This window comes from Paenibacillus sp. FSL R7-0216, from assembly GCF_037969915.1.
GTDB classification, from domain to species: Bacteria; Bacillota; Bacilli; order Paenibacillales; family Paenibacillaceae; genus Fontibacillus; species Fontibacillus rhizolycopersici.
Genome location: NZ_CP150222.1, coordinates 4,933,335 through 5,163,514, shown reverse-complemented (window position 1 = coordinate 5,163,514; position 230,180 = coordinate 4,933,335). Strand labels below are relative to the sequence as shown.

Annotated in this window: 228 protein-coding genes, 5 pseudogenes and 1 riboswitch (1 of these 234 only partly in view); of the genes and pseudogenes, 143 read left to right on the top strand and 90 right to left on the bottom strand. The window is 50.6% G+C overall.

Going from position 1 to position 230,180, the window contains the following annotated elements:
* The 5 genes from MKZ15_RS23850 to rlmH all read left to right on the top strand — a co-directional run.
* On the top strand, positions 1-528 hold the 3' portion of the coding sequence (locus tag MKZ15_RS23850) for a trypsin-like peptidase domain-containing protein (RefSeq protein ID WP_339818813.1). It extends 753 nt beyond the left edge of the window; only the last 528 of its 1,281 coding nucleotides appear in the window; the start codon falls outside the window, past its left edge; its stop codon occupies positions 526-528.
* Between the two features lie 103 nt (positions 529-631).
* Positions 632-2,350: an FAD-dependent oxidoreductase gene (locus MKZ15_RS23845; RefSeq protein ID WP_339818812.1), complete on the top strand. Its 1,719-nt coding sequence runs from the start codon at positions 632-634 to the stop codon at positions 2,348-2,350.
* Positions 2,351-2,462: 112 nt separating this feature from the next.
* On the top strand, positions 2,463-3,884 hold the full coding sequence (locus MKZ15_RS23840) for a CAP-associated domain-containing protein (protein ID WP_339818811.1): 1,422 nt from the start codon (positions 2,463-2,465) through the stop codon (positions 3,882-3,884).
* A 168-nt stretch (positions 3,885-4,052) separates the two neighbouring features.
* Positions 4,053-4,220: a CxxH/CxxC protein gene (locus MKZ15_RS23835; protein ID WP_082691335.1), complete on the top strand. Its 168-nt coding sequence runs from the start codon at positions 4,053-4,055 to the stop codon at positions 4,218-4,220.
* A gap of 122 nt (positions 4,221-4,342) precedes the next feature.
* Complete coding sequence (gene rlmH / locus MKZ15_RS23830) at positions 4,343-4,822, top strand: 23S rRNA (pseudouridine(1915)-N(3))-methyltransferase RlmH (RefSeq protein WP_213622498.1); 480 nt, start codon at positions 4,343-4,345, stop codon at positions 4,820-4,822.
* A 573-nt stretch (positions 4,823-5,395) separates the two neighbouring features.
* On the opposite strand, the pseudogene MKZ15_RS23825 reads toward rlmH, so the two are convergent.
* The 6 genes and pseudogenes from MKZ15_RS23825 to MKZ15_RS23800 all read right to left on the bottom strand — a co-directional run.
* Positions 5,396-6,526: pseudogene (locus tag MKZ15_RS23825) on the bottom strand (recombinase family protein); the annotation flags it as partial.
* Entirely contained in the window at positions 6,510-6,656 is a 147-nt protein-coding gene (locus MKZ15_RS23820; RefSeq protein WP_339818802.1) for a hypothetical protein, read from the bottom strand. The gene MKZ15_RS23820 and the pseudogene MKZ15_RS23825, both read right to left, overlap by 17 nt.
* A 36-nt stretch (positions 6,657-6,692) precedes the next feature.
* A complete protein-coding gene (locus MKZ15_RS23815; protein ID WP_339818799.1) occupies positions 6,693-6,887 on the bottom strand; it encodes a DNA-binding protein in 195 nt (64 codons plus the stop codon).
* Positions 6,847-7,638 (bottom strand): hypothetical protein, encoded by a 792-nt coding sequence (locus MKZ15_RS23810; RefSeq protein WP_339818797.1) that lies wholly within the window; start codon positions 7,636-7,638, stop codon positions 6,847-6,849. Before MKZ15_RS23810 ends, MKZ15_RS23815 begins: the two co-directional genes overlap by 41 nt.
* 620 nt (positions 7,639-8,258) lie before the next feature.
* Entirely contained in the window at positions 8,259-8,759 is a 501-nt protein-coding gene (locus tag MKZ15_RS23805) for a hypothetical protein (protein ID WP_339818795.1), read from the bottom strand.
* A gap of 12 nt (positions 8,760-8,771) precedes the next feature.
* Positions 8,772-9,515, bottom strand: a complete 744-nt coding sequence (locus MKZ15_RS23800; RefSeq protein WP_339818793.1) for a DUF1385 domain-containing protein — start codon at positions 9,513-9,515, stop codon at positions 8,772-8,774.
* A 1,971-nt stretch (positions 9,516-11,486) separates the two neighbouring features.
* Here MKZ15_RS23800 and MKZ15_RS23795 point away from each other — a divergent pair.
* The 7 genes from MKZ15_RS23795 to MKZ15_RS23765 all read left to right on the top strand — a co-directional run bounded on the left by MKZ15_RS23795 (position 11,487) and on the right by MKZ15_RS23765 (position 23,746).
* Positions 11,487-11,912, top strand: coding sequence for a hypothetical protein (locus MKZ15_RS23795; protein WP_339818792.1), 426 nt, complete (start codon positions 11,487-11,489; stop codon positions 11,910-11,912).
* Positions 11,913-12,158: 246 nt separating this feature from the next.
* Positions 12,159-14,939 (top strand): DNA methyltransferase, encoded by a 2,781-nt coding sequence (locus MKZ15_RS23790; RefSeq protein ID WP_339818790.1) that lies wholly within the window; start codon positions 12,159-12,161, stop codon positions 14,937-14,939.
* Entirely contained in the window at positions 14,936-17,020 is a 2,085-nt protein-coding gene (locus MKZ15_RS23785) for a DEAD/DEAH box helicase family protein (RefSeq protein WP_339818788.1), read from the top strand. Before MKZ15_RS23790 ends, MKZ15_RS23785 begins: the two co-directional genes overlap by 4 nt.
* The gene (locus tag MKZ15_RS23780; RefSeq protein ID WP_339818786.1) at positions 17,021-18,205 is read left to right on the top strand and encodes a GIY-YIG nuclease family protein; all 1,185 of its coding nucleotides are present in this window, start codon (positions 17,021-17,023) and stop codon (positions 18,203-18,205) included. It begins immediately after the preceding gene.
* A 672-nt stretch (positions 18,206-18,877) separates the two neighbouring features.
* Positions 18,878-19,939 (top strand): hypothetical protein, encoded by a 1,062-nt coding sequence (locus tag MKZ15_RS23775; RefSeq protein WP_339818784.1) that lies wholly within the window; start codon positions 18,878-18,880, stop codon positions 19,937-19,939.
* 11 nt (positions 19,940-19,950) lie between these two features.
* The gene (locus MKZ15_RS23770; protein WP_339818781.1) at positions 19,951-21,954 is read left to right on the top strand and encodes an AAA family ATPase; all 2,004 of its coding nucleotides are present in this window, start codon (positions 19,951-19,953) and stop codon (positions 21,952-21,954) included.
* Complete coding sequence (locus MKZ15_RS23765) at positions 21,938-23,746, top strand: DUF2357 domain-containing protein (RefSeq protein ID WP_339818779.1); 1,809 nt, start codon at positions 21,938-21,940, stop codon at positions 23,744-23,746. The genes MKZ15_RS23770 and MKZ15_RS23765 overlap by 17 nt, the downstream gene beginning before the upstream one ends.
* 673 nt (positions 23,747-24,419) lie before the next feature.
* Here the strand turns inward: MKZ15_RS23765 and MKZ15_RS23760 are convergent.
* Positions 24,420-25,331: a GNAT family N-acetyltransferase gene (locus tag MKZ15_RS23760; RefSeq protein WP_155604575.1), complete on the bottom strand. Its 912-nt coding sequence runs from the start codon at positions 25,329-25,331 to the stop codon at positions 24,420-24,422.
* 353 nt (positions 25,332-25,684) lie between these two features.
* Here MKZ15_RS23760 and MKZ15_RS23755 point away from each other — a divergent pair, with 353 nt between their 5' ends.
* The 12 genes and pseudogenes from MKZ15_RS23755 to MKZ15_RS23700 form a co-directional block, all read left to right on the top strand.
* Positions 25,685-26,281, top strand: a complete 597-nt coding sequence (locus MKZ15_RS23755; protein ID WP_193417575.1) for a dihydrofolate reductase family protein — start codon at positions 25,685-25,687, stop codon at positions 26,279-26,281.
* Positions 26,282-26,508: 227 nt separating this feature from the next.
* On the top strand, positions 26,509-26,931 hold the full coding sequence (locus MKZ15_RS23750; protein ID WP_339818776.1) for a VOC family protein: 423 nt from the start codon (positions 26,509-26,511) through the stop codon (positions 26,929-26,931).
* Positions 26,931-27,707, top strand: coding sequence for an RNA polymerase sigma factor (locus MKZ15_RS23745; RefSeq protein ID WP_339818773.1), 777 nt, complete (start codon positions 26,931-26,933; stop codon positions 27,705-27,707). Before MKZ15_RS23750 ends, MKZ15_RS23745 begins: the two co-directional genes overlap by 1 nt.
* Positions 27,708-27,713: 6 nt before the next feature.
* Positions 27,714-28,208, top strand: coding sequence for a DinB family protein (locus MKZ15_RS23740; RefSeq protein WP_339818771.1), 495 nt, complete (start codon positions 27,714-27,716; stop codon positions 28,206-28,208).
* 223 nt (positions 28,209-28,431) lie between these two features.
* Positions 28,432-30,171, top strand: coding sequence for an ABC-F family ATP-binding cassette domain-containing protein (locus MKZ15_RS23735; protein ID WP_339818769.1), 1,740 nt, complete (start codon positions 28,432-28,434; stop codon positions 30,169-30,171).
* 279 nt (positions 30,172-30,450) lie between these two features.
* Positions 30,451-31,413: a YafY family protein gene (locus MKZ15_RS23730; protein WP_339818767.1), complete on the top strand. Its 963-nt coding sequence runs from the start codon at positions 30,451-30,453 to the stop codon at positions 31,411-31,413.
* 38 nt (positions 31,414-31,451) lie between these two features.
* Positions 31,452-32,396, top strand: coding sequence for an alpha/beta hydrolase (locus MKZ15_RS23725; protein WP_339818764.1), 945 nt, complete (start codon positions 31,452-31,454; stop codon positions 32,394-32,396).
* Between the two features lie 246 nt (positions 32,397-32,642).
* Positions 32,643-33,218, top strand: a complete 576-nt coding sequence (locus tag MKZ15_RS23720; protein WP_339818761.1) for a TetR/AcrR family transcriptional regulator — start codon at positions 32,643-32,645, stop codon at positions 33,216-33,218.
* A 331-nt stretch (positions 33,219-33,549) separates the two neighbouring features.
* Entirely contained in the window at positions 33,550-34,398 is an 849-nt protein-coding gene (locus MKZ15_RS23715; protein ID WP_339818758.1) for an SDR family NAD(P)-dependent oxidoreductase, read from the top strand.
* Positions 34,399-34,415: 17 nt separating this feature from the next.
* Positions 34,416-35,507: an FAD-dependent monooxygenase gene (locus MKZ15_RS23710; protein ID WP_339818756.1), complete on the top strand. Its 1,092-nt coding sequence runs from the start codon at positions 34,416-34,418 to the stop codon at positions 35,505-35,507.
* A gap of 29 nt (positions 35,508-35,536) precedes the next feature.
* A complete protein-coding gene (locus MKZ15_RS23705; protein ID WP_025720756.1) occupies positions 35,537-35,860 on the top strand; it encodes a putative quinol monooxygenase in 324 nt (107 codons plus the stop codon).
* 52 nt (positions 35,861-35,912) lie between these two features.
* Positions 35,913-36,134, top strand: a pseudogene (locus MKZ15_RS23700) (tRNA-binding protein); the annotation flags it as partial.
* On the opposite strand, the gene MKZ15_RS23695 reads toward MKZ15_RS23700, so the two are convergent.
* Positions 36,134-36,952, bottom strand: a complete 819-nt coding sequence (locus tag MKZ15_RS23695) for an SDR family NAD(P)-dependent oxidoreductase (RefSeq protein ID WP_339818752.1) — start codon at positions 36,950-36,952, stop codon at positions 36,134-36,136. The pseudogene MKZ15_RS23700 and the gene MKZ15_RS23695 overlap by 1 nt on opposite strands.
* Positions 36,953-37,067: 115 nt before the next feature.
* Between MKZ15_RS23695 and MKZ15_RS23690 the strand changes: the two genes are divergently transcribed.
* The 3 genes from MKZ15_RS23690 to MKZ15_RS23680 all read left to right on the top strand — a co-directional run bounded on the left by MKZ15_RS23690 (position 37,068) and on the right by MKZ15_RS23680 (position 39,736).
* Entirely contained in the window at positions 37,068-37,727 is a 660-nt protein-coding gene (locus tag MKZ15_RS23690) for a TetR/AcrR family transcriptional regulator (protein ID WP_339818749.1), read from the top strand.
* A gap of 103 nt (positions 37,728-37,830) precedes the next feature.
* Complete coding sequence (locus MKZ15_RS23685) at positions 37,831-38,193, top strand: nucleotide excision repair endonuclease (protein WP_339818746.1); 363 nt, start codon at positions 37,831-37,833, stop codon at positions 38,191-38,193.
* A 1-nt stretch (position 38,194) separates the two neighbouring features.
* Positions 38,195-39,736, top strand: coding sequence for an SAM-dependent methyltransferase (locus tag MKZ15_RS23680; RefSeq protein WP_339818743.1), 1,542 nt, complete (start codon positions 38,195-38,197; stop codon positions 39,734-39,736).
* Between the two features lie 60 nt (positions 39,737-39,796).
* Here MKZ15_RS23680 and MKZ15_RS23675 read toward each other — a convergent pair whose 3' ends face one another.
* Positions 39,797-40,267 carry a pyridoxamine 5'-phosphate oxidase family protein gene (locus tag MKZ15_RS23675; RefSeq protein ID WP_339818740.1) on the bottom strand — a complete coding sequence of 157 codons (471 nt, stop codon included), beginning with the start codon at positions 40,265-40,267 and terminating at the stop codon, positions 39,797-39,799.
* A gap of 113 nt (positions 40,268-40,380) precedes the next feature.
* Here MKZ15_RS23675 and MKZ15_RS23670 point away from each other — a divergent pair, with 113 nt between their 5' ends.
* Positions 40,381-40,617: a hypothetical protein gene (locus MKZ15_RS23670; protein WP_213622483.1), complete on the top strand. Its 237-nt coding sequence runs from the start codon at positions 40,381-40,383 to the stop codon at positions 40,615-40,617.
* Between the two features lie 26 nt (positions 40,618-40,643).
* Here MKZ15_RS23670 and MKZ15_RS23665 read toward each other — a convergent pair whose 3' ends face one another.
* Complete coding sequence (locus MKZ15_RS23665) at positions 40,644-41,531, bottom strand: TetR/AcrR family transcriptional regulator (RefSeq protein WP_339818734.1); 888 nt, start codon at positions 41,529-41,531, stop codon at positions 40,644-40,646.
* A 124-nt stretch (positions 41,532-41,655) separates the two neighbouring features.
* Here MKZ15_RS23665 and MKZ15_RS23660 point away from each other — a divergent pair, with 124 nt between their 5' ends.
* Positions 41,656-42,234, top strand: coding sequence for a hydrolase (locus MKZ15_RS23660; protein WP_155604591.1), 579 nt, complete (start codon positions 41,656-41,658; stop codon positions 42,232-42,234).
* A 24-nt stretch (positions 42,235-42,258) separates the two neighbouring features.
* Entirely contained in the window at positions 42,259-43,731 is a 1,473-nt protein-coding gene (locus MKZ15_RS23655; protein ID WP_339818731.1) for an MFS transporter, read from the top strand.
* Positions 43,732-43,883: 152 nt separating this feature from the next.
* Here the strand turns inward: MKZ15_RS23655 and MKZ15_RS23650 are convergent, their stop codons facing one another.
* The 3 genes from MKZ15_RS23650 to MKZ15_RS23640 form a co-directional block, all read right to left on the bottom strand.
* Entirely contained in the window at positions 43,884-44,276 is a 393-nt protein-coding gene (locus tag MKZ15_RS23650) for a rhodanese-like domain-containing protein (protein WP_155604593.1), read from the bottom strand.
* Positions 44,277-44,295: 19 nt separating this feature from the next.
* Positions 44,296-44,715: a MarR family transcriptional regulator gene (locus tag MKZ15_RS23645; protein WP_193417561.1), complete on the bottom strand. Its 420-nt coding sequence runs from the start codon at positions 44,713-44,715 to the stop codon at positions 44,296-44,298.
* 166 nt (positions 44,716-44,881) lie between these two features.
* Entirely contained in the window at positions 44,882-45,817 is a 936-nt protein-coding gene (locus tag MKZ15_RS23640; protein ID WP_339818728.1) for a WYL domain-containing protein, read from the bottom strand.
* An 87-nt stretch (positions 45,818-45,904) separates the two neighbouring features.
* On the opposite strand from MKZ15_RS23640, the gene MKZ15_RS23635 reads away from it, so the two are divergent.
* Positions 45,905-46,546 carry an NAD(P)H-dependent oxidoreductase gene (locus MKZ15_RS23635; RefSeq protein WP_339818724.1) on the top strand — a complete coding sequence of 214 codons (642 nt, stop codon included), beginning with the start codon at positions 45,905-45,907 and terminating at the stop codon, positions 46,544-46,546.
* Positions 46,547-46,549: 3 nt separating this feature from the next.
* Here the strand turns inward: MKZ15_RS23635 and MKZ15_RS23630 are convergent, their stop codons facing one another.
* Entirely contained in the window at positions 46,550-47,026 is a 477-nt protein-coding gene (locus tag MKZ15_RS23630; protein ID WP_339818721.1) for a PAS domain-containing protein, read from the bottom strand.
* 181 nt (positions 47,027-47,207) lie between these two features.
* Here MKZ15_RS23630 and MKZ15_RS23625 point away from each other — a divergent pair, with 181 nt between their 5' ends.
* A complete protein-coding gene (locus tag MKZ15_RS23625; protein WP_193417556.1) occupies positions 47,208-47,651 on the top strand; it encodes a cell wall hydrolase in 444 nt (147 codons plus the stop codon).
* A gap of 557 nt (positions 47,652-48,208) precedes the next feature.
* Here MKZ15_RS23625 and MKZ15_RS23620 read toward each other — a convergent pair.
* The gene (locus MKZ15_RS23620; RefSeq protein WP_036646317.1) at positions 48,209-48,646 is read right to left on the bottom strand and encodes a hypothetical protein; all 438 of its coding nucleotides are present in this window, start codon (positions 48,644-48,646) and stop codon (positions 48,209-48,211) included.
* A 167-nt stretch (positions 48,647-48,813) separates the two neighbouring features.
* Between MKZ15_RS23620 and MKZ15_RS23615 the strand changes: the two genes are divergently transcribed.
* Complete coding sequence (locus tag MKZ15_RS23615) at positions 48,814-49,455, top strand: hypothetical protein (protein WP_339818716.1); 642 nt, start codon at positions 48,814-48,816, stop codon at positions 49,453-49,455.
* A gap of 429 nt (positions 49,456-49,884) precedes the next feature.
* On the opposite strand, the gene MKZ15_RS23610 is transcribed toward MKZ15_RS23615, so the two are convergent.
* The gene (locus tag MKZ15_RS23610; RefSeq protein WP_339818714.1) at positions 49,885-50,511 is read right to left on the bottom strand and encodes a DNA-3-methyladenine glycosylase I; all 627 of its coding nucleotides are present in this window, start codon (positions 50,509-50,511) and stop codon (positions 49,885-49,887) included.
* Between the two features lie 55 nt (positions 50,512-50,566).
* Between MKZ15_RS23610 and MKZ15_RS23605 the strand changes: the two are divergent.
* Positions 50,567-50,743: pseudogene (locus MKZ15_RS23605) on the top strand (aldo/keto reductase); the annotation flags it as partial.
* Positions 50,744-50,839: 96 nt separating this feature from the next.
* Here MKZ15_RS23605 and MKZ15_RS23600 read toward each other — a convergent pair.
* From MKZ15_RS23600 to MKZ15_RS23590, 3 genes are read right to left on the bottom strand one after another with little or no spacing between them, the layout of a single operon-like run.
* Entirely contained in the window at positions 50,840-51,583 is a 744-nt protein-coding gene (locus MKZ15_RS23600) for an SDR family oxidoreductase (RefSeq protein ID WP_339818711.1), read from the bottom strand.
* A gap of 41 nt (positions 51,584-51,624) precedes the next feature.
* Complete coding sequence (locus tag MKZ15_RS23595) at positions 51,625-51,927, bottom strand: Dabb family protein (RefSeq protein WP_339818709.1); 303 nt, start codon at positions 51,925-51,927, stop codon at positions 51,625-51,627.
* A 23-nt stretch (positions 51,928-51,950) separates the two neighbouring features.
* On the bottom strand, positions 51,951-52,520 hold the full coding sequence (locus MKZ15_RS23590; RefSeq protein WP_339818706.1) for an NAD(P)H-dependent oxidoreductase: 570 nt from the start codon (positions 52,518-52,520) through the stop codon (positions 51,951-51,953).
* Between the two features lie 193 nt (positions 52,521-52,713).
* On the opposite strand from MKZ15_RS23590, the gene MKZ15_RS23585 reads away from it, so the two are divergent.
* From MKZ15_RS23585 to MKZ15_RS23540, 10 genes are all read left to right on the top strand, one after another.
* On the top strand, positions 52,714-53,586 hold the full coding sequence (locus tag MKZ15_RS23585; RefSeq protein ID WP_339818703.1) for a helix-turn-helix transcriptional regulator: 873 nt from the start codon (positions 52,714-52,716) through the stop codon (positions 53,584-53,586).
* A gap of 233 nt (positions 53,587-53,819) precedes the next feature.
* Positions 53,820-54,674 (top strand): alpha/beta hydrolase, encoded by an 855-nt coding sequence (locus tag MKZ15_RS23580; protein ID WP_339818700.1) that lies wholly within the window; start codon positions 53,820-53,822, stop codon positions 54,672-54,674.
* A gap of 131 nt (positions 54,675-54,805) precedes the next feature.
* On the top strand, positions 54,806-55,222 hold the full coding sequence (locus MKZ15_RS23575; RefSeq protein WP_339818697.1) for a MerR family transcriptional regulator: 417 nt from the start codon (positions 54,806-54,808) through the stop codon (positions 55,220-55,222).
* 14 nt (positions 55,223-55,236) lie between these two features.
* Positions 55,237-55,590 carry a DUF4260 domain-containing protein gene (locus MKZ15_RS23570; RefSeq protein WP_339818694.1) on the top strand — a complete coding sequence of 118 codons (354 nt, stop codon included), beginning with the start codon at positions 55,237-55,239 and terminating at the stop codon, positions 55,588-55,590.
* Positions 55,591-55,769: 179 nt separating this feature from the next.
* Positions 55,770-56,216, top strand: coding sequence for a hypothetical protein (locus tag MKZ15_RS23565; protein ID WP_193417551.1), 447 nt, complete (start codon positions 55,770-55,772; stop codon positions 56,214-56,216).
* Between the two features lies 1 nt (position 56,217).
* On the top strand, positions 56,218-56,445 hold the full coding sequence (locus MKZ15_RS23560; RefSeq protein ID WP_155604603.1) for a helix-turn-helix transcriptional regulator: 228 nt from the start codon (positions 56,218-56,220) through the stop codon (positions 56,443-56,445).
* Entirely contained in the window at positions 56,442-57,158 is a 717-nt protein-coding gene (locus tag MKZ15_RS23555; protein ID WP_339818691.1) for a DUF4386 domain-containing protein, read from the top strand. Before MKZ15_RS23560 ends, MKZ15_RS23555 begins: the two co-directional genes overlap by 4 nt.
* Positions 57,159-57,169: 11 nt before the next feature.
* Complete coding sequence (locus MKZ15_RS23550; RefSeq protein WP_339818688.1) at positions 57,170-58,105, top strand: VanZ family protein; 936 nt, start codon at positions 57,170-57,172, stop codon at positions 58,103-58,105.
* A gap of 19 nt (positions 58,106-58,124) precedes the next feature.
* The gene (locus MKZ15_RS23545) at positions 58,125-59,072 is read left to right on the top strand and encodes a YafY family protein (RefSeq protein WP_339818686.1); all 948 of its coding nucleotides are present in this window, start codon (positions 58,125-58,127) and stop codon (positions 59,070-59,072) included.
* 79 nt (positions 59,073-59,151) lie between these two features.
* The gene (locus MKZ15_RS23540; RefSeq protein WP_213622473.1) at positions 59,152-59,559 is read left to right on the top strand and encodes a VOC family protein; all 408 of its coding nucleotides are present in this window, start codon (positions 59,152-59,154) and stop codon (positions 59,557-59,559) included.
* Positions 59,560-59,850: 291 nt separating this feature from the next.
* On the opposite strand, the gene MKZ15_RS23535 is transcribed toward MKZ15_RS23540, so the two are convergent.
* Entirely contained in the window at positions 59,851-60,882 is a 1,032-nt protein-coding gene (locus tag MKZ15_RS23535) for a collagen-like protein (RefSeq protein ID WP_339818683.1), read from the bottom strand.
* A 454-nt stretch (positions 60,883-61,336) separates the two neighbouring features.
* Here MKZ15_RS23535 and MKZ15_RS23530 point away from each other — a divergent pair, with 454 nt between their 5' ends.
* From MKZ15_RS23530 to MKZ15_RS23510, 5 genes are all read left to right on the top strand, one after another.
* Entirely contained in the window at positions 61,337-61,756 is a 420-nt protein-coding gene (locus MKZ15_RS23530) for a DUF3237 family protein (RefSeq protein WP_193417546.1), read from the top strand.
* Between the two features lie 93 nt (positions 61,757-61,849).
* A complete protein-coding gene (locus tag MKZ15_RS23525) occupies positions 61,850-62,098 on the top strand; it encodes a transcriptional regulator SplA domain-containing protein (RefSeq protein WP_193417545.1) in 249 nt (82 codons plus the stop codon).
* Entirely contained in the window at positions 62,091-63,119 is a 1,029-nt protein-coding gene (gene splB, locus MKZ15_RS23520; protein ID WP_193417544.1) for a spore photoproduct lyase, read from the top strand. The genes MKZ15_RS23525 and splB overlap by 8 nt, the downstream gene beginning before the upstream one ends.
* A 32-nt stretch (positions 63,120-63,151) precedes the next feature.
* Positions 63,152-64,174, top strand: a complete 1,023-nt coding sequence (locus MKZ15_RS23515) for an aminoglycoside phosphotransferase family protein (RefSeq protein ID WP_339818674.1) — start codon at positions 63,152-63,154, stop codon at positions 64,172-64,174.
* Positions 64,175-64,212: 38 nt separating this feature from the next.
* Entirely contained in the window at positions 64,213-64,815 is a 603-nt protein-coding gene (locus MKZ15_RS23510) for a TetR/AcrR family transcriptional regulator (protein ID WP_193417542.1), read from the top strand.
* A gap of 73 nt (positions 64,816-64,888) precedes the next feature.
* Here MKZ15_RS23510 and MKZ15_RS23505 read toward each other — a convergent pair whose 3' ends face one another.
* The 5 genes from MKZ15_RS23505 to MKZ15_RS23485 all read right to left on the bottom strand — a co-directional run bounded on the left by MKZ15_RS23505 (position 64,889) and on the right by MKZ15_RS23485 (position 69,248).
* Positions 64,889-65,773 (bottom strand): NAD(P)H-binding protein, encoded by an 885-nt coding sequence (locus MKZ15_RS23505; protein ID WP_339818671.1) that lies wholly within the window; start codon positions 65,771-65,773, stop codon positions 64,889-64,891.
* A gap of 36 nt (positions 65,774-65,809) precedes the next feature.
* Positions 65,810-66,211: a nuclear transport factor 2 family protein gene (locus tag MKZ15_RS23500; RefSeq protein WP_213622468.1), complete on the bottom strand. Its 402-nt coding sequence runs from the start codon at positions 66,209-66,211 to the stop codon at positions 65,810-65,812.
* A 227-nt stretch (positions 66,212-66,438) separates the two neighbouring features.
* On the bottom strand, positions 66,439-67,299 hold the full coding sequence (locus MKZ15_RS23495) for a type II CAAX endopeptidase family protein (protein WP_339818667.1): 861 nt from the start codon (positions 67,297-67,299) through the stop codon (positions 66,439-66,441).
* Positions 67,300-67,399: 100 nt separating this feature from the next.
* A complete protein-coding gene (locus MKZ15_RS23490; RefSeq protein ID WP_193417538.1) occupies positions 67,400-68,047 on the bottom strand; it encodes a response regulator transcription factor in 648 nt (215 codons plus the stop codon).
* On the bottom strand, positions 68,034-69,248 hold the full coding sequence (locus MKZ15_RS23485; protein ID WP_339818662.1) for a sensor histidine kinase: 1,215 nt from the start codon (positions 69,246-69,248) through the stop codon (positions 68,034-68,036). Before MKZ15_RS23485 ends, MKZ15_RS23490 begins: the two co-directional genes overlap by 14 nt.
* Positions 69,249-70,127: 879 nt before the next feature.
* On the opposite strand from MKZ15_RS23485, the gene MKZ15_RS23480 reads away from it, so the two are divergent.
* From MKZ15_RS23480 to MKZ15_RS23460, 5 genes are all read left to right on the top strand, one after another.
* Positions 70,128-70,550 carry a DoxX family protein gene (locus MKZ15_RS23480; protein WP_193417537.1) on the top strand — a complete coding sequence of 141 codons (423 nt, stop codon included), beginning with the start codon at positions 70,128-70,130 and terminating at the stop codon, positions 70,548-70,550.
* 142 nt (positions 70,551-70,692) lie between these two features.
* Complete coding sequence (locus MKZ15_RS23475; protein ID WP_239483869.1) at positions 70,693-71,136, top strand: VOC family protein; 444 nt, start codon at positions 70,693-70,695, stop codon at positions 71,134-71,136.
* A 122-nt stretch (positions 71,137-71,258) separates the two neighbouring features.
* A complete protein-coding gene (locus MKZ15_RS23470) occupies positions 71,259-72,425 on the top strand; it encodes an epoxide hydrolase family protein (RefSeq protein ID WP_213622465.1) in 1,167 nt (388 codons plus the stop codon).
* 42 nt (positions 72,426-72,467) lie between these two features.
* Positions 72,468-73,613, top strand: coding sequence for a winged helix DNA-binding domain-containing protein (locus MKZ15_RS23465; RefSeq protein WP_339818656.1), 1,146 nt, complete (start codon positions 72,468-72,470; stop codon positions 73,611-73,613).
* 79 nt (positions 73,614-73,692) lie between these two features.
* Positions 73,693-74,610 (top strand): YafY family protein, encoded by a 918-nt coding sequence (locus MKZ15_RS23460; protein WP_339818653.1) that lies wholly within the window; start codon positions 73,693-73,695, stop codon positions 74,608-74,610.
* Positions 74,611-74,703: 93 nt separating this feature from the next.
* Here the strand turns inward: MKZ15_RS23460 and MKZ15_RS23455 are convergent, their stop codons facing one another.
* Positions 74,704-75,555: an aldo/keto reductase gene (locus MKZ15_RS23455; protein WP_339818650.1), complete on the bottom strand. Its 852-nt coding sequence runs from the start codon at positions 75,553-75,555 to the stop codon at positions 74,704-74,706.
* A 229-nt stretch (positions 75,556-75,784) separates the two neighbouring features.
* Here MKZ15_RS23455 and MKZ15_RS23450 point away from each other — a divergent pair, with 229 nt between their 5' ends.
* The 11 genes from MKZ15_RS23450 (at position 75,785) to MKZ15_RS23400 (ending at position 86,194) form a co-directional block, all read left to right on the top strand.
* Positions 75,785-76,318, top strand: a complete 534-nt coding sequence (locus MKZ15_RS23450) for a GNAT family N-acetyltransferase (RefSeq protein ID WP_339818648.1) — start codon at positions 75,785-75,787, stop codon at positions 76,316-76,318.
* Positions 76,319-76,335: 17 nt separating this feature from the next.
* Positions 76,336-77,244 carry a hypothetical protein gene (locus tag MKZ15_RS23445; RefSeq protein WP_339818646.1) on the top strand — a complete coding sequence of 303 codons (909 nt, stop codon included), beginning with the start codon at positions 76,336-76,338 and terminating at the stop codon, positions 77,242-77,244.
* Between the two features lie 163 nt (positions 77,245-77,407).
* Positions 77,408-79,456 (top strand): LuxR C-terminal-related transcriptional regulator, encoded by a 2,049-nt coding sequence (locus tag MKZ15_RS23440; protein ID WP_244868408.1) that lies wholly within the window; start codon positions 77,408-77,410, stop codon positions 79,454-79,456.
* A gap of 66 nt (positions 79,457-79,522) precedes the next feature.
* The gene (locus MKZ15_RS23435; RefSeq protein WP_213622459.1) at positions 79,523-80,185 is read left to right on the top strand and encodes a DUF4386 domain-containing protein; all 663 of its coding nucleotides are present in this window, start codon (positions 79,523-79,525) and stop codon (positions 80,183-80,185) included.
* Between the two features lie 97 nt (positions 80,186-80,282).
* Entirely contained in the window at positions 80,283-80,678 is a 396-nt protein-coding gene (locus tag MKZ15_RS23430) for a VOC family protein (protein ID WP_213622458.1), read from the top strand.
* Between the two features lie 136 nt (positions 80,679-80,814).
* Positions 80,815-82,071 (top strand): acyltransferase, encoded by a 1,257-nt coding sequence (locus MKZ15_RS23425; protein WP_339818639.1) that lies wholly within the window; start codon positions 80,815-80,817, stop codon positions 82,069-82,071.
* A 199-nt stretch (positions 82,072-82,270) separates the two neighbouring features.
* The gene (locus MKZ15_RS23420; protein ID WP_339818636.1) at positions 82,271-82,975 is read left to right on the top strand and encodes a VIT1/CCC1 transporter family protein; all 705 of its coding nucleotides are present in this window, start codon (positions 82,271-82,273) and stop codon (positions 82,973-82,975) included.
* 217 nt (positions 82,976-83,192) lie between these two features.
* Positions 83,193-83,774: a hypothetical protein gene (locus MKZ15_RS23415; RefSeq protein WP_339818635.1), complete on the top strand. Its 582-nt coding sequence runs from the start codon at positions 83,193-83,195 to the stop codon at positions 83,772-83,774.
* A gap of 22 nt (positions 83,775-83,796) precedes the next feature.
* On the top strand, positions 83,797-84,474 hold the full coding sequence (locus MKZ15_RS23410) for a response regulator transcription factor (protein ID WP_339822573.1): 678 nt from the start codon (positions 83,797-83,799) through the stop codon (positions 84,472-84,474).
* Positions 84,471-85,805 (top strand): HAMP domain-containing sensor histidine kinase, encoded by a 1,335-nt coding sequence (locus MKZ15_RS23405; RefSeq protein WP_339818633.1) that lies wholly within the window; start codon positions 84,471-84,473, stop codon positions 85,803-85,805. Before MKZ15_RS23410 ends, MKZ15_RS23405 begins: the two co-directional genes overlap by 4 nt.
* 14 nt (positions 85,806-85,819) lie before the next feature.
* Entirely contained in the window at positions 85,820-86,194 is a 375-nt protein-coding gene (locus tag MKZ15_RS23400; RefSeq protein ID WP_339818629.1) for a YciI family protein, read from the top strand.
* On the opposite strand, the gene MKZ15_RS23395 is transcribed toward MKZ15_RS23400, so the two are convergent.
* Both MKZ15_RS23395 and MKZ15_RS23390 read right to left on the bottom strand, forming a co-directional pair.
* Positions 86,195-86,968 (bottom strand): SagB/ThcOx family dehydrogenase, encoded by a 774-nt coding sequence (locus tag MKZ15_RS23395; RefSeq protein ID WP_339818627.1) that lies wholly within the window; start codon positions 86,966-86,968, stop codon positions 86,195-86,197.
* 157 nt (positions 86,969-87,125) lie between these two features.
* Positions 87,126-88,619 carry a peptide MFS transporter gene (locus MKZ15_RS23390; protein ID WP_213622452.1) on the bottom strand — a complete coding sequence of 498 codons (1,494 nt, stop codon included), beginning with the start codon at positions 88,617-88,619 and terminating at the stop codon, positions 87,126-87,128.
* Between the two features lie 206 nt (positions 88,620-88,825).
* Here MKZ15_RS23390 and MKZ15_RS23385 point away from each other — a divergent pair, with 206 nt between their 5' ends.
* From MKZ15_RS23385 to MKZ15_RS23365, 5 genes are all read left to right on the top strand, one after another.
* Positions 88,826-89,521: a response regulator transcription factor gene (locus MKZ15_RS23385; RefSeq protein ID WP_339818625.1), complete on the top strand. Its 696-nt coding sequence runs from the start codon at positions 88,826-88,828 to the stop codon at positions 89,519-89,521.
* A gap of 88 nt (positions 89,522-89,609) precedes the next feature.
* Entirely contained in the window at positions 89,610-91,061 is a 1,452-nt protein-coding gene (locus MKZ15_RS23380; RefSeq protein WP_339818624.1) for a serine hydrolase domain-containing protein, read from the top strand.
* Positions 91,061-91,984, top strand: a complete 924-nt coding sequence (locus MKZ15_RS23375) for an ABC transporter ATP-binding protein (RefSeq protein ID WP_193417516.1) — start codon at positions 91,061-91,063, stop codon at positions 91,982-91,984. The genes MKZ15_RS23380 and MKZ15_RS23375 overlap by 1 nt, the downstream gene beginning before the upstream one ends.
* Positions 91,977-92,741, top strand: a complete 765-nt coding sequence (locus MKZ15_RS23370; RefSeq protein WP_193417515.1) for an ABC transporter permease — start codon at positions 91,977-91,979, stop codon at positions 92,739-92,741. The genes MKZ15_RS23375 and MKZ15_RS23370 overlap by 8 nt, the downstream gene beginning before the upstream one ends.
* A gap of 20 nt (positions 92,742-92,761) precedes the next feature.
* Entirely contained in the window at positions 92,762-93,667 is a 906-nt protein-coding gene (locus tag MKZ15_RS23365) for a HAMP domain-containing sensor histidine kinase (protein ID WP_339818622.1), read from the top strand.
* Positions 93,668-93,729: 62 nt separating this feature from the next.
* Here MKZ15_RS23365 and MKZ15_RS23360 read toward each other — a convergent pair.
* Positions 93,730-93,831 (bottom strand): annotated as a pseudogene (locus MKZ15_RS23360) (oxidoreductase); the annotation flags it as partial.
* Positions 93,832-93,897: 66 nt separating this feature from the next.
* Here MKZ15_RS23360 and MKZ15_RS23355 point away from each other — a divergent pair.
* Entirely contained in the window at positions 93,898-95,241 is a 1,344-nt protein-coding gene (locus MKZ15_RS23355) for an NAD(P)/FAD-dependent oxidoreductase (RefSeq protein WP_339818619.1), read from the top strand.
* Between the two features lie 31 nt (positions 95,242-95,272).
* Positions 95,273-96,154: an RNA polymerase sigma-70 factor gene (locus MKZ15_RS23350; RefSeq protein ID WP_213622536.1), complete on the top strand. Its 882-nt coding sequence runs from the start codon at positions 95,273-95,275 to the stop codon at positions 96,152-96,154.
* 71 nt (positions 96,155-96,225) lie between these two features.
* On the opposite strand, the gene MKZ15_RS23345 is transcribed toward MKZ15_RS23350, so the two are convergent.
* Positions 96,226-97,578 carry an MATE family efflux transporter gene (locus MKZ15_RS23345; protein WP_339818616.1) on the bottom strand — a complete coding sequence of 451 codons (1,353 nt, stop codon included), beginning with the start codon at positions 97,576-97,578 and terminating at the stop codon, positions 96,226-96,228.
* 133 nt (positions 97,579-97,711) lie between these two features.
* On the opposite strand from MKZ15_RS23345, the gene MKZ15_RS23340 reads away from it, so the two are divergent.
* Complete coding sequence (locus MKZ15_RS23340; protein WP_155604638.1) at positions 97,712-98,392, top strand: TetR/AcrR family transcriptional regulator C-terminal domain-containing protein; 681 nt, start codon at positions 97,712-97,714, stop codon at positions 98,390-98,392.
* 139 nt (positions 98,393-98,531) lie between these two features.
* Positions 98,532-99,764 (top strand): endo-1,4-beta-xylanase, encoded by a 1,233-nt coding sequence (locus MKZ15_RS23335; protein ID WP_339818611.1) that lies wholly within the window; start codon positions 98,532-98,534, stop codon positions 99,762-99,764.
* Between the two features lie 67 nt (positions 99,765-99,831).
* Here the strand turns inward: MKZ15_RS23335 and MKZ15_RS23330 are convergent, their stop codons facing one another.
* Positions 99,832-100,806 carry an HTH domain-containing protein gene (locus tag MKZ15_RS23330; RefSeq protein WP_213622443.1) on the bottom strand — a complete coding sequence of 325 codons (975 nt, stop codon included), beginning with the start codon at positions 100,804-100,806 and terminating at the stop codon, positions 99,832-99,834.
* 96 nt (positions 100,807-100,902) lie between these two features.
* Between MKZ15_RS23330 and MKZ15_RS23325 the strand changes: the two genes are divergently transcribed.
* The 3 genes from MKZ15_RS23325 to MKZ15_RS23315 all read left to right on the top strand — a co-directional run bounded on the left by MKZ15_RS23325 (position 100,903) and on the right by MKZ15_RS23315 (position 102,645).
* Positions 100,903-101,388: a GyrI-like domain-containing protein gene (locus tag MKZ15_RS23325; protein WP_155604641.1), complete on the top strand. Its 486-nt coding sequence runs from the start codon at positions 100,903-100,905 to the stop codon at positions 101,386-101,388.
* Positions 101,389-101,409: 21 nt separating this feature from the next.
* Positions 101,410-101,877, top strand: a complete 468-nt coding sequence (locus MKZ15_RS23320) for a phage tail protein (protein WP_155604642.1) — start codon at positions 101,410-101,412, stop codon at positions 101,875-101,877.
* Between the two features lie 150 nt (positions 101,878-102,027).
* The gene (locus MKZ15_RS23315) at positions 102,028-102,645 is read left to right on the top strand and encodes an NAD(P)-binding oxidoreductase (RefSeq protein ID WP_339818607.1); all 618 of its coding nucleotides are present in this window, start codon (positions 102,028-102,030) and stop codon (positions 102,643-102,645) included.
* 108 nt (positions 102,646-102,753) lie between these two features.
* Here the strand turns inward: MKZ15_RS23315 and MKZ15_RS23310 are convergent, their stop codons facing one another.
* A complete protein-coding gene (locus tag MKZ15_RS23310) occupies positions 102,754-103,905 on the bottom strand; it encodes an ABC transporter permease (protein WP_339818604.1) in 1,152 nt (383 codons plus the stop codon).
* A gap of 131 nt (positions 103,906-104,036) precedes the next feature.
* Between MKZ15_RS23310 and MKZ15_RS23305 the strand changes: the two genes are divergently transcribed.
* Positions 104,037-104,621 carry a TetR/AcrR family transcriptional regulator C-terminal domain-containing protein gene (locus MKZ15_RS23305; protein WP_339818602.1) on the top strand — a complete coding sequence of 195 codons (585 nt, stop codon included), beginning with the start codon at positions 104,037-104,039 and terminating at the stop codon, positions 104,619-104,621.
* Positions 104,622-104,684: 63 nt separating this feature from the next.
* Here the strand turns inward: MKZ15_RS23305 and MKZ15_RS23300 are convergent, their stop codons facing one another.
* Positions 104,685-107,063, bottom strand: coding sequence for a glycoside hydrolase family 16 protein (locus MKZ15_RS23300; RefSeq protein WP_339818600.1), 2,379 nt, complete (start codon positions 107,061-107,063; stop codon positions 104,685-104,687).
* A gap of 343 nt (positions 107,064-107,406) precedes the next feature.
* On the opposite strand from MKZ15_RS23300, the gene MKZ15_RS23295 reads away from it, so the two are divergent.
* The 4 genes from MKZ15_RS23295 (at position 107,407) to MKZ15_RS23280 (ending at position 110,488) form a co-directional block, all read left to right on the top strand.
* Positions 107,407-108,381 carry a phosphotransferase gene (locus MKZ15_RS23295; RefSeq protein WP_339818597.1) on the top strand — a complete coding sequence of 325 codons (975 nt, stop codon included), beginning with the start codon at positions 107,407-107,409 and terminating at the stop codon, positions 108,379-108,381.
* Between the two features lie 84 nt (positions 108,382-108,465).
* Positions 108,466-108,987: a DinB family protein gene (locus MKZ15_RS23290; RefSeq protein ID WP_339818594.1), complete on the top strand. Its 522-nt coding sequence runs from the start codon at positions 108,466-108,468 to the stop codon at positions 108,985-108,987.
* 46 nt (positions 108,988-109,033) lie between these two features.
* Positions 109,034-109,990, top strand: coding sequence for a sigma-70 family RNA polymerase sigma factor (locus MKZ15_RS23285; protein WP_213622437.1), 957 nt, complete (start codon positions 109,034-109,036; stop codon positions 109,988-109,990).
* Between the two features lie 72 nt (positions 109,991-110,062).
* On the top strand, positions 110,063-110,488 hold the full coding sequence (locus tag MKZ15_RS23280) for an SRPBCC family protein (protein ID WP_339818589.1): 426 nt from the start codon (positions 110,063-110,065) through the stop codon (positions 110,486-110,488).
* Between the two features lie 43 nt (positions 110,489-110,531).
* Here the strand turns inward: MKZ15_RS23280 and MKZ15_RS23275 are convergent, their stop codons facing one another.
* Positions 110,532-111,038 (bottom strand): staygreen family protein, encoded by a 507-nt coding sequence (locus MKZ15_RS23275; RefSeq protein ID WP_339818586.1) that lies wholly within the window; start codon positions 111,036-111,038, stop codon positions 110,532-110,534.
* 113 nt (positions 111,039-111,151) lie between these two features.
* Between MKZ15_RS23275 and MKZ15_RS23270 the strand changes: the two genes are divergently transcribed.
* Together MKZ15_RS23270 and MKZ15_RS23265 are read left to right on the top strand one after the other, a co-directional pair.
* The gene (locus MKZ15_RS23270; protein WP_193417499.1) at positions 111,152-112,543 is read left to right on the top strand and encodes an MATE family efflux transporter; all 1,392 of its coding nucleotides are present in this window, start codon (positions 111,152-111,154) and stop codon (positions 112,541-112,543) included.
* Positions 112,544-112,783: 240 nt separating this feature from the next.
* A complete protein-coding gene (locus tag MKZ15_RS23265; RefSeq protein ID WP_155604648.1) occupies positions 112,784-114,232 on the top strand; it encodes a PLP-dependent aminotransferase family protein in 1,449 nt (482 codons plus the stop codon).
* Here the strand turns inward: MKZ15_RS23265 and MKZ15_RS23260 are convergent.
* The 3 genes from MKZ15_RS23260 to MKZ15_RS23250 all read right to left on the bottom strand — a co-directional run bounded on the left by MKZ15_RS23260 (position 114,229) and on the right by MKZ15_RS23250 (position 116,402).
* Positions 114,229-115,140 (bottom strand): DMT family transporter, encoded by a 912-nt coding sequence (locus tag MKZ15_RS23260; RefSeq protein ID WP_339818582.1) that lies wholly within the window; start codon positions 115,138-115,140, stop codon positions 114,229-114,231. The genes MKZ15_RS23265 and MKZ15_RS23260 overlap by 4 nt on opposite strands.
* Positions 115,137-115,778 (bottom strand): thioredoxin family protein, encoded by a 642-nt coding sequence (locus tag MKZ15_RS23255; RefSeq protein WP_213622431.1) that lies wholly within the window; start codon positions 115,776-115,778, stop codon positions 115,137-115,139. Before MKZ15_RS23255 ends, MKZ15_RS23260 begins: the two co-directional genes overlap by 4 nt.
* 159 nt (positions 115,779-115,937) lie before the next feature.
* Positions 115,938-116,402: a MarR family transcriptional regulator gene (locus MKZ15_RS23250; RefSeq protein ID WP_213622430.1), complete on the bottom strand. Its 465-nt coding sequence runs from the start codon at positions 116,400-116,402 to the stop codon at positions 115,938-115,940.
* A gap of 105 nt (positions 116,403-116,507) precedes the next feature.
* Between MKZ15_RS23250 and MKZ15_RS23245 the strand changes: the two genes are divergently transcribed.
* Entirely contained in the window at positions 116,508-117,479 is a 972-nt protein-coding gene (locus MKZ15_RS23245) for an aldo/keto reductase (RefSeq protein ID WP_155604650.1), read from the top strand.
* Positions 117,480-117,542: 63 nt separating this feature from the next.
* On the opposite strand, the gene MKZ15_RS23240 is transcribed toward MKZ15_RS23245, so the two are convergent.
* Both MKZ15_RS23240 and MKZ15_RS23235 read right to left on the bottom strand, forming a co-directional pair.
* On the bottom strand, positions 117,543-118,304 hold the full coding sequence (locus MKZ15_RS23240) for an SDR family NAD(P)-dependent oxidoreductase (RefSeq protein ID WP_339818579.1): 762 nt from the start codon (positions 118,302-118,304) through the stop codon (positions 117,543-117,545).
* On the bottom strand, positions 118,301-118,675 hold the full coding sequence (locus tag MKZ15_RS23235) for a MerR family transcriptional regulator (protein ID WP_213622428.1): 375 nt from the start codon (positions 118,673-118,675) through the stop codon (positions 118,301-118,303). Before MKZ15_RS23235 ends, MKZ15_RS23240 begins: the two co-directional genes overlap by 4 nt.
* 159 nt (positions 118,676-118,834) lie before the next feature.
* On the opposite strand from MKZ15_RS23235, the gene MKZ15_RS23230 reads away from it, so the two are divergent.
* The 3 genes from MKZ15_RS23230 (at position 118,835) to MKZ15_RS23220 (ending at position 121,301) form a co-directional block, all read left to right on the top strand.
* On the top strand, positions 118,835-119,560 hold the full coding sequence (locus MKZ15_RS23230; RefSeq protein ID WP_339818576.1) for a 3-ketoacyl-ACP reductase: 726 nt from the start codon (positions 118,835-118,837) through the stop codon (positions 119,558-119,560).
* A gap of 139 nt (positions 119,561-119,699) precedes the next feature.
* Positions 119,700-120,671, top strand: coding sequence for a YafY family protein (locus tag MKZ15_RS23225; protein WP_339818573.1), 972 nt, complete (start codon positions 119,700-119,702; stop codon positions 120,669-120,671).
* A 105-nt stretch (positions 120,672-120,776) separates the two neighbouring features.
* Complete coding sequence (locus tag MKZ15_RS23220) at positions 120,777-121,301, top strand: DinB family protein (RefSeq protein WP_213622425.1); 525 nt, start codon at positions 120,777-120,779, stop codon at positions 121,299-121,301.
* A 71-nt stretch (positions 121,302-121,372) separates the two neighbouring features.
* Here MKZ15_RS23220 and MKZ15_RS23215 read toward each other — a convergent pair whose 3' ends face one another.
* The 5 genes from MKZ15_RS23215 to MKZ15_RS23195 all read right to left on the bottom strand — a co-directional run bounded on the left by MKZ15_RS23215 (position 121,373) and on the right by MKZ15_RS23195 (position 125,130).
* On the bottom strand, positions 121,373-121,702 hold the full coding sequence (locus tag MKZ15_RS23215; RefSeq protein ID WP_213622424.1) for a heme oxygenase: 330 nt from the start codon (positions 121,700-121,702) through the stop codon (positions 121,373-121,375).
* 31 nt (positions 121,703-121,733) lie between these two features.
* Entirely contained in the window at positions 121,734-122,423 is a 690-nt protein-coding gene (locus MKZ15_RS23210) for an ABC transporter ATP-binding protein (protein ID WP_213622423.1), read from the bottom strand.
* Positions 122,423-123,544 carry an ABC transporter permease gene (locus tag MKZ15_RS23205; protein ID WP_213622422.1) on the bottom strand — a complete coding sequence of 374 codons (1,122 nt, stop codon included), beginning with the start codon at positions 123,542-123,544 and terminating at the stop codon, positions 122,423-122,425. The genes MKZ15_RS23210 and MKZ15_RS23205 overlap by 1 nt, the downstream gene beginning before the upstream one ends.
* Positions 123,545-123,676: 132 nt before the next feature.
* Positions 123,677-124,243, bottom strand: coding sequence for a TetR/AcrR family transcriptional regulator (locus MKZ15_RS23200; protein ID WP_155604657.1), 567 nt, complete (start codon positions 124,241-124,243; stop codon positions 123,677-123,679).
* Positions 124,244-124,278: 35 nt separating this feature from the next.
* Positions 124,279-125,130, bottom strand: a complete 852-nt coding sequence (locus MKZ15_RS23195; RefSeq protein WP_339818569.1) for a helix-turn-helix transcriptional regulator — start codon at positions 125,128-125,130, stop codon at positions 124,279-124,281.
* 178 nt (positions 125,131-125,308) lie between these two features.
* On the opposite strand from MKZ15_RS23195, the gene MKZ15_RS23190 reads away from it, so the two are divergent.
* The 3 genes from MKZ15_RS23190 to MKZ15_RS23180 all read left to right on the top strand — a co-directional run bounded on the left by MKZ15_RS23190 (position 125,309) and on the right by MKZ15_RS23180 (position 128,781).
* Positions 125,309-126,103 carry an SDR family oxidoreductase gene (locus MKZ15_RS23190; protein WP_339818566.1) on the top strand — a complete coding sequence of 265 codons (795 nt, stop codon included), beginning with the start codon at positions 125,309-125,311 and terminating at the stop codon, positions 126,101-126,103.
* Between the two features lie 97 nt (positions 126,104-126,200).
* Positions 126,201-126,281: riboswitch (glycine riboswitch) on the top strand.
* A 133-nt stretch (positions 126,282-126,414) separates the two neighbouring features.
* A complete protein-coding gene (locus tag MKZ15_RS23185) occupies positions 126,415-127,794 on the top strand; it encodes an amino acid permease (RefSeq protein WP_339818563.1) in 1,380 nt (459 codons plus the stop codon).
* Between the two features lie 81 nt (positions 127,795-127,875).
* Entirely contained in the window at positions 127,876-128,781 is a 906-nt protein-coding gene (locus MKZ15_RS23180; RefSeq protein ID WP_339818561.1) for a helix-turn-helix domain-containing protein, read from the top strand.
* A 34-nt stretch (positions 128,782-128,815) separates the two neighbouring features.
* Here the strand turns inward: MKZ15_RS23180 and MKZ15_RS23175 are convergent, their stop codons facing one another.
* Genes MKZ15_RS23175 through MKZ15_RS23165 form a run of 3 tightly spaced genes read right to left on the bottom strand, consistent with a single transcriptional unit; the run spans position 128,816 to position 130,338 of the window.
* On the bottom strand, positions 128,816-129,640 hold the full coding sequence (locus tag MKZ15_RS23175; protein WP_339818559.1) for a DUF817 domain-containing protein: 825 nt from the start codon (positions 129,638-129,640) through the stop codon (positions 128,816-128,818).
* On the bottom strand, positions 129,630-129,842 hold the full coding sequence (locus MKZ15_RS23170) for a helix-turn-helix transcriptional regulator (RefSeq protein WP_155604661.1): 213 nt from the start codon (positions 129,840-129,842) through the stop codon (positions 129,630-129,632). Before MKZ15_RS23170 ends, MKZ15_RS23175 begins: the two co-directional genes overlap by 11 nt.
* 13 nt (positions 129,843-129,855) lie before the next feature.
* Positions 129,856-130,338: a DUF2975 domain-containing protein gene (locus MKZ15_RS23165; protein WP_155604919.1), complete on the bottom strand. Its 483-nt coding sequence runs from the start codon at positions 130,336-130,338 to the stop codon at positions 129,856-129,858.
* Between the two features lie 335 nt (positions 130,339-130,673).
* Here MKZ15_RS23165 and MKZ15_RS23160 point away from each other — a divergent pair, with 335 nt between their 5' ends.
* Positions 130,674-132,185 carry a malate:quinone oxidoreductase gene (locus MKZ15_RS23160; protein WP_339818555.1) on the top strand — a complete coding sequence of 504 codons (1,512 nt, stop codon included), beginning with the start codon at positions 130,674-130,676 and terminating at the stop codon, positions 132,183-132,185.
* 59 nt (positions 132,186-132,244) lie between these two features.
* Here MKZ15_RS23160 and MKZ15_RS23155 read toward each other — a convergent pair whose 3' ends face one another.
* Positions 132,245-133,123 (bottom strand): alpha/beta hydrolase, encoded by an 879-nt coding sequence (locus MKZ15_RS23155; protein ID WP_339818552.1) that lies wholly within the window; start codon positions 133,121-133,123, stop codon positions 132,245-132,247.
* Positions 133,124-133,276: 153 nt separating this feature from the next.
* Between MKZ15_RS23155 and MKZ15_RS23150 the strand changes: the two genes are divergently transcribed.
* Entirely contained in the window at positions 133,277-133,978 is a 702-nt protein-coding gene (locus MKZ15_RS23150) for a MerR family DNA-binding transcriptional regulator (RefSeq protein WP_339818549.1), read from the top strand.
* Between the two features lie 34 nt (positions 133,979-134,012).
* Here MKZ15_RS23150 and MKZ15_RS23145 read toward each other — a convergent pair whose 3' ends face one another.
* On the bottom strand, positions 134,013-134,462 hold the full coding sequence (locus MKZ15_RS23145) for a MarR family winged helix-turn-helix transcriptional regulator (protein ID WP_339818545.1): 450 nt from the start codon (positions 134,460-134,462) through the stop codon (positions 134,013-134,015).
* Positions 134,463-134,636: 174 nt separating this feature from the next.
* On the opposite strand from MKZ15_RS23145, the gene MKZ15_RS23140 reads away from it, so the two are divergent.
* Positions 134,637-135,473: an alpha/beta hydrolase gene (locus MKZ15_RS23140; protein ID WP_339818543.1), complete on the top strand. Its 837-nt coding sequence runs from the start codon at positions 134,637-134,639 to the stop codon at positions 135,471-135,473.
* 47 nt (positions 135,474-135,520) lie between these two features.
* On the opposite strand, the gene MKZ15_RS23135 is transcribed toward MKZ15_RS23140, so the two are convergent.
* Complete coding sequence (locus tag MKZ15_RS23135; RefSeq protein ID WP_339818540.1) at positions 135,521-136,810, bottom strand: NCS2 family permease; 1,290 nt, start codon at positions 136,808-136,810, stop codon at positions 135,521-135,523.
* Between the two features lie 258 nt (positions 136,811-137,068).
* Here MKZ15_RS23135 and MKZ15_RS23130 point away from each other — a divergent pair, with 258 nt between their 5' ends.
* The 5 genes from MKZ15_RS23130 to MKZ15_RS23110 all read left to right on the top strand — a co-directional run bounded on the left by MKZ15_RS23130 (position 137,069) and on the right by MKZ15_RS23110 (position 142,332).
* The gene (locus MKZ15_RS23130; RefSeq protein ID WP_339818538.1) at positions 137,069-139,096 is read left to right on the top strand and encodes a hypothetical protein; all 2,028 of its coding nucleotides are present in this window, start codon (positions 137,069-137,071) and stop codon (positions 139,094-139,096) included.
* Positions 139,097-139,270: 174 nt separating this feature from the next.
* Entirely contained in the window at positions 139,271-139,957 is a 687-nt protein-coding gene (gene sfsA, locus MKZ15_RS23125; RefSeq protein WP_339818535.1) for a DNA/RNA nuclease SfsA, read from the top strand.
* Positions 139,958-140,070: 113 nt separating this feature from the next.
* Positions 140,071-140,928, top strand: coding sequence for a carbon-nitrogen hydrolase family protein (locus MKZ15_RS23120; protein ID WP_339818534.1), 858 nt, complete (start codon positions 140,071-140,073; stop codon positions 140,926-140,928).
* Between the two features lie 38 nt (positions 140,929-140,966).
* Complete coding sequence (locus MKZ15_RS23115) at positions 140,967-141,644, top strand: GNAT family N-acetyltransferase (protein ID WP_339818532.1); 678 nt, start codon at positions 140,967-140,969, stop codon at positions 141,642-141,644.
* Positions 141,645-141,660: 16 nt separating this feature from the next.
* Positions 141,661-142,332 (top strand): GNAT family N-acetyltransferase, encoded by a 672-nt coding sequence (locus MKZ15_RS23110; RefSeq protein WP_155604672.1) that lies wholly within the window; start codon positions 141,661-141,663, stop codon positions 142,330-142,332.
* Positions 142,333-142,410: 78 nt separating this feature from the next.
* Here MKZ15_RS23110 and MKZ15_RS23105 read toward each other — a convergent pair whose 3' ends face one another.
* The 6 genes from MKZ15_RS23105 to MKZ15_RS23080 form a co-directional block, all read right to left on the bottom strand.
* The gene (locus MKZ15_RS23105; RefSeq protein WP_155604673.1) at positions 142,411-142,707 is read right to left on the bottom strand and encodes a spore coat protein; all 297 of its coding nucleotides are present in this window, start codon (positions 142,705-142,707) and stop codon (positions 142,411-142,413) included.
* Positions 142,704-142,922, bottom strand: coding sequence for a hypothetical protein (locus tag MKZ15_RS23100; RefSeq protein WP_339818529.1), 219 nt, complete (start codon positions 142,920-142,922; stop codon positions 142,704-142,706). The genes MKZ15_RS23105 and MKZ15_RS23100 overlap by 4 nt, the downstream gene beginning before the upstream one ends.
* 33 nt (positions 142,923-142,955) lie before the next feature.
* Complete coding sequence (locus tag MKZ15_RS23095; RefSeq protein ID WP_155604675.1) at positions 142,956-144,092, bottom strand: zinc-dependent alcohol dehydrogenase; 1,137 nt, start codon at positions 144,090-144,092, stop codon at positions 142,956-142,958.
* Entirely contained in the window at positions 144,089-144,475 is a 387-nt protein-coding gene (locus tag MKZ15_RS23090; RefSeq protein ID WP_155604676.1) for a spore coat protein, read from the bottom strand. Before MKZ15_RS23090 ends, MKZ15_RS23095 begins: the two co-directional genes overlap by 4 nt.
* Positions 144,476-144,488: 13 nt before the next feature.
* Positions 144,489-144,734 (bottom strand): spore gernimation protein GerQ, encoded by a 246-nt coding sequence (locus MKZ15_RS23085; protein WP_155604677.1) that lies wholly within the window; start codon positions 144,732-144,734, stop codon positions 144,489-144,491.
* 131 nt (positions 144,735-144,865) lie between these two features.
* On the bottom strand, positions 144,866-148,846 hold the full coding sequence (locus MKZ15_RS23080) for a carbohydrate-binding protein (RefSeq protein ID WP_339818524.1): 3,981 nt from the start codon (positions 148,844-148,846) through the stop codon (positions 144,866-144,868).
* A gap of 349 nt (positions 148,847-149,195) precedes the next feature.
* On the opposite strand from MKZ15_RS23080, the gene MKZ15_RS23075 reads away from it, so the two are divergent.
* Positions 149,196-149,768: a Crp/Fnr family transcriptional regulator gene (locus MKZ15_RS23075; RefSeq protein WP_339818521.1), complete on the top strand. Its 573-nt coding sequence runs from the start codon at positions 149,196-149,198 to the stop codon at positions 149,766-149,768.
* Between the two features lie 16 nt (positions 149,769-149,784).
* Here MKZ15_RS23075 and MKZ15_RS23070 read toward each other — a convergent pair whose 3' ends face one another.
* The 3 genes from MKZ15_RS23070 to MKZ15_RS23060 all read right to left on the bottom strand — a co-directional run bounded on the left by MKZ15_RS23070 (position 149,785) and on the right by MKZ15_RS23060 (position 153,061).
* Positions 149,785-150,504 (bottom strand): DUF4386 domain-containing protein, encoded by a 720-nt coding sequence (locus MKZ15_RS23070; protein ID WP_339818518.1) that lies wholly within the window; start codon positions 150,502-150,504, stop codon positions 149,785-149,787.
* Between the two features lie 174 nt (positions 150,505-150,678).
* Positions 150,679-151,806: a carboxynorspermidine decarboxylase gene (gene nspC / locus MKZ15_RS23065; protein WP_339818516.1), complete on the bottom strand. Its 1,128-nt coding sequence runs from the start codon at positions 151,804-151,806 to the stop codon at positions 150,679-150,681.
* 1 nt (position 151,807) lies between these two features.
* A complete protein-coding gene (locus MKZ15_RS23060; protein WP_059041383.1) occupies positions 151,808-153,061 on the bottom strand; it encodes a saccharopine dehydrogenase family protein in 1,254 nt (417 codons plus the stop codon).
* 1,032 nt (positions 153,062-154,093) lie between these two features.
* Here MKZ15_RS23060 and MKZ15_RS23055 point away from each other — a divergent pair.
* Positions 154,094-154,330: a heavy-metal-associated domain-containing protein gene (locus MKZ15_RS23055; protein ID WP_155604681.1), complete on the top strand. Its 237-nt coding sequence runs from the start codon at positions 154,094-154,096 to the stop codon at positions 154,328-154,330.
* Positions 154,314-156,212, top strand: a complete 1,899-nt coding sequence (locus tag MKZ15_RS23050) for a cation-translocating P-type ATPase (RefSeq protein WP_339818513.1) — start codon at positions 154,314-154,316, stop codon at positions 156,210-156,212. Before MKZ15_RS23055 ends, MKZ15_RS23050 begins: the two co-directional genes overlap by 17 nt.
* Here MKZ15_RS23050 and MKZ15_RS23045 read toward each other — a convergent pair.
* Together MKZ15_RS23045 and MKZ15_RS23040 are read right to left on the bottom strand one after the other, a co-directional pair.
* Positions 156,199-156,843, bottom strand: a complete 645-nt coding sequence (locus MKZ15_RS23045; RefSeq protein ID WP_155604683.1) for a peroxiredoxin-like family protein — start codon at positions 156,841-156,843, stop codon at positions 156,199-156,201. The genes MKZ15_RS23050 and MKZ15_RS23045 overlap by 14 nt on opposite strands.
* A 318-nt stretch (positions 156,844-157,161) precedes the next feature.
* Positions 157,162-157,779, bottom strand: a complete 618-nt coding sequence (locus MKZ15_RS23040; protein ID WP_193418923.1) for a TetR/AcrR family transcriptional regulator — start codon at positions 157,777-157,779, stop codon at positions 157,162-157,164.
* Positions 157,780-157,893: 114 nt separating this feature from the next.
* On the opposite strand from MKZ15_RS23040, the gene MKZ15_RS23035 reads away from it, so the two are divergent.
* The 6 genes from MKZ15_RS23035 (at position 157,894) to MKZ15_RS23010 (ending at position 165,539) form a co-directional block, all read left to right on the top strand.
* Entirely contained in the window at positions 157,894-158,646 is a 753-nt protein-coding gene (locus MKZ15_RS23035; protein ID WP_339818509.1) for a histidine phosphatase family protein, read from the top strand.
* A gap of 361 nt (positions 158,647-159,007) precedes the next feature.
* A complete protein-coding gene (locus tag MKZ15_RS23030; protein WP_339818507.1) occupies positions 159,008-159,931 on the top strand; it encodes a DUF4180 domain-containing protein in 924 nt (307 codons plus the stop codon).
* Between the two features lie 98 nt (positions 159,932-160,029).
* Positions 160,030-160,977, top strand: coding sequence for an SMI1/KNR4 family protein (locus MKZ15_RS23025; protein ID WP_339818504.1), 948 nt, complete (start codon positions 160,030-160,032; stop codon positions 160,975-160,977).
* 508 nt (positions 160,978-161,485) lie between these two features.
* Positions 161,486-162,214: a GntR family transcriptional regulator gene (locus tag MKZ15_RS23020; RefSeq protein WP_339818502.1), complete on the top strand. Its 729-nt coding sequence runs from the start codon at positions 161,486-161,488 to the stop codon at positions 162,212-162,214.
* Positions 162,215-162,480: 266 nt separating this feature from the next.
* Positions 162,481-164,865, top strand: a complete 2,385-nt coding sequence (locus MKZ15_RS23015) for a phosphoketolase family protein (protein WP_213622400.1) — start codon at positions 162,481-162,483, stop codon at positions 164,863-164,865.
* A gap of 188 nt (positions 164,866-165,053) precedes the next feature.
* A complete protein-coding gene (locus MKZ15_RS23010; protein ID WP_155604688.1) occupies positions 165,054-165,539 on the top strand; it encodes a pyridoxamine 5'-phosphate oxidase family protein in 486 nt (161 codons plus the stop codon).
* Positions 165,540-165,593: 54 nt separating this feature from the next.
* Here MKZ15_RS23010 and MKZ15_RS23005 read toward each other — a convergent pair whose 3' ends face one another.
* The 5 genes from MKZ15_RS23005 to MKZ15_RS22985 form a co-directional block, all read right to left on the bottom strand.
* Positions 165,594-166,541 carry a DUF4405 domain-containing protein gene (locus tag MKZ15_RS23005; RefSeq protein ID WP_339818500.1) on the bottom strand — a complete coding sequence of 316 codons (948 nt, stop codon included), beginning with the start codon at positions 166,539-166,541 and terminating at the stop codon, positions 165,594-165,596.
* A gap of 130 nt (positions 166,542-166,671) precedes the next feature.
* Entirely contained in the window at positions 166,672-167,619 is a 948-nt protein-coding gene (locus tag MKZ15_RS23000) for a GGDEF domain-containing protein (protein WP_339818498.1), read from the bottom strand.
* A gap of 18 nt (positions 167,620-167,637) precedes the next feature.
* Positions 167,638-168,501 (bottom strand): EAL domain-containing protein, encoded by an 864-nt coding sequence (locus MKZ15_RS22995; protein WP_339818496.1) that lies wholly within the window; start codon positions 168,499-168,501, stop codon positions 167,638-167,640.
* Positions 168,502-168,716: 215 nt separating this feature from the next.
* Positions 168,717-170,903: a bifunctional 2',3'-cyclic-nucleotide 2'-phosphodiesterase/3'-nucleotidase gene (locus MKZ15_RS22990; protein ID WP_339822570.1), complete on the bottom strand. Its 2,187-nt coding sequence runs from the start codon at positions 170,901-170,903 to the stop codon at positions 168,717-168,719.
* 564 nt (positions 170,904-171,467) lie between these two features.
* Positions 171,468-172,907 carry a DHA2 family efflux MFS transporter permease subunit gene (locus MKZ15_RS22985; protein ID WP_339822568.1) on the bottom strand — a complete coding sequence of 480 codons (1,440 nt, stop codon included), beginning with the start codon at positions 172,905-172,907 and terminating at the stop codon, positions 171,468-171,470.
* A 225-nt stretch (positions 172,908-173,132) separates the two neighbouring features.
* Here MKZ15_RS22985 and MKZ15_RS22980 point away from each other — a divergent pair, with 225 nt between their 5' ends.
* The 4 genes from MKZ15_RS22980 to hprK all read left to right on the top strand — a co-directional run bounded on the left by MKZ15_RS22980 (position 173,133) and on the right by hprK (position 176,414).
* Positions 173,133-173,687 carry a TetR/AcrR family transcriptional regulator gene (locus MKZ15_RS22980; RefSeq protein WP_339818493.1) on the top strand — a complete coding sequence of 185 codons (555 nt, stop codon included), beginning with the start codon at positions 173,133-173,135 and terminating at the stop codon, positions 173,685-173,687.
* Positions 173,688-173,862: 175 nt separating this feature from the next.
* Positions 173,863-174,684, top strand: a complete 822-nt coding sequence (locus MKZ15_RS22975) for a sugar phosphate isomerase/epimerase (RefSeq protein ID WP_339818491.1) — start codon at positions 173,863-173,865, stop codon at positions 174,682-174,684.
* Positions 174,681-175,481: an AAC(3) family N-acetyltransferase gene (locus tag MKZ15_RS22970; protein WP_193416894.1), complete on the top strand. Its 801-nt coding sequence runs from the start codon at positions 174,681-174,683 to the stop codon at positions 175,479-175,481. The genes MKZ15_RS22975 and MKZ15_RS22970 overlap by 4 nt, the downstream gene beginning before the upstream one ends.
* Before the next feature lie 15 nt (positions 175,482-175,496).
* The gene (gene hprK, locus MKZ15_RS22965) at positions 175,497-176,414 is read left to right on the top strand and encodes an HPr(Ser) kinase/phosphatase (protein ID WP_193416895.1); all 918 of its coding nucleotides are present in this window, start codon (positions 175,497-175,499) and stop codon (positions 176,412-176,414) included.
* 14 nt (positions 176,415-176,428) lie between these two features.
* On the opposite strand, the gene MKZ15_RS22960 is transcribed toward hprK, so the two are convergent.
* Positions 176,429-176,953 (bottom strand): ClbS/DfsB family four-helix bundle protein, encoded by a 525-nt coding sequence (locus tag MKZ15_RS22960; protein ID WP_339818487.1) that lies wholly within the window; start codon positions 176,951-176,953, stop codon positions 176,429-176,431.
* A gap of 137 nt (positions 176,954-177,090) precedes the next feature.
* Here MKZ15_RS22960 and MKZ15_RS22955 point away from each other — a divergent pair, with 137 nt between their 5' ends.
* The 4 genes from MKZ15_RS22955 to MKZ15_RS22940 all read left to right on the top strand — a co-directional run bounded on the left by MKZ15_RS22955 (position 177,091) and on the right by MKZ15_RS22940 (position 179,206).
* Positions 177,091-177,726 (top strand): TetR/AcrR family transcriptional regulator, encoded by a 636-nt coding sequence (locus tag MKZ15_RS22955; RefSeq protein ID WP_339818483.1) that lies wholly within the window; start codon positions 177,091-177,093, stop codon positions 177,724-177,726.
* Entirely contained in the window at positions 177,711-178,172 is a 462-nt protein-coding gene (locus MKZ15_RS22950) for a DUF2269 family protein (RefSeq protein ID WP_213622389.1), read from the top strand. The genes MKZ15_RS22955 and MKZ15_RS22950 overlap by 16 nt, the downstream gene beginning before the upstream one ends.
* A gap of 43 nt (positions 178,173-178,215) precedes the next feature.
* Positions 178,216-178,677 carry a hypothetical protein gene (locus MKZ15_RS22945; RefSeq protein WP_339818482.1) on the top strand — a complete coding sequence of 154 codons (462 nt, stop codon included), beginning with the start codon at positions 178,216-178,218 and terminating at the stop codon, positions 178,675-178,677.
* 196 nt (positions 178,678-178,873) lie between these two features.
* Positions 178,874-179,206, top strand: coding sequence for a nucleotide pyrophosphohydrolase (locus MKZ15_RS22940; RefSeq protein ID WP_339818481.1), 333 nt, complete (start codon positions 178,874-178,876; stop codon positions 179,204-179,206).
* Between the two features lie 637 nt (positions 179,207-179,843).
* Here the strand turns inward: MKZ15_RS22940 and MKZ15_RS22935 are convergent.
* Genes MKZ15_RS22935 through MKZ15_RS22920 form a run of 4 tightly spaced genes read right to left on the bottom strand, consistent with a single transcriptional unit; the run spans position 179,844 to position 181,651 of the window.
* Positions 179,844-180,257, bottom strand: a complete 414-nt coding sequence (locus MKZ15_RS22935; RefSeq protein WP_339818477.1) for a hypothetical protein — start codon at positions 180,255-180,257, stop codon at positions 179,844-179,846.
* A 25-nt stretch (positions 180,258-180,282) separates the two neighbouring features.
* Positions 180,283-181,050: a class I SAM-dependent methyltransferase gene (locus MKZ15_RS22930; protein WP_339818475.1), complete on the bottom strand. Its 768-nt coding sequence runs from the start codon at positions 181,048-181,050 to the stop codon at positions 180,283-180,285.
* Positions 181,051-181,079: 29 nt separating this feature from the next.
* Positions 181,080-181,436 (bottom strand): hypothetical protein, encoded by a 357-nt coding sequence (locus MKZ15_RS22925; protein ID WP_213622384.1) that lies wholly within the window; start codon positions 181,434-181,436, stop codon positions 181,080-181,082.
* A 29-nt stretch (positions 181,437-181,465) separates the two neighbouring features.
* The gene (locus MKZ15_RS22920) at positions 181,466-181,651 is read right to left on the bottom strand and encodes a hypothetical protein (RefSeq protein WP_339818472.1); all 186 of its coding nucleotides are present in this window, start codon (positions 181,649-181,651) and stop codon (positions 181,466-181,468) included.
* Positions 181,652-181,757: 106 nt separating this feature from the next.
* On the opposite strand from MKZ15_RS22920, the gene MKZ15_RS22915 reads away from it, so the two are divergent.
* The 3 genes from MKZ15_RS22915 to MKZ15_RS22905 all read left to right on the top strand — a co-directional run bounded on the left by MKZ15_RS22915 (position 181,758) and on the right by MKZ15_RS22905 (position 185,569).
* Positions 181,758-182,744: an SseB family protein gene (locus MKZ15_RS22915; protein ID WP_244868403.1), complete on the top strand. Its 987-nt coding sequence runs from the start codon at positions 181,758-181,760 to the stop codon at positions 182,742-182,744.
* Positions 182,745-182,850: 106 nt separating this feature from the next.
* On the top strand, positions 182,851-184,023 hold the full coding sequence (locus MKZ15_RS22910; protein ID WP_339818470.1) for an MBL fold metallo-hydrolase: 1,173 nt from the start codon (positions 182,851-182,853) through the stop codon (positions 184,021-184,023).
* 55 nt (positions 184,024-184,078) lie between these two features.
* Entirely contained in the window at positions 184,079-185,569 is a 1,491-nt protein-coding gene (locus MKZ15_RS22905) for a YdiU family protein (RefSeq protein ID WP_339818469.1), read from the top strand.
* A gap of 58 nt (positions 185,570-185,627) precedes the next feature.
* On the opposite strand, the gene MKZ15_RS22900 is transcribed toward MKZ15_RS22905, so the two are convergent.
* Positions 185,628-186,323, bottom strand: a complete 696-nt coding sequence (locus MKZ15_RS22900) for a glycosyltransferase (protein ID WP_339818468.1) — start codon at positions 186,321-186,323, stop codon at positions 185,628-185,630.
* Complete coding sequence (locus tag MKZ15_RS22895; protein WP_239483792.1) at positions 186,323-187,039, bottom strand: glycosyltransferase; 717 nt, start codon at positions 187,037-187,039, stop codon at positions 186,323-186,325. Before MKZ15_RS22895 ends, MKZ15_RS22900 begins: the two co-directional genes overlap by 1 nt.
* 227 nt (positions 187,040-187,266) lie before the next feature.
* Between MKZ15_RS22895 and MKZ15_RS22890 the strand changes: the two genes are divergently transcribed.
* From MKZ15_RS22890 to MKZ15_RS22880, 3 genes are all read left to right on the top strand, one after another.
* Positions 187,267-188,364: an MBL fold metallo-hydrolase gene (locus MKZ15_RS22890; RefSeq protein ID WP_339818465.1), complete on the top strand. Its 1,098-nt coding sequence runs from the start codon at positions 187,267-187,269 to the stop codon at positions 188,362-188,364.
* A gap of 140 nt (positions 188,365-188,504) precedes the next feature.
* On the top strand, positions 188,505-189,044 hold the full coding sequence (locus MKZ15_RS22885; protein WP_339818464.1) for an RNA polymerase sigma factor: 540 nt from the start codon (positions 188,505-188,507) through the stop codon (positions 189,042-189,044).
* Complete coding sequence (locus MKZ15_RS22880) at positions 188,989-189,705, top strand: zf-HC2 domain-containing protein (protein ID WP_339818462.1); 717 nt, start codon at positions 188,989-188,991, stop codon at positions 189,703-189,705. Before MKZ15_RS22885 ends, MKZ15_RS22880 begins: the two co-directional genes overlap by 56 nt.
* Positions 189,706-189,725: 20 nt before the next feature.
* On the opposite strand, the gene MKZ15_RS22875 is transcribed toward MKZ15_RS22880, so the two are convergent.
* Positions 189,726-190,250: an isoprenylcysteine carboxylmethyltransferase family protein gene (locus MKZ15_RS22875; protein WP_339818460.1), complete on the bottom strand. Its 525-nt coding sequence runs from the start codon at positions 190,248-190,250 to the stop codon at positions 189,726-189,728.
* A 110-nt stretch (positions 190,251-190,360) separates the two neighbouring features.
* Positions 190,361-191,278, bottom strand: coding sequence for a phosphatidate cytidylyltransferase (locus MKZ15_RS22870; RefSeq protein WP_155604712.1), 918 nt, complete (start codon positions 191,276-191,278; stop codon positions 190,361-190,363).
* 107 nt (positions 191,279-191,385) lie between these two features.
* Here MKZ15_RS22870 and MKZ15_RS22865 point away from each other — a divergent pair, with 107 nt between their 5' ends.
* The 5 genes from MKZ15_RS22865 to MKZ15_RS22845 all read left to right on the top strand — a co-directional run bounded on the left by MKZ15_RS22865 (position 191,386) and on the right by MKZ15_RS22845 (position 197,259).
* Positions 191,386-191,922: a hypothetical protein gene (locus MKZ15_RS22865; RefSeq protein WP_155604713.1), complete on the top strand. Its 537-nt coding sequence runs from the start codon at positions 191,386-191,388 to the stop codon at positions 191,920-191,922.
* 100 nt (positions 191,923-192,022) lie between these two features.
* Positions 192,023-193,054, top strand: a complete 1,032-nt coding sequence (locus MKZ15_RS22860) for an ROK family transcriptional regulator (protein WP_339818457.1) — start codon at positions 192,023-192,025, stop codon at positions 193,052-193,054.
* Between the two features lie 17 nt (positions 193,055-193,071).
* Positions 193,072-194,295 (top strand): MFS transporter, encoded by a 1,224-nt coding sequence (locus tag MKZ15_RS22855; RefSeq protein ID WP_213622375.1) that lies wholly within the window; start codon positions 193,072-193,074, stop codon positions 194,293-194,295.
* 145 nt (positions 194,296-194,440) lie between these two features.
* Positions 194,441-196,036: a spore germination protein gene (locus MKZ15_RS22850; protein ID WP_339818453.1), complete on the top strand. Its 1,596-nt coding sequence runs from the start codon at positions 194,441-194,443 to the stop codon at positions 196,034-196,036.
* Positions 196,033-197,259: a Ger(x)C family spore germination protein gene (locus MKZ15_RS22845; RefSeq protein WP_339818452.1), complete on the top strand. Its 1,227-nt coding sequence runs from the start codon at positions 196,033-196,035 to the stop codon at positions 197,257-197,259. Before MKZ15_RS22850 ends, MKZ15_RS22845 begins: the two co-directional genes overlap by 4 nt.
* Before the next feature lie 12 nt (positions 197,260-197,271).
* Here MKZ15_RS22845 and MKZ15_RS22840 read toward each other — a convergent pair whose 3' ends face one another.
* Both MKZ15_RS22840 and MKZ15_RS22835 read right to left on the bottom strand, forming a co-directional pair.
* Positions 197,272-198,366: an endospore germination permease gene (locus tag MKZ15_RS22840; RefSeq protein ID WP_339818449.1), complete on the bottom strand. Its 1,095-nt coding sequence runs from the start codon at positions 198,364-198,366 to the stop codon at positions 197,272-197,274.
* A 94-nt stretch (positions 198,367-198,460) separates the two neighbouring features.
* Positions 198,461-199,234 carry a class I SAM-dependent methyltransferase gene (locus MKZ15_RS22835; protein WP_339818447.1) on the bottom strand — a complete coding sequence of 258 codons (774 nt, stop codon included), beginning with the start codon at positions 199,232-199,234 and terminating at the stop codon, positions 198,461-198,463.
* 208 nt (positions 199,235-199,442) lie between these two features.
* On the opposite strand from MKZ15_RS22835, the gene MKZ15_RS22830 reads away from it, so the two are divergent.
* Complete coding sequence (locus tag MKZ15_RS22830; RefSeq protein ID WP_193416925.1) at positions 199,443-199,844, top strand: hypothetical protein; 402 nt, start codon at positions 199,443-199,445, stop codon at positions 199,842-199,844.
* 168 nt (positions 199,845-200,012) lie between these two features.
* Positions 200,013-202,385, top strand: coding sequence for a glycosyl hydrolase family 65 protein (locus tag MKZ15_RS22825; protein WP_339818445.1), 2,373 nt, complete (start codon positions 200,013-200,015; stop codon positions 202,383-202,385).
* 65 nt (positions 202,386-202,450) lie between these two features.
* Here the strand turns inward: MKZ15_RS22825 and MKZ15_RS22820 are convergent, their stop codons facing one another.
* Complete coding sequence (locus MKZ15_RS22820) at positions 202,451-204,316, bottom strand: sialate O-acetylesterase (protein WP_339818442.1); 1,866 nt, start codon at positions 204,314-204,316, stop codon at positions 202,451-202,453.
* A gap of 242 nt (positions 204,317-204,558) precedes the next feature.
* Here MKZ15_RS22820 and MKZ15_RS22815 point away from each other — a divergent pair, with 242 nt between their 5' ends.
* Positions 204,559-205,056: a DUF2269 family protein gene (locus MKZ15_RS22815; protein WP_193416927.1), complete on the top strand. Its 498-nt coding sequence runs from the start codon at positions 204,559-204,561 to the stop codon at positions 205,054-205,056.
* 118 nt (positions 205,057-205,174) lie between these two features.
* Here the strand turns inward: MKZ15_RS22815 and MKZ15_RS22810 are convergent, their stop codons facing one another.
* From MKZ15_RS22810 to MKZ15_RS22795, 4 genes are all read right to left on the bottom strand, one after another.
* On the bottom strand, positions 205,175-205,870 hold the full coding sequence (locus MKZ15_RS22810) for an ABC transporter permease (RefSeq protein ID WP_339818438.1): 696 nt from the start codon (positions 205,868-205,870) through the stop codon (positions 205,175-205,177).
* Complete coding sequence (locus MKZ15_RS22805) at positions 205,854-206,786, bottom strand: ATP-binding cassette domain-containing protein (RefSeq protein ID WP_339818437.1); 933 nt, start codon at positions 206,784-206,786, stop codon at positions 205,854-205,856. The genes MKZ15_RS22810 and MKZ15_RS22805 overlap by 17 nt, the downstream gene beginning before the upstream one ends.
* A gap of 110 nt (positions 206,787-206,896) precedes the next feature.
* Entirely contained in the window at positions 206,897-207,853 is a 957-nt protein-coding gene (locus tag MKZ15_RS22800; RefSeq protein WP_339818434.1) for a sensor histidine kinase, read from the bottom strand.
* Positions 207,854-208,561, bottom strand: a complete 708-nt coding sequence (locus MKZ15_RS22795) for a response regulator transcription factor (RefSeq protein WP_213622366.1) — start codon at positions 208,559-208,561, stop codon at positions 207,854-207,856.
* A gap of 181 nt (positions 208,562-208,742) precedes the next feature.
* On the opposite strand from MKZ15_RS22795, the gene MKZ15_RS22790 reads away from it, so the two are divergent.
* The 4 genes from MKZ15_RS22790 to MKZ15_RS22775 all read left to right on the top strand — a co-directional run bounded on the left by MKZ15_RS22790 (position 208,743) and on the right by MKZ15_RS22775 (position 211,307).
* The gene (locus MKZ15_RS22790; protein ID WP_193416930.1) at positions 208,743-209,630 is read left to right on the top strand and encodes a M15 family metallopeptidase; all 888 of its coding nucleotides are present in this window, start codon (positions 208,743-208,745) and stop codon (positions 209,628-209,630) included.
* 40 nt (positions 209,631-209,670) lie between these two features.
* Positions 209,671-210,186, top strand: coding sequence for a VanZ family protein (locus MKZ15_RS22785; protein WP_155604726.1), 516 nt, complete (start codon positions 209,671-209,673; stop codon positions 210,184-210,186).
* A 252-nt stretch (positions 210,187-210,438) separates the two neighbouring features.
* Positions 210,439-210,978 carry an NADPH-dependent FMN reductase gene (locus MKZ15_RS22780; protein WP_059041456.1) on the top strand — a complete coding sequence of 180 codons (540 nt, stop codon included), beginning with the start codon at positions 210,439-210,441 and terminating at the stop codon, positions 210,976-210,978.
* Positions 210,979-211,130: 152 nt separating this feature from the next.
* Positions 211,131-211,307 carry a hypothetical protein gene (locus tag MKZ15_RS22775; RefSeq protein WP_167521157.1) on the top strand — a complete coding sequence of 59 codons (177 nt, stop codon included), beginning with the start codon at positions 211,131-211,133 and terminating at the stop codon, positions 211,305-211,307.
* Positions 211,308-211,369: 62 nt separating this feature from the next.
* Here the strand turns inward: MKZ15_RS22775 and MKZ15_RS22770 are convergent, their stop codons facing one another.
* From MKZ15_RS22770 to MKZ15_RS22760, 3 genes are all read right to left on the bottom strand, one after another.
* Entirely contained in the window at positions 211,370-212,686 is a 1,317-nt protein-coding gene (locus MKZ15_RS22770; RefSeq protein WP_339818429.1) for a HAMP domain-containing sensor histidine kinase, read from the bottom strand.
* The gene (locus MKZ15_RS22765; protein ID WP_339818428.1) at positions 212,686-213,363 is read right to left on the bottom strand and encodes a response regulator transcription factor; all 678 of its coding nucleotides are present in this window, start codon (positions 213,361-213,363) and stop codon (positions 212,686-212,688) included. The genes MKZ15_RS22770 and MKZ15_RS22765 overlap by 1 nt, the downstream gene beginning before the upstream one ends.
* An 882-nt stretch (positions 213,364-214,245) precedes the next feature.
* Positions 214,246-215,568 (bottom strand): MATE family efflux transporter, encoded by a 1,323-nt coding sequence (locus MKZ15_RS22760; RefSeq protein ID WP_240908606.1) that lies wholly within the window; start codon positions 215,566-215,568, stop codon positions 214,246-214,248.
* A 327-nt stretch (positions 215,569-215,895) separates the two neighbouring features.
* Here MKZ15_RS22760 and MKZ15_RS22755 point away from each other — a divergent pair, with 327 nt between their 5' ends.
* From MKZ15_RS22755 to MKZ15_RS22720, 8 genes and pseudogenes are all read left to right on the top strand, one after another.
* Entirely contained in the window at positions 215,896-216,915 is a 1,020-nt protein-coding gene (locus tag MKZ15_RS22755) for an SDR family oxidoreductase (RefSeq protein ID WP_339818425.1), read from the top strand.
* Between the two features lie 19 nt (positions 216,916-216,934).
* Positions 216,935-217,594, top strand: a pseudogene (locus tag MKZ15_RS22750) (glycerate kinase); the annotation flags it as partial.
* A gap of 455 nt (positions 217,595-218,049) precedes the next feature.
* Positions 218,050-218,658 carry a 4Fe-4S single cluster domain-containing protein gene (locus MKZ15_RS22745; RefSeq protein WP_339818422.1) on the top strand — a complete coding sequence of 203 codons (609 nt, stop codon included), beginning with the start codon at positions 218,050-218,052 and terminating at the stop codon, positions 218,656-218,658.
* Complete coding sequence (locus MKZ15_RS22740; RefSeq protein ID WP_339818421.1) at positions 218,642-220,285, top strand: AAA family ATPase; 1,644 nt, start codon at positions 218,642-218,644, stop codon at positions 220,283-220,285. The genes MKZ15_RS22745 and MKZ15_RS22740 overlap by 17 nt, the downstream gene beginning before the upstream one ends.
* A gap of 14 nt (positions 220,286-220,299) precedes the next feature.
* A complete protein-coding gene (locus MKZ15_RS22735) occupies positions 220,300-220,929 on the top strand; it encodes a DUF2997 domain-containing protein (protein WP_339818419.1) in 630 nt (209 codons plus the stop codon).
* Between the two features lie 32 nt (positions 220,930-220,961).
* Positions 220,962-221,969 carry a hypothetical protein gene (locus MKZ15_RS22730; protein ID WP_339818417.1) on the top strand — a complete coding sequence of 336 codons (1,008 nt, stop codon included), beginning with the start codon at positions 220,962-220,964 and terminating at the stop codon, positions 221,967-221,969.
* A 142-nt stretch (positions 221,970-222,111) separates the two neighbouring features.
* Positions 222,112-223,173 carry an LLM class flavin-dependent oxidoreductase gene (locus MKZ15_RS22725; RefSeq protein ID WP_213622357.1) on the top strand — a complete coding sequence of 354 codons (1,062 nt, stop codon included), beginning with the start codon at positions 222,112-222,114 and terminating at the stop codon, positions 223,171-223,173.
* A 95-nt stretch (positions 223,174-223,268) separates the two neighbouring features.
* Complete coding sequence (locus tag MKZ15_RS22720) at positions 223,269-224,294, top strand: hypothetical protein (RefSeq protein WP_339818414.1); 1,026 nt, start codon at positions 223,269-223,271, stop codon at positions 224,292-224,294.
* Between the two features lie 13 nt (positions 224,295-224,307).
* Here MKZ15_RS22720 and MKZ15_RS22715 read toward each other — a convergent pair whose 3' ends face one another.
* Complete coding sequence (locus tag MKZ15_RS22715) at positions 224,308-224,940, bottom strand: flavin reductase family protein (protein ID WP_339818412.1); 633 nt, start codon at positions 224,938-224,940, stop codon at positions 224,308-224,310.
* A 107-nt stretch (positions 224,941-225,047) separates the two neighbouring features.
* On the opposite strand from MKZ15_RS22715, the gene MKZ15_RS22710 reads away from it, so the two are divergent.
* Positions 225,048-225,761, top strand: coding sequence for a winged helix-turn-helix domain-containing protein (locus tag MKZ15_RS22710; RefSeq protein ID WP_339818409.1), 714 nt, complete (start codon positions 225,048-225,050; stop codon positions 225,759-225,761).
* A 71-nt stretch (positions 225,762-225,832) separates the two neighbouring features.
* Here MKZ15_RS22710 and MKZ15_RS22705 read toward each other — a convergent pair whose 3' ends face one another.
* The 4 genes from MKZ15_RS22705 to MKZ15_RS22690 all read right to left on the bottom strand — a co-directional run bounded on the left by MKZ15_RS22705 (position 225,833) and on the right by MKZ15_RS22690 (position 229,263).
* A complete protein-coding gene (locus MKZ15_RS22705) occupies positions 225,833-227,218 on the bottom strand; it encodes a glycosyltransferase (RefSeq protein ID WP_339818406.1) in 1,386 nt (461 codons plus the stop codon).
* Positions 227,219-227,305: 87 nt separating this feature from the next.
* Positions 227,306-228,016 carry a hypothetical protein gene (locus tag MKZ15_RS22700; RefSeq protein ID WP_339818405.1) on the bottom strand — a complete coding sequence of 237 codons (711 nt, stop codon included), beginning with the start codon at positions 228,014-228,016 and terminating at the stop codon, positions 227,306-227,308.
* On the bottom strand, positions 227,994-228,890 hold the full coding sequence (locus tag MKZ15_RS22695; RefSeq protein ID WP_339818403.1) for an ABC transporter ATP-binding protein: 897 nt from the start codon (positions 228,888-228,890) through the stop codon (positions 227,994-227,996). Before MKZ15_RS22695 ends, MKZ15_RS22700 begins: the two co-directional genes overlap by 23 nt.
* Positions 228,880-229,263 (bottom strand): GntR family transcriptional regulator, encoded by a 384-nt coding sequence (locus MKZ15_RS22690; RefSeq protein ID WP_155604737.1) that lies wholly within the window; start codon positions 229,261-229,263, stop codon positions 228,880-228,882. The genes MKZ15_RS22695 and MKZ15_RS22690 overlap by 11 nt, the downstream gene beginning before the upstream one ends.
* Between the last annotated feature and the right edge of the window lie 917 nt (positions 229,264-230,180).

The following is a 230,180-nucleotide window of genomic DNA, read 5'->3' as shown; positions in this document are numbered from 1 at the left end:
GCGATTAACGAAGGTAATAGCGGCGGGGCGTTGGTTGATTTGAACGCTCGGCTGATCGGCATTAATACGATGAAGATTTCCGATACCGGCGTGGAGGGACTGGGCTTTGCCATTCCGGTCAATGAAGTGATGAAGACGGTCGACGATCTTTTGCTGCACGGTAAGGTCGTTCGTCCGTATATGGGCGTCTATACGTTGGATCTCAACAACCGGTTCTCCCCGATCTCTGATGAGCAACGCCAGGACCTCAAACTGCCGAGCCATGTGACGGAGGGGGTTATCGTCTTGGAGGCCCATGGGCCGGCGCTGGAAGCGGGCCTGAAGCTGAATGACGTCATTACCCAGCTCGACAAACAGCCGATTCAATCCACTTTGGAGTTACGCCGATATCTGTATGAGAGCAAGAAGATCGGCGAGGATCTGGAGGTTACGTATTATCGTGATGGGAAGCTGGAGAAGGCGACCCTGAAGCTGACCGATAAACCGTCCGAGGCGGAGATCGAACAAGGATTGGACGAAGATAAATAACACTTTCACAGGAGAGATTCCGAAGACATGACAGCCGTAGACAGAAACGACTGAAGTGTGGTCGGGGTCTCTTTTTGCATGCGGAGATCGAAGGAGGATGGACATGGCTGCAATCGATTCGTTTACGGGTAAGGATCGGCGACACCTGTTGGAGCAAATGGCGAACCCGGCTGAGCCGCTGGATCTGCTGGTCGTGGGCGGCGGGATCACCGGGGCCGGAATCGCCTTGGACGCGGCGGCACGGGGGATGCGGGTTGGACTTGTGGAGATGCAGGACTTTGCTGCCGGGACGTCGAGCCGTTCGACGAAGCTGGTGCATGGCGGACTGCGTTATCTGAAGCAGTTGGAGATTGGCGTCGTGGCGGAGGTTGGGCGCGAGCGAGCGATCGTGTACGAGAACGGCCCTCATGTCACCACACCGGAACGGATGCTGCTACCGATTTATCGGGGCGGCACGTTTGGTCGATTCAGCACGTCGCTGGGGCTGCGCGTGTACGACTTCCTCGCGGGAGTGAAACGCGGGGAGCGGCGAAGCATGCTGACGGTGGCGGAGACGCTGGCGAGAGAGCCGTTGCTGAAGGAGGACGGTCTGCTGGGCGGCGGTTACTATGTGGAGTACCGCACGGACGACGCTCGGCTGACGCTCGAGGTGCTCAAGGAGGCGGCGGCCCGCGGGGCGATGGCGGTCAACTACGCCAAAGTGACCGAGTTCCGGTACGAAGCTGGGCGGCTGATCGGTGCCGAGGTTCAGGATCTGGCCGGCGGGCAGACATATGAGCTGCGGGCACGGAAGGTCGTCAACGCGGCGGGGCCGTGGGTGGACGCGTTGCGCGAGATGGACGGGTCGAAGCAGGGCAAAATGCTGCAACTGACCAAAGGCGTGCACCTGGTGTTCGACCAGGGGCGGTTTCCGCTGCGGCAGGCGGTGTATTTTGATACGCCGGACGGCCGCATGGTGTTCGCGATTCCGCGCGATGGCAAAACATATGTGGGCACGACGGACACCGTGTATCACGGCGAGCTTGCCCATCCGTGCATGACGAAGGCCGACCGCGATTACATCCTGGATGCGGTTAACGGGATGTTTCCCGGGCTGGCCGTTACGGCGGCGGACGTGGAGTCCAGCTGGGCCGGGGTGCGGCCGCTCATCTATGAGGAGGGTAAATCGCCCTCGGAAATTTCCCGCAAGGATGAAATTTGGGAGTCGGCATCCGGCCTGATCACCATTGCCGGCGGCAAGCTGACCGGCTACCGCAAGATGGCGGAGCTGGTCGTTGACCGCGTGTCCGCCAAGTTGAAGCGGGAATTCGGCCGGAGCTTCCCGCCTTGCTCCACCCGGACGTTGCCGATCTCCGGCGGGCAGGTGGGCGGCTCGCAAGGACTGCCCGGGTTCGTGGAGCGCAAAGTGCAGGAGGCGGCGGAACGTGGGATCCCGCAGGAGCTTGCCGCCAAGTGGGCCGCTCGATACGGTGCTAACGTCGATCGGCTGCTGGCGATCGCCGCAGAGATGTCGGCTTCGGGCGCGCCTGCCGCGTCGGCCGATTCGAGGCGGCTCCCGCTGGAGGTGGCGGTTCCGCTGCGGTATGCGCTGGAAGCGGAGATGGCGATGACGCCGGCGGATTTTTTCGTGCGAAGAACAGGGGCTTTGATGTTTGACATCGCTTGGGTACGTCGCTGGAAGGAACCGGTCACCATGGAGATGGCCCGATACTTTGGCTGGTCGGAGGAAGTGAAGCGGCGTTGGATGGCGGAGCTGGACCGGGCGTTGGAGGGGGCGGTCGTTCCGAAAAACCCGGAGGGAATAGATGGAATCTCAGGTTAGAACTAGAAGATAATGTGATTTAATAGTAGGAACAAGGAATTTGTCCTTTTTCTGTCGAACTACTTCTTAGAGAGCAAGCAATCTATCGAAGAGGGAAAGAGGTCAGGGGTTCATGAAGAAGGGATGGAAACGCGGAATTTGCGGATTGGCGATTCTCGCGGGATTAGGTGCAGCCTGGCTGGCTTCGGGACCGGCGGTTCAGGCTGCGGGTGTAGAATTTAAGGACGTCCCGGCCTCCCATTGGGCTTATGACAAAGTCATGTGGGCGAAGAACAACGGCGTGACGGACGGTTATCCGGATGGAACATTCCGACCGGCTCAGTCGGTGACGGAAGCGGAGTTCCTGAGCATGCTAGTACGGGCCTATCCGGAGATCAAGCTGGATGCGGCGAAGGGGCAGGAGACCTGGTATACCCCTTATTACCAGTTAGCGTTCGAATTAACCTGGCCGGTGAGCGATCAGCCCAATGAGCCGATTACGCGCGGGTCGGTGGCCCGCTTGATGGCAGCTTTTTACGGGCAGAGTTTGAGTGAAGATGAGGCGGTCCAGTGGGTGCTTGCCCAAGGCTTGGCCCAAGGCAAAAGTGGTGCCGGCGTGCAGGGCTTCGCAGCGAAGGACGCGGTGTCGCGGGCGGAAGCGCAGACGTTCCTGTACCGGTTGAAGCTGACGCTGCCGAAGGCGACAAGCCCGGATCTGATCAAGCCGGAGATCCAGCTGCAGGGCGTGGGGATCGGGGATTCGACGGACCGCGTGATTGAGCTGCTTGGTGAACCGGTGCGCAAGGACGTAACCAACTTTGGACTGGAATGGTATATCTATAATAAGGATTACAAGCATTATACACAGGTTGGCGTGGCCGACGGCAAGGTGGTTGGTTTATTCGGCAATCATGAGGAGTGGCGCTTCGGGCCTGAGGCGGAGAAAGGGCTGGAGACTTTGCGGAGCAGCCTGGCCGCGATCTGGGACAAGAGCGAGGATCCTCCAAGGGAGTACGTGGAGACGTATACACCGAGAGGGTTGTACCTTAATCTGTATCTGGACAAGCATGAGAAGTACCGCGTGGACGGGGTGCTGCTGATGGACAAGAAATTTACGGAGACGAATGTGTACGCGCCGTCTACATCGGAGTCGTTGAAGGCGACGGAGCGGGAGATTTTTGACTTGACCAACACATTTCGTGTGCAAAGAGGGTTAGGCGTGCTGAGCTGGAACGAATCCGTGGCCGAGGTGGCGCGCTCGCATAGTCAGGATATGGCGGAGCGGAATTATTTTGAGCATGATAATCCGGAAGGGAAGTCGGCGGGCGACCGCATGATGTCTCGCGGGATTCCGCAGTTCCGGGCATGGGGCGAAAATATCGCCGCCGGATACCTCGATGCGATCGACGGGCATTATGGCTGGCTTAATTCCTGGGGCCACCGGGAGAATATGCTGGAGCCATCGTTTACGATGCTGGGTGTCGGTGCCGTGGACGGGCTGGATAGCAGCGATTACGATACGTATTATACGCAAAACTTCTATACGCCTTTGTAAACCGGCTAGGGAGCCGGGAAGCTGGGTTTGATAGGGTGGGAACCGTCTGGGGGATGTGACCGGGGCGGTTCCTTTTTTGCGCGGAGTATGGTAGAAAAGATAAAGGACAACCTGTTAATACGGAAGCCGGCCGCGGGAGTGCGGCGCATAAGAAAGGATGCTTGGACTATGTACGTCGTATGCAAAGATCATGTGGAATTGGCCATCGATATGTTCGTGGATGAGTTTGAGGAAGCCCCCGATGTGGTTGATTTGGAGCACACCAAGTTTATTGACTGGGAGCCCCCGGTGAAATGCCAGGAATGCGACCATGAGGCGCGGTTTTTGGTGGTGTAATGTTGTTGTGTTGCACAATTGAATGAGGGACGACGAACGGGGCGACGGCATGCAGGTGACGGGCCCCGCTGTTTTTTTATATAGGGTGACGAGTTTAGGACGATAACGGAGGATGAACTCAAGTGCTGATTCAAATCGTGGCGGTCGGCAAGTTGAAGGAAAAATATCTGGTGCAGGGCATTGCGGAATACGCGAAGCGCCTGGCGCCGTATGTGAAGTTTCAAGTCGTGGAGGTGCCCGACGAGAAAGCGCCGGAGACGATGAGCGAGGCGGAGCTCATCGGCGTGAAGGAGCGCGAGGGCGAACGCATCCTCGCGCAGATCAAGAGCGACGCGCATGTCATTGCGCTCGCGATTGGCGGCCAGCTCTGGAGCTCGGAGGAGCTGGCCGGTTGTCTCGATCAGCTCGGCACCTACGGGACGAGCCATGTCGTGTTCGTCATCGGCGGGAGCCTTGGGCTCGCCGATGCGGTGCTCAGCCGCGCGCAGCAGCGGCTGTCGTTCGGGCGCATGACGCTGCCCCACCAGCTCATGCGCCTGGTGCTCACCGAGCAGATTTATCGCGCGGTGAAGATCAATCGGGGAGAACCGTATCATAAGTAGGTAATGTTTTTTGGGCAAATAAAGAGCCTTTTGGATATAAGGCATAGAAGTGAATCCATTATGTATTAGACCCAAAGCTGGGTCTAAATCAGGCATGTAGGCAATGAAGGAGAAGTGTACATGCTTTAGGTTGTTTTTGGTTGCTTCAATCTTTTCTATAGATGCCTGAAGCAGTTTGCGAAGTTCGAGCGGTTCAAGCTTCTCTTTTAGTAAGAAAAAGTCATTCAATTGTTCCTTCAGTATATCAATGGTTAATGGTTCTACACTGATTGGCAATGGCTTGTCGATAGTTGCGTGTAATGCCTCGATTGACTTTTCTAGTCTAGCCATCTCGTCACGAATCTCTCTGATACGTTGAATTGCTTCCTCCTCGGTAAACAGAGCGGAACCAAGGGCTACAGCATCCTGTATTTTCTTTTTCTGTTGCTCAAGTTGTTTTAACCGGTCATTAACTAATGAAAACTCATCAGGCTTATCTTTTGGTTCAAGTTGTGACTTAATCTGATTGTTAATTTGGTCTGTAAGTTTTTTCAGAATTTTATCGGAGTGCAGAGCTTTACTGAGTCTTTCAAAAACGGCTTGTTCAAGCCAATCGGCAGGAATATGATTAGGGTTGCATACCGCCCGCCCCTTGTTATGATAATTACCACAAACATAATAACGTTTCTTCGTACCGTCTTTCCGCTTTGAGCCTAAGGCACTTGTCATATAACCACCGCACTCGGGGCATTTTGCCATACCGGTTAAAGGAAACGTCCCAGTATACTGTCGGGGTATACCGGTTGCATCGCGCTCAATACGCTCATTTGCTTTATCCCATATCGCTGCATCGATGATTGGTTCATGCGAGCCGGGAACAATGAGAAGGTTTGGGTTAGATCCTTTTCTACGATCCCTTTCCCAATTAACTACCTGGTTAAATCGTATAAATCCTTTATAAACCGGATTCTTTAGAATAGTGGAAACAGCAATTATAGAGAATGTCTTGCCTGTCTTTGTCTTCCTTCCCAAGCGATTTAAAAAGTTGGCAATACGCTTTGTCCCCCATCCTTCATTGACATATTTATCAAAGATAATTCTTACTGTCTCAGCTTCATCAGGGTTCACGAAAAGGTGCTTATTAGCATTATCATAGCCTAATACTTTGCCGCCATTCCAAAGGCCTTCTTTGGCTCGTTGAGTCATTCCTAGCTGAACATTCTCAGCTAACTCTTCGCGTTGATACTGGGCAACAGATGCCAAAATGTTAAATTGTAAGTTAGCGCTTGGTGTGCCATATTCGCCTTCCTTAATGCTTATGAAGCGAACCCTGGATCTGCTAATCTCCTCAACAAGCTTAAGAGAATCCGATAAGGAGCGGCTTAATCGGCTAACTTTATAAGTGATAACAGCATACAATTTCCCTGATTTCACATCATTCATCATTCTGTTTAGGTTGGCTCTTTTCGTAGTTTCTTTACCGCTAATGCCTTCATCAACGTACGGAGTAATTGTAATGTCGCTGCCAAAGTATCTTCTAGCCACATCTCGACCTTCATTTTCTTGAGCCTCGAGGGAGAAGCCTTCAGCTACCTGTTTACTTGTTGATACACGGATATAGAGTCCAATCACTCGGTTAGTTTCATTTTTCACGGTATATACCTCCACATGTTGTATTAATTCATGATTGTGTTTAAGAATAAAAGTCCTACTCTTGAATTGCATTCATTGCTTTCATTCTTTTTATAGCTTGGAGAATGATAGATGCAATTACTTCTAAGTTATCTTCCTGTTCTAATTCATGTTGATCATGAGTCATGGATCGGACTGAATCATTAACATAAGCCTTCGACATGATCTAGCCTCCTAGTGCACTTTATTTTAGAGAACTTTAACTGGCTTGATTATTGAGCCAGGCAAAGAAAGCTTCACGTTGAACTCGCTTAAGGCGTTCACCGAGGCGAATCAGCGGAAATCCCGGAGCATTCATAATTTCATGTGCAATACGCTTAGAGACCCCTAAAATTTCTGCAACATGATCGACTTCAAGCACAACGGGATACGCATCGTGGTTTAACTGTTTCATTTCGGCCCCTCCTTGTTCCAAGATGACTTGCTTTGTTGGGGATATAATATTCTTCAATGCTAACTTGTCCAAAGTACTTAGTGTCATATGATTGAGCATTATATGGTGTAAAGTCATGTAAATCATATTCAAGCATCAAATCGGCGGGTACCCCGTGATATTCAAGCGGTTGCAACAGATTTCTGCTACGTAAATAAGTGTGGGATGATTGCAATCGAAGGTCACTAATTTCTTTAGTCATGTAGCTGGTGAGTCTTTCAATTGCCTCAGGCCCGTTAGTAATTACTTTTGCTTTCGAGTGTCCAACCTGCCAAAGTTCGGTAAGTTGTTCTGGGCTAATGGAGGAAATATCAGTGACTACATGATAATGAATGGAACCATTATGCTGAAATTCCGTGACTCCCAAATATCTAAACTTACTAAACCGTCTGCGCATACGCTTGATGAAGTTGTCCCATTCCTTCCTACAGACAGCAAGGTCATGAAAATTACATGGCTTCTGAGGGTCAAAGGTAAGTGTGATAAAAGTGGAGGTATCCAGGAAGTTACATGCATATAGACGCTTAAACATGGTCTTTGCTCTACCATTTGAAACTTTCTTGTGTTCAACCCGCATGTCACTGGGTGACTCATATCTAAAGCGTCTACCTCCACGCTTTCCAGTCAATGTTACAATGGGCTTTTCATATTTGAAAACTTGTACCAAGTTGCCGCTGACAATGACCTTTGTGTATATTTCATTATTGAACAAGGTAATATAACTCCTTCCTGAGCGGTGAAAATAATCAGTATAGTATCAAGTCAATTTATTGTATTTCCCTTACCAGGCCTGGTGTTTTGGTGCTGATATTAGTTTAAGGCTTTGCACTGAAAGACGTCATCTTCAGCCCGAATCGAGCAAAGATAACTGACATTAACCTAGATGGACAAAATATATAGGTTCAAGATTGAATCAGATAATTCCTCAAAAAACCTGCTAAAATCTCAAAATTCCTTTAAAATGATCATTCGTAGATTTAAATGAGAACAAAGGCACCTAAATAAACAGGCTCTTTTCTAAGTGCAAGATAATTAGATTTAGCTGAGGATATTAGGAGTCTCAATGGGCACGGAGAAGTGGGGAAAGATTATCCCAATAGGAAGTTGAGGATTGTGTCAAAACAACCCCATTAGGTGGGGAGTTTACTATTATTTATTTAGGGGAACTTGGGGTAATTCAGCAATAATTATCAAAATCATTAATAATCACCCGACCGCGATAAAGGAGCATGATGAGCTCTTAGGTAAAAAAAATTAATAAAAAAATTTTTCCGGGGTAGTTACTTGTTAGAGATACAGGGGCCCTCTCGTTTCGAGCCCCACCCTTTTTAGTTAGGTGCTTTTTAAGATCTCTCGAATATTAGCAAGTTCATTTTTGGCTAAAAGGATTAACCTAGGGATCTTAGCTGTATCGTTACAAACTCTTACATATATTTCAAAATATTTCGCTCTTGGTTCTTCGAGAAATTTTAAGGACTCCGCCTTTATTGAATAATGCTCCTTTAGTTTTATAAGGTCGTTTTTCTGTCCCCAACAATGAATACGGAATATTATAATTGCAAAATTGTTGCCCTGATGTTTAAACCAAAAATCAATGGATAGATTATTGATATCCTCATCTACAGATAGGTGTTTAATTGCCGTATTTGCAGGGAAGTCGAAAATCGAGTAGTTTTCTAAGGTTTTGTAGCTACCTTCAAATACTATTTCATAATCTTCATAGAAAGCATACGGAGGGCTCTCACTTCTAAGTTCATGATTATCTACTAAAATAGTTTTAACAGTATTATCATGTCTTGTTATCCAAGTTACACCTTTGTTCAGACCGCCCATTTGTTCCCCCCCTTACTCAATCCCTTCTAAAACGACCAATCTCTCCATACAGGCAATCGCCACAAGGAGATGCTTGTCGTCCGGATTTGCAGTTGTTATGTACTTTTGCATTAAATCACCTATCCAATAAAGTGGACGTAGCACTTTAACAATAATAGGACTTGCTATAATAAATAATTCAAATCCAACCGAAAATGGTAGAAGTAGTTTTAAGATCAGGATGATAGGTAATGGGATTAATACTAAAAAAATAGTGAGAGTAAAGATTACAAGGTTAGTGCCGCAATAAGGATGGATCCGACTTTGCTTTTTAACAGATTCCAAGTTAAGGACTAGTCCCTTTCCCCATGCATGCGCCACCATGTGTTCCGCTGCATGATACTTTCTAACTGTACTTATTTTTGACCACATTGTCTTTTTACTAGACCATGCCCTAAAGCCATAGAATAGAACGGGTGCGGTACAACCAAGTAAAAAATAGATATTTATATTTTCTAAGAATGAATTAAAAAATATTAAATAAAGAAAAAGTACGACAAAAGGAATCGCTAAACTGCGATCATTAAAAATCAACGCAATTCCCCTTACAAATGGAATCATTCGTAGAATTTTATATATCTTATGACTTTTTACTTCGCCTGGTTTGGAATCAGTAACTGTAACAGCCCCATCAGGTGAATACTGAGCCTCAACAACAAACTTATCAGAATAGAAGCATACCCCCTTCGAAAATGCGTGACCACCTTTTAGATTCAAATTCATCATCCCTTCCAAATAGACCTAATGCACTTAATGAAGATGATTTGAGCTGTCTTTCCGTACACTAAACACTAGATTAAGTTTTTCTTCTCCTGTAATTTCAGTGATTGAGGTACGGATTAACTTCTCGTAACGATGACTGATCCACTCATGGTGGAGTATGGTTGAAGATTCAATGACAAATAACGACTTCTTTGGGTCATAGAAGCCAGTAGTGTCAGAAAACCATTCCTCAAAAGATGGGCCGGAAATTTTTTGTTTTAGTAGATCGAGAACCTTAACCAAATCATATTTATTCTCCTTGTTTTAAGTTTAATAGGCATGGTTGGTAATACTAGCCTACATTCTAGAGCACAAGTTGAGGGCGTGTCAATGAATAGTATAGTAACTTTATAAACGTAAGTAATGTAGGGCGTTACAATTTTAACTGGTGCCTGAATGGTAATGCGTTACATTGATTGGCTGCTCAGAAATTTCAACTTTGTTGCAAGAGATGCTATCGTAAAAGAATTTAGGTGGAGACTTTGGACATGGTACAGGATCAAACTAAATAGCTAACAGTAACAACCATCTGGAGGTTTTATGGGATGAAGAGGAAAGTGTTAATCACAGAGTTTTGTTTTCAGTTCTGCTGACCGGACCATAAGTGCTGCCAACTCAAGATACAATGTTGTTATTGATAGTCACACTCTCTCGGCTAAGCCGGTAGAGAAAGGAGTTACTTATATTGAAGATCAGTTTGCTATTGTAGCAGCAACTGAAGGTGGATAAAGGGGCTCAGCCTTATGTGAAAGGTAAGTTCGATGTTTATTCAGAATAGAGAGGCTCTTGACGCTCGTGTAAGTGAGGTATGTGCTACTTCTTAATTCTGATCCTTTTTGGCTAACAGGATACTCCCCCTCAAAAGACACCCTCATGAATAGGGGGGGTTGTATTTTTCTGGTACTTTATAAAAAAAGGACAGGCCTATGGCCCGTCCAAAGTTACTATGTATTTGTTTCTGCTTCTAACAAGGTAACACTGTATCCTGTTTGTCATTAAGAACAGGCGTGATTATTTTTGTTACCAGGTTCCTTTTCAAGTACTGTATTGTTTTTTGCTCCGGTTTCTTTTTTTTCAATTTTCTTGTTGATTAAGAATATGGACTGTGAAATCAGGACCCTGTTTTCTTGTCCTAAAAAAGTTCCTTATATATATTATATACCGGAAAACCTGGGGAAAAAGAACCTTGTCACAGAACGTTCGCATAATGTTCACGGAGTACTTTCAAAATAAACCTATGATTACCATCACGTTTTTGTTGTGATTCATTGCAAAGGCAATACTTGATCATCCATCCTTAACTTACTGATACAGACGATAATAAGGAAGGACAAGGGTTGTGTTTAAATTCCCTATTTTATATTTCATATGAAAACAGTTTATATAAGATGAAATACTCCTACTTTTCTATTATTGTTCTATTGCATTGTAACCTCTTTTGGCTATAGAGAACAAGAAGTATCGTGTTATATAATTAAGGATAAATGATGGTTGTAAGATGAAATAACTTTTTGTCGAGGGACATTATGTATCTATTACGGTAATCTTATAAAAATATAAAAAGAAGTAATCCACCCCAACCCTACCAAGTTGATGGATTACTTCTTTCGCCTTAGAGGTGGATGAGACCTCGACTGGCTATGTGCCCGCCCACTTGTCTTGCCATATACTTTTTTACGACTTAAGTATACCAATAATTGGGGTTGGGTCAAGATGGCTTTTATGAATAGAACAATTTATGGAACTGATATATAGAAGTTATCTAAAGTGGGAATTGAAGCCGTTTTTAATTGAGAGATAAGCTGTCTCACTGGAGAAGTTTTTTTGTTTCAGGAGCCTCAACCCTTCGGGTACGAGAGATAAAGGGCATTCGCCTGACGGCGAAAAGTTCTCGGTTGAAAATAAAAATTATGGAGAGTGGTTAGGATGAATAATGGGAATGAAATTGATCGGGTAGTTTATGAATTGCTACTAGAAGAAGCAAGTAGGTACGGATTTGTTATTTGTTCATTTCAGAAATTAGTGAAGGACGTAATGAATAAAGTTTCGGGTTTAGAGTTTGAAAAAGAACAGGAAGAATTTATATTACATTCTATAAAGAGGTCGCTCAGTAAGTTGGAATTAGAAAATAACCTGTCGATTACGAATAGACAAGGAGAGTATTTAGAGATTGTTTTTAATGATTTTGACAGCTTAACAAAGTTTGGAGTTTTTAATAATAAAGTAATTGACCGTTTCCGTGAGATTCTTGAAAAGAAAGAAAATCAAATTAATCGTCTCCAATTAGAGAAAAGGCAATTATTTAAAGAGCTAGATAGACTCAATGGGGAAATTAGATTACTTCGCCAATAGGGTAGTCCGCTATTAATCTGAAATTATATTTGAATGCAGTATTAATTTTTCTCTTCCCTTATAGAAAAGGACCGGTTTATATGTAGTTAATTGACATGTGGGTGCATCATGCTAAACTTTTTTAGAGGTTGATTTACGGCAACTCAAAGAAAAAAAGATATTTATTGAGCTCGGAGTCAAGCATTACCAATGTTGGATCAATATAAAACGTGTTACATGTTACAGGACAGAAATAGGAGGAGAACTATGAACCCTGTAGAAATTGAAGCAGCAGTCTCCGAATTGGCCGACCAGCCTTTTGACAAGGAGGAGTTCCCATATGCCTTCCTGAGGGCATTTGGAAACAAGGAGACGACAATTAGGCGCCTACGGTCGAGGGAATCGAATAAGTCGGATATAGGCGGAGTTTTACAGACGAATAACATTCATATCGCGGTCGCTCAACCTGGCGAGGTTGCCAAGACCATTGCTTTACTTAAAGAGAGTAGGGCCACAATCAAGTCGAAAGCACGATTTATCCTTGCGACTGATGGCGTGGATTTCCATGCAGAAGAGCTTGACTCTGATGATCCACCGCTCGTTTGTAACTATCGTGATTTCCCAAATCATTTTGGCTTTTTTCTGCCACTTGCCGGGATTACAACTGTAAAGCAGGTACGTGAAAGTTCCTTCGATATCCGCGCAACAGGCCGCTTGAACCGGCTCTACGTCGAGCTCTTGAAGGATAATCCACAGTGGGGAACAACAGAACGGCGTCATGAAATGAACCACTTCATGGCTAGACTTATATTTTGTTTTTTTGCCGAAGATACCGGCATCTTTAGTGGGACACGTCTTTTTACCGACACTATTGAGCGGATGAGCGCACCGGATGCTTCTAATACTCATGAAGTGATTAGTGAAATCTTTCGGGCTATGAATATGAATAATCCTGAACGTGAAAAAGTGAGACTTCCACGCTGGGCCGACGTGTTTCCTTATGTTAATGGAGGACTCTTCTCCGGTAGTGTAGATGTCCCAAGGTTTAGTAAAATTGCACGCGCCTACCTTCTGAACATTGGTAGTCTCGATTGGACCAAGATAAACCCAGACATCTTTGGTTCGATGATACAGGCTGTTACGGACGACGAGGAGCGCGGTGAGCTTGGCATGCACTACACAAGCGTGCCGAATATCTTGAAGGTGCTTAACCCGCTTTTCTTGGATGATTTGAGAGCACAACTTGATGCAGCTGGTGAAAACCCACGTAAGTTGCTTAACCTGCGCAAGCGTCTAACAAGGATCCGGGTATTTGATCCAGCTTGCGGCTCCGGTAACTTCCTAGTCATCGCCTATAAACAGATGAGGGAGATTGAAAATACCATAAACGAACGACGGGGTGAATATGGGCGTGAAAGTGAGATACCCCTCACTAACTTCCGGGGCATTGAGTTGCGTGACTTTTCAGCTGAGATAGCGCGTCTCGCCCTCATCATCGCTGAATACCAATGCGATGTGCTTTATCGTGGTCCGACACTCGCACTTGCCGATTTTTTGCCGCTCTCTTCCGATAACTGGATTACTTGCGGTAACGCTCTGCAGTTAGATTGGCTTAGCGTCTGTCCGCCGACTGGGACAGGTGTTAAGCTCAAAACCGACGATCTTTTCAGCACGCCTTTGGATCAAGCGGAGATTGACTTCGAGAATGAAGGTGGAGAGACTTATATCTGCGGAAATCCGCCTTATAAAGGCGCACGTGAGCAATTACCCGAACAAAAGGAGGATTTGAAACGGGTTTTTGAAGGCCGCGTGAGCAGTTGGAAGTCCCTTGACTATGTGGCCGGATGGTTCATAAAGGCAGCAGACTACGGTATACGAACCAACGCTGTTATCGCGTTTGTGGCTACTAATTCTATCTGTCAGGGCCAGCATGTGCCGATCCTTTGGCCGTTTATTTTCGGGACGGGACACGAAATCGTGTTCGCCTATACGAGCTTCAAGTGGGAAAACCTTGCCAGCCACAATGCGGGAGTGACTGTTGTGGTTATTGGAATCTCGAATCACCCAGCAAAGACGCGGAAGTTATTTTCGATTCAAGACGACAACGGGGTGATTGTTAAAGAAGTCGAGAATATTAATCCCTATTTGGCGGTCGGGCCAAATATAATAGTGTCCAAGTTATCTAACCCGATTTCGGATTTGGCAGAGATGAACTATGGAAACTATCCTGGGGACGGGAATTATTTGACACTTAACCCGTTAGAGGCATCGGAATTATTGGCTCAAAGACCCGATCTCAAGGCTATTATTCGGCCTCTCTTCGGAGCACAAGAATTTATCAATGGCTTGAGAAGATTCTGCCTTTGGATTGATGATGATGTTTTGGATCTGGCCTTGAGTGACCCTATGGTCGATAAACGAGTTGAAGCGGTGCGAGAGAATCGTTTGAGAAGCAGGGATACTTCTTTAAACAAGCTCGCGAAACGGCCGCACCAATTCAGGGATCGCAATGTTGCTAAAGGTCATATGATTTTAGTACCGACTGTGTCGTCTGAACGGCGGGAGTATATACCGACAGACTTAAAGGGTTCGGATTCAGTTACAACTAATCAAGCCTTCGCTATCTATGATGCCCCTCTTTGGAACATGGCCATAATTGCCTCTCGACTTCACTTGGTGTGGGTTGCAACTGTCTGCGGAAAGTTAAAAACTGACTTTCGCTATTCAAACACCCTTGGTTGGAACACGTTTCCGGTTCCTGTTTTGACTGAAAAGAATAAGGCAGATCTGACCCGCTGCGCCGAGGACATCCTGCTGGCCCGCGAAGCACATTACCCGGCGACAATCGCCGAACTCTATGACCCCAAGAACATGCCTGCTAATCTACGCGAAGCACATGAGCGTAACGACGAAGTATTGGAGCGCATTTATATTGGTCGTCGGTTTCGAAACGACACCGAACGTCTGGAAAAGCTGTTTGAGCTTTACACCATGAAGACCACCTCTAAGAAACATACCATAAAGGGCAAGAAGGGGGTAGAAGCATGACTAACGGAAGCAAAACAATCCCAACTATCTCTGTATCCTACGTACGTAACGGGAACTCAACTAAGGCCAATGAACTGGGTATGCGGGCGATGCAGGAACGAGCCTATGAACGTCGAGGCGAACAGTATCTACTTATTAAGTCACCGCCGGCATCCGGAAAGAGCCGGGCACTGATGTTTATCGCCCTCGATAAACTTCAGAATCAAGGACTTAAACAGGCGATTATTGTAGTACCAGAGAAATCAATTGGTTCTAGCTTTAACGATGAGCCGTTGAGTCAGTTTGGTTTTTGGGCCGATTGGAGTGTGGAGCCTAAATGGAACTTATGTAACGCGCCTGGTTCGGATAATGGTGGCAAGGTCAAATCAGTTGGTGCATTCCTAGAAAGCAACGATAAGGTATTGGTTTGTACCCATGCTACCTTCAGATTCGCTGTCGATGAGTTCGGAGTAGAGGCGTTCGACAACAGGTTGATCGCCGTGGATGAGTTCCACCATGTTTCTGCTAACCCTGATAACAAACTAGGCTTGCATCTTGGGCAGTTCATAGCTCGCGACCGCGTACATATCGTGGCGATGACCGGTTCCTACTTCCGGGGGGATGCTGAGGCAGTGTTGGCTCCGCAGGACGAGTCGAAGTTTGATACCGTCACCTATACCTATTACGAGCAGCTCAACGGTTACGAGTATCTGAAGCAACTTGACATCGGCTATTTCTTCTACTCCGGATCTTATACGGATGATATCCTTAAAGTGCTCGATCCGAATGAGAAGACCATCATCCACATCCCGAACGTCAATTCTCGAGAGAGTACGAAAGATAAGATTAGGGAAGTCGAGCACATTATTGAGGAGCTGGGAGAATGGCAAGGGACTGATGCTGTGACCGGCTTTCAGTTGGTTAAGACGCCAAGCGGACGAATCCTACAGATCGCTGACCTGGTAGATGATGACCCGAACAAGCGCGATCGGGTGGCTACTGCTTTAAAAGATCCTGAAAATAAGAATAACCGTGATCACGTAGACATTATCATTGCCCTAGGTATGGCAAAGGAAGGCTTTGACTGGATTTGGTGTGAGCATGCACTTACAGTGGGCTATCGTGCGAGTCTCACTGAAATTGTGCAGATTATAGGCCGAGCAACTCGCGACGCGCCAGGCAAATTTCGAGCCCGATTTACCAATCTGATTGCCGAACCGGATGCGTCTGAGTTGGCTGTTACCGAGGCTGTAAACGATACACTAAAGGCCATTGCCGCCAGCTTGTTGATGGAGCAGGTCCTTTCACCTCGCTTCGAGTTCAAGTCCAAGAATCCAGCGAGTGGTCCGGTACAAGGCTTTGACTATGGAGACGAGGGTTATGAATCGGGGAAGTGTAATGTCGGCTTTAACCCAGAAACAGGTCAGTTACAGATCGAGATCAAGGGCCTTTCCGAGCCCAAAAGTGAGGAAGCCGTACGTATATGCAGAGAGGACCTAAATGAAGTCATCGCTACATTCGTTCAGGACAAGAATACCATTGAGCGCGGATTATTTGATGAAGAAATAGTGCCGGAGGAGCTAACTCAGGTTCGGATGGGCAAGATTATTAAGGAGAAGTATCCCGAACTCGGAGAAGAGGACCAGGAAGCGGTTCGTCAGCATGCCATCGCTGCTTTGAACCTTGCGCAACAGGCTAAGCAAACTGTACTTGGGAGAACGGAAGGGAGTAGCGAGCCAACTGCCAATACTGCTCTAATCGACGGAGTTCGCAAGTTCGTGATGGATGTGCGTGAACTGGATATTGATCTAATCGACCGGATTAATCCATTCAGTGAGGCATATGCGATTCTCGCCAAGGCGTTAAGCGAGGATAGCTTGAAACAGGTAGCGGCTGTTATTGCAGCTAAGCGTGTAAGCATACCCTACGAAGAGGCTAGAGCATTAGCCCTACGGGCTGTGCAATTTAAGAAGGACCGCGGTCGACTACCGGACATAAACGCGCAAGATCCTTGGGAGAAGCGTATGGCGGAAGGTGTTGCAGCCTTGCAACGCTATTCCGCAAAACAGAAGGCCTCAGAAGGTCGTGGAGGAGGGATTTAGATGTCTAACCTTTCTGATGACGAACTTCTCAGAGAACTTGGTGTGGAATATGAGATTGTAAAGGAACGCTCTTATACACCTCGTGAGGAACGTATTATTGCCGGGTTTGAGGAAATCCAGCAGTTTATCAAGCAATATGGCCGTGTTCCACAGCATGGTGAAGATAAAGGTATCTTTGAAAGGCTTTACGCTGTACGACTTGATCGCCTTCGTGAACAAGAGGAGTGCCGAGCTCTTCTTGCTCCACTTGATAGTCAAGGATTACTGACTAAGGTGGAAATTGAGCCGGTCGACCCAATAAAGTCAATGGATGATGATGAACTACTTGCCGAACTGGAAGGATCTATTGCTCCAACAGACATTACAGAATTGCGACATGTTCGCTCCCGTGCTGAAATACAGGTTGCGGAAGAAATCGCAAATCGTGAGAAGTGCGAGGATTTTGACAATTTTCGGCCTCTGTTCGAAAAGACTGAGATTGAACTCAAATCTGGCATTCGACAAGTACGACCATTTGGTAGGGACGCGAGTGTTAACGTTGGCGACTTCTTTGTTCTGGGCGGACAACTAGTCTATGTGGCTGAGAAGGGTAATGAATTTAAGGCTTCAAATGGTCATCCAGATGCGCGGCTTAGGGTCATCTACTCAAACGGAACCGAAAGTAATCTATTGCTCAGGTCCTTGCAACGTGCATTATATAAAGATGACACAGGTCGACGCTTGACTGATCCTGATTTAGGGCCTCTGTTCAGCGAGACTTGGGATGAAGGCGATATCGAAAGCGGTACTATTTATGTCCTTCGCAGCTTATCCAATCATCCCTTCGTTTCGGAGCACCGCGAGCTCATTCACAAGATTGGAGTTACGGGAGGTGAAGTAGAAACTCGTATCGCCAATGCGGCTCACGATAGCACCTATTTGCTGGCGGATGTTGAGGTTGTTGCTTCATACAAATTGGCCGGCATCAACCGTAGGAAGCTGGAAGGGCTACTCCACCGAATCTTTGCACCCGCTCAACTTGACCTTACTATTCATGACCGTTTTGGCCATCCAGTACGGCCACAGGAATGGTTTCTCGTGCCGCTACACGTGATTGACGAAGCGGTGAGTCGTATTCGGGACGGCTCGATTACTAATGTGATTTATGATCCAAGGACAGCCAGTTTGGTTGGGTCTGCTCAGTAAAGTTGGGTTTCTCACATATTGTGTGTGAACTCAGCAAAACCTGTAAGAAAATTGAGTATAATTTGCCAAAATTAATGAATATTTGGATTTGAAACGTAAGCTGTTCCATTGGAGCAGCTTATTTATTTTATGTAAAACAAATTTAACCACTCAGCGCGGATTTTTTTAATACGGGCAGCAGTCTCTTTTGAAACAGTTAAGTGAAGTTCATGTATCCGCTTGTTTTTGAGTTTAATTTGTAAGGACAGCTGTTATACTCATCTGTCTCTTCGTCTACGAGGAAGTAGTCATTATCATTAGACTCAAAAACAAAACAAATTTATAGGGGGGGTCGGCATTACGTAATAGTGATTTTCATTAGGGACTCCTGAGATATCATTTACCATATTATATTTTCGAATAACGACCATTTACAGATAGTTCTCAGAGAGGAACTTTAGATGGGTTTATAGAACTATTCAGTAATGACATTTAAAGGGTTTGCTCACCGCTTTATGGCTCTAATTAATGTTAAATATAAGGCTGATGAAGGTGGGTGTTTAGGCTGCATACAAAAGGAAATATTAAAAATAATTAGTTTGAAGTTTGCTAGGGTCTTATTGTTAAATCATTTTGAAAATTACTCATGTAGGGTGATATTTAGAGGCCTATGTTAAAGAAGTGGGTGGGATCATGAACAAATTAATGATGAAATGGGTACTAACCGAACAAGAAGATGCGGTATTATACGATTTGGCCAGTACAACTGCCTGTAAAGTAAAAGGTTTTCGGGAGATTACAAGAAACAACATTAAGCAAATAAGACCTCAAGTTGTTAATGAATTACAGAAGGGAACCAAGGCCGTTAAACTTAAAAAAGAGTTGCAAAAACATATCAATGAAATGTTAACCGAAGAGGTCGTTACAGATCTTAGAGTAAAAAATTCAGAAGAACTTAAGGGGCTTATTGATAACAAGAAATACAAATTAGCTGATGTCCTGCTTGCTCTGATAACGGGGGAAGCGGAACAGGTCGTTCTTGCAGAAAGTCTTTTTAATTCGACTTCGGAACAAAGGAACCTTTCACAGTATGAGCCGCAAACAGATTCCATATCAGACTTACAGAAGGAACACAAAATTATTGAGAAGGACACTCGCTTTGCTGATACATTCATTCTGGAGTTGGAAGAACAGCTTTCCAAAGAAAAGGATAAATCGTGCCAACTCGAAAAGACCTTGAAGGAGCTTAGAGAGAAAAGAAAAGCAGAGATACAAGAATGGAAAAAGGAACGGAAAAGATTCATAGAAGAAATAAAGACACTAAATACAGAAGTAGAAAATAAAAATAAACAAATAACTGAACACAAGGATGCTATTGATAGGTTAAGGGGAGAGGTGGATGAGCTTCAAGTAGAGATAAGAGATTTAACCAAACAGGTTGAAATGAAAACAACGAGAGCCAACAAACTACCTGCACAACCTGTCAACCCGACAACAAATAAAATGAAGGTTGTACTGTTAGGTGAAAATATTAATGAATCCCTATTACAGACACCAAGATACGCAGTTGAATTGGTGGGAAACAACCAAGTTGAGGATTTCCTTCATCAAGAATCTCAAGCAGATGAGATTTGGATGTTATCCTTTCAGATTTCTCCACCAAAGCAGCGTAAACTACGAAATGCCTTTCCAAACAACAACATTAAAGAGTTTGCAACATTAGTAGAGCTCCAAGCACATATTAATAAAAGGTGAGGTAATACTTCATGAATAAAGAATGGAATGTAGATTTTGTAGGACTACTAGCAACCGAAGAAGAAATACAGAGACGACCTATTATCATAAACTCTCAAAACTCACTGCAATTTTTCGTGAGGTTGATTTCCGATACCCCCTATGGATTCCCAAATGTAAACTTATTTACTTGTTATTCAAGTGATTTGGCAAGATACGGTTTTGAAGATGATTACTATCGGCCTGACGACGAACGGAAGGAAAAGCTGGAGCGATTTTTAGATGATTACATGGTTATATTTAGACCCCTGAAGAGAGTCCTACCGAATCACAATGAGATCTATGTGGGCAAAGAGGTGCGGCTCATCCGGAAGTCTGATAGTTATGTTCACGGGACCACATTCATTCCTGTTCCTGTCTTTAGTGAGGAAAGGCATGATTGTTCTTGGGATGATTTTATTCAAAAAATATTAAATAATAAGTTTGTCGGAAGAATTGAAAGCATTTCGACCGAGCCAGATGATACCCCACAGTTTGTTCTTTGGAAGCAGAGAGATATGTACAGTATAATTGGGGAGTTTGATAAACATCAGTATGCTCATGGAGGGTACTGCTTAAATATAACTGGGCAGCTAAAGATGAGAGAATTTGAGGATGATTGGTTAGAAGATTGCTATGGGACGCCAGAAAACCCTACATTAATGTTTATTCCACTAAACATATATCAGAATATGAGCACTTTCATGGAAGTAGCAACTCCGCTTGATAGTTTCCAGGACGCAACGTTGGAGATTGCCACGGCCGCAGCAACGGTGGTTGCTGAGACACCTGTGGAGAGAAACAAGGAAGAGGCCACTCCGGCAGTATCAAATGCAGTATTGAAGGAGCTAACGGAGGATGAGGCAGACACTTTATTCTACACGGATAACGAAGAGTATCGGTTTATGGATCATTTTATTCAAGTCACTAGAGAAATGGGTTTGCAGTACTCCGAAAGGGATCTATACAATTTCCACACTGCTATGAAATCGAATACGCTCAACATCATCGCAGGGATGAGTGGGACGGGAAAGTCAAGGTTGGTCCAGTCCTATGCCCGTGCCCTGGGTTTGGATAATGATGATCAATTTGTCATCATTCCGGTGCGCCCTTCATGGACCGATGATTCTGATTTGATCGGGTACGTCGATGCCATGAACATGGTATATCGTCCAGGGGATTCTGGGTTGATTAACAACTTGATTCAAGCGCAGAAGGAAGAAAACCGAAAGAGCAAACTGTATCTGATTTGCTTTGACGAGATGAATTTGGCTCGGGTAGAGCACTACTTTTCTCAGTTCTTATCTGTCCTTGAGATGGAACCTCAGCGTCGATTCTTGCGACTCTACAACGAAGATTTAACTGGCAGATTGTATAACACAGCACAATATGAGCCAGTTCTTACAATTCCAGAGAATATCATGTTCGTGGGGACCGTTAACATTGACGAATCGACGTATCATTTCTCCGATAAGGTCTTGGATCGTGCGAATGTTATTTCATTAGATGTTTTACCGTATACCGGTCTAAAACATTTGAGTCAAAAAGAGCGGAAAACTCAGGGACGAAAGACTTCCTATTCTTTTGAGGAATACAACAAATTTCGCCAGACGGAAGGTTTTACGTTAAGTGATCGGGAGGCGGAGTTCCTCTGGACGATGCATCAAATGCTTCAAGAGTCGAATAAAAATCTTGGTGTTGGCCCTCGAGTTGTTCGTCAAATCGATATATATATTCGTAATTTGCCGGATAATCCTTACATCTCTAGGAGAGAAGCTTTGGACATTCAAGTGGTTCAGCGCATCTTTACAAAGCTTAGGGGCCCGGAAGGCTTGTTGAAGGACTTAATTGGGAAGGTTGATACGAACGATGAAGTGATAAGTAGTAAAATCCTCGAGATATTGAACGAATACAAGGACATTTCCGATTTTGCAGAAACAAGAAATGTACTGATTCATAAAGCGAAAGAGTTGAGAATTAATGGCTACTCCATTTAGCCAACTCCCATTTGAGCTATCCTTTAAGGTAGGCCATAAGCTGGAAACAGTACATCGGTTCTACTATAATGAACAGGGTTTTTATGAGCACATTGAAGAGCCCTCGGTGGTGCTTATTGAGAACCTCGAGATTGCGATCGAATTTACTTCATCCAATGAAAAAGCCAGACTATATATGTACGGGTTGGAGACAATACCTTACCGAGGGGTTGAGTTTGATGAGAAAGGTGAGGCCTTTTTATTCCCAAATGAAGGGGGTATTTCCCTATTTACTAAAAATTACTATCCTTTGATACCAGGGACATATCAAATTCGAATCGAGATTGAAGATAAAGTTTGGTATGCCCCTTTCACAATCCAACCGAAACAGCTTTCGAATAACCAGTTAGACGTCATGCGCGAACAACTGGAGGGTGTTATCCGAGGGCTTGCGCTTGATTTTATTAGCAAGCAGATTGGTAAGGGTCAAAAACTAGGAAAATCGTTGCCGCCTCGGTTGCTGATGCAATTCATGATTATCTCGAAGCATTTCCCAAATGTTATGGCGGCGCTTAGTGATCTTTATACAAAGGTCAATTTCCGAATGCGTAAGGAATATGATGTTGTCCGGTCCGATCGAGCGAACGTTATCGACGAAGTAACAGTGAGGCATCGGTTAAAGCACCCAGAGGTTAAGGGCTATCTTAAAGTACCCGTACGAACTATAGATTATAATTTGCCTGAGAATATATGGATAAAACATATCATACGACACCTAATAAAGGTACTGAATGATTTTGTGCTCTCAGTAGAACACTATTCTGCAAATCTACAGGATGAGATCGACCAGCTACAGCCGTTCGAATTTCAAGATAGTACAAAGATTGTTCTAGAGCAGAAGAGTAAAGTGTTTCACGAGCTCCAGAACTATTTAGAGGTGGTGCAACGGATGAAGATAGGCTTTCAACTTATTACCTCTGCACACTGGTACGATCAGTTGCATGAGAAGCCGCTCATTACTGTACCATATGTACTAACGAAGGATGCACGGTACCGTTCTATTTATATGCTGTATCGGGAACTCCAAGATGATGAGCTAGAGATTACGCTTGATCCTTTGTACTCCTACCAATGGAAACGTACAGATAAGCTTTATGAAATGTGGGGTTATGTGGAACTGCTACGGATTTTAGAAGAGGAGCTGGAGTTTAGCCCTATTCGGGGATGGATTTACAACCTATACTTTAACGGTGAGGGTATGTTAATCCCATCGCTACCTGCAGGAGAACGAGTGATTCTGGAGAGGGACGAGCTCGAGCTGCACTTCGTGTATGATTGTGCTGTCCCTTTAACCAGCAGAGAAACACAAATGTTTGTACATCCGCTCTATGTTCGGCAGCAATATAACCGTCCGGATGGCCGAATTGATGTATATAGAAAAGGGACATACTGCGGATCCATTATGATGGATTTTAAATATCGTCCAAGACACAACTTTTGGGAGAATGACAGGGTGAACTCGATTGCGCGTACCCGCGAAATGAGCCAATTGATTGCTTACAGTGACAGTCGCTCTAATTTTCTTTTTGGCGAGGACAGACTCAACATCAAGCCGTTGCAACGGCTCAGTCCAGTAGCGGAAGTATGGGCGTTCTACCCAGTCAAAGAGGGACGCGAAGAAAGTTCGAGTTCTTCGGATGATCACAGTTTGCGATTGATCCCACTTAGCCCGGGAGATACCAATGTGCATGTGGCTGGCGAGTTTGAACGCGTTCTTAATCAACTTTTGCAAGATAGTGAGAGTTTTATGTAAGTCGTTGGGGATGGTCTTATTTAGAGAAGCATAGGACTGCTCAGGCATGAGCAGTCCTTCTTCTTTATCTCTCGGATACAACCGGGCTATAATTTTGTGAGACAATGCCTTGTGCGCAAACTAGGCACGACTGTGGTCCAGTATCGTAGAAGTCAGAACATACATACTTTAATGCCCAGTTTCCAAATGGGGACAAGTATTGGTCTATTCAAACCGATAAAACTATTCATTCTGCACTTTAGTTACGCTTATGTTAATGTTTCGTATCGAACGTCACAGTATCAATATTTGCTTGTTGTGTCTGTCTGTGGGGACAACTACATTCACTCTTCGCCGTTAGCCCCGCCAAGGTGAACGGTATTATAATCACGCAAATCTTTTGGGGGAGTAACTTTGGGGATTCCTTAAGGATCAAATTGTAAGTTGTTAGCTGTACTGAATGTTCGCTGGCTTGCAATCCATCCTTAATCATTGCTTCAATTTGATCATGGTTAGCAAGAGCCCCGTTTGGGGTGTTCAAAAAGTGGTATAGCATCAGTATTTGTTTACCTTAGTATAAATACAAGGAATACCTTTTCTCCTCCTTTTTAGTAGCCCCTTTTCGTATCCACACGTTACCTTTAGATCGGCGCGGTGAACCGTATCATAAGTAGGGGTATGCTTGTTGCTAGTCTCAAAAGGTTTTTTCCCAGACATTGCTTCTAAAAACAGCTTCAAAGCCAAGTTTCTTATAGAAGTCCATAGTGGATCCGACGTAAGCGGATTTCGCCCCGTATCCAGCGATCCGGTGGAGTCCTTCCGTAATGACAGCTCGAGCTAGCCCTTTCTTACGAGCAGTAGCTATGGTCCCGACGGGTTCCAAAGCGCCATGCTGATTCTGGCTGTCGAACCATAGCGTACAGAATGAAACGACTTCTCCTGATGTGTCGACGACGGACAGATCCAAATCCGGTCGATAATCGGGAGCTAACTTCATCCGTTCGAAAGCTAGGGGGACAGTTCGATCACGAGCTTCTTCAAAGTAACCGAATGCTTTGGCATGAGCAAGGGCCTTTGCTTCACTCGAAACGTCCGGTCCGGATTGAATACGATAACCTTCGGGGAGTTCAACTGACCCTAGTTCTAGATTATGTAAAGAAAGAATTGACATGGTGTCATCCCAATCCATTTTTCTATAGCCTCTCAACTGTGCGATGGATTCCCGTATGGAGTCACCATCTGGAATTTGTAAACGTATGACTCGACACCCCTTGTCCTGTACAGTTAAGGTACTCTCTGCAAAAACGAACATTTCTTCAAGTATCGCCGAAGACAAAGGGAATCTGATTTGAAAAAAGGCTTCACCTCTCTTTTCACCTTCCGAGTTAACGACCCCGACGATCATACCGGTTTCATCTTCCCAAACTCCCACTGTTTTTTCCCAAGTGTCGAACGTTTCATGCATAGTATGGCTGACCATTCTGCAGAAGTTCCATCTGTCGATAAGCCAATTACCTAAACTGTTTGATTCTTCGAAGCTGGTAACAAGCATGTTACGGATTTTCGTGAAATCTTCTGTCTGGTAACTGCGAAATTTGACGTTCACATCCTCACCGCTTTCGTGTGAATTGATCCATTTCCTACACCAACCGGCTCAAGATCAAACACATCATATCAATAATTGGATAAATCAGGAATATAAAAAATTTTAAACAAACTTGCCGTTACAAACAGTGCGCCGAACCGTATCACAAGTAACGGCTAGTTTTTTTGCGGAATTCCTTTCCGAGCTTAGGTTTGATATCTGTGTGCAGGTACCTGCTTTTGCCTGATATGTGGCAAAGCAGCGACAAAATTTGCTTACTTGACCGATGAATCTTGCGGTTGGATTTCGTCAAATAAATGTAAAAGAAAAAACCAAAGCAATTAAAATAATCCAGCGATTGGAGGTACTCCATCATGAGAAAAATTATTGTGCTAGAACACGTCTCCCTTGATGGTGTCATTCAAGCCCCAGGCGGACCAGACGAAGATAACAGTGGCGGTTTCGCGTATGGCGGGTGGGTAGCGCCCTACTCTGACGAGATCCTTGGAACGCTCCTGAGCAGGCAGATGAATATGCCCTTCGACTTGTTGTTAGGGCGAAAAACCTATGAAATTTGGGCGCCATACTGGCCGAAGCATGCGGACGTATGGCCAGGGGTTAACAAGGCGACTAAGTATGTAACCTCCAATACCTTGACATCCGGGGAATGGAAGCCGTCCGTGTTATTAAGCGAAGATATTGTAGAGAAAATTACCCGAGTCAAGCAACAGCAAGGGCCGGATTTGCACGTATGGGGAAGTAGTGATCTCATTCAGACGCTTATGAAGTATGATTTGATCGATGTGTTCTGGCTGATGATTTACCCGGTAACTTTGGGCAGTGGAAAGCGATTGTTCGCTGGGGGTACGATCCCGGCGGCATTCAAGGTAACTGAAAGCACAGTTACCCCTAATGGCGTAATAGTTGTGAATTACGAGCGCGCAGGTGAAATTGAAACCGGAAGTTTTTAACGATTCGTATAAGTAAGGAAAGGGACTAACTTGCCGATACAGACAACGCGGTGAACCGTATCATAAGTAGGGCGAAAAGTAGGGCGAAATTTTGCCGGGGTCCAATTATAGAGGTGGTTTAAAAATATAAAATTTGTGATGATCAAAATCTTGCTTACCCGTATCTATTTATGGATTTTTATCGTTAATAGATTGAAAATGAGGTTAAAGGAGAGTGCTTGATCAATATGGAAAAAATCGTCTCGTTTGTATCTAGTATTTTTATTCCGGTGACCGATATCGCTCGTTCGGAGGAGTGGTACGTTCGAATGTTCGATCTGGAGAAGATTGAGCAGACCGATTATCGAGTCGCACTCGCCTTCCCTAACGCTCAGACATTGGTTTTATTATGGAAAGTGGACAAAACGCAGCCTGTCCAATTCTACACCGGCAAACACCAGATGCCTTATTTCAATTTCACCTCGTATGATATTAATCATTCGTATAGAGAGCTTAAGGCGAAAGGGGCGAAATTAAGCGAAATCTATGAAGAGGATGAACACACGTTTTTCCAAGCATTCGATCTGGACGGAAATCCCGTTGATATTGTAGAAGAGACAGGACAAACGCCATATTTTGATCACAAGAATCATTTTAGGAAGCGGCAATAGTGCCGCAAGGGGGTTGTCCGGACGCGGGATATGAGACGTTTGCGGAGATGACACTTCCGCTGCAAAGTGATCTAAGACGCTATTGTCTGGCTAAGGCGGGCTCGGCGTGGGATGCGGACGATTTACTGCAGGAGTCTCTGATTAAAGCCTATCGTTGGCATACCCGATTTCCGAGCAGGGAAATTTCGAAGCCTTTCTTGTTTCGAATTGCCGCCAACGCGTGGGTGGATATTTGCCGCAGCCGCAAATTTAAGCCTCTGGTCGGACAAATCGAGGAGCAAAGCAGTTCCTATGACGAATGGAGCAAATGGGATGTACGGGAGGCGCTTGAGCTGTTGTCCGAGCGGCTCAAACCTAAGCAGGTCGTGCTTATTTTGCTGATCGATGTATTTCACTTTACCGCGAGGGAAACGGGAGTGCTGTTCAAACAATCCGAGGGTTCGGTCAAGGCGGCTCTGAAGCGGGCGAGGACGAGGCTGAAGACGGCCGTGGAACGCCATCCCGAATATTGGGATGATTCCGTGCTCACTGCTCCGCGTGGCGGACTTAGCATCGAGGTGTTCGAAGCGTTAGTAGACGGGTTTCGCCGTGCAGACCCTTTTGCCATATTCCGATCGTACCAGACGATGATTGATGAAGGAGCTCTGGTGGATCGGATCGAATGGCGCGGAAACACGCTTTATTTTACGATCATAGATCCAGACGGCAATGTATTGGTGTTAACCGGGAAGTTGCCATTTCAGGAAGGATGGTATCATTCTGAGATCGAGGAGTGATTGCAATTGTTAAAACTGTTGCAGCAACAATATGATTGGATCAGATCCGCTAGACAAGATATGCTTGCGTTTTTAGAGGAGCTTCCTCTACAAATCCTGCATCAACCGGTTCCCGAATTTGGGTATGGAACGATCATTCGAACCCATCTTCATGTCGTCGATTGTTATAGGTATTGGCTGGAATCTTTCGCGTTCAGGAAATTAAATGATCATTGGGATGTGTACGTACATGAGACTGCCGACGTGAAGTTCGTTCGTAAGAGATTTGCGGAAGTGGATGAATTGGTGCAAGTCTTCTTACGTGAATTTGACGATCATTGGTATGAATCGATCGAGCAAGACGAGAGCTGGCAGGGTTACCCGAAGGAACCCACTCCATTGTTGCTGTTAACTCATGCGGAGACGCACGAATTTCATCACAGAGGTCAAATTGTAACGATGGCAAGACACTTGGGTTACCCGCCTCCTGCTGACGATCGTTTAGGCGGACTCTTTACCTAAATCCCAAAGACTGAATAAAGGCGAATCGATGATAACGCGAGGATCCATGAGGCCTTGAGGTTTTAGCAAAGTTAGCGAAGAAAATTCCAAAGCAAGAGTAAAACCTACTATTAATTGTACTCCCCACCAAACAGTGTTAATCTGAAATTCGGCAACCTTAAGTTCACACGCTGCCGCACACCCCACAATACCCGCCGTTATGGCGATTCAGAAAGGTAACACCATGATTAAAATAGATAATCTATCCTTCTCTTTCCCGCAAAAAAAACTCTATCAAAACATTTCCTTCACGCTCGAAGAAGGCCAACACTGTGCCTTTATCGGCACGAGCGGCAGCGGGAAAAGTACACTGATTGAGATGCTGATGGACCCGGAAAGACATTTGTTCGAGGGCAAGCTGGAGATCGACCCGGATTGTAGAATCGGGTACGTTAGCCAATTCTCGCAGGTGGACAAAACGAAAGAAATGACCGTTTTTGAATATATCGGGGAAGAGTTTATCAAGATCCAGGACGAACTCACCGCGATTTATGCTGAAATGGCAACCACGTCGGATATGGATTCGCTGATGGAAAAGTATCAATCGGCATTGGACGCACTCGATGCATTAGGCGGGGATGATTTCGAAAGCTCGATTAATAAGCAGCTGAATCTCGCCAATCTGATGAAGCTGAAAGACGCCAGAGTAACTTCCTTGAGCGGCGGGGAATTCAAGCTGATTCAAGTCATGAAGGAAATGCTCGGCAACCCGGATTTGATGATTATGGACGAACCGGATGTGTTTTTGGATTTTGAAAACCTCAATGCGCTCAAAAAATTGATCAATTCCCACAAAGGCATGCTGCTGGTCGTTACGCACAACCGCTATCTGTTGAATCATTGCTTCAATAAAATCATCCACCTCGAAAACATGGAGATCCAGGAGTTTGACGGGCGGTATATTGATTATAACTTCTCGCTGCTTCAGACCAAGATTGAGCTGCAAGAAATCGCGATCGCCGAAGCCGAAGAAATCGAGCGATACGATCACATCATCGACAATCTTAGAGAGATCGCAACGAATGTTGCAGACGCGTCCAGAGGAAGGGCGTTAAAAGCCAGAGTTAAGTTTCAGGAAAGATTGGAAGCACGCCGAATCAAAGCGCCGTTTGTCGAGATCAAGCAGCCGAATATTCGGTTTGATCTCGATCGTGAAGTGGAAGACGCCACTGTTGTAAAGGTTGCCAATTACAGCGTGACCTTCGACGAGCTGCTTCTGCACAACGTTAATTTCGAGATCCAATCTACAGATAAAGTCGCGATCATCGGCCCGAACGGCACAGGGAAAACGACTTTGCTCCGCGAAATCTTCAAAAACAACCATGACTCCATCGAAATCAATGCAGGTGTGAAAGTGGCTTATTTATCGCAGCTTCAAGACGAAACGCTAAAAGACTCGAATACGATCCTTAATGAATTCATCGACGCTGGGTTCAAAACGTATGACGAGATTAGAGCGTATCTTGCGAACTACGGCTTTGAAGGCGAAATCCTGGATCAGAAGATCCAATCCTTATCCGGTGGAGAAAAAAACCTGCTTCAACTGGCTAAAGTCGCTGGTAGTCAAGCCGACCTGCTGCTGTTTGATGAACCGACCAGCCATTTGGACCTCTATACGCAGATTGCGCTGGAGAAAGCCATCGAAGACTACAAAGGCGCGATTTTGATGATTTCCCACGATTTCTATTCAGTCGTAAACGGCATGGATTATGTGCTGATCATTGACGACAAGACGATTAGAAAAATGAGTATGCGGAAATTCAGACAGATGATCTACGCCAGTCATTTTGATAAAGACTATTTGGAAAAGGAACAAAAGAAAAAGGCCATTGAAATGCAGATCGAACTAGCTTTGAAAAATACGGATTTTGAAACGGCAAAAGGCTTGGTCGACGAGTTGGAAGACATCATTAAGCAGCTTTAGACGGCAACGCTCATGGTGACGGTAGAAAAAGGCCAAAGAAGACACTGATGAATAATCTCTCAGTGTCTTTTTACTGCATACTTATTGAATTCACTATGGACTGGTAAAATTAAGTAATGAATAGTCCATATACTGTAAAAATTCGCCGTTAGAGTGTTGCGGTGAACCGTAGCATAAGTAGGGCGAAATTATTACTGCAAGCATTCCGAGCGCAGCGAAGTGGCTTATCACGCGATATGATTACATGTATCCCAATGATTAGAGAAAGGAGATCATGCGATGTCCAAAAATGGAAATATGCTATCCATCCTCTGGATGCTGAATACAGGCGCCCAAATCACAGCAAAGCAGATGTCAGAAAAGTTAGAAATAAACATAAGAACAGTTTACCGCTATATCGATGCGCTTTGTGCCAGCGGGGTGCCGATTATCTCCGAATCAGGCCATCATGGCGGTTATCGGTTGCTGCAAGATTTCATCCGAGCACCCCTGCTGTTCAGCATGGAAGAGCAAAAGGCGCTTCTTCACGCTGCTGTTTTTGCGCAAGGGGCAGGTTATCCTTTTGATGAAGCATTGAACCATTCAGTTTTAAAATTGAAATCGTATTCGAATCAAGAACAGCTCAGCGAGCTTAATCGGCATTTGACCGGATTCGAAGTGATAAGCGGTAGTAATGAGCTCGTAGCTAAACAAATATTATCAGAAATAGAGCAAGCGGCTGCCGATGAATACTCGGTTGAGATCGAATATCGCTCAGGCAGGGAAGAACAACCGAAGAGTAGGACCGTTGATCCGTATGGAGTGGTTTATTGGAACAATAAGTGGTATACGGTTGCCTTCTGTCAGCTCCGGAATGAGATTCGTAGCTTCAGGGCGGACCGAATCATCAGTGTGAAACGAACGGAGTTTGGATTTAAACGTCCGGCGGCTTTCTCGGTACGTTCTTTTTTCCTGGAAAGGCTGCTACCTGATTTAGGAGAAGGTGAAGGACCCACTTGCGTGATTATTGAGGGCAGGGAGGCATCTTTGGATGATCTATGCCACAATTGGTTTATGCAACACTATCTTATCGAAAGAACGACCAACCAAGCGCGTTTTTTACTGGACGAAGAGATCATTCATAAATACGTTCCGTATTTTTTGCTTCCCTATGGGAAGACGATAAAGGTGCTTGAACCGACTAGTTTTAAAAATACAGTACAGACCATTCTGCAAGATCTTATTGTTTTTTATGAAGAATGATCTTCACTACCGGGAATTGTCAGTGAAGTTATCCTAGAATGAAGAAAGAGTTCTTCATTAAGGGAGGGAATAAACAAATGGCAGGCGATGAGGCCCCTAGTAAGCTGTTCCGGCATCGACAAGTAGAGAGAGAAGGCGTAGCGATTCATGTGGTTACTGGAGGAACGGAGCAAAAACCTGCGATTTTGTTTTTGCACGGTTGGCCGCAGAATTGGACGGAATTCGAGGCAATCATGATTCCGCTAAGCGAGAACTATCATGTTGTTGCGATAGACCTGCCTGGAATCGGAGATTCAACTACGCCTTTGATATCAAACGATAAGCGCAATATAGCCAAGTATGTGCGGGGTGTCGTTAAGGAACTAAACTTAATTGAACCTACTTTGGTTGGTCATGATGTAGGCGGGCAAATTGTATATGCATATCTCCATGCTTTTCCGGGCGAGCTTGCTCGTGCTGTTATTATGAATGTCGCCATACCCGGTATAGATCCTTGGAGTGAAGTGAAGAGAAACCCGTATATTTGGCACTTCGCATTTCATGCTATTCCGGACTTGCCGGAAAAACTAATAAGCGGGAACCTCTCCGATTACTTTGCTTACTTCTACGATGCGATTGCCGCTAAACCAGGTTCTATCAGTGAATACGCAAGAGCGAAGTACGTTGAAGCCTATACCAGGCCGGAAGCCCTTAAAACCGGATTGGAGTGGTATCGATCCTTTCCGCAAGATGAGAAGGACAATATGAATTTTAAAGATTCTATATCTACACCCGTTCTCTATTTAAGGGGCGACCGGGAACACGCTATTCTAGAGAACTATCTTAGAGGACTTCGCGAATCGGGGCTTCATAAGGTAACAGGAAGGATTATTTCGAATTGCGGGCATTGGGCACCTGAAGAACAGCCCGATGAGGTTGTGTCCGTATTACAGGAATTTATGGCCAGCGGCGACGGTTCCCTCAAAAATGGTGAAAACCGTTGAATTTCTGCTTTTAACTACTACGAAGGGCGCTCCTCTGGGTGCCCTCGATTTCGCTCTATAGATGATATGGTGAACCGTATCACAAGTAGGGCAAACCATATTATTGCGACTTCACTATGAACTAGTGTGTAGGTTAGCCTACCGTGATGTTTGAGCAGAATATCGGGTCACCAATACAGGGATTATGGTCATGGGCGTACAACCTTCGTCATGGACATATGCATATAGCACTGCTATAATGGACGTATGAACACATATGACAAAATATTGGCAGCTGCTCTTAAGGTACTCGAAGAGGAGGGCGGAGCCCAATTCTCGACGCGAGCCGTAACTACGATCGCGCAGGTTACGGCTCCTACACTCTACCATCATTTCGGCAATGCCGATGGACTCCTGAGTGCAGCTATAGTGGAAGCGTTCAAACAGTTATTTGAAAGCAAGATTGCCGCGGTGGAGTCCACCATTCCAGAGATGGCTCTTCGCCAAGGATGGGATGACTATGTCCGCTTCGCGGCAGCCCGTCCTCGGATTTATGCGGCGATGATGGGACGGTTGCTCGAGGGCGCCCATATCGAGGCGGCAGAGCATTCGCACCAAGTACTAGTGCAAAATATTCAGAGAGTCGATGCCGAGGGCAAACTGGCTGTGTCAGCCCAGGCTGCGGCAGATTTGGTCTGGGCTTCCGCGAATACGGCCTCTTGGCTGTATGTGACGGCCCAGATTCGCAAGACACCCCCACCTCAACCGGACGTCGTTGATCTTATTCGGGAAAGCGTAATGCAGATCATTTTGATTCAAAGGCCGAACGCCGATTCGAAATGAGATTGGGTGACAGCGCCTGGAGCCCCCAGGCAGAGCATTAATTATTAGAAGACGCATAAAAAGATCGCCTATCCAACCTGGACCTCCAGTAGGATGGCGATCTTTTTTAGGTTTGGAAGATGCGAGCATAAGTTCTCTTAGATTTGTGCCATGGTACTTCGTGAGCGCCGAGTGCATCACGCGACGCCGCCAAAACGATGTTCGGACCGCAGGACAACACTTCAAAAATAGATATAGCACTGCTATAGACAGCTTTGTATAGCGATGCTATAATGCTGGTATAACAGTGCTATACCGTGATCCATATCTTATCAAACCTTGGAGGGTTACTATGTCATTCAAAACGCAAGAACTGGTCGTCGTCACAGGTACGTCCAGCGGCATCGGTAGGGCTACCGCTGAGCAGCTCGCCGTTGAGGGATTTCACGTTTTGGCGGGGGTTCGTCGTCAGGAAGACGCCGACAAAATCAAACGCCAAAATATCGAGCCGGTGATCGTCGATGTTACCAAGGTCGACACACTAAAGGCGCTGGCCGAAAGGGTGGAGCAAGATCCGCTTGGTCGCCCTTTGCGGGCAGTGGTCAACAATGCCGGCATCGCCGTTAATGCACCTCTTGAGATGGTTCCGCTCGATGAATTTCGCCGTCAGTTCGAAGTCAGCGTGATCGGGCAGGTCGCGGTTATTCAGGCGCTTACCCCGGCCTTGCTGAACAGCGGCGGACGCGTGGTTAATATCGGTTCGCTTGGGGGCAAGGTCTCCATGGCTGGTTTCGGAATTTATTCGGCTGCAAAGTATGCGATGGAAGCGATCAATGACAGTCTCCGCAGGGAGATGTCCTCGTTTGGCCTCAAGGTAATCATGATCACACCGGGTGGTGTCAGCACGGGCCTAACGGAGCAAGGGATTGCGACAGCGGAGCGGCTGGCCAAGTTGATGACGCCGGACCAGCATAGGCGTCATGATCGTCTTTTTGACGCCGTGAAGGCTCAGGCTGAAATGTGGGCAAAGGACGGGATCCGTCCTGAGAAAGTGGCAGCAGTGATTTCACGCGCAATCCACGAAAAGAAGCCACGCACCCGCTATACAGCTGGTCGCGATTCGGCACTGCTGACCCGACTGGTTCGTATTCTCCCAGACAAACTTCTCGATCGGATGCTACGCAGCCAGATGAAACTGTAGTAACGGGAGGACAAATGGTGTCACAAAAACAGTCTGAACATGCCATTATTGTAGGTGGATCTTTAGGTGGTCTTATGATGGGGCTTGCGTTGTCTCGTTCTGGTTATACAGTTACCATTCTTGAACGTGCAGATTCATCATTAAGAAATGGGGCTTTTATTCGTTTACAAACAAAGCCTTATAGTAAGAGTAAAATTGAACGAGAATTAAGATACTTGGCATCCAAGGGTAATAACAATGTTGAAGCCTGGTCAGCCATTCAAGAACGTTTGCGCAATGCGGTTGCTAAAGAACCTGGCATTACCCTTCAGCACCGTACACGAATTGTTAGGGTTGGGCAAAATGAATCATCAGCTTGGGCTACCAGTGAAGAGGGGCAGACGTTTAAAGGTGACTTTTTGATTGGCGCAGATGGATATCGCAGTATTGTCCGCCGCTATTTAAATCCTGACAAACCATTTGCAGATTATGCCGGCTATCTAGTTTGGGTAGGGAAGGTGGACGAAGAACTGCTGCCAAAGAAAGACTGGAAAAAACGGCAACTTTCGAGTGCTTATTTCAACCATAGTGCCGCCGGTACATTGACAACTGCGGTGATGCCAGGTAAAAAAGGGGGAACCGATCCTGGCCAGCGATGGATAGGTTATTGCTGGTTTGATCATTCGCATAATCAATTGCTGACTGAGTTAGGCGTGTTAAAGGACGGGATTGCCCAGCATTCCTTATACGGTGAAGCTATTCCCGATTCGCTGCTGGAAGAACTATTACAAACCAGCCGGGCCAATTGGAGTAAAGAAGATGATGCCATTATGCAAATCGCGATTAAGGACCGCAGTTTAATCGGGGCGCCTGTGAATGAATACATCCCTAATATATTGTCAAAAGGAAGAATAGCCATGATCGGCGATGCAGCTCATACCATGTCACCAATGACAGGCGCAGGCTTTAATGACTCGCTTGATGATACGGTTGCCATTATGGACTCCATTAAACAGTATCCGAATTCGATATCAAGAGCTTTGGGTGAATACCAAACACGCCGTTTAGATGTGGTTCGTCAAGATGTTCTTGCGGGCCAAGGCTTTAATCGTTCTTTTGGACGTGCTTAAAAATAGCGTGCAACTTAGGAGGAATTAGCATGAACGATACAAAGAACCCTTACGTTACTGTACTCTGGGAGGCGAGAGCTAAGGCAGGGAGAGAAGCCGAGATGAAGGCTTTCATGACTGCGGCTGTCACCCCGTCGCGCAACGACTTGGGCAACATTGACTACGAGGCTCACGAGGTAGAAGGCCAGCCTGGCACATTCATCATCTACGAGCGCTGGGAAAACCGGGATGCCCTCGATCGGCACCTGAGCGCCCCCCGGATGCAGGAACTGGTGCCCCAGCTCTTAGAACTGATGGAGGGATCCATTGAGGAAGGGATTCGACTCCTGCAGCCGTTTCGCCCAGCGCAGTAGAATGCAACACCGAGCGGAACTTATAAAGTCCTGTGGAGGAGGAGGTAAAACGTTGGCAACGATCGATGATTTTGCAGCACTAGATATTCGTGTCGGAACGATTAAGGAAGCGGAGTTTTTTGAAGAAGCAAAGGTCCCTGCGATAAAGCTTAAGATTGATTTTGGACCGGAGATCGGGATGAAATCCTCAAGTGCACAAATAACTAAGCGTTACAAGGTTGATGAAATTGTAGGAAAGCAAATTATAGGAAACGTCAATAGAAAGCTGGTTGGTTAACTTCCTTGCGCTGCATTCGAGACCGTCTCCCAGGCTTCCCAGATAGCTAGACGTTCAGCATAGATGTCGCGCGCCACAGGCAAGACTTCCGAACCGAGCGCAAATCGTAGTGGGGGTTCCGCTGCGTCCACGATCTTGAGAACGGCTTCTGCCGTCGCTTGAGGGTTGCCGCGTTTTTCGCTGGATAGACGCGAGAACACCTGCCTCCGTACATCGGCATAGACGTCCATTTCCGGTACTCGCTTACCTGAAGCGCCAAACTCGGTCGCATAGGCACCGGGTTCGAGCAGCGTTACCTTAATCCCAAAGTCCTTGACCTCTTGCGCCAGGCTTTCGTGGAGTCCTTCGATCGCCCATTTGGAGGAGCAATAGAAGCCGATGAGCGGCCTTGCTTCGATCCCAAGGGAGCTTGAAACACTGAGCAAATGCCCGCTACCCTGCTTTCTCAGCAATGGCAAGGCGGCTTGGATGACTCGAAGATAACCAAAGTAGTTCGCATCAAACAGAGCGTGGACCTCGGCTTCGCTTGCCTCCTCGACCATTCCGACCAAGGTGTAACCGGCATTATTGAGGACAACGTCCAGCTTGCCGAAATGGGAATGAGCCTGCTGAACGACCTGGCGAACCTGCTCAGCATCCGTTACGTCGAGTGCCATGGGAAGAACGAGGTCTCCGAAACGTTCCTTCAAATCGGCAACGTCCTCCAATTTGCGGGCGGTAGCTGCAACTTTATCGCCACGCGTGAGTGCGGCTTCTGCCCATATGCGTCCTAAACCGCGAGAGGCCCCGGTGATGAACCAAACTTTTTTATCCATGGTATACTCCTCCTTTAAATTCCCTGTTCGGTGTGGGATACTTAAATTAAAGCACCGCAATACGAGACTGTCAAGTTCCGGAACTAAATAGTATCGAAAAAGAGGGTTGAATTCAATGAAAAGTGAAGAGTCCGTCGGGACCCAATTAGCTGACAAAGCAGCGGAAAAGCCAGAGAAAACATTAGGCCGAAAACGAGATCACACGCGGGATGCTAAAATCCTGGAAGCGACCATCGACATCCTCGCTGAAGCCGGTTTTGATGGAATGACAATGGACATGGTCGCAGCTAGAGCAAAGGCCGGAAAGGCGACGGTGTATCGCCGCTGGTCCTCCAAAACCGAGTTAGTCCGAGATGCCTTAACCTGGATGAATCGAAATCATCTTGAGCTTGACGTCTTGCCCGATACGGGAACCTTGCGCAATGATCTGCTTGCGTTATTGAAGCCGCAATCGATCGAGGAAGGTGAACGCAAACTTCGAGTGCTCGCAGGCCTGGGCTCCTTTTTTTCGCAGAATTCCGAATCCATTAAAGGAGAGATCTTTGAACCGTGGGCAGTAGTGAATCGTGAGCTCATGCAGCGGGCCATCGGCCGCGGTGAAATCTCCGCCCGCGCGGATATAGAGATGGCTTGCCAGGTTATAACTTCAATGGCTTCTTATCGCGGACTCGTACAGCACAAAACATTCGACAAGCATTTCTACACTTCGCTCATCGACGGCGTCGTACTCCCGGCCCTCAAAAATCCGTTAACATCTCCAAATGAAACGGAATAGGGAAAGCGAGAATCGTAAGAAGTTGGGTATAATGATATGATGGTTTAAGCTCGGAGTACGGGCACAGCAAACAATCTAATACAGGCAAAGGAAGTAGACTATAATGATCAATATCACCATTCCCACCCCTGATGTCACCATAACCAAAAAGGTTAATCCTCAGGAAAGTAACATTTACGGCTTCACCGAATTTCACCTGATCACTAGAGAGTTAGGTGGGATTTTCATGTTTTACAACGATAAAGATGAATTGTTGTACGTCGGAAAAGCCAGAAAGCTAAGACCGAGAATAAAAAAACATTTTGAGGATGCCGTATCCCCGATCAGAATGCATAGAGACGAAGTAACGAAAATCGAAGTTTGTATCGTGGAAGATCCTGTCCACAGAGAAATTTATGAAACGTACATCATTAATGAAGGCAAGGCCAAATATAACGAAGACAAAGTATTTTTCAAGCAGGCCTAAAATGACAAGTAATCCTAAACGTTACCGTTTCAGTGAAGCGCCAATCTGGAAAGTCCAGCGAGAGTATTATGAAGAGAAGGGAACGAGGGCCTGGAATAATGACCAAGTCCCCCAATATATAACGAGTAATCCCATGATTGCTGCTGCCTATGCAGAAATGATCTTTGGGTTTCTTCAAGATCGAGTGAATAGGGGAGATGGCTCTGAGCCCGTGCATATAGTGGAGCTTGGAGCAGGAGCGGGACGTCTTGCTTTCCATTTGCTAAACGAATTGTGTCAGTTAGTAGACTACGTCGGGATCTCGCTGCCTCCGTTCCGCTATATCATGACGGATTTGGCCATGGACAATGTTATGGCTTGGAAGGCGCATCCCGCGCTTCAAACGTTTATTGCCGAAGGATTACTGGACTTTGCGCAATTTGATGCTGTGCATGATTCAGAGCTGAACCTCATTGTAACAGGCACAACCATTCGTGAAGGAGATTTAAAACAACCCCTAATCCTTATTGCCAACTACTTCTTCGATAGCATACCGCAGGAATTGATTTACATTGGAGAGGGGAAGGTTTATGAAACGGATGTTTACGTTGAGCAACCCGAACATCATGATTCGCTTCAACCCGCAGAATGGTTAGATCAAATCCATTTAAGCTATGAGCATCGACGAGCGCCTGAGTACGAACAGGAAACCTATCCTTACCGCAATGTGATTTCCATTTATCAGGAACAACTTGAAGACTCGCATATTTTATTTCCTGCTGCCGGTATCGCTTGTTTGGAGCGTTTGAATCGGTTATCCCCGTCGGGTTTTCTTTTGATCACAGCAGACAAAGGAGATCACTTGCTGGATAGCTGGGCTTTTGCAGAACCGCCCGAGTTGATTTTACATGGAAGCTTTTCATTAACGGCAAACTACCATGCGATGAAGTATGTCTATGAACAAAAAGGAGCTGAGGCGTTATTCCCTCCGCATCATTATAAAAATATTAATGTGGGCTGTATTCTCTATCTTGATAAACCATTGGATTATCATCATTTGCGATTAGCCTACCGTCGTTGTATCGAACGCTTTGGTCCTGATGATTTTTTTAATATGAAAGGGTGGGTGGATCGCAATCTAGATAGCATGGAGTTGCAGCAAATCTTAAGTTTCTGGCGTTTGGGCGGTTATGATGCGGAATTTTTCATTCAGAGCACGAAGCGGATTTCCAGCCTGTTGCCAGAATCCAATGAAGACGAAAAGCAGGATTTGCTTAGTGGCATTCAACGGATGTGGTCCTCGTACTACGTCATGGAGCAGCGATATGATCTGGCGCTCGATGCGGGATTGATCCTATTTGAGATGGACATGTACGAACCCTCCAAATATTATTTGGAGATTTCGGTACACGAAGAGCAAGACGAGGTCGTATCCACTGTATTTTATTGCCTAGCCATTTGCTGTTTCGAGTTAGACTTCATTGAAGACGCAAAGAGGTACTTGCAAAAGTTGTTGGAACTTGAACCTGATAATGAAGAGGCATTAGCGATGATGAGTTATTGATGATGCGGTTACTGCCGAAGGGAAGGATCGATCCAGTGTAAGGCGTACCCCATAGACCGCTTAATTTACCGTCTTATTGACAAAATCAATCTCAGTTCGGATCCCTTTATGGGCATCATTCCACAGGCCCTTTGTCAGGCGAATGCGCAGCAGACAGGTGTTAGGGTCTTCGTCGTTATTGGCTTCGTAATACCACTCGGCAAATATTTTGCGCAGCTTGGTCATCATCTCGGCGTTTTTCTCGTCACACACCCAGCCCAGGTTTTCAGCGATCCCATTGGCTGTAAAGTTTTCGACGATGATACAAACGGCGACTTCGGGGTTTTGGGCGATCTGCTGCATCTTGTTTGAAGTTGCGTAGGTGACGGTGTAGAACGCGCCGTCCTCATAATAGGCGTCCACAATACGGGCGGCGGGGCGGCTTTTGCCATCGGCCCCCGGCTCCAGCGCGATGGTAGACAATGAGATCAGACCGTCCTTGTTGCCTAATTTATCTTCCAGCAGCTTCATGGCTTCGTCGTACTTGTTCAATTTAGTCCCCCCCAAATTGGAATAATGCTTATACTATTAAACATATCATTGCAAAGTCTTATTTCATGTGAAAAATATTACGATAACAAGCGAGTAGAAAGGAGCATCATCCTATGGAAGTAACCGCACAGGAAGTGGCAGAATGGATGGTCAAGGAAATCAGGTTTAGGGGAAACCTATATCAGACCGATGCGATTGAATATGTGAAGACCCATTTCGGCGAACAATTCGTTTTCGTGAATGAGAACGGAAATGCATCGCTGTCTAAAGAGGTAAAGAAGGCTTTTCGCAAACTTCACGGCGGCAGAATTGCTTGGGACCGCGACGGATTCTTTTGGGCTTGGACCTGAACTCAGGGGGGCTGGTATCCATCAATTTATATCCCCGAGAATATAACATTCCTCAACTGAACGATCAGACTTTTAAGTTCCTTCTCCCTCTCCAAATAGGACAGCGAGGCCTGTATTAACGGATGATTCGCTGCCTCCTTGCTAACCTCCGTCTGGATGAAACGGGAAAGCTCCCTTATTTCCGATCGATGTGCGGCACCGGCCGGGATCGTATTCATGGCCGTATCCATCTCCCGAAACAGTTCTGAAAGAATCTGCTCCTTCTCACCCTGCCGGTCCTCGAATCCCCAGTTTAAATACCTCTCGAATGAAGTTTGGTTCAGCATAGACTTAGGCTCGGACGTCGTCATATGCTTAACGAGCACATGGAGCTTGTCCAAGATGAACTTCGCCGTTTCCTCGAGGGATAACGACCTCTCCTCATACACAATCCAAAATAGATATTCCTTCAGAATCGCCCGATAGATGGCAACCAAATCCCATAGATACGGTTGGATTTCCTCGCCATATACATGCAGCAAACACTCTCTATGCCATCGGATGAGCCGGCCCCTAACCTTGTGTCTGAGCGGCTGGAACTTGGGATCCTGTTGAATAGGGAGCTCCGTAAATTCGACCAGAATATGTTTGTACTCCATAAAGTAGCGGAATCGCAAAACGATCTGCTGAACAAACTGTTCTTCCGGCGATAGTCCGGGAAGACGTGTCAGCTCATCGACTTGATCAAAATAATGGTTATGACATTGATTAAATACCTCGCTAAAGAGATCCTCTTTGGAAGGAAAGAATTTATAGACCGATCCTTTGGAAATACCGCAATCATCGGCAATATCCTGGATCGTCGTCGAAAGAAACCCACGTTCCTTAAAAAGCCTCGTCGCTGATTGTATGACTTCTTCCCTTGTCACATTCATAAAAAAATTCTCCCCCTTGACGTACTATGAATCATAGTACAAAATATAAAACATCAAGTCAAATGACTGTGAGTTCACGATTGTTAACACGCAGTCAAAAAATAATGATGGGGAGAATGTCAGTATGGAAAAATTATTTGATCCGCAAAAAACAGCGCTAGTTGTCATTGATCTTCAAAAGTGGTTGGGGAACCAATATGCCCCTTATTCCGCCGAGCAAGTGGTATCCAACGCCGCCGACTTGGCAGATGCCTTCCGTAAGCAAGGCTCGATGGTTGCCCTGGTCCGGGTATCCAGCAAAGACCTGAAGGATATCCCTAAACCGAAGTTGGATACCCCTGCACCTGCACTGAATCTGCCTGAGGGATGGGATGAGATCGTCCCGGAAATGCGGGTCGCTGATACGGACCACATCATTACCAAGAAGCAGTGGGGGGCCTTTTACGGGACGGAGCTGGACCTGCAGCTGCGCCGCAGGGGAATCGATACCATCGTGTTATGCGGCATCGCAACCGGACTTGGTGTGGATACGACTGCAAGGGAAGCATTTATGCATGGTTATCAGCAGATTTTTGCAATTGATGCAATGACCGGGTTTTCCCAAGCCGAGCATGATTACGTGAAAAACTATATTTTTCCGCGTATTGGGCGTACTCGGACCACCCAAGAAATCATCTCTGCCCTTACTGAAAGGGAATCCTAAGGCTATTGCAGGAGGTTGATCTCTATGATCCCAAGGGGAAGTCCCCAGAACGATCGGATGTACCCCTGGTATGTCCTATCCGTAACCAGCCTCGGTGCGTTTCTGGTTCTGGTCAATATCGGAACGCTGAATGTCGCATTGCCGGAACTAAGCCGGCATTTTCATGCAGATGCAGCAACTTCTAGCTGGATTTTACTTTCCTACATGTTGGTTAACACCATTCTGATTTTGGTTTTCGGTCAAATTTCGGATATTTTGGGGAAAAGAAGGATGTACTTAATAGGGTTGGCCGTCTTTACCGTGACCAGTCTGCTTCTTGGCTATTCCCCGAACGCAGGGGTGCTCATTCTTCTCCGCATCATACAGGCTGCCGGAGGAGCTCTCGTGGTGACGAACACTACGCCTTTGATAACCGAAGCTTTTCCCCAATCGCAGCTTGGTACCGGTCTAGGCCTGAATATCTTGTCCGCTTCCATGGCGCAGGTGCTAGGGCCCGTCGTAGGCGGCCTGGTAACGACGGCTTGGGGCTGGAGGTGGGTATTCTGGTTCAATGTCCCCTTCGGTATCATGGCCTTCATCTGGGGGCTCCAAATTCTAAGGGAGAAGCCGCTGACAGAGCCTCGAACCAAAGTCGATCGATATGGGGGTATCCTTGTCTTTATCGCTTTAGCTGGTTTAATCCTAGCTCTATCCAAGGGGGGAGAGTTGGGCTGGGGAGACAAGCAAGTGATTGGAGGTTTTGCTGTATTCGCGGTAATAACTCCAATATTTTTAGGGTATGAGCATCGATCGGCTTCCCCTTTACTGGAACTAAGTCTTTTTAAGAATTGGATGTTCGCTATGGCGAATATCGCCACCTTCTTTCATTCCTTTGCTCGCACGGCGGTTGCCCTGCTTTTTGCACTGTACTACCAATTTGCCTTCCACCAAAACGCACTGGATGCCGGTCTAAGGATTCTTCCCATTACGATAGGGATGTTGATCATATCTCCCGTTGCCGGCATGTTAACCAAGAGAATCGCTCTTCGAGTCCTATCCTCGCTTGGAATTCTTCTATCCATAGCAGGACTTCTGCTGCTCTTATTCGTTCTCGGAGGGAATTTCCCTTACGCGGCCACCGCATGCGGGATGCTGTTAATCGGCATCGGGACGGGCTTATTTCTGACTCCGAATACGATGGAGATCATGTCATCCGTTCCTGAGAACAGCCGAGGGGTGGCAAATGGGCTGCGGTCCATGCTCTATAACTTGGGCCAGGTCCTGAGTACGGCCCTTTCTTTAACCATTGTCAGTGCGGCGCTGCCGGCTCATATGAAAAACGTGCTGTATTCCGGAAAAAACGCTGCGATTTCGGACGTTGATTTTGCATTCATCATTCATGGCTACCGCTGGGTTATCATCGCATTGCTATGGACTTCCCTATTGGCTCTTGCAGCATCGTGGTTTCGTCCTCAACCGAAAAACAGAGCTTACAAAGGCTCTTCCGTAGCCAGCTGAATTCGAGCATGGGGTGCCGTAGAAGGGAATGGGGAATATGGAGATGCCGTATTACAAATGGTCGTAAAGCAGAAGATCCTCTTAATAAGTTAAAGGAGATTAGATTACTCTAATCTCCTTTAAACGATCTTCTTTTCTTCGTGTGCCTTGAATTAGCATCCACAATGATCAGATATTTGATCAACTTTTGTTGTGTCTGAGACAGGAAAGTTCATTTCTTGCCATGCCGCTATTCCTCCGGTCAACTCTTTAACTTGATAACCTTGCTCCAATAAAGACTTTGCTACTTTAGCCGCAGTATTGCACCAGACATCCCAGCAATAAACGATAATTTCCTTATCCTTGGGTACTTCATTTAATCGGCTGGGCAATTCTTGTTCAGGTATCACATGAGCATCCTTAATGGTTACACTTCTTACATGAATGGGGCCGTTTCTAACATCCATTAAGAAGTATTTCTCCGGATCCATTTGGTTAGATCTCATATAATCCATAGGGCTAATCGTTGCTTCCAGACGTGCATTAAAATAATCAAGTGCATTCATATTTAACATCTCCTGTTCTTTATAGTGATCTCCAAACTTTAACAAGCGAGTCTTTAAGTAATTGCTTTTCTTGCTGAGATAAAGGAGCTAAAACGTCTAATTCGATCTGGTTTAAAAATTCCCAACGTGAGTCTAAAACCTCTTTTCCCTTTTCAGTGATCACAAGACTATAGGATCTTCGATCATTAGGGTTCTTTGTACGCTCCACAAATCCTAAAGATTCCAAATGGTCCATGTGGCTTACCATCGTGGTCCTGTCGATTTGTAGGTTATCTGAAATCTCTTTTTGTGATGAATAAGGGTTCTCCTGAACAAATAAAAGTACCCCATATTGTCTTGCATGAATATTGAAGGGGAGAAGTCCTTCGGCAAACTTATTTTCCATTTGTTGCAGAACTTTTCCAAGCAAAAAACCATAAGATTGATTCCATTTATTCACCCCAACAATCACCTCCTGTGATAATCCGTATATTATATAATCAGCATAACTGATTAATTTTCAAATCGCAAGTGTTTATTGAAAGATGTTTTGTACCATTCCGGGTTATGACTAGGAATACAAATAGCTAAAAGCACAAAAGGCCATCCTTAGGGGGTGGCCTGAATTAGAGATATTGTGACTTTATTTCTTCAAGTTGTTGGAGATAACTTTTCTTGAGCTGTTCCGGAAATTCAATTTTTACATGTTTTCCATACGAACAAAGATAATGCGTCATGTAGTCGAGCTCAGCTTCATTATAGCCACCCGTCAGATAAGAGATCCCATCCTTCTCTTCAAGCACCATATTCGGGTAATGATGCTTTAAAAATAGTTCTTTCCCAAACGAAGTTAATTGAGCGCGAAAAGGGATATTATGATAATTTCTTTTGTGTTCCTCATGAGAAATCTTCAGTTCTTTAAGGGAGTGGGTATGTTCAATTTCTTCAAGAATTTCGCACTCTGACATATAATCACAGCGATAGGTTCCCCACATTCCTTGGTTTACCTCATAAGCGCTACAAAACCAAATGCCATTGCGATAAAACAATTCATAAACCTGAAGATCAATTTGAATGGTTTCATGTTGAGAGTAGATCATTCGAACCACTTTTTCTTCCATAATCGCAGTTAAGATAAGCGCAAGATATTCTGGCGGATGAATTGGAGCAACGCTATAATACCGAACCACCTCAAGCATCCGATCAAGATACTCTTGCTGGCTCTTAGGTAAAGTGGCCAATAATTTCTGTCGGATATGGGGATATGATTTTTCGAAAGGTGTGCTTGAGAGAATGCTTAGGGCGTTCAATGCGAAAAAAATAGCTCGAATCTCATCCTTGTTGAAATAAACTGGGGGCAGCAGGGTTTGGTTAATCAATTTATAACCACCGTATCTGCCGCTTTCTGTATAATAAGGCAAACCCAACCCAGCCAATTCTTCAAGATCTCTTAGTGCCGTTCTTTTAGAAATATGAAACTCTTCCATCAAGTCTTTTAAGCGAAATTCGTGTTTATTGCTCAAAAAAATAAGTTCCTGATTGAGACGTTCTGCTTTTTTCAATCTTTCCTCCGCCTTTGTTTAATGGTGTCTAATATTGTCACCTTTTAAGGGTACACTTAGTTTATCAAAAACAAAGGAGTTTTATAGATGAAAACTTTACTTATTAACGCACATCCTGATTTTACAAACCACAATCACTTTTCCGTTCAATTGCAACAAAAATTTATTGATAAGTACAAGAATGAATTCCGAGACGAGGAACTGACAATCATTCATCTTTATGACATGGATATTCCGAGAATTGAAGCAGATGGATTGCTTGCGATTTGGAACAAACAACAGTCTGACATCGCCCTAAATCCAACTGAAGCGGAGATTGCCGAACAGTCTGCTGCATTATTGACCCAATTCAAGGACTACCATCGGATCGTCATTTCAACGCCGCTGCATAACTTTAACATTACATCTCGGCTAAAAGACTACATGGATAACATCCTCATCGCTCGAGAAACGTTTAAATACACAGAGTCGGGCTCTGTGGGACTGATGACCGATGACTATCGATTGCTTCTGCTGCAAGCCTCAGGTGGTATCTATACGAATAACGACCGTTATACTGCATTAGATTTTGCCCCTAATTATCTAAAAGAGATGTTTACGAATATCATGGGCTTTAGCCAGTTCGATTTGGTTCGCGCTCAAGGAACGGATATCTTGTCTGCGGACAAGGTGTGGGAGCAAGCAAATAGAGATCTCGAAAAGGCTTTTAGACATTTTTACGAAAATTAATCGTCATTTAGGATCAATAGCTATAAACTCGTCAATCGTTTCAGGGGTGTGTTTGCCTTCTTTTCCGTGGAAAAGGTCAATATTAACGGTAACATCCATACAACCCAGATAGGTTCCGTTTTTATCCCGTACAGCCATGAATTTTTGATAAATTTGGCCGGATTCCCCAGATCGTTTCGGGAACCAAAATTCCCATTCATCGCGTGCTCCTGAACGAAAATCATTCAACAATTTTTCAACGTGGTGCGCCACTTTGGGATGAAGTTCAAGCACATGGCGACCAATGGCTTCTTTACGACGACCATGGACACGATTTGGATTATTTGAATACCAGCGGAAAATATCGTTAGCATCGCAAAAACCCATTTCAAACGGCAATAGATTAATAATCGAATCCAAAGTGCTTGCTTGAATGGCACCCGTTTCAAAATTGATGATCGCTTCAGGACTAATTAATTCTGACAATTTATCTTTAGACATATAAAAACCTCCTTTATGGAATCTCCCTTTAGGAGATGGATCTATTAGCTAATAATGATAGCATGAATAATAATTCAAATTGTGACTTGTTTCACAAAAAACGAAATGGCCAGGATTTCCAGAGTCACACATCCGCTTCACCTCAAATATGATGGGTCTAGAAATTGAATGAGGTGAGCAAATGGCAGTCGTGAAATCCAGGCAACAGGATATCGATATGTTGGCAAGGTTGCTCCGGGCCGAGGCGGAGGCCGAAGGCGAAACGGGCATGCTCCATGTTGGAGCAGTTGGCATTAACCGAATCAGAGCGAATTGTTCCGATTTCACAGGAATCCGGACCATTCCCCAAATGATTAACCAGCCGCATGCATTCGAAGCGCTGCAACATGGGATGTATTATCAGAAAGCAAGAGATAGAGAACGCCGTCTGGCGCAACGGGTTGTAAACGGAGAACGGAGTTGGCCAGCCAAATTCTCGCTATGGTATTTCCGCCCAGGATCGTATGACAACCCCGGACCCTGTCCGCCAACTTGGTATAATCAGCCGTTTGTTGGTCGATGGAAGAAACATTGTTTCTATGAACCGACGGCGGAAGAATGCGCAAATGTATATAATACGTTTTAAAATTAGGTAGCAAAAGGACAGTTAGGGCACATGGAGTAGCCTTAACTGTCTTTTTTTTATTCAGTGATCCTATTGGATTGCAAAATCGATAAAAATGACGCCAGCTGTTTCTGTGATTCGGGCTTATTGAACAATTAGGCCGATGAATAATGCAATTGTTTTTCGTCTAAAGAAATGAGAATCCCAAAAACAATCTTTGAAGTGTTTGAAATGTCATTAACCTCCACACAAGCAAAAGCACATGCTAGAAAGGGACAAGTCGATTCCGTTAGTGAGCCGAGCGTTATGTCCTTCATTAGTGTAAGTTCACCATTCCCAATACCCGTTTCAACCAGCTGAGGCACCCAATCGGGTGCCTTCGATTTCGCTCTATAGTTGATACGGAGAACCTTACCCCAATTATCGGCAAGTTTTTCTGTCGAAGCGAGCAAGAGACTGAAAATACATGTGCTATTGCAACTTCTCAGAGTCTTATAAGTTATTAAATAGCTCGATTTTATAATCGAGTTTCTCCAACATCTTATCAAGCTCCTTAGCAACTTGTTTCTCGAAAATTTTTAAGGTGTGAGAACAATTTTCTCTTCAAACTTCTTATTCCATTTAATTGTAATGATGATATCCTCCCCTTTCCTTGGCAAGAAGTTGGTGTCTATTGAAGGAGAAATGACCTTATCACTGAGGTAACTATCAGTCTCAGAAGTTATAGTTCCACTTAGTTGAGAAACGTTACTGGGACTAGCTATATTATAAGCGACATCAAAAATCAATTCTTTAGAGTTGCGTGGTTCAATAGTACATTGGAGCAAATATTTCGATGCTTCGGAACTTTTTTCAGTCTCTCTTATAGTATAATTAGCCGTCCAATGGTCACTTTGTCCTTGTAAAGAAATGATCTCCTTGCTTATTTTATTGTCAGTTTCCTGCTTAGGATTACTATTACACCCAACGAATACAAAAATAAAAATTAATAAAACAAGACCAAATTTGATTTTCATAATTACCTCCTAAATTTTGTAATTATAACTACCAATGTTTTCAATATTAGTATATAATAACATTGTAATTATAACCTAAAAAGGAGGATATTTACATATTTTTGAGAAAAAAATGATTCTTTTTCTTAGTTCCGTCTTATTAGTTACTTCTTATGGTTCGATTGCAAATGCTGAAACAAATTGGTAATAATGAAAATTATCAATTTGTTCAGTCCCATCATGATAATGAGCAATTTATGGTAAAGAATATCCTTGATGCAAATGGACAACTAGAGAACTTGGAAACAGGAGAAGTTTACGAACTTGAAGTAGGAGAGATCAAAGTACAAAAGCTAGATGACTTTATGCGAATCCAAACCAACGAAACTGCCACACAATATAAAGCTGAAGCTGTAATAAGTGCAACAACCCACACGCAATCTGGTAATAAGACTGACGACAGTATATCACTTAAGGTCTATGCAACTATTTATTATACTTCTTATTCGAAGGATGGCTTTACTTATGTTGGAATGGATAAAATTGATTATAGATTTGATCTACTCGACAGCTCTGTAACAGTGTCTAATAAACGAATTTTAGTTTCACAAAATGGTGGTGATGGTTATACAAATGGAGGCAAGGCTGTAACTAATCAACAAGACACCTTAAATGCATTTGATTCTGATACGATACTTGTAAGAAATTGGGGTTGGGATGCAGTTCTGAAATATGGTCTCGCTTATGCTTGTGGTATCAATATTACGGCAACATTACAACGCGGTACACATTCGAGTTGGAATTTCGTATTCAATTTTCCGGTAACCTAATAGTTGGATTTTTATCTTATTGAGGAATCATACTTGTTTTTTTGGGGAAGGCTTTAGGTAGTAGGTTAGTTAGCTAATAGATTTATTATACTTAACGACGTTGACGCCCATAGATATGTGATGGGCGTTTTTTCTTATCAAAGTCGAGGATCAACGCTGGACTTTATTCAGTTTTAAACTTAGGAGCGACTTCTGATGCAAGCTTATTTTTGACATTACACTCAAATTCTAAGTCCCTAGACCAACCCATGCATAAGGGAGCTTTAGTCTACATTGAAGGGTCATCACTATACAAATGTAATTCGCTCGATTATTAAATTAGTAAAATTCTCAGGACTAATTCCCCCGATCTATTTTGCTTTCTAAAGCAGACTTCGTTCGTAATCCCTTAGTCGATCGCCAACAAAAGGTAAGGGCGTCAGCGGCCGCTTAACGTTTGCCAATTGCTGCCCGGGGACGCTGGAACTGCTGGCGCGCGAGTTCAACCTCTGCCCTAATAACGCAGTCCTCAACATGATCGTTGAACAACCCCATCGCTTGCATGAAAGCGTACATCGTCGTCGGGCCGACGAATTTCCAGCCTTGCTTTTTCAGCTCTTTCGACAGCGCGATCGATAGCGTCGAAGTGGATGCGGTCTGCGGCTCCGCAAGTTGACTCTGGTCGGGCTCGTATTTCCAGAAGAAGGCGGCCAACGAGCCCTCCCGTTGGACCATCTCTTGCGCCCTCCGTGCATTATTGATGACCGCCTCGATCTTGCCCCGATGGCGGATAATGCCTTCATTCCCGAGTAGACGCTCTAAGTCGCGATCTGTATAGTCCGCGATCCGGTTAAAGTCAAAATCATGGAATGCAGCACGGAAGTTCTCACGTTTCACTAGAATCGTTCGCCAACTCAGGCCCGATTGGAAGCCTTCCAGGCAGATCTTCTCGAACAACCGGCGATCGTCGTCGACCGGGAACCCCCATTCGGTATCGTGATAATCAAGAAATTCCGGGGCGGCGCCGCACCATCTACAACGCGGTCTACCGTCCTTTTCTGCTATGATTGTGTTCATGGGTTTCCTCCTCATTCGAGTCTGCCAGCAGCGAGCTCAACCAGTCGCACAGGAGCATCCAGGGCTGATTGAAATCGCTGAACACCATCGCAAGTCGGTGGCTCAAGTCATTTTGCGCTGGCATCTGGAGCGCGGGATTATTGTGATCACCAAATCCTATTCCGTAAGCCCTACAGGCCACATGGTCAACCCGATTTACGTGAGGTTAATGAAGCTATTCATACGTCCATAATACCGAATGAAGAAACAACTATCACGCAATAGCTCGCGGTCGCCCTGATGCAGGATCAGAGACGACCGCGGCTCGTTGTTCTTTTCCTATGATCTGCTAAATGAATCCTCCATTAACACGGATAGTTTGTCCCGTAACCCACTGCGATTCTTCACTCGCAAGAAAGAGGATCACACCTGCTATGTCCTCGGTCTCTCCTAGACGTCCAAAGGCGTTCATGTTGGCTAGTCCCTGGATTTGCTCGGGTGTTTTGCCAACCGTGAACAGCTCGGTATTAATAGGGCCAGGTGCTACCGCGTTAATCGTTATTTTTCTAATTCCAAGCTCCTTTGCCAATTGCCGTGTGAATTGTTCAACGGCTCCTTTGGAGCCCGCATAAAGACTGTATGCAGGGAACATCTGACCTGCCACTGAAGTGGACAGGTTGATAATGCGGCCATTCGCGTTTAAATGCTTAGCGGCAAGCTGGCAGGAAAAGTAGGTCCCTTTGACATTAATCGCAAATAGCTGGTCGTAATCCGCTTCCGTAACATCGCTAACAGGTTTTGTAATGACGATCCCCGCGTTGTTCACCACAATATCAAGCTTTCCGAACGTTCTCATTGTTGCTTGATAGAGTCTCTCCAACTCGCTCAACCGGCTGATATCGGCCTGAATGGCCGCGGCTTCTCCGCCATTTTTTTGAATGCTCTGTATAACTTCCGCCGCCTGATCTGCACGATTCGCAAAATTGATCACCACCTTGGCACCATGATTCGCCAGATACTCGGCAATCGTTCTGCCGATTCCTCTGGAAGCTCCAGTAACCAAGGCCACTTTGCCGGCAAGCTTCTTTTCCATTTTGGCAATCTCTCCTTTCCAATGTGATTTAAAGGGGAATTTTAAGCAAACGGGTAATCCATAACGACGATTCCTTCAACAAACGGGCCAATGGATTGCAATAAACTTTGATGCAAGGGATGCTGAATATAATCTCGGCAAGCCTGTTGATCGTCAAAAGTGACACGGATCCCCAGGGCAAACCCTTGCATATGCTCGAGTTCCTCCGTAACGTTAAACCCCGCGCTAAGTTCCGCGATCCCCGGAATGTTCCCTTTAAAGTCATGCGCGCGCTTTATAGCACTTTCAATTATTTCATTCGATTCATCGGGTTTAAATTTCAATAGCACGATATGCTCAAACATCTGACTGCCTCCAAGTTTTCCGTTTATTTTTGACTTTGGAGATGCTTCAATTGGGAAAGATCCTTCATCCATTTCATGAAATTGTCGGTTACAAGATCAAGGTACTGAATGGTAGGATCATCAGTCAGCTCACCCTTCTCGTTAAACTTCTCATGAACAAGACCAATGTACACTTCATTTCCCGGCAACAGCGGCGAGGAAATACCGGATGCGAACAGAATGTCACGCAGATGGCCCTGTGCTTTGACCGATCCCAACAATCCCATGGAGGATCCGATGATCCATGAGGGCTTCCCGATCATGACTCGATCCACACGGGATAACCAGTCCATCGCGTTCGCCATGACGCCGGGAATGCTCGAATTATATTCTGGAGTGATCCATAACACCGCGTCGGCGGCAGCGACTTTCGCCTTAAAATCGATAACCTGCTGGGGTGGAACAGACTCGATATCTTGATCGTAAAAGGGGAGGTCCCGAATGTTCAGCACATCCAATTGAAATAGATGCTGGTAACGGTTTTGAATATAACGAGCTAACTTCCGGTTGTATGAATCTTTGCGAATGCTTCCGACAATGGCGGCTACTTTCATTTTCATCACCTCAATGATAGAGTCTGAATGGAGTTGAACAGGTGGGGCCGATCATCTTCGTCAATCCATTCTTGCTATTCCTCCTAAGGAGGACATAAACTAGTCTAAAAGGATCCGAAGAGGCTAGGAAGAGATCTAGTTATCGTAGGATTACGAATCCTATGTTCATTTATGGGCAGGAGGCATGGAGAACATGGCAAATAGATTGGACCGTTATGAGGAACTGTCCCGTTTTTTGCGTTCACGCCGTGAACGAGTAACCCCAGAGCAAGTAGGGCTGCCGAATTCCGGACGCAGACGTACACCCGGACTTCGCCGGGGCGAGGTAGCTCTGCTGGCAGATGTGGGGCTGGATTGGTACACCTATTTGGAACAAGGTCGTCATATCAACGTATCCGCCGAGGTCCTTGATCGAATCGCGAAAGTATTTCGCTTAGATGAATCGGAACGCAGTCATCTGTACCACCTTGCCCGTAAGCAATCTCCCTTGACCGGTACGAAGCAACCCTCTATGGTAACGCCGGAACTTCAGCGTTTTTTAGATAGTCAAAACCTTTCCCCTGCGAATGTCATGGATGCGCGCATGAACATCATTGCCTGGAATGATGCCTATTGTGCTTTAAATGGCAATCTCACGGTGATGTCGGATAGGGAGCGGAATTTGGTCTGGATGACGTTTACTTCTCCTCGTTTCCGTTATGTGAAAGGAGACCAATGGGAGCTGCATGCTCGGCGAATCGTTGCTAATTTCCATGCCGGGTATGCGCGTCACGTCGACGATCCTTGGTGGCCTGAGCAGTTCGAGGCACTTTCACAGGCTAGCAGGGAGTTTCGAGAATTCTGGGAATCTCATGAGGTTCTCGATGCGATTGATGCTCCAAAGAAACTTCATTGTCCGAATCTCGGGATCTTGAATTTTGATCTCGTTTCGTTTCATTACTCGAATGATCCAACTATGACTGTTTCCATTCATGTCCCTCATCCGGATGGCACGGTGAGTAAGATGCAGAAACTGTTATTCGATTATCAGAGCCAGCATTCGGATCAGTTGGAATCTTCTCAATGAATTTAGTGAGCATCGCAACCTTGAGAACGATCGAAAAAATATCTTTACCGATCGTTCTCAATGTGGTACAACTCATATTAAGAACGATAATTCTCAATATGATGCAGCTAATACAGAGGAGAGGATGCCATGGAGATGCTTAATGTTATTTTTTTGCTATAACTAGAACGATCATTCCCGTAAAAACTTCTGCCAAGCTGCAAGCAAAAAAAAAGAAAAAGGGGAAATAATCCATGTCTAATTACACAGCACCTAACTTGACGGTCACTTCCGGCAATCAAACCACTTTCACTTATCGTCGTTTCGGCAAAGCCGATACGACCCCAGTTGTATTCCTGCAACACTTCCGCGGAAATATTGATAACTGGGATCCGGCGCTTGTTGACGATATTGCGGCTGAACGTGAAGTCATTCTCTTTGACAATGTAGGAGTTGGAGGTACGACAGGATCTACACCAGGCACCGTTACTGAAATGGCTCACGGTGTTTTGGAGTTCATTGATGCGCTTGGATTAATGAGTGTCGATTTGTTCGGCTTCTCTTTGGGAGGCTTTGTTGCTCAAGAAGTCGTACTCCTCCGTCCCCATTTGGTAAGACGTCTGATTCTTGCCGGGACTGGGCCGCAGGGCGGGCGCGATATGCACGGCTGGAACAACGAAATAAACAGTCACGCTTACAAAGATGTTCAAGGCGCTGACGACATATTCTACTTATTCTTTGCTCCGACTACGACAAGTCAGGCCAAAGGCCTTGAATTCGTAGGACGTATCTTCACCCGGACCGAAGACCGCGACGAGATGCCTTCGTTGCAAGTACGCGATGCACAAGCAAAGGCGATCATCGATTGGGGCATTCCGGATCTGAGTAAACTGGCTCGTCTTGCAGGAATAAGGCAGCCCACGCTTGTCGCGAACGGTAACCATGACATTATGGTGCCTACTGTCAACTCCTACCTGCTTGCCGGACACATACCCAATGCAGAGTTAATGATTTACCCTGATGCAAATCACGGTTTCTTATTCCAGTATCCGCATGAATTCGCCGAGAGAGTGAATGCCTTCCTGAACAAGGCGGCCTCAAACGCCTAACAATGTTAAATCCTGCAAGTTGTGAAGGACGCCCGATTGGGGCGTCCTTCATTTTGCTATATGGATGATGATACGGGGATTGACCTTGGACTTTACTCCAATGTTATGATCTAACTGGAAAGGAGGCTAAGATGAAAATCAAGGAATTTGCGAACAAATATCAAATCCAAACGGATACCCTTCGTTTTTATGAGAAAGAGAACTTATTGAATCCAATCCGACGGGAAAATGGCTATCGGGAATTTGACGATGAATGTGAAAAACAGATCCAGCTTATCATCGTATTAAAGCAATTGGGTTTTAGCATAAAGGAAATTCAACAATTGCTTCTAATCCGAGACGACAGATCGATATCGACAGAATGTAAGGATACTACCGTGATGTTGTTGAATCAAAAAATGATGAATCTGGAGGAAAAAATCCGGTTTTACCAACAGGCCTTGAAAGTCGTGCAAACCATTAAGGAACTTGCAAGTGAAGTGGAGTATCTAGAGAATATAGACGATATTGAAAAATTATTACTTCGTTTATTTCAAAATGATGAATAAGGAGGAGAGATAAGATGACGAATAAACATATCGTTCATGTTGAATATGCGCTTGCCTTTGCACTTTCTTTATTCATTTACATTCAGCTACACTTTCCTATTTGGCTGTTTGCTGCTCTTTTATTCGTTCCCGATCTTACCATGCTTGGTTACGCCATGAACAAGAAGATAGGTGCGATGGTTTACAATTTCGGGCACACCTTTATTTTCCCACTGTTATTAGCATCGGGCTCCTTATATTTGTCAAACGATAATCTGCTATTAGGGTCGGTGATCTGGATCGCTCATATCTGTATGGATCGAGCCATAGGGGCGGGGTTGAAATACCCAGATTCATCATTTACGAATACACATCTACAAAAGATTTAATGAGAAGCTCGCTGTCACCGCAGCGAGCTTCTTTATTTCCTATTTGCTGTAGTAATGGCCTTGTTCAAGGTCTGGGATTAGAGCAGGGGACACCCAGATCGTAAAATAAAATTGACATGATGTATAGTTTAGTATACATTATGTTTAATCAACTTTACTTTATTGAAGGCGGTGTCTACATGACGTATCAGGAAAAGAAGAGCATCGTATCGTTAATCAGCACCATACTTATTTTTACAGTGTACTGCCTGTACAAGTACCCGGAGTATCCCAATGAAGTGCTGGATTCAAATGTAACTTTCCATTACTGGGGATCCTTCGTACTGGTGTTAACCTTGGTTTCCATCGCAGCACATATCGTGATCAGCATCATTTTTAACATCCTCTTCCGAATAACGACGGGTGAAAAGGAACCTGCTTTCGCGGATGAAATGGATAAGCGCATCGACTTGTTGGCCTTTCGAAATTCATTTGCTGTGTTTGTCCTTGGTTTCCTTCTAGCCATGGGCTCATTGGTGATAGACCAGCCCTTGAAGGTGATGTTCATCGTCCTCATCGTCTCTGGATTTCTATCAGACGTAACCGGTTCAATTTCGAGACTGTATCACTACAGAAGAGGAGTTTAAGATGGGTAAAATTCTTGTTGGCAATCACATCAGAAAAATACGGTTCAATCATCATGAAATGACTCAGCAGCAGTTGGCCGACAAGGTTGGTGTAACCAGGCAAACGATTGTGGCTCTTGAAAAGGGAAACTACTCCCCGTCACTGGAGCTGGCCTTTCGTATTGCTCGGGCCTTTAACTTGCCGTTGGAAGAAGTATTCTTTTATGGAGAAAACTCAGAGGAGAGGTGAGGGAATTGGATTTCTCAACGAAGACTGCATCAAGGATCACAGGTGTTCTTTTTGTTATTGCTGCCCTTACGGCTATACTAGGTGTTATTTTGTATAAACCGCTCCTGAACGATTCGGACTACCTGATTCAAGGCGCCGCACATGCGAATCAGGTGGTTCTGGGGTCGCTTATGGAGCTGATCCTTGTCGTTTCAGCGATAGGTACAGCGACCATGATGTTCCCCTATTTGAAACAATATAGTCGAACGATTGCGATTTGGCATGTTTGCTTCCGGTTTTTGGAGGCCATTGTGATTACGGTAGGGGTCATCAGCGTAATGTCCTTGTTGGCCTTAAGCCAGGACTATGTAGCAGCGGGGGGGCAGGATATCGCTTCCTATCGGGTTTCGGGTACATTGCTAAAGGCCGCGCACGATTACACATTTTTGCTAGGACCTAATTTTTTTCTGGGAATCAATACGATGATGTATAGCTACATTTTTTATAAGTCGAAGCTTGTACCCAGGTTTATCCCGATATTGGGTTTGACCGGGTCAGCCTTAGTTCTGCTTGCTGCCTTATTAGAAATGTTTGGGGTCATTGATCAAGTCTCGGCTTGGGGCGGGATCTTGGCGCTCCCAATCTTCGCCAATGAAATGATCCTTGCAGTGTGGCTCATCTTAAAAGGGTTTAATGAGTCCGCAACCCATTCACGGTTTCGAACGCAAAGATAAAGGAGAAGAAGATGAATACGAAGCAACGTAAGACGATTTTTGTCATAACGCTATCCTATACTATTTTCATTCTTTTTTTTATGTTTCTCGCTTTTGGCAGAGCAGATACGGTAGATCGGGAGACGGGTTACACCTTTATGTTTATGCCGGACGGTTTTTTTAGACTGCCGGATTTATCCGACCTTCTACATCCTACGCTTATGGATCTTGTGGGCTTTGGGAACGTTGCTGCCTTTGTTCCTTTTGGTATTCTAATTCCGTTGTTATATCGGACTGGTTTTCTTCGGTTTATGAGCCTATTCATCCTGTCTATCCTCGTGCTGGAAACCGTTCAGGCCTTCACTTTGCTCGGCAGCTTTGACATTAACGATGTTATTCAGAACTCATCCGGCGCGGCAGTTGGATTCGGGGCGTATAGATTGGGGTTTCGTACCGAAAAGGTCAGAAGAAACCTAGTTGTTACAGGCATCTCCGTTGTTGTCCTGCTCATTGGGGTTTGGGCGAGCTTCGGGCTTGTCGACAAAGCGTTCACGAAAGAGCAGGGCCCTTTTGTCGCGCTTAACGAGCTGAAAAGCAGCAGTACCGATTCATCAAAGGGAGTCACGCGAGACAACTTTCAAATTGGTGGACAAAACGTAGTACCTCAATATAATGTGTATAGCACGGAAGATAAAAATACGGTGACTTACACGTATTCGTTAGGCGAAAAGGAGCTTTATATCTACTTGAATTATGGGATTCCCGATCAAGAGGATTTTCAGGGGAGTTTACGGCTATCCGCTGACGGACAGGAGTACCTGTCCACGTCCGCAGAAGCTCTGGGCCATGAACTTGGGATGTCCTCCATCTACTTGCAAGGGGCCCATGAGCTCACGATTACCCTAGAGGGGAACGTGAAATTATGGGATGTCGGATATCAGGAGATGAAGTACCCATGGAATCGGTGAAGGGGCAAGGGAACAGTCGATGAACAAAACGGATCGGTTGTTGGCCATCGTGCTCGAACTGCAAGGCAGGCGAGTGTTACGTGCCGAAGATTTGGCGGCACAATTTGAAACCAGTGTGCGGACCATCTATCGCGACATTCAGGCGCTCAGCGAAGCAGGCGTTCCGATTATAGGTACTCCAGGCACAGGGTATTCCTTAATGGAGGGTTATTTTCTGCCTCCGATCCGTTTCACAATTGAGGAAGCCATGACCTTGCTTATAGGAACTGATTTTGTCGAGCAACGATTTGATGATGCATATCGGGATAGAGCTATTGTGGCTAGGAAAAAAATTGAGGTCACTCTATCAGAGCGTGTTCGCAATGAGACTTCCCGGATCCGCAAGTCGCTGCGCCTTCTCTCACCTGGCAAACCGCCAGCTTCGTCAAACGAAAGGGAGAATCTCGATGAGATCCGCCGAGCTCTATTCAATGGACGAAAGGTCCGATTTCATTATTCGAGAAAATTTCCGGATTCCACGGGGAACCGCCATAGCGAACGTACAGTTGCTCCTTATGGCCTTGTACATGTTGAAGGAGCCTGGATGCTTGTGGCCTGGTGTGATCTACGCCAAGACATCCGCCATTTCCGGTTGTCCCGGATGACTGAGTTGATCGAACTGGATGAACGTTTCGAAATCCCTGAGCATTTTGACTTAAAGGAGTATACACCCATAGACGATCGTCACTTGCGGGTATGCCTTCGATTTACGCCTGACACCGCAGATAAGGTGAAGGAATCAAACTATCCTTACGTAGAGGATATGAAAGAGCATCCAGATGGAATGGATGTGGTCTTACGCGTTCGTCAGTTGGATGAATTGCTGCCATGGGTGCTTGGCTGGGGGGCGGGCGTAATCGCATTAGAACCCGAATCGCTCCGAGATCGGATTCGTGAGGAAGCCCAAAAAATGCTAAACCGCTACTGACATGATGTTGTCAGTAGCGGTTTTTTATAATTGGACATGTAAATGTAAAGGAGACAGATATGAGGAAGGATGATCATTTGTGAATTTTGCTTCTGTACGTATCATTACGGACGACGTGGATCGTCTTGTCGAGTTCTATGAGAAAGTCATGGGGGTTTCGGCGGAGCGGCCCGCGCCTGTATTTGCCGAGCTCGCCTTGCCCTCATGCACTCTTGCCATCGGCCACTCCCATACAACGCAGCTATTCGGAGTCGGTTCCGCTGTGGGGGCCCATAACCGCACGGTCATTCTGGAATTCCTCGTCGACGATGTCGAAGCCGAATATGCGCGCTTGAAGCCATTTGTCGATGATTGGGTAATGGAACCGACCACGATGCCGTGGGGGAACCGTTCTATGCTGTTCCGCGATCCCGACGGCAACCTCCTTAACCTTTTCAAGCCGGTGACCGAGGAAGCGATTCAAAGGTTTAGTAGGAGACCTTCTTAGGTTTTTAACTTACGACAAATTGGATCCTATAAAATCAAGCCTGCGATGGGGAAAATTTCACTTGCCCTATGCTGGCAACCGCGTTGCCGCGAAGCAACAATATGAGCTTTTGCGAGATATGCTGCAAGCGGAGTTTGAATGGCTCAATTACTTATCGTTACAAACAGCGCGCTGAACCGTATCAAACCCGGTTGGGCGGGTACGATCGAGGGTAGAAAACGTGGAAACCGCGGAAGCCTGGACCGAATAGAAAAGTTCCAGGCTGCTGCGGTTAGTCCAGAATATTCTTCCCTAAGCGATCTGTAGAATAACAAGGTGTGCGGAATCGGGCCTCGTTCCCCCAGCCAACGGAGTGATTGTGAGTGCCGTGGAATTCCCTGCTGGATTTCGAACGGTGAGAACGGAATTAATGAGTGATGTCTGCACAAGTGCCATACCTACGATTTGCGAAGTTCCTGTCGCACGTCCGACTACCGTATATGCCAGGTCATCACCGTTTAGTGTTAAGAGCAATTGACCTGCTTCATTTACATTCACCTGAAACAAAACTTGATAGGTACCTATCGCGGCCAGGTTAAACGAGCTGGCATTTATGCGAGTAATCGCAGTCCCGCTGAGGGGACCATCTTGCGGAAAACTTACGTCCGTGTTTGGAGCAACTGTTGCTGCATTGTCCGGCGGCATCAATGCAAAGAAATCTGCAAAACCTAGAACTCCTCCTGTCGGCCCTGCTGGCCCCACTGCTCCGGCCGGTCCTGTTGGGCCCACTGCTCCGGCCGGTCCTGCTGGGCCTACTGCTCCGGCGGGTCCTGCCGGCCCTACTGCTCCGGCGGGTCCTGCCGGTCCGGTCAATCCAGCTGCACCGATGGCTCCCGCAAGTCCTGCGATTCCTTGGGGTCCCAGTGCTCCTGCGATTCCTTGTGGGCCAAGAGCGCCAATTGCCCCGATAAGTCCTGCTGCTCCTTGTGGCCCCAGTGCTCCTGCAAGTCCTTGCGGTCCGAGTTCGCCAATCGCGCCTACAAGTCCTGCGATTCCTTGCGGCCCAAGCGCTCCTGCGATTCCCTGTGGGCCAAGAGCGCCAATTGCCCCAATAAGTCCTGCTGCTCCTTGGGGTCCCAGTGCTCCTGCAAGTCCTTGCGGTCCGAGTTCGCCAATCGCGCCTACAAGTCCTGCAAGCCCTTCAGGTCCAAGCGCTCCTGCGATTCCTTGTGGACCAAGAGCGCCAATTGCCCCAATAAGTCCTGCTGCTCCCTGGGGCCCTAGTGCTCCTGCAAGTCCCTGCGGTCCAGCTTCAGAGATGGCTTCTGCAAGCCCTTGAAGCAATACACGTCCTTTAGGCGGAGGACACCTTTTACAAACAATCTTCTTGGCTACTCGAACACGATGTTTCTTTGGTTTTCTTTTCGGATGACACACAGTTAAGGTTTTCTTTTTGCACCGTTTTTTTAAATCGGGACAACTCACCACGACACCTCCCCACTAAGATTATTCAGTGTACGTGAATTGATTTATTAGGCATGGACGAATGGCCTGTTATGAGCTAGACAAATAACTATTTTCAGGAAAATGGGTGAATAAAAATTTCCTGAGAACAAACAACGTCGCTGTGCAGCGATTGCATTTAATTACGGTGTTTATGGATTTCATGTTTTTCTTCCGCTCTTCTATGTCGCGCTTGGGGTGGCCTCCTGGGCGCTGTGTCCAAAAAGCCGCAAACTCTAAAGGGAGTGATATACTAGTATCAAATCGCTGCTGAAAGATACAGGAGGTCTGGACCATGGAGTTTGAAGAAATATTTACGGTACATGTTCAAATCGAGAGTTCGATCCATTTGAACCATCGTGATGGAGATTCCGTAACCATGATTTCTTTTAAGGGGCGGGTCACAGGGAAGTATTTTGAAGGAGAAATCCTTGCCGGAGGGGTAGATACCCAAATTATTGGAAAGTTGGATCATCCTCATACCTTATCAGCTAGGTATATGCTTGAAGGGAAGGATCACACAGGCGAACGATGCAAGGTTTATATTGAGAATAACGGAAATATGAATCACAAGTTGAAAAATGTATTGTTCAGGTCTTACCCTAAAGTGATTACGGACAGTAAGGCTTTAGCCTTTTTAAATGATGACATCCTAGTTGCCGAGGGAAGTTCAACGGAGTCTGGTTTAGATATTAAGATCTATAGAGCATTGTAAATCGGATGAATGGAATCCTCGAATGCTGGTATATTCCCCCTTATTTCGTGTGACACTAGTTCAAATGTTATGGATAAGGGGTGCGGTAAAGTGATGAGTGAGTATCAACCCGGACAAGTTGTGTATGTCATTATTCGAAACCCGCATGTACAGGGAGTCGCCAATGTGCAGGAAGCAGCTGTCGTGAGCGATCCCAATTCACCAGGAGATTTTGCACTATTTGTTTACGAAACGTATTATCCGCTAAACGAGGAGATCGCTGTGTATTCAACAGCGAGTGAAGCGGAAACGGCCTATCGAGAAGCATTCGGGTTATCGGATGCGGAAGCCTATTATGGTTAAGCCATTCGTCCCTCAACTCGTATATGTGGAGCCCAGGGCATTGGATTATCCACTAGGTAGAGAATTGCTGGCCAAATTCGAAAACATGGGTTTGGATATTCGGGAAACGACCTCGCATAACCAAATCCGAAACCTGCCGGGGGACAACGATTTTCAAAAATATCGAGTGGCGAAGTCTACGCTAGTCGTCGGAGTGAGGAAAACCTTAAAGTTTGATACGTCCAAGCCCTCCGCAGAGTTTGCCATTCCGTTCGCCACAGGATGCATGGGCCATTGTCATTATTGTTACTTACAGACGACGATGGGAAGTAAACCGTATATTCGGACTTATGTCAATATTGACGATATTTTTGAAGCCGCGGACCAATACATGAAGGAAAGAGCCCCTGAGATAACAAGGTTTGAAGCCTCATGTACGTCGGACATCGCAGGGATTGATCACCTAACCCATACGCTCAAGAAAGCCATCGAATATTTTGGCGCGTCAGAGTTGGGACAGTTGCGCTTCGTAACGAAGTTCGCTCATATCGATCACTTGCTGGATGCCAAGCATAATGGTCGGACCCGGTTTCGCTTTAGTATGAATGACGATTATATCATTCAAAATTTTGAACCAGGCACATCCAGACAAGCGGAGAGGATGGAGGCAGCGAGAAAAGTGGCGGAGGCAGGATATCCATTAGGGTTCATTATCGCTCCGATCTATTTGCATGACGGATGGAAAGAGGGGTATAAGGACATGTTCGAGAAACTAGAGACCATCCTTCCCTCTTCTTCAAAGAAAGATTTGACGTTCGAATTGATACAGCATCGATTTACCAAGCCGGCGAAGCGTGTCATTGAGAAGAATTATCCGATGACCAAGCTGGAGCTTGATGAATCCAAGCGGAAGTGGAAGTGGGGACGATATGGGATAGGGAAATACGTCTATACCGATCTGGAGCAGGAGGATATGAAAGAGACGCTAGGTGGGTATATCCGCACTTATTTTCCTGACGCCACAATTGAATATTTCACATAAGGGAACGGGATCCTCGAAGGGAGGGGAAAAGCATGGATATAAAATTCGAGACGCTCACTTATGTCTTAAGCGAACGGTTCAAGAGGGAGATCATCTCAGCCGACTACCAGACGATGCCGTTAAAGGGCGGAACGGTGGGAAATGTGTACCTGGTCACGGGAGTTGCCGAAACCGTGGATGGTGAAGAGTTGCCGTACCGTATCGTGTTGAAAATTCAGAAGAAATGGGAGCGTTACGGCGACCCGGGTTCATGGCGTAGAGAGTATGATCTTTACGCGTCTGACTTGGAAACGACGTTCCCGGATGCTTTTCGCTGGCCGACCTGTTATTACGCCGAGATGAATGCCGAAGGTAGTGAATTCCAGCTGTGGCTGGATTATATCGATGGTGTATCGGGTCTAGACTTGACGGGTGACATGTATGAACAGGCCGCGCTGGACTTAGGGCGTTATCAAGGCAAGCTTTATGCGGAACAGCCCGCCGTGTTGCAGAGCTTGACCAACCTGAGCCATGCCGATTTTATGAAGAATACATACCTGCATTACCGGGCATGGCCGGTTGTCTACAATTATATCCGCTCGGAGGATTGCGAATTGCCGCAGCACGTGCGTCAAATGCTCATCGACATCGATGAACACGCAGACGAGATCATCGCCCGCATCGAGAAACTGCCCCTCGTGTTATGCCATCGGGATTTCTGGGTGGCCAACTTGATCTTTGCCGACGGGAAAATCACGCTCATCGACTGGGATACCAGTGGATGGGGCTACTTGGGCGAGGATATCGCCAGTCTGATTGCGGATGAAGCGGATATCGATCACATGGTTGAATATTACCAACGATGCGTCCCCGCGTATTACAAAGGTTTTGCGGAGTATGTGGATGTAGCTTCTATCGTCGATGATTGCGTCTACGAGATGATTCTTTTCTTGTTCGGCTATAGGCTTGTGGATTGGGTTCTCCATACAGAGGACGAGAACGAGAAGATGAAGCATGTAGAGACGCTCCAGAAAATCTATGAAATGAAGGCGGCTTCTCCACCAGCTATAGTATAATTACTTATTATGAATAACTGGAGGAAGGGGCGCTAGCGTTGGCAAGAACGAAGGCCTTTGACACGAATGAAATCTTGCATAAAGCCATGAATGTCTTTGGAAATCGTGGCTATGAAGGCACCTCGCTGCCCGATTTGATTTCAGGGCTGGGCATTGCCCGCCAAAGTATATATGACACGTACGGAACCAAATGGGATCTCTTCTTCGCAGCGGTTAAGCATTATATGGATCAGAAGAATCGGGAGTTGCAGCAGCATTGCGAGGGGCCGGGAACGGTCGTTGACAAGGTGGAACTCGTATTTTTGACCATCATTAAAGTCCTAGTTGATCCCGAACTGCGTTTGGAATGCTTCATTATTAGCAGCGCGATTGAGCAGGCGCCTCATCATGAGGAACTGGCGGTTTATCTGCAAGAGAGTATAGAGCTGTCGGAGCTGACCTTCTACACGATGCTGGAACGGGCGGTGGAGGAAGGGGAAATCGGCTCAGAGGTCAACATCCGAGACCTGGCCCGGTTCCTGGTGCATGAGCGGATCGCCTTGATCACGTCAGCCAAGCTGGGAATAGAAGAACCGAAGCTGCTTGGACTCCTGCAGATGGTTCTAATGGTCTTTCGGACGATACAAGGCACTAAACGGTAGATCTTATTCAAACATATGAACCTCAAAAGGCTCTCCCAGGTCATCATAAATGGTGACGGGAGAGCCTTTTATCTTAGGATAATACTTTAGTTAGAAATGATGACTTATGTTCTGAAATAAACTGCTCTAGAGAACGCGGCTCTCGCCCGGTCACACGTAACACCGTGTCCGTAACCTGATCCTCCAATCCATCGAGGCGAATACGGATATCCATTTCGGCCAGGTTTTTGGCATAACTCTCCGGCAAACCAGTCGCCATATGCCTCTCTGTAAGTTGCTCCGGTGTGATATGAATATGGGCAGCGTTCAGGCCGGTCACGCTGCGGATCACTTTGGCCACATCGTCATAGGTGAGGGATTCTGGACCCGTAATGATAAGCTCCCGGTTAGGGGGTTCCTTGTCCGTCAGGGCATGAAAGCCAACAGCGGCAATATCCTCGGCGTCAACGAAACCGATCTTGCCATCCCCAGTTGCCGTATAAAGGTGTCCGCTTTGGCGCAAGGAATTTCCGTGTCCGTGTCCGGGATCCGTAAAGTTCTGCATGAAATAGGAGGGGCGCAGGACAGCCCATTCGGGGACATGCTCATGCAAGTAACGGTGAACCGCTCCAAAGACAGGGCCATCCTCCGGAATCGAGGCGCTGGATAACAGGACGTAGCGCCTTACCGAAGCGTCAATAGCCCTGCGGATAAAGGGGATCATGACTTCCTCAGGGTTCATACTTGGAGGTGCGATCAGGTAGACAGCATGGACGTCCTGCAGGATTTGATCGTGGTTGGAGCCATCGAACCAATCGAAACGGACCGATTCCCCGGTTTGTTGATCCCCGGGCTTGGGTAAGCTACGTCCGGCTCTTCGAACCAGAACGCCCTGATTTTGCAGCAGCTGTGCGATGCGAGAAGAAGTCTTGCCTTGTCCTCCGGTTAGTAGAATACGGGTGGATGATTCATTAGGCATATCGTGATCTCCTTTAGTTCTCATTAAGGTCTAGTATTAAGTTGCGGCTAATGGATTCCAGTAGTCTTGATAATGAACGATCCTGCCATTCTCCTGAACCTTGACTACGGAAATATAGCTTTGTTCATAAGGTTGGCCAGTCATAAGGAGTTTTCCACTCGCTTCGAACTGAGCGAAGAACACCGGGGCATCGGCCGCTACATGAATGACCGGCGGGGTGAATGAGGTGATTTCAAGCACCTTCTCCAAATTCTCCAGATACGGCTTCAGCGCCGCCTTCCCGTCCAGACGCCTAGGATTCGGTTCCTGGGCATAAGGAAATTCGAAGATGATATCGTCCGCAAACAAATCGAGAAATGCATCATAATCCTTTCGAATATAACGATCCGCGAAGAGTTGAATCAGCTGCTCAGCCTGCCCGTTAGTCAAGGTATTCATTTCGATTGCCTCGCTTTCTAAAGAGAATGGAGCCTTAGCAAAGGGGGAAGCTCTAGACTCACTATATCACTTTCCGGACTGAACGGTCAAATATATTTTGACTGAACAGTCCGGAAAGTAAATGACTCATCAAGATTGCCAAGCAGCTGATTCCCGGGGAACAGTACTAAAATGGGGAGGAGAAGGGTGGAAATACGATGAGGCAAAAGAAAATTATTAATCGCTGTTCATTCGTCGATAAACTTGTTACGCGGGGCTGACGATGCCCGATTCCGCGAAGCGGCAATCAGCATCGGAATAGCGATCAGAAGGCTGACCATCACCGGCACAATAGAACCTTCAAGTCCAAAATCGCCTCCGGTGAAAAGTGGAGCGCCGCTCACGGTTACCGTAAACAGGCCGGTTGCAGGGTGACCGGATACAGGTATGCCAAGCAAAGCTTCAAGTGCATTCCAGGCAAAGTGCAGCCCCATGGCAAACCACAGGTTCCGACGCCACAGGTAGGCGGCGCCGAGCAGGACGCCTGCTTCAATGGTGATCGCGAACGCGCTCCATAGAGTTGCCCCGGTATTCCCGAGGTGGGCTACCCCAAAGAATAAGGAGGTTACAGCGAGTGCCGGCCAGTTACCCAACCATTGGCGAATCGCCTGGAACATCAGCCCGCGAAAGATCAGCTCCTCAATAATGGCTGCGCTTAAGGCACTTTCAATGGAAGCGAGTAGAATCAGATTCGTATCCGCAGCAGGGGCCCATTGAAGAGAGTAGCCCCCCAGAATCACAATCATCAAAGTAGACACAAGAATAAAGATGGCCCCGATGAGGAATCCTTTGCCCGCTTCCACGCCTGCGCGTTGTCTGGATAGTTCAGAAATGGACCGACGAGCTAAGTACTTCATCGTGAGCCAATAGACGAGGATGCCCCCGATGCTAGCCGTTAGAGTTAACAGAAGGGAGGATATTCCCTTTACATCCCCAGCTAGCAGCCGGAATAATACATCTACGAGAATGATCCCAATCGTGCCTGCGACCATCCAAGTGAGGGGGAAACGTAAAAATGAATTTGCCTTGTGTGCAGAAGTGTTCTTCATGTCTTGCTTCAGCTCCTCTATTGCTTAATGGTTAGGAGTATACGCTGAAAAAGTCATAAAGAGGCAGTGCCATTTCGTCATGATTTTGGTCAGGACCGGGTTATAAAGAATCCATGATTCCTGAATCTCGGGCTTTACGTGCGGCTTCCCGTCTCCCTTTCACGTTCAGCTTCGAATAAATCGTGGAGACATAATTTTTAACCGTCCCTTCACTAAGAGACAACGCTTCAGCAATGTCTTGATTGCGCAGGCCGGAGGCCAGCTTATGCAGCACGCTCATTTCGCGGGGGCTGAGTCCGTACTCATTACTCTCTGCGGCCGGGCTGTTGCTCATCTTTTTGACCATTTTACTCGCCATCTCCTGCGTGATTAGGGTCCCTCCCGCATGAACCACCCGGATGCCGGCGGCCAGGTCCTTGGGATGAATGGCTTTGAGCAGGTAACCCTCCGCACCATGACTTAATGCCGCCACTACATATTCGACTTCGCGATAGGAGGTCAACATGATAATTTGGATGGTTGGGAACCGCTCTTTAATCCGTGCCGTTGCGGCAACACCGTCCATGACGGGCATATTGATGTCCATGAGTACCACATCCGGCGGAGACTGCTCACAGCATTCAATGGCTTCTTGCCCGTTCTTGGCTAACCCCACAACCTCCAAATCCTCTTCCATCGAAAGGACAATATGGAGACTCTCCAAAATTAATTCCTGATCATCGGCAAGCAGCACTTTAATTTTGGACATACCGCATAACTCCTTTGAGTGGGATTTCACATCTAACTTCGGTGACCGTTATATTCTCCTCCTTAGAAGAAACCCGCAAGCTGCCCCCCAGTTGTTCGATCCGATGGTTCATCGTAGTCAAGCCGAAGCCGTATTCCAGCTTATCCATGGGTTTGCCATTATTTCGAATGATTAATTGCAGCATCGACTCGGAAAATCGAAGCTCCAGATCCAGTTGGGACGCTTTCCCGTGTTTGAGTGCGTTTGTAAAAGACTCCTGAATGACCCGAAGGATCGCTTGTTGCCCTTCAAAACGCAAGAGAGGCTCGGTACCGACCAGACTCAAATTCAGGACAATTCCCGTATGCTCCCGGAAACGGTCCACAAGCTCTTCGACCTGTTGTGTAAGATTGGACTCTTCATCTCCCATCTCGTGAACCCAATTTCTCATTTCGTCCAGATTTTGTTCGGTCAACTCTCTTAAACGAATTAATCGATCTTTGGCTTCGGCGGGCTTGCGATCCAATAGGGCAATGGAGGCGTCCAGACTCATGATGAGGGAGATAAAGGAGTGTCCCAGCGTGTCATGAAGTTCTTTGGACATGCGGTTGCGTTCTTCAAGCAAGGTCATTTTCTCGATCTCAGCGGCATAGAGGGTTAACCGTTTATTTTGCTGCTCGATCTCAGCGGCCATTTCGTTCTTCTGATGATACGCTTTGGCTACGAAGCTGACCCATATCCCGATGAAGCAGAATAACAGATTGTCTACTCCCATACTAAGGGTCTGCTCCCAAGATGATCCCAGGTAGGTTTGAAAAGTAAAAGGAATCAAAGTCACGGCAGGAATGATCCAGAGAGTACGTTTATTCAATAAATATCCCATTGTAAGACTCGGCAACAAGTAGTCTGCTTTTGAAGCCAGATCCGGATGGAAGACGGAGTTTATATAATAAGAACCTCCGAGCAAGAGCTCCAGGATACAAAACCATCCTTTGCTCATTCGCCGCCCAGGGAACCAGAATAGCATTGGGACGATAAATGCAATCATCAGCCAGATGAAGTTTAACCAGGTTTGGCTCGAAAGTTCACTTACGGTGAAAAACCGGGACAACAGCAATAGATAATGGTAAGAACGGAGAGCGAAGACGCCCCAGTCCATGAAAGAGAACACAGCCGGCCTCCACCACGCGAGAATGGATTTAAGGTGACGGTTGGCTTGCATAAGACGACTCCTCCTTGACAAGCATCAGTGCTCATTTAACTACAAACGGAGCGGTGTTCCGCATGCGCGTAGGACTGTTCTAGTAAGGATAACACCTTTCTCATCAGGTTGGCGACATTGAATATAAATTTGGGATTATAGGGATGACCCCTATAATGGGGGAGTTGAACTATGTCACTGATCTTTATAGCGGCTCTCTAGCCTATTTCAATAGCACAGGCGATTAGGTAAGAGTAGATTGATTTTTCTGGGAAATGGCGATAAATTCCATCCAATTTCTTTTGGAACATACCATTGAATGTGTCAGTGACATATAGTAAGGTTATGTCAGCTTAAGCTAATGGCTTGGTAGATCACGCGCGGTCTACCAACTAAAAAATAATAAAGGAATGTCCGGACATGAGTTCTGAAAGCACTTCCAAAAAAGAGAAGCGACAGCTGTATTTGCAGGTTGCGGAGAAAGTATGTTTGATAAGCTCCTTGCTTTAGATTGCATCCATTCCTTCGAAACCTCGGAGGCGCTGAAGACGCATCCGGCTCGTTCCAGCATGTCCGCCATAATATAATCAATCCCAATAACGAGGACAAATCAATGAGCTCAATAATAGAGCCGCCGGCCAAGGCGGCCGGTTCGGCAAGGTGCTTGTTCATCTGCAACGGGAGCATATGTACACCAAGGAAGATCGGATGTAACCTATAGACCTCTTGAGGATTCGTTTCACAGAATCGCAAGCTATAAATCCTGACCTCCGCGAAGCCATCTAAACAGTATCATGTTTTGACATGATATAGGATTATGATGAATTCAAGCAGGAGATGGAGTCACACGGATACCAGTTGCTACGCGAAGAAGTGAACGAGATCAAAGGAGGAATAGGAATGAATACGATGATCGGAACTGAAAGTAATACGAAGGTAGGGTCCCGCCCTAGTGGAAGGATGGCCGCTTATTGGGCCGTCACCCTCATTCTCGCATTCTCGATTGCCTTAAGCGGCATCGGGCAATTGATGCGCTACGGAGGGAATGTCGAGTTAGTGACCAATATTGGGTTCCCGTTATATGTCACGAACATTCTGGGAGCTTGGAAACTGCTTGGAGTCATTGCTATCGTTATGCCGGGTTTCCCCCGGCTCAAGGAATGGGCTTATAGCGGAATCTTCTTTCTGATGACGGGCGCTGCCTTATCTCATGCGTTCGCTCATGATTACGGCGATTATGGATTTCATGTGATCTTGCCGCTCTTCTATGCCGCGCTTGCCATGGCCTCCTGGGCGCTGCGCCCGAAGAGCCGCAGACTTTAACATTCAAACGGTTATGAAATGAGTCCAGTGACAATCCTGGGCTCATTTTAGTCAACACAATGACACCGATGAACTTCCTGCATGCCTTTCGTCTATATAAGCAAGAAACAAAAAATAGACGAAAATCAGGAAAGAGGTGTCCATGAACATGATTACAAATCCATCAAGAACGGTTCAGCTTACTCCCTATATTACTTTAGAGGGACGCGCGAGAGAGGCCATTCAGTTCTACGAAGAGGCGATCGGAGCTAAGGTCATTTCCATGATTACTTACGGCGAGATGCCGGAAATGCCCAATACATTCACTGACGAATTGAAGCGTCTTGTGGCTCACGCCAGGTTAAAAGTGGGTGACGCGGAGATCATGCTTTCGGATACTCCTGGGGGTTCACCGCTGGGGGATGGTAAAAGGGTGACCATTTGCATCACGACGAACCATGTCGAGCACTCCAGAGCCATTTTCGAGGCTCTGCGGCAAGACGGGCAAATCAATGTTCCGTTTCAAGAGGAATCCTTCAGCCCTGGATTCGGCGATGTCACGGACAAATTCGGCGTGACGTTCCAAGTTTATACGGAGACTCGTTGAAACGGATCATTAAAAAAATAAAATGCACGCCAAGCACCCTGACATGATGTTGTCAGGGTGCTTCGTTTAGGATGGGTATAGAAAGCACAACAAACGAACCCATTTCGAGGAGGAAATTGTTTATGACGAATTCTAAACCCATCCTTACTGAGAGAAGCACTGAAATCCGGCCGTTTCACCTCTCTGTGCCGCAAGGAGATCTGGATGACCTTCGGAATCGTTTGGCCCGGACACGTTGGCCGGATGCATTAGGCGAGGCAGGCTGGAAATATGGGGTTTCACTCGACTATGTGAAAGAGTTGGCAGCTTATTGGCAGAAGGAATACAATTGGCGAAAATTCGAAGCTTGCATCAACGAGCATCCTCAATTCACGACAATGATCGATGGAGCCAATATTCACTTTTTACATGTCCGTTCGCCTGAACCGGACGCCTTTCCACTGTTGCTTACTCACGCCTGGCCCAGTTCGTTTATCGAGTTCTTGGAATTAATCGGTCCGCTCAGCGATCCGCGCAGTCACGGCGGCGATCCGTCGCAAGCCTTCCATTTGGTCATACCTTCCGTGCCTGGTTTTGGGTTCTCGGGACCTGTTCTCGAAGCGGGGTGGGATATCGCTCGTATTTCAAGAGCATGGGATGTCTTAATGAAGCGCTTGGGTTATGCGGAATATGGTGCGCACGGCAGCGATTGCGGCGCACTGGTGTCCAGAGAACTGGGTATTCAAAAGCCGGATGGGCTGCATGGCATTCATGTGCTGCAGCTGTTCTCTTTCCCTTCCGGCGACCCGGCGGAGATGGCGGACTTATCGGAAGAAGATCAGCAGAAACTTCAATTTCTGGCTAATTTTCAGGAAAGGGCGGGGTTTAACTCAATCCAATCTACACGCCCACAAACCCTCTCCTACGGGCTCTCGGACTCGCCGACGGGTCAGCTTGCTTGGATTGCCGAGTTGTTTTGCGGCTTTGGCGACCATGTCGATTATATCGACCGAGATGCTTTCCTGACGAATGTCACTTTGTATTGGCTGACGAATACGGCGGAATCATCCGCTCGTTTGTACTACGAGAATGCGCACAACCAGGGGCACGAGCCGCAAGGAACCAATACGACTCCAACCGGTGTGGCTGTGTTCGGAGATGATTTCAAATCGATCCGCCGATTTGCTGAACGTGATAATACGAATATTGTGCATTGGTCGGAATTTGAACGTGGAACCCATTTTGCCGCAATGGATGCACCGGACCTTCTCATCCCTGACATTCAGGCTTTCTTTCGAAGATTCCGTTAATACTGGTCTATAATGATGGTTTAGTAGAAGGGAGCTGTAAACATGGAGACAGAGGACAAAGTGCGAAACGAAGGGTTAACAACCGAGAAGGCTACCGGAAAAGTACTGAATGACCGTGAGTTGAATCGCGCGCTGCTTGCCAGGCAAATGCTGCTTCATCGTGTTAAGCTCCCTGTCTTAGAGGTCGTCGAGAAGCTCGTTGGATTACAGGCACAGTCCCCGAATGCCCCTTATTTCGGTTTGTGGTCGCGGCTAGAAGGTTTCCGGCACGAAGAGCTGTCCCAACTGATGCGGGATAGACAGGTTGTACGTATGGCACTCCTGCGTTCGACCCTGCACCTGGTCTCTGCCCGCGACGCTTTGCAACTACGCCCTTTGCTGCAGTCCGTCATGGACCGCAGCTTAAGGGGATCCTTTGGCAAACACATTAAGGGGATAGACCTAGAAGCGCTTGCTGCGGCAGGGAGGGCAATCGTGGAAAAGGAGCCCCTTACGTTTAATGAATTGGGTAAGCGATTAGGTGAACAATGGCCGGGGCTGAATCCGGAAGCAGCAACGGCTGTGATCCGAAATCGGGTGCCGTTAGTACAAATCCCTCCTCGAGGCATATGGGGGGAGAGTGGTCAAGCTGTACATACGACAGTGGAGGCCTGGCTCGGTCAACCTCTATCCTCATCGCCAGATCTAGATGGGCTCATTCGAAGTTACTTGGCCGCATTCGGACCTGCCACTATCAGGGATATTCAAGTATGGTCAGGACTTACGCGAATCCATGAAAGGATCGAATCTCTTCGTCCGCATCTGATCACTTTCCGAAATGAACGAGGCGAGGAGTTGTTCGATCTGCCGAATGCCCCTCGGCCCGATGCCGATTCGCCGTCTGCACCGAGATTTCTAAGTGAGTTCGATAATATGCTGCTGTCCTATGCGGACCGCAGTCGAATTATGAATGATAACGACCGCAAACGTGTATTCACGTCGAACGGAATCATCCGTGCAACCCTCCTCATTGACGGCTTCGTAGCCGGAACCTGGAAGATGACTAATGGGCGTGGAGGAGTTGTTCTGCATATCGAACCCTTCCGCGCACTTTCTAAACGAGAATTAGATGCTCTATCTGAGGAGGGGGTTCGTCTGCTTTACTTCGCAGCCCCGAATGCGGTTGCCTCTGATCTTATTTTTCACTAACCCGTTGGATATAGAAGGCTTCGGTATTTGAAGGTATAATAAGGCCAGAGATTCGAATTCCCGCACCGGAGGTCGTGATATGAAACTGGACCGCTTGCTTGCGATTACGATGACATTGTTGAATCAGCCCCGCGTCAGCGCTACGGACATGGCCAAGCGATTTGAGGTTTCACTGCGAACGATTTATCGCGACATGGAAGCAATCAATCAAGCGGGAATCCCCATCGTGTCTTTTGCCGGATCGGATGGAGGGTATGAGATTATGCAGGGCTATCGATTGGAGAAGCAGGTCTTATCATTAGATGATTTCTCGTCCATCTGTTCCGCCTTGCGCGGGGTACGTTCTGCGACGGATCATTCCGAAATCGATCTTTTAATCGAGCGAATTGGTGCATTAATGCCTGAGCAGAACATCACCAGAGATCCGATTCATGTGGATCTCGATTTCAAGCCGGCCCCCAACGATAAAGTGCATATCGCTCCGTTACATCAGGCCATCAAAGACCTTCAACTCATCACTTTTAACTACCTGGATAATAAAGGTTCGGAAACCGAGCGCACACTGGAACCGATGGGGCTGTTCCTTAAGGGATATATTTGGTATGTCTACGGCTATTGTCGGACTCGAAAGGATTTCCGCGTATTTCGCTTGTCCCGTATTGGGGAGCTGAGGATTTTACCGGAACATTTTGTGAGGCGAAACTATTCGCTGCAGGATGTCGAACAACAGTTCATGAATCAAGCAGATTTCAAGAAGGTACGGGCGGTACTCCGCTTTCAACCGGAAATGAAGACACGGGTGCGCGATGAATTCGGCTTCGATCAAGTCCTCGTCAATTCGGACGGAACCTTGTCACTCATCACCTATTTCTCGTCCATGGAACGGGCGCTCCAGAAAATCCTGAGTTACGGCAGTGGGGTAAAGGTGATAGAACCCGCGGAATTAATCCTGAATATGCAGCGTCAAATCGAGAAGATGTCTCAGCTCTATGGCTAAGACTGAGATCTAGATAAAAGAGGGTGCCCCGAATGGCAGAGCAATTGCTCTGCTTTCGAGGCACTCTTTTCTGTTTATTTTATCGTTCTAGGCTTACAGATCAATTTTCCAGTTGCCCATCCTTTTAGCGACTTCCGGATCGCGGTACGATAAGAAAAGACTTTCCCGAGTATCCAGTGCGGCAATTTGATCCATATCCTCAGGGCGGAGCTCAAAGTCGAAAATGTTGATGTTTTCGGCAATCCGCTCTTTGCGTACTGATTTGGGGATCACAACGATCCCTTGCTGAACCAGCCAGCGCAATACGACCTGGGCGACGGATTTGTTGTGTTTTTCCGCGATCAAGTTCAATACTTCGTTGCTGAACAGGTGATTGAGACCTTCAGCGAACGGGGCCCAGGATTGGTGCTGCACGCCTTGTTCCTTCATAAACGCGGCGCTCTCGACCTGACGGTAGAACGGATGAGTTTCGATCTGGTTGACAGCGGGCACGATGTCGTTATGCACAATCAAGTCCATCAGACGATCCGGCAGGAAGTTGCTGACCCCGATCGCTCTGATCTTGCCTCCGCGATATAGCTCCTCCATCGCACGCCAAGCGCCATAGTAATCGCCGAACGGCTGGTGAATCAGGTACAGATCGAGATAGTCGAGCTGCAGCTTCTTCAGGGATTTGGCAAAAGACAGCTTGGCTCTCTCGTAGTCGGCGTCCTGGACCCAGAGCTTGGTCGTGATGAACAATTCCTCGCGCGGAATCCCGCTGCGCTTGATCGCGCGTCCGACCGCTTCCTCGTTGAGATAACCGGAGGCGGTATCGATCAGGCGATAACCCGCCATTAACGCATCATATACGGCATTCTCGCATTGTTCCGCATCGGGAACCTGGTAGACACCGAAACCGAGGATCGGCATTTTTACTCCATTGTTCAAGGTTACGGTTTGCATGGTAATTCCTCCTCTTACTTCATATCCGGCAGACGGCCGTCCGGTTCGGGGACTCGGCGGGTTTCCGCCTCCGGCCGACCTGCACACAGTAAGGTTACCGCCTTCGTGTTACACGAAGTCAACCGTCTGAAAAAAGTTTTCGGATATTGAAACAAGGCTCCTCCAATAAATGTTACGGTAGTATAATAGATTGAATACACCTTAGAGAACTGAGAGGAATGACCTAAACATGCCGATCCAATACCGATTTTACGAAACGCTGACGGACTCCGCTCTTTTAGAAGGGGTATGGGATTTGCTATACCGTTACGATCATGAATTTATACCGCCGCTGTCCGCCCGTGAGCATACGGATCAGTCCGATTTAACCAATGGCTCCGCGGGAACTCAAGAGCCGAAGCGATACTTTGAAGAATTGAAAGAGCAATCTTGTTGGCTGGCAGAGGATCAAGAACGAGTGATCGGGTTCATGTCCTTTCGCCCGCATTATGTGTATGAAGATAGGGATGACCATGTGGACACGCTTTATGTCACGACCGTGATTGTGGATCAGACGTATCGAGGCCAAGGAATCACGACGCACTTGTATGCGGAACTAGAGAGAATTGCGAAGCAAAGGAAACGACCCATGATGACGAGGACTTGGTCAACGAACGAAGGCCATATTCGAGTCTTAAACAAAATCAGCATGCAGGAAATCAAGCGGATCAAAGACGGACGAGGCCCTGGGGTGGATACCGTTTATTACCGCAAGGATATTTAGGAGGAAGAGACAACATCATGAACAGCAAACGATCCTTATGGCAGAAGCTTCAGGCCTACAAGCTTCACAACAATGTGTATGTCGTTATGATGTTAGCCGTAAGCGTACTGGGCTCCATCTTGATTTACGTATCCCCAATGCGACACAACCGCTTCGTCCCAGAGTTAGCGCTGGCTTGCGCGACTTCGTTGCTCGCCTCCATCTTCTCCCTCATCTCCGATATTTATGTCAAATATAAAAATCAAGAAAACGATAAGCTCCTGGAAGGGATCCACGAGTTTGGCATCAATGATCTTCATTTCAATAAGCTGCAGCTGTTGGAGCATTTGCTGAAAACTTGCGACCGGGAAGTCTGGGTCTCGGGATACCGCTTGATTCTGACTAGCAAGATATCCCCCAGCTTGTCGCAGGCGATCAAGCAAGGCGCTGTTCTCAAGATCTTGATCTCCCCTCCCTGGATGGACGGGTTCCAATTGGTTTACGGTGAGAACGATCGGGTAATCGACAACTACTGTAAAGTGTTCAGTGCAATCGCCAAGGCTTGCCGAGAGGCGGGTCGTCCCGTTGAGCAAGTGTGCGAGGTGCGGTTTACGAGGAAACCGTTGTTTAGCGATACTTATAAAGTAGATCTACATATCGTGACCGGGCCTTACATGCATAATCGGGATGAAGACGATCAACGGATTACGGCCAACGATTTTTTCACCTATAATTTGATCAAAAAAAGTCGTCTCTACCATTTAGTCGAGAACGAGTATATGACCTTGTGGGAAGAAGCGGACAGCGTCCTGACATGGGAAGATTATGCGAAGGTTTCCGAGCAAATTCGAATTCAAGACCTGCGGGAAAAGGAGAAAATTGAACTCATGAAAGAGGCTAGCCAGCCGATGGGTTCCGTCAGGGAGAGAAGTGTGAAAGTCGGGTAATAAATCGCAAACGGACGCGCGTAACCTCTCGTTGATGGTGGATAAGTGGTGTGGTTATAATAGGGGTATGTCAAACCCAATAAATCCCACCAAATTCTATATCCCTGCCCCTAGGTCGAGAACGGTGATACGCCGGAGGTTAACGGAGAAATTAAACAAGGGTTTGCACCGTAAATTAACCCTAATCTCTGCACCGGCGGGCTATGGAAAAACGACGCTAGTGTGCGAATGGCTAGCCGGTTGCGAGCGCCCTGCTGCGTGGCTTTCGCTTGAACAGGGCGATACCGAGCTCACGCGATTCTTGACGTATTTGATTTCCGCGCTTCGGACTATAGAGGAGGATATAGGCGCGGGCGTGCTTTCCATCCTCCATTCCCCGCAGCCGACACCAACCGAGTCGATCTTGACGGCTCTTCTCCATGAACTTACGGCTATTTCGACTCCATTTCTCTTGGTCCTTGATGATTACCATGCGGCGAGCTCGAGAGAGATCGACGAGGCGGTAGGTTTCCTTCTGGACCACCTTCCCCCTCAGATGCACCTGGTCTTAACAACCCGCGAGGACCCCGCGCTTTCATTGCCGCGGTTGCGGGCTCGGGACCAATTAACGGAGCTCCGCGCTGCCGATATGAAGTTTACGTTTCCCGAAGCTGAAACCTTCTTTAACCAGCTCATGGATCTGCAGCTTACTGCGGACCATATCACCGAATTGCAATCTCGCACCGAGGGATGGGCTGCCGGGCTGCGAATGGCTGCGCTCTCTATCGAAGGAGATCACAATGCCGAGCGGCTTCTTCAGTCCTTCACGGGCAATCATCATTTTGTGCTGGATTATCTAATGGATGAAGTTCTGCAGCGTCAGCCTGAGGCTGTGCAACACTTTCTACTGCGAACTTCACTCCTAGACCGAATGTGCGGATCGTTATGCGATGACATGATGCTCCAACCGGAGATTTCCAGTCATGAAGTGTTGATTGAGCTGGATCGCAGAAATTTGTTTGTTGTGCCCCTCGATCATGAACGACGATGGTATCGATACCACCATTTGTTCGCGGATCATCTTCGTCGGCGGCTGTTGGATCATACGAGTGCAAGCGAAATCACCGAATTGCATCAGCGGGCAAGCCAATGGTATGAAGAACATGGCTTCGAGATCGAGGCGTTTCATCATGCCATAATGGCTCGAGATGTCGAGCGATGCTTTCGTCTGCTTCAAGGCAACGGGATGCCGCTGCATCTGCGGGGAGCTGCAAGAATGACGATCGAGTGGCTGGAATCGTTGCCTGCCAAGGAACTCGATGGAAGACCCGAGTTATGGGTGTATTATGGCTCCGCTCTATTGATTGCCGGTCAACCGACAGGGGTCGAGCGCAAGCTCCGATCGGCAGAGATGGCCTTGGAGGACGTGGAACCAGACGCCGGCGTCCTGGACCTGATCGGATGGATTGCGGCTACCCGCGCTACGCTAGCCTCATTACTACTAGCGGATCAACAGGATGCCGCGGAACCTAATCTTTATACGGCCGAAGCGGTGATGCAAGTCTCGGAAATCGAGGATAAAACGGAGGACCTTGTCGGTTTGATTGCGCCTGCTTGGAATGCGGGAATAAGTGAACCGGGCGTATTAGATCAAGTCATCCTCCAATCCCGACGTGCGCTTGCCTATTTGCGACCGGATCATCTCCCCGTCCGGACGGCGTCCGCTTGGATGCTGGGCGTTGCTTGTCAGCGGCGGGGAGATTACGATGAGGCTTGCGAGGCTTATCTGGAAGTCATCGCGAACTGCCAAGTGATGGATCACCAACTGATGGCGGTCATGGCGATCATCGGAATCGCTCAAATCAGAGAAGTAGAAGGGCGGCCCGATCTAGCGGCAGAGCGGTACCAAGAGGCTCTGAGGCGCGCTGGCGATCTGCCGCACCCCGCTAGGAAAGAAGCCGAAATAGGCCTGGAGCGCGTACGCCGTGTGCTCGAGTCCGGGAGAAAGCATAACCGGATCGAGCCGCTTAGCCAACGTGAAATAGAGGTACTGCAGCTGATGGCCCAGGGACTTTCCAATCGGGAAATCGCCGAGAGGCTTTTCTTGGCCTTGGATACGGTGAAAGGCCACAACCGAAGGATTTTTGAGAAACTCCACGCACAGCGACGCACGGAAGCGATCGCCCGCGCCCGCGAACTCAATTTAATAAGCGACACGACAAAACCACACTAAAGTGTCTACAGGCTCCCTCCTCTTCGAGTTATACTGCTCTTAATTCGCAATGAGAGGGGATTAAGCATGAGGAAGGCAGAGCGTGTGGCGGGGGTTTTATTTTTCTTGTCGACCGGCGCATTTTTGGTGGGGAGCGGGATATTGGATCCGATTTTGCATCGAACGGACTTGCTCGTCGGTGTGGGTTCCCATCGAACGAGCATGCTTACAGGATTGTTCCTGGAGTTCATTAACGCTATCGCGGTTGTGGGGATTGCCATGTTGCTGCAACCAACGTTAAAGAAATATCATGAAGCGTTTGCGTTCGGCTACTTCGCTTCTCGGGTCATGGAGTCAGCCATGTTGATGATCAGTTTCATCGGACCGCTCCTTCTTCTCGCGTTAAGTCAGCAGTCCGTAACTGCCGAAGCTTCCGGTGGTGCATACCTACAAACTTTAGGGAGCTTAGCGGTGGGAACCCATGAGTTATTATTTGATCTCGCCATGCTTGTACTAAGTTCCGGCAGCTTGTTATTTTGTTCGATTCTTTATCAATCGAGACTGGTTCCGCGATGGTTGTCTGTGATTGGCTTCGTAGGCTATACGGGGCTGCTGGCTAGCAGTTCTCTGTCTCTGGCCGGCCTGGATGCCGGACAAATTCTTTACCTCCCCGGTGCGATCTTCGAAATCGTTTTGCCGGGTTGGCTCATCGTGAAGGGATTTCATCCGCAATCCCAATCTACGGCCTAAATCTCCTAGCTGAATAACTAGACCCGATGAATTTGGCAACGGGATATCGTCTAAATAGATGGACATTTGAAAAATAAGAAGTAGGGAGCTGATAAGAATGAAGAAATCAGGATGGGCGAGTCCAATTACCGAAATCACCTTGTTTGTAGCAGATCTGCAGCGGTCGAAGGCGTTTTATCAAGAGACGCTTCAACTGGCGATTCATTATGAAGATGCCGACTGCGCGGTGTTTGATTTTGGAAATACCTGCATCAATCTCTTGAATCAGAACAATGCCCCTGAATTGATCGAGCCGGCTCAGGTTGGTCGAAACGGGGAGGGGCCCCGGTTCCTGTTCACGATCCAAGTGTCGGACGTCGACCGGATTTGCAACGAGCTGGAAGAGCAAGGCGTCAAATGGCTAAATGGTCCGATCACGCGTCCGTGGGGGCGGCGGACGGCTTGTTTTGCAGACCCGGACGGTTATGTATGGGAGATTGCGCAGGTGCTCTAACCCTCCCTTCCGGTATTTTTTTATGCTGAACTAGCAGAACGTGGGAGGATTTTCCTAGGATATATGGAATGATATGATGTACCCGCGTGGGTGATCCGTTCGGGGAGTCAATGATGGAAATGAGGAAATTGAACTGATGTCACAGATTCGGTTGGGCAATACCCGATTAACAGGGGCGGATGGCGTTCGCGCGATCGCTTGCTTGTCTGTCATCCTACATCATTTGTCACAACGTCTAGCGATGCCCGCGCAAGAGAAATGGCTTCAAGAAGTGCAGTCGGTTGCCCTGCTTGGGAATAGCGGGGTCAGCTTGTTTTTTGTGTTAAGCGGATTTTTGTTGTCATTCCCTTTTTGGAGTGCTTACTTGGAGAAGGAGTCATTTCCGAGCATCCGAACGTACACGAAGCGCCGCGCTGCGCGTATTATGCCCGGCTACTATGTTTCGTTCCTGGTTTGTCTGCTCCTCACCTGGAGCCTAAGCATTCCTACGGAGTTCATGTGGCGGCGAATCCTCACGGGTTTCACGTTTACGGCGGGCTTTCACTATACCACGTTCTTTCCGTCCGACTTGAACGGGCCGTTCTGGTCGATCAGCTTCGAGGTATTTAGCTACGTGCTGATGCCTTTGTTTATGGCTATCTTGTTCCTGCTCGGCAAGCGACGTTCGTTTGGAAAGGCCATGTTATTCTGGTTCATCGCGTTCGGATTGGTGCTTGTTGCCAACTCGCTCGTTCATCAGTGGTTTACTCCAAGCGAGAACGGTCGGGGTTGGGACTTTGGTCAGATTGGCGGGGCAAAATTCTGGATGCCGAATTACAATCCAATCGGATTCTTCGGCCACTTCACCATCGGCATAATGGCGGCAGGCGTAACGGTAGCGATCATGCAGCGCGGTGCCGACATCGAACGGTTGCGTAAGCGCGGGCTGTTTGACGCCGTCGGGGCAGTCGCTTTGGTGCTTGCGGGCTTGCTGATCTGGCGCATGCGTCACCTCGGTGAATTTGACTTCAGCCTCCAGCAGCAGCCGTACTATTTCCCGACGTATGCCATTTTGTTCGGTATTGTGCTGTTGTCCGCACCGTTCAGCTTGGGCTTAGGGCGTTGGCTGGATAATCGGTTGTTCCGATTCATCGCCAAGATCTCATTTGGCCTGTACATATGGCACTACTTATTTATTATTTTGATCGAAAAATACGGCATTCCGGACTATCACTATTTCGGCATCGAAGACGTGGGGCGATGGCTCGCCATCAGTGGTTTCGTTGTCCTCATCTCGTTTGTTGCGGCAACGATTTCTTATTATCTCATCGAGCAACCGTTTATCAATTGGTCGAAAGGCAAGCCGTTCTTTCGGCGTAAGCGGACGGAACCGAACGAAGTTCATGTCGCATGAAGAAGTGATTATCGACGAACCTGCCCTTGGCAGGTTCTTTGTCTTCGTTGATAGCGTCAGGAATCATACCCTTGACGGAAACATCGGGTCAGGTGTGCCGCATCCTCTCATGGTTCCTGACAGTTACATTCATAAAGGGTTCACACGGTGGAGATAAATAGGAAGGATGCAAACTGATGCATGGAAAGGGCGGTAAAATATGGGCGATTCGGAAGACAATCAACACATTGAAAAACATTTTGCGTCATCCGATCTGATTCGGGATATTGTCATTGGCATGGCGGACGGACTAACCGTTCCCTTTGCGCTAGCTGCCGGATTGTCGGGGTCCGTTTCCGGTACGGATATTGTTGTAGTAGCCGGAATCGCAGAAATCGCGGCGGGGTCGATTGCGATGGGATTAGGCGGCTATTTGGCTGCGCGAACGGATCGTGAACATTACGCGACTGAATTAGAAAGGGAACGCCGAGAGATCCAGGAGGTCCCGGAGCGGGAAAAGGAAGAGGTCGCAGAGGTGCTCAGAAGATGGGGGATCCCAGAATCAAACGTCCAATCGGCCACGGATTCCATTAGCCGGGACCCGGACAAATGGGTCGACTTTATGATGAAGCACGAACTCGGACTGGAAGAGCCGGAACCGAAAAGGGCCAGAAATAGTTCCATAACCATCGGCTTATCCTACATCATTGGCGGATTGATCCCGCTATCTCCCTACATGTTCATCCATCAAGCCAATACGGCGCTAATGACTTCTGTGATTGCAACCTTAATCGCATTATATATATTCGGCTATATTAAGGGGCGGTTTACTGGATCCAAGCCATTTAAAAGTGCATGGCAAACCACTCTTGTAGGAGGAGTAGCGGCGGGGATTGCCTTTTTCATAGCCAATATCATATCCTAGCGTGTAGCCCTTGATCTTATCGGTTTTTCGGGACGCTTATCAGCATGAACGCCAGGAAGGGACTCCTTAGGGGGTCCTTTTCAATTTGCCCTTTGTCGCTCCCCCGCAGAACACATCATCTTCACATATTCTCATGAAAATTGAAAGAAAATTGGGGTCTATATTCAAGGTAGAGATTAGCAGGGACAATCAATGGGTATGAGGAGGATTCCTAGTTATGAGCAAAAGTAAAAAGGTGTGGATTCTCGCCGTCGCCGCGATGGCAGCAGCCTTGTTTCTCATCGTTTATCAGATGTTAGTTGTGAAGGAGATCGCGGGATATCGCCACAGACCGGGGCCGGCGGAAGAGATATTCAAATCGTTAGGTACGGTTACGGTTTTTGTTGGAGCAGGAGGCTTCTGTTGGCTATGGTTCAAGAAACAACGCAAAGCTCCTCAATGGATCATCCGGAGAGTCGGAGCCCTGCTGCACCGATTGCATCAGCCTCTTGGATGGCTGGCCTTGGGACTGGTTGCTTTTCACGGGGGTTACTTCCTGATTACGGACATTCAAAACCGCGATATCTATTCGGGTATCGCCGCGTTCCTCATTCTGCTAGCGATTGCAGGATACGGCTTCTTCATCAAAAGAATTCGCAATAAGTGGATGCGCCTCGTTCACCGCTCGCTAGGGATCGCATGGGTACCTGCACTGTTTATTCATGCGGGAGGCTCTGCTGTTATGGCCACATTCCTAACAATTATGGTAGGCGTATTGATGTGGTTTTTTGGTAAAATAAAGGCAAAGCAGGCGGGTTAATTACGCGTTCGAGGTGGCGGAAATCATGCGCACGATTTATCTGGTTGAGGATGAAGAGCATCTTAATCAACTCCTGAAGAAATATTTGGAGAAAGAAGGGTACAAGGTCGTCACGTTCTTCGAAGGCGAATCGGCACGGCAACGAATAGCCGACTTGCCCGATTTGTGGATATTGGACATCATGCTTCCGGATATGGATGGGTATCAGCTCATCAAGATGATTAAAGAATTTAAGCCTCAAACCCCCGTTATATTCATGTCGGCAAGAAACCAGGAGCTCGATCGCGTAGTCGGCTTAGAGTTGGGGAGTGACGATTACTTATCCAAGCCATTTTTGCCTAGAGAGCTGGTCATTCGAACCAACAAATTGCTGCAGCGCCTAGACGTCAATAAAGCAGAAAATTCGCCGGAATTACGGTTGGAGGATTATCGGGTTGACCAGAGGCAAAGAACCGTCTACGATCATGATGACGAAAAAATCAGTCTGACCAATAGAGAATTCAATCTGCTGCTGTTTTTTATTCAGAATCACAATACCGTTGTCACCAGAGAGCAGATTCTTGAAAAGGTCTGGGGCGATCCCTACTTTGGCTCTGACCGAGTGGTTGACGACACGATCCGACGATTGAGAAAGAAGTTGCCTAGAATGAATCTAGAGACCATCTATGGATTTGGCTACAACTTGGAAATGAAAGGATGAGAATGAAATCCCTTACCCTGCGAATATGGGTCATTCTGTCGATCGTCATTTTGATCATCGCGTTGGTGACTTCACTGGCTTTTATGTTTGTTACGAATGGTTTTGAAGATGAGGATGCCAAGCATCTACTGGAGCTTACGCATCAGATCGTACTGGATTCGTTAAAGGACAATCCTGGGAATGAAAGTACGGTCGAAGCTGCGGGTCACCACTACCGGCATTTTGTATTTAATCTGACAGATGGGCAACTTACGCCTATTTTAGGAGAGGCGCAGATCCCGGATCCTTTAGTGAACCAATTGGAGAGCCTAGTTAACCAGGATAAAGGGCGGGTAACAGACGAGACGATCGGTCGGACTCACTATCTCCTTCGAATGAGTCCGATTGGGGAGTCGTCCTACCTCATTTCCTATACGAACACCGATGAGCGCGAAGACATACTCAAGATCATCTTCATGGCCTTTCTGGTCACCCTGTTGAGTTTGCCCATCTCGAAGTTGATTGCTAACAATATAGCCAAGCCGTTAAAGAAGCTAGAGGTATACACTAAACGGGTTGCGAATAAAGAGTGGAATAGTGAACTTGAAATCAGAAGCAAAGATGAGATCGGGAGATTGGCTATGGCAATGAAAGAAATGAAGGACGCCTTAAGAATAGCGGATGAGGAAGAACGGAAATTCCTGCAAAGTGTTTCGCATGATTTAAAGACGCCGGTCATGGTCATAATGGGTTATGCTCAAGAAATCATCGATGGGATGTACGAGGATTCTCCAGAGGAGTCGGCGACCATTATCAAGAATGAAGCGACTCGTTTGGAGAAGAAGATCAAACAAATTCTATACTTCAATACGCTTGACTACGTCCTAGATAATGAAAAGGAATATGAAGAATTTTATCTCGATAAGCTGCTAACTTACCTCGTCACAAATTTTCAAGCGGTAAACCCGGAATTAAACTGGAGCTTAGCGTTGAGTATCAAGCAGGCCGCCATCTTTGGCAGCCAGGATCGGATACGTGTGTCTCTAGAGAATGTGTTGGAAAATCAGCTTCGATTCGCTAAGAAGACCGTCGAAGTGACGCTCATGGATTCGGAGCGGTTTTGGGTCATTGAAATCAAGAATGACGGCCCCTCCATTTCGGAACAAGATATCCATCATATCTTTAAATCCCTCTATAAAGGGTCTAACGGAAACTTCGGTCTCGGTTTAAGCATCTCCAGTAAGATCATTAACTACTACGGAGGAAGCATTACTGTGGAGAACCATGATGGTCGGGTGTGCTTTAGGATCTCTTATCCTAAGAGCGGTTGGAGAGATCCAGATAATACATGAAGGAGGAAGGAAGAATGAAATTTCTGTGTTTGGGTTACTTGGATTCAACCCAAATGGATGGTCGCCCCAAGGAAGAAATCGAGGCGGTCATGCAGAAGTGTCCGCCTCACCTCGAGCAACTCTATAACAGCGGTCAAGTGATACTAGATGCGGGTCTCTCCCCCAAAACGAGGCGCTTGCGCCGGGCAAACGGTGCGATACAGGAGATGGAAGGTCCTTTTGCCGAAGCGGGAGAGACGATAGGCAGCGCCTTTCTGATCGAAGCTCGGGACATGGAGGAAGCAGCCCGAATAGCCTCTTTACATCCGGCAGTACAGGTTGACGCAGGTGAGCTTTTTGGATGGAGGATCGAGATCCACCCAGTCCACTACTTCAAATCTACAGAATAGTCATTCTTGGGTCGAAATTCGCTTCTTCCCTACAGCCCCGAGGAAAAGAACGAATTCATCCTCTCCGTCTAACCCTAACACCTCATCGATGAGGTTTTGGTCATAGATCCCGATCGCGCAAGCCCCGGCATCAATCGATTCGCTTGCCAGGTAAAGGTTCTGGGAGACATGACCAATATCGATGAGGATTTTTTTGTGCGCGGAGATATCATATTTCCATTCCGAACGGTAGGGAATCGTACTCCATGCGAACAGGACAGCCGCTTTTTTCGTAAAATGGGGGACAAAGGGCTGCTCTAAGGTAATCGCATCAATTTTTCGATCCATTTCGTCCAGCTCAGACACAAACAAGAGCTTGTGCTCGACCGGTAGGTATCGGTAAATTCCTTGGCGGATGCCCTCTACCCGCATAATGAAAAGATAAGTTTCAAAAGTATGGGTTGCGCCGCTGCACGGTACCGTACGAAGGGTAAGTCCGGTCTTCGTGGTACTCGTAATGCCTTGAGTCGCCCATAAGAGATAGGATAACTCCTCAAGCTGTAAACTTTCCGCCGAATAAAACCGGGTACTTCTTCGGTCCTTGATGCAATCATAAATATTTGATCTACTGACAACCTCCTCGCCTGGCTCCGGAAGGTCAATCATCTCGGAGGTAGAGGAGTAAGGCTTCACGATCGCGGGTTGGGGTAAGCCCTTTATCTTATCTGTTTTCACATGCTTAAATTCAAGGAAATTGGACTTTAAGAAGTTTCGTTGCTGTTCATATCGTCCCATGCTAGATCCTCCTAGGATATTTCTACTCGTTAAAAAGTATACACCTCTAGATCGGCGAACTTGTGATATGAATCACGTACTCGTTCTCAGATCGAAAACGGCGATCCTCCGCTCTCGGAGAATCGCCGCTCGTCTTATTGATCTATTGTGCTGCGGGTTACCGTATTCCCTTCATAAACCCCTGGATTTTGGAGGAGAAGGAGAAGAGTAGAACGCTGAGGAGGATGGCCGCTCCTCCAATGACGCCAAAGTACGCCATTTCGGTGTCGGGCGAATAAAATTTAACCACTTGCGCATTCATTGCTTGGGCCGCCGCGCTGGACAAGAACCATAAGCTCATGGTCTGGGCGGAGAAAGCGGAGGGCGCCAACTTGGTCGTTGCTGACAGTCCGACAGGAGACAAGCACAATTCTCCTAGCACCACGATGAAATAACTCAGCACGAGCCATAACGGATTAACCAAGGCATTCTCGCCGCCAAAGTAGGCCGGTAAGAGGATGACCAAGAAGGATAATCCGGCGAATAACAAGCCAAAGGCGAATTTCTTCGGGATCGACGGCTGCCGTTTGCCGAGCTTCAACCAGAACCAGGCAAATACGGGAGCTAGCGTGATAATGAATAATGGATTTAAAGATTGAAACCAAGCGGGTGAAATATGAATTCCGGCAAAATCCAACTGCGTCCGCTTATCTGCATAATTGGCAAGAATGGTCGACCCTTGTTCTTGAATCGCCCAGAACATGATCGCCGCAATAAACAGCGGAATATAAGCAATGAGTCTGGAACGTTCAACGCTTGTCGTGCGTGGGCTGCGGTACATCACAATAAAATAGGATGTTGGAATCACAATCCCCAGAATGCCTACGATCACGATAAACGATTCAAAGGTCAGCCAACCTAATGGGATGGCGATGGCGACGATCGCAGCAAGAAGCAATACGCTGATCCCGATTCGGCGAAACACCTTTTTTCGTTCATCCGGTGATAACGGACTAGGTACGAATGTGCCTGCAAGGCCGAGGTTTCTTTTTCTCGTATAGATAAAGATAGCTAATCCAAGGAACATGCCGACGGCAGCAATGCCGAAGCCCAAGTGGAAATTGTAATCCATGCCGACGGTGCCTACAATGAGCGGGGAGAGGAAGGCGCCCAAATTGATCCCCATATAGAAGATGCTGAAGCCTGCATCCCGGCGCGAGTCTTGTTCACTATAAAGTTCTCCGACAATGCTGGAGACGTTGGGCTTCAACAAGCCCGTACCCAATACGATCAGAACCATGGAAACAAAAAACAAGGAGACACTTCCTGGAATAGCCAGGGCAATATGCCCCAGCATGATGAATATGCCGCCGTAAAATACCGCTTTAGATGCCCCGAATACCCGGTCCGCCAACCAACCGCCAATAATTCCGGACATATACACAAGCGAGCCGTAAATGGACATAATGGCGAGAGCCATGCTCTCCTCCATGCCGAGTCCGCCTTGACTCAATTCGTAGTACATATAATAAACCAGAATCGCTTTCATTCCATAGTAGGAGAAACGCTCCCAAAACTCCGTGAAGAACAGGGTAAACAATCCCTTGGGATGCCCAAAAAATCCTCGTTGCGGAACGCTCTCCACAATCTTTTGCTTGTTTAAGTCCGTCATGCTGTTATTTCCTCCCTAGGCGGCAATCAATGGTGTGCTTGAAATGCAAATGCACGGTACTAAGAATCAGAATACCCAGTAATGGCCGTTTTCAACTGGATACGAAAAAACAGTATAACACACGTAGGATGGGCTTAACTATAAGATTGGTTGCACCCTACTTGCTTAACCCCCCAAAAGAATATAAGGTGAAGGGGGTGAATGCAATGAACAAGAACGTAAAGATATTGGTTGTTGAGGATGATAATGAAATTAATCAATTATTGTGCGAAGTGATTGCGGGTAGCGGCTATGTTCCGCAACCGGTGTACTCTGGCACGGAAGCCCTGTTGTATTTGGAGAAGGAGCAGGAATGGAGCATGATTTTGCTCGATTTGATGATTCCGGGCCTGAGTGGCGAAGAGCTTCTTCAGCAATTAGGACCGGAACGACGGCTTCCTGTGATTATTATCTCTGCCAAGGGGGAGCAGCAAACGAAGGTTTCTGCCTTACGCATGGGAGCGGATGACTACATCACGAAACCGTTTGACGTTGAAGAAGTAGCTGCAAGGATCGACATTCATCTTGGCAGATATAGACGAGTCGCGGCACCCGATCCGATCCGTCAATTGACGTATAAAGACATCCGTCTGGACGTAGATGCGAAGAAGGTGACGGTGAACGGTACCGATGTTATTTTAACCGCGAGGGAATTTGCCATGCTGGAACTCTTGATGACCCATCCGAAGAAAATATATACGAAACCGAATTTGTTTGAAGCGGTATGGGGAGAGGCTTACTTGGGCGATGACAATACCCTAACCGTACATATGAGTAATTTAAGAAAAAAATTGGCCCAAGCTAACCCGGAGGCCGAATATATTGAAACCATCTGGGGGATGGGGTATCGATTGAAAGGGTGAATTAATAGTTTCTTAAGGTTTCGGTTAATCTTCTATTAGGATCTTGTGGTTAGAATGAACATCATCAGATCAGATAGGAGAATGTGTTATGAACAAGTTTCTAATTGCAGCGATGACCCTCGCACTCCTCGCATCACTACTTTATTCCCCTCCATCCGTCCATGCTGCGCCTGTCCTCGACAAGGACGCGATAGACGACTATGTTCAACGTTATTTGGAACGGAACGGACTGCCAGGTGCATCGGTTGTTATGGTTAAGGATGGCGAGATCCTCTACGCGCAAGGCTACGGACATGATTCCGAAGGAAGCCCAATAACGGAGCACTCATTGATGAGGATCGGTTCTGTATCCAAGTCTTTCACCGCATTTGCGGTGTTGCAGCTCGTGGATGAAGGATCGGTCAAGTTGGATGATCCTATCATCCGATATTTGCCCGAGTTAACCATGGAGGACGAGAGGTTTGGGCAAATCACGATACGCCAACTGCTCAGCCATACCTCTGGGATTCCCAGCCCAACCATTGTGCCTAAGGCAGACACCTTGGAGAAGGGAGTTAAGCGTGTGCAGCAGTGGAAGCTTCAATCCAATCCGGGGGAACGACATTCCTATAGTAATGCGAATTATTGGATCTTAGCCTGGCTGGTTGAGAAAGTAAGCGGCATGAAGTTCGCTGCGTATCTGGACACGAGGGTATTCTCTCCGCTCGGCATGAACGACTCGCGCTCTCCAGTGAATTCGGGGGATGCGGTGCCTGGGCTGCCACGCGGGTATGTCACGGCCTACGGAACGGCCATCCCCATATCCGAGATGGAGCAAATGTTTACGGGATCCGGGAGTATCGTGACTACGGCGGTTGATATGGGAAAGTGGCTCTCTATGCACACCCATGACGGAGTAAGCCCCTCGGGAGAAAAATTGTTGTCTTCCTCTTTACTAAAGGAGTCGTATTCCCCGCAGCCCGGAAGCGAACATTACGGCCTAGGCTGGTCGATCAGTTCTTCGGAGGTTACGCCGCAGCGTGTCCAGCATAGCGGAGCTTTATCCAGCTATCAGGCTCAACAAAGCATCCTGCCTGGCAGCGGCTACGCCGTCGCCGTCATGCTGAACAGCTTCACAACGACCTTTGAGCATGCCTACGAGATGAGCGCAGGAATTATCCGGCTGACCGAGGGACAAGCAGCACCGAACAAGGCACCTGTGCCTACGATGATTGATTTATCACTTGGCGTTCTTACCTTGCTGTATCTCATTTTGGGAATCCGGGGGATATTGCGCAGTAAAAAGTGGTCCGATCAACGCCGGCATCATTCGGCCTGGCGATACGGGTTGCGATTCATTCCTCAGCTGATTCCGCTTGTGGGAATTGGATGGCTCCTGTTTGTCGTACCGCAGTTGCAGGACAATAGCTCGACGATTTTGGACGTGTTTCGATTATGGCCGGCTTTGGCGATTCTGCTAGGGATTAGCTTCTTGTTCGCGGTATGCCTTACAGGGATGAGGGTGTATTACCGGCTACGGCTTAAAGGGGGCAAATCCTAGTGGAACAGGCTGTTCTGACAACCCATGATTTAACGAAGAAGTACAAGGAACAGACCGCACTGGATCAGGTGAATTTAATCGTGGAAAAGGGAGATATCTACGGGTTTATCGGGCAGAACGGGGCGGGCAAAAGCACGCTGCTGCGAATTGTGACTGCATTGGCCCGGCCAACGAGCGGATCCGTCACCTTGTTCGGGGAAACCAGCGAGGCAGGGTTGATTGAAGCCCGGAAGCGCATAGGGGCGATCATTGAAAGCCCGGCCCTATTTCCGGATATGACGGCTCGCGATCATCTTGAATATTATCGTTTGCTCCGCGGTATCCCGGGCAAGGCATGTATCTCGAAGGCGCTGGCCCTTGTCGGACTGGAGGATACGGGGAAGAAAAAGGCCAGGAACTTTTCACTCGGCATGAAGCAGCGCTTGGGCTTGGCCATCGCCTTGCTTGGCGATCCTGAGCTGCTGATTCTCGACGAACCTACGAATGGTCTTGACCCTGGAGGTATCGTGGAACTTAGAGAGCTGGTCAAAAAGCTGAATCGCGAGTTGGGGTTGACGATTCTGATCTCCAGCCATATCTTGAGCGAGCTTCATCAGATGGCAACGAAGTATGGCATTATCCATAAAGGTAGACTGCTGGAACAAATTACCCATGAAGAATTAAATGAGAAATGCAAGAAACATCTTCGCATCCGGGTCGACGATGTCAGCAAAGCCGTTGCCATTCTCGAAATGGAACTTGGCACTCGGGATTATGAGGTTCTGCAGGACGGTACGATTAAGCTCTACAGCTTCTACCACGATGTCAAGAGGGTATCTCTGGCTCTAACCCACAACAACCTAGTGATTGAGCATTTTGCGCCAGGCGGGGATGATTTGGAGAGCTATTATACCAAACGAGTGGGGGGGGAACTTCATGATTAATTTATTGCGTGCGGAGCTGTTCAAGCTCAGCAGAAATAAAGTATTTTGGACGCTGACCCTTATCGTAACGGTTGTCTTTGCCCTCTTGCATTATCTAATCACCGTCGGGTGGTGGAAGATGAGTACCCCGTTTACGGATGCGGGTCTGGAGATATTCTCTTCGCTAGCGCTTGCAACTACCCCGTTCTACTTCATGCTGTACTTGAGCACGCTCGCCGGATTTTTCGTGGCGAACGATTTTACGATCGGTGTCGTCAAGAACATCGTCATGAGCGGGAATTATAGAAGGCATATTTTTGCGGCCAAGCTAATTATACTCTCACTCGGATCCGTATTCTTAGCTGTGGTTTGTCCGCTCTTGATCATCATTGGCGGGAAGCTATTATTCGGATTTGGGTCAATAACGGATCCGTCGTCTTTAGGGTATCTGGCAAGATCGATGGGTTTGTTCCTCCTTCATCTGCTTGCCCTCACGGCCTTATTGATGCTGATCGCCTTGCTTGCGGAGGATAGCGGGAAAACCATTATTATTTCCGTCGTCATCGCCGTTTTGAGCTCCATAGCAGAAGTTCTGAGGCCGTTACCGGGCGTTCTGGAGACAATCTATCAGTATACGATATTCCACCATCTGATCGACTCCTTCCGGTTTGGGATGCCCATCGTCGATGGGGTCCGGTCTTTGTCGGTTGGACTCGGCAGCATGGTCATTCTGGCGTGCTGCGGAAGTCTCGTGTTTAAGAGGAAAGAGATGAAGTAAAGATGGCGAGGAGGGAGAAAATGATCTATATCGCGATCGTAGCAGTTCTGCTTATGTTCATTGTTCTCCTTCGCCTTGTGATGATCAAGAAGGAAATCAGACGCTTATCACGTCAAGTCGAACGCTACCATCAAGGCCTAAGCGGGAAGAAGGTCGATATTGCGCTGCTGGACAAGGATTTCGAACAACTTGCGGAAAGTATCAATCAATTGATTGACCTATCGGTTCAATCGAACAGGGATCGAATCCGAAGCGATCGCGAATTGAGACAAGCGATCGCGAATATGTCCCATGATTTAAGGACTCCGCTTACTTCAATCATCGGGTATGCCAAGTTATTGGGGGCCAGTACCGTCGTAGAGGATAAACGCCGGGAATATACGTCCATGATCCAGAACGCTGCGAATCGTCTGCATACTTTACTCCATGATTTCTTCGATTTGTCTCTTGTGCAATCTTCCGATTATCAGCTTCAACTAGAGCCGATGCCTCTAAATGGATTGTTGTGGGAAGTCCTGACCGGGTTCTATGATCAATTTAACGAGAGGCAGCTTCAGCCCGATCTGCAAATCGCGGAGGATCCCCTGATGGCTAATGTAGATGCGTCAGCGGTTAAACGCGTATTCGAAAACTTAATCAGCAACGTGATCCGGCATGCGACCGGGGAGGTATCGATTAGCCTGAAGGGCGAGGGGAATCAAATCGTGCTCATCTTCAAGAATAAGGCAGCGCACTTGACCGGGCAGGACATCGACAGGCTGTTCGACCGATTCTACACGGCGGATCGATCAAGAGCAAGCCGGACAACAGGCTTGGGCTTATCCATTGCCCAAAGTCTCATGTTGAAGATGAACGGGCGGCTGACCGCGGAGCTCCATAACGGGTACGTAGAGATGAGATGCGAGTGGACGGTTCAAGAAAGCTGAAAAATATCGCCGTCCTTGATCCTACAGGGGATCGGACGGCGATAGGTGTTTCGTCTTCAATGTTACATACGTGGTCGAATCACCATTTCATTCACATCGACGGTTGCCGGCTGTTCGATGGCATAAGCGATCCCGCGGGCAATGGTGGAAGCGGGAAGCGCTTTATCGTGTCACAAATCATGAGGCCTCCTCGTCTTGAGTTCAGCTTGAAGATAAGGGAGGCCCTTTTTATGGAAAAATGGGATGTTACAGTGATCGGCGGCGGGTTAGCTGGTTTGACGACGGCGGCCTTTTTGGCAAAACAGGGTTTGCGGACCTTGGTTCTGGAACAGAGTTCGAGATGGGGAGGACGTGCATCAACCGATGAGAAAGACGGCTGCTTGTTTAATATGGGCCCGCACGCGCTTTATAGCCGGGGGCAAGGACTTCAAATTCTGCAAGAGCTCGGACTTGATCCTGACGGGAACGAAGCGGTTCTTGGCGGCCGTCTTGTTACACCAAACGGGATTCATGCTCTGCCGGTATCGGCTCGGGAACTGTTGAAGACCACCGTATTCTCCTTTCGAGAGAAATTGGAGTTCGCTCGGGTGTTGACGAAAGTCTCGAGGGCCACTCTGCCGGGAGAATGCATGCATTTATCCTTGGAAGAGTGGGTCAACCAAATCACAAGCCAGGAGACCGTAAGAGAGTTTCTGTACTGCCTGTTTCGGCTCGGAACTTATTCGAACGCGCCGTCGCGGGTGAGCGCGGGAGCCTGCCTTCGGCAATTTCAGATCAGCAAGGGCGGGGTCCGGTATCTGCATGGAGGATGGCAAGCGATGATCGACTCCCTCACGGCCTTGACCCAATCGGCTGGAGCTGTCTTGCGTACCGGACAAAAAGTCACTAGCATTACCGGAGCTCATCCCGCTATGAGAATCCACCTCGCGGACCACACGGAAGTCGAAACCCAATCTATCGTCGCAGCGCTTGACCCCCAGGTGACCCATCAACTGACGGGAAAGGTGCCGAATTCGCATCTGGCCGCTCTTTGTGAAAGATTGATTCCTGTACGGGGGGCGGCTCTCGATCTTGCGTTACGCAGATTACCCGATCCTAATATCAACTTCGCGCTCCATCTCGACCAACCGTATTATTTCTCTAACCATTCCAACGTTGCCAGATTAACGAGAGATGACCGGCATGTCGTTCTGCACCTCTATAAATATACAAGTCCGGACGATAACCCCAATGCCGAGCGCGACCGGAAGGAGCTCGAGGAATTTCTTGACCTGCTCCAACCGGGATGGAGAAAAGAGCTGATAACCTCCCGCTATCTTCCGCGGATCCCCGTTACCTACGGCCTCCAAACGGTGGAACGGGCTTGCTCCAACGGGGAGGAAACCCTCGTGTCGGATATCCCGGGCCTATATCTAGCGGGCGACTGGACTGCGGGTGACGCCATGTTGTCTGATGCCGCCATTGTCAGCGGGAAGGCAGCGGCTGAACACATCCTGCATAGGAAAATGTCATTGGCGACACCGCCCCCTCCTTCGTCTATACTGAAAATGGAAGCTAGTAAAGAGCGACACTAATCACGTTTTCAGGAACTAGGGGGGAACCAGGATCGACACGAACGACCTTTACATCGAATACAGGCCACTTCTGTTTTCGCTGGCTTATCGAATGCTTGGCACCGTCATGGATGCAGAAGATACCGTGCAGGAGACCTTTGCTTCGTATGCGGGATTGAAAGAGGTAAGCGCCATTCGCAATCCTCGGGCTTACCTCTGTAAAATGGTGACGAACCGATGTATCGATTTTTTGCGTTCTGCTAAGCAACGTCGTGAAGTCTACACGGGTCCTTGGTTGCCGGAGCCCGTCGTCTGGCGTAACGATAACGACGGGGCCGGTCATGACCCGATGCATGAGTTGCTAAGCCGCGATGATTTGACCATGGCTTACCTGTTCATGATGGAGACACTTACTCCGACAGAACGTGCAGTCTTGGTTTTACGTGAAGCCTTTCAGTATGATTATGGAGAGATCGCGAGCATCGTTGGCAAGACCGAAGCCAATTGCCGAAAAATACATTCCCGAGCGAAGCAAAAAGTTCAACCGGAGGCTGCCGATCGCCGCGTCGACTACGAGAAGGATCAGACGGTGTTAAATCGTTTTATCTCAGCCCTTTCCATGGGCGACACGAACACGTTGCTTCAGTTGCTTACCTATGATGCGACCTTGCTCTCCGATGGTGGCGGGAAAGTCTTGGCCGCGGTTAATCCGATTGTTACTTCGGCCCGTGTGATCGCCTTTTTACAAGGCATCGTCCGCAATTCCCCCTCGAACAGCACGATCGATGTGGTCACCATTAACGGTCAACCGGGGCTTCTGTTAAAAGTCGAAGATCATGTGGTCGGCACCGTATCATTCGAACGAGAAGGTGAACGGATTCGGAGAATATTCATGGTCCGGAACCCGGACAAATTGCTACGAATCAACCCTTGATACGTAAGTCAAAAGGCGGGAACGGGGAGAGTCCCTATCCTGCCTTTTTCGCATGTGGCTATCGAATTTACCTAGTGTACTAATGCTTCCAGTTCCGGCTGCAATTTATTTCGCAGCGCATACAGCATGAGGGCTCCAACAAGGAACGCGGCGGCATCCGCGATGACTAGTGACCAGACCACGCCGTGGAAGCCGTTCATTTGATTGGCGATATAAAGTACGGGAATCAGTGTGACGCCTTGAATCACCGACATGATCAAGGCGGCGGCTCCTTGTGCGGTTGCTTGGAAGATCCCTGTAAACAAGGAGGTCGTTCCAGAGATGAATAAGGATAAGAACGTGACATGCAGGATGTAGCTGCCCATTTCGATTAGGAGCGGATCATTCGTGAATAAGCCGATCAAGTGGTCGGAAATCAGAAAGACGATGACGCCGAACAAGACCGCTAACACGCCAATGGATTTGATCGTAAATCCGATGGTTTGTTTCATTCTTAATCGATTCGCTGTGAATGTAAAGGCAATCAACGGCACGACTCCCTCGCATAACCCCATCAGAATAAACTCCGGAAACTGCAGCAAACGCGATGAAATCCCGTAAGCCGCTACAGCTTGATCCCCATATTCAACGAGAAAATGGTTGAAGATCAGCGACATCGCACCCAAGAAGACACTCATAATAAAGACGGGAATTCCGATTTTGAGCACATTGCTGAGAATTTCCTTGTTCACCTTGAACCAGTTGAAGGAGACGGTTAAGAATTGGCTCCTAACCCCCATATGGAAGGCGTAGAAAGCACTCGCGACCAGGTTGGAAACAACCGTAGCCGACGCCACGCCGATGACCCCCCAATGGAAAACGAAAATGACCAGCGCATCAAGCACAATATTTACGACAACACTCAGTATCATCCCCACCATCGACGTGATGGCCGCCCCTTCTGAACGTACGATGTTCTCCAGCGTGAAGAAGAGGATAACGAAGGGGGAACCGATAAGCATCATCAAGACATAGTCCTTCGTGAAGCCGAAGGCGTCAGGCGTTGCCCCTAAGCCATGGACGATCGAGTCGATCAACGGGAGGCCCGCGGCAATGACGATCAGACCGAGAACGAGGCTGCTGTAAAAAGCGAAGGAAGAAACATGCTTCACATCTTCATATTTTTTCTCGCCGAGCAAACGGGAGATGAAGGTGCCCCCGCCTATACCGATCAAGTTGCCTAACGACATGATGACGGCGAATAAGGGCAAGGTTAACGCGAGCGCGGTTAACATTGCGGTATTACCTAGTGTGCCAAGGAAATAGGCATTGAGGATGGAGTAAATCACGCTCATTGACGTACCTAACATCATTGGAACGGCAAAGTGAGCTACGGCTTTGGCGATGGGGGCCTTCTCAAAGTAATGGAGGTTCTCTGCATCCATGTGGATCACCACTTTCTCTTTTTTTGATCAATCTAACACTGTTAGTTTGAACCTTACAGTGTTAGATGATATCATGGACCTAATCGAACTGTAAAGCATAAACTTACACTGTTAGATAAAAGGGCGGATTTTAATGAAAAAGCAGCAGCCTCAAGTTTCCGAGGATCGAATTTTAGAAGCTTCATGGGGACTTTTGGGAGATGAAGGGATTGAGAAGTTCAGCTTGAGACGATTGGCCGACCGGCTGGGGATTCAAGCTCCTTCTCTTTACTGGTATTTCAAGAATAAGCAGGACCTCTACCAGCGTCTGGCCAACCAGGTATCCAAAATCATCCTGGAGGAGTTTCATTCCGAGGGGGACTGGAAGGAGCAACTGACGGAGCTTGCGGTAACGGTGCGGAATGTCTTGAGCCGGTATCCGTGCTCCACGCAACTGATGATGATGACGCTGCCCCACGAACCGGATATTATCCGGTTCAATAACCGAATGCTGCTCTGCGTGGAATCGACGCCGCTGAAGCAAGAGCAGAAGCTGCAGGTTATTATCACGCTGGTGAACTACATCTACAACTTTGTTCTGGACGCCTATCAGCATGAGCGCAACGTCTCGGCGATCCTTAAGAATCAGGGGGAGCTTCCGGGCGAGGAGATGACCCGGCTTCTGGACTCTCTGAGTGAGGAGGAAGCAGGGCTGTTCCGCACGATGTTTAAGAACGAGCTGTTCGAGCTGATGGGGACGGATCGGGCGTTTGAGTTTGGGTTAAAGGTGATTTTGCTCGGGGTTGAGCAGGTGATGAAGGAGCAGGAGGAATAGAGGGGGAGAGCAACATCTCAAATTTCAAAGGTATTCGCTTTAAATGGCTTCTATTCCGGTGACGAGAGGTTTAGTACAATCGAATCCGTAGGCGCTGAAAACGCTTACCATTAATCGCTACGGATACGGAGGTCATCGAATGCAGAAGAACCCATTGTCCCATCGCATGGCAAGCAAAACCATCCAGCTTGTGGATGCGTCCGGAAATCCCGTCACAGGGAAGGAAGTCGCGATTCATCAGACCAACCATCAATTCCTGTTTGGCTGCGGGATTTTTGACGTCATTCAGGTTGCCAATCGAAACGTGCCGGAGGATCGGCTTGCTTATTTGGAGCAGAAGCTGGACTTATTCCTAGATGTGTTTAACTTTGCAACGTTGCCTTTTTACTGGGGGATGTTTGAGCCGGAGCAAAGCAAGCCGCGGACGAAAGAGCTGCAGGCGGCTGCACGGTGGTTGAAGAAACGGAATATTGCCGTTAAAGGTCATCCGCTCTGCTGGCATACCGTCACAGCGCCATGGCTGCTCGATTTAAACAATGAGGACATCTTGAAAGCGCAGTTTGCCCGAATTGAGCGGGACGTAGCCGACTTCAAAGGCTTAATTGAGATGTGGGATGTCATCAATGAAGTGGTGATCATGCCGATTTTCGATAAGTACGATAATGGGATCACGAGAATCAGTAAAGATTTGGGCCGTGTTGGGATCATTAAAGAGATGTTTGCGAAAACGCGGGAATCCAATCCGGGTGCTACGTTATTGTTAAACGACTTCAATACCTCGATCAACTACGAGATCCTGATTGATGGATGTTTAAGCGCGGGAATTCCGATCGACGCCATCGGCATCCAGTCGCACCAGCATCAAGGGTACTGGGGACGCGAGAAGCTGGAGGAAGTGCTGGAGCGCTTCTCCCACTTTGGCCTTCCGATTCACTTTACCGAAAATACGTTGACTTCCGGACATCTGATGCCGGCGGATATCGAAGATCTGAACGACTATCAGATTCCGGAGTGGCCATCCACCCCGGAATTCGAAGATCGGCAGGCCAGAGAGGTCGAAGAAATGTACTCGATTCTGTTTCAACACCCTTTGGTCGAGGCGATTACTGCCTGGAATTTCAGCGATGAAGGGGCCTGGCTTGGCGCACCCGCCGGTTTGGTCAGAACAGACAACACCCCGAAACCTGCCTACGACGTGCTGAAGCAACGGATTAAAGGCGACTGGTCTACCCAAGTAACCGCGCGTACCGATGAGAGCGGGAAGGTCTCCTTCGAGGGATTCCTTGGAGAGTATGAGCTGGCTTGCGCAGGCACAAAAGTTACCTTTAAAATAGAGAAAGAGGGTGAACCCGAACCGCTCATCCTCAATTGACACAAACATCAAGAAGAGGCCATCCTGTCTAAGGGTGGCTTAACTTTTTTCAATAAGAAGCCTTATTTCACTCTCTTCTTAACTGTTCCATCCGGCCTCCTCTCTGCTGCAATCCTTCCATGATTTCGGCTGGCGCCTTTCTAAATGTCATATCCTCACCCAGGAACAACAGCCATTGGATCATATCCGATAACTCTTCCACTTGATTCACTTGGACAACCATCTTTAGCATGGCGGTGGTTTGATAGGGATTAGTATAGGAAATGAATGCTTTTAAGGGGTGGTACTTTTTGTATTGAGCTATGGCTTGGGGACCCAGCTCCAGGATCAGGTTGAATTCTTCCTCGTGCTGGCTAAGCATCTCCAGAATCTTCTTCCGACTGACTCTCTTCTTAGGGGAGTAGGTCTCGACATGGGTGAGCTGGTCAACGGCGAACAACTTTTTCTTCTCATCCTGCAAATCAAAAACTTCCATCAGCCAGAGACTTTTTTCGTGATAAAGATGCAAGAGATAGACAGGATAAGAGTTACGTTCCTTCTCTTCCTCCACGGTAATCCATAAATAACTGTCGAGAAGCAGGTTTTGGATCAGTTTCTCCAACATGGGGTGAGGGAGGTCCGAGAGCTCTAGCAGATCAGGATTATGCGGGTTGGTGCCCTCAAACAGCAGAATTTCATCCAAGAGCAAAAGATCGTCCTGCTGATTCTTGGAGATCAGCCCCAGCAGTTTTTCGGCTAAGGATTGGCGGCTCTTGAGATAGGGAAGCTGTGCATTTCTTGTGGCCATGAAGGCAATGAACAGGGCTTTAACTTCCGTATCGGTAAAACGAACGACGGGGAGGATCGAGTTATGCATCACCGAATAGCCGCCATCCCTTCCAACTTCGGCAACCAGCGGCATCCCTAAGGCTTCGATTTCCCGAATGTCTCGGACTGCGGTCGATCGGGAGATGTCGAATTCCCGCATGATCTCGGAGATGGTGAAGTGCGACCGGTTGTTGATATACCGCATGAGGGTGTTGATCCGTTCAACTTTTTTCATCAGGGCTCCTAAACAGGTTCATTTTTTGACATGGTTTAAAGTTATGATAAACCCATCAAGAACAGAAAACAAATTAAAAGAAGGTAGGTATGAAACATGACGAATTATCTCTTGGAAGAAAAGGACAGCTTCACCGTATTTGGACTTGGCACGGAGTTGAAAAGTAATTATACGGACTATGTCGGCATCAATCAGGAAAAATCAAACTTCTGGCAAGCCGTGAACGAGGATGGAAGACTGGATCAGCTGAAGGCGATCGCCGAAAACGAGTACGTATTTGTCGTGAATGAAGCGGTAAACAACAAGATGATGCATTACGCCGGCGTGTTGAGCCATGAAGTGTTGCCGGCCTCGGAAGGCTCCCGGGTCATTCAATTCCCGAAAGGGGAGTACTTGATTGTGAAAGGGGAAGGGACGACAGCCGATGAATTAAGCAACCAGCTGGCGGGGATCGCCTTTGGTCAAGTCTTGCCGGAAGTCAATCAAGTCGCCTATGTTGGAGGGCCAAACGCCACGGTATTGATGGGGCAAGAGAACGACCGCGTCGTGGGAGAAATGTGGATTCCCGTTGTTCGAAAATAGAGAAGAGGAGGAGGGGCAAGCATGTCCTATATCGTTGATTTCAAAAATGTATCTACCGTCGGTTTGGAATCCTCTCCTGTAGCAGAGGCGCTAGCCGGGCTGCGAGCCAACGAAGCGCGTTATTTCATGAACAAATATAAGCATGAGTTTACGGTTGAACCGGCCAGCGAAAGCCAGGAAACCCTGGACTACGTGAACCGGGTATTAAAGGAAGAACGCGGCATCGAGTTTGCCGCCAAACCGTTAGAAACGTCGCTATTCCAAGTGGAGAACATCCGGTGGGCCTTTGTCTTCTATGAGGATGGCCTTGGGGTTAACGTCCTGTATACCTTGGACGATCCCAAGAAGCGGGCCGTCGGGTTTAAGCTGTCCGAAGGGATGGAGGTCCCGAAAGAGCTGGAGGAGAAGAAGTTTAAGTTTGCCCGGCAGAAGTCCAAATTGGCCGGAACAATCCGGGGCTCGTTCTTCGTGATTAAAGGCGAGTATTGAAACGATGATGTTACCCTGAACGTAGATACTTGAGAAAAACAGGGCCCCCGGCTGAGGGGGCCCTGTTTTTACGTTTGATTGTGAAATGAGGTTTTTCATGTATAGTGAGAATAAGTGATCGTATAGCTGGACAAAGGAGGTACTAGCACGATGAAGATTATCGTTTTTGGAGCTACAGGCGGTGTAGGTCTGTCCGTGGTAGAGCAAGGGCTTAAGGAAGGGTTCGAAATCACAGCGTTTGTAAGGAATCCAGCAAAGTTAACCCTCGCGGATGAGAACTTACACGTTGTTCAGGGGAATGCCCTGAATCAAGAGGAGGTGTCTGCCGCGATTGCGGGTCATGATGCGGTTGTGTCCTGTTTAGGCTCTAGTCAGGGAATGAAGAAATCTACCGAACTTCAAGAAATGGTGAAATGTATAGTTCAGGGGATGCAGGAGCATCAGGTGAAGAGAATCATCTATACCGCATCCGCAGGGATCCACCAGGAAGTGCCCGGCATTAGCGGGAAGCTGGTCATGACCATGTTGAAAAATCCTCTTGCAGATCATCGGGTTGCCGTCGATTGTATTCAAGCACATGATTTGGACTACACCATTGTTAGACCGATGGGGCTAACGGATCAACCCTTTACAGGAAAGTACAGAGAGTCGGCGACGGGCGTACCCGAGAAATCAAGGTCCATACCCCGTGCCGACGTCGCACACTTTATCGTAAAAGCGCTAAAAGATCCTCGCTATAACCATAAGTCAATTGGACTTGCCACATAAAGATTCTAACCACGTCCCAGCGCTAGCTATGACTTACTCGTGGATACCAAAAACACCGAGGAGATCCTCGGTGTTTTTGGTCGATCGCCTGTTGCTGAACATTGGCCATTATTTTATAGAAACCGTCTTATTACGTACGGGCTTGAAAAAAGACAGCAGGTAAACCACTAAGCCGACCGCACCAATCCCCAAAATGATGTTAAAGGATTCACCGGTATAGAAGCCGCTGCCGAAGTAGAAAATTTCACGCAAGCCGTCACCCGCAAAACGAATCGGAATCCATGGACGAACGAAGGTGACGAAGAAATCGGGAATCATTTCTTTTGGCATCATAATCACGCCCATTCCCAGAAGCATCACAACCATGAATAAAGTAATGGCAGGCTTCCCAATCCAGGCGGTCACAGCGGATACCAACAGGAAGAAACAGAAGGCAGCAAAGGATACAAACGATCCAACCAGGAAGTAGCTAGGCATATTCACGCCGGCGATTGAGCCTAAGGTAGCCACCGTAAATCCGGAGAACAAGGCAATAATCACGCCAAACAGAATCTGGCTGCCCATTACACGCACGGATTGTCTAGGAGTGAGTCTTTCCTTCTTAGCCATTTTGGATGTTGCCAAGAAGAGGATGAAACCGCCGATCAACGCTCCTACCCAAGCAGGCATCGCCATCAAAATGGGAGCACTGCCATTTGCCGTAGCCGAAGTCACTGCATTAAATACCTTCTCCTCCGGGACGATCGGGTTGACGATTACAGAGGCTTGGCTTGCATCAATTTTCTGATCATTCATTTGATTCAAGAAGCCAGCGGAGTATTGTTTGCTTATTTGTCCGATTAAAGCATTTAATGCAGACTTCGCATAATTCGCGCCTGTCATGTTGAAACCCTGGTTTACGTAGATCTTCAATGTAGCTGCGGCGTTGTTGGTGACGGCGTTTTGTACGGCGTCGTTATAACCCTCAGGTACCACTAAGGCTGCATAATACTGCTTATCTTTAAACAAATCCTCAATGTTCTCTTCCTTCTCCGTGGAAAAGGCAACGACAGGATCTTCGCCGTTGATCCCTTGACTCATTTGTTCGACAGCTGCCCTTACAGCATCGACATGTGCACCCTCATCATTCACAATAAGTGCAACGGGAAGGTTCGTAGCTTTGGGATCTCCTTGAACGAATAAATTGACGGAGAATAGAGCGATAATTAAAATAACGGCGATTGGAGCGGCCCAGGCGAGTTTTTCTTTAAATAATTTCAATAGATGTCACCCTTTCTAAGTAATCAACAAGTTGTTTAGTGGCACTCCGATATCTTATAATTTTATAGTTGCACAAGCAATGAACAGATTTGCTGAAGTTGTTGGATTTGAAGAAGAGGGTGGACTTTGACATGAGTATCTATGAGGAGAAGAAACAAAAAACAAAGCAGCTGATCCAAACGACGTTTATGAACCTCCTGGCGGAAAAATCGTTCGACTCCATTACAATTGGGGATATTACGAAGAAGGCCGAAATCAATCGAGGGACCTTTTATTTGCATTACTTAGATAAGTTCGATTTGCTGGATCAAATGGAGGAGCAGTTATTTTCGGAGTTGGGAACGCATATTGATAAGCTGCAATCTCATTATTTGTCGGCCCCTACCTTTGAAAGAGAGCAGGAGCAATTAGCGATTGCCTTGTTTAGCTTTATTGAAATCCATGCCCCCCTTTTAAAAGCTTTTCTTAGCGATCATGGCCGGGCCGGTTTTCATATTCGCTTCAAGAACGCCTTTTCGGAAAAGGTGCGTCTGAATCTGGAACAGCATAGAAGTTTTTATGAAACGTTAACGGTTCCTAAAGATTACTTTATCTCTTTTATCACCTCGGCTTTTTTAGGGCTAGTGGAACAGTGGATTCAAAATGAATTGGACAAAACCCCTGACGAGATGACGGCTTGCTATATCGAAATCATAACCTTTATTCAAGGGAAATAAAAAAGGACCAGGGCCCCGTTTAGGGAGCCCTGGTTTTGTGAGTCTTTTGGCAAGATCGAGAGGTTACTCCGGCGTACCTTGCGTAACTCCGTGAACATAAGTTTGCCATGGGGTGTCGAGCGCCCCTTGCCCAGGGTTATAGGTGAAGAAGTACTCGACGGTATCCCCTTGGCTCAGGTTGTTGACCGCGTAGGTATAGTTACCGTTTCCCACCGAGGTCATGGCTACGTTCAATTGACCACCGTTATTGACCTTATAGTGCAGATCAGCGAAGGTAGCACCGTTGACGTAGAACAACAGGTTATCGCCGGTCTTCTTCAATCCCTTCACTTGATCGCCGATCACGACGGTGGAGGGGGTGCCGGGATCTCCGGGGTTTTGACCGCCGCCGTTGCCGTTATCCTTATAGACACGTACATAATCGACCTGCATCGTTGCCGGAATATCGCCTGGGCTTGGAGCTATGCCGCCGTCGAAGTTTCCGCCAATCGCCAGGTTCATGATGAGATAGAAGGCCTGGTCGAAAGGAGCATTCGGATTGTTTGGCGCCGCCGCGGAATACCATTGATCCCGAGTGGCCTTAAAGAAGAACTTGCCGTCTACATACCATTTGATGTTGTCCTCTTCCCACACAACGGAATACACGTGGAAGTCATTTGCGATGGTTTGCCCGGAAGGGAAATGGTATTCGCCCGAAAGATGCGTATTGGCTGGCCATTGTCCGCCGAAGTGGATGGCTCCGGAAGTCATGCCGGGCAGGCGTCCTCGGGCTTCCATCACGTCGATTTCGCCGGAAGCGGCCCAGGTGCCGTAGGTTTGATCCTGCGGCAGCATCCAAAGGGCCGGCCAAATGCCGTTCCCCGTAGGCAGCTTCGCGCGGAAATCAACCCTGCCGTATTTGAGAGCAAAATGGTCCTTGGTGTTAATCTTGCCGGAAGAGTACGGTGCGGTCCGGCCGGGATCCTGCGGGAAGGATTTGGGATCGTTCAGGGCCCGGATATTCAACTTCCCGTCCTGGACGAAAACATTTTGCGGACTATTCGTGTAATGCTGCAGCTCCGCGTTGCCCCAACCCCAGGTACCAGGATCGTTATTAAGATAGTACCCCTGCTCGTAATTCCATTTTCCCGTATCCAGCCCAGATCCGATGAATTCGTCCTGCCAGATCAGCGTCAGGCCAGAGATAGCCGGATCGGTTGGCGAACTGAGTGGAATATCTTCATGATCGGCATCATCTGGCCGCGGTGCATCCGGATTTCCGATGAACGAGTAGGTGATGAAGTTGTTGCCGATGTTCCCGCCCTTTTGCCCGTTCAGGGGATATCCGATGCGGATTTGCATGTCTTGATGGATGGGTTGGAACCATAACCCATAGATGTGGTCGGCCCAGTACCCCCATTGGTTTGCGCTGGATAGGTTATTATAACCGCTTGCGGAATAAACGAACCCGCTTAGGCCGGAGTCCGCCAAATCGACCCATTGACCATTAAGGTTGATTTGGTAGACGAAATTCCCCAGTTCGGTGGCGATCGGGGCGCTGCCGTCGATTTTAGGCAGAGGCAGACCGATGGCACCGCTTACATCTGCGGTGAAAGTCGTTCCCTCAAAGGGAGTAAGGATATACGAGTTTCTGACGGGCTCATTAAAGTTGATCGTATATACGATGTTCACCAATGAGGTTTTCGATTCCAATTTGACGTTAATCGACTCCGTCACGTTAAACCAGTAGCCGCCGCCTCCATCGGTAAATTGGCCGAAGTTCTGGTCATAAATCCAGCCGCTGGCCGCATTGTTATCGATATCGATCCAAACGCTGCTGTTTACCGGCTTGACGTATACCTTTAAATCATCGGCTACCGCCGCATATGGAATGGCCGGATCGTTATTGAAGACGGGATAAGTGAAGCCGGCCCCGCCCGTCGTCCCTGCGGTGAGAACCGGGCCTTGCGTCGGCGTCATTGCCGTAATGGTGGTTTTGTTGATGTTTTGAAAGACGAGGTTGTATCCGAGCGTTACTCCGTTGGCTTTCGAATACAGCTGAACCTCCGTCGTCGCGGAAAGGGTGAACCAATAGCCGTTGAAACCGCCGTCACTCCAGTGACCCCAGTTCTGGTTGTAGACAAAGCTGCCGACACTGTCGATATCGATCCAATTGCCGTTTACTTTCACCTTGACGCCCAAATCCTGGGCAACCTCGCTCCAGGTGGCCGAGCCTCCATTAAAAATCGGCATCACAAAGCCGTAACTGGCTTGCCCGACACCCGATTTGGTGATCACCGGACCGTCTGCCGCCGAGAAGTAGCTCATCGAGGTAATCGTCGTCCCGGCTGCCTGAGCTTTAGGCGTTGGCAACAGACCGACGCCAGCGGCTAGAACGACCGCCAGGAATAAGCCGAACACCTTGCGAACCAGCAGCCTTTCCGTCAGTTGAGAACGTTTCATAAATACCCTCCCTTTATTATCATCATTCTCCCAACCTACGCTATCATAGGAAAATACTTACATAGGAGAACGCTTACATTCTATCAATCCGGGCATTTGATGGATAGGTTCCATATTTCGGGTGAGGTGCCACTTTTTTTAGGGAAGCAAGAAAAATTCGCGGGGTCGCCAGTTCAAAGGCCGAACAAAAAAGCCCAGGGAACGAAATTCCCTGAGCTTGGTGTATGCCTATTTTTACAAAGACCTTATTCAACATCATAACAAATCGCCAAGAAACAGTCTATACTTTTTTTTCCAAACGTCTTATGCTAATCGGGCAAGAATTAGTAGGGGGAGTGCTCGGATGAACGATATGAATGATTTGCTGCAGGGGAAGCTTGGGGATTGGACGGAACGCATCTTCGGAACGGGATATCGCCCGGAAGAGGCGAACCAGATGCACGGCGGAGCCCAGAAGGCAGTATACACGGTGCGTTGCTCGAATGGCTTTCGCTTTGTGCTGTATGTATGGGATGTTAGGATGAATTATTTTCGCGAAGAATTGGAGCAGAAGGAGGCTGCCGAAGCGATATCCGGTTATGGGGGCGAGCCATTTCGAACGGTGAACGAATTTATGGAGAAGCTGCAGGTTCGCACGCCGAAGCTGTATCACTTTGAGTCGGGAGCTACCACGGGCGATGCGGACTTCGCCTTTGTCGAGTACGTGGATGGAAGGGAGGCTTCGGATTTCTTTCAGGCTGACGCCAAGATTCAGGGGCGAATCTTTGAACCGCTCGCGGACATGCTGAACCGATTGCATCGGCAAACCAGAACGTACTGGGGAAAACTGCAGGAGCCGTTGGCGCAGTCGGCTTCCGGATGCCATTTACCCATGTTGGCACAGGCTCGCCGCGAATTGGCGTATTTAGCCGAGAATGTACCGGTGTTCCGGAACCGTCACGACAGGTTCGTCGAGGTCATCGAAGGATTGGCCGGAAAAATTCAACCAAGACCTACCTACAGTTTCATCCATGCGGAACTAGGACCCAACCATGTGCTCGTGGATCGAGAACTCCGGCCCTGGTTCATCGATATCGAGGGCGCCTTATTTTTCGACCCTGAATACGAGCATAGCTTCATGGAATTCCGGTTCGACAACTATGATCAGTACTTGAAGACCGGCGGACTGGACCCGCATCGGATGGCGTTCTATAAGCTCTACCATCATATCTCTTACAGTGCCGCTCCCTACCGGCTTCTCCAACGGGGATTTCCGGATGCGGAAACCGTGAAGGAAATCATGGAATTTAATGTACAAAGCGCCCTTCATTTTATTTAAAAAATGATATATTTGAGGGAGATTTTTGTTAATATGGAAATCAGAACGAAGAAAGAATGAAGTTTGCCGAGACGGAGGAATCGAATGCCGAAACCGGATACTTTGACGGTGATTGAACAGTATCAGTCGAGTCTGAAGGAATATACGTTAGAACAGCTGCGTTATAAAAGTGAAGAGAACGTTTGGTCGGTTGGGCAGATGTTCCACCACGTGATCGGCGTGGCGGAGGAATACCTCGGGTATATTCGGGCTTGCGCGTCTGCAACTGGGGGAGAGCAACCCGGAAGCAAGAGCGCTGACGGAACGAGGGCGTTTGAGGAGAAGATGTGGCCCAATGTCCGCGTGAAGCTAGAAGAACCGGTGAACGCCACCCGAAACCCCGAGAGCAAGGACGAACTTGCGGCCGGCTTTGAGCACATCCTTAAGGATTTGAAGGACTGGGCGGCTCGCGTGCAGGAAGTACATCCGGCATACAAGGTGCAGCATGGCTGGTTCGGCTGGTTGAATGCCCTGGAATGGTTCGAGCTGGTGGGCATGCATAGCCGGCATCATCTGCGCCAGAAGGCCGAGCTGGATCAACGGTTGGTTGAAGCAGGACTGCGCTAGATCAAGTCCATGAAATTCCTATTTTCCCCACCCAAAGGAGGCTTATATGAACGGGACCACCCTGGACCTGCAGTTATTGGAAAAAATGAAGCCGGAGCTCACCGCGTTCTGCTACCGAATGCTCGGATCGATCGATGACGCGGACGACGCGGTTCAGGAGATTTATATCCGCGTTTGGCAAAGCTGGAGCTCGTTCCGGCAGGAATCCTCGCATAAGACATGGATCTATCGAATCGCCTCCAATTTATGCCTGGATAAACTTAGACAGGCCAAACGCCGGGTGCTTCCCGTCGATCTGTCCGATCCGGCGGGTTCCATTAACGAACCCCGGGAGACGTTGCCCGATTCCTCATGGATCTGGCTGGCTCCCGATTTCGGGGAAAATCCCGAGGATGCGCTCATCCGCAAGGATACCCTGCAGCTCTGCTTCATCGCGCTCCTGCAGACCTTGCCGCCCCGCCAGCGAGCCGTATTGATTCTGAAGGATGTCTTCGACTGGTCCTCCAAACAGATTGCGGAGACGCTGGGGATGACGCCGGCGGCCGTGAACAGCGCGTTGCAGCGGGCCCGGGAAACCATGGACCGAACCCGGCTCCGTTCCGACGAGCTTAGTCGGATGGAAGGCGAGCCGGATCGCGAGCTGTTGTCGCGGTATGTGGAGGCCTTTGAGCAATTTGACGTCGACCGGCTGGTCGCGTTGTTTCACGAGGAAGGGTGCATGTCCATGCCGCCGTTCCCGATGTGGGTCCGCGGCAAAGAGGATCTGTCGAAGTTCTTCACGCTTACGCGTTGGCATTGCGAGGGTTCCCGGTTTTTGCCGGTCAAAATTAACGGCGGGTATCCGGCGCTTGCTCAGTATATGCCAAGCAAGGAGGGCTCCGGCCTGGTGCCTTGGGGGATTCATGTCCTTGAAACGAAAGAGGATCGCATCCTCCACGTCCAAAATTTCATTAACACGAAGTTATTTTCCCGATTGGGGCTGCCGGAGCGATTGGACCGATGAATTTCAAATTCGGGTTACGTCTATAGGAATGTAAAGTAAAAACAATCCTGTTGAAAGAGGTGCCTTTGAGAAATGGAAACGAACCAACCGACGAAAGTAACCGTTCAAGCGGTCATTCAAGCCCCTGTTGAAAAAGTATGGAGCGATTGGACGGAGCCGGAGCACATTACGAAGTGGAATCAAGCCTCCGACGATTGGCATGCGCCAAGAGCGGAGAACGATTTGCGGGCGGGCGGCACGTTCCTGACCCGGATGGAAGCGAAGGACGGCAGCATGGGTTTTGATTTTGGCGGAGTTTATGATGAAGTCAAAACGCATGAATTCATTTCCTACACCTTGGGAGATGGGAGACGGGTGGAGATCACCTTCGCCGCAGAAGGCCAAGGGACGAAGGTCGTTGAAACGTTTGATGCCGAAAGCACGCATCCGGTGGAATTTCAGCAAGCCGGCTGGCAAGCGATTATGGACAATTTCAAGATGTACGTGGAACAATCCTAAGAAACGGAAAGGGCGCCCAATGGGCGCCTTTTTTCGAATGGAATCAAGGAAGTATAGAATAATCGCGGAAAGCCCCCCAGCTTTCTTGTCTAGCAAACAGGGGATAGGAGGATACAAAGTTTACAATGACAGGGGTACGATCCAATTCGGGGTATACATCAAATAAGTACCTGTCCCCGTATCGAATGGCGGTGAATGCAAGGGGGAGTTCGCGTCGAAAAGTTTCGTAGCGCCTGGCTGATGCGCTTTGGTTATATTCACCTTGATCGATATATACTGACACCGCATAAATCAAGGAACCCCCGTCTAGGCGCCATTCGCCTAATACCTCATCTCTTATCGAATTGACTTTATCCCAAGCATACTCCAATCCAATCGTTAAAAATAACGCTCCCGTCGAATCCGAGTGAGTTAAGGTGTGACGCCGAGGCATTACCGGTTCCGTAGAAGTGATGCCGTCTCTGTAACAAACAAACAGTTTATCCGGGTTGAAATGGCCCAAGAAACTCTCTCCCTTATTCGCTTTATTATCGTTTATGTCGGTCTCCACGGATTCATTCGTCGATTCTGGAGCACGACAAAAAACTCCAATAGACGTATTTGTCTGTTGGAGCTACACTAGGGTAGGCGACAAAGAATACATCTAGTAGGAGCTTGTTTAACGTGACGATAACTGAACGTATCCCTTCGTGGAAGAAACTTAGTCTTTTTGCCGTGACCTGGCCCATCTTCATCGATTCGGTGTTAAGGATGATGCTGGGCACCGTGGACGTGTTTATGTTGAGCCGGATTTCCGATACGGCAACAGGCGCGGTGGGCTTAGCGAATGAAATCATCTATTTCTGCATTTTGATGTTTGGATTTGTCGGCATCGGGACGAGTGTGGCGGTCTCCCAGTATATCGGCGCCGGGCGAGAGAAAGAAGCGAGCCGCGTCTCGGCATTGGCGATTTCGATGAACCTCATTTTCGGGATTCTCGTCAGCTTTATCCTTTTTAGCTTTGGGGAGCCTCTCCTGCGGCTGCTTAACCTGAATCCGGAACAGATTGGCATCGCAAGCCATTATTTGAAGATCATCGGTGGCTTTATGTGGATCGAGGCGTTGTCTTACGCGGTTTCCTCGGTCATCCGTTCAAGCGGGAACACCAAAAGCGTGATGTACGTGACGCTCGGCGTGAATCTCCTGCACGTTACGGGGAATTATCTGCTCATTTTCGGGAACCTGGGCTTTCCGGAGATGGGTGTTACCGGCGCGGCCATATCGACCGTGATCAGCCGGTTCGTCGGCATTATCGTGCTGTTCTTCATCTTGTACCGCCGAGTTGCTGCGCCGATTCGCGGGAAAGATTACGTGACCTGGAACGGGACTTATGCCAAACAGATTTTGAGCGTCGGGTTGCCTGCGGCGGGGGAGCATCTCGCTTGGCAATCGCAGTACCTCATGATCATCGGTTTCGTGAACATGATCAGCATCACGGCCTTAAATACGCATGTTTACGTGATGAACATCTCGAACTACTTTATGGCGTTGGCCGCGTCGATCGGGGCGGGGACGGAGATTATCGTTGGTCAAATGGTCGGTGCTGGCGAAATGAAGGCCGCCTATAAGCGACTGATGAAGAGCGTACGGATCAGCTTCCTGTTAACGTTGGCCATCGTGGGGGTGGCCTCAATTTTCCGCCATGACCTCATTGGCATGTTCACGGATGATCCTGCGATCATCGCAACCGGAGCAAGCATCTTCTTGCTCTCCATCGTGCTTGAGCCCGGCCGGACCTTCAACATGGTCATCATCAATTCGCTGCGCGCCGCCGGGGATGCCCGTTTCCCTGTTCTCATGGGCGTATGCTCGATGTGGGGCGTGTCGGTTCCACTGGCTTACTTGCTAGGGGTTCACTTGGAGATTGGGCTGCTTGGCATATGGATTGCATTTGCCGTGGATGAATGGCTGCGGGGTTTAATCATGCTGCTTCGCTGGAGAAGCCGCGCCTGGGAGAAGAAAGCGCTCGTCAAGCCGGTTTCCGCAACGGAAGACGGCCTTGGAGCACCAGCCTAACACGTACGGAACTATTGGACGAAAAGAATACATGCGGACTCGATGGATGGGAAGTGGGACAAGGACGAATGGATCGTTCTCTCACTTCGCATCCATTTTTCCATGCATCCGTTCGACGGTTTTGTCCTAACAAGACCTTTGACCGGATGTGTTGTTAATTGAATCGTTTATACGTACAATGAGGAAAATACGAGTTCGGATCGCAGTCAACGCAACCGCTCATGACAAGGATGAAGTCAGATGTTCGATCTTCTCATCACGGAACAGCAAGATACGCCCTTATACCAAAGGATCTACGACGAAATAAGGGAGCAAATCCACATTGGCCGGCTACAGGGTGGCATGAGGCTTCCTTCGGTCCGTTCGCTTGCGGTTCAACTGAACAGTAGCAAGACGCCGATCGAGACGGCGTACCAAATGCTGCTTGCGGAAGGGTACGTGCTCAGCGTTCCTCGCTCGGGGTTGTACATAGCGGATTATGACCGGCTGTTCCCGACCGAACCGTCGAGACCTTTCAACAGTTCGCCGACGCCGGGCAGACCGGAAGAACCACTCCATTTGCCGGCACCCCCGACCGCTGTTGATTTTAACCCGACGTCCCTAGACCCTGCTTTGTTTCCGTTCCGAACATGGAGTAAGTTGCTGAAACAATCTCTAGAACATTTTGCAGGGGACATGGGGAAGTATGGAGATCCGCAGGGGGAGTGGGAGCTGCGAACAGCCGTAGCTCAATATCTGTGGAGCTCTCGAGGAGTAAATTGCCTGCCGGAACAAATCGTCATTGGATCCGGCATGGCCTACAGCATCGGAATCTTGATCAAACTGCTGCCCGGCTTGAAGCGGGTTGCGATGGAGGAGCCGGGGTATAATTTGGTGCGTGATCAATTCGTGTTGAACGGATACGGGATTGATCCCATTGAGGTACGGAAAAATGGAATCGAAGTGTCCGATCTTTGGACAAGTTCGGCACAGGCCGTATACGTAACGCCATCCCATCAATTCCCTACCGGCGGTATTTTGCCGTACCCGGATCGGGAACGGTTACTGGATTGGGCAGCGGAACGAGGAGCTTATGTTGTCGAAGATGATTATGCAGGCGAGTTTCGCTATTCGGGCAAACCGATACCGTCCCTGCAAAGCTTGGATCGACGCGATCGGGTGATTTATATCGGGACGTTCTCAAAGGCGGTCACTCCTGCCCTGCGTCTCAATTACATGGTATTGCCGCCTGCTTTGCTGGAAACCTTGAGATCCATGCCGTATGAAATTCTTTTCGCGCCATCCCGTATCGAGCAATGGGCGATGTACCTCTTTATAGAGCAGGGTCACTGGCATAGGCATATCCGTAAAATGCGCAACACGTACCGGAGAAAGCATCGCCATCTCCTCGCGTTGATTGCTTTGCATTTAGGCGACCTTGTGGAGGTAACGGGGGAGCACGCCGGACTGCATCTTCAACTGGCCGTAAAAACCCGGCAATCGGCTCAAAGCTTAGTCAAATTGGCGGCGGGGGCCGGTGTGGCCGTATATGATTTTCATAAAATGTGGATGGGGGAGAAACCGATAGCCGAGAAATTCCCCAACGTATTCCTGGGATTTGCGGGGATTGGCCTGCAGGAGATGGAAACCGGCATTCGGTTATTGCGCAAAGCCTGGTTCGAAGGATTTAGTGACGATGCCACACCTTAAGAGGTTAAGGTTGTCGCTGGGTTCGAACGTTTTCTGCTGCTTGTTCCCGCTAGGAAAACGCCGCTCAGAATCAGGACAAGCCCTGCGATCATCCGCCAATGAAACGGCTCGTTGAGCAGCTTGACGCCCCATAGGAGCGAAAATACGGGCAGCAGGTAAGTGACGAAGGTTGCAAACGTCGGCCCGCCATGTTTGACGAGCCAATAAAACAGGATGTAGGCTAATCCTGAGCCCAGGATGCCTAAACCCATCATGGCCCCGAGATTGGAAGGCTCCAGCATACGGGCATAGGGGATCGGCTCCAAGCACAGGGCAAATACCCCGCTGCCGGCCATGGAGAAGAGCAGTGTCCCAAAAGTGGCTTGATATGTCGAGAGGGTGCGCAATAGCCGACCCGATAGTTGGGAGCCGGTGCCGTAGAACAGCGATGCGAGGAGCATACCTGCAACCCCCCATGCGCCGGTTTCGGACACGGTACCCGGATGAGGTTCAAGGATTAGGAGCACCCCTACCGCGGCTGCAGCCATTCCCATCCACTTTGTCTTATGCATCGAAGCTCCGAAAAACAAGGTGCCTACCGCCAAGGAAAAAAGCGGCGTCGTCGCGTTCAGTACGGAAGCCATGCTGCTCGAAATATGGGTTTCGCTGAATGCGATCAAGGCCCAGGGGATGCAGGTATTCACCATTGCCATCAAGGCAACGGGCCGCCATGGAATTTGCCTCCATTTGAAGGGGATCCGAAAGAGCAGCATCACGGCCGTTATCGCTAGACAACCTAGGGCGGAGCGGAAAAATACGATGGTCCAAGGGCCAAAGTCCGCCACTAAGAGCTTGATAAAATAATAGGAGCCGCCCCAGATAGCACCCAGCATCAATAGGGCAAGGTAACGGGAACGCGGGGTGCTCATGACCGCGGGCCCCTTGGATTTGATTCTAGCGGAAACCGGTTGAATAGCTGCCTGAGTTCTCCGATCAATCCATTTTGATACGTGATCCCCGAGTCGGCGCGGTAGAGCTCTCCAATAGCCTTATACGTTTCATTCAGATTTTCCTGATAATCGGAGGCTTGGGGATTGGGATGGGATTGCTTGAACCCGTCCATCACGGCTTGAATGTAAGCGGGGCGCGCCCCCCATCGGCCGAGCACGCGGCCGTCTTCATCCATAAAGACGGCGATGGGCTGCGCTCGTCCTCCGTTCGTGAGGAAGAGGTCCATTACCTCAAGGTGCTCTTCCATGAGCAGGACGCCGGCCTTGATATCAGCATGCTCCATCACTCGAAATAACACGGGAACGTTCCAGATGACATCCGGACACCAGTCCGTGCAGAGGATCAGGCAGGTCATCTTGGCATGCTCGCCGAAGCGAAAGAAAAATTGACGATCTTCATCGCTCCCCCAAGTAAAATGGTCATAGATCTCCCGGAATCGCTCTTTGGTGTTCGCGATCCCGCTTAAGGGCATCTGTCGGTCCAGCATGTTCTCCATGAACTGTTCCGGAAGAATGCCTTGACCGAGAAGATGTCGTAGAATTAACGGTTGCTCCATTTCGATATCACCTCATTTGTAGGATAAGGTGAATATAAACGAAATCTGACCGCTAATAAACGGTCAGATTTGAGATGTTTGTAAGAGACAGTTGTTTTTACTTGAATAAGCGAGTTCAGCTTTACGAGCAAGAACCCCCCGTTCCCGGGGGGTTCTTTGTCATGACGGCGGGAGGTTCCCGGACGAGCCGGGTTTGGTTCTTTCCGCCAACTTTGTAATCGAGGTGATGTCTTCCTCCGTTAATGGATCCAGGAAATACTTGCGGATGCCTTGGGAGACTACCGGTCGTGCGTCCTCTAAGGCGGATCTGCCCGCAGCCGTAAGCAATACCTGGACGCCGCGGTCCGTATCCAGCGGTTTTCGCTCGACCAGCCCACGTTTCTCCATCCGCGTAAGGTGGTGGGATAAGCGGCTCTTATCCCAGTCCATGGAATCGGCTAGTTCCTGCTGCCGCAAGCTGCCTTCCCCCAGGAGGTCAAGCCGGTCCAATATGCCGTAATCCCCCTCGGAAAGTCCCGTTTGCTCCGTCAGGTCTTTGATGACATGGCCGAAGATCCGTTTGAAGGAGCCCTTCCACAAGTTCCATATTCGCATTTCTTCTTCGGTTAACTCGTTCTTCTTCATAGCCACATCATAACACGGTTGACGTGTCAACCACAATATGATAAAGTGAGAGCGTTGGTTGACGTATCAACCTAAAATGGATTCAACAATAAGGAGCGTGCACTTATGGAATATCTCAAGCTTGGACGATCGGGGTTGGAGGTATCGAGACTATGCCTCGGCTGCATGGGTTTTGGCGTACCTGAAAGGGGGACCATCCCATGGTCCCTGAACGAAGAAGACAGTAGACCGCTCATCAAGAAGGCGATTGAAGCGGGGATTAATTTTTTTAGCACCGCCAATATGTACTCCGACGGAACCAGCGAAGAGATTCTAGGGCGTGCGTTAAGCGATTATGCCCGCCGGGACGAGGTCGTCATTGCCACCAAGGTATTTGTTCCGATGCGCAAGGGTCCCAACGCGATGGGGCTCTCCCGCAAGGCGATCCTGACCGAAATCGATCACAGTCTCAAGCGGTTGGGTACGGATTACGTCGATTTGTACCAGATTCATCGTTGGGATCCGAATACGCCGATTGAAGAGACGATGGAGGCGCTTCATGATTTGGTGAAGGCCGGGAAGGTAAGGTACATCGGCGCTTCCTCCATGTCGGCCTGGCAATTCGCCAAGGCTCAGCACGTTGCCGAACGTAACGGTTGGACCCGGTTTATCTCCATGGAGAATCGGCTCAATCTGCTGTATCGCGAAGAGGAGAGGGAGATGATTCCCTTATGCATCGATGAGGGGGTGGGAATCACGCCGTACTTGCCGCTAGCCGCGGGGCGGCTGACTCGGGACTGGAGCGAGCAGACTTCGAGATCGGAGAAGGACGCGATCGCCAAGGCCTTGTTCGTCAAAACCGAAGAAGCGGACCGCAAGGTCGCGGAGAGAGTCGCGGAGGTCGCCGCGAACCGGGGCGTTCCTCGAGCCCAAATCGCACTGGCATGGCTGCTGCAAAAAGAAGGGATCACAGCTCCGATGATCGGGGCGACTCAATCCCGCCATCTCGACGATGCCGTATCGGCGTTGTCGGTTCAATTGACACCGGAAGAAGTCGTGAGTTTAGAGGAGCTTTACGTGCCGCATCCCCTGGCTTAAAGGAAACGCAAAAGAAGCCGCTTCAACCGGAAGCGGCTTCTTCATTTTTGCGCACTCGCCCCATTACTCTATCGAGTCCTTCGTGGCTTGATACAGCTTTTCCGTATATTCGTCGATCTCGTCCCGGGACATGCGCAAACGCTCTGCTGACGAGCCGTATCCAATCTCCTTCTTTCCCTCGGCTAAGCCCTTGAAAATCCCATCCGTGAAGGCATCCAGCGGTTCTCCGTGCGTATGCAATCCAGACCCCCCGAGATCCGTGTTCACCGCGGGCGGAGCAATTTCAATGACTTCAACCGATGTATCGGACAATTGATGTCTCAAGCTGACGGTGAAAGAGTGAAGCGCCGCTTTGGTAGCCGAATAAACCGGGGCAATCGCAAAGGGGGTAAACGCCAGCCCAGAGGTGACATTAAGAATCGCAGCGGTTTCTTTCTTCGCAAAATACGGAGCGAACAACATGGACAAATGGACAGGCGCCTCGATATTCGTGGTCACCTCCTTGCCATAGTCGTGCCAGTGGTCTCTCGCATCTGCTTTCAGCAGGTTATATCGCAGCTGGATGCCGGCATTGTTGACCAGCACGTTCACGTCCGGATAGTTCGTTGTCACCCAGTCAAACAGCGCCACGCGATCGGATTCTACCTCCAAGTCGCAGGCTCGGGTAATCAAGCCGGGCACTTGCTCCCGGGCTTGCTGGAGCACGCTCTCCCGTCGGCCGCACACGATGACGGTATTACCGGATTGCGCGAATCTTTCCGCAAAAGCCAACCCGATCCCGGAGCCGCCGCCGGTAATCAATATCGTATTTTCTGAAAGCTTCATTTGCTTTCCTCCTCAAGTTGTTTTTGATAACGTTCGATTTTATCGTCAATCCCCAGCAAGTGCTCGTTCATCAAAGCGATCTCTTCCGTCACCTTCTTCTTGTGGTTCACCAGCATCTCAAGCCGGTTCTCGATGGAGGCATCCCCTTCGACAACCCATTCCATATACTGCCGAATGCCGCTGATGGGCATGTTGGTGTTCTTGAGGCAAATCACGATTTGAAGCAGCGCCAATTGACGTTCTGAAAATAAGCGTCTGCCCGCCTCGTCCCGTTCGATAAACGGGAGCAGTCCTTTTTTCTCATAGTAACGCAAGGTGGATTCCGGAATATCGTAGGTTGCTGAAGCTTCGCCAATGGAATAATACTTCATGATTGGAGGCCCCCGAATCTAAGGTTTCTTGTCGACATGACTATGATACGACTTAAACTATGGTTTAAGTCAACAAGTTCGTTTGCATTTACGTCAGCCTGCTCGGTTACAGTATAATAGGGGAGGAGTGAAAGACCCCAAAGAGAGGAGCCAAGGGAAATGGCACAATCATTACAAGGTAAAGTCGCGATCATCACAGGCGCAGCTAGAGGGATCGGGAAAGCAACAGCCGTGGCCTTAGCCAAAGAAGGCGTAAACGTAGGTTTAATCGCAAGAACGGAGTCGACATTGAAAGAGGTCGCAGCCGAACTGCAAGGGTTTGGAGTCAAGGTCGCTTATGCAGCGGCCGATATTGCCTCGAAAGAACAAGTGGAGAAGGCCGTTGAAACGTTGAAGAACGAGCTGGGCCCAGCGGATATTTTGATCAATAACGCGGGAATTGCTACGTTTGGGACGGTGCTGGAGATGGACCCGGCCGAATGGAAGGGGATCATCGACACGAATGTATTGGGTACATACTACGTGACCCGAGCGGTACTACCTCAACTGGTCGAAAAAAATAGCGGAGATATCATCAATATCTCCTCGACGAATGGACTGAACGGGGCAGCGACCTCGAGCGCCTACAGCGCCTCGAAATTCGCCGTGATCGGGTTTACGGAGTCCCTTGCTCAGGAGGTTCGCCGCAATAACATCCGGGTGTCGGCTTTAACACCAAGCACAGTGGCAACCGATTTGGCCCTTGAGCTGAATTTGATTAAGGACAATAACGACTCCAAGTTCGTTCAACCGGAAGATCTGGCAGAATTTATTGTCAGCCAATTGAAACTTAGTCAACGCGTTTATGTGAAGACGGCCAGCTTCATTGCGACGAACCCGTTTTGAGCGGTGGAGCCAGCGTTATTAGGCTCATAAACAGGAAGCCCCCTTGTGGGCTTTTTGTTTTTTTGTAGGGGAACGGTTGATCTGCTGGCAGCGAATATGCGAACATGAGGTTATACGACGAGAAGAGGGGGCCCGCCTCGTGGCCAAATGGGATAATATGTTGTCCATGTTATGGATGCTGCGTTTCGGCAGGAAGCTTACGGCGGCCCAGATCGCAGACAACCTGGAGATCAGCGTCCGCACCGTGTACCGGTATATCGATGCTTTATGCGCCAGCGGCGTGCCGGTCGTTGCGGAATCGGGCCACGACGGAGGCATCCACATTCTGGACAGCTTCAAGGAAACGCCCTTGTTCTTCAACTCGGTAGAACTAAAGGCGCTTGTCGACGCGTACAAATTTGCCCAGGGCGCCGGATATCCGTTTACGGAAGAGCTGGAAAGCGCGTTGAAGAAGGTGGAGAACAGCCTGCATGAAGAGCAGCGTCAGGATCTTTCGGCGCAAACGAGCGGATTTGACGTGATATCTCCGGCGCGCCCTCCCTTCTTGATCGCAGCATTGCGGGACTTGGAGCAAGCGGCGAAAGAGGGGCGGACGGTCCGCATCGTGTACCGCAAGGCCAACTCGGAGCGGGAGGAAGAACGCGACGTTGATCCGTACGGGTTGGCTTTTGACCGGAACGAATGGTACGCGGTCGCGTTTTGCCGACGGTCGAATGCGATGCGGACGTTCCGCGTGGACCGCATCGAGCGATTAAAGCCGACCGAGGGGCAGTTTGAAAAACCGGAAGGCTTCTCGGCATCCGATTATTTCCGCGACCAGACCGAGCAGGGGCGGGAAGCGGAAGGGCCGTTGGTCGTCGTTCGTATCCAAGGATTACCGGACAGGCTCAACGAGGTGTGCAGCCATTGGCATCTACGCCACTATTTGACGGAACGCACCGACCGGGAGGCGTGCTTTGCGCTCGACGTTCCGACGATGAACAAGTACCTTCCGAAGTATCTCATCACGTTCGGGACGGCCATCCGAGTCCTTGAACCGCCGGAGTTGAAACGCAGAATTCAGGAGACCGCCTCCGGCATCGCCAAACATTACTTGGATGAAACCGATTGATCTTCGCTGACAGCATTTGTCATGGAACCCGGTATATGATAGAGACACGGCTTCAGCGGAAGCGGCAGCCTAACGACGACAATGACAAGGAGCGTGAAACGATCCATGCAAAGACCTTCGGATCAATGGCTTAACTATCATGTTTGGGCGAATGACCAACTGTTCACTCATTTGGAGCAGCTTCCGGAGGAGGTATTCCATGCGGATGTGACGAGCGTATTCCCGTCCGTGGCTCAGGCGTTGGGACATATTTACCTGTTCGATCAGCTTTATCTGTCCGTGCTTGAGGGCGTTCCGAGCGAGGACATTTTTCCGAAAATGCCGATCTGGTCAGAGGAAACGAAAGGCAAGTCCGTAGGCGAAATACGGCAGCTGTTCGCCGGCGTCGCCGATCGGTTCCGCGATCTGCTGCAGCATACGCCCGACCCGGATATGGCGATGACGATCCACCACCCGAAATATGGCAGCCTGGATACGCGTTTCTCCGATATTCTGCATCATGTGGTCAATCACGGGACGTATCACCGGGGGAACGTGACCGCGATGCTGCGGCAGCAAGGGTATGCCGGCGTCCCTACGGATTATTTGTTCTTCTTGCTGGGGCGGCAGGCGGGAACGCCGTCGCTTTAACCATCAAGCAAAAAAAACCAGCCCATTCAGAATGGGCTGGTTTTCCGTCTTCGTATGCCGAGATATTGAAGTTATTTCGTTCTTTCTTTCAAAGAGGCCACTTCATAAGTGATCAGTTGGCTGTCGAGAATCGGGGATTCCTTTTGCTCGGCACCGGCACCGGGTTCCGGACGTTTATGCGCCTCCTTGAAGCTATCACTGTTTCTCCAAGCCGTGAAATCCTCCATGGTCTCCCAATGCATGTTCACATTCAGCTCATCATGATCTTCGTGTTGTGCCAAGAGAACCTCAACTTTCACCAAGCCCTTCGTTTGGTCTAGCGGTCCGGAGGCCGTGAAACCTGGAGCCATGACGGCACCCATCCCTTTTCTGACTTTGATTCGGTTCGTGATGACGATCATCTTTAACCTCTCCTTTTTCTCATGGATTCGTTTATTTCGCCCGTTCAGCTAGCAGCAGCTTGCCATCTTCCATGTGATACACTCTATCGCAGTATTCAAGCATGCGCTCATCGTGGGTGACCATAATCGCCGCAATCTTGCGCGTCTTTACTTGATGCGAGATCAGATTGACGACCTCATGCGCCCGCTGGGTGTCTAGGCTGGCTGTAGGTTCGTCGGCCAAAATCACGTTGGGATGATTCATCAACGCCCGCGCAATCGCGGTGCGCTGTTTCTCGCCGCCAGAGAGCTCTTCCGGGAAGCTCTTCAGCTTCGACCCGAGTCCCAGTTCCTCCAGCAGCTTAACAGCGAATGCTCGATCCTCTGCTTTTATCTTGCCCGCCATCTTCTTTACTATGAGAAGTTGATCAAGAACGTTAAGATAGGGGACCAAATTGGAGGACTGCATAATAAATCCGATTTCCTTCAACCGAACACTGGACAGCTCTTTATCGGAGAATGTCGAAATCGGTTGTCCATTTAAACGAACTTCTCCTTCGGAAGCTTTGAGCAATGCCCCGGCAATCGATAAAAAGGTGCTCTTCCCGGATCCGGACGGGCCGACTACAGCGACGAACTCACCTGGCTCGACGGAGATCGATACTTGCTCTAAAGCGGTGACCTTGTTGCTTCCCTCGCCATAATATTTCGATACCTTGCTGATTTCCAAACCTGTTGTCATTATTCCACCCTCCCAAGCGCTTGAAGCGGATCAATTTTTGTGATTTTGCGAACCGATACCAGGGAGCTTAGCACCGCAATTACCAGAAGGACCACCGAATACACCACGACGAGATTCGTCTCCAGCTTGAACGGCATCCCCTTAGGCATAATAGCCGCGGTCCCATACGCAAGAAGAACCCCGATGACAATGCTCACAAGCGAGAGAACCGTCACTTGCGACACGATCGCTTTGCTTAGGAATCCATTTTTTGCGCCGATCGCCTTCATAATGCCAAATTGATTCGTTTTCTGCATCGTCATGACGTAGAAGAATACACCCAACACAAATGCGGAGATGACGAACAAGAAGGCCAGCATCATGAGGATCGTGCCATTCTCCTCCTTATAGCCCGGCATGCCCTGTACCGCTTTGGCACGCGTCACGGTGTCCGTATTCCCAAGCTTGTCGTTGATGGTATCCGGGTCAATTTTGGATCCCTGCAGCATGATGGCATTGACAGGACCTTCAATCCCTTTGTCGGAGCCGGGCGCGGCGAATGCAATGTTGCGCCATTCCGGCATCGGAATAAATACGGCCGGCAGATGGTTATAGGTTTGATTCTCAACAAATCCCATAATCGTCAAAGCCTCTGTAGAACCGTCCAATTTGAACGTATCTCCGAGTTTAAATCCTTCTTCCTTCATCGAATCATTTACGATGACACCAGTTAGTTGATCATTCGTAAGCTTATCGCCCTCAATGACCTCCGGCTCTAGGAAGCTGCCGGGAACTATGCCTAAGATTGCGATATCGACTTTATCGTCATTCTTCGTGCTATCGCCTTTCAGGGCCGTCGCCATCGTGCTTCCCATAGGAGCTGCCGCAATGACGTTCGGCAGTTTCCCGGCTTCCTCTACCAACTGATCGGATAACAGGGATTTACTCATGGAATTCTGGGAGCCTTGCTCGAAGACCACATAATCGGCTTCCATATTCTTAAACGCTGACGCCGCCAGCGAAGATAACCCGTTCCCCAATCCCGACAGGATAAAGACCAGCCAAGCCATCATGACAAAAATAATGACAATCATCGAAAATCGCAGCTTGCTATGCATGATTTCTCTCATAGCTAAAAACATGTAATTCAGCTCCTCACTCTGTATTATGACACTAGTGTCAAATTGGATATCAGATATCGCTTAATGACTACCTCTTGATTAAACACCATTTTGACACCTGTGTCAAAATTAAAATATGGAAGGACTTCGCCCTTACTGCTTGGCCCCACCCATCCATATTTGAAACAGCATCCTGCTCCACTCGGGGACGGGAACGTTCATCATATTCGGCGTGTTGATGAGATTGAAGAACATGCCGACATGCACAGGCAGGGGGATGTCTTCTCTGAGGTGCTTCTCCTGCTGGGCTTTCTGAAACAGACGGGTGAGCTGGACTTTAAGAAACTCGTGCGCGGATTCCACATATTCGATATCCCTGCGGGCGGCCTCCGATGCGGTTGTTTTGATTTTGTACGCATCGGCTAAGAGCTGATGCAACTGGAACTCCTCGAGGTAGATGTTAAGCAATTCCTGAAGGGCTCGCATGGAGTCGGTTTCGTCAAGCGCAGAGGCTTTCTCTAGGATGGCCCCAATGCTTCGTTTCATGCAGGCTGCAATGATCTCATCCTTATTGGCATAATATTGATAGATCGTACTTCGTGCACCGGGTAAGTGTTCCGAGAGCAGCTTGAGGTTAAACCCGTCATAACCGCGCTCCAGCACCAAACGTTTCGTTAGGTCTAGCAGCTCCGAATGGGAGTAGGATTGTTTTCTGGCCATGGGTCATTCCTCCTTTCTTCACTGCGGTGTAAAGCTTAATTATCCTTCTTATCCTGCTCCAACATGCGCAATAAATTTTCTTCCGTACCCGTTCCAGGCACGGGAACAAAAAAACACCAATGTATCCCCGGATTGTTATCGATCGAGGCGGAATGGACCTTAAACTCCATCATCTGGGTATCCAGAAGACGAAATAATGCGGTGGACACCCGCTTTTGTTTTATTTCATACAGCTCCCAGAAACGAGAGAATTCTTCGCTGTGCCGTTTCAGACGTTCTAATCTTTCCATGTACAGCGGATGATCTTTATATAGATCTAAGTTGGCCCGAAGCGTAGCCGTGCTGAATCGGACAAATTCCTCCCAATTCACCAGCCTCTCACGGTAATCCGCACTGAAAAAAAGGACGTTCAGCATATACCGTTCGTTCTTGGGTAGACGACCGAAATCGGCGATAATCAGTTTAGCTGCCCGATTCCAGGCGATGACATCCGTACCTTCGTCTGTAACGAAGGAGGGATACACCATTTGGTCGACGATGGTTTGCATGAAACTAAAATCCGCCCCTTCGCGATGGTGCACAACTCCAGCGCTGGCTGGGTCGAGATTGGCGAGGCCGAATAGATATTTTCGCTCGTCTTCGTCCAACATCAAAGCGTTGCTGATATTTAATAACACTTCAGGTGAAGGGTTAACCTCTCTGCCTTGCTCCAGCCAAGTATAATAGGTTAAGCTGACATTCGCGAGATAGGAGACTTCTTCTCTTCGCAGGCCCGGGGTACGTCTACGTCCGGGAAGTGGCTTGATCCCGACGATGGAAGGCTGCAGCCGTTCCCTACGGGATTTGATGAATTCCCCCAATGCGGACGAGGTCCGATTTACATTCACATTTTTCACCCCCCAAGACCATTATAGTCCCAGTTCCGTGACTCTTGCCACAAGAGATCGCCTTTACCGGGTAATCCCATTAATAGTATAAATATGATGTGGCTGGCCTCCTCCTGGTGAAGATAAGATGAAGATCATTGAAGACACGAAGTGTTGTCCTTAGGAGGGGGGTTATTTCATGAATAAGTATGAATATTCTAATAAGTTGGCCTTAGTCACCGGGGCTTCATCCGGGATCGGAAAAGTTTATGCCAAACAATTGGCGGCAAGGGGCAGTCACGTCGTGCTGGTCGCAAGATCCCAGGATAAATTGGAGGCCATTGCAGGGGATATTAAACGTCAGTACGGGGTGCAGGCGGTTGTTTTGGCATGCGATTTGTCCCAAGCGGATGCGCCTCGTCAACTAGCCGATCAAATTGCCGAACTGGGCTTGACGGTCGATATTTTGATCAACAATGCCGGGTTCGGTACACATGGACGCTTCGAGGAGCTCGACCCGGGTCGTGAGCAGGAAGAAATCATGCTGAACACGGCGTCGTTAGTCGATCTTACGCATCGTTTGCTGCCCCATATGTTGCGGCGGGGGGACGGAGTCGTCGTGAATGTGGCTTCGATGGCCGCCTTTATGCCTTGTGCATATTCGGCCGTTTATGGGGCAACCAAGGCGTTTGTCATTTCGTTCTCTGAAGCGCTGTGGGCGGAAATGCGGGGAAGGGGCGTTCGCGTGCTTGCATTATGCCCAGGGGCAACCGATACAGGATTCTTCGATGCGGTTGGCAGTACAGACATGGCTGCAGGCAACAAGCTCTCTACACCGGAAAAGGTAGTGCAGACCGGATTTCGCGGGATTGACCAAGGGCGCAGCTATATCATTGAGGGTCGATCCAATTCGTTTATGGCTCAAATGATCCGATTTGTAAGCCGACGCCGAGTGGCCCTGATCATGGAACGCATGACAAGACCGAAGAACTGATGGAAGGAATGTTATTGACAAAATATTTATCCGCGAGTAGTATTTGAAAAAATTGAATAATTCGCAAGCTATGATGGCTATGGATCACACTATAGTCGGAGCAGCTTCTGGAGAGACTGCGGAGATTCCGCGGCGCCGAAGGGTTCACAATCTCAGGCAAAAGGACAGAAGAGTACTAAATAATTGTTTATTTAGGTTATTTATTATTCTTATGACCCGGAGATTGGAGCGCATCCAATCTCTTTTTTTTAGCGTTATTTGTTCAATATTTCACATGTAGTCAATCATGAAGGATTAAGGGGGAGTTAGGGGTGGCGCAACAAGAATTAAAGAGAGATTTAGCCAATCGACATGTTCAACTGATCGCTATAGGAGGAACGATTGGGACCGGGTTATTCCTAGGATCAGGGAAAGCGATCCAACTGGCCGGCCCTTCAATCGTTTTTGCCTATTTACTTGTGGGGATCGCCGTATTTTTTGTCATGCGAGCGCTGGGAGAACTGCTGTTATCGAAAGCGGGATATCAATCCTTCACGGACATTGCCGAAGACTATCTTGGGCCCTGGGCCGCGTTCGTTACAGGATGGACGTATTGGTTCTGCTGGATCATGACGGCGATGGCGGATGTCATTGCTGTTGGGGTGTACGTGCAATATTGGTTTGATATCCCGCAATGGGTGCCGGCGGTGATTTGCTTGATTATTTTGCTGGGACTTAACCTGTTAACCGTGAAGAATTTCGGCGAGTTGGAGTTTTGGTTTGCGTTGATTAAGGTTGTGACGATTCTCGTGTTAATCGCCATCGGTGTGATTTTGCTGGTCATCGGATTCAAGACCGATGCTGGAGCCGTAACCGTGAAGAATATGTGGGGGCACGGAGGGCTGTTTCCCAACGGAATAACCGGTTTCTTGCTTTCCTTCCAAATGGTCGTGTTCGCCTATGTTGGCGTGGAGCTCGTTGGGGTATCCGCTGCAGAAACCTCCGATCCGGAGAAAAATATCCCATCCGCCATCAATAAAATTCCGCTGCGAATTTTATTCTTCTACGTTGGCGCCTTGATCGCCCTCTTATGTATTAACCCCTGGACCGGGCTGACTCCGGCGGAGAGCCCGTTCGTGAAGACGTTTAGTCTGGTCGGCATTCCGATTGCTGCGGGGGTCATTAACTTCGTCGTGTTGACCTCGGCCGCCTCCGCTTGTAACAGCGGGATGTTCTCCACCAGCCGGATCCTGTACAACTTAAGCAAGAACGACCAGGCCCCCTCCCGGATGGCCAAATTGAACAAGAACCATGTGCCCGGGAACGCGCTGCTGATTTCCACGCTGGTTATTTCCGTCGGGGCGTTGTTAAGCAAACTGATCCCGGGGCAGGCTTTCGGCATCGTGACGACGATCAGCGCCATTTGTTTTATATGGGTGTGGGGCGTGGTGCTCGTGTGCCATATTCGTTATAAGCGAACGCAACCGGAGCTGCAGGCCAAGTCGAAGTTTAAAGCGCCGTTTACCCCTTTTATCAATTATGCCGTTCTCGCGTTGTTTGCGGCGATCCTGCTGATTATGTTGTTTGCGGATGAGACGCGTCCGGCATTATTGTTAACTCCGCTATGGTTCATTCTATTGTTCGTATTGCATGCGATGAGAAAGCGCAAGGAACAGGCAACCTCTACACCCTTAGAGCAAACTCATCTATAACGGCGGTTCCAGCTTTGCAACTCGAATCAAATTTGCAGGATTTACCGGTGATATGATCGGAGTGAAAGGAGGAGGACTTCCATGTACGAATGGAATGAGACGGTTCAACGCATGGTGGACTGGGTGGAGACGCACATCACGGAAGATACGTCTCTATTGAAGATGTCAGACGCGCTGGGATATTCCCCGTTTTATTGCTCCAGACAGTTCAACCAGTACACGGGGGTGACCTTGCGGGATTATATCTGGACGCGAAGAGTCAGCCGTGCCGCCATGGAGCTCCGCGACACGGATCAGCGGGTTCTGGATATCGCCGTAAAGTATGGATTTTCATCGCAGGAGGCGTTTACGAGAGCGTTCGTGAAAGCCTTTCAGCTCACCCCTGCGGCCTACCAAAAGGCGCCAAGACCCATTCCCTTAGCGATTCGTCAGGAAGTATTCTCGCCTTATCACTATTGGATCAAGGAGCGGGATCACATGAGTGAAATTCACTTGCAGCCGGCGGATATCAAAGTCGAGTTCATTCCGGCCCATAAGTTTATCGGGATCTGGGATTTGACCGTCAACAACTACGGGGATTTCTGGGAGAACGGGCACTCCTGCGACGAAGTCAGCGGAACCTTAGAAAGCATGTCCAACCATACCCTGAAGGGGCAATTAGGGCAGACGGCGGGGTGGTTTTACCGGGACGGCCAAAAAGGGTATCTGTACGGCATCCCGGTTCCCCTGGAAGATGACGGACCGATTCCGGAAGGAATGGAGTGCCGGGAGATTCCGGAGTCGGAATACCTGGTGTTCTTCCACCCGCCGTTTGACTACCTAAAGGATAACGGAGCGGTGATGAGCGCGGTGGAGGAGGTTGCTTGGAACTTTGATCCCAGCCAACTGGGGTACGAATGGGATGAAGAGCTCAAGCAGGACTATCAACGGCATTACCCGGAAGGTTACGGATATGCCGTGCTGCGACCGGTTAAGAAGAAGGGATAAAGGGGAAAGGCCATCCTGCTGGATGGCCTTTTACTTATTTCTGTTGCCCCTTCACCCGCTTCAATGCCGCAACGATCAGGAAGCTGATAATGACGAGCAGAAGCCAGGAGCTAATCTTGCCGAGATGGACGAGATGCCAGCCATCGGATTGGTTCGGGTACCTCCAGGCGCTGAAGAACGTGGCGACATTCTCTGCGACCCAGATAAAGAAACCAATCAGCACAAAGGAGAGGGATAACGGCATCCGGTAGAGTTTGCCGCCAACCTCGTAGGTGACCCAGGTCCGCCAGAAGACGAGCAGCACCAGCGCCGACAACCACCACCGAACATCGATCCAATAATGGTGGGTGAAGAAATTCAGGTAAATGGAGGCGGCCAGCGGGACGACCAACCAGAGCGGGGGGAAGCGGACCAGGTCCACCTTCAGACGTCGCCAGGCCTGGCACAGATAACTCGCCACACTGGCGTACATGAACCCGCTGTAGAGGGGCACGCCGTTTACCTTTGTCCACCCTTCATCGGGATACGCCCAAGAACCCATATGAACCTTGAACAGCTCCAGCGCCAAGCCGATCAAGTGGAAGACCGTGATGACCTTCAGTTCGTCGCGGGTTTCCAGTCCTGAACGAACCATCCAGACCTGCATGGCGAGGCAGATCAGCAGCAACCAGTCATAACGGGGGAGCCAAGGCAGCGGAAGAAACTGCGTCAAAGCCAGCGATGCAAAAATCACCACAGGGAACACGCAGGACAATGCCTGCTGCCAGCCGAAGCGCACCAACTGCCGAAGGGCATGATCAAGGCGTTCACCTACGCGCAACTCCCCTTTGTTCAGGGATTGACTCAGGCTACTCCTCATCGTTTCGGTACTCCATAATATCACCGGGTTGGCAATCCAACGCCTTGCATATCGCTTCCAAGGTGGAGAAACGAATGGCTTTGGCCTTCCCGTTTTTCAATATAGAGAGGTTGGCCATGGTGATACCGACCCTCTCCGAAAGCTCCGTGACACTCATTTTCCGTTTTGCCAGCATGACGTCGATATTGATAATTACACCCATGGGTTCCCTCACCTCAGATCGTTAAATCGTTTTCCGATTTGATGTCGATAGCATTTCTTAAGAGCCTCTGCAGCACGGCCGCAAAAACGGCAATGACGAGGGAAGCGAAGCAGATGACCAATCCGAGAGCGGCGAGGCCCGGAGCATCGTCCTTCTCCGCGATGATGAATAGGACTGGCAAGATGACCGCATATAAGATGCAGATGGTGATGGCGCAGTTTCTAATCCGTCTTAAAGCCATCACCGAGGCTTCAGAAAAGGCAGTATTCTTGTCGATATAACTTAACAGCCTCAGTGTCTGGTATAGCGCATAGAAAAAGGGAATAGCGGAAGCGTACATGGCAGTGAGCAGGGTCAAGTATATCAACGGCGGATAATACTCCACCAAATCCTTGGCAATCGTGGGTACCCCAATCACGCATACGGCAAGGATGGCGATCCCCATCAAGAAAACGACCCCCCTTAAGAAAAGGGTAGAACCTTGTTCACGTTTCATCATTAACAGCACCTCGCGTAGTGATAGTGTCGAAGCTAATTTAGCATGTTTTTTATCGATAATCAATAAATATTTATTAATAAATGAAATGTATATATCGAGAAATGATACTTTTGTTAAGAGTGCCTGATAAGTTCTTTTTGGATGGCTTCAAAAAATCAATTATTAAATATCTTAGAAATTAATATTTCAATCCCTCACTATTGTTGTTACACTTAAATCAAATCAATTATTACGGAAAAGGTGTGGGCCGGCTCGTCTCCAGACTTGTAGCGAGAGCGATTCGAGAGCGCTTACATCCTTTCAGCAAAATAAGGGCATAAGGGACGGTAAACATGAATCACGGACAAACAAGTACAGACGTTATTTTGATTGGTGCCGGAATTATGAGTGCGACGTTAGGGACCCTGCTGAAAGAATTGGCGCCGGACTGGAACATCACAGTGTTTGAACAACTTGCCCGGGCAGGGGAGGAAAGCTCGAACGAATGGAATAATGCGGGAACGGGTCATGCCGCGTTGTGTGAGTTGAACTATACCACGGAGCGGCCGGACGGAACCGTCGATATTAGCAAGGCGGTTAAAGTGAATGAACAGTTCCAGGTGTCAAGGCAGTTCTGGTCTTATCTGGTTCAACGCCATCTGATCCGGAATCCGCAGGATTTCATCATGCCGCTGCCTCATATGAGCTACGTGCGTGGGGAGCAGAATGTTGAATTCCTCAGAAGACGTTACGAAGCCTTATCCTCGCATCCGCTGTTCCAAGGGATGGAGTTCTCCGATGATCCTGGGAAACTGAGAGAATGGGTTCCGTTGATGATGACAGAGCGAAAAGCCCAAGAGCCGATTGCGGCAACGAAGATCGATTCGGGCACGGACGTGAACTTTGGTACCTTAACGCGGATGCTGCTGAATCATTTGAAGGAACAGGACGTGGATATCCGTTACAAGCACAGCGTGAAGAAGCTGAAGCGGATGCCGGACGGGTTGTGGGAATTGAAAGTGAAGGACTTGAGCAGCGGCGTGACCCAGCGCCATACCGCCAAGTTCGTCTTTATCGGTGCTGGCGGCGGGAGCTTGCATTTATTGCAGAAATCCGGCATCCCGGAAGGGAAGCGGATCGGCGGCTTCCCCGTCAGCGGGTTGTTTATGGTGTGCAACAATCCGGAAGTCGTTGAGCAGCACCATGCCAAGGTTTACGGCAAAGCCTCGGTTGGGGCACCGCCGATGTCCGTTCCGCATCTGGACACCCGGTTCATCGACAATCAGAAGGCGCTGCTGTTCGGGCCTTTTGCCGGCTTTTCGCCGAAGTTCCTCAAGACCGGCTCTCTATTCGATCTCATCACCTCCGTCAAACCGCATAATCTTCTGACGATGCTGGCCGCCGGGGTAAAGGAGATGTCACTGACCAAATACCTGGTTCAGCAGCTCATGTTGTCCAAGGAACAACGTATGGAGGAGCTGCGGGACTTTGTCCCGGGGGCCAAGAGCGAGGATTGGGATCTGATCGTCGCCGGTCAGCGGGTGCAAGTCATCAAGGATACAGTGGAGGGCGGCAAAGGAACGCTGCAATTCGGCACGGAAGTAGTCAGTGCCGCCGATGGCTCGATAGCCGCATTGCTTGGCGCTTCCCCGGGGGCTTCGACCGCGGTGCAAGTTATGCTGGAGGTTATCGAGAAATGCTTCCCGCAGCAGTATGAAACCTGGAAGCCTAAGATCAAAGAAATGATTCCTTCATTTGGCTATTCGCTGTCGGAAAATCCGGACCTCTTCCAGTCGGTTCATCGAGCAACTTCACAGGCACTTGGATTATCGGAAACCAAGCCACAAGCCGTTTCGGTATCATAATTTGTTCTGCATCATGTTGAAGAGCTAAGCCGGCGTCAAGCCGAGCTTAGCTCTTTCCATTAGTTTAATAAATTCGCGGCCAGCCAGGGGTGGATCACAGGCAGAACAGTGTCAGGCTGCATGGCTTTCGTATGGTCCATCTCGTTCCCCGGTAAGATCGCCACATCCCAGCCGAGCTGGCGTAACGTTTGTTCATGCTTGCGTAATGTCCCCGCGATATCGACAGTTACACTCCCAAAGTTCTCGCCATACACGATGCAGTCCGCTTCGCCGGCAAAGGTAAGTCTCGGAAGGGTTATATTCTCCTGCACGGAGGTGTCGTCGAAATCGATCAAGCTTAGATACAGGGTCAAAAATTGCTTCGTTTGCTTCGGATCGAGTGTCACCTGAACCTGATCCCAGTCGAATTCTTCCGGGCTGCCGAAGTCCTGTAGGGGTTCTTTTGAAGACGGGGAGGGGCTCAGCGCTTGTTCATGAGTTTTGGCTGTGACGGTCAACATTTCTCGGTAGGGTCCTCCATAAGGCGGAAATCCCCCCATGATCAAGCTCTCCAGCCGGTTCGTCCGAATCGCCAGCTGTAAGCCGGCTAGGGCCAGCCAGGAATAGCCGTAGTAACTAAAGGTTTCGACCTGCATCTCGTCGGCGATGCGCAGGAAATCGAGCACGATACGATCCGGCGTCAAATGATCGGGCTCAGGGTGTTGAAACCGATGCCCTTCATAATCAAAATGCAGAACTTGAAACTGATCGGACAAGCCCTCTACAAAGCGCTTGCCTAACTCGGGATCAACGCCCCATATCCTAAGGCTTTCCGCTTCTTGTCCGTAGGCGGATTTTTTGGCTATAGGCAGCATGATCGTTTTGCCTCCGGTTTTTCCGGTTAGGCCGACTTCCAACGTTGAACCATCGGCTAAGGTGACAAGCTTCTGATGTTTCATTCCAATCGCTCCCTTGCATGTGATACCTTCAGGATATAACATTCATGCAATCTTTCGGTTTTGTGCCGCGAATGCCTGATGTTATGATGATTATAACGACACTAGGTTAACGTAGCACTTTAAGGTTTTACTTTAAGCAAAGGGAGTGGGCTTATGCAGGAAGTCTATACGCCAGCACAAATTGCGGAACGGCTGAACGTAAGCACAACCACATTAAGGCGATATGAAGAACAAGGGTTAATTCCAGAGGTCTTGAGATCGGCGGGCAACCATAGAATCTATACGAAGGTCCATATCCAAGCGTTTATCACCATTCGATCGTTGTTAGCCGGTTATGAGATCCCTGTCGTTTATGAGGTGATGCGAAGAATCAAAGAAGGCAGCGTCACGGAAGCCTTGTGGCTGATCAATCATCAATTGTACCAGGTCCAGGAAGAGAAGCAGAGGGTGGAAGGGCTGTTAACCATGATCCGGCAGGCGGATTTCCGTTCGTATAAGAACCGGAAGCTGACCGAAGCGATGACGATCGGGAAGGTGGCAGAGCTGGCGGGGGTGAATCCCTCGGCGATTCGGCATTGGGAGAAGGAGGGGCTGATCACCTCGACCCGGCACCCGGAAAGCGGATATCGCCTATTCTCCGTGCCCGAATTGCGTAAGATTCTGGTCATCAGCAGTTTACGTAAAACGATCTATTATATCGAGAACCTGCGGGATATTTTGCAAGACATGGAAGCCTTCCGTTTATCCAAAGTCGACCGTTCCTTCCAAGTGGCTCTCGAGAAACTAAACCAGAAGCTCACGACCCAATACCGAGGAATCGCAGAGCTGATGGCTTATATCCAATGTCTCTCGTAATTCGAGCGCCTGGGAAGGAACGGAAGAGGGTTGTTTATTTCTTCGACGAGGCGTTCACCTGCTGAAGCAATTGGATGATCGTTTCGTTTAGGCGGTTTATCTCCTCAGGCTCCATATCTGAAGCAGCAAGCAGGGACTGCGGAACACAGGCTGCTTTCTCTTGCAACGCTTTGCCTTTCGGGGTAATGAGCACATTCACCACGCGCTCGTCGGCGGAATCGCGGCGTCTTTCGATTAGCCCCGCAGCTTCCATCCGCTTCAACAAAGGCGTTAAAGTTCCGGTATCCAGATCTAACGCTTCTCCGAGCTCCTTAATGGTGCTCTTCTCCCTCTCCCACAAGGTGACCAAGACCAGATATTGCGGATAGGTCAGCTCCAGCTCATCCAAATACGGGCGATACAGCCGCAGGATGGCGCGGGAGCAGGCATACAGCGAAAAACAAAGATGTTCCCCTAACTTCAAGCTTGGCTCATTCGTTTCCATGATGCACCTCGATTGCCTTTAATGTAAGTTTACAAACATCATAACAGAAGCAAGAAAAAGAAACTATATTTCTTACGATTTAATTGTTGACAATATTGCGGAGGGCGGGTAAGATGTGAATATAAATATTTTGCACAATATAATTTTGAAAAACAAAACGTGGAGGGATTAACAATGGCAAAAGTTACGGTTGGTCAAGAGAATGGAATTCCGGTGGAGCTTCATTACGAGGATGTAGGTTCGGGGAAGCCGGTGATTTTGATTCACGGTTGGCCGCTGAGCGGAAGATCGTGGGAGAAGCAGGTGCCTGCTTTGGTGGAAGCCGGCTACCGGGTGATTACGTATGATCGCCGCGGGTTCGGCCAGTCGTCGCAGCCTTGGAACGGTTATGACTACGATACCTTTGCTGCTGATCTGCATCAATTGATCTTGTATCTGGGCTTACGCGATGTCACCTTGGTCGGATTCTCGATGGGTGGCGGAGAAGTGGCTAGATATATCGGAACCTACGGGACGCAGCGGGTAAGCAAGGCGGTTCTGGCTGGGGCGGTTCCGCCGTACCTGTACAAATCCAAGGATAACCCGGACGGCGGGCTCGATGACGCCGCCATCAAGGGATTCCAGGACGGCTTACTCACGGATCGGCTGGCTTTCCTGGACGACTTCACGACGAATTTCTTCGCGGCTGGAGGTCGAACCGACCTGGTGAGTGAACCGTTCCGCTTATACAACCGCGACATCGCTGCCTTTGCCTCCCCGAAAGGGACGCTGGATTGCATCGCTGCATTTAGCTACACGGATTTCCGAGGGGATCTGGCTAAATTCAACGTACCAACCTTAATCCTTCATGGTGATTCGGACGCGATTGTACCGGTAGAGTTTAGCGGCCAACGAGCGCACGAGCAAATTCCGGGCAGCCAGCTTGTGGTGGTCAAAGGCGGCCCACACGGATTTAACGTGACGCATGCGGAAGAATTTAATGCGGCGTTGGTGAAATTTCTTCAAGGATAAGTAAAATAAGAAATAAGGGCACCCAAGAGGGTGCCCTTTGTTTTGTTCTATAGAACCGACTGCAGCAGGAAGTTGGCCAGGAACAGGAACGAGATGACGAACATGGAGACCGACAGCTGTTCCCGCTTCTTCGAGAACATCTTAAGCAGCGGATACGCGATAAAGCCGAAGGCGATACCGTCGACAATGCTATACGTTAAAGGAATCATCAGAATGACGAGAAACGCGGGAAACGCTTCGGAGAAATCGCTGAAATCGATCTTCGTGATATTCGTCAGCATGAGTCCGCCGATGATAATCAGGATCGGGGCGATCGCGGCGTCCGGGATGATTTTGATCAAGGGCATAAAAAACAACGAACCCAGAAATAACAACCCGGTCGTGACCGAGGTTAACCCGGTTCTTCCGCCTGCGGTAATGCCGGCCGCAGTCTCGACCGTCGATACCGTCGGGCTGGTACCCAAGAGTCCGCAAGCCACCGCGGAAATCGATACAGATTTAAGCGATTTCCCATTTTTCTCTGGAGCTTGAAGCATGCCGTCGACTTGGGAATGGACGAGCCCGATATTCTCGAAGACCAATACCAGAACCAGCGAGAAGCAAGCCGTTAAGAACGGAATGCTGGCCATATGACGGAAGTCCGCACTCATCCAGACGTTACCGTAGCTTTGAAACGAAATCGGCTCCGAGGCGAACGAACCCAAATCCACGATCCCGAACAACCAGGCCACCAGCGTTCCTACAATAATGCTGATGAGAAAATTCCCGGGAACCTTCTTCAAGAACAGAAACAGCGTAAGAATCAGGTTGATGATCGAAGCCAGAACCAGCGGGGACGATAGGTCGCCGAGCGCCACAAAGTGGCTGGTGTTGCCGGTGACGATGCCGCTCTTCTGCAAGCCGATAAAAGCAATAAACAGACCGATTCCTACGGAAATGGATTCCTTTAGGGAAACCGGAATAGCCCTGGAAATCAGGGAGGACAAGTCTGTAAAGGCGACCACGACAAACAGGATGCCCGCAAGCACCGTGGCACCCAAGGCTTCTTGGTAGCTGAGTCCCATCGAACCAACGATCGTATAGGTAAACAAGGCGTTGATCCCCATGCCGGGAACGAGAATTAATGGCGCGTTCGCCACGAACGCAACCAGCAAACAGCCGACAAGCGAAGACAGCACGGTGGCCAAGATCCCGGCCTCGAGCGGAATCCCCGCATCCTTCAGAATATTGGCGTTGACGGCGATAATATACACGATGGAGAAGAACGAGGTTAATCCTGCGACAAGCTCTTTTCTCACATTCGTTTGGTGTTGCTTAAGCTGAAATACTCCTTTCATGAATCAATCACACTTTCAAAATATCCCTCTCCCACCCGCATCAAACGAAATGAACCTGAGTTACTTCGTTTATGCCAGAGGCTATTATACCACGGTTTATGACGGATTGCCTTTTACAAGTTGTTCCTTGGTGGGGATTAGGTCCGGCGAATGAAGGCATGACGGCGATTGAGTCTTAAGTCCCGTAAAAAAATAGGACCAAACTACCGATAACAAGATGTGTCAACATCATGACATTTTTAACATCAGGAGGGGAACATGAAGAGAAAGAGTTCGTTCGTAGGGGTAGTTTGTCTGTCGTTGGTTTTGTCGTTTTGGGTTTCATCTGGGCCTCCGGTTCAGGCTGGCACCGATTACAAGCCGATTGAATCGATTACGCTGAGGGAGTCGCCTTTCTCGATTGGAGAGGGCTGGACCGTTAATGCAAGCTTTAATTCGAATGCCCCCTATGCGTTAGCTAAGGGGAAAAAGGAGTACCTCGCCGTTGGCCCTTACGGCACGGTGATGAAGTCTACGGACGGGGTTGCCTGGAAGGCCTTGTCGAAGTTCGGGAGTTATCATTTTACCGCCATCGACTGGGATGGCTCCAAATACGTCATGTTCGGCAGCAACACGGAATATGCTAGTCGCCTGTATGAGAAGCCCTCTGAGGGATTTGTCTCCACGGACGGCCTAACATGGACGAAGATTGATTTTGATCCGGGCGAGACAATCTACCAATTGACATGGGGAGAATCCGGATTTGTCGCGGTGGGGCAAAAGCATATTTTCTACTCCAAGGATGGGGAGCACTGGGAAACCAAACGCACGCTGTTTAATGATTATGGCGCGGATATCCTGAGGTATGTGAACGGGATTTATTTGATTTCCAACCAATACGAAGATCCATTTGTCCTCGTCTCGAAGGATGGGCAGAATTGGTCCGCCAAAACCTATAACGCATCCGCCGGGATTCAGGATATGATCTGGACCGGGAAGCAATACCTGGGTGTCGGTAACGGTATCTATACTTCGCCCGACGGGTTTACTTGGACGAAACAGGCGAAGTCCCCAAGCGGCGCCGAGCTGATGACGATTACCTCCGGACATGGCCTGTACATCGTTACCGGTGCTGCAGGTCAAACGAGCGGGGTCAACAAAAATGTAGCCTATACATCCAAAGACGGCGTGAGTTGGAAGAAGACGGATCTTTCTTATCTTCACGCGAATATCTACATCATCTATCCGGTAGCCAGCGGTTTTGCAGGAATCGGTTCCAATGATCGGCAGGATTTCCCCGATAGCACCTACGCTCTGTATACGAAGGACGGCAGCTCGTGGAGCTACCGGTTGACGGGCTCGCAGACAGGTGGGGAGCTGGGAGGCATCGCGACCAACGGGAAGAGAACCGTGGCCGTTGGGTTGGCTGGCAACGTAATCTATACCGATGACGGGATTACTTGGCGGGGCGGCAATCCGTTTGCCTATCGGGACAGGCTGGGTAGACCGAATTTATACGATGTGGTCTGGGGAGCAAACAAGTTCGTTGCAACCGGTCATTACGGTATTTACTACTCCACGGACGGCTATAGCTGGAAGAAGGCCAATGTACCTCTCAAAGATCAGTATGGTCAGTTGCGCAATATTTTGTGGACCGGTAAGTTTTTTGTAGCGTCGGATCAATCCTATGGCACTTATACATCTAAGGATGGGGTGAAATGGACTCGGGTGGCTAGCGTGAGCAATGGAAACTGGCTGACCTCGATGGTCTGGGACGGCAAGCGTCTGCTAGCTGCTTTCCGCGTGCATAACTACAACACCGGCGTCGGGACAACCAAGCTGATGCAGACGACGGACGGGATGAATTGGAAGCTGGTGAAGACGATCGATTTGAATCAGACCTACCTGGCTTGGAACGGCAGTTCCTATGTGGCATTAGATCTTTATAATTCTACGAACACATGGGTGTCCAAGGACGGATTGAATTGGTCAAAGAAACAAATGACGTTCCCGAACGGCAGTTTTGATGCCTTGGACTTCTTAACCTCATTCGACGGTAACTTCTTCGCAATGGGAACGGACTATGATGAGGTTAACGGGGACGGGGAGTATGTTCCTTACCGCGTGTACTATCTGTCCAAAGACGGAGTGCAGTGGAAGAAGGTGGCGATTCCCCCAATCTATCAAGGGATTGACGGAGCCGGCACGCAAAGAATGTTCGATGGAATCAAAGTCTATGGCAAATATATCTTCGTTGGCGGAGATGACGAGATCATGTACGTAGACCGGCTGACGGGCTCGAAGTAGAATTGATGAAAGCTGGATGGGCATGGGGGGGACCTCATAACCCATCCTTTTTTTTGCGGTGATATCGGGTTTGGTATAATCAGAGGTGTGTGTTCCATGAATGACTATGGCTGGATCATAACGCAGCGTGAATTGGATCGAACGACTACGGTAGACGATTAGGGATGTGAATAGATGAAGTATAGGGACATCGTGCAGGGCCGGCTACAGCGGCGGGTGAACCGTTTTATTGCCGAGGTTATGGTGGGCGACGCCGTGGAACAGGTACACGTAAAAAATACCGGTAGGCTCAAAGAGCTTTTGCTGCCGGATACCGAGGTCTTGTTAGAAGCCTCCGATCGTCCGGAACGGAAGACGAATTATTCCTTGATCGCGGCTGCCCATGACGGAGGCTGGGTGAACGTAGACTCGCAAGCACCTAACCCGGTGGCGTTCGAGGCGCTGAATGCGGGGGGAATCGTAGAAATTGGCCCCGTTACTCGTGCGAAGCGGGAAGTTACGTATGGGGACTCTCGGTTTGACCTGTATTACGAACAGGGGGAGAAACGTGGGTTCATTGAAGTTAAAGGTGTCACGCTCGAACAGGGAGGCATCGCCATGTTCCCGGACGCCCCAACGGCGCGGGGAACCAAACACGTGTTGGAACTGGCCAAGGCGATCCTAGAAGGGTATGCCGGGACAGTTCTGTTCGTTGTGCAAATGAAGGGCTGTCACGCGTTTACCCCTTACCGAGAGATGGATCCGGCCTTTGCGGATGCGCTCAAAGAGGCCTCCCGGCAAGGCGTCCGTATCTTGGCTTATGAAGCCATCGTGACGGAACGGGAGATCGTGTTAGGCGGCAGCCTCCCGGTTCGTCTGTGAGTGTTGTCTGTAGCAAGGCGGCCGAATTGCAATCTTCCTGACTTTATGATGAAATTTACGAAGGCGGACTTTTCGCCGATCTGAGCCTATTGCGAACAGGAAAGGGGATCCCCATGAAATTAAGAGTATCCGCTGTCCAATATCATCTGCACACCATTGGCAGCTTCGACGAGTTCGCCCGTCAGGCCGAACATTATATTAAAACCGCGGAGGAGTTCAGCGCGGATTTCGTGCTGTTCCCTGAGTTTTTCACCACGCAGCTCATGTCCATCGGATCGCCGGACGGCAGAGCGCTGACCATCCAGGAGCTGCCGGACTTCACGGAGCAATACCGCACCCTGTTTAGCGGGTTGGCCCGGCAAACCGGGATGCATATCATCGGCGGGACGCATGTGATTCGTAAGGGGGATCAGTTGTACAACGTGGCGCATCTGTTCTACCCTGACGGGAGAATCGCGGAGCAAGCCAAGCTGCATATTACCCCCACCGAAGTAACCGAATGGAACATGACGCCGGGCGACGGCCTGGAGGTGTTCGAAACCGAGAAGGGCAAAATCGCCATGTTGACCTGCTATGACATCGAGTTTCCGGAGATCGTCCGGATGGCCAAAGCGAAAGGCGCGGATGTCATTTTCTGTCCATCCTGCACGGACGACCGCCATGGCTTCCATCGGGTGCGCTATTGCTGCCATGCGAGAGCGGTCGAGAACCAAGTGTACATCGTCGCCACCGGTACGGTTGGTTCACTGCCGACGGTGGATTTCATGCGGGGCAACTTCGGACAGGCGGCGGTAATTACGCCAAATGACGTTCCGTTCCCGCCGCGCGGCATCCTGGTGGAGGGCGAGATCAACGGCGATATGATCGTGACTGCCGATCTGGATTTAGAACTGCTTTATCAGGTTCGCGAAAAAGGCTCCGTCACGACCTGGCGGGACCGGCGAACGGATCTGTATCCCGACTGGAAATAAATCTAGAATAACGCAATTGTCCGTGGAGGCGAGACGCGATGTATCGCAAGGAATGGTATGTGTTTGATCAAGGCCGGCCCGTGCCGGCCGTGATTCGAAATTATGAAGAGAAGGATTTCCCGGGGTTGATCCGCATTCAGCAGGAGAGCTTTCCGCCCCCTTTTCCTTCGGAGTTATGGTGGACGGAGGAACAGCTGAGCCATCATGTTCAGCTGTTCCCGGAAGGCGCGTTGTGCGTCGAAGTGAACGGCGAGTTGGCCGGATCGATGACCGGGCTCAAGGTCGACTTCGATCCCGGCAAGCCGGAGCATTCCTGGGCGGACATCACCGATAACGGGTACATAAGGAACCACCGCCCCGAGGGGAACACGTTATACGTCGTTGATATCGGCGTGCGACCGGCTTACCGGCAATGGGGCCTGGGAAAATGGTTGATGCTGTCCATGTACGAGCGGGTGGTACACCAAGGTCTCCAGCGTTTGCTCGGCGGCGGGAGAATGCCGGGGTACCACAAGCACGCGGCAGAGATGACGGCTGAGCAATATCTTGGCGCAGTCGTGAGCGGCGAGCTGAAAGATCCGGTGATCACCTTCCTGCTGCGATGCGGCCGTACGCCCGTTGCGGTTGTACCCGATTATTTGGAAGATGAGGAATCGCTAAATTATGCGGCACTGATGGAATGGAAGAATCCATTTATCCAATCTCTACTTGAATAGGAGGCGTTAGAAGCCCATGGAATTTACTCGAATCACGAATATTCAGGACCCTTTGTTTAAATCCATGCATCAGCTGATGCAAGACGTATTCCCACCGGAGGAAGTGCTGGAATTCGACCTTTGGAAAGAGCCCCTGGAAGACCCCGGCATTCGCGTATTCGTCGCGGTGCATGAAGGGCGGGTTGTCGGAGCAACGGAGTATCGGTACTACGAGGACTTTAATGTGGCGATGACCGACTTCACCATTATCGGCCAAGCGGGCCTTGGCATCGGTCGGTTCCTGGCGGATCGCCGGCTGCGCGATTTGCACGCCTTGGCGGAGGCAAACGGGAAGAAGCTGCGTGGCATGTTCGCGGAAATCTACGATCCTTACCGGGTGGAGCATCACGAATTCGGCGGAGTGAAGCCGATGGATCCGTACGTGCGCCGCGAAGTATTGTCCCACCTTGGTTACATGCGGTTGGACTTCCCATACGTGCATCCGTCTTGGAATAATGACGGGGAAGCGGTCAGCGGGCTCGATCTTTGCTTCCTGCCGATGGACGGCAGCGACGATAGCCTGGAATCGGGGTTGATCGTTCAATTCCTGGAGCGGTATTACACGGTGCTGGAGAACAAACCGCAGGCCTGGTACGACATGGTGGAAGGCCTAAGAGCTCAAAATAATATAAAGCTGCGGCCTATCTAATTCATGGGATTGCAGGAAACAAAAAAGGTCGATCAGGAGCACGCCCCCTGATCGACCTTTTCCTATCTTGCAACGGGTTCAGGAAGGGATATTCAGCGCAGTTTGAATATTCTGCAAATCCCGCCCGATTTGATCCTGAAGTTCATAGGGCTGATAGAAGCCGCGCCTCATCATGTAGCCCATAATCATCTCATGAGCGTCGATGGCCTCCTCTAGTTGCTTGGTCAAGACATTCCGGACCTCCGGTGTGGCGCACTCCGTGACGGCCATGGCATAGTTTCGGACGGATGTCTTTGCATTTAGCAAGTAGTCCATAGCGATGACTTCGTCGGTCAGCTTATCGAACCCCATCAAGTGTTCGAGCACCGGGTTCATAGGTCCCTCCCTCCCGACGGAGCCGGAGACAGAAGTCCGCTTAGTTCGTGCAATTGCTGCGTGGATACTTGAACGTCATGTTGCAAAATCTGTTTTAGCTCCGGGTCCGAGACCAGCAGCTGCATCGTTTTTGCCTTGGTTAAGGCAATCGTTTTAGAGGCAGCCAGCTCGTGGACTTCCAGGGTTTCATGTAAAGCTTGATTCGCTATATTCATGAGGGTTCCTCCTCCTGCTTTGGTGTTGGTGAGTTACGGCTTTAAAATCACCTTGATGCAAGCATCGGTCTTCGTATCAAACACTTCGTAGCCGCGTTTAGCTTCATCCAGTGGGATCACGTGGGTGATGATGTCACCGGGATCGACCTTGCCGGAAGAGATCAGCTCGTACATGTGCGGCATATAGTGGATGACCGGAGCTTGACCGGACCGGATGTTCACGTTGCGTTGCATGATGTCGCCAAGCGGAAACCCGTTATATCGGCCGCCATATACGCCGGTAATTTGAATCATTCCGCCTTTGCGGACCGCTTGCGAAGCGATCACCAGAGCGCTCATGGCTCCCCCATGCAGCTTCAGGCCACTGGCCAGAAATTCGAGGTTCGTCATTTTTCCGTCCATGCCCACCGCATCGATGACGACGTCTGCGCCGCCTTTCGTGATTTCCTTGAGATAGGAGCCGACGTTCTCGTATTGTTCGAAATTGACGGTTTCCACCTGATTCGTCTGCTTGGCATGCTGCAGCCGGTAATCCACGTAATCGACGGCAATGACCCGTTTCGCGCCTTTCAACCAGGCAAATTTCTGTGCAAGCAGTCCGATCGGACCGCAACCCAATATGATGACGGTATCTCCTTCCTTCACCCCGGCGTTATCGACGCTCCAATAGGCCGTTGGCATCGCATCGGAGATGAGCGCCAGCTTCTCGTCAGGCTGTTCGCAGCTCTCTGGTATCTTATAATGAGTAAAGTTCGCGTACGGCACGCGCAGATACTCGGCCTGGCCACCGGGATAACCGCCCGTATTGCCGGAATAACCGAAGTAAGCGCCCATATCACCGTGTTCGTTGGCGTTATCGCACTGGCTCTCCAACTGATTTTTGCAATAAAAGCATTCCCCGCAAGCGATCGTAAACGGGATAATGACCCGGTCCCCCTTCTTCAGATGGGTTACCTCGGGGCCGACCTCTTCCACGATCCCCATCGGTTCATGACCGATGATATAGTCCTCCTGCAAATTCGGGATCATCCCATGGATCAAGTGAAGGTCCGAACCGCAGATCGCCGTACTGGTGATTTTGATGATCATGTCATCGGGCTTTTCGATCTTCGGGGCGGGGACTTCTTTGACGATCACGTTTTTGATTCCCTGATAGGTTACGGCCTTCATGCTTGGCTCCCCTCCAAATGCTCATCCGGCGTCCGATCGAACATGCCGATGCGCCGTGTATCCGCAGGGAATAAATCCATCTGTCCGATGAGGATGGTGTTCTTAGCCGAAAGTTGGTCCAGTTGGTATTGCTCGGTTAAATCATAGGGATGGAACCATTTCTTGCGTATCATCAATTCGGTGATTTCCTGGTGCATGGCAATGCCCTGCCTTAGCAGATTGCGCAGCAAAATCCGGGCTTCGGGTGAGGCAGTTTCCGTCAGGGCGATCGCAATATTGCGCACACCTTCCTTGGCCCGCATCAGGAAGTCGACAGCGAAGGTCATGTCAGCGATTTCTGGCATATTTAGCGCGTTTATCGGATCCAAATGATCGTTGTTCATCTCGACGCTCCTTCTATTGGATAATCGGCTCGGGCCGGCTTTCGGGAACGGGGGCTTGAAAAGGAACCTGGCCATATAAAGCCTGCAGATCCTGAAGGGCTTGGAGCGTTTGCTCCACGTCCTTTTGCATCAAATCCTTGAGCTCCTGATCGAATACGAGACCCTGCATCAATTTGGATTTCGCCAAGCACAACGTCTTGAAATTGAGGATTTCATGAAGATCTATCGATTCATGGGGGGCTAAAGCTGGCTTATTCATGCGGCTCGGACAACCTCCTGTTTTTAAGGGATAGCTTTCCCTGGGTTTGGAGAGTTATGCCGAGAATGGATATAAAAAAGACGGTACCCGTCATGGACCGGCACCGTCTTTATTACGTTGTTAAATCGGGATCACCAGTTATTCCCCGCTCCTCGGATGATGTGGAAGTTCGGCGATTGGTTCTCGCCATAAATGGCCGTGACGCCCGGGTTATTTACCTTCACATTGGTGAAGCGGGCTTCACCGACGGCGGGCCCTTGCCCGTCCTCGGCCTTGACGACCAGCTTAATGCCATAGCGGCTAGGGTTGTTGATCGTAATGTTCTCCAGGCGAACGTTCTGCATCGGCAGATTCTCCGGCGATTTGGATTGGAACATGAGGCCGAAATAGACCGGGTTATTGATGTCCACGTTCTTCACCACGATGTTCTTAAGGTCTCGGTCGCCACCGAAGAACCAGATGGCCCCGAAGTTCTGATAATCGTTGATCTTGTCGTCGGCCCCAACGCTGGTCCAGAAGTCCCCGCCGGTGCGGTCCAGCGTGACGCCGTCAATCACGGTGTCCTGGTCGCCGAAGCCCAGCGTATTGTAGCCAAAGCTTAAGCTGCTGATGGTAACGCCGGGATAAGTGAGCGTATCGGCGCCGTACAGGTTCTGGAACAGGTTGTTCTGGCCGCCGTAGACGGCGAAGGCCGCGGCTCGGCGTACATTGACGGCGGTGAGGTTAGTATATTTATTGCCCACATTATAAGAACCTCCAGCGTCAATCGCGCTAAATAACGCAAACGAGTCGTCGCCCGTACCGCGGGCATAGTTGTTGTCGATTACATTATAGGAAGAGCCGTTGGTCATGTTGATGCCGTCTGCGAACATGTTCTTGATGCGGTTGTTTTTGAACGTATTGTAGGAGGAGTTTACGCCCCAATACAGACAGACAAAGTGTTCCGCCCAAACGTTCTCGATGGTCACGTTCTGCATGCCGTTGCCGTCGATGAATTTGCCTGGGCCGTCCTGACGGTAGATATAGTTACCCCAGGCGGACAAGTTCTTGATGGTTGATCCGTTGGCGGCGGAGCTGATATTAAACCCAACGTCCGTGTTTGTTTGGTCTTGCGGAGCGACCAGCTTGGTGTGCCAAGGGCCTGCCCCGATGATCTCCGTCGCCCGGCCGTACAAGAAGATCTTGGACGAGATCGTCCACTCTCCTGCAGGGATGAAGATCCCCTTCTTGGACGAATCCTGACGGAATTCGTTCAGCGCTTGTTCAATTGATTTGGTGCTCGACACCTGAACGTATTTGCTTGGATCCGGGTTGGTTGCCGGCGGAGCAACATTCTCCGTTTCAATCATATCTACGTAAATCCAGGGGACGTCCCCGGCGTCCTTCTGGATCTTGATCTTGGTTCCAGCCGGATAGACTTGGTCGAGCATGAGCTGGGAATCCTCGTACAACCAGTAAGCCTTAGAGCCCGAGTTATCATAGCCAAGCCGTCCGAGCGTGGAAGGCGTTGCATACAAGTAAGAGAATTTGGACGTTACGGTGAAGTTGCCTTTGTCCACGCCGTTCGCGTAAATGCTGACCGTACCGGTGGTGTTTTCGGCTACGGCATTACGTAATACGAATGCGTTGGCTGGCGAAGTCAAGGTAAATTCCACGTATTCCCCCGTAGCATCAAGTTGAACGGCCGATCGCCCGGATGCCTCGCCAGCGAAGTCGCCCGGCGTAAAGTTCGGAGCGAGTTTGGTTCCGTTCGTGCTGTTCGAGGAGGCTTCAGCCTCCAGTATGGAGAACGGCATGTTGGCGCCCCGTCCGGAATATAAGCTCGCGGTGCCGGTATTGTTATTCCGTTTCACGGCGACTTCGTTTGCGTCTGCTGCTACAGTAGTCGTTACTGTATAGCTGCCGTTGACTGCGGTCCAGGTTCCCAGGGTAACGTTGGCTGATGCTCCCGGCGCAAGGGCTCCGCTGTAGGAACCGTTTAGCGACTGCACGGTTGTCCCTGAGCTAGTCTTCAGCTCCAAAGTGATGGCGTGTGCACCACCCGCCGAAGCGATTGTCCCCTGGTTCTTCAGATTCACGGTAAAAGTGACGGTGTTGCCTGCGCTTGGATTCGATGGCGTCCATGCCGCGGTCGCGATCAGATCGGAGCTTTGCACCTGGCCAATCGTCAACAGCGAAGCGTGGGTGTAGCTATTATTCGCATCGTTGGTTTCGATAACGGCATTGCTCTCGTCTATCTTGGCGGTGACGGCGTAAGAGCCGGCTTCCTTCGCTCCGATCGTTGCGGAGACATTAGCCGTAGCGCCAGGAGCAAGCGCACCAACAGAAGCCGTGCCGACAAGGGTACTGCCCAGGTAGAAGTTCACGCTGGTAGCGCTCGATGCAACGGTACCTGCATTGCGAACGGTGGCGTTTAACGTAACGGCTTGCGTCTCGTCTGGGGATGCCGGCGACCAGGAGATGCCGGTCACCGTCAGATCCGGATTCGGCGCAGGCGTACCGAACACCTGGAATTCAGCCACTTGTCCGCCCGGTGCGCCGGAATTGGCCGTAAACCGCAATTGTACCTGACTCACCGTGGCGCTGACAGGAATCGTGATGGTATTTTGTGAAGTTGGGTTAAATGTATAGGAAGTCGCCGAGACCAGGTTCGTAAAGGTCGTCGAATTTTGGTCGTGTCCCAGCACTTGAATCGTTTGCGTACGTGTCGCCCATTCGCTGGAAGGATTCAGCTTGAGGACAATCGACGTGATGTTGGCGTTGGCGCCAAGGTCCGCGGTGAGCGTGCTCGGGTGACCGTTGCCTTCCCAATAGGTGGTCGTATCGTTATCATTGGCATTCGCCGCGACGAATGTGAACGTCGATGAGGAAGCCGTCATCGTCTTGCCAATGGCGAGATTGGATCCGTCTCCTCCTCCCGATCCGGTCCGCGTCACGGTATTGCTTGGTGTCGACGCATTGCCGGCCGCATCCTTGGCTACGACGGAATAGGTCACTGTAACGTCGGCGGGTTGCGTATCCGTGTATGTCAACGTCGATCCGTTGACGCTGCCGCGAAGCTGGCCGTTGGCGTAGACGTCGTATCCGGTTACGCCGACGTTATCGGTTGCGGCGCTCCAGGTCAGTTTTATGGAGCTGGAGGTCGGCTGCGTGAACGCCAGGTTGGCCGGAGCGGTTGGCGGCTGGGTATCTACACCGCTGTTCCCCAAAGTAAACCCGATCCAGTTGATATTGAAGTCATTTCCGCTGGCATAGACGCGAAGGGTTTGAGAGCCTGCATTTAGCGTGACGCTGGCGGTCACGGTCTGCCAATTTTGCCAGCCGCCGGTGTTCGGCACTACAGTCGTAGCTAGCGTCGTCCCGTCGGATTGCAGCTGGATTGCTCCTGTCCCGGCATTACTCGCTACTCTATATTCCACGGTGTACGTGCCTGCATTGAGGACGTTTACGTTATAATCCAGCCAATCCCCGGCATGAATCCAGCCGACGTTCAGCCCGCCGCCCGTATCCGAGGTGGGTTCCGTCTGAATGCCGTTCATCGCGCTGAAGTTCTCGGCTTCGATCTTGCCCGGAATCGTGGAAGGGGTAGCCGGGGAAGCGCCGTATACCTCTACTTCAGAGAGTTGCCCTGCCGGCCAGGCGGTGTTCGCCGTGATCTGAATTCGCACGTAGCGCGCGCTGGCGGACGTAAGGTTAATCGTCACCGTGTTGGCGGCGCTCGGATCAAACGTATAGCTGGCCGAGGCCTTCAGATCAGTGAAGCTAGATCCGTTCGTACTTCCTTGCACGGATAAGGTCTGAGAACGGCTCTCCCAGCCGGACGGTAACTTCAAGACAACCTGATCGATCTGTACAGCGCTGCCGAGATCGACCTGTACCCACCCGGGAAAAGCATTATTCGTGCTTTCCCAATACGTGGCGACATTCCCGTCGGTTACATTGGAAGCATGGTATACATCAGCATGGCCGGATTCCGCTGCGGGTTTTCCTGCAGCCAAATTCGGGCCGCCTGCCGCATGGGCCGGTGCGGTCCACCCTGCCGAACTGAAGAACGTTGCTGCGAACAGGGTCATGACACAAATCCAGGCAATGATGCGTCTTTGGCTTTTCACGATTTCATTCTCCTTTCAGAATAAAGATCTTACGAGTCTTACATCTGGTAGAGTCTTCGTGGTGGACCAGCGGGGACTTACTTTACGAAATCTGCACAATATACCAATGTAAGCGATATCAGAAAAAGACGCATTCCCCCCTATTCACGCTAATCGGTATAGGTACCGCATCCCCATCATAAATCAGGATTGATTTCCAAATAAAGGTGTATTTCTATGAGAATGGTGTGCAGGATTAAGATCATTGGCTATCCCAACGGATGTATGCCGGTTTTCAGATTCTTGCCCCGTTCAAGGAGAGGATAGATATAATGAAATCAGAAGGGATTCCCGGGAGGAGCGGATAGGCATGAAAGAACGTCTGATGAAGTACATGAACAAGTTTACCTCCTTAACGGAAGATGAACAGCGGGCCATTCTTTCAGATCTCCGGGTGGAGGAATTTGAAAGAGGAACTCTCCTTTTACGGCAAGGGGAACCACTGGATAAGTGTTATTTCGTATTGCTCGGCTGCGTGAGGCAGTATTCGGTGGATGAGGACGGGAAAGAGGTTACGTCCAACTTCTATACAGAAGAACAAGCCATAGCGTACTTCAATCGACCTAAACAGGGCAGCACTTCCGATTATTCGTTGATCTGTTTGGAATTTTGCGTTTTGGTTGTGGGCCAGTTAGACGCGGAACAAGGGATGTATGAAAAATATAAGCAATTGGAGACGATGACGCGAAGGATGATCGAAGAGAACTTTGGAGAGGTGCAAGATCAGTTCGCCGCGTTTATCGCCTCCACGCCCGAAGAGCGCTACAAAAACCTTTTGCTGAGCCGGCCCGGGCTCGCCGACCGGGTACCGCAGCATCAATTGGCGAGCTACCTAGGCATGACCCCCGAGTCGCTAAGCCGGATGAAAAAAAGGATCCGCTAAACGCCGGTAGAAACCCTTAGTTCTTTGCGGTCACCTTCCCTCCCCTAAACAGTAACCAGAGACCAAAACCCAATTCGCCGAAGATCATAGGCACCTTGAAGATATACTCCATGACGACAACGATAGGATCGGATGCGGATAGAAACATAGGAGCGAGATGGATGAGAATATAACCGGCGGATGCCAGAAGCAATAAAATACTGATGATTTTCGGGATATGGTCCGATGAAATAGCTACATAACCCACAATCAGGAGATGTCCGCCAAAAATGATCAGCCCTACCGACCAGATGGACTCGAACGCATCCAGGAATAGCATCGTAACGGCGGGAAGCTGTCCTTGGCCCAACCCGGCGAATTTTTCTGGAGAACCAGAGAGCAGCGACACGAACAATAAATTCAATATGGAAACTCCTAAGATTGCCGCGTAAGTCAGTCGAAACCAAGCGCTGAGCAAGGCCAAGGCCTCATGAACAGGCTTCAGGAAAACATAAATGGCCCAAGCGGCTACGATATCGCAAATCAGGATGAGGATCCAGCCCGCGATTTCGCTTTTCAACAGCAGATTGGCGGATCGAAGATGATTCCATGTGGCGCTGGCGTCGCCATTGCCTGTTAGGCTTTCATGGACAAAGCCATAGGAGAACGATGCCGCGATGGCCATGAGGAGCAGTGCCGCACCTCCGATTCGAGCCGCTTGGTGCCGAAACCCTCGTTCCTTTTCCAACGTTTCCATTTCATACAACCCCCTAAAATGACTTGAAATCATTCATCATTTTAGCCAAAGGGGCTGGAAGGGGCATTAACTTAAGTTAATTTTTCATTCTTGGTTCGCAATTTCTAATCCATATCAAAAACGGAACCGCCCCATTCGATTGAAAAGGCGGTTCCGTTTCTTTTAAGCGGCGACTTACGCCAACCGCATTTTGAAATCTTCATATCCAAACTCATGCAGGATTTCGCAGTCGCCATCCTTATGCTGCAGCACAAGTGCTGGCAACGGCATGCCGTTGAAGGTGGTGTTCTTCACCATCGAGTAGATCGCCATGTCGCCGAACACCAGGCGGTCGCCAGGCTTCAGCGGCTGGTCAAACGAGTAGTCGCCGATATTGTCCCCGGACAGGCAGGTTGGCCCGCCCAGCCGATAGGTATACGGCTTCTCGCCGGCTTCGCCCGAACCGAACAGCGGCGGACGGTACGGCATCTCGAGCACGTCCGGCATATGGCAGGAGGCCGAGGCATCTACAATGGCGATGTCCATGCCGTTCTTCATCGTATCCAGCACGGTCGTGATCAGGTAACCGGCGTTCAGCGCCACGGCTTCGCCCGGTTCCAGATACACTTCCAAGCCGTATTTGTCCTGCATCCGCAGAATGCACGCTTCCAGCAACGGAATATCGTAGTCTTCCCGCGTGATGTGATGACCGCCGCCGAAATTGATCCATTCCATTTGCGGCAGCCATGTTCCGAACTTCTCTTCAATCGCATCCAGCGTGGTCGACAAATCGTCCGAGTTCTGCTGGCACAAGGTATGAAAATGAAGACCAGACACGCCCTCCAACAGTTCCGGACGGAAATGCTCGAGCGTCACGCCAAACCGCGATCCGACGGCGCAAGGGTTGTAGATGTCGTGCCCCACCTGCGTGGAGCATTCCGGGTTAATGCGCAAACCGATTTTTTTACCGGCCGCCAGCACCCGATCCCGGTACTTCTCCACTTGGGAGAACGAGTTAAAGATCACGTGATCGCAGAGCTCGATGATTTCGTCCATCTGATCGTCCCGGTAGGCCGGGGCAAAGACGTGATTCTCCTTGCCCATCGCCTCGTGACCGAGCCGGGCTTCGAACAGGCCGCTGGATGCCGTCCCGCTCAAATACTGGCCGATCAGCGGATAAGTGGTGTACATCGAAAATGCTTTTTGCGCCAAAATAATCTTCGCGCCCGTCCGCTCCATAATGCCGCCCAGGATCTTCAGGTTTTGTTCCAAAAGTTTCTCATCGACCACATAACAAGGTGTTGGCAGTTCCTCGAAGCGCATATTATCTAACGTACTCCGTTTCTTTGCGCTCTGCGGAGGTCTCCTCTTCCGGGAACGCGTCTACCAGCTCCGGATTGAAGCTTTCTTGCCAAGGCAGACCCCATTTGTTCAGCGCATCCATGAATGGATCCGGATCGAACTCTTCGATGTTGTAAACGCCCGGTTTGTTCCAAGTGCCGTTCATCAGCATCATCGCACCGATCATCGCCGGAACGCCGGTCGTGTAAGCTACGGCTTGGGAGCCGACTTCTTTGTAGCATTCTTCGTGGTCGCACACGTTATATACATAATACAGCTTATCTTTACCGTCTTTTTTGCCTTTGAAAATACAACCGATGTTCGTTTTGCCTTTCGTACGCGGTCCAAGCGAAGACGGATCCGGCAGTACGGCTTTCAGGAACTGCAGCGGCACGATTTGCTTGCCTTCGAATTCGATCGGCTCAATCGAAGTCATGCCGACGTTTTCGAGGCATTTCAAGTGCGTGAGGTAGCTTTGGCCAAACGTCATGAAGAAGCGGATCCGTTTAATGCCTGGAATGTTAAGGGCCAGGGACTCGATTTCCTCATGGTGAAGCAGATACATATCCTTTTCCCCGATTTCAGGGAAGTTGTAGACGCGTTTGATTTCCATCGGCTCGGTTTCGATCCATTCGCCGTTCTCCCAGTAGCTGCCCTTCGCGGACACTTCGCGGATGTTGATCTCCGGGTTGAAGTTCGTCGCAAACGGATAGCCGTGGTCGCCCGCATTGCAGTCGAGGATATCGATGTACTCGATTTCGTCGAAGTGATGTTTCAGGGCATACGCGGAAAATACGCCGGTTACGCCTGGGTCAAAGCCGCTGCCCAGCAGTGCGGTGATGCCGGCTTGCTCAAAGCGCTCGCGGTATTCCCATTGCCACTTGTATTCGAATTTCGCGGTATCTTCCGGCTCATAGTTCGCCGTATCCATGTAGTTCGTCTTGGTTGCCAGGCAGGCGTCCATGATCGTCAAATCCTGATACGGCAGAGCCAGGTTCATCACCACGTCCGGTTTAACTTCGTTGATCAGCGCGATCAGTTCGTCGACGTTGTTGGCATCGACTTGCGCCGTCGTGATTTTCGTCTTGCCGCCGTCCAGCTTCGCTTTCAGTGCGTCGCATTTCGACTTCGTGCGGCTGGCAATGCAGATTTCCTCAAAAACCTCGCTGTTTTGAACACATTTGTGGATGGCTACAGCAGCGACGCCGCCGCAGCCGATGATCAGTGCTTTTCCCATTTTTCCATCTCCTAACCTTCTTCGAATTTTGGCATAGCGGGCGTGAAACGTAAAAAAAGCAAGCGAACATACGCATACCTGCGCATCATCACTTGCTTCTGATATAGTCAATATTAAGTAAGCTCCAGAATGACGGACGAACGCCCGTCTGCATCGCCGTACGAAACCATCGCACGAACGCACGTAGTGGAAGTCTTAATATTCAATATATCATGCTTTGATCAGAGTCTATTTAGCAAATAATTCGCCTTTACCACTCTTATTGACCGTTTCACAAGTTGATGTGCATATGCACTGGTTGTAAAGTAACCAACTTATAAAATTTGAGCTTTTAACTCAATCAATAAGGCAACTAAGTTGCCAATCGGCATTTGACCCGGCTGTCCGTATGGCCTTAACTCTCTTGTAGGAAAGTGGTCAAAAATTATCTGCTTGGAAAGACTCGCGATATATTGAATACAACCTTTCCAAAAATCATGCTCCTTTATATTAGCAGGAACTGTTTCGGACGGCAATAGCTAATTTAAAATAAATTTTTCTTGAGTTTTAGGGTGCTTTACGTGGGTTGTTCGTCTGTTCGCGCGTCTGCCCGTCCATCTGCCCGTTCGTCTGCTCATCTGTCTTCCCGTCCGTCTGCCCGTCCATCTACTCATTTGTCTGCGCGTCCGTCTGTGCTAACGCTTGCCACGAGTCTTATTTGGCAAAAGACAGGGGGGCTGGCGTTCTGACGCTTGTCAGCGAGCTTATGGACGGAAAATAAGATGTAGAACTCGAAAAATCGACCCAATAGAGTTCCAGGTAAGCGTTACGCGTAGAAAACTTCCATTTTGGCGCGAATAGCGTTTGTCACAAGCGTTACACGACTAGGCTCATTCCGTCGCACCCAGTCGAACCCGTAACCCCCCGTAACCCTCCGTACCCCCCATCGCACCCCGTCGCACATCCCTAATCACCAACTTGACGCGAATCAAGGAAACCCTTTGGCATCCAGGTTACGATGAAGCCATCGATAACCGAAAGGAGATATGCCAAATGGTCAACGTGAAATGGAAAGTAGAAGAGTTAACTTGTCCGAGCTGCATCAAGAAAATCGAAACCGTACTGACGAAACAGCCGGGGGTACAGGAAGCTAAAGTGTTGTTCCACTCCAGCCAAGTGAAAGTTGAGTTTGACGAGAAACAGGTGCAGGAGGAGCAACTGAGAAACGCAATGGCGAAGCTGGGTTACCCGGTCATTGGGGGAGGTCAGAGCGATGGCCAAACCTCGTAAAGCGGCAGCGTTGTTGGCGTCTGGGCTGCTTCTAGCCCTGGCGGGCGGGTTCCACCTTCTGGGCTGGGAGGTTGCACAGAATGGGGCGTTGCTGCTGGCGTCTGCGATATCCGGATGGACGATCGCGGTCAAAGCAGTTCAATCGCTTCGGATGTCCGCCTTCAGCATCGAGCTGTTGGTGACGATCGCGATGATCGGAGCGGTGATCCTAGGCGAATACGTCGAGGCGGCCGCAGTGGCCTTCTTGTTCCGGCTGGGGGCGTACCTCGAGGCGATTACGCTAGGCAAGACGCGCTCCGCCTTGAAGGCGTTGGTCGATCTGGCCCCAGCCGAAGCTATCGTCCTGCGGGACGGCACCCAGGTCAAGTTGCTCGCGTCCGAAGTGGTCCGGGGGGACCGGGTGCTTCTGCCTTCGGGTAGCAAAATCGCGGTCGACGGCCAGGTCGCTTCCGGTCAGGCCCTCGTTAACGAAGCTGCGATCACTGGAGAGCCGGTTCCCGTCGCTAAGCAGGTTCACGACCGCGTCTTCAGCGGAACGACCGTGGATACCGGATACCTTGAAGTCATCGCGGAGCAAGTTGGCGAAGACACGACCTTTGCCAAAATCATCGAGCTTGTCGAAGAAGCCCAGGAGTCCAAGGCAAAGACGCAAAAGTTTCTCGACAAATTTGCCTCCTACTATACGCCGGGCATGCTGGCGCTGGCGGTTCTGGTTTACTTTATCTCTCGAAATCCGGAGCTGGCGCTAACGTTTCTGGTGATCGCTTGTCCTGGGGCACTGGTCATTTCCGCTCCCGTGTCCATGGTGGCCGGACTCGGTAACGGAGCCGCGAACGGATTGCTGGTCAAGGGCGGAGAGGTTCTCGAAAACCTGGCAAAGGCGGAAGTCATCGTATTCGACAAGACGGGAACGTTGACGGAAGGCAGACCGGGCGTGGTTGCGGTACACACCTATGGCGGCACGCAGGAACGCGAGCTATTGATGCTGGCCGCCGCAGTCGAGTCTGCATCGGAGCATCCGCTTGGCCAGGCCATCGTGAACGCGGCGAAGGAGCGGGAAGTCGAGCCCGCCGAGCGGCCGGAGCGGGTGGAAGTGCACAAAGGAAGCGGGATTAGCGGAACGGTTGGCGGAAAGGCTGTTTTAGTTGGAAAACGGGAGTGGATGGATCATTTAGGCGTTGCGAAGAACAAGGAAGCGTGGACGGAGGCCGAACGCCAAGAGAAGCAGGGCTATACCGTCGTGTTTGTGGCAACTGACGAGAAATTGATCGGCATGGTCGCCATCACCGACCCTGTGCGGCCCGAAGCGAAGGAAGCGATCCGGGAACTCAAGCGGCAGGGGGTGAAGCGGGTCTTGATGCTGACCGGCGACAATCGACATGCCGCCCAACACGTCGCGGATCGGGTGGGGATCGACCAGGTTTACGCAGGGCTTTTACCGGCCGATAAAGTGGCACATATCCAGGAATGGAAGCGTCAGGGGTACCGCGTCGCCATGCTTGGCGACGGCATCAACGACGCTCCGGCCATCGCCGCTGCTGACATCGGGATGGCAATGGGAGGGACGGGAACGGACGTTGCGATTGAGACGGCGGATGCCGTCATCATGACCGATCGGCTGGATAAACTGGTATACGCCCGCCAGCTGGCGAAACGCACGGTCCGCAACATGAAGCAAAACGTATCGTTTGCCGTGGCGGTGGTGGTTCTGTTGCTGGCAGGCGTATTAACGGAGCATATTTATCTGGCTTCCGGTATGTTTATTCACGAATTCAGCGTGCTGCTGGTGATTCTGAATGCACTTCGCTTGACGCGGCGCGGGCGCAGTTCCGGCCGGAATAAGGGGCGGGACGCAGAACCCAAGGCAATTACAGGCGTCTAAGTTGCTCCAGGATGTCCTCCGGATCGGGGCGTTTCATGAAATCCGGCTCGACATAGGCGGAGCGGACGATACCCGATTCGTCGATCATAAACGTGGATGTAACTGGCAAGATCCAGCGGTTGGTAGCATTGTATTCAGCTAGATCCAGGTTGAATTTGTTAAGAAAGATGTCCTGAATGTAGTCCGGTACATCGTACAGAATGTTATAAGCCGCCGCGGTTAATCCGTTCGTATCGCTCAGGACCTGGAATTGAAGATCTTCTTTCTCTTGCTGAGTCAGTGTATTATCGGGACTTTGCGGACTAACGGCAATCAAACGGCCGCCGATGGCTTCGATTTGCGGAAGCACCTTCTGATACGAACGTAGCTGCATATTGCAGAAGGGGCACCAGCCTCCCCGATAAAAAGTCAGCACAACCGGACCTTGGGACAATTCGTCGTACAGATTCACGGCTTGCCCAAGCGAGTTGTTTAAAGTAAAGTCTTTAGCTTTTTGGCCCTCCGACAGACCGAACGCATTGCCCGCTTGCTGTTGCCCATTGATCAAGCGGAATAACTCGTTATACACATCGGCTGGGGTATTTGCAATAAACTCTTGTCTCATTTGATCCAGGGTTTGCGTGAATGTCATCTTCATACACCTCATTTAGGTAGATACGGCGGCCCCTCCGCTGTACGGGGTGGGGACTTCCGTTCGTTCTATTTTGGAGTGACCACTCCATTTTTAAGCTGATCTCATTTTATTTAAATTTTTTTGGATTGTCAACTCCATTTTTCAGAAAAGGAGGATGTTCCTCCTTCGCAGATCACACAAAAACCCCGCAACCCGGCGTTTACCGCCGGTTACGGGGTCCATTAAAAACGTAGATTAACCTCCTTTGCTGTGGCCGATTCCGGGTGCAAGCCCGGGTTGTCTCTTTTTACTTGGAGACCGAACGGCGCACCGTCATCATACGAGATAGGAACGGATATGCTCCAAGATCGCATCGAGCACAGCCTCTAGCGCACAGATATCCTTGCGGACCTGCGTCATCAGCAGGCCGCCCTGCAAGGCAGTCAACAGCGCCAACGCCAGCCGGTCCGGGTCAGCATCAGCGCGCATTTCTCCACGTGCATGCATCGCGCGCAGCCCTTGGCTGATCGCCTGCTCCCACTGCAGGAAACACGCGGCAAGCGCCGTGCGGGCTGCCGGTTCCATGTCCGCAAGCTCGCTGGCCAGCGAACCGATCGGGCAACCGCCTTGATACTCTCGGTCAACCTGCAGTTGAATAACGGCGTCGCGCCAGGTTTGCAGCGCCTCCATGCTGTCCAGATGGCTAAGCAAAGGCTCTTGTGCGCCCAGCACCTGCTCCGTCTGGAACAGGATGACGGCCTGCACCAGCTCTCTCTTCTCTTTGAAGTAGTGATAAAGCTGGGAGGAGCTGACCTTGGCCTCCTTCTGTACATCCTCCACGCTCGTTCCGGCAACGCCGCGTTCGAACATCAGTCCGGCGGCGGCCGCGACGATGCGGCTGCGCGTTTCTTTTCCCTTCTTTGTGAGTTTCTGTTCCGAGTTGATTGTTGTCATCGTGTTCTTCATGAGCTTAGTATATCAAAAATGGAGTTATCCATCCAGAAATGAATGACGCCTTTCCGGTGCACACTAGGGATCGAGATATGTGTCACAAAGGAGGTCAAACAAATGAAACTTGAAGCAAGGGGCGGCATCCGTCTCATAGGGAGATTGGCGATGCTGCTTGCCCTGTTGGCATTTTCGCTTTCGTTCGAGGCGGGAAGCGCAGAGGCTTCCCGGCCGGAAGGGGAGGGCATCTCGGCCTCACTGTCGGCAGCGCTGCGCCAGGGCGGCTACGTGATTTACGTCCGGCACGGCGAAGCCAACATCGGCGAGGACCAGCCAGGGCTGCGGCCGGAGGACTGCGCGACGCAGCGCAATTTGTCCGCCGTCGGCCGCGACCAGGCGCGCCAATTCGGCGACGCGCTGCGGGCGCGTGGCATCCCGGTGGCGACGCCGATGCTGGCCAGTCCGCTGTGCCGGACGCGCGAAACCGCCGCGCTGGCCTTTGGCCCCGCCCGGGTGCAGGCCGTGCCGGCGCTGCTCGGGCTGGCGCGGCTAGGCGCCCCCGGCGGGGCGGCAGCGCCCGCGGAGCGGGAGGCGACTTTGCGCGCGCTGGACGCGCTGCTGGAGGAGCCGCCTCCGGCCGGCGCCAACCGCGTGATCGTCGCCCACAGCTTCCCGCCGGGCGTCGGGTTTGGACCGCTCCCCGAGATGGGAGCGGTCATCGTGCACCCGCGCGGCCGGGGGCAGGGCTACGACCTCGTGGCCCGCGTCCCGTTGGACGCTTGGGCCAGCCTGCGGCCCGGTAGGCAAACCCGCAGAAGCTTCAGGCCGTTATTGAGGCGGCCTGAAGTTTTTTTCAAGGCAGCATTCCGCTAACGGACCGTAAAGACTTTATTGTCCAATTTCCCGGAGATTTCCCGTGCTTACGGACGGGAATGACGTTATTTCGGGAACGCTAGCTAAATTCGCATCCATTTGGAGCCTATAAGGTCTTTGGAGTCCGTTAGATTTGGGGAGAGTGTCATTTAGCACCAATAACGGCTCTCCGGTCCGTTAGCCCCCTTGCTTTTTAACCCTATTCCCCCACTTCGCTTGGTTTACCCCCTCCCTCTTTACTCTTCGGCATCGCTTATTGTCTTTACCTCACCCGCTCATCATAGCCTTGCGCCTATATGCTTGCGTTTCCGGAAACATATGTTACTATTAACATAGGTTAATGAAAACAGGAGTGAATCAAATGTCGATCAACTATGCGATTCTTGGGATGCTGAGCGCCCGTTCCCTGACTGGCTATGACTTGAAGAAGATCATCCAGGATTCGCCGTTCATGCCCTGGTCGGGCAACAACAATCAAATCTACAAGGCACTGGTGGAATTGCTGGAAGAGGGGTGGGTGACCAACGAGGTGCACCATCAGGACAGCGCCCCGTCGAAGAAGATCTATACGATCACCGATGCCGGGCGGGAAGAGCTGAAGGCCTGGGTGCTGTCTCCGCCGGAGCTGCCGGAGTTCAAAAACACCTTCCTGGTGCGCCTCGCCTGGGCGGATTCGCTAGATCCCAAAGAGCTGAATGCACTCCTCACGGGGTATGAGCAGGAAATTTACCTGCAGATCGCCGCAGAAGAGGAGAAGCTGCGCAGGGGTGAGTTCTCACCGCGCCGCACAACCCGCGAAGCCTATCTATGGGAGCAAATCCACGGCCGTGTCTTGGAGCAATACCGGAGCGAACTCGACTGGATCCGCCAACTGCGCGAAGACCTGGGAATCCGTCATCCGAAGGAAGGGGAGAACCATACCATGAACTATCAACTTGTGGAAAAAAACAATCAAACGATCGTCGTCGTGTCGTCCACCGAACCGCCGATCGCGACCGGTAAGGACGCCATTGGCCTGATCGAAGTGTGCATCGAGCATAACGCAGGACGGATCGCAGTTCATGCCGAGGCGTTGTCTGAGGACTTTTTTAAGTTAAGAACAGGAGTGGCCGGAGAAATTCTGCAGAAATTCGTGAACTTCTCGCTCCGCGCCGCCATTATTGTTGCCGACGGGAGCTTGATTAAAGGGCGGATGAAGGAGTTGCTCGCCGAATCCAATCGAGGCAACATGTTCCGAGTATTTGCCAGTCAAGCCGAAGCGGAGGAATGGTTGGCGGGAGAATAAGAAGAGGCTTGTACGCCTCCCAAGTGGGCCTTGCTGGTGATGCATGTCCCGGAGATGGTATAATTTGCTTATGGAAAATGCGCTTGGGAGGCCAATCGATGAGAGAAGAGCTATTGGAACAATTGCAAACGTGGCATGAAGAAGATGAGTACGAACAGATCGTTCAAGCCATTATAGACGTGCCGGCGGAGGAAAGAGATTATGAGCTCGTAAACCATTTAGGGCGGGCGCTGAACAATCTGGAGCGGTATGATGAGGCGGTCGAGCAGTTCCTGACTGTTGCCGCGGAGGGCCAGGAGGATCCGCTTTGGCATTACCGGATCGGCTTGGCGTATTACTACTTGGGCCGGTACGACGAAGCGCGGACGGCGTTCGAGAACGCCGATCGGTTGGAGCCGGGAGACGAGGACACCCTGGAATTCCTGAGCTGGATCGAGGAAAAGACGGCCGAGGGCGCATCTGGATCGGAAGCGACTCCAAACGAGGCAGCATCTGAGACGGAAGCGACGAAGCCGGAGGCCGGGCAAACCTTGGCGGCACCGGTTACTTTCGAGGGTGACTTCGACGCGGCGAGCTTCTGGGATGACGGCAATCCCGCGGCCGAAAAGTACGTCTCCGCACCGCCAACTGACGCATTAATCGAGTCCGTGGAGGAGTCGCTTGTTTTCCGTCTGCCGGCTTTTTACGTGAACCTGATGAAAGTGCATAATGGCGGAATCCCCCGGGGCCGATACTTCCGGAGCGAATCCGGCGAGACCGTCGAAATTTTAGGTCTCATGGGTATCGGGCGCGAGAAACCGCACTCGCTGTGCGGAGCCGCCGGGAGCCGCGCGACGATCGAGCGGGAGGGGTATCCCGAATTCGGCGTTGTCCTCTGCGATACGCCATCCGACGCCGGGGTGGTTATGCTCGACTACCGCGAATCCGCCAACGACGGCGAACCCGAAGTGGTTTACGTCGAGAAAGCGAGCAAGAAAGTCACCCGCCTGGCGCCGAGCTTCGAGGCGTTCGTCCGCGGGTTGACGGGCGGGGCGCAGCAAGGTTAGCCGCCAGGTTCAAACCATGACGGGTCACGCGAGTGTGTGACAGTTGCTCGCTTAAAATGCGGCGGTCCGTACGCGAGTGTGGGTCCGGATTCCCAAAGAGGTCGTCAGGATCCTAGGTCCTGGCGGTCCCTTTTTGCCGCATGGAGTCGATTTTTCAAATATAATAGGCCTTTTCCACCTCAGACGAGCAATTGGATATGATTTATCGAATACAATATGGGAAATCATCACCGAAAGGCCCATTGTGTATGATATTTCGAATACAATAAGCCACTTTGCCCTTTCAGCGACCTATTATATATGATTTTTCATATACAATAGGCCTTTTCCGCTTCAGACGAGCAATTGTATATGATTTTTCGAATACATTATGGCGAATCATCGCCGAATGGCCCATTATACTCGAAATTTCATAGATAATCCTCTCGACTCTCGTTGAGAATAGGGTATAGGGAGTTCCTCGTTCCGCCTAAAAAGGGTAGAATAAGAGGAGAAGGAGAGGTACCCCATGGCACAATTAGTCTATAAGCAAATCATAGACGACCTGAAGGAGAAGATTTTCTCCGGACAGTTTGCGAATATGAGACTGCCGGACGAGCGCAGCCTGAGCGAGACGTACCAGGTGAGCCGGAGTTCGGTGAAGCGCGCGCTGACGAAGATGGAGCATGACGGCATTATTTTTAAGAAGCGCGGTTCCGGCACGTTCATCAATCCCCTATACATAAAAAATGAGTCCATCTTCAACTACGAAGGCTCCAATCTTGGGGTCACCGACAACTTCCAGATGCACGGCAAGAAGCCGAAGGTGAAGGTGCTCAGCTTTGAGGTGATTCCGCCGACCGAGGAATTGCAGCGCGATTTGTTTCTGGAGCCGCATGATTTCGTGTACAAAATCGTCCGTCTGCGCCTCTTCGACGAGGAGCCGTTTATGATCGAAACGGGGTACATCCCCATCAAAATCGTGCAGGACCTGAACCAGACGATTATCGAGGGATCGATCTTCAACTATTTGGAGGACTCGCGGAACTTGGCCGTGACCAAGTCGTTCCTGTCGATCTACGCCGAGCCGTCCAATTCGCAGGACCAGGAGCTGCTGCATTTGGCACCAAATGAGCCGGTCAGCATTATGGAGGGGATCTTTTTCTTAGATAATGGCACGCCGTTCGAGTTCTCGCACATGCGGTTCCACTATAAATATTCGAAATTTAATACGTTCGTTTCGGTACAAGAGAAATAAGTGCGGAATGACATCCAAGCAGGCTGAACCAAGGTTCGGCCTGCTTTTTTTTATCCGGTGAGGGAAAATGGGCATACTAAAGGCACTGAAAGATGCAGCGGCGGACCGATCAATTTTCATAGTATGTTCAATATTTCACGTAATTGGACCGTATCAATTTTTAAAAAGGTCGTTATTATAGAAGTATAGGTGAAAACATTCACAAGGTTAGAATCGAACGCAACAGAACAAGATCAGAAAAAGAAAAAACAAAGGGAGTGGAAGAAATGGCATTTACGATGACGCAAGTCGATTATTCCTCCAAAACGTACCTGGCCAAGCTGGACGCTTATTGGCGCGCAACGAACTATATCTCGGTGGGGCAGTTGTACCTGAAGGACAACCCGCTGCTGCTGGAAACGTTGAAGGATTCGGATGTGAAGGTCAAGCCGATCGGGCACTGGGGCACGATTCCGGGCCAAAACTTCATTTACGCCCACCTGAACCGGGTCATCTGCAAATATGATCTGGATATGTTCTACGTCGAAGGACCGGGTCACGGCGGGCAAGTGATGGTATCGAACTCTTACCTGGATGGCAGCTATACGGAAATCTATCCGGAAATTACGCAGGATCTTCAAGGGATGAAGAAGTTGTTCAAGCAATTTTCCTTCCCGGGCGGGATTGCTTCCCACGCAGCACCGGAGACGCCGGGGTCGATTCATGAAGGCGGGGAATTGGGGTATTCGCTTTCGCATGGCGCAGGCGCGATTTTGGACCACCCGAACCTCATTTCGGCGGTCGTCGTAGGCGACGGGGAAGCCGAAACCGGACCGCTTGCGGCTTCTTGGTTCTCCAACCGGTTCATCAACCCGATCACGGACGGGGCTGTTCTGCCGATCTTGCACTTGAATGGATTTAAGATCAGCAACCCAACGATCCTGTCTCGTCAAACGAACGAGGAAATGACCGCTTATTTCAAAGGCATGGGCTGGGAACCGATTTTCGTAGAAGGCGAAGATCCGGAGTTGATGCATCCGGCGATGGCGAAGGCGCTGGACACGATCGTTGAGAAAATCCAAGCCATCCAGAAGCATGCGCGCGAAACCGGGGACGCTACTCGTCCGGTATGGCCGATGCTGGTATTCCGTTCCCCGAAAGGCTGGACGGGACCAAAGGAATGGGGTGGCGTGCCGAACGAAAATTCGTTCCGTGCCCACCAAGTACCGATTCCGGTAGACCAAAAGAACATGCAACACGCTCCGGCTTTGCTGGAATGGATGAAGAGCTACCGTCCGGAAGAGCTGTTCTACGAGAACGGTCGTTTGAGAGACGAACTCGCCGAAATCCTGCCGAAGGGCAACCGCCGCATGGGCAAAAATCCAGTTACCGACGCCGGCCGTCTGGTGAAGGATCTGCGCCTCCCAAATTTCCGGGATTATGCCCTCGATAACTCCGTACCGGGTAAAGTTGTCGCTCAGGACATGGCTGTGTTGGGTAAATACGTAGCCGAGGTCGTTCAACTGAACGAAGCGAACAAGAACTTCCGCATCTTCGGCCCGGACGAAACGATGTCCAACCGCCTCGGACCGGTGTTTGACGTCACTAAACGCCAATGGCTGGACGCCGTGAAGGAGCCAAACGATGAATTCCTGGCTTCCTATGGTCGCGTCATCGATTCGCAGCTGTCCGAGCATCAGGCGGAAGGCCTGCTGGAAGGGTATGTGCTGACTGGGCGCCATGGCTTCTTCGCCAGCTACGAAGCGTTCCTGCGCGTAGTTGATTCGATGATCACTCAGCACTTCAAATGGCTGCGCAAAGCAACGGACCATGGTTGGCGCGGGAAGATCCCGTCCTTGAACGTCGTGGCAACCTCCACGGTGTTCCAGCAGGATCACAACGGATATACGCACCAAGACCCAGGTTTGTTGGGCCATCTGGCTGACAAGAAGCCGGAGTTCATCCGCGAGTATTTGCCGGCGGACGCCAATACGCTGCTGGCCGTGTTTGATACGATCCTGAACGACCGTCAGAAGATCAACTTGATCGTCTCCTCCAAGCATCCGCGTCCGCAATGGTTTACGGCTGACGAAGCAGCGGAACTGGTGGAAAAAGGCTTGAAAGTGATCGACTGGGCCAGCACCGATCAAGGCGGCGAGCCGGATATCGTGTTCGCTTCCTCCGGCACGGAGCCGACGATGGAGAGCTTGGCCGCAATCAGCATTTTGCATGAGAAATTGCCCGATCTGAAAATCCGTTACATCAACGTTGTCGACCTGTTGAAGCTGAGAAGCCAGAAGCTGGATCCACGCGGCTTGTCCGATGCTGAATTCGACGCATTCTTTACCAAAGACAAACCGGTTGTGTTCGCGTTCCACGGTTATGAAGGCCTGATCAAGGACCTGTTCTTTGACCGCCACAACCATAATCTGCACGTACATGGTTACCGGGAAAATGGCGACATCACAACGCCGTTCGATATGCGCGTAGTGAACCAAATGGACCGGTTCGACCTGGTCAAAGAAGCGGTTTTGAACCTGCCGAACGCCGAGCAATACGCTTCGATCGCCGACGAAATGGATGCGATGGTGAAGAAGCACCACGCGTACATCCGCGAGGAAGGCATCGACCTACCGGAAGTGGAAAACTGGGTTTGGAAACCGCTGAAATAAGCGGATGCATGATTAAGCCTGCTCCCCTATAGGGGGGCGGGCTTTTATGTTCGAAATGTTGCAATACATACAACATTTGTTCCGCCATCCGCGCCCAGAATGGTTAATTTTGCCCTTCTCGGTTCACTCTAACGGGGTAGCTAGCAGTACCCATCCACCCCCAATAACCAACATGGAGTGAACTAGATATGACAAATGACCAAACGGCGCACCAGGAAGCCGTGGAAACCGTCCGGAAGTTGATCAAAGGCATCGAGATCGCCATGCTGACCACCGTCACGCAGGAAGGGCTGGTGTCGCGTCCGATGAAAACCCAGGAGGTCGAATTCGACGGCGACCTCTGGTTTCTGACGAAAGAGGAGACAGATAAATACACCCAACTCAAGCAGCATCCCAGCGTCAACGTGTCGTACGTGGGGAACTCCTACGTTTCGGTACGCGGAACTGCCGAGGTGGTCAACGACCGGGCGAAGATCGACCAATTCTGGAATGCGGCCTACGCCAAATTCCTGCACACCACCAGCGATGACCCGAGTCTAGTCCTGATCAAAGTGAAGGCCGAGGCGGCGGAATACTGGGAAACGGGCAATCTCGTCAAGATGGTCAAGCGTATGTTCTCCCAACTGACCGGCAAAGAAACGGAAGCCGAATTGAACAAGACGGTGAAGTTGTAGTACCTCGCAAAAAGGAGCAGCAGGATTTTTTATCCCGCTGCTCTTTTTTTCATCCTATTCGTTGCGGACTGGCAGCTTCCGGAAGGCTTTTCGCCTCATCAGCCATTTCTCCAGGTAATACACGGCGATGACCATTACGGCGATGATTCCCAAGTATTCGGCGATTACGCCAAAAACGTTCGGACCCGATCCGACCGATCCGATCCCGCGCCCTTCGCCTCGTAATCCGCCACTGGGTTTCCCGGAATGGTCCAAGCCCTCGCGGGATCCTCCTTCGTCGCCGTCAGGCCATTGAGGTCTTTCGCCGCTCTCCCGATCGAAATCACCATCCGCATCCATTTGGCCTCTCTCCCGGTCACCGAAGTCACCCGCGTGTGCCGTCATCGATTTCAAGCCCAATACGTTACTGATGCTCTGCACATGACCGACGAAGTTTGTGGCGTACATTTGATAAACCCCAAATACCAGAAGGAGTGCCACAGCCACTTTGGCGAGGACCCCTAACCTCGGTTTCTTCATGCGGTAATGAATAATTTGGTGGAACACGCCCACGGCCCATTTCCAATGCAGGCCAATATGTATGGCCACCAGGATCAGGACGAGGTAGGACACGGACATATGGGTCAGTTTAAACCAGGACTCGTTACCGAGGTGGATATTGGGGAATACCACCCGGGAGATGAAGATCCCGCTGATGATCACGAATCCCATGGATGCCAGCAGAAGCAAATTCAGGACATAGCTGAATCGCGTTTTGAGCGGCAATTTGCGGTCGAAGAGCTTCATCGTGATCTTGGCTACCCAACGCCAATTCAGCAAAATATGGGTCAGAATCGCGCCGCCCATGGCGACACCGGCGATTTCATGGAAAGGGAGCCCGCCCAGCACCTGTTTGTTGAAGAAAAGGACAAACGTCAACGCCATCAGCAGATCTAGTCCGAATTTGACGTACATGATTTCCTTTTTCTTACGATCCCGCGGTGGGGTCTGTCGTTCCTGCATGGACTATTCAGCCTCCTTGGCGAAGTTCTTGATCTGGACCAAGGATACGCTGCGAACCTTTAATGAACCTTAAAAACGGGAAGGGGCACATCACAATGAACCGAAGGTTAAGGAGGGATCGACCGAGTAACTAATTGGCGATGCTGATGCTGCCGGGCCGAGATTTGCAAATTTTCTTCATTCGGGTGGCTTCCTCAACGATTTGTTCCATGTTCTCGAAGTTGCGGATCCGGTTTGTTACCACGGCGATAGAGATCGATACGAGTGGAATTGGGCCATAAACGCCAGAACGTCCCTCGCCCAGGACGTAGTTGTTCTTCAGATCTTCTTTGCTATAGAACTCCTTCTTCAGGGCTTCGAAGCCATCGATGATTTTGGTGCATGCGTACGGATAGTTGTGATGGTTCAAGATGGCGATGAAATCATCCCCGCCAATATGGCCGAGAAAAGACCCCTGGCCGGAGAAGGGCTCACGCAGCAAATTCGCCGTAGCCTGGATGAGCGCGTCGCCCATTTTGAAGCCGTAACTGTCGTTATAGGATTTGAAATGATCGAGATCGATGTAGAGGACGCTGAATTGCTCTTGCCCGGAAGATTGCTGCAGGCGGTCGTCGATCAGTCGATTGCCGGGGAGCCCGGTCAGTGGATTCAGGAAACTCGCCATCTCCGCTCGGATGTTGGCAACTTCCAATAGCAGGCGTCGGATGCTGACAAACCCATGCAACTTCCCGTCCCGCAGGACCAGAACGCCTTCGTATAGCTCTTCCTCAGAACGGTTCATCGCCCGGATACTGACTTCCGTGATGGGCTCGTCCCATTCAACGACGAGGGGATGAGGGTTTACGACGAGCATGACGGGGCGGCCCATATAAATCTGGTAGCCGTATTGTGTGCCCAGCAGTTGGTAGAACCGAGCTCGCATCAATATTGCCGGACGACCGTTTTCGTCAATAACCGCTATGCCTTCCAGTTTGGGAGTTTGCTTAAAAAGATGGTTGACCAAGCCGCATTTCGTGTCGGGAGCGACGATCGGGATCGTCTCCGCAATTTCGCCGATGTTCGTCAACAAGTCGTACACCCTCCCTCTTATCCACCATTACTGTACGATTTCTCGCAAAGCATCATTACCCATTTCCGTAGCCGGTCTACCAAGTGCATATCCTTGCCCATATTCGATACCCACCCGTTGGAGAAATATTCGTTCTTCCGGCTCCTCAATGCCCTCGGCAATGATATGCGTGCCGGATTCGGCCGCAAACTCCTGAAGCAGCATCACGATACGTTGTTGATTAGGGTGAAGGTGGAGATGGCGAATCAGGGATTTGTCGATTTTAATAAATTCAGGCTTCAAGCTCACGATGGCCTTCAGGCTGTTGTAACCGGAGCCGGCGTCGTCGATGGCGATGCGAAACCCTTGGGAACGGTAATGAGATAAAATGCGCTCGAAGGCAACGTAGTCGTGTACCGCTTGTTTCTCCGTCAGTTCAAACACAACCTGTTGCGGCGATAAGCCGTACCGGGACATGAGTTGGATCGTTTCGCCGCTCCGGTAACCGGGGTCCGACAGCACCTGCGGATGTATATTAACGAATACAATGGTGTCCGCCGGTTTGCGAGAACGGATCAAGGCAAGCCGGAAGCGGTTGAAGGAGATATCGCGGCAAAAGCGTTCGAAGGCAAACACCTGGTCCGTTTGCCCGATGAAGTCGTAGAACGATTCGGTATGGGGAAACAAGGCCGATACCGGCGGACGGTTCAGCACTTCATATCCCAGGCAGGTTCCGTTCTGCAGATTCAAGATAGGTTGGAAAAACGTCGTCAGCGTTTGGTTGCGGATGATCTGCTGCAGGGCGTAGAACCTTCGGGAAGACAGCCAATATTGGCGGGTGGCGTGATAAAAATAGGTCATGTAATGATACAGACCGCTATTCACCTCGGTAGGAGAGAGCGGCGTTTTCATGTCGGATTCATCCTTTAGTTCCATATAATCGAGACCGGGACTTCGCAAAGCTTGTCTCTATAGTCCGATCGTATCACGCTCCGACCTTTTTAGCGTAAACGGAATGTTAGCGTCGCGTAAAATCTGGTCATCACCCATGTCGAATGTGGAAAAAAGCCGCCGATCGAGACTAACTCGATCGGCGGCTCTCTTGACGAGTGGTGCCTTGGGGATCGTTATTTCACCGGAATCGCGATCTTCTGTCCGATCCGGATCAGATGCGGGTTGGACAGTTTGTTGTATTTAGCCAGAGCCTGCCACGTTGTGCCGTGCTCCAGCGCGATGTCGTACAGGGTGTCGCCTTTCTTGACGATGTAGACGGTGTCCGTCCCGGCCGAAGGAGCTGGAGCGGGAACGGGCGTCGGCTTCGTCGGAGCAGGAGCAGGAGCAGGAGCCGGTTCAGGTGATGGAGCTGGCGCAGGCGTCGGTGTCGGTGCCGGGTTGGCCGACTCGGTAGTCGAGCTCAGTTGGAAGGTGGCATAACCGTCCTTCGTGTCGGCCAGGTACTTCAAGCTGCCCGACTTGGAAGCCGTCTCTTTGGCGGCTGGTGAAGTTGCGAACGTGACGTTGGCCTTGCCGAACGGAGCGAGCGACCAGTTGCCGTCCGCGGTCGGGTTGATCGTGCCGTTCTCGCGGATGTAGTCGATGATCACCTGGCGGTTCTCATCCGGCGAGGCTAGAATGATCCGTTTGCCGTCCGGGTTCGCGAATTTGCTGGACGACGCGCGGTAGTTGTTGCTGGCGACAACGAATTTTTGCGCCGGATCGATCGGTTTGCCATTATAAGACAGGTTCACGATGCGGCTCGATTTCTCGTTCAACACGCCGCCCTTGGCGTCGTATTTAGCCGGCTTCGTCACGTCGATTTGATACGTCACGCCGTCGATCACGTCGAAGTTGTACGTTGGGAAGTCATAGTTAACCAGTTCTTGAGCTTCCGTCTTGGCCGGATCGATTTGGTTGAACTGCCCGGCAGACCATTCGAGCCATTCCTTCAACTCAGCGCCGGTCACCAGCACGGCATTCACCGTGTTGGAATACAGGTACAGGTCGGCCACGTTCTTGATGGCGATGTCGCCTGCCGGAATGTCGGTGTAGTAGTTCGCGCCTTGGCGTCCGCCGGCTTTAAACGGGGCTCCGGCCGACAACACGGGCACGCCTTCATATTCTGTGCCCTGCAGATGCTTCTCTACGTACCATTTTTGCGCATTGGTAACGATTTGGATCGAGGGATCGTCTTGGATCAAAGCGAACCAGCTATTGATCGGCGCGCTGGTTTTGCCGACCGGTCCACGGACATACTCCAGCGTGTGCTCGTGATCCTCTTGGATTGCATCCCAAATCGTTGGGTCCGCGTCCACCAACGACTTCTTATTCACGGTGTCGAAGATGGGCTTTACGGCCACTTTGGAGTTCTTCACCGACCAGGCATCGCCGGATCTCTCCAGCGTCAGGTCGATGATTCCGAGGTTGTTGCCCCAATACCCCGGTTCGACGGCCGGTACGCCGTTGATCGTGCCTTTGGCCAAGTCGACGCCCGTCTTACCTTCAAAAGAGGCATCCGGGAATACCTTATGCGCGTGGCCGAACAAGATCGCGTCGATGCCTTCTACCTTGCTCAGGTACAGGACCGAGTTCTCCATCAGCGGCGTTTGCGGGATGTCCTCGAAGCCGGAGTGCGGCACCGCGATGATGAGGTCGGCGCCTTCTTTTTTCATCTGAGGCACGAATTTCTTCGCCGTCTCCACGATATCCTTCGTGACCAGCTTCCCTTCGAGATGCGCTTTGTCCCAGGATAGGATTTGCGGCGGTACGAAGCCGATGATTCCGACCTTCAGCTTGTGCTTCGCGCCCGTGCTGTCGGTTACCTCTTTATCGAGGATGAGATAAGGGGTGAAGGCGTTCTTGTCGTTCGATGGATCTTGATCCTTATCGTCCAGATAGATGTTGGCATTGACGTAAGGAAAATTCGAGCCTTTGACGGCGGTCTTGAGGAAGTCGAGGCCATAGTTGAACTCGTGGTTGCCGAAGTTGCCGGCATCATAACCGAGCAAATTCATCGCTTTGTAGACGGGATGGGTCTCGCCCTCCTGCAGCTTGTCAACGGTTGCAACGTAATCGCCCAGCGGGTTGCCCTGAATCAGGTCGCCGTTATCGATGAGCAAGCTGTTCTTCGCTTCCGAGCGAGCTTGTTTGATCAGCGTAGCCGTCTTAGCCAAGCCGTACTCGTCGGTTGGCTTGTCCGCAAAGTAATCATAGTTAACAATGTTCACGTGCAGATCGGTGGTCTCCAGGATGCGAAGCTCGACGGTCGCCGCTCCGGTACTGTCCGCTGCAGATGCCGAGAACGGCAGGGCTGCCAAACTAGCTGCCAACAGGGATGAGATCAGGATGAATTTCAGACTGCGAGGTTTGTTCAATTTCATTCCTCCTTCGAATTTGGGTACTCCCTGACATGGGTCATACGAAGCCTTGTGCCGAAAAATTATTTTAAATTGACTTTAATATTTTATATGAATTGGTAGGGATTGTCATGGGGAAAATTTCTATTTCACGAGAAAGAGAAAGATAACAGATTGTGCAGGAGGTACAAGGTGGGGGATCACATCTTTTGCGGCAAGGTGCGGTGCAAGTGTGGAAGGTCTTCATGGGCCAGACTGCAAGGGCGAGGCGTCGTTCGCTAGTGCATTTGATATGAAAAATCATACACAATTTCGTTTTGGATGAATGGAATCGGAAATCTATATGAAAAACCGAATAGAATGAGGCGTTTCCGCAGACTTCCGATGAATTCTATATGAAAAATCGCGTACAATCGGCCATTTCCGGTATTTCTATCAAATTGGATATGAAAAATCGAATAGATTACCGTTGGAAGCCCGGAAATAGGAAAGGCGACCGGAGGTTAAAGTCCGATCGCCTTCACTTTAGGATTCTTCAGCGGGTTGTGCTGCCATCTCTTCCGTTTTTTTCGATCCGGCCGCTCCTTTTCGGTTGGGCATGAAGATCGTGACCGCCAGTATCAAGACGCTTAGCACAGCCATGCACAGGTAGGCGTCGTTCGTGCCAAGGATCGATGACATCTCCTTCAGTTGGGCCTTGGAAAGTGCCCGGCCCGATTCCATCAAATCGGCGGCGTGGAATTTGGTTCTCGCCGTATAGATCGTGACGACCAGCGCCGTTCCGATCGCTCCCGCCACTTGCCGGACCGTGTTCGTCACGGCGGAACCGTGCGTGTTCATGTGCTTCGGTAGAGCGTTTAATCCAGCGGTGTTGAGCGGCATCGTGAGGAAGCTCAACCCGATGCGCAAGACGATCGTTCGCACGACCAAGTAGGTATAGGTCGTCGTTTCGGTTAAATGCGTCACTCCCCAGATGGCGGGAATCGTGAAGAGCAAACCGATGATGGCGATAGGCTTGACCCCGAACTTATCCAATAAGCGTCCGGAAACCGGTGACAATAATGCGTTGATCAAGGCCCCCGGCAACAGAAGCAAACCGGTCTCCAGCACCGAAAATCCCCGGCTGGCCTGCAAGTAAATCGGCAGCAAGATCATATCTGCATACATGACCATCATAATCAATACGCTGATGATCGTCGTGACCGTATACATCTTGTCCTGAAACACTCTCAAGTTCATAAGCGGGGTGGAAGCCTTCAATTGTCGCCGGCAGAACAGGAACAGAAAAATACCACCGACGAGGAGACAAGCCAGCACTTCGGCACTCCCCCAGCCTTTATTGCCCGCGTTGCTGAAGCCAAACAGAATACCGCCAAAGCCTATGGTCGAGTAGACGATGCTGACAAGATCCAGCTTCGGTTTCGAGGTCTCCGAGACATTCACCAAATATTTCAGGGCCAACGGAATGACGAGGGCGACCAGCGGCACCATCCCGATGAAAATCCAGCGCCATGATAGATGCTCGATGACGAAGCCGGCTAAGGTTGGCCCGATCGCTGGAGCGACGATCATGGCGAGGCCGATGAGCCCCATGGCCGCTCCGCGTCCTTCTTTGGGGAACACCACCAATACAACCATCATCAAGAGGGGCATGATAATGCCGGCACCTGCGGCTTGGATCAGCCGTCCTGTTAAGAGAAACGGAAAGCTTGGCGCGATGGCGTTGATGAATGTTCCGACCAGTAGTAGGAGCATGGAGCAGATAAACAACTGGCGGGTCGTAAACCGTTGCATGAGGAATGCCGTGACCGGCACCAAAATCCCGTTTACAAGCATGAAGCCGGTAATCAGCCACTGAACGGTCGTCGCGGTAATCGCGAATTCCTTCATTAGATCGGGCAACGCGACGTTGAGGATCGTTTGGTTCAGGATCGATAAGAATGAGCCCAATAGCAGGACGGGCATCAGGATTTTTTTATTCACCTGTGGGGTTGAGGGATTCAAGGTCGGGCTCCTTTCAAAAGGTCATTTATTGACGTAACGTCGACTAATTGATACTCTGTCGATAAAACATAGTATCATGCGAGCCGGTAAAAGGCCATTTACACTTTACGGAGAAGTGTAGACTATGCGACAGGGGGACGGAACGATGTCGAATAAGTTGCAGATGATCATCAAAGGAGAGATGAGATGTCGACCAATCCAGAAGAGAAGGTAGATCCTCGGGTCACGCGAACGAAACGCCTGTTTAGGGAGGCGCTGATTGCGTTGCTGCAGGAGAGCGCCGATCCGCATAAAGTCACTGTCCAGGGTTTGGCGAGTCGTGCGGGATTGAACCGGGCTACGTTTTATTTGCATTACCGCGACGTGGAGGATTTGCTGGAGCAGTTAACGAGGGAAGTGCTGGACGAGCTGGCCCGAAGAATGCGTCCGCTCACCGAGAGCGGCCCGTCTAAGGAGCAATCGCCTCTGGTTTCGTTTTTGGAGCAAATTTACGAGAACGCGGCATTATTTCAGGTCCTCATGGAAAATAAGGAGTTCCGCCACCGGTTATTCGCGATGCTCACCGATATCGTTTCGATTCGAAGGGAGCGGAGGAAGACGGCGGATCCCGCGAAGCAGGTTCCCATCCAAATCGTTGCCGCCTCATCGCTTGGCATCGTTTCTTGGTGGATCGAAGAAGGCACCCCGTATAGTCCAAGCTACTTGGCCGACCAAATCAACCAGATGTATCGAAGAAAGTGATCGGCTGCAGAAAGCTTGCGAAGAAGACCTTGCTTGATCGCTGCGAAGCGCGGGTGAGGTCTTTTGGCTAGAGGAGCTACTTCACATCATTGACACAGGAGTTTACCGAGAGAAGTCGAATGTATCCTTTAGCGGAGGAGTACGTATGGATTGAAGCCCAAAGGAGGAGAGATGGATGTCGGTAGGCATTCTAGCGCATTTGCTCGGGAAGCAGCCCTTTCGGGAACTGGCGGCGAAGGTAGCCGCATATGAGTTTCCGTATGTGCAGTTGGCTTTGTCCAAGGCCATTTCGGATGTGGATTGCTCGTTGGGAAAAATAAGCCCGGGATTGGCCTCCGAGATCGGTGGCGCTTTTGCGGATCAGGGCGTCCGGATTGCCGTACTCGGCTGCTACGCCAGCCTGATCGATTTGGATGACGAGAGTTACCGGCACAACGTGGACCGGTTTAAAGAGCATTTGCGGCATGCGCGGCATTTCGGCGCGCCGATCGTGGCGACGGAGGTGGGCAAGCCGGCGGATCGAAGCCGCCTGCCGGAGTATGAGGAGCGCCTCAACCGCGCATTGGAGGAGCTTGTAGAAGAAGCGGAGCGCTGGGGCGTGACCATTGGTCTCGAAGCCGCCCAAGGTCATCTCATCGATTCGCCGGAGACGATGGCGCAAACCCTGGAACGCTTCCCGTCCTCCTGCGTTGGCGTCGTCATCGATCCTTGCAACTTGATGAATGCCGATAACTTTACCCGCCAGGATGAAGTCATTCAAACGGCCTTCGACCTGCTGGGCCCCCGCATCGTGAGCGCCCACGCCAAGGATTTGCAGCGCAGCCCGAACGGCTTGCTGATCGAAACCGCCGCCGGGCTTGGGGAGTTGAATTACCCGCTGTTTTGGAAGCTGCTGGAGCAACACAAACCGCGTGGATTCGTAACATTGGAAGGCGTGACAGAAGAGCAGTGCGCCGAGGCAGCAAGATTCGTACACGAAGGGAGAGCGCAAGGATGAGGCATACGAAAGAGAGTTTATTCAAGCAACTGGAGGCGTTAGGCCTGGACGGTACGGGAACGGTGCTGGTCCATTCCTCCATGAAAAGCTTAGGCGAAGTGGAGGGCGGAGCGGATACCGTGTTGGATGCTTTTTCGGCGTATATGGAGCAAGGGTTGCTCGTGTTGCCTACCCATACCTGGTCGTACATCAATCACGATCAGCCTCGGTTCGAGGTCGAAAATTCACCGGTGTGTGTGGGCATTCTACCGGAACTCTTCCGTAAAAGGCCAGGGGTCATTCGCTCGTGGCATCCTACTCATTCGGTCGCCGCGTTGGGGCGGGAGGCCGAGGCGTTTACGGCGGAGGATCATCTGTTCGATACGCCTTGTGCCCGAGGTTCTTCGTGGGGGAAGCTGTTGGACCGCAAAGCGACGATTCTGCTGGTGGGGGTTGATTTGAAACGGAATACCTTCATTCATGGCGTCGAGGAATGGGCGGATATCCCGGGTAGAATGACGGACGACCACGAGATGTTATACACGATTACGCCGGATGGCACGGAGATTCCGGTCCCTTCCCGCAGGCATTGCGGGTTGCCTTGGTCGGAACATTTTTGGAAAGTCGAAGAAGTCCTTGAGGTTCGCGGCGCGATGCGTAAGGGCAAACTGGGGGATGCGGTTGTTCGAGTATGCGATGCGGCCGCCGTGGCGGAAGTGATCACGGAAATGTTAAGGGAGGAGCCGGATTTGTTCTCCGATAACGAGCCGCTGAAGAACCCGGAGCGCTGGATGGGAACGACATCGCATATTGAATAGCAGGAGGAGAATCAGATGAAAACGATCACCGTACAGAAGCTGGTGGACACGTTCCGTTTGGAAGTGCTGGCAGGGGAGGAGCACCTGGGTCGCGAGATCGATCGTCCCCGGGCGCATCGGCCGGGGCTGGAGTTCGTGGGATATTTCGATTTTTTTCCGATGAACCGGGTGCAGGTGCTGGGACGTAAGGAGATCAATTATTTGCTGACGTTAAGCGTGGAGGAACGCAAGCTGCATATCGGGAATATCGTCAAATATCACCCTCCGTGCTTCATTGTGACGTCCGGACAACAAGAGATTCCTTATTTGGAGCTGTACTGCGAGGAGGAGGGCATTCCGCTGCTGCGTACGGAGGAGACCGCGACGGAGTTTATCGCCAAGCTGGACGGTTACCTGGTCAAGGCATTGGCTCCGGAGATTTCGATTCACGGGGTGTGCGTGAACGTATCGGGCATCGGCATCCTGCTTCGCGGCAAGTCCGGGATCGGCAAAAGCGAAACGGCGCATACGCTGATCCGCAGGGGGCACCGTTTTGTCGCGGACGATATCGTGGTGTTGAAGAAATTGAGCCCCACCACGCTGCTCGGAACCCATAACGAGACAACCCGCGAATTCCTGGCATTACGCAGCATCGGGCTGATTAACGTGGTCCGCCAATACGGACGCCGGGCTTTTCAGGATGAGACGCGGATCGTCTTGGATATCGAGCTGGTGCCGTGGCAGGAGAATGCCCTCAACAACGAACTGGAGACGGTGCCGCAGTTCACGGAATACTTAGGCGTCCAAATCCCGCATATCGAAATCCAGCTCCAACCCGGCCGGGACGTCGCCGGCCTGATCGAGGCCGCGGCGAACAACTGGTACTTGAAGCAATTAGGTTACAGCGCGGTAGATGAGTTTATGAAGCGGATCGAGGGGGAGATGGGGGTGTAGGGGCGGGGGAGCGCTTATGTCTTCATCGACGAGCGAACTTTCTTCCACTTGCGGATTTTGCTGCGGAAGGATTTGAAAGGCGCTACGGTATTGATGTGGACCCATTTCCAAATCGGCCAGTTGGATGGGGTTGAAGCAGCCCACCTTCTGCCTCCCGGCGCAAATAATTCATCATCGCTGAAGCTCTCAAGCCAGGGCGTCAGCTCATCGACAGCCGCTATAAACAACGCCTTGAGTTGGGATAAGGTTTGGTCCCGATACGGGTCATAGAAGCTTTGATATAAACCACCTAATTGATTCCACTTAAATCCGGGCGCGGGAGTAACGACTTCTTTGCCTTCCAGTTCGTTGCGATCCCACCCGCGAATGAGATTGATCCAGCCCAGCTGATAGGCAATCATCTCCTGTGGCGTACGGTCCACTTCCTCCAACCGCAAGGCTTTATCCGTTTCGGGGATTCCTTCGAATTCCGCGATAAAAAGCTGAGCGGTTTTTTGGATTTCAGAGATTAAGGCTTGTTTGTTGGGGTATCCTTGCATGGCTGGATTCCTCCATGTGCGATTTTTATACCTATTATAACTCTCAGCGATCAGTTAAGTTTCACTATTTACAAACCAACGGTCGGTATTTATAATGAAATTACATAAAATTTGAAGTATGATCTGGAGGGTTGGTTTTGAAACAGGAGGAGCGCAGACAACGAACGTTAAGACAGCTGATCGATGCAACGAAAGCGTTGATTCAGGAGAAGGGATGCCATTCGATTACGATGCAGGACATCATGGGCAGATCCAGCCTGTCTAAAGGCGCGATTTTCCACTACGTCAACAGTAAGGATGAACTCTTTGTGATGCTTCTGCAAGAAGGGCTTGAAGAAACCAACAGACGCTTCATGAATGAGATCGAGGAAGGTCGGCGGAACTTTGATGATCCGATGCAGAAAATCAAGGACAGCATTGTCGAATACGAAAATCCGCAGAACGTGACCAACAAAGTGCTCGTGTACTTGTTCGGCAAAGAGGAGGATCCGGCGGTCGCGGTGGCCTTGAAGCAGTATTACGACCGATCCGTTTTCTTATCTCAACTCTGGATTGAAACAGGTCAGCAGCACGGCGTCATTCCCAAAACGGTTGAGGCGGACAAAACGGCGGAATTGTTCACCTTGATGACACTCGGCTTCCGAATTCGCGCAAGAATTCCGAATGTGCAGGCGATAGTTAAAGCGCAGGACTTAACCGCGCTGATGACGGACATTTTGAACCCCGGCAAAAACGGGAAGAGAAAGGATGAGCGGGCGTGGGAATTTGGTTGACCTTGCATGTTCTTGGTGTCTTACTGATGGTTGGGAATATCGTAACGGCGGCATTTTGGAAAATACGGGCCGACCGGACTCGAAATCCACTAATCATGCACGATGCAGCTAAGAATGTAATGATTGCGGACTATATTTTTACGATTCCCGGGCTTGCCCTGATCGTCCTTTCCGGCGGCATGATGACGGGGAGTTTGGGCTACTCTTTGGCGGGTCTCAATTGGCTGACCTTCTCCTTGGGCTTGTTTGCCGTGACCGGACTGATCTGGCTGCTTATCCTCATTCCCATGCAGCGCAAAATGATCCGCCTGAGCGCCGATGGCATTGAGAGTGGCACCGTCACAGCGGAATATCATAAGGCCTCTCGAAATTGGGCGGTGTATGGCACGATGGCTACCTTGCTGCCGCTCGGGATTCTTTTTCTCATGATCACCAAAGGTTTCTAATGCCATGGGATTCGCTTAATCTGAAAATAAAGGAGGTCTGCTCATGGAACCCCTGATTACCCTTATCGTTGTTACGCTGGTGATCCTTGCCCTGGGAGCTGCGGGAATCAAACGACTGCGCCCTTGGCCGATTGCCCTCCGGGGCGGGGTTGCAGCGATGTTTGTGTTGACCGGTACGGTGCATTTCGTTTGGATGCGGGAGGAGCTTATAAGCATGGTGCCGCCCATTTTGCCTTACCCTGGATTTATTGTCACGCTCACCGGTGTTTTGGAGTTGGCGGGAGCTATTGGCTTACTGTGGCGCCCGACGATCATCTGGGCGGCGGGAGGACTCTCGCTTCTCCTCCTCTGCATGTTTCCGGCAAATGTAAATTATGCCCTTTCCGGCATGGCGACAGCCGCGCATGATGCGGTGCTTCCCCGTACGTTGATGCAAATCGTCTTTCTGTCAGCGACCCTGGCAATCATGGTTTATTACTTGCGTCACCGAACCCCGAACTCGTAAGACGGATTTAGGCGGGATTTGACGAATCTTCCATTTCGTAATAACTTGGGAGTAGGAAGAATGTACCAAGGGCCAAAGCATGGCCACACCAAGAGACGACAAGAGGCGGGCCCCGAATCAAGGGGGAGGACCGCCTCTTTTTTGCGCCGTTTACGCGCGGCTCAAACGCTATTACACCAAGGATAGGAGTACAAACATGAATGAAGAGCTGATCCAAATGCTGCTCGCTTTTCGGGAGGAGCGGAACTGGGGGCAATTCCATAACCCGAAGGATTTGGCGATCTCGCTGAGTCTGGAGGCGTCCGAACTGCTGGAGAATTTTCAATGGAAATCGTCCGAAGAGGCGGTATCGCAGAAGAGACAAGACATCGCCGACGAACTGGCCGACGTGCTGATTTACTCCGTGTATCTGGCCGATGCGCTGGACCTCAACATCGAGGAGATCATTCGCGACAAAATGCGGCGGAACGGCGCCAAGTATCCGGTGGACAAGTCTTTTGGCAAGATGACGAAATATAACGAGCTATAGGAGTTATGTACAGCTAATGAATATGGGTGCGAGTTTGAGAAACCGAGCATGATTGGTAAAGACATTGCATGTCCGTGATGCTGGAGTTGTTGGGAAATTTAATGATTGCGAAACACGAGGAGGTGGTCGGTTGGGACTTCGAGGATGTAATGTTGGAGTCCAACCGATTGGATTATAACTGCAGGGTCGCCGCTTAATGAAGCGGGTTTGGAGTGCTATTTTTTAAAAAGATTAATTAAAGGCCTCATTTCGTTCTTCTAAACTATTGAGAACAACATTAGCTATTGTTGATTTATCTAAACCTGCTCCAGGTAATTTCCGAGATGATAGATAGCCCTCAACATAGTCGACTAAGTTTTTAGTTGTCGTGGACCGTGTTTAGTGGTTGGTTGGCTTTAGTGGCGTTTGGGAACAGTCCGATCGTGCAGACCTTGATTCATGGGTTGGGGGGCTGAGCGAAGGCGGGAACCGGCATCTTTTATTCTCTGGGCAGGGCCTAGGACAGAAATAAGGAGCCGGACGGCCATCCGACTCCCCGCACAACATTTTGGGTGGGAAACCTCAAAGTGCTTGGATCAATAACCCGCACCCCTGGCGCTAACCTGGACGGGTTATTTTCTTTTATGTGAAGCATCAGCTACTCCAACGTAAAATCAAGCTTCATCTGAATTTCCAATCCGCGTTTGAAATACAGCGTATATTCCCCAGGCCCCCACTCCAAATTTTTGAGTCGCATTTCAAAGGCAGCCAAGTCAGCCGTTTCTCTTTCTTTTTGAACTTGAAGAACTTCGCTGTCCCCGCGTTTGGTTACATATAACTGAGCCTGACGAAGGCTCTCCTTCTTGTCCGGGTAAATGGCCATGGCGATGAGAACGGCATTGTTTTTAAAATGATCCGAATGATCATTCATCCTGGCGAACTCCTGATTTGGAACGTGTCCAAGTTGAAGATCATATTTCGTGTTTCTGCCGAGTTGAGGGTACAGGTACAGGAAAAGAATAATAGCACTGACGCCTAACACCATCGTTAATAGAATCAATCTCCGCTTCAAATGTCGTCCTCCTTTCCCTAATTCGCTACGGCTTCCTGGCTAAATACAAATCGAGGGTATCGTGTAATTCAACCTTTCCGCCGTAATGGTTGATGGCCTCAATCATCTCTTGCTCTATACGCACGCGGAGCTCCTCCGGGAAAGCCCGATGGTCCGAATACGTATTTAGGAGGGCCACATAGCTTGGCGCATCAAAAGTTCGGGTCTGATGATAGATTTTGAAATTCACGTCGGCGAAACCATATTGTTCGAGGGTATGAACCATTTCTAAGCTTTTCTGTTCGGTATGCGGCGCAGGTTCTTTCGAGGAGGGCGCGTATTTCGCGTAGATGTGCTGCATGGCTTCATGCAGGTCATCTTTCCGGGCCGGGAACGGACGATTCCAGAATAACGCAAGCACGCCTCCGCTTCGCAAGAGCTGATACGCTTTGGGATATCCGATTTCTTGCGGGATCCAGTGGAACGCCGTGGCGGAGTAGATTAAATCGTATTGCTTAGGCTCCAACCTGACGCTTTCAAAATCACTCTGAATCACGCAGAAATGGGGAAACCCCGAAAACTTCTCCGCAGAAAAGTTGGCCAAATTTTCTCCGAGTTCGATGGCGGTAATCTCGCAGCCGGCGTTCAAGAAAGGAAGGGTGGCTTGGCCCGTTCCGATGCCGACTTCAAGGGCCCTCTTACCCTGGTTGAGGTCTGAATACCGAATCACATCCTGAAAAAGCTCCTCCACATACGTGGGGCGCATCTTCTCATAGTTTACGACGTCCTCATTAAATTTCAGGCGCAAATCCATGAGTAACTTCCCCCTTCACACCTCGTGATTCAATCCAATTTGGAAGAATGATACTCGACCCATTTCTCAATTTCGCTTTTCAAAAAAATATAACTTCGGTTGGGGAGCTCCATGCGAGGTAAAAACGAGTAGGTATCATAAACGTTCCCATTGAAATTTCCCCGCTTCTTCCGGTCCAATTCCAGAATGTCTTGCAACTCACTCCTGGTGATTCCTAGGTAATCGGCTAATTCGCTTTCCGTCAATATCGACTTATCTTCGCTGACTTTCTGTTCCTGTATAGCCGGATCGGGCTTATCTTCTCCACGCTCGGCCAGCAGATAACATCCACCTAGAAACGCAGCAGATAGAATCAGGCTGCAGATGATATTGCTGTATTTGTGCATCCAATCGCCCCCCTTTTTTGTATGTTCGTCTATAGAATTCTGCTTATCAGAATAATTACAGCAATGACCCCGGCTAAAATCAGCAGATTTGTGGTTTGTCTCCAAAACCCGGGGACACCGGTGGAGTGTAGTTTATGTTTATTCGTATCAAAGTTAGCTTTAGCGCCGTGCGGATCAGCCGGATGGGAAAAGGGTTTTCCATGATCATCATTCATGAATAGATCCTCCTTTCGTCATTGAACTGATTATACCAATGATTTACTTTCTCGACATCGTTATAAGCTATACTATATTCAAACGATATGGGAAATGGGGTGCCGAATGAACGAGGAACGGAAAGACGAGGTCGGGCGGAGGTTTCTGTTAACGCCGGAGATTTCGCGGGAAGAGCTCGGCGGGCTGGAGATTCAGGAGCTGATATTTCTAGTGCATGCCGCCAAGCGGTTTAAGGCGGAAGAGGCCTTCCCGGATGTGTATTTGGACGAACGGATCAAGGCCTTTACGGGCGTACTCTACGAAAAAGTGAAGCAGGCCGAAACGCTGGTTCTCGCTTGTGATCAGGCAACCGGATATCCTTACTTGGACGGGGAAGACCGGGTTTGGATGTTCTCGCAGGAGGCGTATGCCGCGAACGCGGAGGATTATTTCCGTCAGCAGCACTTGATGCTGGAGATGAAACCGATCAGCGGGGAGGATGTGCTGAGGACGTTCGGGCAGCTTCATCTTCTGGGATTGCCGAAAATCCTTGTGGACAACGGTCAGTATCACATCGAATTGAACCGGGATGAGATCGTGCCTCCGCCGGATTGGACGGGGACGCCGGAGATCAGCATTCCCGTGACCAATCCAGGGCTGCAGCGGGCGATGATCCGTTTCTTCCAGACGCTGCATGCGCCGACGGGTGACCCGGAGGCACGCGGGCGGGAGCTGAACGCGCTGGAGGCGGAAATGCTTGATGAGCTTTTGCAGGCGAAGTATTTGCTGCCCATGCAATTGAAGGAGTCCGATCCTTCGCCCGCGGATGAGCAAGGCATGAAGACGTTGAAGCAAGGGGCCATCCTTCAATTCGGCGTGTTAAGCGCGGAGGACGGTTCGGCTTGGCTGCCGGCGTTTACCGATTGGCCGGAATTCGAGAAAGTTTACGACAAAACGGTCTGGAGCAGCAACATCGCGGCTTACGACGACCTGCTGGCGGTGTCCGAAAATATGGATGGCATCGTCCTCAATAGCCGGGGCATTTCGCTGCGAATCGACGCGAACAACCGGGAGCGGATCGAGGCTTTCCGTCAGGAGCGAGGCATACAGTAGCAGAAGTCCGCGCAGCCAGCAGTTGCCTGTCTTTTTGCATAAATCGCCGGTCTTTGGCACAACCTTCCTGGATGAAGTGATTCGTTCAGAGGAGGCGATCCACCCGATGATGTGGTTATTTGTTCTGATTTGTCTCGTCGTGCTCCTAGCCGTTGGATTGAATTTGTTCCAGAAGCTGTACCCGCCGTTTGGCGGCAAGCCGTCACCCGCAGACCTGAAGCGCTATCGGCAATCTCCAAACTATAAAGGAACGAAATTCGAATATCCCCTGGAGACGAAAATGTTCAAGCCTTCGCCGGGCAGCATGATTACGGCGCTGCGCGAGTATGTGCAGCGGAGCCCCCAACTGAAACCGGATCGGCCGTTGCCTCAGGTCAAGTTGGATCGGCAGACGTTCGAAGATCTCCAGGGGGATACGGTTGTCTGGTTCGGCCATTCCGCGCTTTTCCTACAATTTGGGGGAGTACGGTTTCTGTTGGATCCGATGCTTGGGCCCGCCACGTCGCCGCTCGGCGGCGGCAAAAGATTCAATCGCGAGCTGCCCATCGACTCGCTGGATGAGCTTCCGCCGATCGATGTTGTTCTTCTGTCCCATGATCATTACGATCATCTGGATTACGGCACGATCCTGCAGTTGAAGGACCGGGTAGGTCGCTTCATCGGGCCGCTCGGCATCCGTTGCCATCTGGAACGGTGGGGCGTGGCCCCCGGACAAATCGAGGAATACGACTGGTGGGAAGAGTTGGAGCTCCAGGGCGTTCGGTTGGCGTGCACGCCAGCCCGGCATTTTTCGGGGCGGAGGCTGTTCAAACAAGGCGGCGGCGGCCTATGGTGCTCCTGGGTGATTGCCACGCCGAAGAAGAGGGTCTATTTTAGCGGGGATAGCGGATATGGACCCCATTTCAAGGAAATCGGCGGAAAATACGGCCCGTTCGACCTCACCCTCATGGAATGCGGCCAGTACGATGACCGGTGGTGGGATATCCACATGCGGCCGGAGCAAACGGCGCGAGCTCATCTCGATGTGAGAGGGAATGTGTTGCTTCCGATTCATTGGGGGGCTTTTTCGCTGGCGATGCACAGCTGGTACGATCCGGTCCGTCAGCTGTCCATGGAGGCCAAGCAGCGGGGCATTCCGCTAACCACGCCAAAGCTCGGGGAACCCGTTCGGATCGGGGCATCGGAAGAATATCCGACGGAAGCTTGGTGGAAAACACTAGAATCGGCGCGTAAAGTGGGTGGGTTTCGCGGAGCGCGTCCATCCAGTACAATGAAGTAATTACGTCCTGCAGGGAGATCCGGCCGGGACGACAACCCTAAGGAAGGAGAAGCCGATGAGCCAATCAAACGGAAATCCGCAAACCGGATGGAATTTCGACAATACCTACGCCCGCTTGCCGGAGTTCTTCTTCACGAAGCAAGAGACCAAGCCGGTCCGGTCGCCGATGCTAATCGTGCTGAACGACTCGCTCGCGGCGGAGCTCGGCTTGAACCCTGAAGCGCTGCGAAGCGAAGCCAACGTTGCCGTCTTCGCCGGCAACCGGCTGCCGCCCGGGGCGGAGCCGCTGGCCCAGGCTTATGCGGGCCACCAGTTCGGGTATTTCACGATGTTGGGGGACGGCCGGGCCCTGCTGCTCGGCGAGCAGATCGCGCCTAGCGGCGATCGCTTCGACATCCAGCTCAAGGGCTCCGGCCGGACGCCGTATTCGCGCGGCGGCGACGGGCGCGCCGCGCTGGGTCCCATGCTGCGGGAGTACATCATCAGCGAGGCGATGCACGCGCTGGGCATTCCGACGACCCGCAGCTTGGCGGTGGTGACCACCGGGGAGACGGTGGTCCGGGAACAGGGCTTACGCGGGGCGATTCTCACCCGCGTTGCGGCCAGCCACGTGCGCGTCGGCACGTTCCAGTACGCCGCGCAATTCGGCGAGCCGGCGGACGTCCGCACGCTCGCCGACTACGTGATCCAGCGCCATTACCCGCAGCTGGCCGAGCTCGCCGACATCGGCGAGTCCGGGCGCTATTTGGCGCTGCTGCGAGAGGCGACCGGGCGCCAGGCCGCCCTGATCGCCAAGTGGCAGCTTGTCGGGTTCATCCACGGCGTGATGAACACCGACAACATGGCCCTTAGCGGCGAGACGATCGACTATGGGCCCTGTGCCTTTATGGACGCGTACGACCCCGCGACCGTATTTAGTTCCATCGACCGTCAGGGCCGATATGCCTACGGCAATCAGCCAAACATCGCGGTATGGAACCTGTCGAGACTCGCCGAGAGCCTGCTGCCGCTGCTGCATGAGGAGGAAGATCAGGCCGTCAAGCTCGCCGAAGAGGCGCTCCATGGCTTTGGCTGGCAATTTGAAGCGGCCTGGCTGCAAGGCATGCGGTCGAAGCTGGGCTTGTTCGGCGAACAGGAGGAGGATGCCACCCTCGTCAAAGACCTGCTCGATCTGATGCACCAGCACCACGCTGATTTCACCAATACGTTCCTCGCCTTGACCTTTGGTCGGCTAGAGGAACCGCCGATGGCCGGTACCCCTGAGTGGTCGGGATGGCTGGAGCGCTGGCAGGCGCGGCTCGCCGCGCAGACCGAATCGCAAGAAGCGGCCCGGGAACTCATGCGCCGCAGTAATCCGGCGGTCATCCCGCGCAACCACCGGGTGGAGGAAGCGCTCGAAGCCGCTGTCGTGCGGGACGATTATGGCGTGATGCAGCGCCTGCTTGAGGCGCTGGCGCAGCCCTTTGCGCATACGCCGCAGCAGGCGGAATACGCGGAGCTGCCGAAGGCCTGCGACCGGCCGTACCGCACGTTTTGCGGAACCTGAATCCAACCCCAAAGCTGTCTCTCTCAGGTCACGGTAAGACCTGCGGAGACAGCTTTTTTTACGTTCCGCCCACGAACTGCCGCGCATCGTCTACCTCCAACAACCGAACATTGCGCTTCAATAATGCTTTATCACTGACGATCCAGGTATGGTCTTTGGAGTTGCGTTGGCGGATGGCAAGGAAATGCCGTGGGCTGCCGGCATAGATCTTGAAGCCTTTCGCCCGGCAGGACGCGCAGAATCGAACGCATTCCCCGCGACTTCGGTCGGGAAAACGAACCTGTTTGAACACCCGACGTCGAACCAGCAGGGTAGCACCCTGGACTAAAGGGACGTAACGACCGGCCATCGCAGGGTAGCGGAACAGCAGGCGCGGTTCGCCGCTCAGTTGCATGTAATGGGCTCTTTTTCCGACAATGTCGGCTTTGGTCTGGCGAAGAATGCGTACGCTGTCCGTCAGATAACGGGGTGCGTAATAATCGTCATCATCGAACTTGGCAATCAACGGGTGCTTGGCGAGCTTGACCCCTAAGTTCAGGCAAGCCCCTAAGGAGACGGAATCCGGCACGCTGACGATTCTGACGTTCGGAAACCGACGGGCTGCCAGCTCGTACTCGCTGATTCGCAGGTTGGGGTGATTCAAGATCACGATCAGCTCTTTGTGCGGATGCTCCTGCCGGGCATAGTTTCGGAACAACGTGTCCATACAGTTTCGCCGTTTGGTACAGGTAATGATCGAAACTCCGGTTTTCATTACAGAACACCCTTTGGTTTTTGATGTACAAATTTCTTGTAATTCCGGACGTTCGGAATCTTTCGGTGGTGGGAGATCAACTCTTGCTCACTGATGACCCAGGTATGCCCTTGGGAGTTTTTGCGGCGGATCGCCACGAAATTGCTTTTCTCACCGGAATACACTTTGAATCCCTTCTTCTTACAGTGGAGGCAAAACACATCGTCTTCCCCCACATTCAGCTTAGGAAATGGAACCCGATCTATGACCGCCTTCCGAAATACTAACGTTGCGCCGGGCAACCGAGAAGTAATCCGGTTCTCGTCATGGGGAAAACGCAGGATCAGCGTCTTTGAGCCGTTTAAGTACATGTAATGCGCTCGTTTACCAATGACGTCTGCTTGGCTTCTGTGCATGACCTGCAGGCTGGCCGTAAGATAATAGGGGGCATAGTAGTCGTCGTCATCGAACTTGGCAATGTAAGCATATTTCACTTTTTTAGCGGCGAAGTTGATGCAGGCGCCGAGGGACCAAGATTCAGGAGCGCGAAAGACGCGAATGTTCTTCGATTTTTTCGCCATGCGCAAATAAGGCTCCAGCGGGATGTTGTCTTTGTTGATGACAATAATCAGTTCTTTCACGGGGTAGAGCTGTCGGTTGAAGTTATGAAACATATTCTTGAGATAGCTTCGGCGATTGGTGCAGGTGATCACGGAAACTCCATGTTGTGGTTTCATTTTGGGGATTCCTCGGCCGGTCTCCATATCATCGCTCCTCTGGCTCGTGGTCTTGCCAACCCATGGTTCTCCCTTCCACAATATGTCTCATAGCAACAAGGGTAACGGCTTACCCGCAAAATGGGGAAGTACCTTGTCTCCATTTGGCAACACGCCCCGCGATGCAGTATACTCTCCTTGAATCGATCCATGATCAACTCTTTACGTAAGAAAAGGCGGTATTATACATGTATATAGCTTTAGGTATCGTGTTGGTTCTCCTGATTGGCATCATGTTGTTTCTAAGGCTGTATCCGGCCTTCGGCGGGAAGGCCTCCCCCGCCAAGCGGGCGCGTTATGCGCAATCTCCTCAATGGCAGGGCAAGAAGTTCGCCTACACCGAGCCCACTTCTTCCTTCGAGCCTTCCTCGGGCAACATGGTTTCACTGTTGCGGGATTACTTGCGCGGGAACCCGCGGGTGAGACCGGACCGGATCCTGCCGGTCGTGAAGCTGGGGCGCGACGCGCTGGAGGACCGGGATCGCGACCGGGTCGTTTGGCTGGGCCATTCGGCGCTGCTGCTGCAGCTCGGGGGCAAGCGCCTCCTGCTTGATCCGATGCTGGGCCCGTCGCCAACACCGGTCCCGCCCTTCGGCGGCAAGCGGTATAACCGGCAGTTGCCGTTCGATCTGGAAGACCTACCGGAGGTCGATGCGGTGATCTTGTCCCATGACCATTACGATCATTTGGATTACGGCACGATCCGGAAATTGAAAGATCGAGTGGGACGGTTCATCGTCCCGCTGGGTGTTGGCAGCCACTTGGAACGGTGGGGCGTTACGCCGGAGCGGATCAGCGAGCATGATTGGTGGGAGGAGCTCGACTGGAACGGCTTGCGGCTGGCTTGCACTCCGGCCCGTCATTTCTCAGGCCGGGGGCTTGCGAACCGGGACAGTACCTTGTGGTGCTCCTGGGTGATCGCGTCGCCGGAGCGGAAGGTTTTCTTCAGCGGGGACAGCGGGTATGGTCCGCATTTCAAGCAAATTGGCGACAAGTATGGACCGTTTGATCTGGCCTTGATGGAATGTGGCCAATACGATCCGCGCTGGAGCGACATCCATATGCTGCCGGAACAGACGGTTCAGGCCCACGCGGATGTACGGGGCGGGGTGCTCCTACCGATCCATTGGGGGGCATTCACCTTGTCGCTGCATGATTGGAATGACCCGGTCCGCCGGGCAACCGCGGAAGCCGAACGCCGGAACGTGCCCGTCGCCACGCCGAAAATCGGCGAGCCGGTGGATATCGGAGACCCGGCCTACCCCAAGGAGGCTTGGTGGGCCTAAACGGCAGCCTGCCAGTAAACAAACAATTAGCGGCTTCGCCCGAGGAGGGTTTGCGCCTTGGGGGGGCCGTTTTTTATTTTCTTAAAGGTTGTAACGAAATCACGATCTGCGAGTCTTATGTTGGGTAAGGTGGTGAACGCTTGGACGAACTTGAACAAATTTATGATGTTTATTTTCGGGACGTGTATCGGTTTGCCTTGTCGTTAAGCCGAAATGAGCAGGTGGCGGAGGAGATTACGCAAGAGACATTCTTCAAAGCGCTACAGCAGCTGGATCGGTTCCAGGGCACTAGCAAAATAAGCGTTTGGTTATGTCAAATTGCCAAGAACACGTATTTCACTTATCTGGACAAGCAGAGAAGGTTGGACCCGGAAGGGAGCTTGGAGCACGCCGACGGCCGGATCAGCTTCGAGCAACGGTTCGTTGACAAGACGGAAGCCCTGCACCTGCATAAGTTGTTGCATGGCCTGGACGAACCCTATAAGGAAGTGTTTATGTTAAGAGTCTTCGGGGAATTGTCATTTGATCAAATTGCCCAAATCTTCGGAAGAACCGAAAGCTGGGCCCGGGTGACCTTTCACCGCGCCAAGTACAAAATCAGAGGTTGTGGAAGGAGGAACAAGGATGAGTCGGATCTCGTGCGAGGTCATTCAGGATTTGCTGCCGCTCTATTACGATAAGGTGTGCAGCTCGGCTTCCCGGGCTTTGGTGGAAGAACATCTCACTGCGTGTGCTGAATGCAGGGAGCTGCTGGATCAAATGAGCGGGGACATCGCGTTGCCCCTCCCGGAAAGCGGTTCGGGAACGAGCTTGAATGCTCGGCAGTTGGAGGAGAACGGGTTAAGACGGATCCAGGCCTCCTGGAAACGTTCCAAGACATTTGCCTTCGTCAGAGGATTTCTGCTGGCTGCGGCGGCCTGCGCCATTCTCTATTTGGGGTATTTAGGTCTAACGGAGTGGAACATCACGCGGGTCCCTTCGAAAGTCATTCGGATCACGGAGGTGAGCCAACTGCACAACGGAAGAATTGCTTACCACGTTAAAATGACGGACGGTTACGCCGTTAACCAGGTCAAAGGGGTATGGGATGACGACCGGTTATATTTGGTTCCGGTTCGTCCGTTGATCAAAACGCGGAAATTCGCCGACATATCCCTTGCGAACACGTACGATACCCTCAATCTTGAGCAAATCCGCGCCAATCGGAAAGCGATGGGCAAGTCACCCGATGTCCGGGCGATTTATTATGGTTCACCGGAAGAGCCGATTCTGCTCTGGGAACAAGGAATCGAGCTACCTCCGGCAAGTGCCGCGCTTGAAGCGCAGTTCCAGTTTAACTAAGGGGCGACAGCGTCAGCCCCTCATCCCTTTCCATACTCCCGGAACGTCTGCTTCATGATCTTCTCCTCCAGCCGAATGCGGTTGAACAAAGTGAGCAGATGCAGCACAAACAACGGCGTAAACACGATCCAGGCCTGGGAAATGATTGCGAAGCTAAGCACTTCCGGGATAATGTTCAAATAATAGTTCGGGTGCTTGATGCGTTTGAACAGCGGGGTTTCCACGAGCTGGTGGCCCTTGGCAATATAGATTTTGAAGGTCCAGAAGCGACCGAGCGTACGGATGACATACACAAGCACCGCCATGGCGAATACATACACGGCCAGGCCGATATAGGTGTGCGTGCCAATAGGTACCTCCTCGATGAAGGCATAACCCATCGTGCCGAGGTAAATCAGAAACTGCACGACGATGAGCGCACGGCTGTTGGTCTTGCCGTATTCGAGGCCCCCGTGTGCTTTGATTCGAGCTTCGTTGCGCCCTGAGATGATGGCCGAAGGGATGCGCAGCAAAGTAAGTACAATCAGAATCATGCCGGTCACCATATCTGTTCCTCCTTAGGTCGTGCGAATAAGAGACGCTTATCCACTATACTGCCTAAATGTTAGGGTTATGTTAAAAAGGCGCTTCAGGCGTCGGCCTAGACTTCATCATCCTACATGAAATCAAAGAAATAACGCGTCACGTGAAAAAAGATCGGCGAGGTATACGTCAGACTGTCGACCAGGCTCAGGTAGCTCTTCTTTAAGGCCTGCGCTTTGTCGTCGTCGCCGATGAGCAAATCCCGTTTCAGGACGGAGACGGTGGTGCTACCGATAAAGCCGCCCAGCCCGATCAGCATGCCTGCGAACAAGCCAAACTTGGAACCCAGCGGCGTCAGGATCGGGGCCAAGAGGGAAGCGGCGATGGACGTCACCGCAAACGAGCAAACAAAGCCCTCCCAGGTTACGTACGGATTCGCCGTTGGCACGACCTTGCGCTTGCCGAGATACGAGGAAGCCGCATAATGGGCGATATCGTTTAACTGGGTCAGGACAACCAGGAAGAGCACCAGTCCCGCACCATATTGCGGCGTGGCGAACGGGAAATACGCGAGATGGCTCAGACCGAACACCATCAGCATCAGTCCCCACTGGACCCGGCTGACGCTGCGCAAGAATCCGGCCGTTCCTTTGTTAATCATGCGGGGGAGCGGCAGGAATAGGAACACGTACACCGGGATAAAAACGATAAACATGCCGTACCACTCGATCAGGATCCAGTAAAACTGCGCGGGAATCGCGAGATACGCCCATAAGAACAGCCGACGCTCGGATTTGCGCGAACGGATCATGGAGAAGTATTCTTTTAGCGCGAAAAAAGACAGCAGCATCACCGCCAGCAGCGAAACGACCGGGTTAAACAAGGTCGCGAGGCAGAGGATCAGCCACATGCCCCACCAAGTGCGCAGGCGTTGCCGAAAGGCCGGGAACCCCTCGCCGGGATGCTTCCGGTCCTGTATAAAGCAGATGGAATGAATGACCGCCAAGACCACAAAGATCACAATCATCGTCCATTGCAGAGGGTTTAACATGCTAAATCCCAACTTCCTTAGGAGGTAGATTCCACCAAAGGAATCATATGTTATTATGGAGGAATAGTCTACAAATAGTCTACCGTAGATAAGGGGAATTAAAGTCGATGGCCGCGGATCGCTCGGTGTTTATTTTGCTAACGAATACGGGGACGCTCTTCACCAAAATGATCAAGGGATACACAAGAGCGCCCTATAATCATGCTTCGATCTCGTTTAACCGCGAGCTGTCGGAGCTGTATAGCTTTGGGCGGAAACACCCGAACAACCCGCTGAACGGCGGATTTGTGAAAGAGGATATCAAGACCGGTACATTCAGTAAATATCCGAACACAACCTGTGTCATCTACGAATTGAAGGTCACCCCGCGCGAGGTGGAGAAAATGGAGCGCGTGCTCCAGCTGTTTATCCGCAAGCGGCAAAAGTTCTTATACAACATCCTAGGTATCATTGGGATCGCCTTGAAGGAGCCGATCGAGTTCAGCAACTCGTATTTTTGCTCGCAATTCGTTGCGGAAATTCTGGAGCGGTCGGGGATCAAGCTATGGAACAAGCTTTCTGCGTTGGTGACGCCGGATGATTTTCGGCAGTGCGACCGGCTGCAGCTTATTTATGAAGGAAAGCTAAGCGAATACGAGCCGTAGAATAAAGAAAATTTCTTCCGTCCCCTTCCTCTCCCCGTAGGGTTGTGGTACCCTGATATCAACTTATTAAAGTTGTTTAAAAAGTGGAAGGAGGTGCCCTATGAACGAGCTGCCGGCTACACCTAAAGAGATGAAGCAGGTGATTCGCAGCGGCATCCGTTCCACCTTGCTGGCCATGGGCAGCGCGACGAAGGCGGAGCTAAGCGGGAAATTGGGCGTCAGCTTTCCGACGGTCAGCAAGTTTCTGGCCGAATTGAAGGAGGCTGGGGAGATTACGGCCATCGGGATGGACGATTCCAGCGGCGGCAGGCGGGCGGAGCGGTATGTGTACAATCCGGATGTCATGCTAGGGCTTGCTGTATTTCTCGAGCGAACGGAAACGAATTACGTCATCTATAATTGCTCCGGCGAAGTGAAGGAAGAGGGCCACGCCCCCAGCATGCTGGGAGATGCAGGCGACAGTCTGGCCGAGCTGATTGAGGAGCAAATGAGCCGATTTCCAAAGATTCGTTCGCTGGCAGTCGGCGTTCCGGGGGCGGTCAATCAAGGGCGGATCATTCATATCCCGGCCTACGGTGCGCTCCAAAATTTCGATTTGAAGGGCGCTCTGGAGAAGCGGTTTGGACTTCCCGCTATCGTGGAGAACGACATGAACGCCGCGGTGCTGGGGTATTACCATCATCTCGATACGAGCGATAATCCCTCATTGGTCTATCTCTATTTCGGTCAGAATGGACCGGGGTCAGGGATCTTGATCAACGGCGATGTCGTTCGAGGCAGCACGTTCTTCACAGGAGAAGTCTCTTACGTTCCTCAATATGAGGAGAAGAATTTCGGGCATGCCTTACAGGCGCGGCCCCATCTTGGGCCCGGCCAGGCCAGAATAGGCACCGCAGGAGTGGATGCGGTCAGCCGTCTGGTCGCGACCTGTACCGCATTGATCAACCCGCATACCATAGTGTTTTGCCATGATGAAGTCAGCGTGTTCTTGCTGAACGAAATCAAGGCAAGGAGTGCGCGGTACGTTCCGGCCGAGCATCTGCCTCGGCTAATGATGAGCGATTGGCGGCGGGATTATTTGAACGGACTGCAGCATCTAGGACGACAATTGATGATTTCGACAAGCGGATAGGAGAAGGAGATTGAAACATGGCGACATTCTTTTTGTTGATTATTTATTTGGCATTCATCAGCTTGGGGCTGCCCGACTCGCTGCTGGGCTCAGCCTGGCCGATTATTCGGGGCGACCTGGGTGCGCCGCTGGGTACCGCCGGCGTATTGTTCATGATCGTAGCCGCGGGCACGATCGTGTCGAGCTTGGCCAGCGGCTCAGTCCTGCGCCGGTTTGGTACGGGAAAGGTGACGCTCGCCAGCTGTATCATGACCGCTGTGGCTTTGCTAGGCTATTCGTTAGCCCCATCGGTGTTCTGGCTGGGCGTCTGTGCCATTCCGCTGGGTTTGGGCGCCGGGTCGGTTGACGCTGGCCTTAACAATTACGTAGCGGCCCACTACAAAGCGCATCACATGAGCTGGCTGCACTGCTTCTGGGGCGTCGGCGCGACGCTGGGGCCCGTGATCATGGCTGGATTCATCTCCGGCGACGGTCATTGGCGAAACGGTTATTTGACGGTAGCGATCATTCAATTTGCCCTGGTTGTCATTTTATTCTTCACGCTGCCGCTTTGGGACCGGGTTGCTCAGTCCGCCGGCGATTCCAGGAAAGAAGAGCTTGGCGAACGGGAAGCGGAGCCGTCGGATGCGGGCCGAGTCAAACCGCTGCGGATCCCTGGCGTCAAGCTGGCGCTGGTTTCCTTTCTGTTCTATTGCGGGGTGGAGGCGACAGTGGGCCTTTGGGGCAGCAGCTACCTCGTCGGCGTCAAGAATATCGGGGCCGCAACGGCTGCGAGCTGGGTATCGATGTATTACGCCGGGATCACGGTTGGTCGGTTCATCGCAGGGTTCGTCACGTTCAAAGTGAGCAATCGCGTCATGATCCGCACGGGACAAATCACAGCCTTGTTTGGCGCGGTGCTGCTAATCCTGCCTTTACCCGCGATCCTGTCGCTGATCGGTTTCCTGATCATCGGCCTGGGCTTGGCCCCGATTTACCCATGCATGCTGCACGAAACGCCGGTACGCTTCGGCAAGCAGCAATCCCAGACGATTATGGGGGTTCAGATGGCGGTCGCCTACACCGGCAGCACCTTTATGCCGCCCCTGCTCGGGTTCCTGGCTTCGCACTCAACGATCGGGGTTTTCCCGATATACATCGTGTTGTCGGCCGCCGCAATGTGGTTGTTCTCCGAACGGTTAAACGTCTTTCTGAAAGCGAGAAGCCGCGCAGCGCAAGGTAGCGTGATTTCTTCGCGATAATAATACCGGAACTTGGAATACGAAGGAGCTTTGTCAAAGGGGAAGCCCCCTCTGGAAGGCTCCTTTTTCATGCAAATCACCCATGATTTGAATGATCCGCTTCTCAACCGGAATACTAACTTCATCATGAATGAGGTGCGTAAAGATGAAGTTTCCGATGCGGTATAAATCGAATAACAAGGCGGTTCCGAGAACGAAATCGGCAACCCCGAACCGGAACGATCAGGCGGGCGAAGTCGCCGCCCATCTCTCGAGTAACGAACGGGTGCTGAAACAAGTCTTCTCCAATAGCTCCGATATCCTCTTTCGTACGGTCACCCTTCCGGGTCAAACCCGCCTTCTATTGGTGTATGTCGATGGGCTTGTCAACACGAATATGCTAGATCAAGTCGCGCTGCAGCCGATGATGTTCGAGGGTTTACCTGGCGATGCGGAGAACGGCGGGTCCGGATCGCTAAGTGACTTGTTGACCAAACGGCTTGTTGCCGTTGCCCAGGTCAAGCCGGTCCAGCAGATCGGTGTCATCGTGGAAAGCATTCTAAAAGGCGACCTCGCCATGTTGATCGATGGGGAGAACCAGGCGTTGCTGGTTGGGTTACAGGGCTTTGAGAAGCGTGCCATCGAAGAACCGAGCGCCGAGTTGTCCGTTCGCGGACCGAGGGACGGATTCACGGAAGCCTTGCGAACGAATACCAGTCTGATTCGCCGACGGATTCGCAGCGAGAAGCTGAAAATGGAGTCGCTCACCCTCGGCCAGTACTCGAAGACCGATATCGTCATTGCTTATCTAGAGGGAGTTGCATCGGAGTCGGTATTGAAGGAAGTCCGCCAGCGGCTTCACCGCATCGAGATTGACGGGGTGTTGGAATCGGGGTATATCGAAGAATTCATTGAAGACGTACCCTGGTCTCCTTTTCCCCAAATCCAAAATACCGAGCGGCCCGATATCGTCTGTTCCAGCTTACTGGAGGGGAAGATTGCCATTTTCGTCGACAACACGCCGTTTGTCCTGATTGCCCCCATGACCTTTTGGTCCGGACTGCAGGCCGTGGAGGACTATTATGAGCGTTCCATTTATACGTCGTTTATTCGGCTCATTCGGTTCGGCCTGTTGAACATTTCCTTGCTGCTTCCGTCGTTGTTCGTCTCATTGACTACCTTTCATCAACAACTGGTTCCGACGAGTTTATTGATTAGTGTCGCTGCCGCCAGGGAGGGGGTTCCGCTGCCGACAGTTATTGAGACGTTATTGATGGAGTTCATGTTTGAGGGCCTGCGGGAAGCGGGCATACGCCTACCGAAGCCGATCGGTTCGGCGGTCAGCATCGTAGGTGCGCTCGTGATTGGACAAGCGGCCGTTCAAGCCGGCATCGTATCCGCTTCCGTCGTGATTATCGTCGCCACGACGGGCATCGCGTCCTTTGCGATTCCGCGATACAATCTCGGGACGGCAGTCCGGTTGCTGCGTTTTCCCATGTTAATTTTAGCCGGCGTCCTGGGTTTGTACGGGGTTATCGCGGGCCTCTTTCTCATCGTTATCCATCTCCTGGGCCTTCGATCGTTTGGAATTCCGTATATGACACCGATCTCACCGCAATTCCCTGAGAACATGAAGGATGTATGGATACGCGCGCCAAGGTGGAGCATGCATCAACGGCCCTTGCTCTCCACTGGGGGAAATAAACAACGCGTGCCGAAAGGCCAACGGCCGAGTCCGAAACGGGGGAGGACAGAGCCATGAACCGGATGCGGAAAGCCGGAGTCTTCGCTTTAGCCATGCTGACGCTGTTGTTGACGGCGGGGTGTTGGGATAGCTCGGAGGTGAATGATCTCGCCTTGGAGTTGGCCTGGGGAATCGATTCGGCTAAGGACAAGGGAGTCATGATCAGCGCTCAGGTGATCGCCCCTTTTCGGATTGGCAGCGCGCAGAAAAGCAGCGGCGGGGGAGGCGGTGGCCAGGATAAGCCATATTTCGTTGTGACCGGCACCGGGAAAGACACATTGGATGCGGTACAGCAAATGCAAACCAAGCTGTCCCGTCAAGTGTACCGCGCGCACCGACGCGTGATCGTGATTGGCGAGGCGCAGGCCAGAAAGGGGCTCAAAGAGGTGCTTGATACGTATAGCCGCGACCCGAATCTCAAGCTGCGCAGCGATATTTTTATCGTAAGGGGAGGGACAGCCGAGGAGTTTCTGAATGTGGCCTACCCGCTGGAGGACATCCCAGGTATGGGAGCTTTAAAGGAATACAGCCAAATTGGTACGCTAAAGGAAATGGGTCTGATCAACCTGATGATCTCTTCGATTAGTGACGGAAATTGTCCGGCATTGCCGGCCATAGCGGTAGGTTTTGATACGCCGGGGCAAGAGAGTGCGCAACAGGGGGGGAGCTCGGGCGAGAAGGGCTTTCATATTGCGGGAACGGGGATTTTCGACAATGATCTGAAGTTGCTGGGATTTATTGACGTGAACGAAGGCAAAGTGTTGCGATGGATAAAAGGAGAGCTCGGAAAGCTTATCGTTACGTCCCAGATCGCAGGGGATAACGGCAAGATCAGTATGGATCTGAACAAGTTGAACAGCAAAGTTCAACCGATATTCGAAGGCGACAACATCAAAATCCAGGTCACTTTGATCGGTCAAGGGATGATTCGGGAGAACAATACGGGCTTTGACCTCACGCAGCCGCATAATCTTAACCTTGTTCAGGAAGCGTTGGAGAAACAAGTCGAAACGAACGCTTATCAAACGATCACCAAGGTGCAGGATAAGTTTGGAACCGACGTTTTTGAATTTGGCGAAGTCATCCATCGCAAGTACCCGTCCCGTTGGAGATCCTTAAAGGACAACTGGAACCAGGAATTTCGGAAAGCCGAAATTTCTGTTAAAGCAAAGTTGACGATCCGGAAAATTGGCGTAACAGGACCCTCGCTGCACTTGAAGGAGCGAGAGATTAAGAAATGAAGGGGCTATCGGTCATTTCCTCTGCACCCTGCTACGAATCCACGACAAGATGAGCAGAATAGCCGGTAGGATTAAAAACATCGGTACCCAGAAATAAGGAACCAAAACTTTATAATGCTGGAGATAAATATGCTCGGTAATATTCTTGGACATCGTCATCCCCAGGATTAAGGCGACGAGGGTTGCCGGAATAATCATGATGCGGTAGCTCTTCATCTTCGTTAGCTTTTGGAAGCCTTGGAGTGCGGTGAGCAGGTTGATCACGCTTTTCAACAGGGCTGTTGCAAAAAAGTATAGAACTCCGAACATCTGCAGGTTTTCAACGAAATTGCCTACGCTGATCACGCCAAGTAAGGTATAGAGCGGATAGACAAAACGGGAAAACAAATCGCTATATACCAAAATAGCCAAGACATCAAAGCTGGCAATCATCAATCCGGCCAGCAAGGTGGCGAGTAGGGTGATCTTCGTGATTTTTCCTTGGTCTTTGACATCCGGCCAGAACATGGCGAGGGCAATGCTCTCACCGAATCCTTGGGTGATCCCGTTCGGATAAGCGACATTCCATACGGGGCCCCAGCCCTCATCCAACATCGGTTGAATATGATGAGGATGCAGGACTCCCGAGCCGAAGAGCAGTAAGGTTTCCGTTATGAACATGAGGATGACAATGGGAAAAATCAATTCCCCCATCCTTGCGGTGACCTCGATTCCGCCGTAACAGCAATAGGCGGTAATAAAGGCAAAAACGCTCGTAATCACGAGCAGCGGTGTTCCGGGTAAAATCGCAGTCGAAACCATGTCCCTCGTGTCCGCAATGATTCGCCCCGTGAGGTACAAATACATGAGCGGATATAAGAAGGCAATCGGCGTACCCAGCCAGCGCCCCAGTTGGGCCGGGAACCATTCTACCAAGGTAAGTCCCGGGTTCAGATGTCTTAAAGCTGTGTACACCCCAATCACGACTAGGCCGAGTCCTAATGAGATAAGATCACCTATCCAGGCATCCCGGCCTGCCGCGCTGCCGAATCCGAAAATGATGGTCGTCCCCAGTTGGTAGATAAAGGTCATTGCAAGCAATTGATAACCGGAAATTTTATACACCATATCCCTGCTCCCTCTAAGTAGCCGAACATCAGAAAAAAATAGATGCTACTCATTGTAACCATTGGAAATATGGCACAAACCCGGGGGAAGTGATCTAGTATTTCTCCGCTATAAATACGCCATGCGACAGATGGTTCCGGTAACGCTGGAGAAAGGCTTCGTTCTCCTTAAAAAACGTCCGGACGGCGGGATCCTGCAGCGCCTCCAGGTCGAGGAAGCGGTGCGGGTCCCACGCATTCTGCCAGTCGAAGGACGAATTTTTACCGCCTTGGCCTTGGGTCGTGTTAGGGCCAGGATTCTCGCTTTCGTCAGCTCCAGTACCCGGCACCCAAGGTCGGACGCTACGGAAACCGGCATCCTGCATCATTCGCATCCATGCGGCGGCGTCAGGTAAATGCGGATTACCGTAGAGCTCGCGCATCTCCCGCTCCAGCGCCGGATGGGGTTGCGTTCGGTACAACTCGCGGTCCCATGCCTCCCCGCCCTTGCGCAGAACGCGATGATATTCCCGGAAGGCCTTCACCGGGTCGGCGGCAAACACGGTCACCGATTCGGCGATCACCGCATCGTAGGTGTCCGATCGCAGCGGGATCGCGGTAATATCCCCTTGAATCCATTCGATTTGCAATTGTTGTTGCTGCGCCCGACGCTCGGCTTTCTCCAGCATGATGACGCTTTGATCCATGGCCGTGACCTGCGCCCCCAACTGAGCCAGCAGGCAGGCCGTCCTGCCCGTTCCGCATCCGACCTCCAAGACGCGCATTCCTGGTACAACGCCGACAGACTGAATAAAGTCGAGGGTACCCTGGTACCCCCCCGGATGCGCCGAACCTTCCCCAACGGCGGCGATGATTTCGTGATAATTCATCCCTTTGTTGCCCCTCCTTTATGAAGCTCCGCCACTCCTCTCACAGCAGAATATGCCGACGCGTCTCCGGCGCGATTAAGATGGGCGTGCACCCCGGAAGGAAGGCTCTAACGATTGATTTTATTTCAAGGATCGGGACATTCGCCCTGTGCAAATCTCCCGGCGGCGAATAGGATAAATGAGCATTCGAGAGGGGAGGCACGAGTCCATGCAGCAGATTTATCCGCTTGGCGTCGACGCCTGTAAACCACACGTCGGCAAAACCGTTTGTGCGATCCTTCGAGACGGCCGCTATTATATCGGCACGATCACAGACGTGAACGAGAACGGGATCCAACTGAACGGGGGTTTCACTTCGGAAGCCAATGTTCTCTCCACCCAACCTGCCAAGGCCAAGAAGCAACTGCAGCAGTTGAAATCCAAAACCAAAGGCGCCAATAAGGCCGTCATCAAAGCCAACGAGCAAGCTCAAACGAAGGCGTTGGGTTACGGGCCGGGCTATCCGGGTTATCCAGGCTATGGAGGCTATCCGGGTTATGGTTACGGCGCCTATGCATTTGATTGGGCGGCGCTTGCTTTACTGTTCCTGATCCCGTTTCTGTTTATTTAAAGAAGCTTGTGTGGTCATGCGGCCATCAGAGTCAATTTCGTTCTGGCGAAATTCGGCTCTTTTTTTATGCGATAAAGGGTAGAAAACGCTTCAAAAATGGGCTTTCCGTTGTATAATGAACATAGTTGTAGACAAGTAGACAAGATTATGCGGAAAAGAGGTTGAACCATGTTCAGAGCCACGGAGGACCAGGAATTCTACGAGTTGCTGAGCCCTACGCTCCTGCCCAAGGCGTCGGGATTCCTATGGAACGAAACGATGATGATTCACATGAACTGCCGCGGATATGCGGTAGCCCAGTTTATGCAACCGGAACCGGCGAAGTATTCGCATGCGCCGAATCTGGAAGCGAAGACGTTCATGCAGCCGGAACAACCCTACTATGCGCACCACCCGGGTCGTTTCGTGTTTGTGAAGGACGAGGAGAACGAAAGCGTGTTTTCGGCACCCTACGAACCCGTGCGGGTAAAGACCGACAGCTACTCTTTTGCGCTCGGCCAGAGCCGGATCGTCTGGAAGGTGGAGCATCAAGGTGTGTTGGTTGAAATGAGCCTCAGCTTACCGAAGGAAGATCCTCTGGAGCTCTGGCGTGTCAAGGTGACGAACGTGTCGCAGCAAGCACGGAAGCTGAGCGTCTATCCTTACTTTACCGTGGGTTATATGTCTTGGATGAACCAATCCGGCGAATACCTTGAGGACCTGCGGGCGATCGTCTGCTCTTCGGTGACGCCTTATCAGAAATATCAGGATTACGATAAAATCAAAAATTTCCGCGACAAAACCTTCCTGATCGCAGAGCACTCGCCGGTTGCCTGGGAGGTAAACCAGGAGGCGTTCGAAGGCGAAGGGGGGATTACCCGTCCTTCTGCTTTGGAGCAATCCGAGCTGGCGAAGGGAGACGCGCGGTACGAAACACCGGTCGCGGTCATGCAATACCGGATGGAGCTGGAAGCTGGCGAATCTCGGGAATACCGCTTCCTGTTCGGACCGGCCCGGGATGAGCGGGAAATTGCGCAGATCCGGGAGGCGTATTTCGGGTCGGGAGAAGATGGGTTCTCGGCGGCAGAACGCGAATACGATCGATATATCCGGGAAGGCCGAGGTTGCATGACGATATCAACGCCGGACAAGGATCTCGATCTGTTCGTCAATCGCTGGCTGCCGCGGCAGATTTATTACCACGGGCAAACGAACCGTTTGACCACCGATCCGCAAACCCGCAATTATTTGCAGGATCACATGGGCATGAGTTACCTCAAGCCGCAGGTGGCGCGGGCTTCGTTCCTGACGGCGCTCAGCCAGCAAAAGGCGAACGGCGCTATGCCGGACGGCATTGTCCTGCACCCGGACGCCGAGCTGAAATACATTAACCAGGTTCCGCATACGGACCATTGCGTCTGGCTGCCGATTTGCCTGAGCACGTATTTGGACGAAACGGGAGACTACTCCATTCTGGAGGAGAAGGTGGCTTATGCCGACAGCGGGGAGACCGAGCCCATTTATGCTCATATTGACAAGGCCATGCGCTGGCTGATGAATGACCGGGATGAGCGCGGGCTGAACTACATTAACCAAGGTGACTGGTGCGACCCGATGAACATGGTCGGCTACAAAGGCAAAGGCGTGTCCGGCTGGTTGACCATCGCCACGGCCTACGCATTCCAAGTGTGGGCTGACATTTGCAACAACAGCGGGCGGCCGGAGGTCGCGCGGGAATACCGGGCGTCTGCGGAGGAGACAAACGCAGCGGTTAACCGCTACCTGTGGGATGGAGAGTGGTATGCTCGGGGCATCACGGACGATAACGTCGTATTTGGGGTCAGCAAGGACCAAGAGGGTCGGATCTTTATCAACCCGCAGGGTTGGTCGATGTTGAGCGGCGCGGCCGATGACGAGAAGCGCGAGAAGCTGATGCAGGCGGTGCGCGAGCAGCTGGAGACGCCGTATGGCGTGGAGAAGCTCGCCCCTTCCTACACGGCGATGCGCGAGGACGTCGGCCGGGTGACGCAGAAGCACCCGGGCTCGGCGGAGAACGGCGCGGTGTACAATCATGCCGCCGCCTTCTACATTTACGCGCTGTACGCCGTGGGCGAGCAGGAGGACGCGTTCCGTCTGCTGCGCAAAATGCTTCCCGGCCCAGATGTCCAGGACATCGTGCAACGGGGACAATTGCCCGTGTTCATCCCGAACTACTACCGGGGCGCTTATCGCCAGTTCCCGCGTACGGCGGGGCGTTCCAGCCATCTGTTCAACACGGGGACGGTGCCATGGGTTTATCGTTGCCTGATCGACGGACTGTTTGGCGTGCAGGGTACGAAGGACGGCATCCGCGTGAATCCCCAGCTTCCGAGCCATTGGAACGAGGCGACGGTCACGCGCGAATTCCGGGGCGCTACGCTGCATGTCGAGATCCAGCGCGATGCATCCGCGTCGCAGACGGAAGTGTACGCGGAAGGCGAGCTGCTGCCGGATGGCGTGCTGCGGAACGTGCAGCAGGGTAAGACTTACCGAGTGCAGGTGAAGCTCCCGGCCGGGGCCTAATCGCGTTCCGAAATAGCAACAAGCGCAAGTGCCAGGGAAGGGGTCCCTAGCGCTTGCGCTTTTTTTTATGCTTCAGTTTCAGTTGTAAACGGGAACGCAGGTAACCCCTCGCGGTTAACCAAATTCGCTTTGGCCGGGTTGTTGCTCCAGGCGTACCGTACATGGATCGGCGGTTTGACCTGCTCATGCCGCACGACCACGGTATCTCCGTCGATAACGGCCTGCGCCGGTACGAACGCCCCGTCGGGTCCGCAGACGCTGAATCCCTGCAGCGCGTTCCCATCCCGCGGGGTCAATCCGCCGCCGACCTCGGTAAAATGCAGCCGCAGCGCATCTCCCTGACGCTCCATCCGCACGAATATCGGCCCGCTGGCTACCAGCTCCGTTTCCCCGTAGGCGAGCCTACGAGCGCAGAGGGCCAACCGCTGGCCAAGTGACTTTTTGTCCTGCGGGTGCAGGTCGTTGTATTCGCCGAGGTCGATCGCCGTAGCCAACGCGGTGCGAGGAACGGCCAAGCCTTTACGCTGCTCCTCACGCAGTTCCGCCCAGTCCGTGTATGGATCGCCTTCGGGTCCAAAGTTGGCCAGTTGGACGGCGATCACCGGGAACTCGCCGATTCCCCAGGCTTCGCGCCAGTCCCGCACCATGTCCCGGAACAGTTCAGCGTAACCTGCAGGCCGGCCCGTGTTGGACTCGCCTTGATACCACAGCACCCCGGCGATGGTGAACCGCCGCAGCGGCGCGATCATGCCGTTGAAATTGCCGGCCGGCATGTAGTGGAAGAACGTCTGCGGTTCCAACGCCTCCGTTACCGCACCCACGCGGTACCTCCACGATCCGCGCAGGTCCAGCTCCTGACCGCCGGCCTTGAGCTTGTAGGGCATATCATGGACGAACGACCCCGTGTTATGCGTTGTGATGACTCTTACAGCAAGGGTGTTTTTCCCCGGTTTTAACACGCCCTGCGGCACGTTATACCGTCTCGGCGGGTACATGTACCCCGTGTTCCCGACGAGCACCCCGTTTACGTACGAATCGTCCGCATCCACGATGGTGCCGAGCGCAAGCTGCGCTTCGCCTACCGTCATCGCCACCGGCACATCGATCTCCTTACGGAACCAGACCGCCCCGCGTACGGACTCCAAGTCGCTGCCTGCCCAAGAACCCGGTACCTCGAACTCGCTCCACTCGGAAACGTCCCAATCTGCCTGATGCCATCCCTCGCGCAAACCAGCGTCCGCCTCGTTCAGCTTTGCGTACCACTGCCCGTTTCGATCCTCGTCCCGTTGCTTAGTCGCCCGTACATAGGCGTCATCCTTGCATTGCTCCAGCGTCGCCTCGTAACCGCCGATCTTCCTTAGGGTCGGCTCCGATATCCATGCTTCGATCGGCGTGCCGCCTACCGCCGTTTGAATGAGACCGATCGGCACGCCGTAGCGTTCGTAGATCTCTTTGGCAAAGAAGAAGCCTGCGGCGCTAAACCCAAGCAGTCCCTCCGGATTGGCCGTTACCCATGCGCCGCCGTCCAGATCCTCCTGCGGACCGTGAAAGTCGTAGCTCTGCGGCACTGCAAACTGGCGGATCATGGGCAAATCCAGGCCCCGGATTTCTTCCGCGAGCCGATCCAGTGTCCGTCGCACCGGCAGCTCCATATTGGATTGGCCCGCTAGTACCCACACGTCCCCGACCAGCACATCGCGAAGGACGCGCTTCTCCTCGCCGGCGGTGATCACGAGCTCATCGGGTCCGCCGGGAGCAAGTTCTTCGAGCTGCACCTCCCAGTTGCCGCCGGGATCCGCATCGGTGCAGGTGGTCATCCCGCGGAAGCCGATTTGCACTTTCTGCCCACCGCTGCTACATTGTCCTCGGAGAATAACCCTTGCATCTCGCTGCAATACCATGCCGTCGCTATAAATACCGGATAGTTTCATGGGCGCTCATCCCCTTATCGTCAAGTCTCTCTTCCTTATCATACCTAGGGAGCGCCCGTTCGGACTAGCTGCTTATGAAAGCCTTTTCCTCCGAAATGTTAGGTTGGCGTCCTCCCGCATCTCTCTGGCAAGGCCTGAAACGAACCTGCTGCGATTTCATGCAAACCGTAAAGCTTCGTCACAAGTTCACAACATTCGTCTGTTATGATGCTGGGGACAATCATTTAAAAAGGAGTTCTAAGATGAAAAAAATAGGACCTAAAGGCCTGAAATGGCTGAAAATCATCCATCTGCTGCTGGTCGTCATGTTTTTTGGCGGAATCCTTAGTTCGACGGCGCTTAATCTGCAAATCGATTTGCAGAATTACAATGAATCGTATTTAGCCTACAAGGGCTTGATTCTCATCAGCGATCATGTCGTCCGGTACGGCGCGATCGGTACCCTGCTCGTAGGGTTCGTCTATGGGTTTTTCACGAATTGGGGATTTTTTAAGCACCGCTGGGTTGGCGTTAAGTTCGTGCTGTATCTCGTGCAAACGATTATCGGCATCTTTGTAGTCGATAAGCTGATGGTGGCCAATATGAGGATGCTGGAGACGCAAGGGGCACTGGCGTTAAGCGATCCGGGCTTTCTGCAAAATCATGAAATCAGGCAGGTCTTCGTTTGGTTTCAGGTCGCGGTTACGATATTCATCATCATCATTTCGGTCTGGAAACCATGGAAGAAGAAAAAGGCCTAATCCAAGAAGGGGGTGCCCCAAAGTTTACTTTTGGGACACCCCATTATTTTGAGCGGTTCACGCACTCAACAAAAAGCATTTGCGCTGCGCCGCGGTCACTTCATTCATTTGATTGGGCTTAGCCCACATCCACCCGGTCAATATTACGGAAGCTGAGGTAAGTGATGAGAATCCCCAACACCGACAGAGACAGCGGAATCGCAATGATGGAACTGAGACTGAAGCCGAGATTGCCGGAGCATACGATCAGGACGATGACAATCGACGATACAATCGTGGCGGGAACGGATTTGTTTCTCAGGCCGATGACCAGCGGCAATAAGCACATTCCGGCAGCCCCGAAGGCTTGCATCAGCACGTTGAGGCCATGGTTGAGGAGCATTTCCGTTTGCAGCGGATCAGACAAATACCCTGTGATTGAATTGATTCCGATAAAAATAGCGTCAACCAACAGGTTGCCTATAATTACATTGGCAAAAGTCCAAACAAACACCATCGCCAGCTTAGCGAAAATCAACTTTTTGCGGTTAACGGGATAGGCAAACAACAGAGCAATCGTCTTGTCTTTGAATTCACTGATCATGAGCTTCGATAAGAGCACGGAGGCGTAAACGATGAAGGTGGCCCGAACGAGCAGATCAATCATGGACAGCAATTCGGCTTGACTCCGAAACGAAGGGTCTTCGACATTCATGGGGTCAGCAAAATAAATGACCGCCACGGATCCGGCAATGCACAGGTAGGCGATGAGCGCCCCCCAAAGGTAGCTGGTTAGGCGGCCCTTCTTGAGTTCCAGTTTAATCAGTTGAAGCATGTCTTTCCCCTCCTTTGAGCATCTCGAAGAAATACTCCTCCAGGCTATGATGCTTACGGTTGATCGATTGAATCGGCACATCGTTGGCAATAAGACCTTTGGTCAACGCCTCTTGGGACAGCTTCGGATCATAGATGCGGATGAGGTTGTCTCCGATTTGCTTGAAATTCTCAACACCCAACGTATCCACGAGAACAAAGGCGGCCAGATTCACGTTCGAGGTCACGATTTCCACGTATTCGGTCGTGGAAGCATGCACGGATTCCATAGAGACTTCGCGAAGCAATCTCCCCCCGTCGATGACGCCGATGGTGTCCGCCACTTGTTCGATTTCCCCGAGCAAATGGCTGGAAATGAGTAACGCGATTCCCCAATCGTCACGCAGCCGACGAAATAATTGGCGCATCAGCTGAATGCCTTCAGGATCTAGACCGTTGATCGGTTCATCCAGGAGCAGCAGCTCCGGCCGGGTAGAGATGGCCCGTGCGATCCCGAGCCGCTGCTTCATTCCGAGAGAGAACTGTTTGACCGGCTTATCCTGGGTGCCGATCAACTGCACCATCTCCAGTGCCTCGCGAATGGCGTCTTTCTTGTAGTAACCCATATACTCGGCATGCAGCTCCAAATTTTGCTCTGCCGTCAGCTTCTCGTAGAACACCGGCGTTTCAATCAAATGGCCGATGCGCTTCAGATGCTCTGTTGCCCCAGGTAGGAGCTTCTCCCCGAAAAGCTCAATTTCGCCGCCGGTGGGTCTGACTAACCCCAGTAACATCTTCATGACGGTTGATTTGCCGGCCCCGTTAGGTCCGAGAAATCCGTAGATCTCGCCCCGGCGCAGGGTCATATTTACGCCGGAAACCACTTCCGTCGTTCCGTAGCTCTTGATGAGTTGATGCGTTCTTACGATTTCTTTCATGGTCTCACTCCCCTTGTTTCTTTACCCTTACTCTTAGCGTAATCGGGGAAACTCTCTTTTCTATGTCATAGATCTTACTTATTTCTTACTTCGGAACAATCGTTCCTCCCTCAAGCCCGCTTCGATCGAGGGAGGGTGACGGTAAAGCAAGTGCGTACGCCCGGCGTGCTCTCCAGCTCGAGGGTACCCTTCAATCGCTCGGCAAGCCGCTTGGCGATGGTCAGGCCGAGCCCGCTGCCTTGCATCTTCCGGTTGCGCGAGTCTTCCATGGTATACATTCGCTCGAACACCCGAGCTTGTTCGGTTCTTGAGATGCCACGCCCTCGATCGATCACTTGGAGGGTGACGTGGTTCTCCGAAGATCGAAGCGATAACCCTAAATAGCGTCCCTCCGCTCCGTATCGCATCGCGTTAGACAGCAAGTTGTCCAGTATACGGGATAACGCTTCTTCATTGGCATACACCCATATGGGGCTCTCAGGCAAATCGATATCGACCTGAAATCCTTGCTCAGAGAGAAGGTCGAAATAAGCTAGGATTCGCTGACGACTGATCTCTCCTGCATCGATCACCGACAGGGGGAGATCCAAATCGCCCGATTCCAGCCTGGCTAAATCGAAGAAAGTGTTGATGAGCTCATGGACCTGAGCCGTTTTCTTATGGACCTCCCCAAGCATCCTCCGGCGTTCTTCCTCCGGCAGGTCCGTCTGCTGAGAGAGCATTTCGGCATAGCCCATGATGACGGTCAGCGGCGTCTTTAAATCATGCGAGACGTTGGATAACATCATGCGCATCGCCCGCTCCATGCCGGCATAATCCGTGGCCGATTGACCTGCTCGGTCAAGCAGGCCATTGATCGTTTGCAACAATTCCCGCAGTTCGGGAAGGGGAGTTAGGGTAAGAATACGTTCCTGCGTTATGGGATGCCGGGGATCGTTGAAGGGCATGAGCTTGCGGTTGATGTAAGTAATCTCCTTTCGAAGCGCAAGGTTTGTCCTATGTTGATTGAGGTATAATATCGCCAGCACGGCGATGGGGATGAACAGCAACCACCCGTAATCCGTCATTCACCCTTCCCCCAGTCGGTACCCAATTCCCCAAAGCGTTCGAATATACCGGGGATTTGACGGATCGTCTTCGATCTTCTCTCGCAGCCTTCTCATATGTACGTTAATGACGTTATCATCATTGAAATATTCCTCGTTCCAAACCAGTTGATAGAGCATGGCCTTGGTGTATACCCGTGTCGGATGCTGAAGGAACAGCTTCAGTATATGAAACTCTTTTGACGTCAGTAAGATCTCCTTGCCTCGCTTGGTGACCGTAAAATTGCCGGGGTCGACCGTCAAGTCGCCGACGGACAATAACTTGAGGTCTGACGCCTGCCCGGATTCATCCGGGTTCGAATATAATGTTGCCCGTCGGATGGAGGCTTGCACGCGGGCAGCCAACTCGATGAGCGAGAAAGGTTTAGCGATATAATCATCGGCACCTAGCCGCAGGCCCAGTGCCTTCTCGACTTCGTTGTCCTTCGCGGACAAGATCAGAATGGGGATGCTGCTCTCTTTTCGAATATGCTCTAGGATGTCGAGACCGCTTCGTTTAGGCAACATGAGATCCAGTAAAACCAGATCATAGCTCGCGGATGCGAATTGACGGAGCGCTTCCTCGCCATCCTGAGCCAAGGTGATCTTATAGCCCTCTTTGGACAGGTAATCCTTGACCATCGCGCTGATGGCTGGATCGTCTTCAATCATTAGTAGATGGCCTTCCATGATTTCGCCTCTCCTCTTGGAATTTACCCCCTATTCTAAGCTAGGAGATGTTATTCCACAAGCAAAGTTCGTGTGCACGGGATACGAGTATGCGATTTAAGAAAAACTTTATTTTTTACCCCCAATCTTCTTAAACAATGTGACCTATGCTAAAGAGGAAGAAAAGCTAGGAGGTACCCAAGTGAAAAAATGGATGATATGCCTCATGGTCCTGGTACTGCTGGGATTTGGGGTTACGAAATTTAAAGCGAGTATGGCCCGGACGCCGCAAGATACGACGTCGCCGTTACAGGTCGATAAATCCTATAACGTTCCGGAATCTTCCTCGGTGGTAGAGGGATTATCGATCGACGTCACCAAAGAGATGGTTTATCAAGGCGATTTGCTGCTGGTGAACAAAGACCATCCCGTCCCGAAAGAGCTGCATCCCGAATCGGAGGCGGTCAGTCTGATTCGGAATGCCGAGCTGATCAACGGGTTCGGGGTGTTGGATAATAAAGTGTTGTTGTCGCCGCGGATGGCAGACCGGTTTGCAACGATGGTTCAGGCTGCCGGGGAGGAAGGGATCAATCATTTCCTGATCAGCAGCGGGTACCGGGATGAGCAGAAGCAGGACGAGCTATACCGCCAAATGGGCTCAAAACTGGCTCTGCCCGCCGGATACAGCGAGCATAACCTCGGCCTGTCGCTGGACATCGGATCTTCTCAAGCAGAGATGAACCTTGCTCCCGAAGGTCAGTGGTTGAAGGAGAATGCGTGGAAGTATGGATTTATTTTGCGGTATCCGGACGACAAAACGGCGATTACGGGCATTCAATTTGAACCTTGGCATTTCCGGTATGTCGGCCTGCCGCATAGCGCGATCATTCACGAAAATGGGCTCGTGCTGGAGCAATACATGGATTATTTGAGAGAGCAAAAGGCGGTGAGTCTAACCGTGCAAGGCCATAACTATCAGGTGTTCTATTATCCGGTTACAAAGGATCAGACGATCCGGGTGCCGGCACAGGGAAAATACGAAATATCCGGCAACAACATGGATGGGATTATTGTAACCGTACGGGATTAGACAGGCGGCAAAAAAGACATCATGAAAGCGAGGGGAAAGAATGCAAACGGAAAGTTGGTTGAAATACGCAAGCGTTCGGGTGCTGTTTGCCTTATATCTAAGTCTCTTGGTGAAAATCATCCTGTTCAAGTTTCACGATATCGAACTGGGTTTCCTCTGGGAACAATTGCAGGTTAGCTTGCACTACCCGAGAATGGTCTTCCGGAGATTGCAGGAGGGCAATCTCGTTCCATTGAAGGAAATCACCCGAAGCCTGGAGGTCATGACGCCGCATGACTTGGTTAACGTCTTCGGCAATGTGATGATCTTCATCCCGTTTGGGATTCTGCTGGGGATCATGTTCCGGGAAAAAGGCATTAACGGCGTGGAGACGATCCTTTACGCATTCGTGGTCAGTCTGAGCCTGGAATGTGCCCAACTGTTGCTGGCGATCGGCCGGTTTGACGTGGACGATCTGCTCTTAAATACAGGAGGAGCATTGCTCGGTTATTTCATGTACATTGTGTTTTCCGCGGCGCGAGATTCGCATGCCGTGGTGCGGACAGGAGAAGGTTGAATATTAGAGTGATAGCGTAGGGGGGCTGCCGGAATCGGCAGCCTTTAGTTCGTTTAGGCGGAGGACATCCTCACAAACTTTTTGTAAGCTGCTTGACAAAAGGAACCTAGACGGATATCATTATCTCTAGTTCGAATAATCCGAATTTAAGACATTGGAGAAGTTCGGGAATGATACTTGGTGGTGTGACATATGAGTTTTTGGGGTAAATTATTAGGTAGAACATCTCAACCAATCGAGGAGGAAAAAATGATGTCTAAGTTGAATATTGGAATTATCTTGGGAAGCACGCGCGAAGGTCGCGTAAGCCCGCAAGTAGGCGAATGGGTGAAGAAACATGCGGACGCTCGGGGCGACGCAAACTATGAAATTATCGACATCGCTGATTTCAAACTGCCGCTGCTCGGGGAAGCAGACGCAAGCGAGCAAGCCGCTGCTTGGAATAACAAGCTGAACGGCCTGGACGGCTTCGTCTTCATCGTACAAGAATACAACCACAGCATTACCGGCGCTTTGAAGAACGCGCTTGACTATGCGCGTGAAGCTTGGAACAACAAAGCAGCCGGGATCGTCAGCTACGGCTCCGTGGGCGGCGCTCGTGCCGCTGAGCATCTGCGCGGGATCCTGGGTGAGTTGATGGTTGCCGACGTGCGTGTGCACGTAGCGCTGTCCCTGTTCACCGACTTCGAAAACTATAGTGTCTTCAAGCCGGCTGATCTGCATCAAACGAACTTGAACGACATGCTGGACCAAGTGTTGGCTTGGAGCGGCGCTCTAAAAACGCTGCGTTAAGATCCGTCCCGATCTTCTATATCCCCCCTGTGCCTCTATTTAATGGCGCAGGGGTTTTTGCATGAAGGCCGGAGGGGTGCCATTGATGTGAGGTTTGTCATATCGACGAGGCTGCCGCTTTTGCTAATTGTAGCTTAGGAGGTGGATGACGCATGAAAGTCAATTATCCCTTGAAGGGGAATGCAGATCTCAAGGAAATCAAGGAATCCCTTAAACCGTTTGGCGGACGCTGCGCCAAAATCGTAGAAGGTACGTTGGAATATCAAGTCAAGGATGAGAACGAAAAAGCCGCGTATGAAGCAATGAAAGAAAAGGGTTATATCAGCTAACCCAGTGATAGAAACAAGAAGGCGTCCCCGCCACGAAGTTATGGCATGGGGGACGCCTTCTTTTATTGGAAGAGGTGCACGTAGAACGTGGTGGACTGGCCTAAGGTGCTTTTGGCATAAATCCGGCCTTTATGCTGCTCAACAATCGACTTCGCGATCGCCAGCCCCAGTCCATAACCGCCTTGTTTGCGCGCCCGCGAGGCGTCCGTCCGGTAGAAGCGGTCGAAGATCCGCGGCAGATGCTCGGGCGGGATACCCTCCCCGGTGTTGGTGACTGCCAGGATCACGTCATTATGCGGCTTCTTAAGCGACAGGATGATCTCCCCGTTAGGATTGGCATACTTCACCGCGTTATCCAGCAGGATCATGATGACCTGTTTGATTTGTTCCGGGTTACCGTAGGCGGTGAGTTCGGGTTCGATGTCGTAGTTCAGGACCAATTCTTTCTCGAAAATAACCGCCTCCATCGTCAGCAGCACGCTTTCCACTGCCTCGCTCAGATCAAATCGGGAGAACAGGACGGTCGCTTTGGCATCGTCCATTTCGGTCAAATACAGCAAGTCGCGGGTTAACTTGGACATTCGCTCGGTTTCCGACTTGATATAGTGCAGCCACTTGGCCTGCCGGGAGATCTTCTCCTCTGGATTGGTCAGCAGCACGTCCGCGTTGGTGTTGATGATGGCCAGCGGCGTCTTTAATTCGTGCGAAGCGTCGGCGATAAATTGCTTTTGTTTATCAAAGGCTTCCTTGACCGGCGCGATCGCCCGATTGGCAAAATATCGGCTGGCAAAATACAAGGCGATCAGCATCCCCACCCCCACGGCGGAGAAGGTATAGATCAGATTGGTCAGGATCTCCTTCCGGGCCGTCACGTCCAGGAAGACCAGCATATACCCGTTGCCGATGGGCCGCACGTTAAAGATCCAGCGGCTGCCGTCCAAGCTGAATTGCCCGGTTTCGCGTTGCTCGGCCGCCGCCTCCTTCAGCGCCTGTTGGTAGAACGCCTCATCCATCTCGAACTTGGACATATAGGAGACGAGCCCAAAATCGGGGTCGGCCAGCAGCATAAACGACACGGAGCGGTCCATCGGGGCTTCTCCGGATCGATTCAGCGGCCCGCTGCCGCGAGGTGAACTACCATCCATGTCCCCGCTCATGCCGCCCCCCATGCCTCGATCATTGAGACCTGCACCCATCCGCATCTCGTTATGGCCGGGTGATTTTTCATAAGATTCCATGACTTGGCGCAAATCCATGTCGATATCGGTCTGTACGTTGCGATAAGTGATGATATAAATGGCTGCGAATGCCACCAGCATCATAATGGAAATCGTCAGCAGGTTGACGATCAGAAACCGGTTCCTGAGTTTCGTGAACATTAGGGGGTCACCTCTAGAACGTACCCGACGCCCCGGATCGTGCCGATCCGGACGGCGGAATGGAGGAACGTAAATTTTTTACGCAAAAAAGAAATATACACTTCGACGTTGTTATGCTCCACCTCGGAATCAAATCCCCATAGCTTTTCGATGATCTGTTCCTTGGAGGTTACGGCCTGCTTGCGGTTGATTAACAGCTCCAGCAGTTCGCATTCCTTCAGGTTCAGCTTGATTTCCTTCCCTTGGGAGGAGAGCTTTAGGTTCGTCGTATTGAGTTCGATGTCGCCGAATTTCAGGGCATCCTCCGGGATGACCTCGCCTTTCCGCCGGAGCGCGGCCCGGATGCGGGCCAGCAGCTCTTCCGTCGAAAACGGCTTGGCGATGTAATCGTCGGCCCCATAATCGAGCCCGGACACCTTATCCTCAATCTCCCCTTTAGCGGTCAGCAGGATAACGGGGGTGGAGATGCCCTCAGCGCGGAGCGTCTTCAGCACAGTGAATCCGTCCATCTTCGGCATCATCACGTCCAGCAGCAACAAATCATAGATGCCGCTCTGTGCGTTATCCAACCCCGCCTCGCCGTCATGAACCACATCCACGGAATAGTGGTGTTTTTTTAAGATCTGAGATAGGGCTTCGGCCAAATGAACCTCATCTTCAGCAATTAATATTCTCATCTGGGATGCCTTCCTCTACAGGTTATTCACAAATCTAGGGCTACTCTAATGTAGCCATTATATCAGGATAACCTTTAATCAACCTTAAGCGGGAGCTCGAAGTGGCGGGTAAGCCAAATTAGTGATCAGGTAACTGGATCTAAACAGACCACGCCGGCGCTTGCGCTGATCAGGAACGCTATTGGGGCAAATTCGGCGTTCTAGAAACTCTAACGCTTCTGAGCAACGCTATTTCGGAGAAAACCCCCGATTTGAGCCCCGAAAACAGCAAATAAGCTCTGTGATCCGCGTTAGAATTGGAAAACGGCGATTTTGGCTGATATAAGCCGTGTGGCAAGCGTTAGAGGTTAAGTAGGTTGAAGTTGCTGTTGTTGTACCTGAGGCGAAATAAGGTTAGCTGGTGCAGGCATGTCCTAAGGGGCTCGAAGTGGCAGGAAAGCAAGTAACTAAATGTGTTGTGGTCGATCGTGGAGGAGCTTGGGGCGCAAATAGTATAGATTCTGCGAATCTCTGGAGTGAACTAGTTGCAGTCACGTGTAACGGACCGAAATGACCTTATTTGTTCATTTTCTGGTTATTTCCCGCTGTAACGGACTCCATAGGCCTTAAATAGTCGGTTCGACGTCAATTCAGCTACTTTAGTACGAAATAAGGTCACCTGGGTCCGTTAGATTCGAGCAAGTGTCTATACCCAACAATTAGCGTCTCTGAGGTCCGTTAGCGCGGGAGTAGCCTTTGCGGAGTGAGATTATTACTTGGCACTTGGAGGTTACGTGAGCAGCGGAGGGCCCGGCTGGATGCAAGATTCGACGCCGGATAATCGCCCCCGAATACGCTTCGTGATCCCGAAGTTGATTGTTTGGACTACGACTTACCGTTGAGTTAGATCAGCTTATGCGCGTACCATTTCTTCCCGCGGAACCGCCAGAGGAAAAGGGCCCCGCGCACGCCCCATTCGCTGCACATCGCCAGCCAGACACCCAAGATGCCAAGGCCAAGCACGATGCCGAGAATGTAGCCGAGAATGACCCGGAACAGCCACATCGTCAACATCGAGGTGATTGAAGTGAAACGTGAGTCGCCCGCTGCCCGCAGTGCGGATGGCAAGATGAAGCTGATCGGCCAGAGAGGGATCTGGGCAATGGAGCTCACCAGGAGCACAAGGAAGATGTCGCCTACAATTTCGGTTGGCGGAGCGAAGATGCTTACGAGCGGTCGGAACAATGGCAGTAGAATCAAGCTGATGATAGCCAGCGACCCCGAGCCGAGCCAGAGGAAGGACTTGATGAACTTCCGCGCATCGCCTACGCTACCGCTGCCAATGCATTGGCCAACCACGGTTACGATCGTAAGCGACAGGGCGCTGGCGGGAATTTGGAACACCCCAGCGAGGGAACCGCCGATGGCATTTGTCGCAATGGCGTAGGTGCCTAGACTAACGATAAATACCTGAGTTAGCAGTTTACCGCCATTAAAGAACAGCTGCTCGGCCGCGAACGGAATCCCGATGAACATGATTTTGCGCAGCATTTCGAGAGGGAAGTGGAATAGGTCGCGTAGTTGCAGGTGCAAGGAGGCTTCCATTTTGAACAGATAATACAGCGCGCAGATCGCGCCTGCAAACCGGGCGATATTGATCGCTAGCGTCATGCCGAAGACGCCCATATCCAGAAGGGTAATCAGCAGGATGTTCAGCAGCACGTAGAGCAGGTTCATAATTAACGACAGGGTTAAAGAAGCCCGAGTTTTGCCGATGCCCCGCAGGGCGGAGCAGACGGCCTGGACCACAGCTAATCCTGTGTAGGAGATGCTGCTGCCGATCAAATAGACGCGGGCGTTGTCCAGTACATCCGCGGATGCGGCGCCGAACAGCAGCTTCAGAATCGGATTATGAAATCCGATCAGGAGCAGGGCGATCCCGACGGCAAGCAGGGACACCGAAGTGACCGTTGCCGCTGAAGCGCGGGAGACATTACGGTCGTTGCGGCTGCCTTTGTATTGAGCGACCACCACCGTACCCCCGGTCGCGACGGCGACAAACACGCTGATCAAGAAGATATTCAGCGAGTCGACGATGTTGACCGCGCTGACGGCGGCGACGCCGGACGAGCTGATCATGGCGGTATTGACTAAGTTGAGGCCGATGATAAATGCCTGATCGATCAGAATCGGTAGAAACAGAGCGAAGATCTGCCGGTAGTCCATGGACTCGCCGGACAGATGCTTTTCCAGGAAGACGTTATTTTGTAGACGCGCGAAAATGGGCTTCAATAGACATCACTTTCTTTTCTATATAGTTAGAAAACAGTTTACCCCTATTATCGGACATTTCGTCACAAGGCTAAAGCAACAAAGCAACCCCGGCTTTCTTGACCGGGTAGGGTTGAAGATACCATTATCGGAAGAACGATGTCAATGCGATTACGCATCCTTCTGGCGGGGCGGCAGCTGCAGGGCATGCGATTTGGAAAATGCGGTGGTAGGTGTTACCATGGAGGGGATTGGGCGAATTTGATTTGGGAGGGGATTGTTTTGAAAGCGCTATTTATCGGAGGCACCGGGACGATCAGTTCCGCGATTACGAGACAGTTGGCGGAGGACAGCTCCTGGGAGTTGTACCTGTTGAATCGGGGGAACCGCAGTAAAGAGTTGCCGTCCGGCGTACATGTCATTGAGGCCGATATCCATCAGGAAGCTGAGGTGGCTGCAAAGCTCGAGGGTCATACTTTCGATGTGGTGGCGGACTTCATCGCCTTTGAACCGGCGCAGTTGGAGCGGGATGTTCGATTATTCGCTGGGAAAACCAAGCAGTTTATGTTTATCAGCTCGGCTTCGGCGTATCAAACCCCTTTGTCGGATTACAGAATCACCGAAGGGACACCGCTGTCCAATCCTTATTGGGCCTACTCCCGCAACAAAATCGCTTGCGAGGAATATTTGATGCAGCAGTATCGCGAGCAGGGATTCCCGATCACCATCGTGCGGCCGAGCCACACCTATGATGAGCGTTCGATCCCGCTGGGCGTTCACGGCAACAAGGGTTCTTGGCAAGTGGCCCAGCGCATGCTGGAGAACAAACCGGTCTTGATTCATGGCGACGGTTCGTCGTTGTGGACGTTAACGCATAACAGCGATTTTGCCAAAGGCTTTATCGGGTTGATGGGCAACCTTCATGCCATCGGCGAATCGGTCCATATCACGTCAGACGAAAGCGTAACTTGGAACCAAATTCATGAAATCATTGCGGATGCCCTGGGCGTGAAGCTGCGTACGTTGCACATCGCTTCTGACTTTCTTGCGGACAACGGGCCTTACGATTTCCGCGGCGGGCTGCTGGGCGACAAGGCAAATACGGTCGTCTTCGACAATGCCAAGCTGAAACGGCTGGTGCCTGGCTTTACGGCGACGGTTCGTGTGGATCAAGGCATCCGACGGACGGTGGAGCATATCCTGGCGCATCCTGAGCTTCAGGTGGCGGATCCAGAATTCGACGCTTGGAGCGATCGAGTTGTCGGAGCGATGGAAGCGGCAACGAAGCTGATGAGGGAATAGGCGGGAGGCCCCGATAAGCATGGTACGGCAACCCACGTTTGTGTTGGCGTCGGATTCTTTTAAGGAGAGCATGACGGCCAAGGAAGTATGTCTGGCGATGGAAGAAGGGCTGCGCAAGGCGTTTCCGGACGCGCGTTATGTTCATGTTCAGATGGCTGACGGCGGAGAAGGAACCGTTCAAGCCTTGGTTGACGCCACAGGCGGGCGGCTGTTCTCGCTGGAGGTGACGGGGTCGCTCGGCGAGCCGGTTACGGCGCAGTACGGGCTGCTGGGCGACGGGGAGACGGCGGCCATCGAATTGGCTTCGGCCAGCGGGCTCCAGCAGGTGCCGACGGATCGGCGCGACCCGCTGCAGACCACAACGTACGGCAACGGCGAGCTGATCCGCGCTTGCCTCGATCAGGGCGTGCGCCGGATCATCGTGGGCCTTGGCGGCAGCGCCACGAACGACGGCGGTGCCGGGATGGCCGAGGCGCTGGGCGCGCGGTTCCTGGACGCGTCGGGCCGGTCGCTGCCGCGCGGCGGGGGCCGCCTCGGGGAGTTGGCGCGGATTGACGTATCCGCGCTCGATCCGCGGCTGCAGCAGACGCGCCTGATCGTGGCTTGCGACGTCGACAACCCGCTCTGCGGCGAGCGCGGCGCCGCCGCCAGGCCGCTGGGTCCGGCCAGGCCAGCCTCGCTGCGCCCGCTTCGCCGCCCAAAAGGGAGAAATGTTGTATTTCCTACAACATTTCTCCCTTTTTTCTTGCCCCTGCGGGGCAAATGTTGCAAAAGCTGCAACATTTAAGCCCGCCCCGGGCCGTACCGCTGGTAAATGTTTCACTTTATGCAACATTTCACTCCCCCGGCCCGCCAAGTAGCCCGGAATGTTGCACAATATGCAACATTTCGGGCCAATTAGGCCTATATAGCAGGAAAATTGTTGGATTATGGAGAATAACTGGTAAAGCTGCTAGGTCGGGAGTAGGAACTCCGAGAAACTAATTATTATTTAAGTGTCACACACCTCAGAAATCACCTTCACGTTTTGCGCACTCTTCTACAGCCTGATAACTCCAACATACCTTAGTTCTACCATGACATGTGTCAACACCATGATGAATTCGCCAACTCGATGAGAAAGGAATAAATGCTGTGACCGCTAAAATATTCGTTCACGAAGTAAGCCGTGCCAGTCTGGTTAACGGTCCGGGTACTCGTGCGGTCGTATGGGTACAGGGCTGCAGTATCGGTTGCCCTGGATGCTTTAATCCCGAGACGCATGCCGCTCATTCCGATTCGGATGGGGGAAGCGACCCTGAGGAACTGGGCAAATCGTTGGGACACCTTGCGGTTGATGGCCTAACCGTATCAGGTGGAGAGCCGTTAGAGCAACCAGAGGCCGTTGCTGCGTTAATCGAAGCTTTCCGGAAGGTGAATCCCGGAACGGTGCTTATTTTTAGTGGTCTTTCGCCTAAGCGGATATTTGCTTCGCCAGAGGCTCGACAAACGATCCTGCTGGCGGATGCGGTGCTGGCCGGTCCTTACGTGGAGGGGGATCGTTCATCCGGGATTTGGAGCGGCAAGCAGCTGATTCTGGTCACAGACCGAATCTATCCGGAGGAACTGACACCGGAAAAGCGCTTGGAAGTATCGCTACAGTCCAGCGGGCAGATTCGGTTGTCCGGATATCCAGGCCTGATGGAGCGGGGATTATTTTCGAAACTAATGAAAGTAGGGTTCCAAGATGATGACAAGGGATGAATTCACTCAGGAGCTAGAAGTACTGATTCGTGCGCGTTATGGCATTATTCTGATTAATACGTTGGAAGAAGAACGGGCTGTGGACATCCTCAAAGCCATGGCTCGCAAATTAAATAAGCGTTTGATGTTGTGGTCCTGCACTCGCGGACTAATTACAGAGAACGATACGGCAGTCGATCCGGAGACAGTGGACCTCATGACGGCGATTGCACGTGTCGAACAGTTGGCTAACGAGCCTTCTTTGTTCGTATGGCTTGACCTCCAATCCACCCTGAACAGTTCACCGGTATACATCCGCCGCTTCAAGGAGCTGTCACAGGAGATCCGGGAACGCATGCCGTCCAACTCCATTATTGTAGGGCCGCTCATCGATATCCCCGCCGAGTTACAAAAGGAAGTTACGATTATCGATATGCCGTACCCTGGTCTGGATGAGGTAAAAGCGATCATTTCGCAATTTGCTCGGCAATATTCCGATCGCACTGACTTAACCATCGATTGCTCTGAACCTACATTAGATGCCCTAGGTAGAGCGGCAATCGGTTTGTCCAAGACGGAAATCGAAAATTGCCTTGCAAAGTCGCTGGTGAAGCATAAGAGGATTTCCATGGAGGACATCGACTTTATTTTGGAGGAGAAGAAGCAGAACATCCGTAAGGCGGGTATTTTGGAATATGTAGAAACAGAGAATCTGGAAACCTCTGATATCGGCGGATTGGATAATATGAAAAAATGGCTGGAAATCCGTAAGCAGGCTTACACGCCGGAAGCGGAACAGTTCGGCATCGGTTGGCCCAAAGGTGTTCTGCTCGTCGGGGTGCCGGGTTGCGGAAAGAGCCTTAGCGCAAAATGCGTAGCCGCTTCATGGAAAATGCCACTGCTCCGTCTAGATCTCGGTCGTGTATTCGGCATGTACGTCGGTACCTCCGAAGCAAATATTCGTATGGCTTTATCGATGTGTGAAGCAGTTTCCCCGTCAATTCTCTGGATCGATGAGATTGAGAAGGCGTTGTCCGGTCAAGCCAGCAGCAATCAGACCGACGGGGGAACGACGTCGCGGGTATTCGGCACGATTTTGACTTGGATGCAGGAGAAGAAAAGCCCGGTATTTGTGTTTGCTACGGCAAACAATATCGCCAGCCTGCCGCCGGAGTTACTGCGGAAAGGCCGGTTCGACGAGATTTTCTTCGTTGATTTGCCGAACGAACAGGAGCGTGCAGAAATATTCCGCATCCACATTAAGCGAATTGGACGTAATCCGGATCAGTACGATATAGCCAAGATGGTGCAACTGTCTGGTGAGCAGACCTTTGGTGACGGTGTCCGCTTAACCGGTTCGGAGATCGAAGCTTGCGTTAATCAGGCGTTGTTGGAGGCTTTCTTCGTGAAAAATTCAAAAAATCATCCGGATAGCGATGTCACTTCGGCGGACATCGAGCGGGCGATTCAGCATTCCGTGCCGTTGAGTCGGGTCCGCAAGGAAGACATCGGTTATATGCGTTCTTGGGCCACAGAGAATGCGGTGCGAGCTAGTCTCTCACCGGAGCAGGTACAGCCTGCTGCGACGGCGGCGCTGGGTACCACGGGATCCGGGGAAGTCACGGGCGGACGTAATATCGACTTTTAGAACGGAGGAAGCATATGAGCCATTGCACGACGTATCCTATGGTTTTTCAGGATAAATGCCTATTGTTTAAGGCCATGCGGGACTTGGAGATGGAACCGGAGAACGTTGCATGGGAGATGTACGGATCGAGCCTATTAAAGGGTTTGGGTATTGGGGGAGAATCGATCGGAAAGCTCCTGACCGGAAGCAAGTACGGCCTGAATTTAACCTTCGAGGAGACGGAGCAAGGCCTCCAGCCGATGTTTGAAACGGATGCCTTATTCGGCGAAGAACGCGCGATAGTAGAAGAGAGGCTTTTGTCTGAAGTGGAGACTGCTTACCTGCGCTGCGCGGTGGAAGAGACCGCGAAGAAATATCGGGAATCCGGGTTATTCGCAGAAGTTCGGGAGAAAAGAACCGAAGAAGGCGTCTCGTTCGTCCTGAAATTCGGCACGGGGAATAAATCAGTCACGGTCACAAAAAGCCCGGACGGGGTCATCGAAGAAACCGTTCAAGGGGTTATGGGGCGTTCCTGCACAGATGCTACCGCTCCGCTCGAACGTCTGCTCTCCAGCGCTAATACGCCTGTCGAACGGACATGGACTCCGGCTTATCAAGCAAACGTGGAGGATCGGGAATTGAAGGTATTAAGGTTAACTCGGTAGAAGCAATTTGAGAGGCTAAAGGGCGTGAGAACGTGGAAAAAGAAGCGCTAAAGCAATTGAAAAGTAAGTATGCAATATTGTGGTTCGGAAATCTACTTTGTACTTTTCTCATGCTTTTGTTGCTGGCCATGGGAGAGGTTTGGTTGGGTCTCATGTGCGGAGCATTTGTTCTGATTTGTATATGGCCGACTATCATGTACGGTAAGCAATTAAAAGGAAACATCCCCTTATACCGGACGGGAAAAGGCTTTTGGTATTATCGTCTTTCTCCGCAGCATAAAAAGACTTACTTGACGGTCAGCCAATGGGTGTTTTTTTTCCTGGCAGTGGTTTTTTGGATCCTTGATTTAGGATCGTCTGTATACGGAACATCAACACTAATTGGCGGCATTTTGTATATTCAATTCAAGACAAAGAAGCGAATTAAGCTGCATACGTCGGTGGATGACGTTACATTGTATGAATTGCTGGAGCTAGGTATCGTGAAAGCGGAGGAGTTCGTGACCGGACTTTATAAGGACTTTGAAACTTGGACGAAAGTGCATCCGAATGCGAAGATTCTCGCCATGACGGAAGATCGTCTTATAATTGTTCGAATGATCACGCCAGAAATTGGAGATCGGTACGATGTACCGCTACGTGAGATTGCTGGTGTGTATGTCATTTCGAATGGGCGTTATGGCCAAGGCCTCATATTGACGATCCGCTTATCCAACGATTCAAGCATTCGCCTGTCGTTGCTTGGGAACACCGTGCAGGATTCACCGGAGCAATTCATGTATGAATTTTTAAATACCCTGGATCATGCCAAACTGGGGACAGGCAACAAGCCAACGCCGATATCTCCGCCACTTCATCAACGCTCCCTCCTTTCATACCCTAGTTTTGCGGATGGGGTAGCACGTCCAGTCATTCGTCAGTTGGATTTGTTCGAATGGAACGAGGCTCCCGCGGGACAAGCAGCAGTGAATTTCCCCGATCGTTCGGCTGGCTCGGCCCCTTATGAGGAGTCCAGGAACCGGCGCAAATTGGACTTTTAACAACTCGATTCGCATTCTTCAGGAATAGGTGTCTAGCGAAGCGCACAGTTTATGATGGCTGGGCGCTTTTCTTTTGCTCATATAACAAAAGTATAGTAAAATACAAAAATATAGTTAACTAGATGAAGCGGAGGAACAAATCATGGAAATCGGAATCAGCACGTTCGTGGAAACGACACCGGATGTCGTTACTGGCGAATTGATCAGTCATGCGCAGCGGCTGCGTGAGGTAGTAGAGGAGATCGTCCTAGCCGACAAGGTCGGGCTCGATGTGTTTGGTGTAGGGGAGCATCACCGCAAGGATTATGCCGCTTCTTCGCCGACGTTGGTGTTGGCCGCAGCTGCGCCGCAGACGTCGCGTATCCGGCTAACCAGTGCCGTTACCGTGCTGTCTTCCGATGATCCGGTTCGGGTGTTCCAGGACTTCGCGACGCTGGATGGCCTATCGAATGGGCGCGCGGAGATTATGGCCGGTCGGGGTTCTTTTATCGAGTCCTTCCCGCTGTTCGGGTACGATTTGAATGATTATGAGGAGCTGTTCGAGGAGAAGCTGGATCTGCTGCTAAAGCTGCGTGAGTCGGAAAAAGTAACCTGGCAGGGCAACCACCGTCCAGCAATCCATAATCTGGGCGTCTATCCGCGCCCTGTGCAGAACCCATTGCCGGTATGGATCGGCAGCGGCGGCAACACGGAATCCGTCATTCGTGCCGGTGTGCTCGGTTTGCCGCTGGTGCTGGCGATCATTGGCGGCCGGCCGACTCAATTTGCGCCGCTCGTGAAGATCTACAAGCAGGCTGCCGCCCAGGCAGGGCATGACGTCTCGAAGTTGACGGTCGCCTCCCATTCGCATGGCTTCGTTGGCGACCGCAATGACGTGGCGGTGGAGAAGTTCTTCCCCTCGACACAGGCGGCCATGAACGTGATCGGACGGGAACGCGGCTGGGGCCACTACGGCCGGGCCAGCTACGATGCCGCCCGCAGCCTGGAAGGTGCGCTGTACGTTGGTGACCCGGAGACGGTGGCGAACAAGATCATTTACCTTCGCAAAAATGTCGGCATCACCCGCTTCATGCTGCATTGCCCGCTCGGGACGATGCCGCATGAGGATGTCATGCGGTCGATTGAACTCCTCGGCACTGAAGTGGCGCCTCGAGTACGGGAGGAAATCGCCCGTTGGGAAGCCGGGGGCGGGGATCTTCAGTAAAAAGAAGGAAAAAACTAGCCCATGGAGAACTTAGTAGGGTAAATCACTGGGCACTGATTAAATCTCAGGTTAAATACCTTGAAGGGGCTATTTTCGTGGACCGTGAAGCGCTAAGAAAACTCCAATTACGGTGGATGTTAAGCTGGATCCTGATTCCGGTAGGCTTCATTTTAACCTACTTTGCCGTGAAAATCGGCTTTGTGGAAGTGGATTTGATATTCACGATATTATTGGTTTGGACGGTCGTTAGGTTGATCCGTTTACGTAAATTCATCACTGGAAAGATCCGCTTATACAAGCCCGACCAAAGCTTATGGTTTTATCGTATGAGCCTAGATCAGCAGAGGGGTTTCCTGACGGCGGGGCAATGGCTGAGCGTATTTGCGTTCTTTTTTCTGTGGATCGGGGTAGGGAGCTTCTTGGTTGCCGTTATTATGATGATTATGGGCATGTCCAACTACACGATCAAAAAGCGGAGAATGAAGGCTCACCTCGAAGTCGACGAAGCAAGTCTGTATCGATTGTACGATTTGAGAATCATCCCAACCCAAGAGCACATAACGGCACTTTACAAGGATTTTTCATATTGGACTGAGCTACCAGAACAATCTAATGTTATGGCGTTGACCGCCGATCGTTTGATTATAGCCAGGCTTGTTTCGGGGAGAATGGCAGAGCGTTACGAGTTGCCGCTTCGAGAAATTGCTGGAATTGCCGAGATCAATGTGCTTTTTATAGGTAAAGTTGTGGCAATTAAGATGACGAACCATGCTGTAATTCGATTTGCACTAAAAGGGCGCAGCAACGAGGACTCCCCGGAGGTTTTCCTCTCCACTTTAGTGGATTTGCTCGATCACCCTCCGTTATTTGAGCGGCCTAATCCTGTCGAACTCTATGAACCTCATACGGAAGATGTATCGCCCCTTGAGTCGCCTCCAAGGGAACAACCGTTGGATCCGTCCCTTGATTTACCTGCCTCCACCCAGTCGGGCGAACCCGTTGAGCCAGAGATAGCGGATCCCCCACGCCCACAGCAGCCTATAGAGGTGGAAGGGGAGGCACCGAGCAAGGATTCCAACACAAAGCCACTCGAGGGTCCAAGACGTTGGCTTGATTTCTAAGGGCAGCCCCCCCTCACACCTCCGCCCGGAACGTCTTCCCTAACGGTTCGCCGAGGCCGAAGTAGTGGCGGAAGTTATAAATGAGCGGGCTCCACAGGCGAGGGTCGATATGATGTTCGCCGATGACGAGGTCACGACGGGCGTGGACGGCCACGGCCCGGGTTTCGACGATCGCGAAGAAGGGGGCATAGGCTGGCGCTCGGAAGTCCTCCACGACCGCTTCGATTTGCAGCGGGCACTCGCGGATGCGGGCGGGCCGCACCTGCTGGGAAGGGATCGATGCCAACCCGCTGGCCGCAAATTTATCGCTTTGATACATAAAACCCTGTGCTGCTTTTTCAATTGGCACGGGGTTTTTTCCGGTTGTGGGGGCTAGCCGCTCGACTTGCTCCCACAGGGAGGGATCGGGTAGATTGATCACGCACTCTCGGCAGCGCTGTACGTTTTCGGCGGCTTTTCCGCCCAGCCCGATGCCAAGAACAATATGGTTGCCGAGCGCCCAAGAAGAAGAGATCGGGCTAATATTCGTGCTTCCGTCTTCATTAAGAGTCGTGAGCAGGACGACGGGCGTACCGTAATACAAAATTTTTGGCTGAATCAGATGTGTGTCGTCGGCTGACGGACTTGCCGCTTTCGAAGTTTGCATCGGAATGACCTCCCGGTTTTATGTGTTTCCCGCTCATTGTATAATGGCAACAATACCATGGGGATCGAAATATGGATGACATCCTCAAAAAGGGGGAGTGAATCGTTATGAAAACACCGATGCATACGTCAGCGGCGGTCATCGCCTCGCTTGTCAGCGACCCTAGTCGGTCGGCGATGTTAACGGCCATGCTGGACGGAAGGTACCATGCCGCCGGAGAGTTGGCGCAAATGGCCGGGGTCCAGCCGCAAACAGCCAGCTTTCATCTGACTAAGCTGACGGAAGCCGGCCTCATTGCCGTCGAGAAACAAGGTCGCCACCGCTACTACGGAATCGCAGGCCCGGAGGTCGCCCGGGTGATGGAATCCCTGTTGTCCATTGCGCCGCCGACACCGATTAAGTCGTTGCGGCAGGCCACGGAGGATCAGGCACTGCGGTATGCCCGAACCTGCTATGACCATTTGGCGGGGAGTTTAGGCGTCCGGCTGACGCAATGCTTGGTTGGCCGAGGAATCCTCGCCGAAGGTGACGGAGGGTTTGATGTTACCACGGAAGGGGAATTGTTTCTGGGTCGGTTCGGGGTCGACATCGACGGAGCCAAGCGCAAACGCCGCTCTTTTTCCCCAAAATGCCTGGATTGGAGTGAACGGCGCCATCATCTGGCCGGGGCGCTCGGCCATGCGCTGCTAGAGCGGCTGATGGAGCTGGGATGGGTGGAGCGAAATCCGCATAGCCGGGCCGTCAAGTTGACCGCGGAAGGGCGAGTAGGGTTAAGGGAAAGCTTGGCTTTGGACATGGACGTTGAGGAAGGAGTCGGCTAACTTCCGAATTCAAAGTTCAGGCATACGAAAAACCATCTCTTACTTGCAAGAGATGGTTTTTTGCCGTTCTGCTATAACCGGCTGCGACGCCGTTGTCTTCTTCGCCCGCGCAGCGTGACGTGAAGCGATCGGGCGCTCCGCCGCTTGGCCTTGCTGCGGACATGAGCGGCTGCTTTACCAATGGACCTGCGAACCCAAGTTCGTGCCCCTTTCTTGCGCAGCGCCCCTTTGCGGATCGAACGTTTGCGACGCCGGCGGGACGAGGTTGGTTTCACCGAGTCAGGCCATAGACTCTGGCAGGCTTGCGTCAAGATTGCCTTGATTTGCTCCTGTTTATGCGGAGCATCCGGCTGGGTATAGATCTGGGTAGCCGCCATCAGCGCCGGCTTCAGCCCGTTCTTCAAAGCTCCGTATTCGGGAGCATCCGGCTGCAGATGAAAGAGCCGGGCGCCGTGAGCTAACGTACGCCGGACTTGTCGCGCGGCAGCACGCTCCGAAGCGTTCTTGCTGCTGCGCCACGATTTGAGGATACGCAGCGTATTTTTATACGCTTCCATCCCCTCGGAAGGGGGCAGGATGGCGAACAAGCTGATTTCCGGATCGGCGTAGCCATGGTTCTGGTAGATGATCCGTAGGTTCTCTCCTTGGGAATCCTCGCTCCGATGAAAGGACGGGTGCTCCTGGTGATAACCGACCACTTCCTCAATGCTAACGAAGGTGCAGCCGCGAAGGTGCAGCCGGTAGCCCAGTTCCCAATCTTCAAGGCCATGCTTCTGGAAGTTCTCATTAAAACCGCCGACCTCTTCAAATAGCCGTTTAGACAAAGAGAGGTTGCGCGTGACCGCCATGAGCCAAGGCGCCACATCGGTGGTCGGGAATTCGCGATAATTCCCCTGAACCGGCTCCCAAGGGGCGACGACCTTTTCCAGTTGGCCGGTTTGGCGGAGAATATCCTCGCGGGTAACGATCTCGATCAGATCCGGTGCTTGCCAATAGTCATTGTTCCACAGCCCGGAAGCTTGCAGAACCTCAGAGGCAGCGAGCTTCTCCTCCCCAGAGAAATCAGGGTACAGGTGGGGATACGCCTTGATGAACAAGATCGGAACCCCGGAGACGACAGCGTTTCGGTGCAGTTGATGATAGGTGTCGTGCGTCTTCACGAAGTCGGGAGTGACCAGGTAATCGGGATCACAAAAAATCAGGAAGTCGCCGGAAGCGGCCTCAACCCCGCGGTTCCGAGCCGCCGACCTCCCGGCCGTTTCCTCCAGGGTGACGGGAACGAGCTGGTAAGGGGGGCGGTACCGGCTTAGACGCTCCAGGGTGTCATCTGTGGAGCCGTCGTCGACCACCACCACTTCAAATTGATCAAGCGAATAGGTCTGGATTTCAAATGCCGTTAACGTCAGCATCAAAGACAACGCCTTATTATAGCTGGGGATGATGACACTATATTTCATTGGACAGGGATCACCTCGGGCATCATGATTTCGTACCCATTATACGAATCCCCAGCGGCGGCGAAAGGGACAAAGAACCACGCCCGGTTACTTTATTTTGATGCGCACTCTTTTTATCGTGGCCCATAGGATTCCCAGCGCAAGACCTGCTAGCAACAACGTACCCAGCAACGAACCCCAAACCGGCAAATGACCTATATAGACGACGCGGTTAAGGAGGTCCTTGAGCTCTAAATCCCACATGGCCTCGGAAGCAAACAGAAGAATCAGGGCCATCACGATATACAGCATGCCCCCCAGCTTGCCGAACCGGTAAAAGCCGGCACCGATCACATAACCCGCCAAATAATAAACGAGGGCGTTCAGGATGTAGACGATTACGGTAAGCAACCAGGAAGCATTCTCCCCCAGGAAGGATACCTTCTCGGGTGCAGGAATCAGCCAATGCTGCAAGCTGCCGAGGACGCCTACACCCCCCATCAACACCAAGGCCACCATAGCAGCAGCCAGTGAGGACCCGCAGAAATAGGCTTTTCGCGTAACCCCAAATCTGGCGTAGAAGCTGAGGAAGCCGGACACCGAAATAATTCCGATGACGAGCATAAACACCTTGGACGGTTGAAAAGCGAACGTGATAAAGTTTTGCGCATTCACTTCAATTAGCGCATACGCCAGGGTGACGAAGCAGATAAACCAGGCGGCCCAGGTCAGCTGAAGCCAGGACATATCCGCAGCAACTCGAAGCGCGCGGTTTGTGTTATTGATCGGCTGGGTCTTAAAGCTCGGATTGGACTTCATGGGAACCCCCCTCCCCGGTTAAATGGATGAACAAATCCTGTAGCGGAACCGGTCCGATGTCGAGACCTTTATTCGCAGCGGCTCTGCGCCGAGCCTCGTCAATCTCCCCGTAGACCATCGCTGCCTTCGTGCTGCCAAGCTGTTGGACATTTAGCACCTTCATGCCGCGCACGAACTCGTCGACATCGGTAACTGCTCCGGTGATAGATGCACCCCGTTCCAACAACTGGTCAATGGGCTCCTTCAGCAGCATCCGTCCTTTGTGTAAAATCACCACATCCTCGAACAAATAATCCATTTCCGAAACGAGGTGGGTGGATAGGATGATCGTCCGCGGGTGGTTGGCATGATCCTCTAGCAGCTGCTTATAGAAAATCTCCCGGGTTGGCGCATCCATTCCGCGATACACCTCATCGAAGATCGTCACCGGTGTTCGGCTTGCCAGCCCGATCACGGCATTCAGCGCCGACTGCATCCCGCTGGAGAGCTTCTTCATCGGTACATCCGTCGGTAAACCGAACAACCGGACCAGTTCTTCGGCATACGCCCGATCAAAATAAGGACGGTATCGCTCGGCAACCTTCAGCATGCCGTTCACTTTTTCGCTTTCTTCACTGTAATTGGTCTCATAAACGAAGCTGACCTGGGCCATCGTCTCGACATGCTCAAACGGGGGATGGCCGCCAATCCGCACCCGTCCTGCCGTTGGCTCCATATAGGAAGCCAGGAGGGAGAGCAGGGTGGTTTTGCCCGCGCCGTTTCGGCCCAGCAGCCCATAAATTTTCCCGGCCTCCAGCTCTAAAGTAATATCGATCAGTGCGGGGTGGCTGCCAAAATGGACACTCACCTGCTCAAGCGTAACGTCAAGGCTCATGTTTAATCCCTTCCTTTGCTTTAGTGATCAGCAGATTCATTTCCCCTTCGGCAATGCCCAGCTTTGCAGCTTCTCGCATCATGGGAAGGACATATTCATCGAGAAATCGATCTTTACGTTCCGTCAGCAGCATTTCCTTTGCATTTTCGGCCACAAACATGCCAACCCCCCTTTTCTTGTACAAAATACCGGCGTCCACCAACAGATTGATCCCTTTGGCGATCGTCAGGTGATTGATTTTGTAAAATTGTACGAGCTGCGTCGTCGACGGAATTTGCTCATGCTCCTTCAGTTGGTCGTTCACGATCTGGTCTTCAATGAGCTCTTTGATCTGCAGAAAAATCGGCTTCTTGTCGTCAAAAGACGGACTCAACGGGAAATCACCTCCGTATCCCTTGGTTGTTAGTTATATGGTTATATAGTCTTGTATATAACTATATAAATAAAATTTCATCTCGTCAATCTTCTTTTCGCCTGGAGCGAGGAACGACGGCTTAGCACCTAACGCTTGCCACACGGCTTATATCCGCCAAAATGGGCGTTTTTCGATTCTAACGCGGATCACAGAGCTTATTTGCCATTTTTGGGGTTGAAATCGGGGGTTTTCCCCGAAATAGCGTTGCTCAGCGTCGTTAGAAATTCTAGAGCGCCAAATTTGCCACATTAGCGTTCCTGGTAAGCGTTAGCGCATGGGGTGGGATCGGTAGAGATGCGCAGTGGCAAATGCGATGTTACTTAGTAAATCTGCCGCCTTGAGCTCCTTATGACCTGCTTGCACCAACTAACTTCTTTCGCCCGAGGTACAGGGAACGGGTAACTTGGACGCTAACGCTTGCCACACAGCTTATATCCGCCAAAATGGGCGTTTTTCGATTCTAACGCGGATCACAGAGCTTATTTGCCATCTTCGGGGGTGAAATCGGGGGTTTTCCCCGAAATAGTGTTGCTCAGCGTCGTTAGAATTTCTAGAACGCCAAATTTGCCACAATAGGGTTCCTGGTCAGCGTTAGCGCATGGGAGTGGGATCGGTAGAGATGCGCAGTGGCAAATGCGATGTTACTTAGTAAATCTGCCGCCTTGAGCTCCATATGACCAGCCAGCACCAACTAACTTTCTTTCGCCCGAGGTACAGGGAACGGGTAACTTGGACGCTAACGCTTGCCACACAGCTTAAATCCGCCAAAATGGGCGTTTTTCGATTCTAACGCGGATCACAGAGCTTATTTGCCATTTTTGGGGTTGAAATCGGGGGTTATCCCCGAAATAGCGTTGCTCAGCGTCGTTAGAATT

Bases quoted from the DNA above. Each gene is read 5' to 3' on its own strand.
- MKZ15_RS23845 (WP_339818812.1), top strand. From the start codon at position 632: ATGGCTGCAATCGATTCGTTTACGGGTAAGGATCGGCGACACCTGTTG.
- MKZ15_RS23840 (WP_339818811.1), top strand. From the start codon at position 2,463: ATGAAGAAGGGATGGAAACGCGGAATTTGCGGATTGGCGATTCTCGCG.
- MKZ15_RS23835 (WP_082691335.1), top strand. From the start codon at position 4,053: ATGTACGTCGTATGCAAAGATCATGTGGAATTGGCCATCGATATGTTC.
- MKZ15_RS23820 (WP_339818802.1), bottom strand. From the start codon at position 6,656: ATGTCGAAGGCTTATGTTAATGATTCAGTCCGATCCATGACTCATGAT.
- MKZ15_RS23815 (WP_339818799.1), bottom strand. From the start codon at position 6,887: ATGAAACAGTTAAACCACGATGCGTATCCCGTTGTGCTTGAAGTCGAT.
- MKZ15_RS23805 (WP_339818795.1), bottom strand. From the start codon at position 8,759: ATGGGCGGTCTGAACAAAGGTGTAACTTGGATAACAAGACATGATAAT.
- MKZ15_RS23795 (WP_339818792.1), top strand. From the start codon at position 11,487: ATGAATAATGGGAATGAAATTGATCGGGTAGTTTATGAATTGCTACTA.
- MKZ15_RS23790 (WP_339818790.1), top strand. From the start codon at position 12,159: ATGAACCCTGTAGAAATTGAAGCAGCAGTCTCCGAATTGGCCGACCAG.
- MKZ15_RS23785 (WP_339818788.1), top strand. From the start codon at position 14,936: ATGACTAACGGAAGCAAAACAATCCCAACTATCTCTGTATCCTACGTA.
- MKZ15_RS23780 (WP_339818786.1), top strand. From the start codon at position 17,021: ATGTCTAACCTTTCTGATGACGAACTTCTCAGAGAACTTGGTGTGGAA.
- MKZ15_RS23775 (WP_339818784.1), top strand. From the start codon at position 18,878: ATGAACAAATTAATGATGAAATGGGTACTAACCGAACAAGAAGATGCG.
- MKZ15_RS23770 (WP_339818781.1), top strand. From the start codon at position 19,951: ATGAATAAAGAATGGAATGTAGATTTTGTAGGACTACTAGCAACCGAA.
- MKZ15_RS23765 (WP_339818779.1), top strand. From the start codon at position 21,938: ATGGCTACTCCATTTAGCCAACTCCCATTTGAGCTATCCTTTAAGGTA.
- MKZ15_RS23755 (WP_193417575.1), top strand. From the start codon at position 25,685: ATGAGAAAAATTATTGTGCTAGAACACGTCTCCCTTGATGGTGTCATT.
- MKZ15_RS23750 (WP_339818776.1), top strand. From the start codon at position 26,509: ATGGAAAAAATCGTCTCGTTTGTATCTAGTATTTTTATTCCGGTGACC.
- MKZ15_RS23735 (WP_339818769.1), top strand. From the start codon at position 28,432: ATGATTAAAATAGATAATCTATCCTTCTCTTTCCCGCAAAAAAAACTC.
- MKZ15_RS23730 (WP_339818767.1), top strand. From the start codon at position 30,451: ATGTCCAAAAATGGAAATATGCTATCCATCCTCTGGATGCTGAATACA.
- MKZ15_RS23725 (WP_339818764.1), top strand. From the start codon at position 31,452: ATGAAGAAAGAGTTCTTCATTAAGGGAGGGAATAAACAAATGGCAGGC.
- MKZ15_RS23720 (WP_339818761.1), top strand. From the start codon at position 32,643: ATGAACACATATGACAAAATATTGGCAGCTGCTCTTAAGGTACTCGAA.
- MKZ15_RS23715 (WP_339818758.1), top strand. From the start codon at position 33,550: ATGTCATTCAAAACGCAAGAACTGGTCGTCGTCACAGGTACGTCCAGC.
- MKZ15_RS23705 (WP_025720756.1), top strand. From the start codon at position 35,537: ATGAACGATACAAAGAACCCTTACGTTACTGTACTCTGGGAGGCGAGA.
- MKZ15_RS23695 (WP_339818752.1), bottom strand. From the start codon at position 36,952: ATGGATAAAAAAGTTTGGTTCATCACCGGGGCCTCTCGCGGTTTAGGA.
- MKZ15_RS23690 (WP_339818749.1), top strand. From the start codon at position 37,068: ATGAAAAGTGAAGAGTCCGTCGGGACCCAATTAGCTGACAAAGCAGCG.
- MKZ15_RS23685 (WP_339818746.1), top strand. From the start codon at position 37,831: ATGATCAATATCACCATTCCCACCCCTGATGTCACCATAACCAAAAAG.
- MKZ15_RS23680 (WP_339818743.1), top strand. From the start codon at position 38,195: ATGACAAGTAATCCTAAACGTTACCGTTTCAGTGAAGCGCCAATCTGG.
- MKZ15_RS23670 (WP_213622483.1), top strand. From the start codon at position 40,381: ATGGAAGTAACCGCACAGGAAGTGGCAGAATGGATGGTCAAGGAAATC.
- MKZ15_RS23665 (WP_339818734.1), bottom strand. From the start codon at position 41,531: ATGAATGTGACAAGGGAAGAAGTCATACAATCAGCGACGAGGCTTTTT.
- MKZ15_RS23660 (WP_155604591.1), top strand. From the start codon at position 41,656: ATGGAAAAATTATTTGATCCGCAAAAAACAGCGCTAGTTGTCATTGAT.
- MKZ15_RS23655 (WP_339818731.1), top strand. From the start codon at position 42,259: ATGATCCCAAGGGGAAGTCCCCAGAACGATCGGATGTACCCCTGGTAT.
- MKZ15_RS23650 (WP_155604593.1), bottom strand. From the start codon at position 44,276: ATGAATGCACTTGATTATTTTAATGCACGTCTGGAAGCAACGATTAGC.
- MKZ15_RS23635 (WP_339818724.1), top strand. From the start codon at position 45,905: ATGAAAACTTTACTTATTAACGCACATCCTGATTTTACAAACCACAAT.
- MKZ15_RS23630 (WP_339818721.1), bottom strand. From the start codon at position 47,026: ATGTCTAAAGATAAATTGTCAGAATTAATTAGTCCTGAAGCGATCATC.
- MKZ15_RS23625 (WP_193417556.1), top strand. From the start codon at position 47,208: ATGGCAGTCGTGAAATCCAGGCAACAGGATATCGATATGTTGGCAAGG.
- MKZ15_RS23620 (WP_036646317.1), bottom strand. From the start codon at position 48,646: ATGAAAATCAAATTTGGTCTTGTTTTATTAATTTTTATTTTTGTATTC.
- MKZ15_RS23615 (WP_339818716.1), top strand. From the start codon at position 48,814: ATGCTGAAACAAATTGGTAATAATGAAAATTATCAATTTGTTCAGTCC.
- MKZ15_RS23610 (WP_339818714.1), bottom strand. From the start codon at position 50,511: ATGAACACAATCATAGCAGAAAAGGACGGTAGACCGCGTTGTAGATGG.
- MKZ15_RS23600 (WP_339818711.1), bottom strand. From the start codon at position 51,583: ATGGAAAAGAAGCTTGCCGGCAAAGTGGCCTTGGTTACTGGAGCTTCC.
- MKZ15_RS23595 (WP_339818709.1), bottom strand. From the start codon at position 51,927: ATGTTTGAGCATATCGTGCTATTGAAATTTAAACCCGATGAATCGAAT.
- MKZ15_RS23590 (WP_339818706.1), bottom strand. From the start codon at position 52,520: ATGAAAGTAGCCGCCATTGTCGGAAGCATTCGCAAAGATTCATACAAC.
- MKZ15_RS23585 (WP_339818703.1), top strand. From the start codon at position 52,714: ATGGCAAATAGATTGGACCGTTATGAGGAACTGTCCCGTTTTTTGCGT.
- MKZ15_RS23580 (WP_339818700.1), top strand. From the start codon at position 53,820: ATGTCTAATTACACAGCACCTAACTTGACGGTCACTTCCGGCAATCAA.
- MKZ15_RS23575 (WP_339818697.1), top strand. From the start codon at position 54,806: ATGAAAATCAAGGAATTTGCGAACAAATATCAAATCCAAACGGATACC.
- MKZ15_RS23570 (WP_339818694.1), top strand. From the start codon at position 55,237: ATGACGAATAAACATATCGTTCATGTTGAATATGCGCTTGCCTTTGCA.
- MKZ15_RS23565 (WP_193417551.1), top strand. From the start codon at position 55,770: ATGACGTATCAGGAAAAGAAGAGCATCGTATCGTTAATCAGCACCATA.
- MKZ15_RS23560 (WP_155604603.1), top strand. From the start codon at position 56,218: ATGGGTAAAATTCTTGTTGGCAATCACATCAGAAAAATACGGTTCAAT.
- MKZ15_RS23550 (WP_339818688.1), top strand. From the start codon at position 57,170: ATGAATACGAAGCAACGTAAGACGATTTTTGTCATAACGCTATCCTAT.
- MKZ15_RS23545 (WP_339818686.1), top strand. From the start codon at position 58,125: ATGAACAAAACGGATCGGTTGTTGGCCATCGTGCTCGAACTGCAAGGC.
- MKZ15_RS23530 (WP_193417546.1), top strand. From the start codon at position 61,337: ATGGAGTTTGAAGAAATATTTACGGTACATGTTCAAATCGAGAGTTCG.
- MKZ15_RS23525 (WP_193417545.1), top strand. From the start codon at position 61,850: ATGAGTGAGTATCAACCCGGACAAGTTGTGTATGTCATTATTCGAAAC.
- splB (WP_193417544.1), top strand. From the start codon at position 62,091: ATGGTTAAGCCATTCGTCCCTCAACTCGTATATGTGGAGCCCAGGGCA.
- MKZ15_RS23515 (WP_339818674.1), top strand. From the start codon at position 63,152: ATGGATATAAAATTCGAGACGCTCACTTATGTCTTAAGCGAACGGTTC.
- MKZ15_RS23505 (WP_339818671.1), bottom strand. From the start codon at position 65,773: ATGCCTAATGAATCATCCACCCGTATTCTACTAACCGGAGGACAAGGC.
- MKZ15_RS23500 (WP_213622468.1), bottom strand. From the start codon at position 66,211: ATGAATACCTTGACTAACGGGCAGGCTGAGCAGCTGATTCAACTCTTC.
- MKZ15_RS23495 (WP_339818667.1), bottom strand. From the start codon at position 67,299: ATGAAGAACACTTCTGCACACAAGGCAAATTCATTTTTACGTTTCCCC.
- MKZ15_RS23490 (WP_193417538.1), bottom strand. From the start codon at position 68,047: ATGTCCAAAATTAAAGTGCTGCTTGCCGATGATCAGGAATTAATTTTG.
- MKZ15_RS23485 (WP_339818662.1), bottom strand. From the start codon at position 69,248: ATGCAAGCCAACCGTCACCTTAAATCCATTCTCGCGTGGTGGAGGCCG.
- MKZ15_RS23480 (WP_193417537.1), top strand. From the start codon at position 70,128: ATGAATACGATGATCGGAACTGAAAGTAATACGAAGGTAGGGTCCCGC.
- MKZ15_RS23475 (WP_239483869.1), top strand. From the start codon at position 70,693: ATGAACATGATTACAAATCCATCAAGAACGGTTCAGCTTACTCCCTAT.
- MKZ15_RS23470 (WP_213622465.1), top strand. From the start codon at position 71,259: ATGACGAATTCTAAACCCATCCTTACTGAGAGAAGCACTGAAATCCGG.
- MKZ15_RS23465 (WP_339818656.1), top strand. From the start codon at position 72,468: ATGGAGACAGAGGACAAAGTGCGAAACGAAGGGTTAACAACCGAGAAG.
- MKZ15_RS23460 (WP_339818653.1), top strand. From the start codon at position 73,693: ATGAAACTGGACCGCTTGCTTGCGATTACGATGACATTGTTGAATCAG.
- MKZ15_RS23455 (WP_339818650.1), bottom strand. From the start codon at position 75,555: ATGCAAACCGTAACCTTGAACAATGGAGTAAAAATGCCGATCCTCGGT.
- MKZ15_RS23450 (WP_339818648.1), top strand. From the start codon at position 75,785: ATGCCGATCCAATACCGATTTTACGAAACGCTGACGGACTCCGCTCTT.
- MKZ15_RS23445 (WP_339818646.1), top strand. From the start codon at position 76,336: ATGAACAGCAAACGATCCTTATGGCAGAAGCTTCAGGCCTACAAGCTT.
- MKZ15_RS23435 (WP_213622459.1), top strand. From the start codon at position 79,523: ATGAGGAAGGCAGAGCGTGTGGCGGGGGTTTTATTTTTCTTGTCGACC.
- MKZ15_RS23430 (WP_213622458.1), top strand. From the start codon at position 80,283: ATGAAGAAATCAGGATGGGCGAGTCCAATTACCGAAATCACCTTGTTT.
- MKZ15_RS23425 (WP_339818639.1), top strand. From the start codon at position 80,815: ATGTCACAGATTCGGTTGGGCAATACCCGATTAACAGGGGCGGATGGC.
- MKZ15_RS23420 (WP_339818636.1), top strand. From the start codon at position 82,271: ATGGGCGATTCGGAAGACAATCAACACATTGAAAAACATTTTGCGTCA.
- MKZ15_RS23415 (WP_339818635.1), top strand. From the start codon at position 83,193: ATGAGCAAAAGTAAAAAGGTGTGGATTCTCGCCGTCGCCGCGATGGCA.
- MKZ15_RS23405 (WP_339818633.1), top strand. From the start codon at position 84,471: ATGAGAATGAAATCCCTTACCCTGCGAATATGGGTCATTCTGTCGATC.
- MKZ15_RS23400 (WP_339818629.1), top strand. From the start codon at position 85,820: ATGAAATTTCTGTGTTTGGGTTACTTGGATTCAACCCAAATGGATGGT.
- MKZ15_RS23395 (WP_339818627.1), bottom strand. From the start codon at position 86,968: ATGGGACGATATGAACAGCAACGAAACTTCTTAAAGTCCAATTTCCTT.
- MKZ15_RS23390 (WP_213622452.1), bottom strand. From the start codon at position 88,619: ATGACGGACTTAAACAAGCAAAAGATTGTGGAGAGCGTTCCGCAACGA.
- MKZ15_RS23385 (WP_339818625.1), top strand. From the start codon at position 88,826: ATGAACAAGAACGTAAAGATATTGGTTGTTGAGGATGATAATGAAATT.
- MKZ15_RS23380 (WP_339818624.1), top strand. From the start codon at position 89,610: ATGAACAAGTTTCTAATTGCAGCGATGACCCTCGCACTCCTCGCATCA.
- MKZ15_RS23370 (WP_193417515.1), top strand. From the start codon at position 91,977: ATGATTAATTTATTGCGTGCGGAGCTGTTCAAGCTCAGCAGAAATAAA.
- MKZ15_RS23365 (WP_339818622.1), top strand. From the start codon at position 92,762: ATGATCTATATCGCGATCGTAGCAGTTCTGCTTATGTTCATTGTTCTC.
- MKZ15_RS23355 (WP_339818619.1), top strand. From the start codon at position 93,898: ATGGAAAAATGGGATGTTACAGTGATCGGCGGCGGGTTAGCTGGTTTG.
- MKZ15_RS23345 (WP_339818616.1), bottom strand. From the start codon at position 97,578: ATGGATGCAGAGAACCTCCATTACTTTGAGAAGGCCCCCATCGCCAAA.
- MKZ15_RS23340 (WP_155604638.1), top strand. From the start codon at position 97,712: ATGAAAAAGCAGCAGCCTCAAGTTTCCGAGGATCGAATTTTAGAAGCT.
- MKZ15_RS23335 (WP_339818611.1), top strand. From the start codon at position 98,532: ATGCAGAAGAACCCATTGTCCCATCGCATGGCAAGCAAAACCATCCAG.
- MKZ15_RS23330 (WP_213622443.1), bottom strand. From the start codon at position 100,806: ATGAAAAAAGTTGAACGGATCAACACCCTCATGCGGTATATCAACAAC.
- MKZ15_RS23325 (WP_155604641.1), top strand. From the start codon at position 100,903: ATGACGAATTATCTCTTGGAAGAAAAGGACAGCTTCACCGTATTTGGA.
- MKZ15_RS23320 (WP_155604642.1), top strand. From the start codon at position 101,410: ATGTCCTATATCGTTGATTTCAAAAATGTATCTACCGTCGGTTTGGAA.
- MKZ15_RS23315 (WP_339818607.1), top strand. From the start codon at position 102,028: ATGAAGATTATCGTTTTTGGAGCTACAGGCGGTGTAGGTCTGTCCGTG.
- MKZ15_RS23305 (WP_339818602.1), top strand. From the start codon at position 104,037: ATGAGTATCTATGAGGAGAAGAAACAAAAAACAAAGCAGCTGATCCAA.
- MKZ15_RS23300 (WP_339818600.1), bottom strand. From the start codon at position 107,063: ATGAAACGTTCTCAACTGACGGAAAGGCTGCTGGTTCGCAAGGTGTTC.
- MKZ15_RS23295 (WP_339818597.1), top strand. From the start codon at position 107,407: ATGAACGATATGAATGATTTGCTGCAGGGGAAGCTTGGGGATTGGACG.
- MKZ15_RS23290 (WP_339818594.1), top strand. From the start codon at position 108,466: ATGCCGAAACCGGATACTTTGACGGTGATTGAACAGTATCAGTCGAGT.
- MKZ15_RS23285 (WP_213622437.1), top strand. From the start codon at position 109,034: ATGAACGGGACCACCCTGGACCTGCAGTTATTGGAAAAAATGAAGCCG.
- MKZ15_RS23280 (WP_339818589.1), top strand. From the start codon at position 110,063: ATGGAAACGAACCAACCGACGAAAGTAACCGTTCAAGCGGTCATTCAA.
- MKZ15_RS23265 (WP_155604648.1), top strand. From the start codon at position 112,784: ATGTTCGATCTTCTCATCACGGAACAGCAAGATACGCCCTTATACCAA.
- MKZ15_RS23260 (WP_339818582.1), bottom strand. From the start codon at position 115,140: ATGAGCACCCCGCGTTCCCGTTACCTTGCCCTATTGATGCTGGGTGCT.
- MKZ15_RS23255 (WP_213622431.1), bottom strand. From the start codon at position 115,778: ATGGAGCAACCGTTAATTCTACGACATCTTCTCGGTCAAGGCATTCTT.
- MKZ15_RS23250 (WP_213622430.1), bottom strand. From the start codon at position 116,402: ATGAAGAAGAACGAGTTAACCGAAGAAGAAATGCGAATATGGAACTTG.
- MKZ15_RS23245 (WP_155604650.1), top strand. From the start codon at position 116,508: ATGGAATATCTCAAGCTTGGACGATCGGGGTTGGAGGTATCGAGACTA.
- MKZ15_RS23240 (WP_339818579.1), bottom strand. From the start codon at position 118,304: ATGAAGCTTTCAGAAAATACGATATTGATTACCGGCGGCGGCTCCGGG.
- MKZ15_RS23235 (WP_213622428.1), bottom strand. From the start codon at position 118,675: ATGAAGTATTATTCCATTGGCGAAGCTTCAGCAACCTACGATATTCCG.
- MKZ15_RS23230 (WP_339818576.1), top strand. From the start codon at position 118,835: ATGGCACAATCATTACAAGGTAAAGTCGCGATCATCACAGGCGCAGCT.
- MKZ15_RS23220 (WP_213622425.1), top strand. From the start codon at position 120,777: ATGCAAAGACCTTCGGATCAATGGCTTAACTATCATGTTTGGGCGAAT.
- MKZ15_RS23215 (WP_213622424.1), bottom strand. From the start codon at position 121,702: ATGATCGTCATCACGAACCGAATCAAAGTCAGAAAAGGGATGGGTGCC.
- MKZ15_RS23210 (WP_213622423.1), bottom strand. From the start codon at position 122,423: ATGACAACAGGTTTGGAAATCAGCAAGGTATCGAAATATTATGGCGAG.
- MKZ15_RS23205 (WP_213622422.1), bottom strand. From the start codon at position 123,544: ATGTTTTTAGCTATGAGAGAAATCATGCATAGCAAGCTGCGATTTTCG.
- MKZ15_RS23200 (WP_155604657.1), bottom strand. From the start codon at position 124,243: ATGGCCAGAAAACAATCCTACTCCCATTCGGAGCTGCTAGACCTAACG.
- MKZ15_RS23190 (WP_339818566.1), top strand. From the start codon at position 125,309: ATGAATAAGTATGAATATTCTAATAAGTTGGCCTTAGTCACCGGGGCT.
- MKZ15_RS23180 (WP_339818561.1), top strand. From the start codon at position 127,876: ATGTACGAATGGAATGAGACGGTTCAACGCATGGTGGACTGGGTGGAG.
- MKZ15_RS23175 (WP_339818559.1), bottom strand. From the start codon at position 129,640: ATGAGGAGTAGCCTGAGTCAATCCCTGAACAAAGGGGAGTTGCGCGTA.
- MKZ15_RS23170 (WP_155604661.1), bottom strand. From the start codon at position 129,842: ATGGGTGTAATTATCAATATCGACGTCATGCTGGCAAAACGGAAAATG.
- MKZ15_RS23165 (WP_155604919.1), bottom strand. From the start codon at position 130,338: ATGAAACGTGAACAAGGTTCTACCCTTTTCTTAAGGGGGGTCGTTTTC.
- MKZ15_RS23160 (WP_339818555.1), top strand. From the start codon at position 130,674: ATGAATCACGGACAAACAAGTACAGACGTTATTTTGATTGGTGCCGGA.
- MKZ15_RS23155 (WP_339818552.1), bottom strand. From the start codon at position 133,123: ATGAAACATCAGAAGCTTGTCACCTTAGCCGATGGTTCAACGTTGGAA.
- MKZ15_RS23150 (WP_339818549.1), top strand. From the start codon at position 133,277: ATGCAGGAAGTCTATACGCCAGCACAAATTGCGGAACGGCTGAACGTA.
- MKZ15_RS23145 (WP_339818545.1), bottom strand. From the start codon at position 134,462: ATGGAAACGAATGAGCCAAGCTTGAAGTTAGGGGAACATCTTTGTTTT.
- MKZ15_RS23140 (WP_339818543.1), top strand. From the start codon at position 134,637: ATGGCAAAAGTTACGGTTGGTCAAGAGAATGGAATTCCGGTGGAGCTT.
- MKZ15_RS23135 (WP_339818540.1), bottom strand. From the start codon at position 136,810: ATGAAAGGAGTATTTCAGCTTAAGCAACACCAAACGAATGTGAGAAAA.
- MKZ15_RS23130 (WP_339818538.1), top strand. From the start codon at position 137,069: ATGAAGAGAAAGAGTTCGTTCGTAGGGGTAGTTTGTCTGTCGTTGGTT.
- sfsA (WP_339818535.1), top strand. From the start codon at position 139,271: ATGAAGTATAGGGACATCGTGCAGGGCCGGCTACAGCGGCGGGTGAAC.
- MKZ15_RS23120 (WP_339818534.1), top strand. From the start codon at position 140,071: ATGAAATTAAGAGTATCCGCTGTCCAATATCATCTGCACACCATTGGC.
- MKZ15_RS23115 (WP_339818532.1), top strand. From the start codon at position 140,967: ATGTATCGCAAGGAATGGTATGTGTTTGATCAAGGCCGGCCCGTGCCG.
- MKZ15_RS23110 (WP_155604672.1), top strand. From the start codon at position 141,661: ATGGAATTTACTCGAATCACGAATATTCAGGACCCTTTGTTTAAATCC.
- MKZ15_RS23105 (WP_155604673.1), bottom strand. From the start codon at position 142,707: ATGAACCCGGTGCTCGAACACTTGATGGGGTTCGATAAGCTGACCGAC.
- MKZ15_RS23100 (WP_339818529.1), bottom strand. From the start codon at position 142,922: ATGAATATAGCGAATCAAGCTTTACATGAAACCCTGGAAGTCCACGAG.
- MKZ15_RS23095 (WP_155604675.1), bottom strand. From the start codon at position 144,092: ATGAAGGCCGTAACCTATCAGGGAATCAAAAACGTGATCGTCAAAGAA.
- MKZ15_RS23090 (WP_155604676.1), bottom strand. From the start codon at position 144,475: ATGAACAACGATCATTTGGATCCGATAAACGCGCTAAATATGCCAGAA.
- MKZ15_RS23085 (WP_155604677.1), bottom strand. From the start codon at position 144,734: ATGAATAAGCCAGCTTTAGCCCCCCATGAATCGATAGATCTTCATGAA.
- MKZ15_RS23075 (WP_339818521.1), top strand. From the start codon at position 149,196: ATGAAAGAACGTCTGATGAAGTACATGAACAAGTTTACCTCCTTAACG.
- MKZ15_RS23070 (WP_339818518.1), bottom strand. From the start codon at position 150,504: ATGGAAACGTTGGAAAAGGAACGAGGGTTTCGGCACCAAGCGGCTCGA.
- nspC (WP_339818516.1), bottom strand. From the start codon at position 151,806: ATGCGCTTCGAGGAACTGCCAACACCTTGTTATGTGGTCGATGAGAAA.
- MKZ15_RS23060 (WP_059041383.1), bottom strand. From the start codon at position 153,061: ATGGGAAAAGCACTGATCATCGGCTGCGGCGGCGTCGCTGCTGTAGCC.
- MKZ15_RS23055 (WP_155604681.1), top strand. From the start codon at position 154,094: ATGGTCAACGTGAAATGGAAAGTAGAAGAGTTAACTTGTCCGAGCTGC.
- MKZ15_RS23050 (WP_339818513.1), top strand. From the start codon at position 154,314: ATGGCCAAACCTCGTAAAGCGGCAGCGTTGTTGGCGTCTGGGCTGCTT.
- MKZ15_RS23045 (WP_155604683.1), bottom strand. From the start codon at position 156,843: ATGACATTCACGCAAACCCTGGATCAAATGAGACAAGAGTTTATTGCA.
- MKZ15_RS23040 (WP_193418923.1), bottom strand. From the start codon at position 157,779: ATGACAACAATCAACTCGGAACAGAAACTCACAAAGAAGGGAAAAGAA.
- MKZ15_RS23035 (WP_339818509.1), top strand. From the start codon at position 157,894: ATGAAACTTGAAGCAAGGGGCGGCATCCGTCTCATAGGGAGATTGGCG.
- MKZ15_RS23030 (WP_339818507.1), top strand. From the start codon at position 159,008: ATGTCGATCAACTATGCGATTCTTGGGATGCTGAGCGCCCGTTCCCTG.
- MKZ15_RS23025 (WP_339818504.1), top strand. From the start codon at position 160,030: ATGAGAGAAGAGCTATTGGAACAATTGCAAACGTGGCATGAAGAAGAT.
- MKZ15_RS23020 (WP_339818502.1), top strand. From the start codon at position 161,486: ATGGCACAATTAGTCTATAAGCAAATCATAGACGACCTGAAGGAGAAG.
- MKZ15_RS23015 (WP_213622400.1), top strand. From the start codon at position 162,481: ATGGCATTTACGATGACGCAAGTCGATTATTCCTCCAAAACGTACCTG.
- MKZ15_RS23010 (WP_155604688.1), top strand. From the start codon at position 165,054: ATGACAAATGACCAAACGGCGCACCAGGAAGCCGTGGAAACCGTCCGG.
- MKZ15_RS23005 (WP_339818500.1), bottom strand. From the start codon at position 166,541: ATGCAGGAACGACAGACCCCACCGCGGGATCGTAAGAAAAAGGAAATC.
- MKZ15_RS22995 (WP_339818496.1), bottom strand. From the start codon at position 168,501: ATGAAAACGCCGCTCTCTCCTACCGAGGTGAATAGCGGTCTGTATCAT.
- MKZ15_RS22985 (WP_339822568.1), bottom strand. From the start codon at position 172,907: ATGCCCGTCCTGCTATTGGGCTCATTCTTATCGATCCTGAACCAAACG.
- MKZ15_RS22980 (WP_339818493.1), top strand. From the start codon at position 173,133: ATGTCGACCAATCCAGAAGAGAAGGTAGATCCTCGGGTCACGCGAACG.
- MKZ15_RS22975 (WP_339818491.1), top strand. From the start codon at position 173,863: ATGTCGGTAGGCATTCTAGCGCATTTGCTCGGGAAGCAGCCCTTTCGG.
- MKZ15_RS22970 (WP_193416894.1), top strand. From the start codon at position 174,681: ATGAGGCATACGAAAGAGAGTTTATTCAAGCAACTGGAGGCGTTAGGC.
- hprK (WP_193416895.1), top strand. From the start codon at position 175,497: ATGAAAACGATCACCGTACAGAAGCTGGTGGACACGTTCCGTTTGGAA.
- MKZ15_RS22960 (WP_339818487.1), bottom strand. From the start codon at position 176,953: ATGCAAGGATACCCCAACAAACAAGCCTTAATCTCTGAAATCCAAAAA.
- MKZ15_RS22945 (WP_339818482.1), top strand. From the start codon at position 178,216: ATGGAACCCCTGATTACCCTTATCGTTGTTACGCTGGTGATCCTTGCC.
- MKZ15_RS22940 (WP_339818481.1), top strand. From the start codon at position 178,874: ATGAATGAAGAGCTGATCCAAATGCTGCTCGCTTTTCGGGAGGAGCGG.
- MKZ15_RS22930 (WP_339818475.1), bottom strand. From the start codon at position 181,050: ATGGATTTGCGCCTGAAATTTAATGAGGACGTCGTAAACTATGAGAAG.
- MKZ15_RS22925 (WP_213622384.1), bottom strand. From the start codon at position 181,436: ATGCACAAATACAGCAATATCATCTGCAGCCTGATTCTATCTGCTGCG.
- MKZ15_RS22920 (WP_339818472.1), bottom strand. From the start codon at position 181,651: ATGAATGATGATCATGGAAAACCCTTTTCCCATCCGGCTGATCCGCAC.
- MKZ15_RS22915 (WP_244868403.1), top strand. From the start codon at position 181,758: ATGAACGAGGAACGGAAAGACGAGGTCGGGCGGAGGTTTCTGTTAACG.
- MKZ15_RS22910 (WP_339818470.1), top strand. From the start codon at position 182,851: ATGATGTGGTTATTTGTTCTGATTTGTCTCGTCGTGCTCCTAGCCGTT.
- MKZ15_RS22905 (WP_339818469.1), top strand. From the start codon at position 184,079: ATGAGCCAATCAAACGGAAATCCGCAAACCGGATGGAATTTCGACAAT.
- MKZ15_RS22900 (WP_339818468.1), bottom strand. From the start codon at position 186,323: ATGAAAACCGGAGTTTCGATCATTACCTGTACCAAACGGCGAAACTGT.
- MKZ15_RS22895 (WP_239483792.1), bottom strand. From the start codon at position 187,039: ATGAAACCACAACATGGAGTTTCCGTGATCACCTGCACCAATCGCCGA.
- MKZ15_RS22890 (WP_339818465.1), top strand. From the start codon at position 187,267: ATGTATATAGCTTTAGGTATCGTGTTGGTTCTCCTGATTGGCATCATG.
- MKZ15_RS22880 (WP_339818462.1), top strand. From the start codon at position 188,989: ATGAGTCGGATCTCGTGCGAGGTCATTCAGGATTTGCTGCCGCTCTAT.
- MKZ15_RS22875 (WP_339818460.1), bottom strand. From the start codon at position 190,250: ATGGTGACCGGCATGATTCTGATTGTACTTACTTTGCTGCGCATCCCT.
- MKZ15_RS22870 (WP_155604712.1), bottom strand. From the start codon at position 191,278: ATGTTAAACCCTCTGCAATGGACGATGATTGTGATCTTTGTGGTCTTG.
- MKZ15_RS22865 (WP_155604713.1), top strand. From the start codon at position 191,386: ATGGCCGCGGATCGCTCGGTGTTTATTTTGCTAACGAATACGGGGACG.
- MKZ15_RS22860 (WP_339818457.1), top strand. From the start codon at position 192,023: ATGAACGAGCTGCCGGCTACACCTAAAGAGATGAAGCAGGTGATTCGC.
- MKZ15_RS22855 (WP_213622375.1), top strand. From the start codon at position 193,072: ATGGCGACATTCTTTTTGTTGATTATTTATTTGGCATTCATCAGCTTG.
- MKZ15_RS22850 (WP_339818453.1), top strand. From the start codon at position 194,441: ATGAAGTTTCCGATGCGGTATAAATCGAATAACAAGGCGGTTCCGAGA.
- MKZ15_RS22845 (WP_339818452.1), top strand. From the start codon at position 196,033: ATGAACCGGATGCGGAAAGCCGGAGTCTTCGCTTTAGCCATGCTGACG.
- MKZ15_RS22840 (WP_339818449.1), bottom strand. From the start codon at position 198,366: ATGGTGTATAAAATTTCCGGTTATCAATTGCTTGCAATGACCTTTATC.
- MKZ15_RS22835 (WP_339818447.1), bottom strand. From the start codon at position 199,234: ATGAATTATCACGAAATCATCGCCGCCGTTGGGGAAGGTTCGGCGCAT.
- MKZ15_RS22830 (WP_193416925.1), top strand. From the start codon at position 199,443: ATGCAGCAGATTTATCCGCTTGGCGTCGACGCCTGTAAACCACACGTC.
- MKZ15_RS22825 (WP_339818445.1), top strand. From the start codon at position 200,013: ATGTTCAGAGCCACGGAGGACCAGGAATTCTACGAGTTGCTGAGCCCT.
- MKZ15_RS22820 (WP_339818442.1), bottom strand. From the start codon at position 204,316: ATGAAACTATCCGGTATTTATAGCGACGGCATGGTATTGCAGCGAGAT.
- MKZ15_RS22815 (WP_193416927.1), top strand. From the start codon at position 204,559: ATGAAAAAAATAGGACCTAAAGGCCTGAAATGGCTGAAAATCATCCAT.
- MKZ15_RS22810 (WP_339818438.1), bottom strand. From the start codon at position 205,870: ATGCTTCAACTGATTAAACTGGAACTCAAGAAGGGCCGCCTAACCAGC.
- MKZ15_RS22805 (WP_339818437.1), bottom strand. From the start codon at position 206,786: ATGAAAGAAATCGTAAGAACGCATCAACTCATCAAGAGCTACGGAACG.
- MKZ15_RS22800 (WP_339818434.1), bottom strand. From the start codon at position 207,853: ATGACGGATTACGGGTGGTTGCTGTTCATCCCCATCGCCGTGCTGGCG.
- MKZ15_RS22795 (WP_213622366.1), bottom strand. From the start codon at position 208,561: ATGGAAGGCCATCTACTAATGATTGAAGACGATCCAGCCATCAGCGCG.
- MKZ15_RS22785 (WP_155604726.1), top strand. From the start codon at position 209,671: ATGCAAACGGAAAGTTGGTTGAAATACGCAAGCGTTCGGGTGCTGTTT.
- MKZ15_RS22780 (WP_059041456.1), top strand. From the start codon at position 210,439: ATGTCTAAGTTGAATATTGGAATTATCTTGGGAAGCACGCGCGAAGGT.
- MKZ15_RS22775 (WP_167521157.1), top strand. From the start codon at position 211,131: ATGAAAGTCAATTATCCCTTGAAGGGGAATGCAGATCTCAAGGAAATC.
- MKZ15_RS22770 (WP_339818429.1), bottom strand. From the start codon at position 212,686: ATGTTCACGAAACTCAGGAACCGGTTTCTGATCGTCAACCTGCTGACG.
- MKZ15_RS22765 (WP_339818428.1), bottom strand. From the start codon at position 213,363: ATGAGAATATTAATTGCTGAAGATGAGGTTCATTTGGCCGAAGCCCTA.
- MKZ15_RS22760 (WP_240908606.1), bottom strand. From the start codon at position 215,568: ATGGACTACCGGCAGATCTTCGCTCTGTTTCTACCGATTCTGATCGAT.
- MKZ15_RS22740 (WP_339818421.1), top strand. From the start codon at position 218,642: ATGATGACAAGGGATGAATTCACTCAGGAGCTAGAAGTACTGATTCGT.
- MKZ15_RS22735 (WP_339818419.1), top strand. From the start codon at position 220,300: ATGAGCCATTGCACGACGTATCCTATGGTTTTTCAGGATAAATGCCTA.
- MKZ15_RS22725 (WP_213622357.1), top strand. From the start codon at position 222,112: ATGGAAATCGGAATCAGCACGTTCGTGGAAACGACACCGGATGTCGTT.
- MKZ15_RS22715 (WP_339818412.1), bottom strand. From the start codon at position 224,940: ATGCAAACTTCGAAAGCGGCAAGTCCGTCAGCCGACGACACACATCTG.
- MKZ15_RS22710 (WP_339818409.1), top strand. From the start codon at position 225,048: ATGAAAACACCGATGCATACGTCAGCGGCGGTCATCGCCTCGCTTGTC.
- MKZ15_RS22705 (WP_339818406.1), bottom strand. From the start codon at position 227,218: ATGAAATATAGTGTCATCATCCCCAGCTATAATAAGGCGTTGTCTTTG.
- MKZ15_RS22700 (WP_339818405.1), bottom strand. From the start codon at position 228,016: ATGAAGTCCAATCCGAGCTTTAAGACCCAGCCGATCAATAACACAAAC.
- MKZ15_RS22695 (WP_339818403.1), bottom strand. From the start codon at position 228,890: ATGAGCCTTGACGTTACGCTTGAGCAGGTGAGTGTCCATTTTGGCAGC.